This window comes from Acinetobacter sp. 479375, assembly GCF_000581715.1.
In the GTDB taxonomy this organism is placed as follows: Bacteria; Pseudomonadota; Gammaproteobacteria; order Pseudomonadales; family Moraxellaceae; genus Acinetobacter; species Acinetobacter ursingii.
Genome location: NZ_JEZN01000002.1, coordinates 57672 through 288357, shown reverse-complemented (window position 1 = coordinate 288357; position 230686 = coordinate 57672). Strand labels below are relative to the sequence as shown.

General features: G+C 41.1%; 188 protein-coding genes, 10 tRNA genes, 1 pseudogene and 1 riboswitch (2 of these 200 only partly in view). Of the genes and pseudogenes, 74 read left to right on the top strand and 125 right to left on the bottom strand.

Annotated features, from left to right (window positions below):
- From J500_RS03655 to J500_RS03630, 6 genes are all read left to right on the top strand, one after another.
- Positions 1–1236, top strand: the 3' portion of a protein-coding gene (locus J500_RS03655; protein ID WP_004994183.1) for a primosomal protein N'. 993 nt of this gene lie to the left of the window's left edge; only the last 1236 of its 2229 coding nucleotides appear in the window; the start codon falls outside the window, past its left edge; the stop codon is at positions 1234–1236.
- Positions 1237–1324: 88 nt separating this feature from the next.
- Entirely contained in the window at positions 1325–3178 is a 1854-nt protein-coding gene (locus tag J500_RS03650; RefSeq protein ID WP_034698198.1) for a monovalent cation:proton antiporter-2 (CPA2) family protein, read from the top strand.
- Positions 3179–3228: 50 nt separating this feature from the next.
- Positions 3229–4104, top strand: a complete 876-nt coding sequence (locus tag J500_RS03645; protein ID WP_004991565.1) for an Hsp33 family molecular chaperone HslO — start codon at positions 3229–3231, stop codon at positions 4102–4104.
- Between the two features lie 170 nt (positions 4105–4274).
- Positions 4275–5219, top strand: a complete 945-nt coding sequence (locus J500_RS03640) for a DnaJ C-terminal domain-containing protein (RefSeq protein ID WP_034698194.1) — start codon at positions 4275–4277, stop codon at positions 5217–5219.
- Between the two features lie 11 nt (positions 5220–5230).
- Positions 5231–5560 carry a chaperone modulator CbpM gene (locus tag J500_RS03635; protein WP_004991571.1) on the top strand — a complete coding sequence of 110 codons (330 nt, stop codon included), beginning with the start codon at positions 5231–5233 and terminating at the stop codon, positions 5558–5560.
- A gap of 93 nt (positions 5561–5653) precedes the next feature.
- Complete coding sequence (locus J500_RS03630; RefSeq protein WP_004994188.1) at positions 5654–6196, top strand: ClbS/DfsB family four-helix bundle protein; 543 nt, start codon at positions 5654–5656, stop codon at positions 6194–6196.
- Positions 6197–6199: 3 nt separating this feature from the next.
- Here J500_RS03630 and crcB read toward each other — a convergent pair whose 3' ends face one another.
- Positions 6200–6580 (bottom strand): fluoride efflux transporter CrcB, encoded by a 381-nt coding sequence (gene crcB, locus J500_RS03625; protein ID WP_004994189.1) that lies wholly within the window; start codon positions 6578–6580, stop codon positions 6200–6202.
- Between the two features lie 67 nt (positions 6581–6647).
- Positions 6648–6716: riboswitch (Fluoride riboswitch) on the bottom strand.
- Between the two features lie 49 nt (positions 6717–6765).
- On the bottom strand, positions 6766–7989 hold the full coding sequence (locus J500_RS03620) for a magnesium transporter CorA family protein (protein ID WP_004991577.1): 1224 nt from the start codon (positions 7987–7989) through the stop codon (positions 6766–6768).
- Between the two features lie 342 nt (positions 7990–8331).
- Here J500_RS03620 and J500_RS03615 point away from each other — a divergent pair, with 342 nt between their 5' ends.
- Positions 8332–8556: a YdcH family protein gene (locus J500_RS03615; protein WP_004994196.1), complete on the top strand. Its 225-nt coding sequence runs from the start codon at positions 8332–8334 to the stop codon at positions 8554–8556.
- Between the two features lie 59 nt (positions 8557–8615).
- Here J500_RS03615 and pnp read toward each other — a convergent pair whose 3' ends face one another.
- Together pnp and rpsO are read right to left on the bottom strand one after the other, a co-directional pair.
- Complete coding sequence (gene pnp / locus J500_RS03610; protein WP_171063785.1) at positions 8616–10703, bottom strand: polyribonucleotide nucleotidyltransferase; 2088 nt, start codon at positions 10701–10703, stop codon at positions 8616–8618.
- Between the two features lie 283 nt (positions 10704–10986).
- Positions 10987–11256, bottom strand: coding sequence for a 30S ribosomal protein S15 (rpsO, locus tag J500_RS03605; RefSeq protein WP_004991585.1), 270 nt, complete (start codon positions 11254–11256; stop codon positions 10987–10989).
- 271 nt (positions 11257–11527) lie between these two features.
- On the opposite strand from rpsO, the gene J500_RS03600 reads away from it, so the two are divergent.
- The gene (locus tag J500_RS03600; RefSeq protein WP_034698234.1) at positions 11528–12835 is read left to right on the top strand and encodes an EstA family serine hydrolase; all 1308 of its coding nucleotides are present in this window, start codon (positions 11528–11530) and stop codon (positions 12833–12835) included.
- A 581-nt stretch (positions 12836–13416) separates the two neighbouring features.
- On the opposite strand, the gene recD is transcribed toward J500_RS03600, so the two are convergent.
- The 3 genes from recD to J500_RS03585 all read right to left on the bottom strand — a co-directional run bounded on the left by recD (position 13417) and on the right by J500_RS03585 (position 22650).
- Complete coding sequence (gene recD, locus J500_RS03595) at positions 13417–15177, bottom strand: exodeoxyribonuclease V subunit alpha (protein WP_004994205.1); 1761 nt, start codon at positions 15175–15177, stop codon at positions 13417–13419.
- 135 nt (positions 15178–15312) lie between these two features.
- On the bottom strand, positions 15313–18996 hold the full coding sequence (locus tag J500_RS03590; protein WP_034698191.1) for a UvrD-helicase domain-containing protein: 3684 nt from the start codon (positions 18994–18996) through the stop codon (positions 15313–15315).
- A gap of 6 nt (positions 18997–19002) precedes the next feature.
- A complete protein-coding gene (locus tag J500_RS03585; protein ID WP_004994207.1) occupies positions 19003–22650 on the bottom strand; it encodes an exodeoxyribonuclease V subunit gamma in 3648 nt (1215 codons plus the stop codon).
- 166 nt (positions 22651–22816) lie between these two features.
- On the opposite strand from J500_RS03585, the gene J500_RS03580 reads away from it, so the two are divergent.
- Both J500_RS03580 and J500_RS03575 read left to right on the top strand, forming a co-directional pair.
- Positions 22817–23326 (top strand): hypothetical protein, encoded by a 510-nt coding sequence (locus J500_RS03580; RefSeq protein WP_004994209.1) that lies wholly within the window; start codon positions 22817–22819, stop codon positions 23324–23326.
- A 187-nt stretch (positions 23327–23513) separates the two neighbouring features.
- Complete coding sequence (locus J500_RS03575) at positions 23514–24830, top strand: MFS transporter (RefSeq protein WP_004994210.1); 1317 nt, start codon at positions 23514–23516, stop codon at positions 24828–24830.
- Positions 24831–24897: 67 nt separating this feature from the next.
- Here the strand turns inward: J500_RS03575 and J500_RS03570 are convergent, their stop codons facing one another.
- Positions 24898–26316 (bottom strand): hypothetical protein, encoded by a 1419-nt coding sequence (locus tag J500_RS03570; protein WP_004994213.1) that lies wholly within the window; start codon positions 26314–26316, stop codon positions 24898–24900.
- Between the two features lie 202 nt (positions 26317–26518).
- Between J500_RS03570 and J500_RS03565 the strand changes: the two genes are divergently transcribed.
- The 14 genes from J500_RS03565 (at position 26519) to J500_RS03500 (ending at position 42411) form a co-directional block, all read left to right on the top strand.
- Positions 26519–27223 (top strand): FFLEELY motif protein, encoded by a 705-nt coding sequence (locus J500_RS03565; RefSeq protein WP_004994215.1) that lies wholly within the window; start codon positions 26519–26521, stop codon positions 27221–27223.
- 171 nt (positions 27224–27394) lie between these two features.
- Positions 27395–28339, top strand: a complete 945-nt coding sequence (ubiE, locus tag J500_RS03560) for a bifunctional demethylmenaquinone methyltransferase/2-methoxy-6-polyprenyl-1,4-benzoquinol methylase UbiE (RefSeq protein ID WP_004994218.1) — start codon at positions 27395–27397, stop codon at positions 28337–28339.
- A 12-nt stretch (positions 28340–28351) separates the two neighbouring features.
- Positions 28352–29020 (top strand): ubiquinone biosynthesis accessory factor UbiJ, encoded by a 669-nt coding sequence (locus J500_RS03555; RefSeq protein ID WP_034698231.1) that lies wholly within the window; start codon positions 28352–28354, stop codon positions 29018–29020.
- Between the two features lie 13 nt (positions 29021–29033).
- Positions 29034–30653 (top strand): ABC1 kinase family protein, encoded by a 1620-nt coding sequence (locus tag J500_RS03550; protein ID WP_004994224.1) that lies wholly within the window; start codon positions 29034–29036, stop codon positions 30651–30653.
- Positions 30654–30718: 65 nt separating this feature from the next.
- A complete protein-coding gene (locus tag J500_RS03545; protein WP_004994226.1) occupies positions 30719–31972 on the top strand; it encodes an FAD-dependent oxidoreductase in 1254 nt (417 codons plus the stop codon).
- Positions 31973–32151: 179 nt separating this feature from the next.
- Complete coding sequence (gene hisIE, locus J500_RS03540; RefSeq protein WP_004994229.1) at positions 32152–32922, top strand: bifunctional phosphoribosyl-AMP cyclohydrolase/phosphoribosyl-ATP diphosphatase HisIE; 771 nt, start codon at positions 32152–32154, stop codon at positions 32920–32922.
- 9 nt (positions 32923–32931) lie between these two features.
- A complete protein-coding gene (locus tag J500_RS03535) occupies positions 32932–34437 on the top strand; it encodes a UvrD-helicase domain-containing protein (RefSeq protein ID WP_004994232.1) in 1506 nt (501 codons plus the stop codon).
- 28 nt (positions 34438–34465) lie between these two features.
- A complete protein-coding gene (locus J500_RS03530; protein ID WP_004994234.1) occupies positions 34466–35836 on the top strand; it encodes an AAA family ATPase in 1371 nt (456 codons plus the stop codon).
- A gap of 325 nt (positions 35837–36161) precedes the next feature.
- Entirely contained in the window at positions 36162–39011 is a 2850-nt protein-coding gene (locus J500_RS03525; protein ID WP_004994236.1) for a monovalent cation/H+ antiporter subunit A, read from the top strand.
- Complete coding sequence (locus tag J500_RS03520) at positions 39008–39376, top strand: Na+/H+ antiporter subunit C (protein ID WP_004991641.1); 369 nt, start codon at positions 39008–39010, stop codon at positions 39374–39376. Before J500_RS03525 ends, J500_RS03520 begins: the two co-directional genes overlap by 4 nt.
- Positions 39376–41184 carry a monovalent cation/H+ antiporter subunit D gene (locus tag J500_RS03515; protein ID WP_004994239.1) on the top strand — a complete coding sequence of 603 codons (1809 nt, stop codon included), beginning with the start codon at positions 39376–39378 and terminating at the stop codon, positions 41182–41184. The genes J500_RS03520 and J500_RS03515 overlap by 1 nt, the downstream gene beginning before the upstream one ends.
- A 3-nt stretch (positions 41185–41187) precedes the next feature.
- A complete protein-coding gene (locus tag J500_RS03510; protein ID WP_004991643.1) occupies positions 41188–41718 on the top strand; it encodes a Na+/H+ antiporter subunit E in 531 nt (176 codons plus the stop codon).
- Positions 41715–41990 carry a monovalent cation/H+ antiporter subunit F gene (locus J500_RS03505; protein ID WP_004991646.1) on the top strand — a complete coding sequence of 92 codons (276 nt, stop codon included), beginning with the start codon at positions 41715–41717 and terminating at the stop codon, positions 41988–41990. Before J500_RS03510 ends, J500_RS03505 begins: the two co-directional genes overlap by 4 nt.
- A gap of 10 nt (positions 41991–42000) precedes the next feature.
- Positions 42001–42411 (top strand): Na+/H+ antiporter subunit G, encoded by a 411-nt coding sequence (locus J500_RS03500; protein WP_004994242.1) that lies wholly within the window; start codon positions 42001–42003, stop codon positions 42409–42411.
- A 53-nt stretch (positions 42412–42464) separates the two neighbouring features.
- Here J500_RS03500 and J500_RS03495 read toward each other — a convergent pair whose 3' ends face one another.
- The 9 genes from J500_RS03495 to tpiA form a co-directional block, all read right to left on the bottom strand.
- Positions 42465–42872: a ribosome-binding factor A gene (locus J500_RS03495; protein WP_004991652.1), complete on the bottom strand. Its 408-nt coding sequence runs from the start codon at positions 42870–42872 to the stop codon at positions 42465–42467.
- Positions 42872–45586, bottom strand: a complete 2715-nt coding sequence (gene infB / locus J500_RS03490) for a translation initiation factor IF-2 (protein ID WP_004994248.1) — start codon at positions 45584–45586, stop codon at positions 42872–42874. The genes J500_RS03495 and infB overlap by 1 nt, the downstream gene beginning before the upstream one ends.
- 10 nt (positions 45587–45596) lie before the next feature.
- Positions 45597–47081, bottom strand: a complete 1485-nt coding sequence (gene nusA / locus J500_RS03485) for a transcription termination factor NusA (protein ID WP_004994250.1) — start codon at positions 47079–47081, stop codon at positions 45597–45599.
- Positions 47082–47116: 35 nt separating this feature from the next.
- Positions 47117–47641, bottom strand: a complete 525-nt coding sequence (gene rimP, locus J500_RS03480) for a ribosome maturation factor RimP (RefSeq protein WP_004991666.1) — start codon at positions 47639–47641, stop codon at positions 47117–47119.
- Between the two features lie 219 nt (positions 47642–47860).
- A tRNA-Met gene (locus tag J500_RS03475) sits at positions 47861–47937 on the bottom strand.
- 131 nt (positions 47938–48068) lie between these two features.
- Positions 48069–48145, bottom strand: a tRNA-Met gene (locus J500_RS03470).
- Between the two features lie 40 nt (positions 48146–48185).
- Positions 48186–48270 (bottom strand) — tRNA-Leu (locus tag J500_RS03465).
- Positions 48271–48326: 56 nt separating this feature from the next.
- Complete coding sequence (gene secG, locus J500_RS03460) at positions 48327–48656, bottom strand: preprotein translocase subunit SecG (protein ID WP_004991669.1); 330 nt, start codon at positions 48654–48656, stop codon at positions 48327–48329.
- Positions 48657–48665: 9 nt separating this feature from the next.
- Positions 48666–49463 (bottom strand): triose-phosphate isomerase, encoded by a 798-nt coding sequence (gene tpiA / locus J500_RS03455; protein ID WP_004994252.1) that lies wholly within the window; start codon positions 49461–49463, stop codon positions 48666–48668.
- Positions 49464–49816: 353 nt separating this feature from the next.
- On the opposite strand from tpiA, the gene pilB reads away from it, so the two are divergent.
- Genes pilB through coaE form a run of 4 tightly spaced genes read left to right on the top strand, consistent with a single transcriptional unit; the run spans position 49817 to position 54251 of the window.
- The gene (pilB, locus tag J500_RS03450; RefSeq protein ID WP_004994254.1) at positions 49817–51538 is read left to right on the top strand and encodes a type IV-A pilus assembly ATPase PilB; all 1722 of its coding nucleotides are present in this window, start codon (positions 49817–49819) and stop codon (positions 51536–51538) included.
- Between the two features lie 30 nt (positions 51539–51568).
- Positions 51569–52795, top strand: a complete 1227-nt coding sequence (locus J500_RS03445) for a type II secretion system F family protein (RefSeq protein WP_004994255.1) — start codon at positions 51569–51571, stop codon at positions 52793–52795.
- The gene (locus tag J500_RS17825; RefSeq protein WP_004994264.1) at positions 52795–53655 is read left to right on the top strand and encodes a prepilin peptidase; all 861 of its coding nucleotides are present in this window, start codon (positions 52795–52797) and stop codon (positions 53653–53655) included. Before J500_RS03445 ends, J500_RS17825 begins: the two co-directional genes overlap by 1 nt.
- 2 nt (positions 53656–53657) lie before the next feature.
- A complete protein-coding gene (coaE, locus tag J500_RS03435; protein WP_004994266.1) occupies positions 53658–54251 on the top strand; it encodes a dephospho-CoA kinase in 594 nt (197 codons plus the stop codon).
- Here coaE and J500_RS03430 read toward each other — a convergent pair.
- The 3 genes from J500_RS03430 to J500_RS03420 form a co-directional block, all read right to left on the bottom strand.
- Complete coding sequence (locus tag J500_RS03430; protein WP_004994268.1) at positions 54233–55156, bottom strand: DMT family transporter; 924 nt, start codon at positions 55154–55156, stop codon at positions 54233–54235. The two genes, coaE and J500_RS03430, sit on opposite strands and share 19 nt — an antisense overlap.
- Positions 55157–55196: 40 nt before the next feature.
- Positions 55197–55946, bottom strand: a complete 750-nt coding sequence (gene rlmB, locus J500_RS03425) for a 23S rRNA (guanosine(2251)-2'-O)-methyltransferase RlmB (RefSeq protein WP_004994270.1) — start codon at positions 55944–55946, stop codon at positions 55197–55199.
- Between the two features lie 119 nt (positions 55947–56065).
- Positions 56066–56392 carry a pyrimidine/purine nucleoside phosphorylase gene (locus J500_RS03420; protein ID WP_004991681.1) on the bottom strand — a complete coding sequence of 109 codons (327 nt, stop codon included), beginning with the start codon at positions 56390–56392 and terminating at the stop codon, positions 56066–56068.
- Between the two features lie 507 nt (positions 56393–56899).
- Here J500_RS03420 and recN point away from each other — a divergent pair.
- From recN to ruvX, 3 genes are all read left to right on the top strand, one after another.
- Positions 56900–58561 (top strand): DNA repair protein RecN, encoded by a 1662-nt coding sequence (gene recN / locus J500_RS03415; RefSeq protein ID WP_004994272.1) that lies wholly within the window; start codon positions 56900–56902, stop codon positions 58559–58561.
- 154 nt (positions 58562–58715) lie between these two features.
- On the top strand, positions 58716–59270 hold the full coding sequence (locus J500_RS03410) for a YqgE/AlgH family protein (RefSeq protein WP_004991685.1): 555 nt from the start codon (positions 58716–58718) through the stop codon (positions 59268–59270).
- Entirely contained in the window at positions 59263–59706 is a 444-nt protein-coding gene (ruvX, locus tag J500_RS03405) for a Holliday junction resolvase RuvX (RefSeq protein ID WP_004994274.1), read from the top strand. Before J500_RS03410 ends, ruvX begins: the two co-directional genes overlap by 8 nt.
- Positions 59707–59763: 57 nt before the next feature.
- Here the strand turns inward: ruvX and J500_RS03400 are convergent, their stop codons facing one another.
- The 3 genes from J500_RS03400 to J500_RS03390 all read right to left on the bottom strand — a co-directional run bounded on the left by J500_RS03400 (position 59764) and on the right by J500_RS03390 (position 63144).
- A complete protein-coding gene (locus J500_RS03400) occupies positions 59764–60762 on the bottom strand; it encodes an HlyD family secretion protein (protein ID WP_004991688.1) in 999 nt (332 codons plus the stop codon).
- Positions 60763–60854: 92 nt separating this feature from the next.
- Entirely contained in the window at positions 60855–61061 is a 207-nt protein-coding gene (locus tag J500_RS03395) for a DUF1656 domain-containing protein (protein WP_004994275.1), read from the bottom strand.
- On the bottom strand, positions 61054–63144 hold the full coding sequence (locus J500_RS03390) for an FUSC family protein (RefSeq protein WP_004994277.1): 2091 nt from the start codon (positions 63142–63144) through the stop codon (positions 61054–61056). The genes J500_RS03395 and J500_RS03390 overlap by 8 nt, the downstream gene beginning before the upstream one ends.
- A gap of 506 nt (positions 63145–63650) precedes the next feature.
- Between J500_RS03390 and J500_RS03385 the strand changes: the two genes are divergently transcribed.
- Together J500_RS03385 and J500_RS03380 are read left to right on the top strand one after the other, a co-directional pair.
- Entirely contained in the window at positions 63651–64445 is a 795-nt protein-coding gene (locus J500_RS03385; protein WP_004994279.1) for an IclR family transcriptional regulator, read from the top strand.
- Positions 64446–64716: 271 nt separating this feature from the next.
- Entirely contained in the window at positions 64717–66510 is a 1794-nt protein-coding gene (locus tag J500_RS03380; RefSeq protein ID WP_004994281.1) for an ABC transporter ATP-binding protein, read from the top strand.
- 18 nt (positions 66511–66528) lie between these two features.
- Here J500_RS03380 and J500_RS03375 read toward each other — a convergent pair whose 3' ends face one another.
- The 7 genes from J500_RS03375 to lpxO all read right to left on the bottom strand — a co-directional run bounded on the left by J500_RS03375 (position 66529) and on the right by lpxO (position 73201).
- Positions 66529–67137, bottom strand: coding sequence for an alpha-ketoglutarate-dependent dioxygenase AlkB family protein (locus tag J500_RS03375; RefSeq protein WP_004994284.1), 609 nt, complete (start codon positions 67135–67137; stop codon positions 66529–66531).
- Positions 67134–67994: a bifunctional transcriptional activator/DNA repair enzyme AdaA gene (locus J500_RS03370; protein ID WP_004994287.1), complete on the bottom strand. Its 861-nt coding sequence runs from the start codon at positions 67992–67994 to the stop codon at positions 67134–67136. The genes J500_RS03375 and J500_RS03370 overlap by 4 nt, the downstream gene beginning before the upstream one ends.
- Positions 67995–68113: 119 nt before the next feature.
- Positions 68114–68701, bottom strand: a complete 588-nt coding sequence (pgsA, locus tag J500_RS03365) for a CDP-diacylglycerol--glycerol-3-phosphate 3-phosphatidyltransferase (RefSeq protein ID WP_010588585.1) — start codon at positions 68699–68701, stop codon at positions 68114–68116.
- Positions 68702–68811: 110 nt separating this feature from the next.
- Positions 68812–69606: a thioesterase family protein gene (locus J500_RS03360; RefSeq protein WP_004994290.1), complete on the bottom strand. Its 795-nt coding sequence runs from the start codon at positions 69604–69606 to the stop codon at positions 68812–68814.
- Between the two features lie 135 nt (positions 69607–69741).
- Entirely contained in the window at positions 69742–71541 is a 1800-nt protein-coding gene (uvrC, locus tag J500_RS03355; protein WP_034698174.1) for an excinuclease ABC subunit UvrC, read from the bottom strand.
- 122 nt (positions 71542–71663) lie between these two features.
- On the bottom strand, positions 71664–72083 hold the full coding sequence (locus J500_RS03350; RefSeq protein WP_004994293.1) for a PH domain-containing protein: 420 nt from the start codon (positions 72081–72083) through the stop codon (positions 71664–71666).
- 173 nt (positions 72084–72256) lie between these two features.
- Positions 72257–73201, bottom strand: a complete 945-nt coding sequence (gene lpxO / locus J500_RS03345; protein ID WP_004991713.1) for a lipid A hydroxylase LpxO — start codon at positions 73199–73201, stop codon at positions 72257–72259.
- 494 nt (positions 73202–73695) lie between these two features.
- On the opposite strand from lpxO, the gene fadB reads away from it, so the two are divergent.
- The 3 genes from fadB (at position 73696) to drt2 (ending at position 78830) form a co-directional block, all read left to right on the top strand.
- On the top strand, positions 73696–75849 hold the full coding sequence (fadB, locus tag J500_RS03340; RefSeq protein WP_034698170.1) for a fatty acid oxidation complex subunit alpha FadB: 2154 nt from the start codon (positions 73696–73698) through the stop codon (positions 75847–75849).
- Between the two features lie 12 nt (positions 75850–75861).
- A complete protein-coding gene (gene fadA, locus J500_RS03335; RefSeq protein ID WP_034698167.1) occupies positions 75862–77034 on the top strand; it encodes an acetyl-CoA C-acyltransferase FadA in 1173 nt (390 codons plus the stop codon).
- Positions 77035–77444: 410 nt separating this feature from the next.
- Positions 77445–78830 (top strand): antiviral reverse transcriptase Drt2, encoded by a 1386-nt coding sequence (gene drt2 / locus J500_RS03330; protein ID WP_034698164.1) that lies wholly within the window; start codon positions 77445–77447, stop codon positions 78828–78830.
- Between the two features lie 5 nt (positions 78831–78835).
- Here drt2 and J500_RS03325 read toward each other — a convergent pair whose 3' ends face one another.
- On the bottom strand, positions 78836–79345 hold the full coding sequence (locus J500_RS03325; protein WP_034698161.1) for a hypothetical protein: 510 nt from the start codon (positions 79343–79345) through the stop codon (positions 78836–78838).
- Between the two features lie 252 nt (positions 79346–79597).
- Here J500_RS03325 and J500_RS03320 point away from each other — a divergent pair, with 252 nt between their 5' ends.
- Positions 79598–80323: a hypothetical protein gene (locus J500_RS03320; RefSeq protein WP_004994300.1), complete on the top strand. Its 726-nt coding sequence runs from the start codon at positions 79598–79600 to the stop codon at positions 80321–80323.
- Positions 80324–80438: 115 nt separating this feature from the next.
- On the opposite strand, the gene J500_RS03315 is transcribed toward J500_RS03320, so the two are convergent.
- From J500_RS03315 to J500_RS03220, 19 genes are all read right to left on the bottom strand, one after another.
- A complete protein-coding gene (locus tag J500_RS03315; protein ID WP_034698157.1) occupies positions 80439–82103 on the bottom strand; it encodes a PglL family O-oligosaccharyltransferase in 1665 nt (554 codons plus the stop codon).
- 75 nt (positions 82104–82178) lie between these two features.
- Positions 82179–82925: a TfpX/TfpZ family type IV pilin accessory protein gene (gene tfpZ / locus J500_RS03310; protein WP_034698155.1), complete on the bottom strand. Its 747-nt coding sequence runs from the start codon at positions 82923–82925 to the stop codon at positions 82179–82181.
- Positions 82922–84592 carry a PglL family O-oligosaccharyltransferase gene (locus J500_RS03305; RefSeq protein WP_034698152.1) on the bottom strand — a complete coding sequence of 557 codons (1671 nt, stop codon included), beginning with the start codon at positions 84590–84592 and terminating at the stop codon, positions 82922–82924. The genes tfpZ and J500_RS03305 overlap by 4 nt, the downstream gene beginning before the upstream one ends.
- A gap of 60 nt (positions 84593–84652) precedes the next feature.
- Complete coding sequence (locus J500_RS03300) at positions 84653–85129, bottom strand: pilin (protein WP_034698150.1); 477 nt, start codon at positions 85127–85129, stop codon at positions 84653–84655.
- 204 nt (positions 85130–85333) lie between these two features.
- Positions 85334–85894 (bottom strand): TPM domain-containing protein, encoded by a 561-nt coding sequence (locus J500_RS03295; protein ID WP_034698147.1) that lies wholly within the window; start codon positions 85892–85894, stop codon positions 85334–85336.
- A complete protein-coding gene (locus J500_RS03290) occupies positions 85888–86982 on the bottom strand; it encodes a TPM domain-containing protein (protein ID WP_034698144.1) in 1095 nt (364 codons plus the stop codon). The genes J500_RS03295 and J500_RS03290 overlap by 7 nt, the downstream gene beginning before the upstream one ends.
- 26 nt (positions 86983–87008) lie before the next feature.
- Positions 87009–87599 carry a LemA family protein gene (locus J500_RS03285; protein WP_034698141.1) on the bottom strand — a complete coding sequence of 197 codons (591 nt, stop codon included), beginning with the start codon at positions 87597–87599 and terminating at the stop codon, positions 87009–87011.
- A gap of 148 nt (positions 87600–87747) precedes the next feature.
- The gene (locus J500_RS03280) at positions 87748–88638 is read right to left on the bottom strand and encodes a metal-dependent hydrolase (protein ID WP_034698138.1); all 891 of its coding nucleotides are present in this window, start codon (positions 88636–88638) and stop codon (positions 87748–87750) included.
- A gap of 172 nt (positions 88639–88810) precedes the next feature.
- Positions 88811–89194, bottom strand: coding sequence for an SDR family NAD(P)-dependent oxidoreductase (locus J500_RS03275; RefSeq protein ID WP_228130663.1), 384 nt, complete (start codon positions 89192–89194; stop codon positions 88811–88813).
- A gap of 198 nt (positions 89195–89392) precedes the next feature.
- Positions 89393–90814 carry an FAD-dependent oxidoreductase gene (locus J500_RS03265; RefSeq protein WP_034698133.1) on the bottom strand — a complete coding sequence of 474 codons (1422 nt, stop codon included), beginning with the start codon at positions 90812–90814 and terminating at the stop codon, positions 89393–89395.
- 69 nt (positions 90815–90883) lie between these two features.
- Positions 90884–95365 carry a glutamate synthase large subunit gene (gltB, locus tag J500_RS03260; RefSeq protein WP_004991746.1) on the bottom strand — a complete coding sequence of 1494 codons (4482 nt, stop codon included), beginning with the start codon at positions 95363–95365 and terminating at the stop codon, positions 90884–90886.
- 442 nt (positions 95366–95807) lie between these two features.
- Entirely contained in the window at positions 95808–96668 is an 861-nt protein-coding gene (locus tag J500_RS03255) for a hypothetical protein (protein WP_034698130.1), read from the bottom strand.
- Between the two features lie 13 nt (positions 96669–96681).
- Positions 96682–97764, bottom strand: a complete 1083-nt coding sequence (aroB, locus tag J500_RS03250; protein ID WP_004994367.1) for a 3-dehydroquinate synthase — start codon at positions 97762–97764, stop codon at positions 96682–96684.
- A gap of 32 nt (positions 97765–97796) precedes the next feature.
- Positions 97797–98339, bottom strand: a complete 543-nt coding sequence (gene aroK / locus J500_RS03245; protein WP_004994368.1) for a shikimate kinase AroK — start codon at positions 98337–98339, stop codon at positions 97797–97799.
- 36 nt (positions 98340–98375) lie between these two features.
- Entirely contained in the window at positions 98376–100508 is a 2133-nt protein-coding gene (gene pilQ / locus J500_RS03240; RefSeq protein WP_125624944.1) for a type IV pilus secretin PilQ family protein, read from the bottom strand.
- A gap of 62 nt (positions 100509–100570) precedes the next feature.
- Positions 100571–101095, bottom strand: a complete 525-nt coding sequence (locus J500_RS03235) for a pilus assembly protein PilP (protein ID WP_034698127.1) — start codon at positions 101093–101095, stop codon at positions 100571–100573.
- Entirely contained in the window at positions 101095–101808 is a 714-nt protein-coding gene (locus J500_RS03230) for a type 4a pilus biogenesis protein PilO (protein ID WP_004994371.1), read from the bottom strand. Before J500_RS03230 ends, J500_RS03235 begins: the two co-directional genes overlap by 1 nt.
- The gene (locus J500_RS03225) at positions 101805–102443 is read right to left on the bottom strand and encodes a PilN domain-containing protein (protein WP_004994373.1); all 639 of its coding nucleotides are present in this window, start codon (positions 102441–102443) and stop codon (positions 101805–101807) included. The genes J500_RS03230 and J500_RS03225 overlap by 4 nt, the downstream gene beginning before the upstream one ends.
- Positions 102443–103501: a pilus assembly protein PilM gene (locus J500_RS03220; RefSeq protein ID WP_004994375.1), complete on the bottom strand. Its 1059-nt coding sequence runs from the start codon at positions 103499–103501 to the stop codon at positions 102443–102445. Before J500_RS03220 ends, J500_RS03225 begins: the two co-directional genes overlap by 1 nt.
- A gap of 163 nt (positions 103502–103664) precedes the next feature.
- Between J500_RS03220 and ponA the strand changes: the two genes are divergently transcribed.
- A complete protein-coding gene (gene ponA / locus J500_RS03215) occupies positions 103665–106238 on the top strand; it encodes a penicillin-binding protein PBP1a (RefSeq protein WP_004994377.1) in 2574 nt (857 codons plus the stop codon).
- A gap of 48 nt (positions 106239–106286) precedes the next feature.
- On the opposite strand, the gene J500_RS03210 is transcribed toward ponA, so the two are convergent.
- The 8 genes from J500_RS03210 to J500_RS03175 all read right to left on the bottom strand — a co-directional run bounded on the left by J500_RS03210 (position 106287) and on the right by J500_RS03175 (position 115631).
- A complete protein-coding gene (locus J500_RS03210; RefSeq protein ID WP_004994379.1) occupies positions 106287–107090 on the bottom strand; it encodes a putative RNA methyltransferase in 804 nt (267 codons plus the stop codon).
- Between the two features lie 54 nt (positions 107091–107144).
- Positions 107145–108263 carry a phospho-N-acetylmuramoyl-pentapeptide-transferase gene (gene mraY, locus J500_RS03205; protein ID WP_004991766.1) on the bottom strand — a complete coding sequence of 373 codons (1119 nt, stop codon included), beginning with the start codon at positions 108261–108263 and terminating at the stop codon, positions 107145–107147.
- Positions 108264–109670 (bottom strand): UDP-N-acetylmuramoyl-tripeptide--D-alanyl-D-alanine ligase, encoded by a 1407-nt coding sequence (locus tag J500_RS03200; protein WP_004994380.1) that lies wholly within the window; start codon positions 109668–109670, stop codon positions 108264–108266.
- Positions 109671–109681: 11 nt separating this feature from the next.
- Positions 109682–111181 (bottom strand): UDP-N-acetylmuramoyl-L-alanyl-D-glutamate--2,6-diaminopimelate ligase, encoded by a 1500-nt coding sequence (locus J500_RS03195; RefSeq protein WP_004994382.1) that lies wholly within the window; start codon positions 111179–111181, stop codon positions 109682–109684.
- 11 nt (positions 111182–111192) lie between these two features.
- Complete coding sequence (gene ftsI / locus J500_RS03190; protein WP_004994383.1) at positions 111193–113019, bottom strand: penicillin-binding protein PBP3; 1827 nt, start codon at positions 113017–113019, stop codon at positions 111193–111195.
- 10 nt (positions 113020–113029) lie between these two features.
- Entirely contained in the window at positions 113030–113362 is a 333-nt protein-coding gene (locus J500_RS03185; protein WP_004991776.1) for a cell division protein FtsL, read from the bottom strand.
- Between the two features lie 11 nt (positions 113363–113373).
- The gene (gene rsmH / locus J500_RS03180) at positions 113374–114285 is read right to left on the bottom strand and encodes a 16S rRNA (cytosine(1402)-N(4))-methyltransferase RsmH (protein WP_004994390.1); all 912 of its coding nucleotides are present in this window, start codon (positions 114283–114285) and stop codon (positions 113374–113376) included.
- 341 nt (positions 114286–114626) lie between these two features.
- Positions 114627–115631: a sulfate ABC transporter substrate-binding protein gene (locus J500_RS03175; RefSeq protein ID WP_004994393.1), complete on the bottom strand. Its 1005-nt coding sequence runs from the start codon at positions 115629–115631 to the stop codon at positions 114627–114629.
- A 380-nt stretch (positions 115632–116011) separates the two neighbouring features.
- On the opposite strand from J500_RS03175, the gene J500_RS03170 reads away from it, so the two are divergent.
- From J500_RS03170 to J500_RS03150, 5 genes are all read left to right on the top strand, one after another.
- Positions 116012–116305: a hypothetical protein gene (locus tag J500_RS03170; RefSeq protein ID WP_004994395.1), complete on the top strand. Its 294-nt coding sequence runs from the start codon at positions 116012–116014 to the stop codon at positions 116303–116305.
- A 124-nt stretch (positions 116306–116429) separates the two neighbouring features.
- Positions 116430–117938 (top strand): glutamate--tRNA ligase, encoded by a 1509-nt coding sequence (gene gltX, locus J500_RS03165; RefSeq protein WP_034698228.1) that lies wholly within the window; start codon positions 116430–116432, stop codon positions 117936–117938.
- 57 nt (positions 117939–117995) lie between these two features.
- Positions 117996–118071, top strand: a tRNA-Ala gene (locus J500_RS03160).
- A gap of 25 nt (positions 118072–118096) precedes the next feature.
- A tRNA-Glu gene (locus J500_RS03155) sits at positions 118097–118172 on the top strand.
- Positions 118173–118269: 97 nt separating this feature from the next.
- On the top strand, positions 118270–118608 hold the full coding sequence (locus J500_RS03150; RefSeq protein ID WP_004994398.1) for a zinc-ribbon domain-containing protein: 339 nt from the start codon (positions 118270–118272) through the stop codon (positions 118606–118608).
- Between the two features lie 33 nt (positions 118609–118641).
- Here the strand turns inward: J500_RS03150 and J500_RS03145 are convergent, their stop codons facing one another.
- The 5 genes from J500_RS03145 to J500_RS03125 form a co-directional block, all read right to left on the bottom strand.
- Entirely contained in the window at positions 118642–119583 is a 942-nt protein-coding gene (locus J500_RS03145; protein ID WP_004994399.1) for a cation diffusion facilitator family transporter, read from the bottom strand.
- Between the two features lie 116 nt (positions 119584–119699).
- A complete protein-coding gene (locus J500_RS03140) occupies positions 119700–122873 on the bottom strand; it encodes an efflux RND transporter permease subunit (protein ID WP_004994401.1) in 3174 nt (1057 codons plus the stop codon).
- On the bottom strand, positions 122863–124092 hold the full coding sequence (locus tag J500_RS03135) for an efflux RND transporter periplasmic adaptor subunit (RefSeq protein WP_004994404.1): 1230 nt from the start codon (positions 124090–124092) through the stop codon (positions 122863–122865). The genes J500_RS03140 and J500_RS03135 overlap by 11 nt, the downstream gene beginning before the upstream one ends.
- Positions 124092–125495, bottom strand: a complete 1404-nt coding sequence (locus J500_RS03130) for a TolC family protein (protein ID WP_004994406.1) — start codon at positions 125493–125495, stop codon at positions 124092–124094. Before J500_RS03130 ends, J500_RS03135 begins: the two co-directional genes overlap by 1 nt.
- Positions 125496–125563: 68 nt before the next feature.
- The gene (locus J500_RS03125; protein WP_336151458.1) at positions 125564–125959 is read right to left on the bottom strand and encodes a cation efflux protein, CzcI-like; all 396 of its coding nucleotides are present in this window, start codon (positions 125957–125959) and stop codon (positions 125564–125566) included.
- 267 nt (positions 125960–126226) lie between these two features.
- Between J500_RS03125 and J500_RS03120 the strand changes: the two genes are divergently transcribed.
- Positions 126227–126670, top strand: a complete 444-nt coding sequence (locus tag J500_RS03120) for an SEL1-like repeat protein (protein WP_004994409.1) — start codon at positions 126227–126229, stop codon at positions 126668–126670.
- A gap of 65 nt (positions 126671–126735) precedes the next feature.
- On the opposite strand, the gene ettA is transcribed toward J500_RS03120, so the two are convergent.
- Complete coding sequence (gene ettA / locus J500_RS03115) at positions 126736–128397, bottom strand: energy-dependent translational throttle protein EttA (protein ID WP_034698120.1); 1662 nt, start codon at positions 128395–128397, stop codon at positions 126736–126738.
- A 210-nt stretch (positions 128398–128607) separates the two neighbouring features.
- Positions 128608–130329, bottom strand: a complete 1722-nt coding sequence (locus J500_RS03110) for a thiamine pyrophosphate-dependent enzyme (RefSeq protein ID WP_004994416.1) — start codon at positions 130327–130329, stop codon at positions 128608–128610.
- A 304-nt stretch (positions 130330–130633) separates the two neighbouring features.
- Here J500_RS03110 and J500_RS03105 point away from each other — a divergent pair, with 304 nt between their 5' ends.
- Together J500_RS03105 and J500_RS03100 are read left to right on the top strand one after the other, a co-directional pair.
- Positions 130634–131917: an O-acetylhomoserine aminocarboxypropyltransferase/cysteine synthase family protein gene (locus J500_RS03105; protein WP_004994417.1), complete on the top strand. Its 1284-nt coding sequence runs from the start codon at positions 130634–130636 to the stop codon at positions 131915–131917.
- Between the two features lie 283 nt (positions 131918–132200).
- Entirely contained in the window at positions 132201–133091 is an 891-nt protein-coding gene (locus J500_RS03100; protein WP_004991809.1) for an SDR family NAD(P)-dependent oxidoreductase, read from the top strand.
- A gap of 90 nt (positions 133092–133181) precedes the next feature.
- Here the strand turns inward: J500_RS03100 and J500_RS03095 are convergent, their stop codons facing one another.
- Positions 133182–135371, bottom strand: a complete 2190-nt coding sequence (locus tag J500_RS03095; RefSeq protein WP_004994419.1) for a SulP family inorganic anion transporter — start codon at positions 135369–135371, stop codon at positions 133182–133184.
- A gap of 300 nt (positions 135372–135671) precedes the next feature.
- Complete coding sequence (locus J500_RS03090) at positions 135672–138026, bottom strand: Tex family protein (RefSeq protein ID WP_004994421.1); 2355 nt, start codon at positions 138024–138026, stop codon at positions 135672–135674.
- Positions 138027–138606: 580 nt separating this feature from the next.
- Between J500_RS03090 and ompR the strand changes: the two genes are divergently transcribed.
- From ompR to J500_RS03065, 5 genes are all read left to right on the top strand, one after another.
- A complete protein-coding gene (gene ompR, locus J500_RS03085) occupies positions 138607–139371 on the top strand; it encodes a two-component system response regulator OmpR (RefSeq protein ID WP_034698116.1) in 765 nt (254 codons plus the stop codon).
- 22 nt (positions 139372–139393) lie between these two features.
- Positions 139394–140851 carry an ATP-binding protein gene (locus J500_RS03080; protein ID WP_004991819.1) on the top strand — a complete coding sequence of 486 codons (1458 nt, stop codon included), beginning with the start codon at positions 139394–139396 and terminating at the stop codon, positions 140849–140851.
- 207 nt (positions 140852–141058) lie between these two features.
- Positions 141059–142573 (top strand): acetyl-CoA hydrolase/transferase family protein, encoded by a 1515-nt coding sequence (locus J500_RS03075; protein ID WP_004994424.1) that lies wholly within the window; start codon positions 141059–141061, stop codon positions 142571–142573.
- A 147-nt stretch (positions 142574–142720) separates the two neighbouring features.
- Entirely contained in the window at positions 142721–143140 is a 420-nt protein-coding gene (locus J500_RS03070) for a GNAT family acetyltransferase (protein ID WP_004994426.1), read from the top strand.
- 134 nt (positions 143141–143274) lie between these two features.
- Complete coding sequence (locus J500_RS03065; protein WP_004994428.1) at positions 143275–143703, top strand: hypothetical protein; 429 nt, start codon at positions 143275–143277, stop codon at positions 143701–143703.
- 141 nt (positions 143704–143844) lie between these two features.
- On the opposite strand, the gene J500_RS03060 is transcribed toward J500_RS03065, so the two are convergent.
- The 5 genes from J500_RS03060 to J500_RS03040 form a co-directional block, all read right to left on the bottom strand.
- A complete protein-coding gene (locus J500_RS03060) occupies positions 143845–144573 on the bottom strand; it encodes a class I SAM-dependent methyltransferase (protein ID WP_004994430.1) in 729 nt (242 codons plus the stop codon).
- 117 nt (positions 144574–144690) lie between these two features.
- Positions 144691–144766 (bottom strand) — tRNA-Phe (locus tag J500_RS03055).
- Positions 144767–144903: 137 nt separating this feature from the next.
- Positions 144904–144979: transfer RNA gene (locus J500_RS03050), tRNA-Phe, on the bottom strand.
- A gap of 137 nt (positions 144980–145116) precedes the next feature.
- Positions 145117–145192: transfer RNA gene (locus tag J500_RS03045), tRNA-Phe, on the bottom strand.
- A 98-nt stretch (positions 145193–145290) separates the two neighbouring features.
- Entirely contained in the window at positions 145291–145680 is a 390-nt protein-coding gene (locus J500_RS03040; protein WP_004991836.1) for a GNAT family N-acetyltransferase, read from the bottom strand.
- Between the two features lie 97 nt (positions 145681–145777).
- Here J500_RS03040 and hisB point away from each other — a divergent pair, with 97 nt between their 5' ends.
- The 4 genes from hisB (at position 145778) to hisA (ending at position 148535) form a co-directional block, all read left to right on the top strand.
- Positions 145778–146371, top strand: coding sequence for an imidazoleglycerol-phosphate dehydratase HisB (gene hisB / locus J500_RS03035; RefSeq protein WP_004991837.1), 594 nt, complete (start codon positions 145778–145780; stop codon positions 146369–146371).
- Complete coding sequence (gene hisH / locus J500_RS03030; protein ID WP_004994433.1) at positions 146371–146988, top strand: imidazole glycerol phosphate synthase subunit HisH; 618 nt, start codon at positions 146371–146373, stop codon at positions 146986–146988. Before hisB ends, hisH begins: the two co-directional genes overlap by 1 nt.
- A 167-nt stretch (positions 146989–147155) precedes the next feature.
- Positions 147156–147671, top strand: coding sequence for a DUF805 domain-containing protein (locus J500_RS03025; RefSeq protein WP_004994434.1), 516 nt, complete (start codon positions 147156–147158; stop codon positions 147669–147671).
- Between the two features lie 132 nt (positions 147672–147803).
- Entirely contained in the window at positions 147804–148535 is a 732-nt protein-coding gene (gene hisA, locus J500_RS03020; RefSeq protein ID WP_005001063.1) for a 1-(5-phosphoribosyl)-5-[(5-phosphoribosylamino)methylideneamino]imidazole-4-carboxamide isomerase, read from the top strand.
- 63 nt (positions 148536–148598) lie between these two features.
- Here the strand turns inward: hisA and J500_RS03015 are convergent, their stop codons facing one another.
- The 4 genes from J500_RS03015 to J500_RS03000 all read right to left on the bottom strand — a co-directional run bounded on the left by J500_RS03015 (position 148599) and on the right by J500_RS03000 (position 157620).
- Positions 148599–152588, bottom strand: coding sequence for a Pls/PosA family non-ribosomal peptide synthetase (locus J500_RS03015; protein ID WP_034698109.1), 3990 nt, complete (start codon positions 152586–152588; stop codon positions 148599–148601).
- A 409-nt stretch (positions 152589–152997) separates the two neighbouring features.
- Positions 152998–154695, bottom strand: a complete 1698-nt coding sequence (locus tag J500_RS03010) for an ATP-binding cassette domain-containing protein (protein ID WP_004994441.1) — start codon at positions 154693–154695, stop codon at positions 152998–153000.
- A gap of 147 nt (positions 154696–154842) precedes the next feature.
- Positions 154843–156261, bottom strand: a complete 1419-nt coding sequence (locus tag J500_RS03005; RefSeq protein ID WP_034698106.1) for an NAD(P)/FAD-dependent oxidoreductase — start codon at positions 156259–156261, stop codon at positions 154843–154845.
- A 30-nt stretch (positions 156262–156291) separates the two neighbouring features.
- Positions 156292–157620: an APC family permease gene (locus J500_RS03000; protein WP_034698103.1), complete on the bottom strand. Its 1329-nt coding sequence runs from the start codon at positions 157618–157620 to the stop codon at positions 156292–156294.
- 99 nt (positions 157621–157719) lie between these two features.
- Between J500_RS03000 and J500_RS02995 the strand changes: the two genes are divergently transcribed.
- Positions 157720–158079 (top strand): helix-turn-helix domain-containing protein, encoded by a 360-nt coding sequence (locus J500_RS02995; protein WP_004991869.1) that lies wholly within the window; start codon positions 157720–157722, stop codon positions 158077–158079.
- Positions 158080–158400: 321 nt separating this feature from the next.
- On the opposite strand, the gene J500_RS02990 is transcribed toward J500_RS02995, so the two are convergent.
- Genes J500_RS02990 through J500_RS02980 form a run of 3 tightly spaced genes read right to left on the bottom strand, consistent with a single transcriptional unit; the run spans position 158401 to position 160421 of the window.
- Entirely contained in the window at positions 158401–158796 is a 396-nt protein-coding gene (locus J500_RS02990; RefSeq protein WP_004994447.1) for a DUF4870 family protein, read from the bottom strand.
- 32 nt (positions 158797–158828) lie between these two features.
- Positions 158829–159458: a DUF1294 domain-containing protein gene (locus tag J500_RS02985; RefSeq protein ID WP_034698098.1), complete on the bottom strand. Its 630-nt coding sequence runs from the start codon at positions 159456–159458 to the stop codon at positions 158829–158831.
- 12 nt (positions 159459–159470) lie between these two features.
- On the bottom strand, positions 159471–160421 hold the full coding sequence (locus tag J500_RS02980; protein ID WP_034698096.1) for a homoserine kinase: 951 nt from the start codon (positions 160419–160421) through the stop codon (positions 159471–159473).
- Between the two features lie 113 nt (positions 160422–160534).
- Here J500_RS02980 and hisF point away from each other — a divergent pair, with 113 nt between their 5' ends.
- Positions 160535–161293, top strand: a complete 759-nt coding sequence (hisF, locus tag J500_RS02975) for an imidazole glycerol phosphate synthase subunit HisF (RefSeq protein WP_005001040.1) — start codon at positions 160535–160537, stop codon at positions 161291–161293.
- A gap of 63 nt (positions 161294–161356) precedes the next feature.
- Here the strand turns inward: hisF and J500_RS02970 are convergent, their stop codons facing one another.
- On the bottom strand, positions 161357–162004 hold the full coding sequence (locus J500_RS02970) for a sterol desaturase family protein (RefSeq protein WP_034698093.1): 648 nt from the start codon (positions 162002–162004) through the stop codon (positions 161357–161359).
- 105 nt (positions 162005–162109) lie between these two features.
- Here J500_RS02970 and J500_RS02965 point away from each other — a divergent pair, with 105 nt between their 5' ends.
- Complete coding sequence (locus J500_RS02965) at positions 162110–163111, top strand: AraC family transcriptional regulator (RefSeq protein ID WP_034698090.1); 1002 nt, start codon at positions 162110–162112, stop codon at positions 163109–163111.
- Between the two features lie 140 nt (positions 163112–163251).
- Entirely contained in the window at positions 163252–163941 is a 690-nt protein-coding gene (gene aqpZ, locus J500_RS02960) for an aquaporin Z (protein ID WP_034698087.1), read from the top strand.
- 50 nt (positions 163942–163991) lie between these two features.
- Here the strand turns inward: aqpZ and J500_RS02955 are convergent, their stop codons facing one another.
- On the bottom strand, positions 163992–164234 hold the full coding sequence (locus J500_RS02955) for a hypothetical protein (RefSeq protein ID WP_034698085.1): 243 nt from the start codon (positions 164232–164234) through the stop codon (positions 163992–163994).
- A 69-nt stretch (positions 164235–164303) separates the two neighbouring features.
- Positions 164304–165377, bottom strand: a complete 1074-nt coding sequence (locus tag J500_RS02950; RefSeq protein WP_201686714.1) for a DNA/RNA non-specific endonuclease — start codon at positions 165375–165377, stop codon at positions 164304–164306.
- 259 nt (positions 165378–165636) lie between these two features.
- Between J500_RS02950 and J500_RS02945 the strand changes: the two genes are divergently transcribed.
- Positions 165637–166074: a hypothetical protein gene (locus J500_RS02945; RefSeq protein ID WP_004994468.1), complete on the top strand. Its 438-nt coding sequence runs from the start codon at positions 165637–165639 to the stop codon at positions 166072–166074.
- 68 nt (positions 166075–166142) lie between these two features.
- Here the strand turns inward: J500_RS02945 and J500_RS02940 are convergent, their stop codons facing one another.
- The gene (locus J500_RS02940; protein WP_004991903.1) at positions 166143–168023 is read right to left on the bottom strand and encodes a potassium transporter Kup; all 1881 of its coding nucleotides are present in this window, start codon (positions 168021–168023) and stop codon (positions 166143–166145) included.
- Positions 168024–168146: 123 nt separating this feature from the next.
- Here J500_RS02940 and J500_RS02935 point away from each other — a divergent pair.
- Positions 168147–168236 (top strand) — tRNA-Ser (locus J500_RS02935).
- 922 nt (positions 168237–169158) lie between these two features.
- On the opposite strand, the gene ssb is transcribed toward J500_RS02935, so the two are convergent.
- The 3 genes from ssb to J500_RS02920 form a co-directional block, all read right to left on the bottom strand.
- Positions 169159–169722: a single-stranded DNA-binding protein gene (gene ssb / locus J500_RS02930; protein ID WP_004991990.1), complete on the bottom strand. Its 564-nt coding sequence runs from the start codon at positions 169720–169722 to the stop codon at positions 169159–169161.
- A 51-nt stretch (positions 169723–169773) separates the two neighbouring features.
- Positions 169774–171138 (bottom strand): MFS transporter, encoded by a 1365-nt coding sequence (locus J500_RS02925; protein ID WP_010588969.1) that lies wholly within the window; start codon positions 171136–171138, stop codon positions 169774–169776.
- A 143-nt stretch (positions 171139–171281) separates the two neighbouring features.
- Positions 171282–172361, bottom strand: a complete 1080-nt coding sequence (locus tag J500_RS02920; protein ID WP_004992003.1) for a DUF475 domain-containing protein — start codon at positions 172359–172361, stop codon at positions 171282–171284.
- A gap of 194 nt (positions 172362–172555) precedes the next feature.
- Here J500_RS02920 and tenA point away from each other — a divergent pair, with 194 nt between their 5' ends.
- Positions 172556–173227 carry a thiaminase II gene (gene tenA, locus J500_RS02915; RefSeq protein ID WP_004992006.1) on the top strand — a complete coding sequence of 224 codons (672 nt, stop codon included), beginning with the start codon at positions 172556–172558 and terminating at the stop codon, positions 173225–173227.
- Between the two features lie 64 nt (positions 173228–173291).
- Here the strand turns inward: tenA and J500_RS02910 are convergent, their stop codons facing one another.
- Positions 173292–173576, bottom strand: a complete 285-nt coding sequence (locus J500_RS02910) for a YciI family protein (protein WP_004992008.1) — start codon at positions 173574–173576, stop codon at positions 173292–173294.
- Positions 173577–173596: 20 nt separating this feature from the next.
- A complete protein-coding gene (locus J500_RS02905; RefSeq protein ID WP_004992011.1) occupies positions 173597–173941 on the bottom strand; it encodes a GlpM family protein in 345 nt (114 codons plus the stop codon).
- A 206-nt stretch (positions 173942–174147) separates the two neighbouring features.
- Between J500_RS02905 and J500_RS02900 the strand changes: the two genes are divergently transcribed.
- Positions 174148–174522 (top strand): hypothetical protein, encoded by a 375-nt coding sequence (locus J500_RS02900; RefSeq protein WP_004992014.1) that lies wholly within the window; start codon positions 174148–174150, stop codon positions 174520–174522.
- A 96-nt stretch (positions 174523–174618) separates the two neighbouring features.
- Here J500_RS02900 and J500_RS02895 read toward each other — a convergent pair whose 3' ends face one another.
- Complete coding sequence (locus J500_RS02895; protein WP_004992016.1) at positions 174619–174972, bottom strand: DUF1304 domain-containing protein; 354 nt, start codon at positions 174970–174972, stop codon at positions 174619–174621.
- A 194-nt stretch (positions 174973–175166) separates the two neighbouring features.
- Here J500_RS02895 and uvrA point away from each other — a divergent pair, with 194 nt between their 5' ends.
- A complete protein-coding gene (gene uvrA / locus J500_RS02890) occupies positions 175167–178001 on the top strand; it encodes an excinuclease ABC subunit UvrA (protein ID WP_034698080.1) in 2835 nt (944 codons plus the stop codon).
- On the opposite strand, the gene J500_RS02885 is transcribed toward uvrA, so the two are convergent.
- The 3 genes from J500_RS02885 to gloA form a co-directional block, all read right to left on the bottom strand.
- Complete coding sequence (locus J500_RS02885; RefSeq protein WP_004992019.1) at positions 177990–178700, bottom strand: hypothetical protein; 711 nt, start codon at positions 178698–178700, stop codon at positions 177990–177992. The two genes, uvrA and J500_RS02885, sit on opposite strands and share 12 nt — an antisense overlap.
- Positions 178701–178757: 57 nt before the next feature.
- On the bottom strand, positions 178758–180464 hold the full coding sequence (locus J500_RS02880) for a GGDEF domain-containing protein (protein WP_004992020.1): 1707 nt from the start codon (positions 180462–180464) through the stop codon (positions 178758–178760).
- 433 nt (positions 180465–180897) lie between these two features.
- Positions 180898–181428: a lactoylglutathione lyase gene (gloA, locus tag J500_RS02875; RefSeq protein WP_034698077.1), complete on the bottom strand. Its 531-nt coding sequence runs from the start codon at positions 181426–181428 to the stop codon at positions 180898–180900.
- Between the two features lie 229 nt (positions 181429–181657).
- Between gloA and J500_RS02870 the strand changes: the two genes are divergently transcribed.
- Positions 181658–181733, top strand: a tRNA-Thr gene (locus tag J500_RS02870).
- A gap of 32 nt (positions 181734–181765) precedes the next feature.
- Here the strand turns inward: J500_RS02870 and J500_RS02865 are convergent.
- The 3 genes from J500_RS02865 to J500_RS02855 form a co-directional block, all read right to left on the bottom strand.
- Entirely contained in the window at positions 181766–182581 is an 816-nt protein-coding gene (locus J500_RS02865; RefSeq protein WP_034698074.1) for an SAM-dependent methyltransferase, read from the bottom strand.
- Between the two features lie 4 nt (positions 182582–182585).
- On the bottom strand, positions 182586–183884 hold the full coding sequence (locus J500_RS02860; RefSeq protein WP_034698071.1) for an FAD-dependent oxidoreductase: 1299 nt from the start codon (positions 183882–183884) through the stop codon (positions 182586–182588).
- A gap of 409 nt (positions 183885–184293) precedes the next feature.
- Positions 184294–185178, bottom strand: coding sequence for a pirin family protein (locus J500_RS02855; RefSeq protein WP_004992028.1), 885 nt, complete (start codon positions 185176–185178; stop codon positions 184294–184296).
- A gap of 285 nt (positions 185179–185463) precedes the next feature.
- Between J500_RS02855 and ycaC the strand changes: the two genes are divergently transcribed.
- Both ycaC and J500_RS02845 read left to right on the top strand, forming a co-directional pair.
- Positions 185464–186093: an isochorismate family cysteine hydrolase YcaC gene (ycaC, locus tag J500_RS02850; RefSeq protein WP_034698068.1), complete on the top strand. Its 630-nt coding sequence runs from the start codon at positions 185464–185466 to the stop codon at positions 186091–186093.
- 104 nt (positions 186094–186197) lie between these two features.
- Positions 186198–187124: a LysR substrate-binding domain-containing protein gene (locus J500_RS02845; RefSeq protein WP_004994481.1), complete on the top strand. Its 927-nt coding sequence runs from the start codon at positions 186198–186200 to the stop codon at positions 187122–187124.
- Between the two features lie 4 nt (positions 187125–187128).
- On the opposite strand, the gene J500_RS02840 is transcribed toward J500_RS02845, so the two are convergent.
- The 9 genes and pseudogenes from J500_RS02840 to J500_RS02800 all read right to left on the bottom strand — a co-directional run bounded on the left by J500_RS02840 (position 187129) and on the right by J500_RS02800 (position 198545).
- On the bottom strand, positions 187129–188217 hold the full coding sequence (locus tag J500_RS02840; protein WP_004992031.1) for an HlyD family secretion protein: 1089 nt from the start codon (positions 188215–188217) through the stop codon (positions 187129–187131).
- Between the two features lie 18 nt (positions 188218–188235).
- A complete protein-coding gene (locus tag J500_RS02835) occupies positions 188236–189768 on the bottom strand; it encodes an MFS transporter (RefSeq protein ID WP_034698065.1) in 1533 nt (510 codons plus the stop codon).
- Positions 189769–190252: 484 nt separating this feature from the next.
- The gene (locus tag J500_RS02830) at positions 190253–191017 is read right to left on the bottom strand and encodes a DUF1266 domain-containing protein (protein WP_004992035.1); all 765 of its coding nucleotides are present in this window, start codon (positions 191015–191017) and stop codon (positions 190253–190255) included.
- Between the two features lie 181 nt (positions 191018–191198).
- Positions 191199–192389, bottom strand: coding sequence for an HlyD family type I secretion periplasmic adaptor subunit (locus J500_RS02825; protein WP_004988690.1), 1191 nt, complete (start codon positions 192387–192389; stop codon positions 191199–191201).
- Positions 192386–194539 (bottom strand): type I secretion system permease/ATPase, encoded by a 2154-nt coding sequence (locus J500_RS02820; protein WP_034698063.1) that lies wholly within the window; start codon positions 194537–194539, stop codon positions 192386–192388. Before J500_RS02820 ends, J500_RS02825 begins: the two co-directional genes overlap by 4 nt.
- Positions 194536–196036 (bottom strand): annotated as a pseudogene (locus J500_RS02815) (TolC family outer membrane protein). The gene J500_RS02820 and the pseudogene J500_RS02815 overlap by 4 nt, the downstream one beginning before the upstream one ends.
- A gap of 264 nt (positions 196037–196300) precedes the next feature.
- Entirely contained in the window at positions 196301–197917 is a 1617-nt protein-coding gene (locus J500_RS02810; RefSeq protein ID WP_004994484.1) for a hypothetical protein, read from the bottom strand.
- Positions 197875–198327, bottom strand: coding sequence for a hypothetical protein (locus J500_RS02805; RefSeq protein ID WP_034698060.1), 453 nt, complete (start codon positions 198325–198327; stop codon positions 197875–197877). Before J500_RS02805 ends, J500_RS02810 begins: the two co-directional genes overlap by 43 nt.
- On the bottom strand, positions 198324–198545 hold the full coding sequence (locus J500_RS02800; protein ID WP_004994486.1) for a BapA/Bap/LapF family prefix-like domain-containing protein: 222 nt from the start codon (positions 198543–198545) through the stop codon (positions 198324–198326). Before J500_RS02800 ends, J500_RS02805 begins: the two co-directional genes overlap by 4 nt.
- A gap of 613 nt (positions 198546–199158) precedes the next feature.
- Between J500_RS02800 and J500_RS02795 the strand changes: the two genes are divergently transcribed.
- Positions 199159–199503: a winged helix-turn-helix domain-containing protein gene (locus J500_RS02795; protein WP_004988700.1), complete on the top strand. Its 345-nt coding sequence runs from the start codon at positions 199159–199161 to the stop codon at positions 199501–199503.
- A 25-nt stretch (positions 199504–199528) separates the two neighbouring features.
- Here J500_RS02795 and hemN read toward each other — a convergent pair whose 3' ends face one another.
- From hemN to J500_RS02770, 5 genes are all read right to left on the bottom strand, one after another.
- On the bottom strand, positions 199529–200893 hold the full coding sequence (hemN, locus tag J500_RS02790) for an oxygen-independent coproporphyrinogen III oxidase (RefSeq protein ID WP_010588961.1): 1365 nt from the start codon (positions 200891–200893) through the stop codon (positions 199529–199531).
- A 267-nt stretch (positions 200894–201160) separates the two neighbouring features.
- Positions 201161–202594, bottom strand: coding sequence for an amino acid permease (locus tag J500_RS02785; protein WP_034698056.1), 1434 nt, complete (start codon positions 202592–202594; stop codon positions 201161–201163).
- Positions 202595–202781: 187 nt separating this feature from the next.
- Complete coding sequence (locus tag J500_RS02780) at positions 202782–203141, bottom strand: RidA family protein (RefSeq protein WP_004988714.1); 360 nt, start codon at positions 203139–203141, stop codon at positions 202782–202784.
- Positions 203142–203151: 10 nt separating this feature from the next.
- Positions 203152–204255: an alanine racemase gene (gene alr, locus J500_RS02775; RefSeq protein ID WP_004988716.1), complete on the bottom strand. Its 1104-nt coding sequence runs from the start codon at positions 204253–204255 to the stop codon at positions 203152–203154.
- Positions 204256–204284: 29 nt separating this feature from the next.
- The gene (locus J500_RS02770; RefSeq protein WP_004988718.1) at positions 204285–205544 is read right to left on the bottom strand and encodes a D-amino acid dehydrogenase; all 1260 of its coding nucleotides are present in this window, start codon (positions 205542–205544) and stop codon (positions 204285–204287) included.
- Positions 205545–205681: 137 nt separating this feature from the next.
- Between J500_RS02770 and J500_RS02765 the strand changes: the two genes are divergently transcribed.
- Together J500_RS02765 and J500_RS02760 are read left to right on the top strand one after the other, a co-directional pair.
- Entirely contained in the window at positions 205682–206149 is a 468-nt protein-coding gene (locus tag J500_RS02765; protein WP_004988721.1) for an Lrp/AsnC ligand binding domain-containing protein, read from the top strand.
- 401 nt (positions 206150–206550) lie between these two features.
- Positions 206551–207765 (top strand): aromatic amino acid transaminase, encoded by a 1215-nt coding sequence (locus J500_RS02760; RefSeq protein WP_004988723.1) that lies wholly within the window; start codon positions 206551–206553, stop codon positions 207763–207765.
- 72 nt (positions 207766–207837) lie between these two features.
- On the opposite strand, the gene J500_RS02755 is transcribed toward J500_RS02760, so the two are convergent.
- From J500_RS02755 to lldP, 5 genes are all read right to left on the bottom strand, one after another.
- On the bottom strand, positions 207838–208143 hold the full coding sequence (locus tag J500_RS02755; protein WP_004988727.1) for a hypothetical protein: 306 nt from the start codon (positions 208141–208143) through the stop codon (positions 207838–207840).
- A 120-nt stretch (positions 208144–208263) separates the two neighbouring features.
- Complete coding sequence (gene dld / locus J500_RS02750) at positions 208264–209982, bottom strand: D-lactate dehydrogenase (RefSeq protein ID WP_004994489.1); 1719 nt, start codon at positions 209980–209982, stop codon at positions 208264–208266.
- A gap of 13 nt (positions 209983–209995) precedes the next feature.
- Complete coding sequence (gene lldD / locus J500_RS02745; protein WP_004988732.1) at positions 209996–211153, bottom strand: FMN-dependent L-lactate dehydrogenase LldD; 1158 nt, start codon at positions 211151–211153, stop codon at positions 209996–209998.
- Positions 211150–211902 carry a transcriptional regulator LldR gene (gene lldR, locus J500_RS02740; RefSeq protein WP_004988736.1) on the bottom strand — a complete coding sequence of 251 codons (753 nt, stop codon included), beginning with the start codon at positions 211900–211902 and terminating at the stop codon, positions 211150–211152. The genes lldD and lldR overlap by 4 nt, the downstream gene beginning before the upstream one ends.
- Before the next feature lie 19 nt (positions 211903–211921).
- Entirely contained in the window at positions 211922–213583 is a 1662-nt protein-coding gene (lldP, locus tag J500_RS02735) for an L-lactate permease (protein WP_171071568.1), read from the bottom strand.
- A gap of 470 nt (positions 213584–214053) precedes the next feature.
- Between lldP and J500_RS02730 the strand changes: the two genes are divergently transcribed.
- Both J500_RS02730 and J500_RS02725 read left to right on the top strand, forming a co-directional pair.
- Positions 214054–214953, top strand: a complete 900-nt coding sequence (locus tag J500_RS02730; protein WP_034698047.1) for a LysR family transcriptional regulator — start codon at positions 214054–214056, stop codon at positions 214951–214953.
- Between the two features lie 215 nt (positions 214954–215168).
- Positions 215169–216536 carry a phosphomannomutase/phosphoglucomutase gene (locus J500_RS02725; protein WP_034698044.1) on the top strand — a complete coding sequence of 456 codons (1368 nt, stop codon included), beginning with the start codon at positions 215169–215171 and terminating at the stop codon, positions 216534–216536.
- 26 nt (positions 216537–216562) lie between these two features.
- Here J500_RS02725 and J500_RS02720 read toward each other — a convergent pair whose 3' ends face one another.
- The 6 genes from J500_RS02720 to J500_RS02695 all read right to left on the bottom strand — a co-directional run bounded on the left by J500_RS02720 (position 216563) and on the right by J500_RS02695 (position 225046).
- The gene (locus tag J500_RS02720) at positions 216563–218404 is read right to left on the bottom strand and encodes an LTA synthase family protein (protein WP_034698041.1); all 1842 of its coding nucleotides are present in this window, start codon (positions 218402–218404) and stop codon (positions 216563–216565) included.
- Between the two features lie 235 nt (positions 218405–218639).
- Positions 218640–219665 carry a UDP-glucose 4-epimerase GalE gene (gene galE, locus J500_RS02715; RefSeq protein ID WP_005000863.1) on the bottom strand — a complete coding sequence of 342 codons (1026 nt, stop codon included), beginning with the start codon at positions 219663–219665 and terminating at the stop codon, positions 218640–218642.
- A gap of 7 nt (positions 219666–219672) precedes the next feature.
- Complete coding sequence (gene pgi / locus J500_RS02710) at positions 219673–221346, bottom strand: glucose-6-phosphate isomerase (protein ID WP_034698036.1); 1674 nt, start codon at positions 221344–221346, stop codon at positions 219673–219675.
- Positions 221343–222608 (bottom strand): nucleotide sugar dehydrogenase, encoded by a 1266-nt coding sequence (locus J500_RS02705; protein ID WP_034698033.1) that lies wholly within the window; start codon positions 222606–222608, stop codon positions 221343–221345. The genes pgi and J500_RS02705 overlap by 4 nt, the downstream gene beginning before the upstream one ends.
- A 20-nt stretch (positions 222609–222628) precedes the next feature.
- Positions 222629–223504: a UTP--glucose-1-phosphate uridylyltransferase GalU gene (galU, locus tag J500_RS02700; protein WP_034698030.1), complete on the bottom strand. Its 876-nt coding sequence runs from the start codon at positions 223502–223504 to the stop codon at positions 222629–222631.
- Positions 223505–223606: 102 nt separating this feature from the next.
- Positions 223607–225046 (bottom strand): capsule assembly Wzi family protein, encoded by a 1440-nt coding sequence (locus J500_RS02695; RefSeq protein WP_052024123.1) that lies wholly within the window; start codon positions 225044–225046, stop codon positions 223607–223609.
- 256 nt (positions 225047–225302) lie between these two features.
- Between J500_RS02695 and J500_RS02690 the strand changes: the two genes are divergently transcribed.
- Positions 225303–225962 (top strand): sugar transferase, encoded by a 660-nt coding sequence (locus J500_RS02690; RefSeq protein ID WP_052024122.1) that lies wholly within the window; start codon positions 225303–225305, stop codon positions 225960–225962.
- Positions 225962–226798 (top strand): glycosyltransferase family 2 protein, encoded by an 837-nt coding sequence (locus J500_RS02685; protein WP_052024121.1) that lies wholly within the window; start codon positions 225962–225964, stop codon positions 226796–226798. The genes J500_RS02690 and J500_RS02685 overlap by 1 nt, the downstream gene beginning before the upstream one ends.
- A 71-nt stretch (positions 226799–226869) precedes the next feature.
- Here the strand turns inward: J500_RS02685 and J500_RS02680 are convergent, their stop codons facing one another.
- The 5 genes in view from J500_RS02680 to J500_RS02660 are tightly spaced (at most 18 nt apart) and all read right to left on the bottom strand, a layout consistent with a single transcriptional unit that may run on beyond the window.
- Entirely contained in the window at positions 226870–227616 is a 747-nt protein-coding gene (locus J500_RS02680) for a glycosyltransferase family 2 protein (protein WP_034698027.1), read from the bottom strand.
- Positions 227617–227632: 16 nt separating this feature from the next.
- Entirely contained in the window at positions 227633–228526 is an 894-nt protein-coding gene (locus J500_RS02675) for a glycosyltransferase family 2 protein (RefSeq protein WP_034698024.1), read from the bottom strand.
- An 18-nt stretch (positions 228527–228544) separates the two neighbouring features.
- Positions 228545–229585 carry a hypothetical protein gene (locus J500_RS02670; RefSeq protein WP_171071567.1) on the bottom strand — a complete coding sequence of 347 codons (1041 nt, stop codon included), beginning with the start codon at positions 229583–229585 and terminating at the stop codon, positions 228545–228547.
- Between the two features lie 15 nt (positions 229586–229600).
- On the bottom strand, positions 229601–230578 hold the full coding sequence (locus J500_RS02665) for a glycosyltransferase family 32 protein (protein ID WP_171071566.1): 978 nt from the start codon (positions 230576–230578) through the stop codon (positions 229601–229603).
- Positions 230544–230686: the 3' portion of a glycosyltransferase family 2 protein gene (locus tag J500_RS02660; protein ID WP_171071565.1), read on the bottom strand. The gene runs 769 nt beyond the window's last position; only the last 143 of its 912 coding nucleotides appear in the window; its start codon lies off the right edge, out of view; its stop codon occupies positions 230544–230546. Before J500_RS02660 ends, J500_RS02665 begins: the two co-directional genes overlap by 35 nt.

Sequence of the window (230686 nt, the reverse complement as noted above, 5' to 3'; positions counted from 1 at the left end):
GAACATGATATTTCCTATAAACAACAGGAAGGCTTTCGTTATCATGCACGGGATGTGGCGCTGTATCGAGGGCATTTAGAAAACTGCCCTGTTATTTTAGGCTCAGCCACACCAAGTATTGATAGTTACCATCTGGTCGAACAGGAAAAATTAAAACTACTACAACTCAATCAACGTGCGGGTGTGGCACTTATGCCGAAAATGCATGTGATTGATTTAAAGGTTGCCAAGAAAAAGCAAGGGTTGAGTCAACAACTGATTGAGCAAATCCAAAAAAAACTGGATAAAAAAGAACAAGTGCTCATTTTCCTGAATCGCCGAGGTTATGCACCTGTTTTGGTTTGCGAAAGCTGTGGCTGGCAAGCCAATTGTCCACATTGTGATGCGCATTTTACGCTGCATACTCAACCTTACACTTATCTGCATTGTCACCATTGCAGTACGATTCAGCGCTTACCCGATCAATGTCCAGAGTGTCAGCATCAGAGCCTAAAGACTCTCGGAATGGGAACAGGTAAAGTTGAAGAACATTTGAATGAACTTTTTCCAGACCATGATGTGATTCGGGTCGACCGAGATAGCACCAGTCGAGTCGGAAGCTGGCAGAAAATTTATGATCGGATTCAGCAAAATCAACCCATGATCTTGCTAGGTACACAAATGCTCGCCAAAGGTCATCATTTTCCTTTTGTCACCTTGGTTGCGATTTTAGATATTGATGCAGGTTTACTGTCTGTCGATGTCCGTGCACCTGAACGTACTGCACAGTTGATTGTACAAGTGTCTGGTCGTGCTGGACGTGGGGAACATAAAGGTGACGTTTATTTACAGACGTTGAGACCTGATCATCCCATGCTCACCACGCTGATCGAAAAAGATTATCGTGCTGTCGCCAAACATATGCTCTATGAGCGGAAAGCTGCATTGTTGCCTCCTTATCGTTATGCGGTATTGATTCGTTCAGATTCTAAAAACCGTGACTATAGTCAGCAATTCTTAGCCGACATCGCTGCCCAATTACAGTTAATGGCGCAGGATAGCATTGAGATTTGGGGGCCTATTCCCGCGCCGATGGAACGCAAAGCTGGACGCTATCGGGCGCATATGGTGATCTTGTCGCAAGATCGCGCACGTATGCACTTCTTTTTACGGCAATGGTGGGCGCAAGTGGTACATTTACCTAAACAGCATCAATTACGTTTATCGATTGATGTTGATCCACAGGAATTTAACTAAAATGTTCATGATCTGACATCTATCTTGTTTTAAATGATGTTTATACTGGTGAGATAAGGAACTGAGCTCAAAACGATCAAGGTAATCCATGTCATTATTATTACAAATCACTATATTTTTAGGCGCAGCCTTACTGATCGTTCCACTGGGTAAACGCTTTGGCATTGCCACAGTACTTGGTTATCTATTTACGGGTATTTTACTCGGCCCCAGTGTTTTAAATATCGCCAGTGATGCCAATGCCATTATGCATCTAGCAGAATTTGGCGTGATTTTATTAATGTTCATTATTGGCTTGGAACTTCGTCCACAGCGCTTATGGGAAATGCGACATTCCATTTTTGTCATGGGAAGTATGCAAGTGGTGATCACGGGTGTGATTTTAATGCTGATCACACTACTTCTGTTCAAGCAAAATCTAGCCAGTAGTTTTGTGATCGGATTTGCATTGGCACTGTCTTCAACGGCCTTTGTCTTACAATTATTAAGTGAAAAACAACAACTTAATACAACTTATGGGCAATCATCCTTTTCCATTTTACTTTTTCAGGATATTGCCGCAATTCCGTTATTAGCCGTGATTCCGCTTTTGGCTGGCACACAGACCACACATCATGGAATTGCTTACTTTGCCGCCATTGTAGCGACCTTCACAGGTTTGTTTTTATTTAGTCGATATATTCTGCGTTATTTCTTTCGCTTTGTCGTGGATAGTGGTGCGAGTGAACTGATTACTGCGGTTGGTTTATTTATTGTATTGGCCGTGGTTTTGCTAATGGATTTATTAGGTATCAGTACGACACTGGGTGCATTTTTAACTGGAGTATTACTAGCTGATTCCGAATTTCGTCACGAGCTTGAAGCCAGCATCGCCCCGTTTAAAGGGTTACTTTTAGGTCTGTTCTTTATGACTGTGGGCATGACTGCTCAGATCTCGCTATTTGTCGATATGCCGTGGCTGATTATTGGGGGTGCAATCAGTTTAATGCTGATCAAACTGATCATTTTAACGGGGATTGCCCGATTTAATCAGTACAGTTGGAAAAATAGCCTGTTGATGGGCACCTGTCTGGCACAAGGGGGCGAGTTTGCATTTGTGGTACTCAGTGCAGCAAAAAGCGAAAAAGTCCTCACTCAGGCATTGGTAGAGCCGCTCACCTTAATTGTGACTTTATCGATGATGTTGACTCCCGTTCTATACTGGCTCATGACCTCGAAAATTGTGCCTGTTTTATTTAAGGACAAAGCACCTGAATATGATGAGATCCCCGCCAATGATCACCCGATTATCATTGCAGGTTTTGGTCGTTTTGGACAAATCATTGCGCGCATCGCACGGCTGCATCATTTTAGTTTTACTGCGATTGACAATAACATGCAGCGTATTGATTTCGTCAGACGTTACGGTGGAACGCTGTATTATGGAGATGTCACGCAGCCTGAGATCTTACGTGCAGCAGGTATTGAAAAGGCTCGAATTTTTGTTCTGGCGGTGGATGATGTAGAAGACAACATGAACGTCGCGCGACATATTCGCCTGAATTATCCTGAAATTAAACTGTTTGTCCGCGCTCGTGATCGACATCATGTGCATTTGCTGCGTGATCTCGGAATCGAGCATATCTGGCGTGAAACCTATTTATCCTCACTGGGTATGGCTTATCGGGTACTCTGTGATATGGGCGTCTCTGCCGAACAGGCCTATGAAAATATCGAAACCTTCCGTGATTATGATGAAAAATTGTTAGCGAGACAGCAAAGTATTTATACGGACGAACAAAAAATCGTTGAAACGCATCGTAATATGTTAGCGGAACTTGAACATTTGTTTGAAAGTGATGAAAGAAATCAGCCTGTCAGTTCAGGTGTGAATTTACAACGTGGTTTAGAAAACGATACACAAAAGCACCGTATTAATGTGACACGAGATGATCACGATTGACTTGTGTTTTACAATAAAGACACCATTAAGACAGGGTTATGGAGAAAAATATGTCTGATCTACGCCAACGTTTTTACATTGAGGACTGCCCTGTTCGTGGAGAAGTGGTTCATCTTGAAGAATCCTTGCAAACCATTTTAGCGCAACGTGATTATATGCCTGCGGTCAAAGCCCTATTGGGCGAAATGCTGAGCGCAACAGCGTTACTGGCCAGTACCTTAAAAATTAAAGGTCGTATTAGCCTACAAATTCAGGCTTCGGGGACCTTTAAATGGGCAATGGCGGAATGTAACCATTTGGGTGAAATCCGTGCCTTGGCAGATTATGAACAAGATCCACACTTTCAGGAAGGCACAGACAGCAGCGTAGTATTAGGCAGCCTGCAAAATCCAGTATTGTTTATTAATATTGAACCCGAATTTGGTGATCGTTATCAGGGTATTGTACCGTTGGATCAACCCACGCTGGCAGGTTGTTTAATGCAATATTATGATTTATCTGCCCAGATTCCGACCCATATTGTATTGGCTACCACGCCGAAACGCTCTGGGGGGTTATTGATTCAACTGCTTCCACGTAACAATGAAGAAGAACAACAGTTGATCGATGAAGATATTTGGCCACGTTTGACCATGTTAACCGAAACCCTCAAGCCAGAAGAGCTGACCGAACTTTCAGCCAATGAAATTTTGTACCGCCTGTACAATGAAGAGCAAGTTCGCTTGCCTGAAATTGAGCATCTCAAATTTGGCTGTACCTGCTCCAAAGAACGCTGTGCCGAAGCTCTGATTCAGATTGGTGTAGAATCGGTACGTGAAACACTGACCGAGCAAAATCCAATTCGTATGGACTGCCAATTCTGTAATACTCAATATAGCTTTACTGCGGAAGAAGCATTGGGCCTGTTTGGCGAGCATTTAAGCTAAAAGACATCGGATATAAAGCCAATAAAAGCCTTCAGAATTCTGAGATTCTGAAGGCTTTTTGCTGTGTTTCATTTTCCAAACATCAACATTTTACTATGCTTATGGTCTTGTAATTGCTCAGTTCATCACCATAATTAAAAGAGATAAAACCCAATTTTAAAAGAGCTTTTATGGCAAAAAACTACTATGAAGAACTCGGGGTTACACGAAGCGCCTCAGCAGACGAAATCAAGAAAGCCTATCGTAAATTAGCAAAGAAATATCATCCTGATATTAGTAAAGAATCAGATGCTGAAACCAAAATGCAGGCGATTAATGTCGCCTACGATACCTTAGGTGATGCCACTAAAAAGGCTGAATATGATCAAATGCTGGATCATCCTCAAGGCTTTGCAGGATTTGGACAAGGAGCTCAGGGTGCATCTGGTGGCTTTGATGGCGCACAATTTTACCGTCAAGGCAATGCCTCTGACTTTCAGGGCTTTGAAGATCTATTTGGTCGCTTTGGCTCAGGTTTTGGCGGAGGTGATTACCAATATCAACGCCAAAAGCGCAGTTATCGTGGTGAAGACCAACATGCCAGTATCGAAGTAGATGTCGAAATTGCCTACCATGGAACCACTCAGAATATCACGCTGCAAATTCCAACCGTCAATGCCTACGGTGAACCAGAAGTTCAACGTAAAACCTTACAGGTCAAAATTCCAAAAGGCATGAAAGAGGGTCAGCAAATTCGCTTAAGTGGACAAGGTCAAAGTGGCATCAATGGCGGTGAAAATGGCGATCTTTATATCGAAATCCAATATAAAGACACCGATCGCTTACGGGTAGAAGGCGCAGATGTCTATGCAACAATCGATGTTGCTCCATGGGAAGCGGCATTGGGGCAAAAAATTGAAGTGAATACTCCTGCGGGTAAGCTAGGAGTTAATTTGCCGAAAAATGCCAAAACAGGCCAACAACTTCGGTTGAAAGATAAAGGGATTCCGACTAAAACAGCAGGAAATCTTTATCTGGTGCTTAATATTGTGCTACCGCAAGCGACCACCGAAGAACAACTGCAAGCCTATGAAAGCTTTGCTCAAGCCTTTTCATCCTTTACACCGCGTTCATAAGGAGCTGAATGATGCCTACTATTCATTATCGTGAAATCACATATAGCGGATTGAATGAAGCAGAAGTCATTGATGAACAGTGTACTTTTGATTTAACTCACTTTGCACAAGTCAGTGGTCAAAGTCCTGAATGGATTTTGCAATTAATCGAGTACGATATTTTATCGACTTCAGGTCAACCGCAACAGTACCGTTTTTCTGGTACAGATGTGATTCGCGCACGACGCGCTTATCGTTTACAACGTGATTTTGACGCCAGTCTTTCTGCGGTGTCGGTTATGCTGGATTTAATTGATGAAGTTCATCAGTTACGTCGACAAATTCGTTCAAATCAAGCATGATCATTTTATATTCGTGATAATGCCACTTATCGCGAAATTTTCTGGACATAAAATGGTTCAGAACTGAACGAAACTTATCTTCAGAGAATCATAATGGCTGTACCCCAAAATAAAAATGAATTATTAAATGCGATTGAAACCAATTTTAATAAACTCATCCAACAACTCGATAAAGTTCCCGTTGAACAAACGCAGCAACCAACCTTAGATGGACATGTTAAAGGCAGCCAGATGAGTATATGCAACCTTCTGGCTTATTTAATTGGCTGGAACGAGTTGGTTTTGAAGTGGCTGTCTATAGATGCTTCAGGAAAAACCATTGATTTTCCTGAAACAGGTTATAAATGGAATCAGTTGGGTCAACTTGCTCAGAGATTTTATCAAGATTATAGCGAGCTTGACTATAATCAATTAATCAAACGATTAATCATCAACAAAACTCGCATTCTTGAAGTAATTGAAACAAAAAGTAATGCCGAACTATATGAAGAAAACTGGTACAACCAATGGACTATGGGTCGCATGATTCAATTGAATACGGCTTCCCCGTATCTCAATGCCAAAAACAGAGTCAGTAAATGGCTCAAAATTCAAAATTCAAAATTCAAAATTTTCAACCTAAGGTGTAATTCATAAGCATTAATGTTGTGCAATCCATTGATAAGATAATAATCCTAAAATGGTACAGATCAACGAACCTAGCAAATGAATACAAATCACAAAAATCGCAATGGAAAATTTTTGTTGTTGCAACAAACCCACGACTTCTGCCGAAAACGTCGAAAATGTGGTGAGTGCCCCACAAAACCCCGTGATGATAAATAATTTATAGTTTGGGCTGAGATTGGTATTGGCAAAAAATGCGATGGCAAAACCAATGATAAAACCACCAATCAAATTAGCTAACAATGTACCCAGTGGAACATTTTCAAAAGCTGCATTAAACTTTAAACCCAAAAACCAGCGTGACCACGCCCCTAATATTGAACCCAACGCGATAGAAAGAAGTGAATAATACATGACTACATGCTCCAGAATTATTTTGATTAAACAGAGCACGTACACCTACGCTCCTCTGTCAAATGAAAGGATCGTAGGCATCATTAGCCAATCACTGGCGGTTTGTAGCAGGAGGAATGCCATCTCCTGTGGCTCTAGTCTAACCGAGTCAAATTCAAATGTGAAGTTGAACCCTCATGCAGGTTTTACTTAAGCTTGGTTATCTTTTCAACTTCTTTCAGAGTTTGCTTTAAAGGCTCATAATCCAGAAACCAAAACAAATTGACGTTATGCTGACGCTTTTGTTGTGCCAAAAGCTCAATCACACTTTTTTCACCACGCCCCACCAGATGTTGCCGATAAAAATAATATAGTAGTAAGACAGTACACAATAGCATCACGCCAAGCATCATCCAAAAACCCAATGGCGACTTTAAGCCGGGAATAAATTCAAAGTTCATGCCGTAAACCCCTGTTAATAAGGTTAACGGCGCAAATACAGCGGTAATAATCGCCAAAATACGCATATTTTCATTGGTTTGATTGGCAATCGCATTGAAGTGCAAATCAATTGCAGACTGAATCGCCATACGCAAACGCGAGGTGTGTTTTTGAGTGCGTTCTAAATGACTAACCAAATCATTCATACGGACTAATAACAGATCAGGAGATTCAGTGGCATGTTCACCCATCAAATGGTGATAATTTTCCACCAGTTCATCACGTAGTTCCTGCAACGTTTCAATCTGTTCTTCACACAAGTTTTCAACTTGCTGAAATGCCATATTTTCCTGAAAAAGTTGTGGCCATTGATTAAAGCGCTTTCGCCCCTGTAACAACTCTCTTTGCCAATGTTCAACACGACGAGTGAGCGGAGTTCGCAATGCTAGATAACCATCAATAATGGTATTAAGTAATCTCAAACTTAAATCAATCGGACTTTGAGGCAGTTTTCTGGGCTTATTTTGCTCCTGTATGCTGCGCTGTAAAATGCTCTGAAAACGTTGCACATAATTATCTACAGCTTGATTACCCTGCTCTCTGACACTGACCAGAATATGCTGACTTACAATAAAGCTAATCGGTGTGGTCGCCAATCCAAAGATACTTTCATGTTGCTCGCCTACACTATTATTGTTTTCGATATGATCTTCTGGCGTGATAATTTTTCTAAAGATCAGAACATCGTAATCTTCCATGGTGTCAAAATCACACGGATGATCAATATTTAAGATATCCCGAATATGAAATTCGTTAATGCTAAGATCTGTGATCGCTTTAATTTTTTTTTGCCATTCTTCTGCATGATTGACCACATCTTCACGTATGCAATCGACCCATTGAAAAATCAACGGATGATCGGTTTGATGTTCATGACTTAAAAACACATATTGTTCTGTAGTGTGCCGATAAAAATAATAGATCTGCATAACAACGTCTCTTAATTTCTGTTGTTATTTTTAGCATAAATCTTTGAATAAAAACTTAACTACCCAACAATTGAGGACAAGATTCAATTTCAATGGATAGTTATGAAGATGGATCGAAGCGAAGATGCTCAAAATTACAATGCAACACTGTAAATTGATCAAATGTTACACAAATAAAAAAATATTCATTCAATAAGACTGACATATTATAGCATAAAGCCCTACTATTATTAAGGATTAAATCTGTATGGTTCGTCCATGCTTTTTACGATCATTTTTGGTGAGTTTCACGCATACTCAAATCAGAGAGATGAATTTAAACATAGTATCAAAGGTGAATTTATGTTCCCAGAATATCGCGCTCTTATCAGTCAGCTCAAGCAAGATGATGCGCATTTTTCCAAAGTTTTTGAAGAACACAATGCGCTCGATCACGAAATCATTCGTCTAGAGCAAAACCCTGTAACCAGCGGTTTAGATGAAATTGAAAACTTAAAACGCCAGAAATTAAAACTCAAAGATGAACTCTATAAAATGCTGAAAACAAGCAGAACAATAGTGGATTGATGAGCATTAAAAAATCCGCCGCGGCGGATTTTTTTTTAATCAATTTTAAACAGCTTTATTTAAACCTGTTCAATGTCTTTCATGGTCAGTTTAATACGACCACGGTTATCGACATCAGCCACCTGAACTTTGACTTCTTGACCTTCTTTCAATACATCAGTCACGTTGGCAACACGTTCATTTGAAATTTGAGAGATGTGAAGCAAACCATCCGTACCTGGCATAATGTTCACAAACGCACCAAATTCAACGATACGAATCACTTTACCATCATAGATTTTGCCTGGCTCAACTTCAGCGGTTAACGCTTGAATTTTGGCAATCGCAGCACGTGCAGCCGCTTTAGATTCACCAAATACACGTACCGTACCATTGTCTTCGATATCAATCGCTGCTTTGGTTTCTTCAGTAATTTGACGAATGGTCGCGCCACCTTTACCAATGACATCACGGATCTTGTCTGGATTAATTGTGATCACTTCAAAGGTTGGTGCAAACATTGAAATTTCTGGACGTGCACGAGAAATGACTTTATTCATTTCATTCAGGATGTGCATACGACCAGCATATGCCTGATTCAATGCGACTTCCATGATCTCTTCGGTAATCCCTTCGATCTTGATGTCCATTTGTAGCGCAGTAATACCGTTGGCAGAACCAGCCACTTTAAAGTCCATATCACCCAGGTGATCTTCATCACCCAAGATATCTGAAAGCACGGCAAAACGCTCGCCTTCTTTGACTAGACCCATCGCGATACCCGCAACTGGTGCTTTCAGTGGAACACCTGCATCCATCAATGATAATGAAGCACCACAAACAGAAGCCATTGAAGATGAACCATTTGATTCAGTAATGTCAGATACAATACGGATCACGTATGGGAAGCGGTCAGCAGCAGGAAGAACTGCTTGAACACCACGGCGCGCTAAACGACCATGACCAATTTCACGGCGTTTCGGACCAGATTCACGACCTGTTTCACCTACAGAGTATGCAGGGAAATTATAGTGCAACATAAAGTTGTCAGTTTTAGTACCAGAAAGGGTGTCAACCATCAACGCATCACGGGTATTACCCAAAGTGGTGGTGACCAATGCCTGAGTTTCACCACGAGTAAACAATGCAGAACCATGAGCACGTTCTAGCACACCGACTTGTACATCGATTCCACGAACGGTTTTAGTATCACGACCATCGATACGCGGCTTACCTGACAGGATATTGTCACGCACAGTACGGTATTTCAGATCTTCAAATAGCTCGTTGACTTCGTCTGCAATGCCTGTTTCGTCATTTTCAGGAACAAATTGGGCAACTGCTTCTGCATATAATGCATCAAGCGCTGCATAACGATCTTGCTTCACTGCAATGGTATAAGCTTCAGAAATTTTGCTTTCAAACGCCGCTTTTAATTGTTCAAGTAACGTTTCATTTTTGCTCGGGGCAACCCAAGTTGACTCAACCGCACCGGCGGCGGCTGCAAACTCTTTGATCGCTTGAATTGCGATTTGCATTTCGTCATGACCAAACAGAACCGCGCCCAGCATTTGATCTTCTGAAAGCTCTTTGGCTTCAGATTCAACCATGAGGACTGCTGATTCTGTACCTGCAACCACAAGGTCAAGATCAGATTGAGCAAGTTGTTCAAAGTTCGGGTTAAGAACGTATTCGCCATTGATCAGACCAACACGCGCACCACCGATAGGACCACGGAACGGCGTACCCGCAATCGACAATGCAGCAGATGTACCCAACATGGCAGCAATATCTGCATCCATAGTTTTATCAGAAGAAACCACTGTTGCAGTGACTTGGATTTCGTTGAAATAGCCTTCTGGGAACAATGGGCGAATTGGACGGTCAATCAAGCGTGAAATCAAAGTTTCAGCTTCAGACGCACGTCCTTCACGCTTGCCATAACCACCTGGAATACGACCAGCAGCATATTGTTTTTCTTGATAGTTTACAGTCAGTGGGAAAAAGTCTTGACCGGCTTTCGCTTTAGGTTGAGCAACTACAGCAACAAGTACCGTTACACCGCCCATGGTGATTAATACAGTATTTGCTTGACGTGCCACACGACCTGTTTCTAAAACAACTTGATGCTGACCGAATTGAAATTCTTTACGAACGATATTAAACATTGACATGTATTATATTTTCCTAGTTCTTTTTGAACAATTATTCTAGTGGAGACCCCTAAGGTTTGGCATTCAAACCATTGCGATCAGATGATTACAAACAATGGTCAATGACAAAGCTTAGAAGCCGACCTCACTAGAGAATAAACACAAAGAAGGAGCGAACAATCGCCCCTTCTAAAGTCATTTAGTGACACACACCAAATGATACTTTCTTTTCAGCACTATCTTTTTAACGCTTAAACACCACGTCATATAAATACCGAAAATCAAGCCTGAAATCGAATTAACGACGTAAACCTAGTTCGTTAATTAGACTTACATAACGACCGTGGTCTTTACCATTTAAGTAGTCAAGTAATTTACGACGTTGGTTAACCATACGGATCAAACCGCGACGGCTATGGTGGTCGTGTTTATGTTCTTTAAAGTGACCTTGCAAATCATTGATTTGAGCAGTCAATAAAGCAACTTGTACTTCTGGTGAACCAGTGTCGTTTTCAGCACGAGCAAATTTAGCGATGATTTCTGCGCGATCTGTGTTAGTTAAAGCCATTCGATTTCTCCGAGATGCTTAAATAAAATAAATTGATACTGATCAATCGATTCAAGGAGGACCTAAAACCAATTGACTGCCGTGCATCACTACAGCAGTGACGTATTTTAAAGGATTCAGGTTGAATTGACAATTCTTAAATCATACAGCTTATCCGCTTGGCAATATTTCATTGCACATTACACATGCATGCTGGTCATTTTAGACACTGACATTTGTCTCATAACGCTGCACACTCATCTGATATAAAAAGAAAAGATATGGAATGACTGTGAAATTATTATCAACCAATACCTGTTTTGTACCCCGTGATCTTGCTGCTGTGATGAGACAAGAGGATGAAGTTCACCCAGAACAAGGGGCAATGACCGAGCAACAACGACAAAAAATATGGAAAAGTGTAGAAAGTGCTTATAAAACTGGAAATTATCCCTTCATCAGTTTTTGTTTACGCCGCAAAGGTCAGATTTTACTCAACCGTAGTCTGGGTTATGCTTCTGGCAATTCAACTCGAGGATTAAGTAACACGGCAAAAATCGGTTCAGCTGATACGCCTGTCTGTCTGTTTTCTGCCTCAAAAATGGTTACAGCAATGTTGATCCACATGCTGGATGAACAAGGCGAAATTAATTTACTTGACCCGATTAGTTATTATATTCCTGAATATGCCGCACATGGTAAACGTCGCACCACGATATTTCATTTGCTGTCACACCGTGGCGGTATTCCCAAAATTGAAGGCGAGGTAACGCCTGAATTACTGTTCGATAAAGATGAAATTTTAAAACGATTGTATGCGGCTAAGCCAGTATCTGTATCAGGTTCACGGCTAGCGTATCATGCCGTTACTGCGGGCTATATTTTAGGTGAATTGATCGAGCGCGTGACTGGTCAGGATCTACGTCGTTTTCTACATGAAACTATCGAAAAGCCCATGAATATGCCATTTTTCAATTATGGTTTAGACGCTAAATACCGCGACCAAGTGGCATTGAATTATCCGACAGGCTTACATCCTCGTCTGGGAACGGATCATTATCTCAATCATGTGCTCGGTGGTGGTTTACAACTGGCAGTCGATGTGACCAATGATACACGTTTTATGGACACGATTTGTCCCGCTGGCAATATCTATACCAGTGCTGAACAAGCAGGCCGTTTTTTTGAAATGTTGTTGAGTGGCGGTCAATATCAAGGCAAGCAAATCATGAGTCCCCGCACCGTATTTCGGGCGACTTTACCTACCTCAGTAACCAGTCTGGATCGCACTTTACTTGCCCCGATGCGTTATGCACTTGGCCCAATGCTCGGAAGTAATCCTGTCGGATTATTTGGCCCACAAACAGCACAAGCCTTTGGGCATATCGGCTTTTCCAATATTTTGTGCTGGGCTGATCCTGAGCGCGATATTAGCGTGTCATTTTTGACCACAGGAAAGTCGGTGATTGGCACCCATCTACCTGCTTTAGCAAATGTACTTTACCAAATCTCGATGCAATGTCCACGAATTCCAAAACAATCGCGTCGTTCACTTTTTGGTTCAGGTCAAGCTGAACATGAGTGGCTACAAGCCATTTAGACAAAAAGAAGCCCAAGCATAACTTGGGCTCTTTTGCGCTGTATTTTTATTTTGAATCGTTGTTGTTTTATTTTATTGTTGTCTCAAGGTCTTACAACCTTTTACTCCATGATGTATATACGAGCTAGACATCATCAGTTCCTACACTTGTCATTCTGCCACAACTCATTATGTAGAAAAGTAGTATTTTACGTATCAATATGTAAGTAAAAACTTACGCAATATTTTAGGTTTTTTAATCATCCATGATTTATCCTAACTATTTGTAATATTCTGTATTTTTTATTTAAATTTTGATCACTGTAAATGCTAATCTAAGAATCAGATAAAAGACAATAAAAAAGCCCTGTAGTCTCTCCCAAAACTACAAGGCTTAGCGGCTGTAAGTTTCCTCGCTTATCACTTACTTCACTGTAAGTTCGCTGTTTTTCAACTTTATGGTTATTGTTTTGCGATTTTCTCAGCATTCCTTGCTGAGCTTTTTGTGCAGAACTATGATCTCAAAAAAAAGGCAGCGGCTCTATCCGCAAATTTCTCGAAACCATGTAAGCATTTTCGTACAGATCTGTCTACCGCATAGACTAACTTAACAATGCTAAATTTTTATTAATTTTTCTAAGCAATCCACTTGTTCTTGTGGTTTTTATGGTTAAAGCTTTACTCCACGCAGTCCGATCAACCAGTAAGCTCACTACTTTTTTGGCGCGAGTAATCGCGGTATAAATCAGTTCTTGGCTGAGTAATTTTTCTGCGGAATGATCAAATACCACTGCCGTATGGGCAAATTCTGAACCTTGTGATTTGTGTATCGTTAAAGCAAAAGCGGTCTGAATATTTTTCGGTAAGCGATGTGCAGCAATCCAGAGATTCAAACTTGGAAAATACACTTCAAATTGTTCAGGATCGGTGCGGTGACGAAAACATAATCCAATATCGCCATTGGAAATACCCAGTTGATAATCGTTATAAGTCATCATCACAGGACGCCCAATATACCACCCACCGACAGCTAGAACGGATAAGTGCTGAGTCAACCATTGTTCAGCATAAAGATTAATTTGTTCCAAACCGAAGTTACCAAAACGGATTGCCACCAAAATACGATATTGATCAAAGGCTTCGATCACAGAATTTATATTTTCCTGAGCATAGTCCGACTGTTGATAGGTTTTTAATTGTCGCAAAAACGGAATAAACCCTACCATTAATTGTTCATAATAAGGTACCAGATCGGTGATTTGATCAGGCAAATACTCAAGCTGAACCACATCATTCATCGCAGCATTGAGCTCAATGTTTTGTAAAGTGGCAGGAATGGCAATCTGCTGTTCAAATTGTTGAAGAAGCTGTTCGGCAGATTGATCTCGCTTGACGTTTTGAATAAACCCCGCCAATTGACCAATTTTGGCCTCGGCACTAAAACGGCGACTACTGATCAGATGAACCAAATGTTTCTGTAGTTCAGGCACTTGTTGTACATCTGCCAATACTGAGCCAACATCCACCGAAGCAAGCTGCTTGGCATCTCCCAATAAAATCAGACGACAATTCTGGGGAATCGCTTCGAGTAACAAGGTCGCGAGATTTAAATCCAGCATGGATGCTTCATCAATCACGATCACATCATAAGGTAGAGGTTGTTTGGCATGAAATCGTGGAATCTGCCGATGACCCAAACCAAGTAAACGATGCAGGGTTTGCGTGGTTTGCTGTTTCAGCGTGTCAGTGACCAGACCTGAGGCCAACAGTTTTTCGTCATTAAATGAGGCTTGTAAAGCTTCTTGCATCCGCTGTGCAGCCTTACCTGTTGGAGCCGCCATCGCAATCCGAATATCTGGAATAGATTGGTTTAAAACTGCAATAATTCGCGCCAGCGTATAGGTTTTACCTGTTCCAGGCCCACCTGTAATGATATTCAGCGCTTGACTGGCGACCATGTGCAAAGCAGCACGTTGCTGTGAATCTGTTAATAAATCCAGATAAGCATCAATCGCTATCGGTTGAATCTGTTGTGTACTTAAACGGGCAATTTGGTGAGCAAGGCGTTGTTCCAATGACCAATAACGATATAAAGCCAATAATTCACCATCATAGATCATCGGGGCAACTTGAGTTCTCGCCTGCTGTTCATCAATGATAAAATCCTCAACTTCAGGAACATTTGACGAAGAAATCGCCAAACCGCTATCGCCCTGTAAACTTGCTTCAATTAACGCTTGCAACAGCTCGGCAATTTCGGCAGAATTGCGCTCCCTGAGATTGAATGGTGCCTGAGCCAAATACTCGCTCCAATTTTTCAACCATCTCAATTCTGCATTTTCAGCGTCAGTTTGCTTTTCCACACAGTTATCCTCAAGCTTTTCCACAAGCTTATTAACACACTTATCCACAAAATAACAATTTGATTAATATCAGTTTATATCAATTATCCGCATTTTAGACGTGATTTTATCCTCAAGCATTTACCCGAAGCCTTCTCAATCAAAGTAGCCTAAAATTGCATCCAGACGCAAAATAAACTCGGTGTCAGGTCGCCAGTAATAATATCCCTGATCAGCTTGCCCATTCATGCCACGTAAATACAGATAGGTTGCGCCCCCCAAATGCTGCTCAATCTGATAATGTTGCAATTTCACTTTTAAATAACGATGCAACGCTACCAAATACAACGCAGCCTGTAACCAATAACTGGACTGGCGCATATTCTGCTGAATTGCATCTGCCCGATAATCGTTGAAGTCTTTGCCCAGATAATTACTCTTATAATCGGCAATATGAAACTGTGAACCATCAAAATACATCAAATCAATCGAACCATTTAAATAACGTGCAGCATGCGCCTCCAGAAAATCAGGCATTTCGATCTGATATTCCAAAAATAATTGCTGAATACGACGCATCGCCAGTACACGATCCGACAATGCCAAATAAAAAGGACATTCAGATAAAAATTGACCTGCTTGCAGTTGATGTAGCTGAAAACCTTGATGTAATGGCGTGGTTAATACTTGCTTTAACCAATCTGCTAACCATTGATAAAGCTGACTTTCATCCTGTTTCTGTTCGGGGAAATCCTGCTGATAGATGCTATAAAGCTGATCCCATAAACTACCATAATCGTTTTTAAAACGCCGACGAATTTCAGTAATCCATTCACTTTGATCCTGAAAATCGACATGTTCAAAAATCTCATGCAAAAAATTCCCTGCCAATGTGCCTTTAGGAAAATTGTGCTGAATCCAGTGAATGGGTTGTGTGAGCGTGGATCTTTCAACGATTAAATGATCTTGTTCATCTGCGGCTTGTTCCAGTTTTTGATCCTGTGCAGCCAACTGATCGCTGGCGATTTGATGTGGTTTTAAGTGTTGCGCCAGATAGCTAAAACTGGTTTTGCCACGTGCATAAAAACGCTGTGTCGGCAAAGGCTGTGCCTGTAAGTTGAGTTTTGGCTCGGTGATTTTCGCTTTAAACGGCGGTGGACATTCTGCCAACGCCTGTTCATCAAAACTAAATGGATGCTGAAAATTCCCGTGTTGATATTTCCAGAATGCCAATGCATCCAGTGATTTTTGCTGTTGATCCTGCATCATGGCATAGACGCGATGGCTGGCACGAGTCAGCGCCACATACCAGAGTCGGTTTTGTTCGGCACGACTGCGTTGCTCATTTTGAGCCAAGGCTTCAGGACTTAAGCGTTGTTTATCCTGAATGGCGATCACGCGCTGTGTGGTCACTTGTCCATTTTCAGGATGGGGAACATCTATAGTTGAAAAATTTAAAGCGATATTTTGATCTTTAAAGGGTTTATCTGCCCCCAATAAAAATACGATCTTAAACTCCAGACCTTTGGACTGATGAATGGTCATCAGTTGAATGCCTGCATCACTGGAAAGTTTACGCTCCATTTCCCAATCGCGCTGGCTTGGCGCTTGGAGCTGCTTTAAATACCAGTGATAGAGATTTTGCGCACTCTGATAATGTTCACTGTGCTGACTTAAAATTTCACTTAAATGTCGTAAATTCACCACATCACGTTCATGGTCTTTACTGTGCTGCGCCACCAGATTTTGCCAAACCTTAAACTGGTTCATACAGGCTTGCCATGCGCTTAGAAAGCCCTGTTGCAACCACAGCTCACGCAAATGATCAAAGGCCGCGATATAAGCACTCAAACCATCTGTAGTCTGTTCCTGCTCAACCAGTTGCTTTAAATTCAGTCCAATGAGACGACTTAATAATGCACGTTTAATTTTGGCTTCATCATAAGGATGCAAAACTGCGGTCAGTAAAGCGGCAACATCTTGCGCTATCGGATGATCAAATACGCTTTTTCGTGATGGTCGATGAACCCGAATGCCTAAATATTCCAAAGCAGCCTGTACTGCATCGAGCCCAGCATGATTTCTAGACAGCACAGCAATATCATCTTCGATTAAGAGCTGTGCTTGCTCGGCTTGCAAATATAAATCACCCGTCTGTGACTGATTGAGCAGCGCACGGATTTTCCATGCCACCTGTTCAGCCTCTTTAGATTTATCACTCAGCATCAACCAGCGTAAAGGTGCAACATTAGGCTGACCTTGATCGATCAAGGCAGGATGTGCTCGTGAACCAGCCTGAATCGGGTCATAAATAACTTGTTCGCCAAAATCAGGTTGCTGTTGAAAGAGATGATCAACGACTTCCACCAACTCCTGGACCGAACGGTGATTAAAACTGAGCTGATATTCTCGTCCTTGCTTGGCTTTCATATCTTGATGCGCCTTGAGAAAAGTCAGCATATCGCCGCCGCGAAAGCCATAAATCGCCTGTTTACGGTCCCCCACCATAATCATGCAGCCTTTTTGATAACGCTGCGGATGTCGCCAAATGCTGGCCAACATATCATCTTGATCTTGATTGGTATCCTGAAACTCATCCACCAAAATCAAGGGATAACGAGCCTGTACAAAAATCGCAAAGCGTTGTCCCTGCTCACCTTGTAATGCTTCCGCAAGGGTACGAATCTGCTGTGAAAAGGTGGTTTCGCCCTTTTGTTGAAGAAGTTGCGGTAAACGCTGTTTGACCTCCAGACACAGATAGACTTTTAAATACTGTTGTAATTGTTCAAGCTGATCTTGAATGATACCTAAATGACGAATGATCTCCACCCACTGCTGAATTAGTGGATGATGATAGAATCCATCGCTCACCTCGGCAGGACATTTTTTAAATATTTTGCCCTGTTCAAATTTATCCAGAAATTTAAATGCAGCCTCACGCGCGCTCGCGAGTGGAGCATCAAAAATCTGTAATACATTTTCACTAGCCAAGACCTGAGCCAGCTGGGATAAATGCACGGTAAATAAATCATGAAATGCGCCATTTCGAAATGAGGTGCCATTGATGCAGGTATAGTATTCGCCATCAAGCTCGTAATACGCCTGTAGGTCACTCAAATCCGAATGCTGTACAAAAGATTGAAATTGAGTCAACACCTCCCAATTCAATACAGGCATTGGCGTCGACTGAAATTGTGCTGAAGTAAAGTTCAACGAATTTTCAACCACATCCACAAACGCATCGACACTTTTTAAAGCGCCAATATTATACAGACCATCGATCAATGCTTGCGGTTGTGCCTGAATCCATTCACGTAGCACATCATGAATGAGTTGGCGGGTATAACGTTTGGCATCATCCGTGATTTGTGCGCGTTCGATTTTGCCGCTTTCAAATGCAAATTCGCGTAATAGTTTCTGACTAAAACTGTCTAAGGTTCCGACAAAGAGTTCATCCAGTTGATCTAGCACTAGTTTTAAACGTTCACAGGCATAGTCCATTCGTGTCGCAAAATGAGGCAATACATGCTGCATTAAAGGATCAGTTTGTTGTTTGGCTTGCGCTAAAACCTCTTGTTCCGTCAGACCACGATAGGCTTGTAGATCACGATACATGTCTTGCAAACGCAGTCGTATTCGAGTTTTCAACTCTGCTGCCGCAGCACGGGTAAATGTGGTCGCGATGACCTGATTGGGCAAATATTTTTCTAGAAAAATGCGTACCATTAAACTAGAAAGGGTAAAAGTTTTACCTGTACCTGCCGAAGCTTCAATTAAATGTAAACCAGAAAATTCAATATCGGTAATGGGATGATAAGACACAGATGAGTTAGATGACATCAGGGCTTACTCCATACGCACATAGTGAAAAATTGGGGCATATAAGGCATAGGAAAATTCTGTCAACGCGACATTTAATAAAGCCTGTGCATCTTGTTCCTGCAAAATAAATGACCAGTCCTGATGCGACTTGTTGCTTTCATCCTGAGTCACATCTAATGCGCTAAACGCTCCTGTTTTATTCCATTCTTTTAAAATATTTTCACGATCTTTTTCAGCCAATACAAATCCTGTCTCAGTCTCTTCCCAATGATAGTGTTTAGCCTTTTCCAAAGGTTGCAATATTAGTGCCGCAGGCAACACCAATGGCTGCTGTCGCGCATAGTGCCATGCTGTCAACCATTCATTGAGATATTGACGCGCCTGACTCGATGAAAGTCCTTCACAAATCACGGTTTGATCACTAAACACCACGATACGGCGCTTGTCTAGTACATGCTCATCCTGATTTAAAAAGCTTAGCCAAATCAAATATTCCAACCAAACTTTAGCGATCCGTTTCGCTCGCGCACTTGATGCCTGCACACTGACCCAATCCTGAACGTCATCTTCAGGAATTTGAATATTCAGATGTAATGGTGAGGATAAACGCCAAGTTCGATAGGTGGTTGGGGTTTCCTGCATCGCATAATCGTGCAACCGCGATTGTAAACGTTGCTGGTCAAATAGACTTTGCTGCCATGCACTGTGTTTAATTTTACTGACAGGGAGTTGATCTAATAACAAATCTGAAGCGGCATCAGTTTGATGCTGATGTAAAAAATCACGAATCGCATACTTAGCTAAACCATCCAAGAACAAAGGCTCATCCTGATCTAATAATGCCTGTTCATTCCAATTTTCAACCCCTAAAGTTTTTAAATACAGCCGTGCAGGAAAAGTGATATCGGCTATCCACTGTTGACTATCAAGTAATAATAGATCTTGCGATGGTGGCTGATAATCGATATTCACCCACGGCAAACGTGTCCCTTGTGGCTGTTGAATATGCTGTGCCACCTGATACCAATGATCCTGATAACGCTGTAACGCAGGTTGCTGAGTAAAGCCGGTCACATCGAAAGGCTGTAAGCTATGAATCCGATAAAGTGACGCCAGTTGTGGTGCTATGCCCAATTGTTTAAATGGCAAAGCGGATACAGTTGCATGTTCAGAGAGATCGGTACAAGGTTTAACAATCTTCGCCAAATGTGTGGCGAGTTCCTGCACGATACTGGAGGGCTCTCGCACCTCGCCATCATTGACATCAAAGCCATTATAAAATAACCAGAGATGATCTTTCGCCAACAACACCGCATCCAGAAATGCACCCTGATCATCTTCCAGACGTGAGCGATCACCGAGTTGCGGACGTAATACATCCATCAAATCAAAGGGAGTGTGATTGTCACGATTTGGAAATTGCCCCTGATCCAGATTGAGTAACACCACCAAACGATAGGGCAATGGACGAATCTGACCAATTTGGCTCAAGGTAATCTGACCTGTGGGTTCTGCCTGTGCAGATTGATTTTCCAAAGTACGCTGAATTTCTTCAAGTAGATAAGGCAATGGCAAGTCAATCTGACGCAAATGCTGTGTATCAGCTTCGCCATAAAAACTGGCCAGAGTCACCATTCGCTCTTGTTTTTTAATTGCGTCACGTGCAGGTTTTAAAGCCGTTACACCTGCTTGTTCAAACTCAGTAACATCTGCCATTAAACGTTTTAACCAGATTTCAACAGCCAGTAGCTCACCCTGTTCGTGTGCTATTAACCAATCACGACGCTGGTCAAAATCCCGATAAATCTGAATCAATTTATCAATAATTTCAAAATCATCAGGTTGTACCTGCGCATAACTTAACGTACCTTGAAACAGCACATGATCGGGAATCGCAATCCCCAACGCCAATCGATCCAGTGCAAATTTCAAGCTATAGCGATAATCCTCATCCCCCTGAACGAGACTTTGCTGTAAATGAGTTGCATCAAAGCCACGTTTAAAACCTGCTGCGGCTAACAACGCCAATAAGCGTGAGACTTGGCTGTCATCAAGTCCATAACACAACTTCGTTGCACTCAGACTGAGCCAATCGGCGAACTCATCATAATTAAAACGGCTGTGTAACAGTTGAATACGACCTAATACTGCATGCCATGCATTCAAGACATCAAGCTGCGCTACTCCTGCAATTTTTACAGGTAAGAACACCCCCTCAGCACTTGGTGTCGCTGGAAAAACACTGCGAATCTGCGGTTCTAATTCCTTGAGATTCGGCGTAAGCACCAGGATATCACTCGGACGATGTGGCTGTTCTGTTGTTCCCTGAGCCAACCAGTAAATCAGCTGGTCACGTAATACTTCCAATTGACGTAAACTTGAATGGCACACATGAATTTGTATTGATTCATCGTTAGAGGCAAGTAAATATTGCTCAGCTTTAGGCTCAACCAAATGTAAAATATCGGACTGTAAATGTCCCAACAATGTCGCTGGAAATGCATCAACAAAAGCATCGACCCAATGCCCTTCTTCGCCTGTTGATAAATTTGATAATAACGAAAAATGATCACGAGCCTGTTTGCCCAAACGGGTTAATAATGGATGCCGTGACTCACGTGCTTCAGCATTAAAATATAAGTTAAATTTTTGAAAAAAATCATAAATTTCAGCATCGGTCGATTTAGGATTCTTAGCGATAAAACGCTCTTTTACCCCGACATCATAACGCTGTTTCCATAGCGGATCGACGCTATCGGCCCAATATTCCTGTGACGGGTTATAATGAAAAATATAAACATCAAGATATTGCCCCAAACGACGTAAAAATTGTAGCTGGCTCGGCGGCAAATCCAGTAATGTAAATAACACCACCTGTTGCGGTAAGCGTTTTAAGAGTTGGCGGCGTATTTGCTCATTATCAAGTTGCTGCCAGAACAGATCATCAATCTTTTCAATTTCTAGAAAATCCTGATGAAAGTGCTCCTTCCACAACCAGCGTTGCCAAGTTTCTAATTCTTGAGCCTGTTGCAACTGAAATGCTGAAATGGCTTGATCGCGATTCACGATCAATTTTTCGATATCTAAGCTCTGATCACGTCCCCATGAATTCAGCCAATTGCCAGAGCAGCTACATTTTCCGATACAATTATTTTGACAAGACCCGCGATACACCATGTAGTTGCTAAATAATTGTGATACTTGCTCTGCAACCCAATACAACATACTTTGTTTTTTAAGCTGTTTTTCGACTCCTTGCGTAAGCCGATCGGCACTGTCATAAATTCGGGCAATAATCGAATACAACGGATGCTCAACAGTGACTGGCATCTGTTCTGACTGGATATAAGGATACAATGCCTGATAAATGCGCCATTTTAAAATCAGGCGTGGAATATTGGCTTTTCGTACCTGATCTTTATGTTCACTCAGGACTTGTTGATAGGCATACCACTGAAAGCCGCGAATACGTTGATGAAACTGATAATTGGCATGAATTCCCTGCAACTCTGAAAGTTTTTCAGTCAACCATTGCTGCACAGCGGCATTCGGTACAATAAAATGTTGAGTAGCCAACACTTGAAAAGGTTGTTCATGATGATTTTGCGAAGTCTGAGCAAGACCTTGCAATAATATTTCGATACGTTGACTTTGAATGACATGTATTGCCATGTATCCCTTACCTTACTAAGCTATGCTTTTATGCACAAAATCATAAACATTCGTCACTATACATCCAAATATAACTATGTCACGTTTGTGATATGAATAAAAATGCGAATATCATTTAAAATATATGCTTGAATGATACAAAAGGAACCAACTTGAGTATAAGCCGATGAAAATAGAAAATATTCCTGACTCGATTGACCCCAATTTAAACCTAGAACAGATCCGTGCAGAATGTTTGGAAATGGTAAAAAAACGCGCTTATTTTTCCGCTGGCGCAGCAGTTGTTCCGATTCCATTTTTTGATGTCGTGATTGATATCGGGATTTTATCTCAACTGATTCCAGAAATTAGTGCCCGATTTGGTTTATCACCTGATCATATTAGTGTGTATGACCCAGAAACTAAACAAATTCACTGGAATGAATTACGCAAACGTGGTTTCGAATTTTCGGGCTTGGTCGTGGCACGGACTGCGGTAAAAAAATCCTTAAATGGCATTGTGGGCAAAGTGATTACCAAACAAGTGACCAAATTTATCCCGCTCGGGGGATCCATTGTGGCTGCCAGTTTGGGCTATATCGTGATGAAAAAAGTGGCTGAAGCGCACGTGCAAGATTGTTATCAACTGGCCAAACGCATTCAACAAAAGAATGTAAATGGAAGCATTGTCGCCTAAATTCAAGTGAATTTCTCTAAACTGATCCTGAGCAACATGGCTTGGGGTCAGCCCTTATTTGTAGATTTTATCTTTAATCAAATACGATTTATTTCAAATTCATAACAAACAGCACTTACTTTTAAGTTTTATTAAATATTTGACTTTTACCCTAGTCCAACGATGACAAAAACTAGGGAGAGTCGTTGTGCAACATGGATCTTTTTCGCGCCTACGCGCCATTTTTAATGTAACCAGCGGTAATTTTCTCGAACAATACGATTTCTTTTTGTTTGGTTTATATGCCAAAGCCATTGGTGAGACTTTCTTCCATTCTGACAGTAGCTATGCCGCGTTGATGAAGACTTTCTTGATCTTCGCAGTGAGTTTTCTGATGCGCCCGATTGGTGCTTTAGTTTTAGGCCCTTATGTCGATCGGATTGGTCGTCGTAAAGGTCTGATGGTCACGTTAAGTATTATGGCGGTGGGTTCACTTTTGATCGCGTTAACACCCAGCTATGCCACACTTGGGTTTGCCGCTACAGCATTGATTTTTATTGGTCGTTTGGCACAGGGCTTTTCAGCAGGTGTGGAGCTTGGCGGTGTTTCTGTCTATCTCTCTGAAATTGCAGAACCACATAACCGTGGTTTTATGACCAGTTGGCAATCTGCCAGCCAGCAAGTTGCGGTCATTTTTGCAGCAACATTGGGCTATATCGTGAGCCTCGCCTTTACCAAAGCGCAAGTGGATGCTTGGGCATGGCGCATTCCGTTTTTTGTAGGTTGTGCCATTATTCCTTTTATTTTCTGGTTACGAAAATCGTTACAGGAAACCGAAGCTTTTGCATCACGCAAGGAACATCCAACCACTCGCCAAATTCTGTCTACATTGGCAGCCAACTGGAAAATCGTATTGATTGGAATGTCGATGGTCGCCACCACCACAACCATGTTCTATTTTATTACGGTTTACACCCCGACTTATGGCAAAGAAGTTTTGCATCTGACGACCGCAGAAAGTTTGATTGCAACCGTGATGGTCGGTGCGAGCAATTTTATCTTATTGCCAATTGGCGGTTATTTATCTGATAAATTTGGACGTAAACCGCTGTTGATTACGACCACCACCCTGATTTTTATCACGGCTTATCCACTTCTCAGTTGGTTAACGCAAAATATTAGTCTAAGCCATATGCTGATGGCATTGTTGTGGTTGTCACTGCTTTATAGTTTTTATAATGGTGCGCTGGTGGTGTCACTGACTGAAATGATGCCAAGCTCGGTACGTATTGCAGGGTTTTCGGTGGCTTATAGCTTGGCAACGTCTGTGTTTGGTGGCTTGACGCCGATGATTGCGACGTATCTGGTGGAACAAAGTGGCAGCAAAAGTATGCCTGCTTTTTGGCTGATGTTTGCTGCAATTGTGAGCCTGATTGCAACATTGATTGTGTTCCGTCAACGTCAGTCACAAACGACTCAACCGCCAAAAATTAAGGCACAACTGGCATCTACTCCATCACATTAATTCACTGAAAAACCTCTGACTTGAAGCTCTCATTCAAGTCAGAGGCCAGATACAAAGATTGATTTCTCTAGTCAACCTGAAGTTGTTTTAAAATCGTTTTCAGTACCTGAATACGTGCCGTGTATTTATCGTCAGTTGCCACAATCGTCCACGGTGCAAATTCGCTACTGGTTCGCTCGAACATATCTGCGGCAGCATTTAAGTATTCATTCCACTTACTGCGATTGCGCCAGTCATCTTCGGTAATTTTAAAGCGTTTATGCGGGGTTTTTTCTCGGGCATGAAAACGTTGTTCTTGCTCATCTTTACTGATCGATAACCAGAATTTAATAATAACCGTTTGACTATCAATTAAATCTTTCTCAAAACGATTAATTTCATCATACGCACGTTGCCATTCTAACTCACTGGCAAAACCTTCTACACGCTCCACCAAAACCCGACCATACCAACTTCGGTCAAAAATACGAATATCACTACAATGATCCAGCTTTGTCCAAAAACGCCATAAATACGGATGACGCAACTCGTATTTTTCTGGCGCGCTAATGGTAAAAATATCGTACTCACGTGGATCAAGCCGTTTAATAATCCGCTTGATCGAGCCACCCTTTCCTGCGGCATCCATCCCTTCAAAAACGATCACGACCTTACGCTCATCGCAACGCATTGCTTCAGCGACACGACGGCTCAGTTTTTTGAGTTTTTCCTTATATTTTGCCTTTTCCATCTTCTCTGCATCAGGATGCAGCAGTTCATGTGGAATTAAGGCCTGTGGCCAATGTTCCTGCCCCTGTGAGGGATGCTCAGGTAAATCCTTCATTGCCTGTAAAATCGACTGTGCAAAGCTTTGATCACGAACTTCTGGCTCTTCACCATCAATAATGATCCAATCTTGTGTAAAACGTTGTCGCAACTTTTGCAAATTGTCATATTGCTTTTTATTACGCCAATCTAAACCGTGCAATTTATGCCATTGTCGCTCAGAAGCATCGATATGATCTAAACGTTTTTGGAGTGATTTCCACGACAAATCAAACCAGACTTTGATCACATCAACCTGATTATTTTTTAGATCTTGTTCAAAGGCTCGCATGTTTTCTGCGTAGGCATCAAACAGGGTTTCATCCAATGGTTTAGAGACATGCATCGCCGTGGTTAATAAATCGCTATACCAATTGCCAAACATCACCGCAATTTGACCTTCACGTGGAATAAAATTGACATAAGGCTGCCAAAATGCCTGATCATTTGACAACATATTCGGCGGATCTGCTTTGACTTTTAAATATCTTGGATCGACCCATTCTCTGAGTTGTTTAACGGACTCACCTTTTCCTGCCAGCTCTATTCCGCTGACCAGTACCAACACACTTTTAGCATTTTTTTGGCCCCAGCTATTTTTTAAAGTGTATTGAGCTTCGATCAGATCGATAGATAAACGATGTTCATCAATTAACTCACAATGTGCTTGTTGTTCACTCATGATCTATACATTTTTTGCTTATTTTTTTGAGTATAACCAAATGTTCGGGCAGCTTGAGGCAAATGCATGTACTATTTATGTCAATTGATCATCTATTGAATCGGACTGACTTCGAATTCATTATTTTAATATGGAAACGTCATAGCGCTCTTGATTCAAGCCTTTTATGCTTTTGATAAACTGATTATTTTGAGTTATTTGAATGTCCAAACTTGCTCCTTTTGACAACCTACTTCAACAGTATAATGCCTTTGAATATCATCACGACCCTGTATTATTAAAGCGTTTAAATGATGCCCAGCACTGGCTTAAAGAGCGGATAAAACACACGCATCAAGCACATTTTGATCAGCCTAAAAATCAGTTAATGGCACAGTATTTTCTTAATCGTTTATATGGTGGCCCAGATTTTGATCCACTGGCGTTACAAATTGAACGTCTACTTAAATATGCCCACAAAGCAGAAAAACTGTTACCAGACAATGCCATAAAAACGGGAACTAAATCCGTCAGTTTAGCTGTACTCGCCATGCAACTGGATGAGCAAATTGCCATTCAATTACTTAAAGATTATCCAGCAGATGCACCAATCACAGACGAAATGATGCGCCAGACGTTGATCAAACTGGATCAAAAAGAGCAACGTTTGATCCAGCTACAACTTCTGGATGACTTGGGTGAGGCCCTCGATAAATATATGCGGTCACTGATGATGTATGCTGCTTTTAAAATGTGTAAAGGCGCAGCACATAAATATCAGTTTGACTTGATGTATGAGTTTATTCAGGAAGGTTTTGTTGCCATGAAACCGCTTAAATCTGCAGAACAATTTATTAAAACCTTTAGTGCAGTTGAACGTGATATTATCGAGAAAGTGCATTCGGATCATCCAGATCCTTTTCGCTAATTTCTGATCTGCATACGCTGCTAGAAGAGGCATGAAATGCCTTATTTTTATCATTTTCGGTATAGTATTAATTACGATTGTATGATGATGACTGTAAAACCATACTAAACTCTGTCATCATGCAGATAGCCATAATCACTTTATAATGTGTTTAAATTTAGGAGCGACAAGATGTCTAACGAAAATCAAAAGCCCACTTTTTCAACTGAGCAGGCATCGCGTTCAGACAACAACAATCCTTTCCTAAATGAACCACTTCCGCAAGGTACGCCGCAAGGTCAGCAACAATCATTACAACAAGGTTTTACTGATTCACAAAGCCATCATGTCCCGAAATACAACCTCCCGCGTGGTGCAGGACGGACAGGTAACGTCGGTGAAACTACCCACTTCGGCTATCAAACCGTAAGCTCAGAAGACAAAGCACAGAAAGTGGCAGAAGTGTTCCATTCGGTTGCCAGCAAATACGACATCATGAATGACCTGATGTCATTTGGTATCCATCGCCTCTGGAAACGTTTTGCCATCAATATGTCTGGCGTTCGTCGCGGCCAACAGGTATTAGATATTGCAGGCGGTACAGGTGACCTCGCCAAAGTCTTTAGTCGTGAAGTTGGGCCACAGGGGCATGTGGTATTATCTGATATCAATGAATCGATGCTGAATGTGGGCCGTGATCGCTTACTCGATGCGGGTTGTACCAATGTCGATTTTGTACTGGCAAATGCTGAAACATTAGAACCTTTTGCAGATGAAAGTTTTGATCTGGTGACGATTAGTTTTGGGTTACGCAATGTCACGGATAAAGATGCCGCACTTGAAGCAATGTATCGCGTCCTAAAACCAGGCGGTCGATTACTGATCCTTGAATTTTCAAAACCTGTATTTGAACCTTTTTCAAAACTATACGATTTATATTCATTTACTGCATTGCCGATCATGGGCAAACTGGTAGCAAACGATTCGGAAAGCTATAAATATCTGGCTGAGTCCATTCGTATGCACCCTGACCAACGTACACTTAAAGGCATGATGGAAAAAGCGGGCTTCCAAAGCTGCGACTATCATAATTTAACGGGTGGTATCGTTGCGGTACATCGTGGTTTTAAACTTTAAAGGTCAATGATTATGTGGTCGATTCTTGCGCTCGGTACAATCGAACGCGGTATTCATCATTTTATCAATCTGGATGCGATTACCCGTATCCAGCTTAATCAATTACAAGATCAAATGCTGCGAGTGGTCATTGATAGCCCGCAGCTTTCAGTTGATATTTTTTTTGATGAAAATAAAGTCCGCCTTGAACCCACAGTTACAGGGCATAGTCAGACACCGTCTATCTTTGAGCAGCGCCCATTCGATCAACAAGTAAGCTTAACTGAAGCGACGGCAACCCTGCACGTCAAAAATGTGGTTGAACTACTTAAACTTCTATTAGGTGACGCAGAGCAGATTGGTAATATACCGCTCACAGGTGACTACCATCTGTTACAGGATATTCAACGCATTATGCAGCAAGCTGAACCAGATCTGGCAGCCCATTTAAGTCCGTGGATTGGTCCAACCTTGGCGCACGAATTGGCTAAAATCAGTCTGGTGCCGAAACAGATTAAACGGAGTCTGCAAAGTCATTTCTTTTTTGCAGAAGATGCCATTAAAGAAGACAGCGGTCTTTTTGCACCCCGTTGGCAAATGGATGATCTGAATCAGTCCACACGGCAGCTTAATCAGGAAATTGATCGCCTTGAAGCCAGACTGCAACAGCTTAACTCTCAATTTAATAGAACAAACGATTAGGTAATATCCCATTATGATTCCGCACGTTACACGGTTATTCGAACTTTGGCGCATTGCAGCACATTATCGACTTGACACCCTGTTCCCTGCGGAAGAATTGCCCCCAAAAGCTCGGCATGCTTTGGCTTTGATTCGCTTACACCCAGCCGCATGGTCGAGTCGTGAACGAAAAAATCCGTTGAAGCTCAAACAAGCGCTTGAAGACATGGGGCCCTTGGCGATTAAATTAGGACAGTTATTGTCCACACGCCGTGACCTGATTCCACCTGAAGTCTTATCGCAACTGGTTTTATTGCAAGATCAGGTCAAACCTTTTGATGCTCAAGTTGCCAAACAACGTATTCAGGAATCGTTAAAAGCTGATGTAAATACTTTATTTGCACGTTTTGATGAGCAACCTTTAGCTGCTGCTTCAATTGCCCAAGTCCATACCGCGGCTTTGCACGATGGTCGTGAAGTGGTGGTTAAAGTCACACGTCCTGATATTCGTGTGCAAATTTTACAAGACTTTGAAATCATTACATGGTTAGGTCAATGGTTAGAAAGTCGATTGGAAGCCGCTCGTGCCTTACATTTGACTGAAATTATTCAGGATTATCGTCAGATCATTTTAAATGAACTGGATTTAACCATTGAGGCTGATAATACCCGTCGCATGCGCCATTATTTTACGGGTTCTAGCATGATGTATGTGCCAGAAGTCTATATGGACAGCAAAGATGTCATGGTCGCAGAGCGAATTACTGGTGTACCTATTTCTGATACCGCGACCTTCGATCGTATGGGAATGGATCGCGCTGATCTTGCAGAAAAAGGCTTGATTATCTTTTTTACCCAAGTCTTTCGTGATAATTTTTTCCATGCCGATATGCATCCCGGCAATGTCTTTGTCGAAACTATCAATCCTGTTTCTCCGCGTTATATTGCACTGGATTGTGCGATTATGGGTGAGCTTTCCAAACAGGATCAGATGACCGTTGCACGGATGTTGCTGGCGGTCATGAATAATAATTTCATGCAACTGATTCAGATTGTGCATCAGGCAGGATGGATTCCACCAGGAACCGATCAGGATGCACTGGCTCGAGAAATGCGTCGTACCGTTGGCCCGATGGTGTCAAAGCCAATGGATCAACTGGATTTCGCTGGGATTTTATTGCAGGTCATGGATATTGCCCGACGCTTTCGTTTGGAAATTCCACCACAATTGATGTTGCTCCTGAAAACACTGGTGCATGTCGAAGGATTGGGAACAGATCTTTACCCTCAATTAGATATTTGGAACCTGGCAAAGCCGATTTTGACCGAATGGGTCAAATCCAATATGAATCCTGTCAAAAACATGAAAGAAATTGGTCAGCAAATTCCAGATTTATTACTGGGTGCGCATGACTTACCGACTTTACTTATTGACAGTTTAAACGGTTTAAAAAATCAATCTGCATGGCATGATCGTCAAGTTCGGGAAATTCAACAACTACGTATGCAAATTCAGCAGCAACAGCAGCGTAGTTGGATATTTGGCAGTATCATATTGATATTACTAACTATCGCCATTATTTCACCGTGGTATATTTCCATTGTTCTGATTGCGATGACTGCGCTATTCGCGGTTTGGCGTATTATTAAATAACTGGTATTAAAGATGGGGAAGCTATATTTTTCCTCATCTATCTTCAAAATAAAAGATCGATAATAATGAAAAAAATCAAGAATATTGCCATTATTGGTGCAGGAACTGCTGGTCTGGCCACCGCGATTTTATTGGCTCGCCAAGACATTGATGTCACTTTATTTGAAAAAGTTGAGCGTCTACAACCTGTAGGTGCGGGGCTATTATTGCAACCTGCTGGATTGGCAGTTTTTGAGCATTTGGGAATTTTAGCAGACACCTTAAAACTCGGAGCAATCGTCACAGGTCTGGAAGGTCGACTCGCGAATCAACGTTTGTTAGTAAATAGTCATTATCATGAAGTCGATCCACAACATTATGGTATCGGGATTCATCGCGCAACCTTGTGTCATTTACTGAGTTCAAAATTACAAGACTATGCAGCATCTGTAACATGGAAAATGGCACATGATATTCATCGCTTACAAGAACATCAGCAGGGCGTCACAATTTTCGGTCAGCATCTTGGACTACCCTTTGAGAGTAACTTCGATGCAGTCATCATTGCCAATGGTGCACGTAGTCATTTACGCCCTACGTCTTGGGTAAAAGTCGATAAGCCTTATCCGTGGGGTGCGGTGTGGAGTATCGTTCCTGAATGCCAAACTCTAAACCCTCAAATTTTGCATCAATTTTATGACCGTTCACAAATCATGATGGGCATATTGCCTACAGGCGCAATTCCACAAGCTCCGACTCAACGCCTTTCGAGCGTATTTTGGAGTTTGCCAGCTCAGCAATTACAACTCTTTTTAGATAATCCCGATAAACATGAATTTTTGCTTCAGCAAATTTCTCCTCGCTGGAAACCTGTTGCTGACTGGCTTGAACAAGTCATGCAGAAACAAGACAGTTTACAATGGTTATCTGCTCAGTATCGCGATGTAGTGATGACAAAATTTGGACAAGGTCGTATAGGGGTCATTGGTGATGCCGCGCATGCGATGAGTCCCCAATTAGGGCAAGGTGCAAATATGGCTTTACTAGATGCTTGGGCATTAGGACAAGCCATGCAACAATTTCCAGATCGGCAAGTTGATTGGACCATGTTCTGGCAGCATTATCATCAGTTACGTTATTCTTCCACTCAATTTTATCAAATGTTAAGTCGGCTACTCACGCCCTTCTATCAATCTGATTCAACTTGGGCAGGTTCGTTCCGAGATGTGAGTTTTTATTGGATGTACCACATTCCTTATTTACGCAAACAAATGGCACTCACTATTTCGGGCTTAAAAACCTCTCCGCTACAGCATATGAATTATGCGGAAATTGCGTAATCGCAGTCTCAATCATCTATTTTAAGTCAAAACTAAATTTAGCATCGATAAAGGCTCATCGCTTCCCATCATAAAAAAGATGAGTTTTTTTCCGAAATGATCAACAGATGCCGTACACTATAGGGTGCGATGAATAACCGCAAATGAACTTATTTAATCCATAATTCTGGTGAATCTTTATGAACAACGTGCAATGGCTCGATGAAGTAAAATTTAACGAACAAGGTCTTATTCCAGCCATCGCACAACATCATCTAACCGGCCGTATTTTGATGGTGGCTTGGATGAATCGTGAATCACTTGCTCTAACCGCAGAAAAACAACAAGCGGTTTATTTCTCACGTTCTCGTCAAAAACTTTGGCACAAAGGCGAAGAGTCAGGTCATTTCCAAACCGTGTATGAAATTCGTCTGGACTGTGATGGCGATGTGATCGTGTTGCAAGTGGAACAGCATGGTGGAATCGCTTGTCATACAGGTCGAGAATCGTGTTTTTATCGTAAGCTCACATCGCAAGGTTGGGAAATTGTCGATGCGCAACTGAAAGATCCGACAGCCATTTATGGTGCCTCTGCTAAAGATGCGCATGAACATACAGCACCACAAGAACAAATTGATGTTTTGGCGCATTTGGGACAATTGATGCAACAACGCAAACAAGCGGATGCTGATAGTTCCTATGTTGCAAGTCTGTATAAAAAGGGCTTGAATAAAATTTTGGAAAAAGTCGGCGAAGAAAGCGTTGAAACCATTATCGCCGCGAAAGATTATGCCGTTCAGCCGACACAGGAACATTTAAATGATCTGATTTATGAAACTGCCGATTTGTGGTTCCATAGTATCGTCATGCTCGGTCATTTTGATCTCGATCCCAAACTGGTATTGGAGGAATTGGCACGTCGTCAGGGACTCTCAGGTCTGGTTGAAAAAGCCAATCGTACGCAAGGATAATTATTGACTGTGTCTAATTTTGAGAAACCCAAAGCGACGTATGAACAGGCAACAGCTATCGATAATGCGCGTCTGGGCGAATCTTTTAAAGTTATCGCGTATGCAGGCACAGGTAAGACCACCACATTACAATTGATTAGTGATGCCATGCCTCAGCGGCGTGGTATGTATCTGGCATTTAATAAAGCCATTGCCAGTGAAGCACAGCAGAAATTTCATCGTAACGTTGACTGTCGTACTTTTCACTCTTTAGCCTTTCGTAGTGTTCCACGTGGCGTCACCGATAAATTACGACTACCGCGATTGAGTCCTAGCTTTATGGCTAAAGATTATCGCTTGGAACCTGTGACCCTGCGCCGTATGATGGGCGGACGTTATGAAAAATATGTATTGATGCCCAGCCGTCTGGCCAGTTTAGTCGCCAATGCCGTCAGTTATTTTTGCTCGACCAGTTCGCAATACCCCGCGCCACGTCATATTCAAGCGCCCAGTTGGCTACATCCTGATGATATTGAAAGCCTGCAAAAACATCTCTATCCCGCAGTGGAACGACGTTGGCTAGAATCGATTGATCAAAATCATCAGGCAGGAATTGGGCATGATATTTACCTGAAACTGTGGGCACTCTCTGAACCGAATATTCCAGCGGATTATGTATTGTTTGATGAAGCACAGGATGCCGATCCATTGATGCTCGGGATACTGCTTAGACAACGTAGCACACAAGTGATTTATGTCGGTGATGCACATCAGCAAATTTATGCTTGGCGCGGTGCAGTCAATGCCATGCAGCAACTACCACTGCCCGAATCACGCTTGACCACCTCATTTCGTTTTGGTGAACAAATCGCCGATATTGCCAACTATTTATTAAGTGGTTTGGATGAAACAGTTCCCTTATTAGGAAATCCAAGTCTCACCTCAAAAGTCGTCAATAAACCCCATACCAAACAACGCGATGCCATTCTTTGTCGTACTAATGCCCGTGCAATGGAACTACTACTGGCAGGTCTGGTACATGGCGATAAAGTCAGTTTGCAAGCCGATCATAATAAACTCAATCGTTTTGTCGATGCTGCAAGTCTATTAAAACAAGGCAAACGCGTAACCGATGTGCCAGAACTAGCTTGGTTTAATTCATGGCATGATGTGCATGAATATTGTGAAACCAACGATGGTAGTGATATTAAACCACTGGTGAAACTGGTCGATGATCATGGTACGGATCCTTTAAAACGTGCATTGGCAAAAATCACGCCTATTGAGCAAGCAGATTATGTGATTTCCACTGCGCATAAAGCCAAAGGTCTGGAATGGGATCGGGTGCATCTGGAAGATGATTATCATTTTAAAATCAATGGATTGGAACATAAAATAAGTGATGAAGAACTGAGACTGCTTTACGTAGCCTGTACACGTGCTAAAGTAAGTTTAAATATTCATCATATTTATGACCTTGTTCAGCAGCTCAAACTGCAAGCACCGCAAAGTTTACGCAAATCCTTAGCGGTCTAAAACATCGCGTTCCAACTCTGGTGGGCATATGAAACTTGAATCTATTCGTCTTAAACATACAGGCTTGTTTAGTAATTTACAGGTTCAATTTCTTTATCCACATAAACCCATCACCCTCATTTTAGGTGAACAGGCGACAGGTAAAACCACGCTCCTTAAACACATTTACCAAGCCTTGAGCTGGTTTCCAGCACGATTAAAAGATAGTCGTACGGCGGGGGTGGTCATGCTAGATCAGGATATTTTAAATTCAAGAATCCAATCCAGAATAGAGCTGAGTGTTAAAATTCCAACCGAAATCGGACAACTTCCAGAAGGCAGTCAATCTCAGGAAAGTGATGCCTCAATCTGTACATGGAAACTTTATAAAACCCTGAATAGTCAGGGAATTGGCATCAGTCAGGCAGAAACACAACAACTGGAAGAATTAACGGCTCTATATCAAAAAGCCATTAAACAGGATCCTTTACAAGGTCTACCTTGTATTGCCTACTATCCATCTGACCGATTTATTAATGAAATCAATTTACTCAGTAAAAATATTCCTGCGGTATTTCAGGCTTCTTCCGCCTATGATGTCGCGGCAATTCCATTTACCACCTTTGCCCGTTTCTTTGAGTGGTTCCGCGAAATCAGTGATATCGAAAATGCTCAAAGTGCACAGTTGCTACAGCATATTTTAGATAAATTTAATGCGCAGAGTTTGCAACATCTGGAACAGGAAATTTTTCAGACACATGCGCAACTCAACTCTCCCAATTTGCAGGCATTAAAAAGCAGTCTAAATACTGTTTTCCCTGATATTACCGATATTTATCTACAATATCAGCCGAAACTTCAGCTGATGCTCAGCTATCAAGGACAAAATCTAAGCTATCAACAACTTTCCAACTCCATGAAAACATGGATTGCATTGGTAGGAGATATTGTACGTCGCTTATGCTTGCTGAATCCTTTAAGTCTTTATCCCTGTCTTGAAGGTGAAGGAATTGTACTGATTGATCAGATCGATACCCAACTCGATCAAACTTTATGTCGTGAGATCCTGCCGCGTTTACATCAGGCTTTTCCACGTTTACAACTGATCGTGACTGGAAATCGTGAAGAATTGCTTGAACATGCATTTGATTATCAATGTCTGCGTTTGTCCAATAAGCAAATTTCACCCTTAGTGCTCGAAAATACCCATGATCTCTATGACCATGTTTACCAAAATTTATTTAATCATTCTTCAGAACCTGATTTGAATGATCTAAGTCCGACACTTGCCAATGAACCCGATGTAGATCAGCTGCTTGAATTATTAGCGCATTTAACTGATGCACAAAAACAAGAGATTCTGCAATATTTGCAATCAGATACCAAGCATTTAAATGAATCAAGATTGTCCGAAAAATAAAGGGTTTCATAATTTAGACATCAAATCATTTTTCATGTTATGATTGAAAATAACTATCAATACACTTGAGAGCGCGTGTTCTGATCACATCTTTAAGTGATTGATATTTTGTTATTTTAGTGTAAAAACAGTTAACAGATGCAGGGTTAGCGCTGTATACTTTTTCACACGTATTTTTTGTTTCTTGCAAGTCGCGCAATACAACTTGTTTTTTCTTTTTACCTACATTTATGGTTTTCAGGTGTCAAACTTTTGGAATTCTCTTTGAGTTCCTTTACATCCTGAAAAATAAGATTCACGCTTAGGTTCCGACCTAAATCACCACATGGATACGAGTGTGCTACCGATTATTATCTTGCTACCGTTAATATTAGGCACCACCCTTGTTGCATTGCTACAGCGTTTTTCGCGGGAAGCAACGGCTTTAGGGGCAATTGCAGTCAGCTTGACCTGTTTTGGGTTATTGCTGACTGAGGCAAAACAGATTTTTGCTGGTGCGGCCATTTTACAAAGCTGGGACTGGTTACCACAGCTTGGACTGAATTTAAGCTTTCGTCTGGATGCACTTGGACTCTTGTTTAGCCTACTGATTACAGGCATTGGCACCCTCATTTATATTTATGCTTATTATTATTTAAGCCCTCGTAACTCTCTTGCCAAACTCTATATGCTGCTCATGGTTTTCATGACAGCCATGCTCGGAATTTCACTCTCCAATAATTTAATCTTGCTCTTGGTGTTTTGGGAATTAACCAGTATTTCATCTTTTTTACTGGTGGGCTATTGGAGCCATTACGAGGCCGCACAACGTGGTTCTCGAATGGCACTGACCATTACAGGCATGGGCGGTCTAGCCATGCTAGGTGGTTTTATTTTGATTGGGCAAATTACTGGAACCTATCAGATTGATCAACTGGTCAATATGAAAGAGATGATCCAGTCTCATGCCTTATTTGTTCCTGCACTACTTTTAATTTTACTGGGTGCATTTACCAAAAGTGCACAGTTTCCTTTTCATTTTTGGCTTCCCAATGCCATGGCAGCGCCAACGCCTGTATCGGCTTATTTGCATTCCGCCACCATGGTCAAAGCAGGGATTTTTTTACTCGCTCGTCTTGCTCCAATTTTCATTGGTGCCGCGCTTTATCACAATATTGTCACTTTTGTCGGTTTATTTACGCTTTGTATGGCGGCTTTTTTCGCCATTTTCAAAGAAGACCTCAAAGGCTTATTGGCGTATTCGACCATTAGCCATCTTGGTTTAATCGTATGCCTATTGGGGATTGGCTCTCCCCTTGCTGTTGCCGCAGCTGTTTTCCATATTATTAACCATGCCACATTTAAAGCGGCGCTGTTTATGATTGCAGGCATTGTTGATCATGAAACAGGAACCCGAGATTTACGCAAACTCAGTGGCATTTGGCAACTACTGCCTTTTACTGCCACTCTGACCATGATTACGGCGGCATCGATGGCGGGTGTTCCGTTGACCAATGGCTTTATTTCCAAAGAAATGTTCTTCACAGAATTAGTTTCAAGCCTGAATGGTAGTGCATTAATTTTCTCGACGATTGTGGCCACACTGGCAGGCATTTTTGCAGTTAGTTATTCATTACGCATGGTGCATGGCGTATTTTTCGATGGTCCCGTCGGTAAGAAAGTTCCCAACAAGGATGCGCACGAACCCGCTTGGGGAATGCGTCTTCCTGCAACGTTACTCGCCATACTTTGTATTTTAGTGGGCATTATTCCTGCCTTACTGGTTGAAAATATAGTCAATGGTGCAACCCGTGCCAGTCTGGCCATGCCTGAGTTTGCAGGCGTACATCTGGCGATTTGGCATGGTTTCAATTTACCTCTCATCATGAGTCTGATTGCCTTAATCGGTGGCACAGTTTTCTATTTCGCTCTCGCGAAAGATGGACGTATTCGCCATATCGATCTTGACCCTTATTTGGGGAATTTTCAGGGCAGAATTTTATTTGATAAATTTTTAAAATATTTGTTGTTGGGCAGCCGTAAAATTAAACGCAGTACTGAAACAGGTTCTTTACAACTTTATTTATTCTTAATCGTACTGTTCAGCATCGCTATAGTCTCAATTCCTTTATTTAATCAAGGTTTGAGCACAGGATCACGTGAACTGACTCATGCGCCGATGATCGCCATTGTGTTATGGCTGATTTTATTCTCAGCCTGCTGGATGATGCTCTGGTTTCATCATGAGCGAATTAAAGCCGTGTTGATTAGCGGTGCAATTGGCCTAGTCGTGACCATGATCTTTATTGGATTCTCTGCACCTGATTTGGCGTTGACGCAAATTACCGTCGATGTTGTGACCACTGTTTTATTGCTGATGAGTTTATCTTTACTGCCACAACTCACCCCCTATGAATCCAGACGCTCCAGACGTTGGCGTGATGCGATGATTGCCATTATCGGTGGTTTAGGTATTGGCTGGATTGCGTGGTTAATATTGACTCGTGATCACAACTCTTTGTCATGGTTCTTTATGCAGCAATCGCTACCTTTAGGCGGCGGCTCCAATGTAGTGAATGTGATTCTGGTCGATTTTCGTGGTTTTGATACTTTTGGGGAAATTACCGTTTTGGGGATTGCGGCTATTGGTGCGCTATGTCTCATGGATGGTATGCGGATTCATGGTACCAGTGTGACGCAAGGTCTCACCTATCGTTTTAATCCATCACCCTTAATGTTACGAACCACAGCCTCATGGGTGTTGCCAATTGCCTTAGTAGTCAGTCTGTATATTTTCTTGCGCGGACATAATTATCCGGGTGGTGGCTTTATCGCAGGTCTAGTAACCTCGATGGCACTGATTATTCAGTATATTGCACAAGGTCAAGATCAAGCTGAACAGATGCTAAAAGCCAAGTCAGGACGTTTATATGAGCTCTGGATTGGGATTGGTTTGCTCATTGCAGGTCTGTCAGGCATGGCTGCGTGGTATTGGTCACGTCCTTTCTTAACCAGTGCACACATCTATGTCGATATTCCAGTGATAGGAAAAGCACATCTTGCCTCAGCAGCACTGTTTGATGTCGGGGTGTATGTCACGGTGGTAGGTGCAACCATGCTGTTAATTTCGGTACTTGGTGATTCACGTCATTCATCCATGTCTGGCCCTGTTCCACGTGAAGGAGATACGTCATGATTAGTCTGGAGTTCCTACTTGCTTCCGCGATTGGCCTACTTGTTGCGTCGGGAATCTATTTAATTTTACGTGCCAGAACTTTTCCCGTGGTACTGGGGCTTGCCATGATTGGCTATGCAGTCAATCTGTTTTTATTTGCAATGGGACGCATTCAGATGAATGCACCTGCGATTTTGACCGAAACGGTTAAAACGACCGATCCTTTGCCACAAGCTTTAGTCTTAACAGCGATTGTCATTGGTTTCGCCACAACAGCATTTATCGTACAGCTTGCAATTCGTAGTCGTTATGAATCAGGTACAGATCATGTGGATTCCAAAGAAGACCCAGCCCTAAACTATGACCCGCGTGAGGATGAACCTTGATGATTGACTTTATCAATTTCTGGAACATGCACGCACCTATTTTTAGTATTCTGATTCCTGCGTTTACTGCTTTTATTCTCATCATTTTAGGCAATCCCGGTTATGGTGCTTTAGAAACTGATCGTCGACAACCGTGGCGCAGAGCCATCAGTCTCATTTCTGTTTTATTGGGTCTTGCCACCGCAATCAGTTATTTTTTTATTGCCCATACAGGTCAAATTACGGTTTATCAACTGGGTGAATGGTCTGCGCCGTTTGGCATTGTATTAGTACTCGATCAACTTTCTGCTTTTATGCTGCTCTTAACCTATGTACTGGCCGTTCCTGTACTCTGGTTTGCGAGCAAGGAATGGGATACCCGCGGTCGTTATTTCCATGCCATGTTTCATTTTCTACTCATGGGAATCTGCGGTGCCTTTTTAACTGGTGATTTATTTAACCTATTTGTATTCTTTGAAGTGTTATTGATGGCTTCCTATGTGTTGCTACTACATACACAAGGTAAAGCGCGTTTCCAACTCGGCATTCATTACGTCACTATCAATTTACTGGCTTCAGCGATTTTTTTGATCGGTCTGGGTATGATTTATGGCAGTGTGGGTAGTCTCAACATGGCTGATGTATCACGCCTATTGCCGACACTTGAGCCTGACCAACACAAACTCGCGATTGCAGGTGGGATGTTGTTATTTGTAGTCTTCGGCATCAAAGCTGCAATCTTGCCTGTGGGTTTATGGTTACCCAAAACCTATGCTGTTGCTACCACACCTGTTGCTGCTATTTTTACCATCATGACCAAAGTCGGTATTTACGCGATCTTAAGGGTAAATGGCACCGTCTTTGATGATGTATTGGCGCAGAATATTTTAAAACATTGGCTGTTGATCATTGGCTTAGTCACTTCGTTATATGGCGTGATTGGGGCAATTGGGGCAGATCGTTTACGCCGCTTCGTCGGTTTTATGGTGCTGTCATCCATCGGGACAATCATCATTGCAATTTCCATGTTCAATACCCAAGCATGGGCCGCCGCATTATATTATTTAGTCCATAGCACCCTGATAGCCGCTGCGTTTTATCTACTCTGTGGCTGGATCACCTCACAACGTGGCAGTTTCAAGGATCATCTCAAAGTTGCGCCAAGAATGAAACAGGGCAAAACTGTAGCGATGGTTTATTTTATTATTGCCATGATGATGGCAGGTTTACCTCCCTTTAGTGGTTTTCTCGGTAAAGTTTTTATTTTACAAGCGACCCATGATCAATCTTATCAGGCATGGATGATTGCGATTATTCTGATTGTCAGTTTGCTGAGTATTATAGCCTTAACCCGCGTTGGTTTTGTTTTATTCTGGCGCTCAACTGCACCAGAGGAGAATGAAAAAGAACCTGCTTTTATTGCCTATCAAAAATTACCTGATCATGCCCCTGCCCGTAACGATTTGACTATTTATGCACTCCTAACAGGCTTAATAATTTATGTTATTTGTGCACCTTCGATCTATTCTTATAGCTTAAGTACAGCCGCACAAATTCAGGATCATGCCCTTTATACAAATTCTATTTTGAGCAAAGATCGTTTTGGGCAGGTGATTAGTGTGCAACCTTATGATCCAAGCTATGTGCCTGAAACTAAATACGGCGGTGAAACGATTGATCCATATGCGCATTATATCCCTGATGTCATATCTGATGATACGCTAGAAGGCGAGCACATTTCAGAATATAAGAAACGTCAAATTGAGCAAGAACAAAAGGATCAAGATATCGTACCAAATGAAAGCCAACTCAAACCGATGGAGCCTTAAAAAATGAAAAAAAAGAGTGCTTTACTGGAACGCTGGTTTCCTCATCCGTTGGTTTCTGTCATTGTGGGTTTGAGCTGGATCATGCTGGCACATAGCGTTTCAGCTGACAACATTCTGATTGCCGTTATTCTGGCAATTCTGATTCCACGTTTGGTACAGCCCTTTATTACCCGTACCCCGCACATTCACTGGAGACAAGCGATTCATCTGTTTTTTGTGGTGCTTTGGGATATTGTTGTTTCCAATATTCGTGTCGCCAAATTGGTACTCGGGCCTACAGATCGGTTACACCCTAAATGGTATCGTGTACCTTTGGAAACCCAACATGAACAGGTCAATAGTATCTTGGCGATGATTATTACCACCACACCCGGTACAGTGTCTGCGGGCATCGATCAGGAACGTGGCGATATTTTGGTTCATTCACTCAGTACTGATAATGAAGAAATGGATATTCAGGACATCAAGTCTCGTTATGAAGCGCCATTGATGGCTATTTTTGATGTAAAAGCTGATAAAGGAGGAGAAGCATGATCATCTTACCTTACGCTTTGGGCATTTGTATGGTCGCCATTACCATTTCAATGTTTCTCTGTCTGATTCGACTTGTAATCGGCCCATCAATTGTAGATCGATTGCTGGCCTTAGATACTCTATTTCTCAATGCGACCTGTTTGGTCGTCGTTTTGGGGATTTACTGGACCAGTACCAATTTATTTGAAGGGGCGCTTTTGATCGCCATGCTCGGTTTTGTATCCACCGCAGCGTTGGCACGTTATTTCACTACGGGTCATGTGATCGATTAAGGAGATGCTCATGCAATTGATTATGGAAATTCTAGTTTCATTCTTTCTGTTGGTCGGTGCATTCTTCATGTTAGTCGGTGGCATCGGTATGATTCGACTTCCAGACTTATTTATGCGCCTACATGCGCCGACGAAATCCAGTACACTCGGTTTGGGTAGCTTCTTGTTGGCCTCCATTATTTATTCAGCATTTCATGGGCGGTTTGGTTTTTCAGAATTGTTAATTACCTTGCTGGCGTTTATCACTGCACCAGTTTCAGCAAATTTGATGGCACAAGCTGCATTGCATTTACGTTTACGTTCCATGAGTGGTGAAGTCCCCGAAGCCCTCAATCGTCCTTTACCGTGGGATCGTTATTCTTTTTTAAATCGTAGAAGAAATAGCACGCTGGACTCTAATTCAGAGCCACCGAAAGAGTGAAATTTAAGATCATAAAAATGCCACCCGAAGGTGGCATTTTTATGTATTCAGATTTACTGCTCTGAATCATCTTCTTTTTTATGCTCAGGCAAATCCTGTACTGCTTTTTCAATCAGACCAAACATATAGTTGCCATAGGCATTGGTCTTGTCATAATGAAAACGCAAACGCGGTGTAATACGCGTTTTAATACGACGACTTAACTCCTGACGCAAAAATCCAGACGCTTTATTTAAAATATCTAGCGTTTCCTGATGAGCGATTTCATTTTGGTCATCTGCCAGTTCACGTCCCATCACAGTGACATAAACATCTGCGTATCCCAAATCTGGACTCACCTTAACGCCTGAGATGGTCACCAGACCACCCAGACGCGGATCTTTCAACTCTTGACGGATTAACTCTGACAACTCACGTTGTACCGAATCCGCCATGCGTTTCAAGCGTTGTCCACCCGCCATTAAAGACTCCGTTTCACCATTTGAACATCATACACTTCGATCTTATCGAGTGGTTTGATGTCATTATAACCTTTAACCGCAAGACCACATTCCATGCCTGCGCGAACTTCATCTACTACATCTTTATAGCGACGTAACGATTCAAGCTCACCCTGGAAGACCACCACGTCATCACGAAGGACACGGATTGGTTTGTTACGGTGAATGACACCTTCCATCACCATACAACCCGCAGCGGCACCGAACTTACTAGAACGGAACACTTCACGAACCTGAGCCACACCCAGAATCGTTTCACGATGTTCAGGAGCAAGCTTACCGCTCATCGCATTCTTCACATCATCAATCAATTCATAAATGATGCTGTAGTAACGAATGTCGATACCATCCTGATCGCTCTTTTGACGCGCAGTCGTATCAGCACGGACGTTAAATCCGAGTAATACTGCTTCTGATGATTCAGCCAGTGTGACATCAGATTCAGTGATTGCACCGACACCTGAACTAATCACACGTACTTTCACTTCTTCAGTTGAAAGCTCATCCAAAGCAACGGTCAAGGCTTCTAACGTACCGCGAACATCTGCTTTTAAGATGACATTGACTGCTGGTACATCTTTTTTGCCCATAGAGGCCATGATATTTTCAAGACGCATCGCACTTTGACGATCAATCCGTTTTTGACGCTCACGGTCTGCACGAGCATCTGCCACTTCACGTGCTTTTTTCTCGTCATTGACAACAAGAACTTCGTCACCTGCCATTGGCGCATCAGGTAAACCTAAAATTTCGACTGGAATGGATGGCCCTGCCGATTTAATTGGTTGACCATTTTCATCCGACATGGCACGTACACGACCATAAGATGAACCTGCAAGAACAAGATCACCAATATTCAATGTACCGTTTTGTACCAGAATCGAAGTCACTGCACCGCGACCTTTGTCAACACGTGCTTCGATCACGACACCCTGAGCAGCACCTTCGCTTGATGCTTTCAATTCCATCAATTCAGCTTGAATCAAGATTAAGTCAAGTAATTCATCAATGCCTTGACCCGAGTGTGCCGAAACCATCGCGACTGGAACATCACCGCCCCATTGTTCAGGTACGATCTGCTTGGTGGTTAATTCATTTAACACGCGATCTGGATCTGCTGATTCTTTATCCATCTTGTTAATGGCAACAATAATCGGTGTTCCCGCAGCGCGTGCATGGTCAATGGCTTCTGCTGTTTGTGGCATCACACCATCATCCGCCGCAACCACCAATACCACGATATCTGTCGCTTTAGCACCACGTGAACGCATCGCAGTAAATGCTGCGTGTCCTGGTGTATCAAGGAAAGTAATAATTCCTTTATCGGTCTCAACGTGATATGCACCAATATGCTGAGTAATACCACCCGCTTCGCCTGCTGCTACTTTAGAGCGACGGATACGATCCAGTAATGACGTCTTACCATGGTCAACGTGACCCATGATTGTGACGACTGGAGGACGAGTGGTTTGCTCACCACGTGCTTCTTCAGCAGCGACAAGTAAGTTATCTTCGGCTTGTGTATCAGAAACCAAAACAGGGTTATGTCCCATTTCCTCGACCACGAGTACCGCAGTATCTTGATCAATCGCTTGGTTTTGAGTCACAAGCTCACCCATTTTCATGAGCGTCTTGATCACTTCGCGGACTTTAATCGCCATCTTTTGTGCTAAATCAGCAACAACGATTTTTTCACCAATCTCAACATCATAAATTTGCTTTTTAACAGGTTTTTCAAAACCGTGTTTATTCGCCTGACTGGTTTTTAAGCCACGTTTATGATGGCTTTTGCTAAAACTTTGTTCAGCTTGTGCATCACCACCACGACCGCCTTTTTTACCCGCACGTGGATTTGCAGTAGCACCACCACGTTTGATTTCACGGTCTTCTTTATTGAAAGAATCTTCGTATGCTTGACCGACAAGTCCAGCAGCCAAAGGTGAATCATCAATCACACGAATGGTCGTCGTTGCATCATCATTTGAATATTTCGATGCCATTTGACGCATTTGCTCAAGTGTACGCTGTTGCGCTTCTTCAGCTGCTTTACGACGAACGGCTTCTTCCGTTGCTTTCAACTTCGCAGATTCAGCTTCACGCGCTTTTTTCTGTTCAGGCGTTTCTGTTGGTTTCACAACAATCGGCTTAATCGGCTTATTGGTTGAACGACGCTTCACCACAACTTCTGTGGTCGAAGTTTCCGCTTTAACTGTTTCTTTCTTCTGAGCAGCGCGCATTGCATCCAATGTGGCTTGCGCTTTGTTTTCAGCTTTTACTTGAGGCTGCTGCGCAGTTTGCTGGCTTACTTTTTCATCAGTACGCACTTTCGCTTCCGCATCAACACGCGCTTTCGCTTCTGCTGCAATCTGTTCAGGGTTAGGCTTGGTAAACGTATGTTTCTTACGAACTTCTACGTTAATCGTTTTTGCCTTACCTGAAGTACTCGCGACTTTCGCTGTACTGGTTGTTTTACGTTTCAACGTGATTTTTCCTGCGCCACTGGCATCCTGACCGTGTACCTTTTTCAAATGGTTCACAAGCGTATCTTGTTGCTCAGTGGTAATAGTGTCATTTGCGTTACGCTGTGGTAGACCTGCTTCACGAACCTGTTCTAGAAGCTTGTCGACAGGACGACCAACTGTTTGAGCCAAGTCTTGAATCGTTTTGTCTGTCATACGCTACTCCTTAGTTAAACCATGATTCGCGTGCTTTCATAATGAGCTGACCCGCTTTTTCATCACCAAGCCCTTCAATATCAGAGATATCGTCGGTTGCCTGATCGGCCAAATCATCGACTGTAATCACACCACGCGCTGCAAGGGCATAAGCAAGCTCCTGGGTCATTCCTTCCATTTCCAGAAGTTCTGCACTTGGTTCCTGAATATTTTCTTGCTGTTTTAATGCATCTGTTAATGCAGCTTCTTTTGCACGACTTTGTAATAACTCAACCAAATCTGCATCAAGTTCAATTTCGTCAAAAGTTTCAGCTGGTACATAGGCAATTTCTTCAAGTGAAGTGAAGCCCATTTCAACCAATGCCATTGCCAAATCTTCTTCAATATCCAGACGTTCTACAAACATATCCAGATATTGCTGTGCTTCATTTTGCTGACGTGCACGGTATTCATCTTCAAGCATCATGTCGAGTTTATAACCCGTCAATTCAGATGCCAAACGTACGTTTTGTCCTTGAGAACCAATCGCACGCGCCAATTGATCATTGGTTGCAAAAATGATATCAGCACTACGCGCATCTTCATCCAGTACAATTCCTGATACATCAGCAGGCTCTAAAGCACTGGCAATATATTGCGCCGGATCATCCGACCACACCACAACATCGATGCGCTCACCATTGAGTTCCGACTGCACTGCCTGAATACGCGTACCACGCATACCAATACAAGCACCGACTGGATCAATACGGTGATCATTGGTTTTTACAGCAATTTTAGCACGCACACCTGGCTGACGCGCTGCTGCCTTAATTTCGATGATTTCTTCAGAAATTTCTGGAATTTCCTTTTTCATCAAAGCAATCAGCATTTCAGGCTTAGCGCGTGATAACAATAATTGCGCACCACGACCTTCACGGTTGACATTATATAAAATCGCATTCATACGCTGTTTAGGACGAAGTAATTCTTTAGGAATCATTTCTTCACGTGCCAAATACGCTTCTGCATTATCACCCAAATCAATGATAAAACCGTCTTTGGTTTGCTTTTTCACTTCGCCATAGATCAATTCACCGACTTTGGCTTCATAGGCATCTGCCACCAAAGCACGTTCAGCTTCACGAATTTTCTGGACAATGACTTGCTTGGCAATCTGCGCTGCGATACGACCAAACTCGATCGATTCAACCTCAAGTTCACGAATATCGCCAATGGACCATTGTGCAGGATCTACATCAGAAATCGCATCCTGACAGGCTGGCATTTCATGATCTTCATCAGCAACGACTTCCCATTGACGGAAAGTACGATAATCGCCAGTCTTACGGTCAATTTCAACACGTAACTGTGCTTCTTCAGAGTGTGTGCCTTCGTAAAATTTCTTCTTCGTTGCAGCAACCAGTGCCTGTTCTAATGCTTCGAAGATCGCTTCACGACTAACACCTTTTTCATTACTAACCGTTTCAACAACGGTAAGAATTTCACGGCTCATAAGTCACCTACAGATTCTTATAAATTTAAATGAATTTAGTCCTGATAGATCAAATTTGCTTTATCAATATTATGACTATCAATTTCAAGCACATGGTTGCCTTCAACTTCCACTTGAATGACTTCATTTTCAAGATCAACGCTGAGCAATTTTGCCTGGAACTTACGACGATTTTCAACCGCAGTAATCAGTCGTAATGCAACTTGCTGCCCAAGATATGCAGGCATTTGTTCAAGCTGAAAAAACGGACGATCCCAACCTGGAGATGATACTTCAAGTGCATATTCACCAGAAATTGGATCATGAACATCTAACATTGCGCCGACTTGTTGGGTGACCAGCACACAGTCTTGTACACCAATTCCACGGCCCTGTTCCAGTTCACCCTCTTCATTGATGACTGGTTCAGCATTATCATCGATCGCTTTATCGATATAGATACGCAGTAAGGAACGCTTCCCTTGAGGAATAAATTCAATTCCCCATAGATCAACATTGCAGGCTTGCACTGCGGGTGCAATTAAATCATGCAGTGCTTGAGTTTTATTTGATAGCTTCATTTACTCTCGTCATTCTCGCGCGGTTCAATTGGCACATAGCCAATTCAGACTAATCTATAGTGAAGCATGACTATTTCACCTTTACGACATCTTATGTCTTGTGTCACCGCTACACGATAGCCAATAAAAAAGGGCGTTAAATCGCCCCTATATTTTACACAGAAAACTATAGCTCACTGTGCAAAAAGGCCCACCTATTTGTGAGCCCTCTTAGAAACTTGGTAGCGGGAGCTGGATTTGAACCAACGACCTTCGGGTTATGAGCCCGACGAGCTACCAGACTGCTCCATCCCGCATCAACGTGCAAACATTATATACAATTATTAGAAAAAGTCAATTTCAATAATTGCTGACTAAGTTGTTGCCCTTAGTCATTTAAAGATGTAATGAAGCTAAATTTAACAAGTTTCAATACACTTTAAAAAAGTGGTAGCGGGAGCTGGATTTGAACCAACGACCTTCGGGTTATGAGCCCGACGAGCTACCAGACTGCTCCATCCCGCATCAACATCACTGCGACACCAACTTTCTTTCTGGATCAAGTTGGTGCGGAAGGGGGGACTTGAACCCCCACGCCCGAAGGCACTACCACCTCAAGGTAGCGTGTCTACCAATTCCACCACCACCGCAGCTTGTGGGAGGCATTCTATTCGCTTCAATCGTAAAAAGAAAGCGTTAATTTGAATTATTGACTCGTTTTAGGTGCAGTTGGTGAAGTTTCAGGCGAAGTTGGTTGCTGAACTGGTGCAGTTTGTACAGATTGTAAGCTATAGGCTTCTGTGGTTTGTTTCTTGGCAAAAACCGCAAGAGTCAAACTGGTAATAAAAAACAAAGCCGTACAGATAGCCGTTAAACGCGTCAGAAAGTTACCCGAGCCTGAAGCACCAAATACTGTTGCCGCACCACCACCGCCAAATGAGGCACCTGCATCTGCACCTTTACCATGCTGAACCAACACCAGTGCAATAATCAGAATGGCGAGAATAATGTGTACCACCAGCACAAACGTATGCATGCTGAACTCCTATTGTTTTGATTGGGCAAATGCCTGAGCAATTTGATAAAACGATTGGGCATTAAGCGATGCACCGCCAACCAATGCACCATTAATATCTGGGCAAGCTGCCAACTCTACCGCATTCTCAGGTTTAACACTACCACCATATAACAAGGCAATCTGTGCACCATGTGCGGTAATCTGAGATAAACCTTCACGAATTTTGGCATGCATCGCTTGTGCATCTTGCGGTGAAGCAGTTTTACCCGTACCGATTGCCCAAATTGGCTCGTAAGCAATCACGATTTGTTTTAACCATTGTTCAGCATTTACAACACTGGCGATATCACAAATTTGCTGTAAAACCACTTGTTCTGCCAAGCCTTGTTCACGCTGTTCAAGGCTTTCACCCACACAGTAAATGACAGTCATACCTGCCTGAAGTGCATTGTGGAGTTTGGCTTTTAAAATTTCAACTGAATCACCCAACAGGTCACGACGTTCAGAGTGACCAATCAAGACGTATTGAATTTGGCTATCAACTAAAAGTTCAGCACTGACTTCACCCGTATAAGCTCCCATTCCTGCAAAACGGGAAATATCCTGTGCGACAGTATAAATGGCGCGTGGCGCTGCATTTAAAGCTTGAAAGGTACGATCCAATGCGATCGATGTAGGTGCAACTCCAATGTGGCAGGCATTTGCCTCTATTGGAGATTGTGCCAATAAATTGATAAGTTGTTGAATGAGTTGTGTGGCATCAGATTGTATTGGGTTCATTTTCCAATTGCCAACCACCCAAGGAATAATTGTCGAACCCGACATACTGCTACCCTTTTATCGAAAATGCTGCATATTCTACACGTATTTTAGACAAACTTAGAATGTTTTCTTTTAGTGAATTTTAGATTGCTTGTATAAAGCGTTTAAGGTAATTAAAATACAATTGGAAAAAATTATATTTAAAAAAATATTCAAATATTTCTTCACTAATCCCAACTACTTAAAAAAAATAGTCCATTCTGATAATTGTTAAACAAAAGATGCCTATAAAAGAATGATGAAGCCTAATCCGATTTAAGTGTTGAAGATTGTTTAATCAAGATAGTATACGTATAATTTCACAATAAACTTTTTTAAAAAATTCTTATACATTTGTAATTTTTGGGGTCCAGCTGATGGCAGATGATGAGCTAAAGTCAAAATATCCAACTTACCTGGATCGCTTAGTTGCGACTGGATTTCTGACAAAAGAACAGATCCATCGGATGTTTTATGAAATAAATAAAAATAACAAATTTATTGTTCAGTATCTTGTAGAGGCCTTTGATATAAAGCCATCAATTATTGCTGAAGCTATTTCTATTGAATATGAAGAACCCCTATTTGATCTTAATACATTTAATCTCTCTTTGATTCCTCATGGCATTATCGATGAAAAATTAATCACAAAGCATAAAATTTTACCTCTAAGCGTAAAAGACCACACCTTATATATTGCTGTTGTAGACCCCTCTCTTACTCAAGATTTAGATACAATTCGCTTTAATAGTAAGAAAAAACTAGAACTTGTGATCGTTGAACATGACAAATTGGAACGCGCACTTGAAGAGGTTTATGGTACAAACGCCCAGCTTGAATTTCTGAATAGTTTACATAATGAAGATAATGAAAATACTGAAGACATCTTAAGTGAGTTTAGCTTTGATATAAATGCAGACCATGAGAAAGACGACACTATTGTTGTTAAATATTTAAATAAAATGCTTTATGATGCAATTAAAATGCGGGCATCCGACCTTCATTTTGAACCTTATGCCAAAATCTATCGCGTTAGATATCGTATCGATGGTGTTTTACATGCAATTTCATTCCCACCATTAGTACTCGCACCGAGACTAACTGTTCGCCTAAAAATTATGGCGAAGATGGATATCTCAGAACGGCGCTCTCCACAAGATGGTCGTATAAAATTACCAGTCTCACAATTTAAATCTATCGATTTTCGTGTCAGCTCACTGCCTACATTATATGGTGAAAAATTAGTGCTACGTATTCTGGATGCTTCTAGCGCAACATTGGGTATTGATGCGCTTGGCTACGAGGAAGATCAAAAAGCATTATTTTTAGAAGCACTAAACAAGCCACAAGGTATGTTGCTAATTACAGGACCAACGGGTTCTGGTAAAACAGTTTCGTTATACACAGGCCTCAATATTCTTAATACTGAGAGTTCAAATATTTCCACAGCAGAAGATCCTGTGGAAATTAACCTTGAAGGTGTTAATCAGGTGAATGTTAACCCCAAGGTGGGCTTAACCTTTGCCGCTGCGCTAAAGTCTTTTTTACGTCAGGATCCTGACATTATCATGGTGGGTGAGATTCGTGATCTGGAAACAGCAGAAATCGCCATCAAGGCTGCGCAAACAGGTCACATGGTCATGTCTACGCTGCATACTAACAGTGCGCCAGAAACATTAACACGTTTACGCAATATGGGCGTGCCTTCATTTAATCTTGCAACGTCCGTGAACTTAGTAATTGCTCAACGATTGGCCCGACGTCTTTGTAGTAAATGTAAAGAGCCAATTCAGATCCCCAGAAATAGTTTGATCGAGATGGGGTTTACAGAGGAGGATCTATCTCACCCTAAACTCCGTATTTACCAACCTGTGGGATGTTCAGAATGCCGTGAAGGCTACAAAGGTCGTGTCGGGATTTACGAAGTCATGAAAGTCACACCTGAAATTTCGAGAATTATTATGGAAGATGGAAATGCAATACAAATTGCAGATGCATCGGAAAAACTGGGGTTTAATAATCTTCGTCGCTCAGGTCTTAAAAAGGTGATGCAAGGGATTACTTCTTTACAGGAAGTCAATCGTGTCACCAGTGAATAATATGAGACTTTAAAAATTAAGGATAAAACTATGGCAATTCAAAAAACACAAATGATGCCAACTTTTGCTTATGAAGGGGTTGATCGAAAGGGAGGAAAAATTGTAGGAGAATTATCCGCAAGAAATATAGCCCTCGCAAAAGTAACTTTGCGTAAGCAAGGTATCACCATTAAGACAATTCGCCAAAAACGTAAGAATATTTTAGAAGGGCTATTTAAGAAAAAAGTCACTACATTAGATATTACGATTTTCACGCGACAACTTGCGACCATGATGAAAGCAGGTGTTCCTTTAATTCTAAGTTTTGAAATTGTTGCTGAAGGCTTAGAAAACCCAGCGATGCGAGAAGTAGTAATTAACCTAAAACGTGAAGTTGAAGGAGGAAGTACTTTTGCAGATGCTTTACGCAAATATCCCCAATATTTTGATTCATTATTTTGTTCCTTAGTGGAATCTGGTGAAATATCTGGTGCGCTTGAAACCATGCTAGATCGTGTCGCGATCTACAAGGAAAAAAGTGAGCTTTTAAAACAAAAAATCAAAAAAGCCATGAAATACCCGATTACTGTCATTGTTGTTGCAGTGATTGTCACGATTATTTTGATGGTAAAAGTCGTCCCCGTCTTTCAGGATTTATTTAGCTCATTTGGCGCAGAACTTCCTGCTTTTACCCAGATGGTGGTGAATATGTCAAAATGGATGCAATCCTACTGGTTCATTATGATTATAGGAATTGGTGTCGTCATTGCTGTATTTTTAGAAACAAAGAAACGAAGTAAAAAATTTCGTAACGCCTTAGATAGAATGGCATTAAAACTGCCAATTTTTGGTGATTTAATCTATAAATCAATTATTGCACGTTATAGCCGCACCCTAGCAACGACTTTTGCCGCCGGTGTACCTTTAATTGATGCTCTAAAATCAACCGCTGGTGCCACCAATAATGTGATTTATGAAGATGCTGTTATGAAGATTCGTGAAGATGTTGCCACTGGACAACAACTACAATTTGCCATGAAAACATCCAACTTATTTCCTTCAATGGCTGTTCAAATGGTGGCTATTGGTGAAGAGTCTGGTGCATTGGATGCCATGCTCGACAAAGTTGCCACGCATTATGAAAATGAAGTCGACAATGCTGTAGACGGACTAACCTCCATGATGGAACCTTTGATCATGGCAATTCTCGGCGTACTAGTCGGCGGTCTGGTCATCGCCATGTATCTTCCAATTTTCCAGATGGGTTCAGTGGTTTAATGTCCGAAATTCTTAATTATTTTATCCAAACCCCAACTGCGCTTTATCTTGCAGTTGGGATTTTTAGCTTGTGCATTGGTAGTTTTTTAAATGTTGTGATTTACCGCACGCCAAAAATGATGGAACAGGACTGGCACACTGAGTGTCAAATGTTATTACATCCTGATCAAGCGATCATTGATCAAGATAAACTGACATTAAGTTCACCACCTTCAACCTGCCCCAAATGCCATAGCCGTATTCGTTGGTATCAAAATATTCCATTGCTCAGTTGGCTATTTTTAAAAGGTAGATGTAGCCATTGTCAAAATCCGATTAGCATCCGTTATCCTTTGGTTGAACTGCTCACGATGCTATGTTCACTGATGATCGTGGCTGTCTTTGGCCCGAGCTTTCAAATGCTGTTTGGTCTGGTTTTAACTTGGGCGCTTATTGCCCTCACGTTTATTGATTTTGATACTCAACTGTTGCCCGATCGTTTTACTCTGCCGCTAGCAGCATTAGGTCTAGGGGTTAATAGCTATAGTCTTTATGTCTCACCAACCGCCTCGATTTGGGGCTATCTGATTGGTTTTTTATGCCTGTGGATTGTCTATTATTTATTTAAAATCATCACAGGTAAAGAAGGGATGGGCTATGGCGATTTTAAGTTACTTGCTGCTCTCGGCGCATGGATGGGACCTTTGATGCTTCCACTGATTGTGCTACTTTCTTCACTGGTCGGTGCGATTATAGGGATTATTTTACTCAAAATTCGTAAAGAAAATCAGCCAATTGCCTTTGGCCCTTATATCGCCATTGCTGGATGGATCGCCTTTTTATGGGGTGAGCAAATTATGAAAGTTTATCTGGGAGGCTAATGATGAGTTTCATACTTGGTTTAACAGGTGGCATTGGTAGTGGCAAGTCCGCTGCCAGTCAATGGTTTGAAACTCAAGGGATTACTGTGGTGGATGCCGATGTGGTCGCCAGAGAAGTGGTTGAAATTGGGCAACCCGTACTAAAGAAAATTCATGACAGCTTTGGTGATTGGGTACTCAGTCCTAATGGTAGTCTAAATCGCCGAGCGTTAAGAGAGCATATTTTTCAGAATCCTTCTGCACGCCATCAATTAGAACAGATTACTCACCCTGCTATTCGCCAATCTATTGTTCAGCAATTACAGAATGCGACCAGCCCTTATGTGATCTTGGTTTCACCATTATTGTTTGAAACAGATCAACATCAACTCACTGATCGTACTTTGCTGATCGATGCCAGTGAAGCTATTCAGATCGAACGAGCCAGTCAACGTGATGTTCAAGATTCAGAACAGATTAAAAAAATTATTGCAGCACAAATGCCACGTGAGCAAAAGCGCAAGATCGCAGATGATATCGTGATCAATGATGGACATCTGGATCATTTATATCAACAGCTTGAAAAACTACATCAGAATTATTTAGAACGTTCCTGATCCTTTTGGCGTTGCAGTTGTACCTTCAATGTATCTTTAAAACGCCAACGCCACGGTTGTAAAGCACCGATTCCCATCCCAACAAGACCACATACAATCGCAAGACTTAAAGGTTCACCCAATAATGGCACAGCAATCACTGCGGCAATAAAAGGTGCGAGTGTAACGATGCTGCCTGTTTTAAATGCACCTAAACGCTCAATTGCCGCGACATAGGTAATGGTGGCAACAATCACCACAAAAACCCCATGGAATAAACCTTGAATCGCTAAATGTAATGGCTCAACCTCATGATAATGTTTAGGAAGAAATAGTAGGTAAATCGGTAAATAAATAATGGCTGACCAAATCGCGACGCTCGCCATCGAATGCCATGCAGAAAGCTTCCACTGTTTCAATAAAACAGTAAAAATACCCCACCAGATTGCACTCATCACAAATAAAATATCGCCTAGACCAAAATGAGACTGTTGATCCCGTGACATCAAATAGCTCATCAGTGCAATTGCAGCTAACATAATCCCGACACTCCACCATGTGTGCCGATCAAAAGGTTGTTTGAATAGTAAATAAGCTGCAAGCGCAGTACACAAAGGAATACAGCCATTTAAAAAGATTGCTGCATGCGCCGCAGGGGCGTAAAGAAAGGCGCTATACGCCGTAAGGCAATAACCCACTCCACCAATTAAAGCCAAAATCACCGACTGCTTTGTGCATAAAAAAGCCAAATCTTTTTTATAAATTAAAATCGGCATTAAAATTACAAATGCAATGGCAAAGCGCAGTGCGGTAATATCCCATGCACTGATATGCCAATGTGCATTTAAACGGGAAAAAATAGTAAAACCGCCCCAGATGCACATTGTAATGGCAATAAAAACATAGCCTTGGGCTCGCGGAGACATAGCGTTTTTCTTTAAAACATCAGATCAGCTTAAAATGATTTTATGCAGGATGACGTTGGCGACTTGCTTCATAGAGCGCCATACCTGTTGCGACACTCACATTTAAACTTTGCAGGTTGCCGCTCATTGGAATATAAACGGTTTGATCACATTGTGACTGAGTAATTGGACGCAGTCCTGTATCTTCTGCACCCATCACAATCACCACTCCCCCTGTTAAATCACACTTCTGGATCGGCAGCGCTTTTTCATCCAGCATAGTCCCAATGACGCGCAGAAAGAACTGTTCTTTGACATGCGCTAATGTTCGTGCCAGATTGGTCACCTGGATAAATTTGACCTTTTCTGCACCACCTGCCGCAACTTTACGTGCGGTTGGCGTTAAACCAGCGGAGCGGTCACGCGGAACCACAACAGCTTGTACACCCATTGCTGCGGCAGTACGAATACAGGCACCTAAATTATGTGGATCTGTGACTTGATCTAATGCTAAAAGTAATGCATCAGGCGTAGCTTGTAAGAGCTGATCCAGATCTTTTTCATTTAAGGTGGGATGTGGACGGACGGCTGCCACCACGCCTTGATGAAACGGCATGCCTGCCAATTTTTCTAAACTGTCACGACTGGCTTTTTGCACACTAATCCCAAAAGGCTCAGCCAGCTCCAGAATCTTCTGTAAGCGTTGGTCATCCCGCCCTTTTAAGGTAAATAACGTCAAAACACGCTCAGGCTCAAGCTCAAGCAATGATTCAACCGAATGTACGCCATAATAATATTCTGGTTTTGCCATGCCTGACCTCTATCTCAACTTTATTTAACTCAAAATAAAAATCCCGTAAAGCCAACTTCACAGGATTTCTTGATTTACTCATCTATGCGGCTAGTTTAACCGATTTTCAGGCAAACAGGTTAACCTTCTAAATGGCAAACGTAATCGAGCACATCATCTGTCTCAATTTTAAATAAGCTATTGCCTGGGACATAAAATGACTGCCCTGCACGAAATAATTCGCTTTCTGTACTGTCGGCAATTTTAACACGGCATTCACCCGAAATAATTTCCATACGTTCAGGCACATGCGTTTCAAAGGTCAAGGCCTGTTCACTTGGCAAAATTACGCCAAGTGTCTTTTTTGTTCCATCTTCAAATTGAACCGTATGGCTAATGCACAAACCGCCAAAATAAACATTTGATTTTTTTACTACCGTTACATGATCAAACTGAGCTGAACTCATGCGTAACTCTCCAATTTCGCCGCATTTGTATTAGGGGTGATGACTGACGTAGTTTAATTCTGGGCAAATAACTAATCAATCTCTTTTATCTAGAGTCTGCTATCCAAGCAAATTTTATACCTGTCTCATTTTTTTATTTATTCTATATCCATACATGAAGTCAGTTGCTTATTGTGTTCTGTTCATCATTCAATAGACTTCTTTCATACTTGTTTAAACCCTTTCTATTTTTGCATCATATATAGAGAAAAATAAAGAATTTATGCAAGAGATCTAATAAAGCTGACATCTAAATTTGTTTTGATTATTTTACTTTGAAAACAAGACATTCTCATGACAATTTTGTCATATATGAACTGAATTTACACGGCATTTCTATTCAGTCTAAATCTTGCTACACTGCATCAAGCATAAGATTTACTGATGGCTTTTATTCAGTTCATAGCTTGTGGCAACGATAAAACTTCTCTATCTTAAACAAAAAAGACTGACGCTCTGGACGCGTGTATGCTGACTCATTTAACTCTGATTAACTTTGCACTTGCTGATCATCTTGTACTCGATATTGAACAGGGATTTAATGTCTTAACAGGTGAAACTGGTGCAGGTAAATCCTTGCTACTCGACGCACTGTCTGCCTGCTTAGGTGAACGTACAGATACCAACTATGTGCGTTATGGCGCGGAAAAAGCCGATATTACGGCAAGCTTTAGCTATCAACCACAAAGTCCAGAATCACAATGGCTCAAAGAACATGAGATGGATGAGGATACGGGTGAAATTCACTTACGCCGTGTCATTTTTGCCACAGGCCGTAGCAAAGCATGGATTAATGGTCGTCCAAGCAGCCTATCCGAACTTAAGGAAATTGGCCGTTTGCTGGTACAGTTGTATAGCCAACATAGTCAGCAACAGTTGCTTGAACCACCCTACCCTAAGCATTGGCTAGATCGTTATCGTAATTTTTATCAGCCTGCACAAGAGGTCAAAGAGGCTTATCAAAATTGGCAAGCCACAATTCGCCAACATCAATCAGCACTAGATGCTCAGGCAACTCGTCAGCAGCGCATTCAAACACTGCAACTACAACTAGAAGAAATCGAAGAGATTGTTCAAACGGATTATCAAGAAATTGAACAGGAGTTCGATCGACTCAGTCATCATGAACATATCATGCAGGACTGTGCGTATAGTTTAAATGCGCTAGATGAAGCTGAACCAAGTATTAATCAGGAACTGGCGTCTATTTTAAGACGCATTGAAACGCATTCGGGTCGTAGCGAGCAGCTTTCTGAGATTTATAATTCGATCGTCAATGCGCAAAGTGAGTTGGACGATGCAACCGCCAATCTACGTCAATTTATGGATCGTCAAAGTTTTGATCCTGAACGAATGGAAGAATTAAATACAACTTTGGAAGTGTTTCATCGTCTGGCTCGTAAATATCGTCTTCAACCTGAAGAACTCAAACAGGAATATGAACACTGGCAACTTGAGCTAGAAAAGCTGCATCAGCTTGAAGATCCAGAAACGCTGGCCGAACAAGTCGAAATTGCACATCAGGGCTTTTTAGAAAAAGCCCAACATCTGGATCAAATTCGCCGCGATGCTGCGATTCCACTGGCCAAACAACTGACTGAACAAGTCAAACCTCTAGCGCTGCCCGAAGCCCATTTTGAGTTTAAGTTTGAAGCACTGGAACAACCGAATGCTGAAGGTCTAAGCTTTATTCAGCTTTTATTTACTGCGAATAAGGGGATGCCACCACAGCCTTTGGCGCGCGTTGCTTCGGGGGGTGAATTATCGCGTATCGCGCTGGTCATGCAGGTGATGAACGCTGAAAAAACCGAAGCAGAAACGCTGGTGTTTGATGAAATTGATGTCGGGATCAGTGGCGGTACAGCCGAAGTCGTGGGTCGCTTACTGGCAGATCTGGCGCAGCACGTGCAATTGCTGTGTATTACCCATCAGCCTCAGGTTGCGGCGCAGTCTGATCAACATTTACTGGTCAAAAAACAGCAGACTGATCCGGCCAGCAGTACCATTATTGAGCTTGATGAACCTCAACGGGTGCTTGAGCTTGCCCGAATGTCAGGCGGGGTTGAAATTAATGAGACGACCCTACAACATGCCAAACAATTACGCCAGCTCAAATTTCAACACAGTTAAATCCTTTCAAAGCCAGCCTCCTGTCTTGATCGCCAATTATTTTTCTGCAATAAATCACTGAAAAGTGATTGGCGAAATCCATTTACTCTTGTATGTTGATAAGAACATCCTATATCAATACAAAAGCGACCACGTTTTAAGGAGAACCGCTTAGGTGACCAAACAATATTTGACACACCGTTGTCTGATTGCTCCTCCAGAAATGGCCGATGATTTTTTTGCGAATACCGTAATTTATTTAGCACGTCACGATGAAGAGGGCGCACAGGGTTTAATTATCAATCGCCCGTCTGGGATTCAAGTCAAAGAATTACTCAATGATCTGGATATTGATGCTGACCATGTGCAACCTCATGAAGTGCTACAGGGCGGGCCATTACGCCCAGAAGCTGGATTTGTGTTACATACTGGACAGCCAACGTGGCATTCCTCAATCGCGGTCGGTGAAAACCTGTGTATTACGACCAGTAAAGATATTTTAGATGCGATTGCACATAACGAAGGTGTTGGTCGTTACCAGATCGCACTGGGCTATGCCAGTTGGAGCAAAAACCAGCTCGAAGATGAAATTTCACGGGGAGACTGGCTCGTGTGTGATTCCGATATGGATTTGATCTTTAATTTACCTTATGACGCACGTTGGGACGCTGCCTATAAAAAGCTAGGCGTTGACCGCACATGGCTTTCTTCCGAGATTGGTCATGCCTGAAACGCCAAGCATGCAAATGATTATGGCCTTTGACTTTGGTACGCAAAAGATGGGAATGGCTGTGGGTCAATCTACGATCGAAAGTGCCAATCCATTAGCCTTATTTCCCATGAAAGATGGAATTCCTGACTGGAATCAATTGCTCAAAATTGTCAAAGAATGGCAGCCGAACCTATTTCTGGTCGGCTTACCATTAAATATGGATGACTCTGAATCCGAACTTTCGACTCGAGCGCGTAAATTTGCACGGCGCTTACGTCATCAAACCAATATTGAGACTTGGATGGTGGATGAACGTCTAACCACACGTGAAGCACGTGATGAATTAGATGCTTATCATGATCAGGGACGTGGGAAGCGTCTTTCGGCAGATAGCTTAGCCGCAGCTCTTTTGATTCAGAGTTGGTATCATCATCCTCATGGAATTCAACCCTAAAAAAATGGCTGATCAACATCAGCCATTTTTAAAATCAACGATATTTTTATGTAGACTTTAATTTTCGATCCGTACTGTTGCTGTACGACCCGCCACGAATGCCAACGCATTTTTTGGTGTTTCATCTAATACAATCTTAACGGGTACACGCTGCGCTAAACGTACCCAAGTAAAGGTCGGATTCACATTGGCGAGTAACGTTGAACTACTTGAACGTTCGCGATCTTCAATCCCGCTGGCAATCCCTTGTACATGCCCACGGATTTTTTGTGAATCACCCATCAATTGAATCGTGGCTTTATCTCCCACATGAATATGATTGAGTTTGGTTTCCTCAAAGTAACCCACCACATAAAGCTGCTCACGATCGACCAATGCCGCAACTGCATCACCAATTTTGACATAATTACCAACACGCAAGCTGAAGTTGGACAATGTACCATCCGCAGGCGCAACCACCTCTGAACGTTTTAAATTCAGCAATGCCAGATTGAGCGCACTTTGAGACACTTCGATTAACGCATGTTGCTGTTTAATGGTCGCCTGTGCCTGTTCAATCGAGGCGGTCATTTGCGCATCTTCAGCTTTGGATTGATCACGTGTCGCATACATTTGATCTTGTTCCTGCTTAGAGATTGCACCATCCATCAGGTTTGAATAACGTTCTGCATTTTTTTCAGCTAACTGCGTATTGGCACGAGATTTTTCCAGATTGGCTTTGGCTGCAATCGCATTGGCTTCTGCTTGAGCCAGCCCTGCTTTGGCTTTGGCCAGATCAGATCGTGCCTGTTCGACATCAAGTTGCTGACGTGCGATATCAATTCGGAATAAGGGCTGTCCTTTTTTGACGGTCTGGTTATCTTGCACCAGCACCTCGGTCACCAAACCCGACACATCAGACGAAACCTGAATCACATCACCACGAACTCGCCCATCACGTGTCCACGGTGCGGAGTTATAGTAATTCCACAAATGAACAATCACAAAAATCGCGAGTATTGCGATCACCAGTGTGACCAACGGACGGACAATTTTCCGTGCATCAAAAGAATTCATGTTGCTTACCTTAAATTTCGCCTTAAACTTTCGTTAAAACTGATGTGAATCATGTCATAGAGCGTACATTGATTTTAGATACGGTTGAGATCTTAGGTCTGAATCGCCAAAAATATCCAGTGTACGAGCATCAACATCAACACATATAGACTTAAATTAAAAATGCCTGGAAATCCAATCCATCCCGCAGCAATCCATCGATTGCTCACCAAAGTCACGAGCTTGAAGAATAAATAGGCCAAAATCGCCTGAATCAGCAATGTCGGCACATAAACGCCATACAGATTGAACTCACCCATGTACAGCTCCATTTAACGCTTGATGGTCTTCGCCATTTTTTTGCACATGGAAAATGCTACTACGAATATTATTCATACTCATTTGAATCCGATGTTTCACTTCAATACCTGGTTCATTGAGCACCAGTGTTTCAATATAGTCCATTTGCGCCAATACTTTATCTTTTAGAACCGTATTCAACGCAATATGCTTTTCCTGATCACGAAAACTGGCTTCCAACAACTGTTGTAAATGCTTTAATGCCTGTTTTAGCTCAGGCAAGGTTTTACTATTTTGGCTTAACTCGGCAATCCGACTGAGATTGACCACCGCACTGGTTTCAATCAGTGCCAGATTCATGGCATGTTTTAACCCATCAGACTGAACCAGTTTGGTATTTAACACCCCGATACGATCCAGCATACTGCGTAAATGAATGCGAAACGCTGAACCATAGGGAATATACAACGCTTCCTTTAAGGCGCGATAATGTAAACTCAAAATACGACGGGCACTGGTTTCTGGCGACATAGCACGAATAAAATAAATCGCCAAAATAGAAATAATCGGTCCAACCACGCCCGCCATTGCGGTATCCATCAAGATAACCGCATCCATCGCATAGCGATTTTGCAAATTCAAACTCATAATAAAGTTAATCAGCATCGGCAATGCCAACATCATCAACATCGGTGTAGGGAACATGCTGGCCAGATAAATCACCAACGGAGCCAAGACCACAGCTAACTGCCAAAATGCGTGAACTTGCGGCATGATGGTAAACGCATAGATGATGGTCAGGATTGCAGCGTAAACCGAGCCACGAATAAACGTCTTTAATGCTGGAATCGGATTATCCATTGTAGACAAAATACAGGCACTGACCGCAGTTAATTGCGCCATCATATATCCCGCATGCCACCCCGTATAAATCCAGAGTAAAAATGACGTCGCTGTTGCAACGGCAGCAGCAATCGAACTACGCACTGCAATACCATGATCGCGATGTAGACTCGGATATTGTGTGGTAATGGTGGCAATCGTATCTGGAATACGCTTTTCACCTTTATTGATCAGTTGCCAAAGTAACTTCACCGCCATCACATTTTGAATAAAATGACGGATATCCATTTTTAAGGCATCCAGCATAATTTCTTGTTGTGGCTGACTAAGTACCAATAAATGTTCAAAATCGGATTCAAACTCTGGCGGTAATTGATTCAATTCAGATTCGTGGATATCGGTCTGCGCACGTAAGAAACTGACAACATGCTGATGCAGTTGCTCTAAGCCTAAACGATAATGTTGATCAATTTGATCCAATTGAAAAATACGTTCTGACATTGACACCAGATTAGCAACCACCATGGTTTCCTGATGCAGTAATTCCTGTATCGGCTTGGTCATACCATGCAATTCGCCACTTTCATAGGCCAGATGTACCGCGAGGCCGTGAATATCGGTCGTATCGCGGGCAATATGCCCCAAAAGTTGAGTATAACTCTGGCTGTGCTGCTGATCGGTTAAAATACTGGCAAAGACATCACGCGTATCATCCAGCGTTTTTTGAACACGTTGCTGAAGTTGTGCGCCCAAGTGTGCAGGGAAAATGGTTGCAGAAACAACCGCACTACAGATCACCGCAATAGAAATTTCCAGTACCCGACTTAAGGCCATATCAAACACACTATGGCTATCAATATTATAAATTGAGCTACAGGCAATCATGACCGTGGTATAACCCGCCAACATAAATACATAACTTCGCGGGGTACGATCCAGCAAGGAAATATATAAACATACGCCTACCCATATCGACAAAATACAGGTAAACAGAATGGGCATATCAATTAGACGCGGGGTAAAGAAAATCGCCAGAATACCGCCCAGAATCGTTCCAGTAAGACGATACAAGGCTTTGGATGAGACCATACCTGCATAAGGCTGGGCAATGATAATCACCGTACCTGCTGCCCACATGGGATAAGTTAAATCCAGTACAAATGCGGTATACAAAGCAAGCATCATCGCGATAAAGGTTTTGACCGCAAAAATCAAATCCATGCGCGATGGTCTAAACGCCAGTATCTGTTTAAATAACATGAATTGATCTCAAAACCAGTATTCCCTAGTGAGTGCTTGATCTATACGCATAATCCATCGATGTCATGCTTTTTTTCAATCGCACAACAGCCGCAATCTGCTGTAAATGTTGGTTTACACTCAGTTCAGAAAGATCATTTTATAATCAGATTATCGCTTAACAAGCGTTTAGAACTACGGCTTTTATCTGTTGTTGTAAAAGGCAGTCAAAACATTGGTTAAGGATGAACCACAGATGGATGAAAAAATTTCACAGCGTGCATTTGACTTGATGAAAACTTCTTCATTGGATATTTTATTTGGATAATTTTGGCAAAAAAACAAAAAATAGTCAACAAAATATCTTATTATGATAATTAATTGTATTTTAAGCTTGGTTCAGCGTTGTTTTTTGATGAGATCAATTAATTAGCGTCGACTAATTTAGACTGCAAGGTGTGTCGCAATTTGTTATAACAGATAATTCCGCACGTGTTTCTGATGGTTCTTTAGCAAAGTAGGTAATCATGGCGCTTTCAAGCTTTGGCAAAATTTTAACGGTTCTGGATTTATTTTCGGTATCACGGCCTGTGATTAATGTCGATCATATTTGCGATGAGCTAGGTCTGTCCAAACCGACCAGCTATCGTTATTTAAAAGAACTGGTTTCTGCCGATATTCTACAGCGCATCAGCGGTACATCAGGTGATTACACCCTCGGTTCAAAAATTGCAGTCTTGGACTATATCTCGCGCACCACTGACCCACTGGTGCAAATCAGCAGTCCGTTTATGAAGGATATCGCAGAACGCACCGAATTATGTTGTTTGTTAACCCATCTCAATCGTGATTATTGTATTGATTTGCATCATGAAGTGTTTCGCAATACAGACCTGCTGTCCTATGGGCGCGGTTGTCCACGACCAGTATACATGGGTTCGTCACCTAAAGTGATTATTGCCCAGCTCCCAAAACGCCAAATTCAGGATTATTATCAACGTTTTGCAACACAACTGGCTGAGGTTGGGTTTGCGCAGGATGAAGACAGTTTTCTGGCTCGTATGAAAAAAATAAAAAAACAAGGGTTTTATTTATCTCACGGCGAACTTGATCCTAATGTTTCAGGTTTATCTGTGCCGATTAAACTGTCCACCAATAAAGAGTCGCCTTTGGCACTCACCATTGTGGCCTCAAAAAATCGTTTTGAATTTATTCATATCGAGAAATTGATTGAAATTTTAAAAAGTAATGCTGCTCAAATTGAACATAAGTTTCTGACGCTTTCACAAAATGAACGAAACCCAGTCAATAGCTTGATTTAACACGATATGAAAATTTCATTTATTTTTCATAGCAGCGATGTTTGAAATTTCAATCAAATTCTCATATAATGAAATTGTTCTTCATTAAAGCTTAATTTTCCATGAAATTAAGTCGTTTTCATCCGAAGACACTCCTCCTCAGAGTAAAAAGCTCATGTTGATCTCATGAGCTTTTTTCTTGTTACATAACACCCTCTTGAACATCTTATTTTTGCTTTTTAGACTGAAGCTAATGTAGATCGACTCTAAGCCATACAACAATAAACACCACATGAATTTCTGGCATCTTTTTCAACAACTACGCCCTTTTGTACGACCATATCGGCTATTGGTCATCGCCACGCTCATTTTAACATTGATTGGCGCACTCACGGCTCAGGTCAATGCGCTCACTCTGCAATATGCAGTTGATCGGATTAATGCACTGGTCGAAGCAGGAAAAGGACTCAATGAAGGCTGGATGATTTTAGCCACGATTTCAGCGATCTTACTGGGGAAAGAAATCCTCAATGCCTTAGTTCAATTTGGACAAAAATATTACGGTGAAAAACTGCGTATTTATGTTTCACAGGATTTGGCTCAAGGCATTATTGAGAAGTTTCTAACGTATCGCCTGACTTTTTTTAATCAGGAAAAAAATCAGGCAGGTAAATTACAAACCCGTATCGATCGGGGCATTGGCTCGCTGACGCGTCTGGTACAAATTTTCTTTATTGATATTTTACCGCTATTTACCAGTGCGATTATTGCTTTAGGACTGATGTTCTACGCCAATTTCTGGATTGGTCTAGTCGCATTAATGATTGTCCCGATTTATTTCTGGTTGACCTTTAAGCAGGCACAAAAACTGGGAGGATGGCGACGTCGTTTACGCGATGGTCGTGAAAAAAAGAGTCAGGGCATTTTAGGCATTATCCAGTCGATTACCGTGATTAAATCATTTAATCGTGAAGAAATAGAAGCCGAAAAACAACTTAAGCTACAGCGCGATCTGACTGACAATCAAATGCATACCCGTCAGACCAGTTTTATATTTGATGGCGTCAAAACTTTTCTTGAACAGATTGGCATTGTGCTGATTATTATCCTGACTTCTTATTTTGTTCTGGCAGGACAAATGAGTATTGGAATGATCATGTACCATATTTTATTGTTCAATAATGTTTCTGCCCCGATTCGTTCACTACATCGCATTTATGATGAAGTGAATGATGCCATGATTTATTCAGAAAGTTTCTTTCAAATTTTAAATGCTGATGACGAAATTGAAGATAGTGGTCATCTCAAACCGATCATTCACGGACAATTTGAACTTAAGCAGGTCAATTTTAGTTATGAAAATGGGCATCAGGCATTAAAAAACATCAATATGCTGATTCAGCCAAATAAAATTACGGCCTTAGTCGGACTATCAGGGGCGGGAAAATCTACGTTAATTAGCTTACTCGATAAATTTTATCAACCCGACTCAGGCGAAATTCTACTGGATGGAGTCAATCTCAATCAGATCGATACGCACTATTTACGTGATCATATTGGTTTAGTACTGCAAAAAAATCATATCTTTCAGGGTTCCATTCTGGACAATATCCGCTATGGCAAAATGGATGCCAGTCTGGATGAAGTGATTGTTGCGGCAAAAAAAGCCTCTATTCATGAACAAATCAGTCATTTGGCGCAAGGTTATGATACCGATGCACTGATGCTTTCAGGTGGACAACAACAACGTATCGCACTGGCACGGATGTTTCTAAAAGATCCACCGATTATTTTTCTGGATGAACCCACAGCGAGTTTAGATGCGATTGCCACCGAGCAAATCAAACATAGCTTAGATCAAATTAAACAAGGTCGTACCGTGATTATGATTTCCCATAGCTTGTCACAAATTATCGATGCTGATTATATTTATGTGATGCAGGATGGTGAAATTGTGGAACATGGTGAACACGAACAGTTGTATTTACAGACTGGGGCGTATAAAGACATCTTTGATGCGATGGCGAAAAGTTTAAATATCGACAAAATTGCCAAAACACTAGAAGATGAAGAAACCCATAGTTAAAACGTCTCGTATAATGATTTAAAGCAAAAACTGTCTAAAAGTTAAATTGATACGGGGCTGCAAAATTTTTTGTGACTTCATAATCGCATGCTGCCAGCGCTGTTGAGTGACACCCCGCATGACAATGAGCTGACCCGATTGCAGCAGCATTTCAATTTTTTCTTTGGTACTGATATGCCGAAAACAAAATTTTCGAGTGGCGCCTAAACTCAAAGAGGCGATCGTGGTTTGCTCGGCCAAAGACATATCACCATCACTATGCCACGCCATTCCCTGTGTCCCTTCTTCGTATAAATTAGCCAGACAGGAATTAAACTGCTCGCCAAGCAATTGCTCAATACTCTGCTTGAGTACAAATAACTGCTCATCCCACGGCAAGGAATCACGCATTACCCCTGAATAAGCATAGCGATAATGTGCATCGCCATACCATGCGACTTTACGCGGGGTAATAAAATGTTTTCCATAAAGTTTGGCTTCATCATGCCGCCATGGCAAATGTTCAAGCAAATAATGAAAATAAAATTCAGCCTGTTCAGGGTGGAGGAATAGACCATAATCCTGTACTTCCCCCTCATAAGGCAGCACATTGGTCTGTGGATCAGGAGCAAATAAGTCCAGCGTCATACCGCTTGCTCCTGTTTTGCCATTTCCCATGACAACAGTGCCAGTTTACGTGCCTGAGTCCAATGATATTCACCAATCACACCTGTAGATCGAATCACACGATGGCATGGGATTAAATACGCGATTGGATTTTGCGCAACGGCACTGGCCACTGCACGAACCGCTTTGGGATGACCAATTTGCTCGGCAATCTGTTGATAACTGCTCAACTGGCCTTCTGGAATCTTTAACAGTGCTTCCCAAACTTTGAGCTGAAAAGGCGTCCCCTGCAAACGTAGTGGAATTTTTTGCTGCAAATTAGACTTAAAATCATGCTGGAACCATGCACTAACCTGCTGATGAAGTTCAGTGGATTGCTGCTGAAACTCAGCCAACGCAAAGCGCTGCTGCAATTCATCAAGTGCTGTCAAATCAGTCAATGCATCTGATAAAAACTGAATTGAACAAATGGCTTTATTTGTACTTGCAATGAAAATCTCACCAAACGGTGTCGCTTCTATCGAATAAATAATCCGTAGAGATTGCCCTTGTTGTTTATATTCTCCGGGTGTCATCCCTTCAATGTGTACAAATAAATCATGCAAACGTCCAGTACCTGACAGCCCAGTTTCCAGTGCAGTCTCCAAAATACTATGGCGCTGTTGTAATAAGGCTTTGGCGCGTTGCAGACTCAAGTATTGCACAAATTTTTTTGGGCTAATGCCAACCCATTCCTGAAACTGGCGCTGTGCATAGCTCGGGCTTAAACCCACCCTTGCGGCCATTTGTTCCAGACTAGGTTGGTCATCAAAATGCTGATAGGCATATTCAATCATGCTTGCCATCACAGTAAACTGGCTGGAGGATACGTTTTTCATCATCAACACTCCTGTATTCAGTTTTACTGTAAATCAAAGCATAGACCCTGACGACCCGATTCTTGCACGACATTAGATGTTTCGTTAAAAAAGCCTTTCATCAGAAAGGCTTTAAATGCTTAAGGCTGTTTCAGATACGGCCAAGCTGCCTTTAAATAAATAAACATCGACCATAAGGTTAAAATCACCGCTGTATATAACAATGCATAAGCCAGTAATTCAAGCGGCTGCCAATTGAGTAAAAATACACTAATCGCAATCATTTGAAAGGCGGTTTTATATTTACCTACGGTTGACACCGCAACGTTGGTTCTTGCCCCTAATTCAGCCATCCACTCACGCAAGGCAGACACGGTAATTTCACGGGAAATAATCACAATCGCAGCAAAGGCCATTGCGATCGTAGGTTGCCATTGCACCAGTACAATCAGGGCTGCTGCCACCATCAATTTATCTGCAACGGGATCTAAAAAACGTCCAAAAGCAGAGCTTTGATTGAGTGCACGAGCCAGATAACCATCAAACCAGTCGGTAATTGCAGCGAGCACAAAGATTGCAGTCAAAATAAGATGCCTAAAAAAGCTCCCCTCATGTTCATTGATCCCAATCGCAGGGGGCCAATAAGCAATCAATAAAAAAACTGGAATCAATGCGATACGTGCAAGTGTTAAAATGTTCGGGATATTCAGTATGCGTCCTGTTGTCATAGACATCGCCAGTTTAGTCCCCTCATTGCCGCCACAAGGCGATGCAACATTTCAGATAAGGCAAAATATTTTCTACGCCCAACTTTATACGAAATACCCAACAGTGTCGACTAGGCAAATACAGTAACCGTCTGACGGCAAATCGCCAGTAATTGATCTTGTTCATTCCAGACATAAGCATGTTCTGTCGCATATCCATGCTCAGCATATTCAGTTACTACTTTATATTTAAACCAGTCGTGTAATTGCTCTTTTAAAGAATGAATAAACGTGATGTGCCAAGTCAGTGAACTTGCTGGTGCAAGTGTCTTAAACATACTCAATACACCGGGTGGCCAGATATCAGTCAGTGTGACAAAATCTGCCAGTGTCATTTTACGATTGGCTTGCTCTTCAGGTGAAAACCTTGCCCATCCGCCAAAATCTGGACTTGGACTTCCCATCATTGGAAATTTCCCTTCGGCCCACCGCAGGTCAAAATGTTGATAACACTCAGGCATCATTTTAGCAAAAGGTAAAGGTGCTAACTGATCCGCGAGTGGATAAGCAGGGATCACAGGCTCCTGACGCACATGAATACTCGAATCACGATCTGTACCAAAACTCGCGATCAAAATACTTTGTACCGCATTTTCCTGCCATAGGCGTACTTCAAGTGTGGTGACCGACTTGCCCTGACGCAAAATTTCAGCGGTTATACGTGCTTTTCCCGCTTGTACTGGCCCGACAAAAGTAATACTACAGCTCAATAAACGCTTGCTTTCATCCCCAATGGTGCACAGCGCTTTATGCATTAAAACGCCTGCGGCCAGACCTCCAAAAATCGTGCGACCCTGTAACCAACCCTCTGGTAAATCAATCCATTCCTGTTGTTCAATTTCACGAAATAACCGTGTAAGTGACATATTATTTTTCCAGTTTATTGATCTTTCACATAGTGTGATGCTTTTTTATAGATGTAAATGATCATTGACGCACAAGTCATTGAGCATTTTGGTCACTCTTAAACAGGATCGTTATTGCTAAAAAATAATCGAAAATTATTCATGCAAAATTTTATAAATGGTTCGTGCCATTGCTGGACCAAGCCCCGGAACCAAAGTCAGCTCTTTTTCCGAGGCTTTGAGTACGCCCTGAATCCCACCGAAGTGTGTCAATAAATCACGGCGACGTTTGGGTCCAAGCCCGGGAATCGCTTCTAATACTGAACCTGCACGGCGTTTATCACGTTTAGCGCGATGTTTGGTAATCGCAAAACGATGCGCTTCATCCCGCACCTGTTGAATCAAATGCAATGCTTTATGATCTTCAGGTAATTGAATTTTGGTGCCATCAGTAAAATGTAAAGTTTCAAGTCCGGGTTTACGCCCTTCCCCTTTAGATACGCCCACCATAAAGGCATCCAGTTGTAAATCCTGCATCACCTCCATCGCCATATGCAGTTGTCCTTTACCCCCATCAATCAAGAGTAAATCTGGCAATAAATGCTTTTTATATCGGCGTGTTAAGGCTTGGCGCATGGCTGCGTAATCGTCACCGCCCGTGATATCCTGAATCGCAAACTGACGATAATCACGCTTACGCGCTCCGCCCTGATCAAACACCACGCAAGATGCAATCGGGGCTTCACCCATGGTATGGCTGATGTCAAAGCATTCAATCCGGTCAATCGGTCGTCCCACCACTTGTTCCAATTGGTGAAAACGCTCATTCAGTTCCAGATGATTACTGAGTTGCCCTTTAATGGCATGCTGCACATTCATCTGCGCCAGTTCTAACCACTCGGCACGGGTTTCACGTACCTTATGTTTAATCTGTACTTTCTTCTCAAATTCGGTATGGAGCGCCTGTTCCAACTCTTTACTATCAGGCAATGCGACATTAATGATTAACTCACTCGGAACTTCATCGGCGACCTGAAAATAAAAATTCGCCATAAAGTCACTCAGCATTTGTCCCAGATCATCACTGAGCATATCTGGAAAGTAACTTTTACCCCCTAACATGCGGCCATTACGGACATGCATAATCTGCACACACGTCACACCCGCTTGATGGGCAATCGCCAGAATATCGGCCTCACCCTTCACTTTAAATACCGCTTGCTGGGCCTGAACTTCACGTAGCAACGCCAGACGATCACGATAAAAGACTGCTTTTTCAAATTCAAGCTGTTCTGCCGCTTGCTCCATTTTCGCAATCAGTTCCTGATTGAGCTCGCGGGTATCACCCTGTAGAAAACGAATGGAGTTATCCACATCTTCCTTATACTCCTGTGGAGAAATCAAACCGACACAAGGCGCAGTACAGCGTTTGATCTGATATTGCAGGCAGGGCCGTTTACGTTGTGAAAAAAAGCTATTTTCACACTGACGCACATTAAATAGTTTTTGCAACACCAATAGAGTATCCCGAGCATTATAGGCACTCGGATACGGTCCAAAAAATTTGCCGACTTGATGCTTTCCTTTACCGCGTCCACTGGCAATCCGTGGATAGGGTTTATCTGCCGAGACAAAAATGTATACATAGGATTTATCATCGCGCAGCATAATATTGTACGGCGGGCGATGTAGCTTGATCAGGTTTTGTTCGAGTAATAAGGCTTCAGTTTCTGAACGGGTGACCAGTGTTTCGATATTATAGATACGCGCCACCAAGGCCTGAGTTTTCGGATGCTCAATAGTTTTGACAAAATAACTCGATACCCGATTTTTTAAATTCTTGGCTTTGCCCACATAGAGCAGCTCACCATCCTTCCCCAGCATTTTATAAACGCCGGGTAATTGGGTCATGTGAGCAAGAATTTTTTCAATATGTGGGCGCACGGTTGAATTCACTATGTCTTGGCTTTCCTTTGGCTACATCAGTGTATGTTGTGCTCAAACATTCTCTTTTCAAGCATTTATATGATTGTTTGCTGTTAGAGCAACATTTTCACCAAGAAAAAGAGACTCACAGTTTAATGATGAGAACGATCCAACGTTAAGGCTTCGATAAATTTCTGCTTATTTTTTGGTGAAATCAATACAGATTTGTTTTTCCCATCTTTCTGATAATCAATCTTGATTCGATCCAGTGATAAAGCTGGTGCAGATACTGGATTATTGGTTGGCGTCATGCTCTGGATTTCACTTCGTGAAATGATCCATTTTAAAAACATACTATGAATAATCACATGATCCTGAGTCACGATATAACGAGTATTTACCACAGGCCACCACATAATAAGTATCACCAATGCATATACAATGCCATGTTCAGGATATTCTTGCAGAGTTCCGCGAAGCTGCATGCTCCAAAGCATTTGCAATAAAATTCCTGTTGCAGCAATGATAAAACCCAAAATCCACCAGTCTTTTTTTGAACGAAAGGTCTGCATGCGAAACTCCCCAATAAATAACAAATCAATCTTTAAAATTTTATGCGATATATAAATCTGGGCTTATCTTCTCATGAACCTCGTGGAAGGGCAAAGCGTTGCAAATGGCCAAAACCACCATCCAAGACAAAATCGATGACAAATATAAAAAAACGCCCTTAAGGGCGCTTATCTCATAGTATCTTTTGAAAGAACTCAATGATCTGCGGCATATAAGGACGAATAAAAATCAGGAAGAAAATGCCAAGCATCAAAAACCATTTCAGGAAATAGTATAATTTTCGGTTTTTCGCTTTTAAGGCTTTGGCTTTTAAACGAATTTGATAGACATAACCAAAGGCTTTGTTTAAGCCTCCCGTCTGGTCGCCTGTTTCATTCGGCGAGCTGGCAGCCGTCATGACATTTTTACCAAACCAGTGATTAAACTTTTCCATTAAACGAGTTTTCAACGGACGTTCAACATCCGCAAAGAAAATAATACGGTTTTCATCGGTTCCGTTTTCGGCATAGTGAATATAGGTTTCATCAAACACCACACTTTCACCGTCACGCCATGAATAAATTTGACCATCGACATCAATAAAGCAACGATCATCATTCGGCGTGATCAAACCCAAATGATAGCGTAATGAACCTGCATACGGGTCACGATGCCGCACCAGACGACTATGTGGCGCAAGTTCAGTAAACATGGCCGCTTTAATCGTGGGTAAAGTTTTTAATAAAGCTGTTGTTTTCGGACATAACTCAGCTGCTGAGGGATGCGCAGAGTCATACCATTTTAAATAAAAGCGTTTCCAGCCTGTCTTAAAAAATGAATTGAACCCCAAGTCATTATAAGTACTTGATGCCTTGATTCCACCCTGTGCATATAAGGCTTTTGCCTCATCACGGATCATTTCCCAGTTTTCATCCAGCACTTTCAAATCTTTAAAATGCTGCGTATCGATATAAGGTTGATTCGGCACTTTTGAAAAGATGTACATCAAAAAATTGATCGGTGCCAATATCGTAGAATGATCAAAAAATTGACGATAAAACGAATGTCGTACTTTTCCGCGATTTTGGATATATAAAGCTGAAATCACAAAAATCGCTAATATGATCCATTTAATCATATCGCTACTCTTTCAAAGGATAGAAAACTCGGAGCAATCATACTCACAAGATCGGCCACTGATCAGTGGCTAACGGCGAGAGATTTTAACAAAAGCAATGACAAAAAAGCTATTTTTTGTCAATTTAACCTAGCTTGTCCCAGAAACTGGCAATTAAATAATTCACTTGATTGACCTTTTTGACAGAATGGTTACAAAAATAGGGCTACTTTTTTGACACTGAATCTATTATAAAAATACAGGTTTGATTAAAAAAAATTGAATTGAAACAGGAAGTTCATTATCTCAAGCTATGCTTATGGAACGTTATTTACAAAAACGCGCAATAACAGGTAACAAAAATAGATGACCCTTGCGTCACGGCTTGATACAACTTGTTATGCTGTTTTTGGATATAGTTATCGTAAGATTAGCGGAGCATAACTGTGTGCAGAAAATGCATACACGCTTCATCACATCAACGTAGAAGTCCTCCAAAATAAAGGAGATCAGGCATGATCCACGCTGGCAATGCCATTACCGTCCAAATGCTTTCGGACGGAATTGCAGAATTCCGCTTTGACTTACAAGGTGAGTCAGTCAACAAATTTAACCGTGCAACCATTGAAGATTTTCAGGCGGCAATTGCTGCGGTTAAAGCCAATGCTGAAATCAAAGGCTTAATCGTCACTTCTGCAAAATCAACATTTATCGTTGGTGCAGATATTACCGAGTTTGGACAAAATTTTGCGCAAGGTGAACAAGCCATTGTTGAATGGTCATTGCCTGTACATGAAATTTTTAGCAGTTTTGAAGATTTAAACATCCCTAAAGTCGCTGCCATTAATGGTATGGCATTGGGCGGTGGTTTTGAAATGTGTCTGGTCTGTGACTATCGCGTGATGTCAGAACAAGCGCAGGTCGGTTTACCAGAAATCAAGCTCGGTATTTTCCCTGGTTTTGGCGGTACAGTGCGTTTAAGCCGCGTAATTGGTATCGACAATGCAGTTGAATGGATGGCGATGGCTGCTCCGAAAAAGCCTGCTGCTGCACTCAAAGATGGCGCGGTAGATGCTGTGGTTGCGGCTGACAAGCTACAGGACGCGGCAATTGATTTGGTGAAACAAGCAATTGCGGGTCGTTTAGACTGGAAAGCAAAACGTCAGGAAAAACTTGATCCAATCAAGTTAAATCCACTTGAACAAATGATGGCCTTTAATACGGCGAAGGGCGCAGTTCTGGCGAAAGCGAATCCTGCACAATACCCTGCACCTAAACTGATGCTTGATTCCTTACAAGCAGGCGCAAGCTTAAGTCGTGATGATGCACTAAAAGCAGAAGCGCAAGGTTTTGCCAAAGCGGCGATCACCCCACAAGCTGAAGCACTAATCGGTCTATTCTTAAATGATCAGATCGTAAAAAAAGCCTCTAAACAACATGAGAAAGGTGCACACCCAGTCAATCAGGCTGCGGTTCTTGGCGCTGGGATCATGGGCGGCGGTATTGCCTATCAAGCGGCAAGCAAAGGCACCCCAATTATCATGAAAGATATTGGTAATGCCCAACTTGCACTCGGTATGAAAGAGGCCAATGGCTTACTTACCAAACAAGTAGAACGCAAAAAGCTTACTCCTGCAAAAATGGGTGAAACTTTAGCGCGTATCCGTCCAACTTTAAGCTATGACGAGTTTAAAGAAGTCGATATCGTGATCGAAGCGGTGACTGAAAATCCAAAAGTCAAAGAAGCGGTTTTGGCCGACACAGAGTCTAAAGTCCGTGATAACACGATTATTGCCTCGAATACCTCAACCATTTCAATCACACGTTTGGCCAAAGCGCTTAAACGTCCTGAAAACTTTGTGGGTATGCACTTCTTTAACCCAGTTCACATGATGCCATTGGTTGAAGTGATTCGTGGTGAACAAACCTCTGAAGAAGCAGTTGCTACTACTGTGGTACTAGCTCAGAAAATGGGTAAAACACCAATCGTTGTAAACGACTGCCCAGGTTTCTTGGTGAACCGTGTGTTGTTCCCTTACTTTGGTGCATTTGATCTATTGCTTAAAGATGGTGCTGACTTCCAGCAAATCGATAAAGTCATGGAAAAATTCGGTTGGCCAATGGGTCCTGCATACTTGATCGACGTGGTGGGTATCGATACAGGTGTTCATGGCGCAGAAGTCATGGCTGAAGGTTTCCCAGACCGTATGAAGCCAGACTACAAAGGTTCGATCGAAGCGATGTACGAAGCAAAACGTTTAGGTCAAAAGAATGACGTTGGTTTCTACAAATACGTGTTAGATAAGAAAGGCAAGAAAGCGAAAACTGTTGATCCAACAGCTTACGAAATCATTGCACCTTTCATTACTGGTGAAAAACGCGAGTTTGATAACCAAGAAATCATTGACCGTATGATGCTGACTTTCTGTAACGAAACCGTTCGTTGCTTAGAAGACAATATCGTTGCCACTGCTTCTGAAGCAGATATGGCGATGATCATGGGTGTAGGTTTCCCTCCATTCCGTGGCGGCCCATGCCGTTATATCGATCAGACTGGTGTTGCTGAATACGTTGCGCTTTGCGACAAATATGCACATTTAGGTAAGGCTTATGAAGCGCCACAAATGTTGCGTGACATGGCTGCTAACAACAAAAAATTCTACGGTTAAGGAGCGACGTGAATGGCTACTTTAAATCCACGTGACGTTGTGATTGTTGATGGCGTTCGTTCTGCCATGGGCAAATCACGTAACGGTATGTTCCGCAATGTACGTGCCGACAGTTTATCTGCTGAATTAGTACGTGCACTGGTTGCTCGTAACCAGTTTGATACCAATGAAGTTGAAGATGTCATCTGGGGCTGTGTCAACCAGACTTTAGAGCAAGGAATGAACATTGCTCGTAACATTGGTTTATTGGCTGATATTCCAAAGACTGCGGGCGGTCAAACCGTTAACCGTCTTTGCGGTTCTTCTATGCAGGCCATCCACACGGCTGCTGCACAGATTGCAACCAACCAAGGTGATGTATTCATCATCGGTGGTGTTGAGCACATGGGCCACGTTGGGATGATGCACGGCATCGACCTTAACCCAGAAGCCTCTAAACACTATGCCAAAGCCTCTAACATGATGGGCTTAACAGCTGAAATGTTAGGCCGTATGAATGGCATTAGCCGTGAAGAACAGGACAAATTCGGTGTTGAATCTCACCGCCGTGCTTGGGCTGCAACACAAGAAGGTCGTTTCAAAAACGAAATCGTAGGTGTTGAAGGTCATGATGCTAATGGTTTCAAAATCCTGTGTGACATCGACGAAGTGATTCGTCCTGATGCTAACCTTGAAGCATTCCAAGCATTGAAACCAGTGTTTGATCCTAAAGGTGGTTCAGTGACAGCGGCAACGTCTTCTGCTCTGTCTGACGGTGCTTCTGCAATGTTACTTATGTCTGCTGAACGTGCTCAAGCATTGGGTTTAAAACCACGTGCGGTGATTCGTTCAATGGCGATTGCAGGTTGTGATGCTGCGATCATGGGTTATGGTCCAGTGCCAGCAACGCAAAAAGCACTTAAACGTGCTGGTTTAACCATGGCAGACATCCAAACCATCGAGTTAAACGAAGCATTCGCTGCTCAAGGCTTATCAGTCATGAAAGGCTTAGGCGTTTATGATAAACAAGACATCATTAACTTGAATGGTGGTGCAATTGCACTCGGTCACCCATTGGGTTGTTCTGGTGCGCGTATCACTACAACTCTGTTGAACGTGATGGAACAGCAAGATACACAAATTGGTCTTGCGACCATGTGTATCGGTTTAGGTCAAGGTATCGCGACCATTATCGAACGTGTTTAATCGACACTGAGATAAAAAAATCCCCGCTAAATGCGGGGATTTTCCATTTATAAATAAAGTATTGCAATATCCATATATTTTACATATACTTAAGATGCCTATGTAAAAGTACATAGGGAAGGTAATCTGTTGTCAAGTGTTGCTCCACTCAATGTTAGAACAATTTCTAATATTTCTGGTGAAACGTTGCATATTGTTTGGAATAGAGTACAACCGATGTATATTGAAATCCACAGAATGTAATCAATGCTTCTCATAGTATAATCCTTTCGTGATCTAAAGACGATGTAGAAGGTTTCTTCTAGAGGGTACGTAAAATTGGGTACTTGGGTATGCTCAAGAAATTCTATTCATAGAGTAGAACGTGTTATACGAGGATTATCGTCAACCTTTTCTTGAGTTTTCTAATAATGATAAAAATAGACATTAACTTTTTTCAAAATCGTCAACGAAAGTATTTGCACTTTGACCATCCAATCCATCCTCAAAAAATTTATGATTATGTAACCAATCCTCAGAATATTGAAAGTCATGCTTTCCATCCATTCATACATTTTGAACTAAAAACACGGAAAATAAAAAAAGATAAAAAGAAAATTATTAAGATCAAAGGCCACAAAGATAGATATGCCATTATCAAATGTCCCCCTAAAATTAGACCTATCAAATATTCTTCACATATAGATGGCCATATTTATGCTTATTATGCTGCCTTACTTACCCCTAAATATGAAGAACTGCTGGAAGAATCAAATTTATCAGAAAATATTTTAGCCTTTCGTAAATTACCTAACTCCCCTAATAACATTCATTTTGCTAAGCAAGTCTTTGATGAAATTAAAATAAGAAAAAATTGTGTTGCGTTATGTTATGATATAAAAAGTTTTTTTGATGAGTTAGATCATACAATATTAAAGAATGCTTGGCTTCAAGTCCTTAATACAGACATTCTTCCAAAAGATCATTACCAAGTTTATAAATCAATTACAAAATTTTCGTATGTTGAAAGGAAAAAAGTTTACGAAATTTTAGGATTATCAATTAATAAAAATCATAAAAACCTAAAAAGATTATGCTCTAGCAATGATTTCAGGAACAAAATTCGGAAAAACAATTTAATTATTAAAGAGAATAAAACCAAAGGGATTCCACAGGGTTCAGCTATAAGTGCTTTTTTATCAAACATTTATATGTTTGATTTTGATAAAAATATTAAAATTTATCTATCAAAATATAATGCTTCATATTATAGATATTGCGATGATATTTTAATAATCTGTGATATAGATTTAGGAATAAAAATTGGTTATGAAATAGAAAAAAGAATTCAGAAATTAAAGGTACAAATTCACCCAGAGAAGACTAAACGTGTTTATTTTCAAGATGGTTTACACGTTTATCACAGACCACACATGAGTAAGGAACCACTCCAGTATCTTGGTTTTACGTACAATGGCACAAAGATATTATTACGTGATAATGGCCTAATCCAATATCATCATAAGGTATCAAAAGCCATTAGAATGACAAACAAAAAACTATTAAGGATAAATAAATCAAGAATCAAACGTGGCGAAGAACCCTTAGAAAGGCATAAAAAATATATTTATAGACGCTTCTCGTATATTGGCAAACGTAATTATATTAGTTACGCATTAAGAGCTGCATCAATTATGAAAGAACCCTCTATTAAACAGCAAATAAAGCCTCATTGGCTTAAAATTAAAAAAAATATAAGGAAATATGATGTAATTAATAAGGAGTATCATTTAGCTGAATCGATCATTTCTAAATAATCCATTTAACGTGGAAACCAAGGATTTTGTGGTGGATTTAATCCATCTCTAATTTGTTGCTGGAGTCTTAATACATCCTCTACATTCACTTTGATCGTACCATCACGAAATGCATCGACATTATTTCGGTTGATATTTAAAGGCGCAAGCATATTAAATATGCCACTGGTCGGGTCAGATGATTGTAATCCTGAGGTAATCGATAAAAGATACTGCTGCAAAAATGGGGAAAGTTGACTCATATCAGGTGAAGTTGTAGGTTGATAATCAATTGCGATATAAGGGTTCTGATTAACTTTGGGATTCTGTATATCATTTTGAATTTTATCAATATGATGTCTAAGCGCCTGACGTACTGCTTTATCTTCCTGAAATGGAACAATACCAGCTTCTTCTCGCAATTCAGATTCCGCCATCGCATGAATACTGGGCAATAGTGCAACATCTTCAGCTTGCACAGTTGGCACGTTCATCATCATGAAACTTATGACCGCCAGATATTTAACCAGATTCATAACATGCTCCCGAGATGCCACATCACAATAAAACATGATGAATAAAATATAAGCGATACTAATAGGCTACAACAAAACAGATTTTTATTCAGTAGGACTTGGATAAATGGTCATAAAGTTTAAATATTCAAATTACATCTAGCTTTGAAATAAGACTAAGATAAAAACCATTGATTAACGTCCAAATAATCAATTCAATAAACTTTCTTATGGATGCTATGCTATTTTAAAGACCAATTTAACCCATTCAAAATGCTGATGAAAAATTTAAAAATAATCTCCTTATTCACTGTAGTTTCATCTTTGTTTTTACTTTCAGGCTGTACGTCGAATCAGACCATCGGTGGAAACACACACGATCTTTTTACAAAATATGAGTACGGAGACCGATGGAAAACGTTGGTTGAAGATGAAGTGGTGGCTTTTGGTAAGCCAACAACATTTTTAGTCAATGAACCCAAAGACGCGATTGTGATTGCAGGAAAACAATATAGTTATGTGCTTAATAAAGGTGGCTCAGATTTTTTCAATTTAATTAGCCAACTTAACCCAGATGATATTCAGCTTCGCCAAGATTTAAACTTTGTTTCACCTGATAAAGACAGCCATCACTTCACAGGATATTTAAAATTTTCTTATACGCCATCAACAGGCAGTTTAAACCAAAGAGAAACACTTTTATTCAAACAATACGGTATTTTACCCTGTGATTGCGGGGAAGCAACAGAACAAAATCAGCATTATATTTTTCAGATTAAACTGGAAGGAAATCTCTACCCTATCGTAGAAAATTTAGATTCTTTAAAACCCTTATCCAAACCGTATAAAGTTAGGATTCAATATTATCAAGACAAAAGAGAGAAAGTTACACTATCTACTCAAGAAAAATTAACACGACTTCCCCTCGTGCCATTTACTTTAGCCATAGATGCTCTGGTTTTACCAGCACAAATCATGGGAATTAGCTATCAGCCTTAGATTTTCATTCCAAAAAATTAAAATAAGGTTGGTCATGGCGCCTGATGATTTTTCTTGCTGATAAATTGATAAGATCCAGCGCCCTCATGATATTTAAGTGAACTGGATCTTATTTTTAGCGCTTTTTCTCATCTTCACCATAAATGGCTGAAGCTGCATTTTCCGCACTTAAGTCCTGAAGCGTATAGCTTTCATGATGCAACATATTTAAGTAATATAAATATTGACCTGCTTCGTGCGCCTTACCATTTGCCAATAGAAGCTGTGCATATTTATGCAGGTTATAAGGTGATGCCCGATTTTTCACCATTTGACCGAGTTGAGTTAGTTCATCCTCACTTAGTTGTGTCGTCGGATTCATTTGCAGCCACAGCATACGGTCTTTAAATTGGGTTAACACATAAATATCGGTACTTCCCCACACGGTTTGTGTAGGCTGTTCGCCACGAAAAGCCAAGCCATTATTGATTTTATACACCGTATAATCACGCCAAATCAGCAACATCAAAATACTACCGATAACAACAACACCCCTCACTACATACTTGGATAAAATTGATGCTTTAAGCTCAGGAGCTTGTGATTGTACAAAGCCAAGTAAGAAGCCCAACGGAAAGAGAAAATAGGCATAACGCAACGGAAACTCAAGCAAAGCATGAATTAAAATTGCTCCCACCATGAGCAAAGCAATAATTGACTCTAAACTTTTGGCTTTTTGATTTAACCATAAAATCCAGCATGTCATATAGCCAATGATCAATAAACCAAGCGGCAAACCATTCCAGACGATAATATCCAGCAAAATATTATGTCCACTGGTCACCCATTCATGCGATGGATGCAGATTGAAAATAGTAAGCTGTGCCAGACTGGTTTGACCCCAGCCATAACCACTCAAAGGATGCTGTTGAATTGCTAGTAACATTTGCGTCCAGATATCAAAACGCAAATATCCTGTAGTGGCGCGTTCAGCAACTGATGTCGTTTCTACTACTTGTGCTGCACCCAACGAGCTGATCAAGTTATTTAGGATGGGTAAAGCTGCAATCATCATGGCAAAGCTGAGCACCCAGAGCAGCACATAGGGTATACTCAAACGCACTGGATATTTATAAGTTTTATACGACCAGTAAACCATAAAGAATAAGCACACCACCCAAGCGGTGCGTGATTGGCTTAAAGCGATTGCAAATAAAATAACTACTGACGCTGAAATTAATAATAATTTTCTGAGTTTGTGTTGTTCAAATAAATACAAGCATGCCATCAGTCCCATAACCAGAAAGGTCGACATATTATTGGGCTGGGCAAAATTGGCAAATGGTCGATTGCCTGCTCGAAGCTCCATGACTCCATAAAGATGCTGATCCAGATTAAGCCATTGCAATATCGCAATGACACTGGAAATGGTACTAGTGATAAGTAAAACATAGCAAATACGAATAAAAAGCTTTTTTCGATCATTTTGTATAGCAAGGTTATAACTTGTAATCGTAACAAACCAGAAAGCCAGTAAATAAAAGCTAAATAGCAAAGCACTACTTAGATCCAGAACCAGTCCGCACACCCACTGAAGCAGTGGAATGATGACAATAGGTAAAGCCATCCACTGAATTTTAGGAACTCGTAGATTTTGATCACACAGTCCTGCCAACAGACTAAGCACTGCTGCAAAACTCAGTATTTCACTGGAAAATGTCAGCCACGGAAAAGCATGATCAGGAGATAACCATGCAAGGCTAATGAGGATAGACGCTAAAAATAGGAAAAAAGCGCGCATAGGTATAGTGCGAAAAATAGAGTGTGGGGATTATACACGGATTTTTCTGATGGATGATGAGAGGAAAATCCTCTCTTACTTCCAAGGCCTTAAATCGATAATTTTAACCACTTGGCCTTTTTCTTTATTCATTAAAACAACCATATCAACAGAACTCGCTTTTAGTGGAACCCAACTATCCGCTTCTGGATATTGCTTTAAGATTTTATCTGTATCCTGTTTAGCGTTAAATTGATTTAGTTCATTTAAACTTTGGGCACGTTGTTGTATCTGTTGTTTTACTTCGCTAAGAGCCACATAACGCTCAGGTTTTTGCGCTAGAGAAATTCCACCCAGTGCTTCTGCGAACATATCATCATTACGGGTTTTAATATCTTGAGCAAATGCAGTCGCTACATATTGTGGTTTAAACCAAGAAGGGTGTTGGTATTCAGGTTTCGTGCGTTGGATATTCTGATCAATAATTTCATTATTACGGACTAATTCAAAACGATCAACATTATATACCAACCACGCAGGGCGACCTTGACCAATGCTATAAACTCCATAACAAAGTGCAGAAAGTTGAATCAAAATAATGATACTTAAATCAAATTTAAGGGTCTTTTTACCTTCTTTATAAACAATAAAACCAAGAACTGGTCCCACAATTACATCAATTGCCAGCATCATTAAAAAGATGTGAGTCACGCCCACCGCTTTAGCTAATGGAGATGGATACCAACAGAAAAATACCCACATTAAAATAATGACAGCTAATGACAAAGATAAGCCCAAATGCCCCAAAAAGAACTTTTGTCTCTTAGATAAACGATCGTTCATGGTTTAGATCCAGTTTTATTTTGCCATTCAAAGGCTAAAGATTGATTAACTTGATATAACGACTCAAAAGAATACTTTTGACCGTGCAGTTTTTCTAAAATTAATAGATGTTTTCTTGCAAGTTCAGGTTGATGATTAAGTGCTAAAGCCTGTGCATAACGATACAAAGCGGCTGAAGTTGAATAACGATAAGCTACTTTTCTCATCCAATCCAACTGCTCAGGGGTCATATTTTCTTTAGGTTGAGTACGAATAAATCTTATTTGCTCTCTTAATTGCGTCAGTAAAATCACATCTGGAGCAGCCTGTTCAGCATGTAATGTTCCTATATTGAATGCCTCAAATCTTACCAATTGCACATCTTTCTCAATCATTTGATATTCAACAAATATCCAAATATAGAGAACAACGAAAATAGTCCACAAACTTGCTACCACTGTTCTTGGAATTTCAATTACTTTTATGGTTTTATCTTGAGCTTGTACCAAGCCCAATAAAAAGCCTACAGGCAATAGAAAGAAAGCATAATCTAATGGATATTCAAGCATAGCATGTACCAATACCGCTCCAACCATTGAAAGAGCAATAAAAGCATCAACGGATGTTGCTAATTGACTTAAACGATATAACCACCATGTAAAAAACCCAATAATTAAAATCCCCAATGGGATACCATTCCAGATCAGCAAATCCAAAAGAATATTGTGACTATGTTCAGTCCACTCAGTGGTTGGATAATCCAGATAAACCGAAAGTTGAGCAACACCCACTTGGTTCCAACCATAGCCCAATAATGGCTGCTCTTTGATCGCCAATAACATTTGATGCCACATTGGGATTCTTAAATAACCTGAGCTTGCTCGTGTAAGTGCATCTATTGTATTGGTGACACCTAAATAATCGGAAATATAAGGAACTATAGCAATAAAAAAGAGAAATATTCCCACAAAATAAAAAATGGAATATTTAGACAATCGAATCTGAAAATATCGGGATTTCCAAAACCACCAAATTAAAAAAGCAAATGTAAACGCCCATGCTGTACGAGATTGAGTAAGCGTAATTCCAAATAAAATGAAGCTTGTAAGTAATACTCCACAAACCTGATTAATATATTTTTTTTCGTATAGATATAAGCATGCCATTAGTCCCATACACAGAAAAGTCGCACAGTTATTCGGTTGACCAAAATTTGCAAAAGGACGACCGTTAGGCGGTAAATCTGCCATCCAGATTCCACCATTTGTTAATAGCAACCATTGCTTTAAAATAACATAGAGCGAGATAATAGAACTAAAAATAAAGATATTTGAAATAAAATATAGATACGGCGCTATACTATCTTTTCTCCCCAAATTTAAAGTCGCAATATAAGCTAAACCAAATGAAAATATATAAATAAAGGCAACTAAACCATCACCAAAAAAAAATATTTTATTGAATAAGACCTGAATTAAAGGAACTAAAGAAATAAATAGAATGAATAAAAATTTTAGGTCTAAAATTAATTTTTTTTTTAGAAAAAAAGTAAATATTATAGCCAATGCTAAAAAAGCTGAAAAATCTTGGTAGATTGAAACCCAAGGATAATAGTGATTAGGCAATAAAAATGCGATACAGCTTGTAATAAATACTATCAGTAGAATATAAATCTTATTTTCTTTCACAAAGATATACCATTAAAAAAAGGGATGTTGTACACATCCCTCTTAGAACTTATTTAAATATTAACCACGGCATGATGCTGGCAAATATTTGACTGGCATTTTTTTAGTAGCATCACTTGATGGTCCACATTTCCATGCTCCTACTGGACTATTTGCAGTAGCCGCTGTTGTACCATCAGCTTTCAAAGGAGTCATTAAAATTTCTTTACCACCAGCATCTTTTAAACTCCCTTCTGTAGTTGTAGTAACAAGAATAATACCACCAGTTTGAGTAGTAACAGACTGAACGTATTTAGATGCAGCAGAAGAAGATGAGCCAGTCTCACATCCAAAATCACCAGCCGCTGGTAAACTAGATGCTGATTGATAAGCTTCTGAAACAGCTGTACGACATGTAGAACCAGCTAAAACTGCTTCAGTCACTTTTGCACGAATCGTATAATCCTGATAAGCAGGTAGTGCAACCGCTGCCAAGATACCAATGATCGCGACCACGATCATCAACTCAATTAAGGTAAAACCTTTTTGTGCGTTCATAACATTCTCCACGAATTGTGTATTTTTTATAAAGCTTTGTAAGCTAATTTATATGAGCATAAAATATGCCAACTCTGATTATAATCATTTCAGAAGAAAAAACAGTAGTTTATAAAAAGTTTTTTTTGATTATGTTTTTCTAGTTATGTAAATAATAAAAAAGTGACAAATATTGTCACTTTAAAGCATTTCAGATATTTCTCGTTAATTTAAAATAATTGGTGAATTATCCAACTCATCATCTTTATCTGTGATCTGTTTATCATAAAATTGATCTAAAATTTCTCCAATTTCCAACACACCCTTGACCACCGCTTGTCGATAATTTTTTGCTTTAAGTTCAGCCACGATATGCTGACAAATCATTTGCCATTCAGCTTCATGCGTCAAAGCACAAATACCCCGATCAATTACGATTTCGACCTGCCGTTCACACAAATTGAGATACAACAATATCCCACTATTGTATTCCGTATCCCATACACCTAATTCAGCAAAAAGCTGTTCTGCACGACGACGGGTATTTTGATAATAAGCCTGAGAACAAGGAATATGCCCTTCAATCACCACCTGTATCTCACCAATATGACCATGTTCTGCCTGTTTAACGGCATTTGTTATCTCGAGTTGATCCTGTTTTGAAAACAAGCGTTTACTGGCTGAAAAATAAAATGCATGTTTCAACCAACGCTTTAAACTCGGTTGTGCTTTTTCATCCAATTTCGGCTGAGTGATGATTTGTGTTGTATCTGTTTTCGTTACCATGATCCTGACGCCCCCCCGCCACCAAAGCTACCACCGCCGCCACTATAGCCGCCTCCTCCACCAAAGCCTCCACCGCCGTAACCTCCACCTCCACGACCACCTCCGCCAGAAGCAAAGATTTGCAAGATCAATTGTGCTAGTGAAGTAATCAAAAAAAAAAAAATCCCAAACCCCGCCAATATACTGGTAACCAAACCGACCCCACTGACCAGCCCAGCCACGATCCCCGCCACACCAGCAGTTGCCGCACTCACGCGATTTCCTACTATAAATGATGCAAATACCCCAACGAAAATAATAATCAGAGAATAAACCAGCATTTGTGAACGAGCTTCTTGCTCATGCATGGCCTGCGCCTGACGTTCTTTTAAGTCTGCCGCCGCTTGTTGAGCAATTTCAGGATCAAGGTTTAAGACCCGTTCAATTTCATTTAGACCTGCTTGTATGCCTTGTGCATATTGTCCTTGCTGAAAATACGGTGTCATTTGATTGCGAATAATTCGACTGGCGACAATATCTGGGATGACGCCTTCCAGACCATATCCCGTCAAAATCTGGATACGTCGATCATTGACCGCAATCGCCATCAGCAAACCATTATCACGCTTGGCTGAACCTAATTGCCATTTTTCTCCGACCCGCATGGCATAATCAAAAATATCTTCCTGCCCCGTAGTCGGAACAATGACAATGCCGATTTGCGCTTTATTGTCCTGATAAAGTTTTAATATTTGCTGTGAAATCGCCTGTTTTTGTTCTGCCGTGAGCAAGTTTGCCTGATCAATCACAGGCTCATTCATACTTGGCAAACCTCGAATCGATTCACCATCCGCCATATCATTGGCAATTTCAGGCTGTTGAACCGTAGTCGAGCTTTGCGGTGTGGATACTGCTGACTTTTGTTGCTGCGGGTTTTGTTGCTGTTGAATGATCTTGCCTGCAATGATGGTATCAGCATCATCCGAATCCTGTGCAGTGGCGACTTCGCTCCAGACCGTGGTCGAGAATAAAAATCCACAACAACACAGCAGCATCAAAACCGCTTTTTTCCAGCGATTTTGCATCTCCAACATAGCAGTTTTAATCATCACAGCACCTATTTACCTAATCAGGTTTAGTTAAACGAAACCGTTGGTGCCTTTTCTGCGCCAGCTTCTGCGCTAAAGTTTGGTTTTTCATGCATACCAATCACTTTGGCAGTCATGACTTGTGGGAACTGACGCACATAAGTGTTGTAATCCTGAACGGTGGTGATATAACGATTACGTGCCACTGCAATCCGGTTTTCTGTGCCTTCAAGCTGTACCTGTAAATCACGGAATTGCTCATTGGCTTTGAGGTCTGGATAATTTTCAGATACTGCGATCAAGCGTGATAACGAACCTGTTAACTGACTTTGTGCTTCCTGATATTTTTTAAATAGTTCTGGATTTTCAAGTACGCTTTGATCAACTTTTAGCCCTGCAACATTAGAGCGTGCCTGAGTGACCTCAGTTAATACTTTTTCTTCATGCGTTGCATAACCTTTGACCACATTGACCAGATTTGGCACCAAGTCTGAACGGCGTTGATATTGGTTTTGCACTTCTGACCATGAAGCAGTCACCGCCTCATCTTTGGCCTGTAAAGTGTTATAACCACAGCCAGAAAAAGCCAAAGTACTCGCAATTAAAGTTGCAACCGCAGTCTTTTTTAAAAGATTCATGATGATATCCTCTTAGTATTTCTTGGAATTTTTTTACATAAATGCATTTTAGCGAGGATTGAAAGTGATGTTTGTTTCTTTTCTTTACATCATCAAAAAACGGACATTGCATCCGTTTTTGTGAAACTTATCTTTGTAGTCAATTAATTTAACTATAGAGCTTTGGCATGACTTCCTCCTGAAAGCTTTGCATGTGATATTCATTTGCCATTTTCTCTTTCCAGTATTTCACAATCTGACTATAGTCCTGTTCCGCTGGATGAAAGTCCGCTTTGTAATAGGACAAATATTCAGGTAATAATTGAATGAGCATTTTGCCTAACAAATATAAGCCAAATAGATTGCCTCCAATTTTAGGTAAACTGCGCCATTTATCTTGCCAAAACAAACGCGTAGTTGAATACAGCGTTAGGCTCGCAAAGCCTGTCGTGACGCTACGCATCAACAAACGACGAACACGGTCATCACCGTACACTGCCTGATACACCTCAAAAGCGACTGCGCGATGTTCGATTTCTTCAATCGCATGCCAGACCCAAAGTTTGATCGCATCTTCATCGAGCGTACTCAGCACTTCAGGATGACGCAAAATATAGCCGCCTAATAATGCGGTAAAATGTTCAAAGGCACAGGTAATGGCCAACTGAATTTTAGGATGTAAGCTGCGGACATGAATATTTTTTCGCGCTAACCATGCCTGAAAACGATCCAGATTATAGTGATCACGTCGCCATGCATCATTAAATTCACTATGCGCTTTGGAGTGCATGGCTTCTTGCCCAATAAAAGCCGCAATCTGCGCCTGCAATGTTGGATCAGTTACTTTATCCCGAACATTACGTACGCTATGTACAAAAAATTGTTCACCAATCGGAAAGGTCGAAGACAAGGCCGTGAGCATATGTGACATGACAGGTGAATTGGCAAAGTAATGTCGTTTAATTTTTTCAGGGTGAAATTGTAGACGACGTACGGTAATACCAAGCGCTTTCGGACGATTTAGATATGATTTTTGTTTCGTCACTTGAGCTAAGCTCATGGGAATTCCTCAACAATACAACGGAGAAATCAGTATTAGAAATTTCTATACATTTGTATATTGCATAAAAACTCAGCCATTTGCCAAAGTGCTCATTTTGACCAATAAATCCGTTTGATTCTATTTGAAAGCACTTTATCGTTGCGTTTTAAATGAACTATATTTAAACAATTTAAATCGGATTTAGGCCTACGGTCATGCCCCCACAGACATATAAAATTTGTCCCGTAATAAATCCTGATTTTTCACTGAGAAAAAAATCACAAGCATGAGCAATATCTTCAGGCTGTCCGAAACGTTGTACTGGCACATTCTTTAAAATCTGTTCCGTTTCTGGAGCACCCTTTGAATTGGCTTGCTTAAACAGCTCTGTTTCAATAGGACCAGGCCCAATCGCATTTACAGTAATACCATAAGCACCCAATTCCAAAGCTGCAACCCGAGTCAGCCCAATCAAAGCGGCTTTACTGGAAGCATAGGCTATGCATGAGGTTCGGAACTGGCTCACCATCGTGGAGTTCGTAGAATTGGGTTTAGGAATTGCTCTCGTGCCCAAATCGATGCAGTCGTTAAAAAGGATTATGTGCGATTTATTGAAATGGAAAATAATGACATTCTTTCTGAAACACACTGTATTTGGAATAAACGTAGCTCGTCTATTTTACTCGATCATTTTCTTCAGCTTTTACCTTTTGGCGCAGTATAAAAAGCCCGCATCACTGCGGGCTTCACATCGCTTTTGAATCTCTAGATTTTAAACATCAAGATAATCCAAAATACCTTCTGCTGCTTGGCGACCTTCCCAGATGGCTGTCACCACTAGGTCAGAACCACGTACCATATCACCACCCGCAAAAATTTTCGGGTTAGAGGTCTGGAATTTATACTGTTGTTGTTCAGGCGCAATCACACGACCTGAACCATCCAAGCCTATGTTCGCACCAGTGAACCAGTCTGCTGGACTTGGGCGAAAACCGAATGCCAGTAAAACTGCATCGGCTGCCAAAACTTCTTCAGAACCCGGAATTGGCTCAGGACTACGTCGACCACGACTATCAGGCTCGCCCAATTGAGTGGTAACAACTTTAACACCAGTCACTTTGCCATTTTCACCAACAACTTCGATCGGTTGACGGTTAAATAGGAAGTTCACCCCTTCTTCACGCGCATTATTCACTTCACGACGTGAACCCGGCATGTTGGCTTCATCACGACGATAGGCACAGGTCACCTGTTCAGCACCCTGACGAATCGAGGTACGGTTACAGTCCATCGCGGTATCACCACCGCCCAGTACAATCACTTTTTTACCTTCGACACTGATGAATTCGCCAGCATCTTTTTCCCAACCCTGACAACGATTGACATTTGCAATCAGGAAATCCAGTGCATCGTAGACACCGTCCAGATCCTCACCGGGGAAACCACCTTTCATATAGGTATAGGTTCCCATTCCCATAAACACTGCGTCATATTTTTGTAGCAGTTGTTCAATCGTAACATCTGTACCAATTTCAGTATTTAAACGGAATTCCATACCCATACCCGTGAAGATTTCACGGCGGCGTTTCATGACGTCTTTTTCCATTTTAAATTCTGGAATACCGAATGTGAGCAAACCTCCAATTTCAGGACGTTTGTCAAAAATGACTGGTTTTACGCCATTACGCGCTAGAATATCAGCACAACCTAGACCCGCAGGGCCAGCACCAATAATCGCCACTTTTTTATCTGTCCATTTGACATGCGACATATCTGGACGCCAGCCCAGTGCAAAAGCAGTATCATTGATATATTTTTCAGCATTACCAATCGTCACTGCACCAAAACCGTCATTCAGGGTACATGCCCCTTCACATAAACGGTCTTGTGGGCAAACACGACCACAGACTTCTGGCAAGGTATTAGTTTGATGGCAAAGTTCTGCCGCTTGGAAAATCTGACCCTCAGCAATCAGTTTTAACCAGTTTGGAATGTAGTTATGCACTGGGCATTTCCATTCACAATACGGGTTACCACAAGCCAGACAACGATGTGTCTGATTCGCTGCAACATCAGCAGTAAAAGGCTTATAAATTTCCACAAATTCTGCTTTGCGGACAGTAATATCTTTTTTCTCTGGATCTTGGCGTGCTACATCCAGAAACTGAAAGTCATTATTGAGGCGTTCTGCCATGTCTCTCTCCGTGGGTAGGTGCAGAGTTCGCTGTTACCTGCACCTGCCTATGTATATGCAGTAGTGGAATTATTGAGGATCAGCTTGAGTTGCTTTCAAAAGCGTGAGCAAATTAGCAGCTTTTGGTTTTACAAGCCAGAACTTCCGACTGTAAAAATCGAACTCATTGCGGATCTTATACGCCCAAGCACTACCTGTTTCTTTAATGTGTTCATCCAGAATACGAAGCAGGAATTGTTGATGCTCTTCCATCGACTCCGTCGAGATACGAGTCAGGTCAATCAACTCATGGTTGTAATAATCAACAAAGTCATTATCCAGATCGAGTACATAAGCAAAACCACCTGTCATACCCGCACCGAAGTTATGACCGACTTTACCGAGCACAGTCACAATCCCGCCTGTCATATATTCACAACAGTGGTCGCCTGCACCTTCAATCACGGCAAACGCGCCAGAGTTACGTACTGCAAAACGCTCACCCGCCGTACCTGCTGCAAATAACTTACCGCCTGTTGCACCGTACATACAGGTATTACCAATAATCGCAGTATGTTGGGTCTGGAATGGTGAACCTTTTGGTGGGAAGATCGACACTCGACCACCTGCCATCCCTTTACCAACGTAATCGTTGGCATCACCTTCAAGTTTGATATGCAAACCACCTGCATTCCACACACCCAGTGACTGACCTGCTGTACCTTTTAAGTTCATGATGACTGGATGTGATTCCATGTCCAGATTGCCATAACGACGCGCAATCTCACCAGAAACACGTGCGCCAATTGAACGATCACAGTTGCCGACTTCAAAATTAAACTCACCACCTGTACCCGCTTCAATGGCAGGAAGCATTTCTTCCACCATACGCTCAGCCAGCAAGCCTTTATCAAATGGCTCATTGCCCTGAACTTCACAGTACTGTGCCTTGCCTTGTGCCGCAGGATGTGACTGCAACAATGGTGTTAAATCAAGATGTGCATGTTTATCAGTTTCACCCGGCAATACTTCAAGTAAATCCACACGACCAATCAAGTCTTTCAGGGAAGCAACACCCAATGCAGCCAACCACTCACGGGTTTCTTCAGCAATGAAATGGAAGAAATTGATGAGCATTTCAGGTTCACCAATATAGTGATCCTGACGGAGTTTGTCTTGTTGTGTTGCAACACCCGTCGCACAGTTATTCAGGTGGCAAATACGCAAGTATTTACAACCCAATGCGATCATTGGCGTAGAACCAAAACCAAAGCTTTCAGCACCCAAAATCGCGGCTTTTACGACATCCAGACCAGTTTTTAAACCACCATCTGTTTGTACACGAACTTTACCACGCAGATCATTGACACGCAGTGCTTGATGCGCCTCAGACAGACCAAGCTCCCACGGCGAACCCGCATGATGAATGGATGAAAGTGGAGACGCAGCTGTACCACCGTCATAACCAGAAATGGTAATAAAATCGGCATAGGCTTTGGCAACACCTGCGGCAATTGTCCCGACACCCGGTTCAGAGACTAGCTTGACTGAAACCATCGCTTGAGGATTGACTTGCTTCAAGTCAAAAATCAATTGTGACAAGTCTTCAATCGAATAAATGTCATGATGCGGCGGCGGAGAAATCAAGGTAACGCCCGGAACTGAATAACGCAAACGTGCAATTAAGCTGTTTACTTTACCACCCGGAAGCTGACCACCTTCACCCGGTTTCGCACCTTGTGCAACTTTGATCTGTAAGACTTCTGCTGAAGTTAGATAAGCAGGAGTTACCCCAAAACGACCCGATGCGATCTGTTTAATTTTCGAGTTACGAATCGTGCCATAACGCGCAGGATCTTCACCACCCTCACCTGAATTCGAACGACCGCCAATGGTGTTCATGGCAATCGCAATCGCTTCATGCGCTTCTGGTGACAATGCCCCTAATGACATCCCCGCTGAGTCAAATCGTGGCAAAATTGCCTCAACCGATTCAACTTGCTCAACAGGAATTGAATTCGTGGTTTTGAGCTTGAATAAATCACGGATCGTCGCGATTGGGCGGCTATTGACCAGTTCCGCATATTCTTTAAAGTCAGCGTAATTACCAGAACGTACCGCTTTGTGTAATGCATTGATCACATCTGGGTTAAAGGCATGGTATTCCTTACCGAATACAAACTTCAGCAAACCACCCTGATCAATTGGCTTACGTGTTTTCCATGCCAAATCTGCGAGTTTTTTCTGATCATTTTCAAGATCAACAAAAGTTGCACCCTGAATACGGCTTGGTACACCAAGGAAGCATTTATCCACCACTTCTGATGATAAACCCACTGCTTCAAAAAGCTGTCCACCACGATAAGACGCGACTGTTGAAATCCCCATTTTAGAGAGAACTTTCAATAGACCTTTATCAATACCTTTGCGGAAGTTGGCTTGGGCATGTACTGGATCACCAAGTAACTCACCTTTTGCGATTAAATCATTGATCACATCATAAGCAAGGTATGGATAAACTGCCGTTGCACCAAAACCGAGCAATACTGCAAATTGATGCGCATCACGTGCAACACCCGTTTCAACAATAATGTTGGCATCGGTACGCAAACCCGTCTGAATCAAATAATGGTGTACTGCGCCTGTTGCCAAAGCCGCATTTGCAGGTAAATAACCCTGACGCAAATTTTTATCAGAAAGGATCAATAACGTTTGACCATCACGAACTGCCTGTGCAGATTCCTCACAAATACGATTGACCGCAGCTTGTAAGCCTTCTTCTTCACGATAATTCAGATCAATTTCTGCAATCTCATAACCTGCGCGGTTTAAATTGCGTAATTGATGCATTTTCGAATTTGAAAGTACAGGGCTTGAGATAATCAAGCGATCTGCATGTTCTGGCCCTTGCTCGAAGACATTCTGTTCACGACCTAAACAGGTTTCAAGTGACATCACAATCGATTCACGTAATGGATCGATCGGAGGATTGGTCACCTGTGCAAATTGTTGACGGAAATAATCAGAAACATGGCGAACCTGACGTGATAAAACCGCCATTGGCGTATCATCACCCATTGAGCCTACTGCTTCCTGACCACTTTCAGCAATCGGACGTAGCATCTGGTCACGTTCTTCAAACGTCACCATAAACATTTTCTGAGCCGTCTTTAGCTCATCGCCAGCCAATCCCTGCTCAGATAGTTTTTCTTCAAGCTCAGGGTCTGCCTGTAAGCGCAACGCGTGTTCACGCAACCACTCACGATATGGACGCATTTTTTTCAGATGTGTGCTGACATCATTGGTGTCGAGTAATTTACCTGTAAAGGTATCGACTACCAAAATTTGACCTGGGCCGACACGACCTTTAGATACAACATCTTCAGGTTGGTAGTCCCACACCCCAATTTCAGAAGCAAGGGTAATATAATCATTTTTGGTAATCACCCAGCGCGCAGGACGTAAACCATTACGATCCAGCATACAAATCGCATGACGACCATCTTGGATCACCAGACCCGCAGGTCCATCCCATGCTTCCATGTGTTTAGAGTTAAACTCATAAAAGGCACGTAAGTCTGCATCTAGAGTTTCAACATTTTGCCATGCAGGTGGAACCAGCATACGTAAGCCACGGAATAAATCCATGCCACCGCCAACCAGAATTTCAAGCATATTGTCTAAGCTTGAAGAGTCTGATCCAGTACGGTTTACAATTGGATTAAGCTCAGTTAAACCTGGTAATAATGGGTTTTCAAATTTCGGTGTCCGCGCTAATGCCCAGTTACGGTTAGCGGTAATGGTGTTGATTTCACCATTGTGCGCCAAATAACGAAACGGCTGCGCTAACGGCCAACGCGGTAATGTATTGGTTGAGAAACGTTGATGGAACACCACGATATGTGAAGTCAGACGTTCATCCGCTAGATCTGTATAAAAGTCAGCAATTGCTGCTGGCATCATCAAACCTTTATAGCTGATCACATTTGAAGACAAAGTCGTTACGTAGAATGAGCTATCGTTTTGTAATTTTTGTTCAGCACGGCGACGCGCCAAGAATAACTTACGGTTGAATTCAACCTCAGTCACGCCCATTGGACAGTTTACAATAATTTGTTCAAAGACAGGTAAAGACTGGAGTGCAATTTCACCCAATACATCGTTATTGGTTGGGACAACACGCCAAGCCAAAACTTTTAAGCCTTCTGATTCAATTTCCTTGTTCAGGGTATTTTTTGCGTGCTGTGCCAATGCAGGATCTACATTAAGAAAAACCGTACCCGCAGCGAAAATCTCACTCAACGTGATATCACTAAGCTTTTTCGCTTCATCACGGAAAAAAGCTTTTGGCATAGCCAGTAATAGACCGCACCCATCCCCTGTTTTACCATCAGCGGCAATACCACCACGATGCGTCATGCAACTTAAACTGTGAATTGCGGTTTGAACAAGGTGGTGACTTGGTTGGCCCTTCATCTGGGCAATCAAACCAAAACCGCAGTTATCTTTAAACTCATCTGGTTGATATAAACCTTGAGCGGGAGCTACAGTATGAGGCGATGGCAAGTGCATAGCGTACCCTTCTTTCAACATGGCTCTTTCGAGCATAAAACGATCAATTTACTTCGCGACGTTGTCTATTACTCACGTAAAGCTAAATGTTTTACAATCCATTTTTGCATTACTATCTGACTATACGCCCTTTGTGGCAAGCAGACAGCAACTTTCTTGGCAAAAACGTTTTGAGTTATTTCGCACTGTTTTATAGCAGTTTAAAACGACGATTTCGCATACTAATTAAAAGATTAAGCTCCAAAATAGGGACAAAGTGATCAATTAGCGCATCGATAATGCAAAAATAATGCCAATACCAATTAGAAATAACTAAGTGATTTAATTATAAAAGATAATTAATTTTGTATTTTTGTAACGCCTTAAAATAAACTTAAATTTTGAACCAACATTGTGCAAAATAATATTTGAGATTAATACATGCACTATTTTTGTGCATGTATTAATTAAATGGATCACTTATTTCGCGTTCATTGTTCCGCGAAGGACGATTTTCCACATTAGGGGTATTAGGTGCAGTACTACTTGGATTTAGAGAAGAAACATTATTTGATTGGCGCTGCACACCGACCACATTCCCGTCTTGATCACGCTGAGTGACTGTTGTTGAGGTCGTTGGAGCAGCAGGTGCAGACTCAACGGAGGGAGTTGGTGATACAGGGGCGACAGGTATCGGTGCGTTTCTTAGATTAACGCTATAAAGTTGCCCTGCGCTGCCCTTAATTTCTTCAGAACCTAAATCATTAATCAACGGCAAATAATTAGCTAAAGACACTGCCTTCGGGTGTACTGAAGCAGGGAATTTCAGATTTAATTGCGATAATTGATGCGTTGCATCCGCTTCACGATTAAATATCCCATAGGCTAGAACGTATTGTTCTTCCTGATTTTCCCCACTTAAACGAAAGTAAATGAAATTTTTACGGTCAGACTGACTCTTTAAATAGTTTTTAATAATATTTTCATTAGACGAACGAAATAACTCAATGGTCCAGTTCCGCTGATTTTCCTGCATAAACTTGGTACCACGAAACTCTGCCTCATGATTTCCTGCGGTAATTACACGCATAGTTAAATCTAAGGGTCTGACTTCATCAGACAAAGTCCCCAAATTTGTCGTCGCGGTCACTTTCTGTGGCTGAATCTGAGACTGTGTTTCAACAATATCTTGTTTTTCGACTTGTACCACTTTATCTGAACTGGTGATCGCCCAAAAGATCAGCGCCAGCAATAAGCACAGCAGACCAAGCACTAGCCAACTATAGTGCTGAATATTCTGCCACAGCGTACGTGATACCGTCATATTACACCCAATCTCACTCTGCCTGATTTTCCAAAATAACCTGTTTCATTTTCTCAACATCAAATTCTTTGGTAATGACAGCCTGACCCAGTTGTTGTAACAGTACCAATCTCAACTGTCCATTCAGAACTTTTTTGTCGTGTGCCATATAAGACAAAAACTCATCCAATGGAATTTTCGGACATGATATCGGCAATTTTGCACGTTGAATGATATTTTTTGTACGCTGTAAATCTTCAGCGGAAATCCAACCCATGCGCTGTGACAAATCAGCCGCCATGACCATTCCCGTTGCTACAGCTTCACCATGTAGCCATTTACCATAACCCAAATAAGATTCAATCGCGTGACCAAACGTATGTCCCAGATTTAAAAGCGCGCGCTCACCCTGCTCTTTTTCATCGTTCGCCACAATCCTAGCCTTATGCGCACAAGAACGATAAACCGCTTGAGCCAATAGACTTTCATCACCTGCAAGTAAGCCATCCATATGCTGTTCTAACCAAGCTAAAAACTCAAGGTCACCCAGCAATGCATATTTAATCACCTCGGCCAGCCCAGCAGACAACTCACGTGCTGGCAAAGTACGCAACTGTGCCATATCCGCCATGACGATCTCAGGCTGCTTAAATGCGCCAATCATATTTTTGCCTAAGGGATGATTAATCCCTGTCTTTCCACCGACGCTAGAATCTACTTGAGAAAGCAAAGTAGTTGGCACCTGAATAAAATAAACCCCTCGCTGGAAACAGGCTGATGCAAAACCTGCCATATCGCCAATCACGCCGCCGCCCAATGCCAAGACAGTACAATCACGATTGAAACCCGCTTCTAACAATGCATCAAAAATAAGGTTTAAATTTTCAAGATTTTTATATTTTTCACCATCAGGCAGCACACATGTCGCCACTTTTTTACCCAAAGATTCTAAATCATGGACATAATGGGACAAATACAGTTGTTCCAATGTGGTATTGGTCACGATCATCACTTGCTGACCTTTAATATAAGGTGCCAACAATGTTTTTGGGTCTAACTGACTACCAATAAAAATAGGATAACGACGCTCACCGAGTTCTACATGAAGTGTTTGCATGAAACTTTAATGCCAATAATAAAATAAATAGCCTAGTGAGATTCTGCTGCCAAAATCACACGTAAAATATGCTGTGCCAATTCTCGTGCAGCCCCTTGATGTGTTTCTATCACATAATGTGCAACTTCACGATACAGAGGATCACGAATTTGAAGTAGATCTTTGAGTTTTTGCTCTGGGTTTTCAACCTGCAATAATGGTCGATTTTTATCCCGATAGGTACGCTGTAATTGTAATTCTACAGGCGTATAAAGATAGATCACAATACCGCGGTTTTTCAAATAAGTGCGGTTTTCGGCTTGAGTCACCGCACCACCACCTGTAGCCACAACCAATTGTCTACGTTGGGTTAACTCATTAATGACTGTTTTTTCCCGCGAGCGAAAACCAATCTCACCTTCTTTTTCAAATATCCACGGAATACTGGCTCCAGTTTTACGCTCAATTTCATGATCACTATCCAGAAACTCGCGCCCCAAAAGCTCAGCCAAGTGCCGTCCTACTGTTGTTTTTCCTGCTCCCATTGGCCCCACCAAATAGATATTTGGCAGAGCTCTAAACTCTTTGCCTAGCAAGGAGTCACCTATTGTATAACTTGAATTAAACTTATATTACTGATTTCTCACCTGAGTGTCATTAACAATTCTCGGGGTAACGAAGATCAACAACTCTTGTTTATCGTCCTTTTTAGAGTCTTTTCTAAATAAACGTCCCACCCAAGGTAAGTCTCCCAAGAACGGCACTTTTGTCTGTTGATTGGTTGTAGTCTGTTCAAATACCCCACCCAGAATCACCGTTTCACCATTATCAACCAACACATTGGTATTAATGGTGTTTTTATTCAAGATCAATTCACCATTCGGTGCTTCTCCACCAATAGAGTCTTTGGAGATATCCAATAGCATCTGGATTTTACCATCAGGTGTAATACTTGGTGTGACTTCAAGGCTGAGTAAAGCTTCTTTAAATGAAGTGGTTGCAGTGGAACCCGCCGCAGAGTTTGTGGTGGACTGATAAGGTACTTCCTGCCCCGTTGCAACTTTGGCAGTTTGTTTATCGGCAGTCATGACTTTTGGCGTTGAAATCACTTCACCATAACCATCTGCTTGTAATGCAGATAATTCCAAATCCAGCATAAAGTCAGACAAACTAATTAAGCCAAAGGCAATTTTACTCGCACCCGCTGAAGTGACACCTAAATCTACATTCAGGTTATCTGGTCGTTCGATGGTGTATTTACCATCGTCATCAGGATCACGTAAATTCCATAAAGTGGTTTCACTACCACCAACCAATAAATCATTATTTTTAGTAATGCCCTGTGAAAGGACACCCCATTTTACGCCCATTTCTTTGGTAAACGAGGTGCTTGCTCTCACAATCCGCGCCTCCACCATCACCTGCTTAACACGCACATCCAATAAATCAATCATTTTACGAATCTGATCAATTTTCTGTGCAGTATCATTAATGATTAAAGTATTGGTTCGTGGATCAATCGACACAGTTCCTCTTGGACTCAGCAAACTACCAACACTATCACCTAGCGGCTCTGAACCACCTGAATTTGATGAACCTGAACTTGAGCTGTTTTTACCTTGGGTCATCAATTTTTCAATATCTGCCGCCTTAGCATAACTGAGTTGAATATATTCAGTTTGTAATGGCGCAAGCTTGACGCTTTGCGCAATCGCTTTGGCTTCTTCTTCTTCAGCTTTGGTTAATTCAGTAACAGGCGCAATCCAGATCACATTACCGCTACGGCGTTTATCCAGATTTTTAGTTTTTAAAATAATATCTAACGCCTGATCCCACGGTACATCCTTTAAACGTAGAGTAATATTGCCCTGTACTGAATCTGCCGTCACCATATTGATATCAGTAAAATCTGCCAATAACTGAAGTACACGACGCACTTCAATATCCTGGAAATCTAGAGAGATTTTTTTACCACTATAATTTGGCGTAGAACGTGCGCCTAACTGATTACGATCCACTGGACGTTTAAGGCTTAAAGTCAGTTTATTTTCTGCCTGATATGCCATATATTCATAGCTACCAGCAGATTGCACCACGATTACCCCATTGCCGCCTTCATTATAGGCATCCACACTCGCAACTGGCGTAGCAAAATCATTGACATTTAAACGTCGCGCTAAATTGGTTGGAATTTTATTTCCTAGCATACGCACAACAATTTTACTGCCTTGTTGTTGTACATCGACAGGCGTATTACTGCCAAGCAAATCGATAACAACCTGACCTTCGCCCTGCGAGCCGCGCTGAAAACCAATATTAGAAACCCCTTGCTGAATATTCGTTGCCGCTGGCATAGCAACAGCGGCAGGAGTCATTACTTGTTGGGCACTATTAATCTTTAAAATAAAAGTATTGCCTTCAACACGAGTGGTAAATGCACCCGCATCTTTTAAATTGACCGTTAGACGCGAACGCTGTGCATCAGACATGACATCGACACTGCTGGCTTCGTTGGTTGCGACCGCAATAGTATTTTGTTTAAGACCCAGCTGAGCCTTATCAAAATCCAAAATCAGTCTAGATGGCTGTTCCATTTGATATGCTTGTGGTTGCGGTGGCAAACCATTGAACATCACACGGATTTCTGTCCCCTGTCCTGCGATATTCATGGGCACAATATTGGTAATACTGACCTGCGCACTAGCCACTTGCATGATTGCAAATGCAACCGCACCCATTGAAAACTGTCGAACTGTATGATTCATTGACTCACCATCCCCAATCAGAAATTTTTTTAAACCCTTTTTCATTGTTATTCCTTTCATACTTAAGGCTCAGGCCCAATCAGAACCAAGGTACGCGGACGCTCAACATAACCATCTCGACCATCTGGTACAATTTCAACCAAATCAATTTGTGTCGGACTGATTCCGACAATTCGCCCTTGATTCATTCCCATATAGCTTCCAACCTGAACCCGCTCAACTTGCCCATCAGGTGTCTGAATTAATGCAAGAATCTTTCCATTTTGGCTACGCATACTGCCTTTCATATTTAAAGATTCGAGTGCGTAGCTTTCAAGTGGTTGCGGCTGACGATTAAAGTTAGGATAACCCCGTTTCCCTGCCATAATTTTGAGTTCAGCTGCCAAAGAGCTAGGTAAAAATGGGCTTTTCAACTGCATGGCTGAATAGGTAAAACTCGGCACAGGCGTGAAAACAGGTGCTGGCTCAATCGGCAAAGGTGGCTGATTACGAATGGCTGCCATTTGTTCATTTACAGCGTCAATACGTGAATCACAACCAACCAAACCACAACATACGATTGCCATGAAAATACTATGTTTTTTCATTATTTTGCCCCCGCTGCAACTGGAGCAGAAGCACCACTCGCCTGATCATCCGCACCTATATATCGATAGGTTTTTGCTTTCAAGGAATAACTAATTTCAGGAATATCTGCTTTTTCTTTAACCTGCTTTCCTTCAATAACAAAATCATGCAAAGTCACAATACGTGGTAGTGCTGCAATAGCACTCACAAATGCACCAAAGGCATGATAATCCCCAGTCGCGTCAATCGAGATCGGCTGCTCAATAAAGAATTCTTGTTTAACTTCATTTTCCAGACGAATATTTTTAAATTTAAGTCCAGAATTTACCCCTGTCATATTGATATCTTCAACCAGACTTGGAATTTCTGTTTCTTTTGGAAGTTGTGCCAATTGCTGGTTAAAATTCGATTCCATTTCCTGCAATTGAACCTGATATTGCTGCAAGTTACGTAATTTTGAATCCTTTTCACGAAACTCGTTGAGCAAATTCTGCTCTTGTGCCTGAGCTGTTGAGATCGCATCCAGTTTAGGCTTAATGGCTAAAAAATAGCCCAAAGCACAGACGGCGAAGAAAATAAAAATCCAGCAGGTAATCTTAACTGAGAGTGGCCATCCCCCGTAGTTATTCATATCCAGCGTATTAAACTGCTGAAGAAATTTATCTAAGGTCAATTTCTTTTTCTTTGGTGCAGCAACTTCAGGATCTAGTTCATTGAATTCATCACGACTCATTGTGCTGCCCCCGTATTTGAACCTGATTGATCGTTATTATCTTCTGTAACTGATGCCCCAATTTCACCCAAATCTGTGGTCACAACGAAAGTGCCATAACTTTCTTCGACGCGCGGCACCACAGAGCTTTGATTCTGATCTTTTTTATCATCTGCCGCCAAGAAGGAGTTCATAAAGGCATTACGATACCACGGCGAAGCCTCTAAGTTACGCAACAACTCTGCAACAGTATTTGGACTTTCCGCCTTGCCTTCAATGGTAAATTTATCGCCTGTACGACTGAATTTGGTCAGATACATATTACTTGGTGTTACCCGCACCAATTCATCAATCAAGCGAACCGTTACTGGACGTTGACCTTCCAAACCTTGAATCAGCTTCATACGCTCTACAATCGCATTTCGACGCTCTTGTAAGCCATTCAGTGATTTCAACTGCGTATCCAGATTCTGGTTAGTGCTGACAACCAATTGATTGGCTTGTTCTTGATCATTAAGCTTATGATCATAAAACAACCAAGCCAAGACCACAGCCACTACCCCAAGTACTGCAACCGCAGCACTAAATGCAATAAATTGTTTCTTGCGCTGCTCTCTTAGCTCATCACGCCAAGGGAGTAAGTTAATCTTTGCCATTAATCAAAACTCCTCAATGCCAGACCGCATGCCACCATTAAAGAAGAGGCATCATTTTCAATTTTTTTAATATCAACCTGAGGAGAAAAACCCATTTGTAAAAACGGATTGGCTGTGGTAACGCGATAACCTAATTTTTGTTGTAAAAGTTTTGCCAAACCAGGAATATTGGCATTGCCTCCAGCCAATAAAATATGGTCAATTTCATTAAACTGTGAGGAAGAAAAGAAAAATTGTAAAGATCGTGCAGCCTGCTGAACCAATGCTTCTAGGAAAGGTTCAAGCACTTCAGTATCAAAATCATCAGGTAAAGAGCGTTCTTTTTTAGCACGACCTGCTTCTTCAAAAGATAAACCGTAACGTGTCTGAACGTCCTGCGTCAGTTGCTTTCCACCGAAAACCTGTTCGCGGGTATAAATGATCTTGCCATTTTGCATGACCGAAAGTGTGGTCATGGTATGTCCGATATCTAAAATACCGACGGTATTAACACCCATCGGTAAAGTATCAGCAAATACCCCGAAAGCCCGTTCCATTGCGTAACTTTCGACATCAGCAACTTTCGGTGTTAAACCTGCAAGCTCAAGCACTTCTACACGTGTTTCAACGTTTTCGGTACGGGTTGCAACCAATAAAACATTGACTCGTGCAGGATTTGCCAAACGATCAGGCAGCACTTCAAAATCCAGACTAACTTCGTCCAGTGGAAAAGGGATATATTGCTCTGCATCCATACGGATTTGAACTTCACGCTCATCATCCGTCATGTCCGCATCCATTTCGATGATCTTATGAATCACCATGGAAGTCGGAATCGCAATAGCGGCATTGGTCGATTGCGGGTTGGCCAAGTTAATCACTCGCTCCAACGCATCCCCGACTGCTTCCGGGTTGAGAATGTTCTTCTCAACCACGCTATTTTCTTGTAAGGGTATCAATGCATAGCTTTCTACCCAGTAGCGACCGTTTTTTACAGAGAGTTCTAATAACTTAACAGAAGTCGAACTAATATCGACCCCTACTAACCCCTTATTTGGTTTACGATATAACATGCGCACGATAGCATTATCCTATTATTTTTTTATCCCCAAACAAAACAACAAGCTGATCTCGGTCTCTAATTTTATACGGATACAATAAGGCATCTAACAATCCGCATGTCTAAAGGATATACTGACCATCAATTCGTTTGCTATTAGCTCTTATTAAAACTTACTTGTTATGAAAAAGCTATCCAGTTCAGGTCATGTTCATCCATTTTTTTTGGTACTTATCATTATTTTAGTCTCAGTTCCAATGGGTTTTTATGGCATGTATCTCTATATTGCGCCATCCCTACCTGAAATGAGCTCTTTAAAAAAAGCTCCTTTACTAAAACCATTACAAGTTTATACAGCTGATAATGAACTTATATCAGAATATGGTGGCAAACTTTCTGTACCCGTAGAATACGATCAAATTCCACCTACTTTTATTCATGCCTTTCTTGCAGCAGAAGATTCTTCTTTTTTTGAGCATAGTGGCATCAGCTTTAAAGGTTTAGGTCGTGCAGTCAGTGAAACCATTACAGGTTCTGATGTGCAGACAGGTGGTTCTACGATTACCATGCAGGTGGCCAAGAATTATTATTTAAGCCCAGAACGCACTTTAAAACGCAAACTTACCGAAATCTTTCTAGCACGCAAAATCGAACAAAACCTGAGCAAAGAAGAAATTTTGACGTTGTATGTCAATAAAATCTTTTTAGGTAAAAATGCCTACGGTATCGCCGCTGCTGCAAAAATTTATTATAACAAAACATTAGATCAACTCAGTATTGCAGAAATGGCCATGCTAGCAGGTTTACCTAAAGCACCGTCACGTTTCAATCCTGTTGCGAATCCTGAACGAGCTTTAGAACGTCGTAACTGGATTTTGGGTCGTATGCTACAACTGGGTTATATCACTCAGGCACAGTATCAAACTGCAGTTGCTGAACCCATTAAACTTGATATGCCAGACCGTGGAATTGCTAATCGTTTTCCTTATGTTGGTGAAATGGTGCGTTCTGAACTGGTCGAAAAATTTGGTGAACAAGCCATCGATTCTGGATATAAAGTTTATACAACCATTGATAGTAAACGTCAGGCTTATGCCGAACAGGCAGTTCAGGATGGTCTGGAGGCCTATGATCGTCGTCATGGTTGGCGTGGCGCTGAAGCACACGATAAACCTTTAAATTCATTTGTAGCTTATGCCAATACCTATCCTGCACAAGTCACCAAAGTCAATAGTTCAAGTTTTGAAGCCTTAATGCAGGATGGATCAACGGTCACTGTTCCTTGGTCAGGCATGTCTTGGGCACGTCCTTATCAAAATGCCAATAGCGTAGGAGCAGCACCAAGCCGTGCTTCACAGATCGTTAAAGTTAAAGATATTGTCCGTTTACGCCCAAGTGCAGAAAAAACCTCTTGGGCGTTAGTACAAATTCCGCGTGCGCAAGGACAACTGATTGCTTTAAACCCAAATGATGGTGCGATTGAAGCGATTGTCGGTGGCTATAACTTCTATCAATCCAAGTTCAATCGTGCGTTACAAGGTTGGCGTCAGCCTGGTTCAACCATCAAGCCATTTATATATGCATTAGCATTAGAACGTGGCATGACACCCTATACAATGGTCAATGATAATCCGATTAGTATTGGTCGTTGGTCACCAAAGAACTCAGATGGTCGCTACTTGGGGATGATCCCGTTACGTCGTGCCTTATATTTATCCCGAAATACGGTCTCTGTACGCTTACTACAAAGTGTTGGCGTTGAGCGTGCGCGCCAATTACTCATGGACTTCGGTTTACAGGAAAATCAGATTCCACGTAATTTTACGATTGCACTTGGAACGCCACAGGTACTTCCTGTGCAAATGGCGACGGGTTATGCCACCTTTGCCAATGGCGGCTATCGTGTACAACCTTATTTTATTAGCCGTATCGAAGATGCTTACGGTAAAGTGATTTTTGAGGCTAAACCTGAATACGCGTGTATTTCGTGTATTAATGAGACTGAAAACACTGTTACGGATGATGAGCAAAAAGCGCAAACGCCTGATGATGAAGTGATTGAAGTCACTAATCAAAGCATGCAGGCAGAAGCAACAAACACAGCGTCACAAACCCAAGCAACAAGTCATTCTGGTGATTATCGTCAGGCGCAACGGATTTTAAAATCCAGCTCGGCCTATGATATGGCCAATATTTTGCGCGATGTAATTCAACACGGTACAGGACGTGCAGCACTCAAAATTGGCCGTGATGATTTAGGAGGTAAAACGGGTACAACCAACGATGCTAAAGACGCATGGTTTGCAGGTTTCAATGGCAAGTTAGTTTCTGTAGCTTGGGTAGGCTTCGATCGTCCAACCACATTAGGTCGACGCGAATATGGGGGTATCGCAGCACTGCCAATCTGGATTAACTTTATGGATAAATCCTTACAGGGAACTACCTCTTCGTGGGTTCAATTGGATAAAAATGCTAAAGCGCCAATTTCCCGCGAACAGCTAAGTCTTCAGGAAAATAGCAGTAAGAGCCGTACAGATCGCACTTCACCACCGCTCGCACGTCCACTTTATGTGCCTGCCCCAGCAGCGCCTGCTCGAACATCGGATAATGATTTTGCTGACTTGCCAGGTGAAGAAATTCTGATTCCGTCAGAACAGACACCACCATCGCTCAATCAAAATCAGCCAAATCAACCTAAACGTGCTGAGGCTGCTAAACGTGATGCACTTGAGGGCTTAATCAATCAGGTGACCTAAATTTACTCATCCTTTAGACTTGCCTTAAAGCCATCTTTCAAGATGGCTTTATTTCTTTTGGAAAAGATACATTTGAAAATGCGCTGTAAGTTCAAACTGGGTTTGCTGTTCCAATTGCTGTCTTTTTTCAGGCTTGGCTTTATAGGCATAGGGTGTCATTGCAATTAGATTTTTCAACTGATCCTGATCCAAATCAAACTGGCTCTCGACATGTTGTTGCAAGACCAACTCAAAATCGGACTGTAATTGCTCAACAAACTTATTGGGCTGATGGGGTTTTACTTCATCAAATAGCGCTTCACGCAACGCATATAAATGCTCAGGCGCAGGCGTCACCACCAATAAATAGCCTTTTGGTTTTAAGACTCTTAAAATTTCATCTTTCGGAATCGGGCTAAATAAGCTGGTACAAATATCGATACTTTGATCAAGTACAGGTAAGGTTGCGCCTGTCCCCACCACCCAAGTCACTTGAGCGTTAAGCTTAGCCGCACGTTGAACTGCCGTTTTTGCGATATCTAGTCCGATGCATTGCTGAACTTGTTGCTGCATTGCAGACGTGTAATAGCCTTCGCCGCAGCCAATATCCAATAATGTATGCAATTGCAGTTGCTGCAATTGAACCACGACTGCATCACGTAAAGGCTGATAAAAACCTTCGGATAGAAAAAGACGACGTGCCAATACAGACTCAGGTGTATCTCCGGGTGTTTTACTGTGCTTGTGTTGAACCACATGTAAATTTACATAGCCTTGTTTGGCCAGATCATAACTATGCCCTTGCTCACATCGCCATGTGCACCCGATCAAATTTAAAGTCTGACGACACACTGGACACATCAACACACTCATGATTTTCTCTCATATAAAAAAAGCCAGCTTTGCTGGCTTTTTGAGTTTTTCAGCTTAACGTAATTTTAAAGTCATTAGACCTAAAACCACCAGCATAATGGTGATAATCCAGAAGCGAATCACCACCTGCGTTTCTTTCCAACCCTGTTTTTCATAATGGTGATGCAACGGCGCCATCAAAAATACGCGTTTATTACGCATCCGTAATGACCCAATTTGCAGAAAGACTGAAATCGCTTCCATCACAAATACGCCACCCATAATCGCAAACACGATTTCCTGACGTACCATGACTGCAATCGTACCCAGCATTGCACCGAGTGCCAATGCACCGACATCACCCATAAAGATTTGAGCAGGATGTGCGTTGTACCATAAAAAGGCTAAGCCCGCGCCGACCATTGCGGAACAGATTACCACCAGTTCAGAAGTGTATTTGACATAAGGAATATGCAAATAGTTGGCAAAACGGATATCACCCGCCAGATAAGCAAACACCCCCAAACCTGCAGCAACCATCACAATCGGCATAATCGCCAAACCATCCAGACCGTCGGTTAGATTGACTGCATTAGATGCACCGTTAATCACAAGGTAGGTGAAAATAATAAACGCAATGCCTAAAGGTACTGCGGATAATGGAATGGATAGATTTTTGAAAAATGGAATCAACAAATCCAGCATGTTCGCAGTATGAATCGGATTCGGCTGATGAATCGCGATCACATACAATGCAATCCCTGCTCCAAGTGAAGCCAGCGATGTCCAGAAAAACTTTTTACGTGCAGGCAAACCCGCATTGTCTTTATAGCGGATTTTAATCCAGTCATCCGCCCAGCCCACGGCACCAAAGACCACCATGACTCCAAGCACAATCCAGACATATGGATTGGATAAATCCGCCCAAAGCAAAGTACTGATCCCAATCGATAAGAGGATCAGCACGCCTCCCATGGTCGGTGTACCCATTTTTTTGGCATGGTTTTCAGGTGCGTAAGAACTCACCGCCTGACCATATTTGAGTGCCTGTAATTTACGGATCATCACAGGGCCAAGTAACCAGCCAATCGCCAGTGCCGTCAATATACTGAGTAAAGAACGCAGGGTTAAATATCGAACCACCTGAAACGAACTGTTATAGCCCGCAAGATGTTCAAATAGCCATAACAGCATTTAGAGTTTCTCCATCAAATCTGCCATCAACGTTTCCATGTGGGTATAACGAGAGCCCTTAAACAGGAAACTCATTGACTCGGGTTGATGTTGTTGAATTAAATTCGTTAAAAAAATCAGCGCGTCTGCTTGCGTTGCAAATGCTTTTAATTTTGAGGCATGAACACTGTGTGAAGCCCCTTGTAAAGCCGCTTGAGCAAACTCACCCACCGCGACAATTAGATCCAAAGGGTAATCGACCAGATCACGTCCTAAATCATGATGCTCTTGCACACTTGCATCACCTAACTCACCAATATCGCCCATGACCATGACTTTAAAGCCAGTCTGCTGACTGAGTACTTCAGCCGCAGCACGCATAGAGGTGGGATTTGCATTATAGGTATCATCAATAAAGAGATATTGCTGATGCTGAATAAAGTTCAGACGACCTTTTGCACCTTTGGCCTGTTCTAGCCCCTTCACAATATCATCCAGTTGAACCCCAATGGCAAGTGCAAATGCCGCCGCCGCAGTTGCATTCTCTACATTATGCAGACCTGCAAAAGGCAGATGAATCTCTGCGATACCTTGCGGTGTATGTAATGTAAACTGACTGGATTGTGCATTAAGTTTAATATCAGTTGCAAAAACATCACCACCTTCTCCAAAAGAAAGTTGCTGTGCAGTTTGTACAGCCTGACGAATTTTCGCGGTAAAATCATCATTTGCAGGGATAATCGAGCTACCCTCTGGCGCAATATGCGCATAAATTTCCGATTTCGCACGGCAAATGCCTTCACGCCCACCAAATTCGCCCAGATGCGCAGTCCCGATATTCAGAATCCCTGCCACCTGTGGCTGTACCAAACCAGAGGTATAATCAATTTCACCCTGATGGCTCGCACCCAGTTCCATCACGGCATATTGATGTTCAGGTTTGAGTTCAAGCAACATCATCGGTACACCCAAATCATTATTGAGATTACCGCGAGTGACTAAAGTCGGTGCAAGTAGTCCGAAAATACTGCCCAACATTTCTTTGGTCGTGGTTTTGCCGCTACTTCCAGTCAATGCAATGACTTTTAAATCTGGATATTGCGCACGACGATAAGCACCTAAATGACCCAGCGCCAGACGTGTATCCGGCACCACAAGCTGAGCAATATCAACATCTATAGGACGCTCAACAATCACCACCTGACAACCATGTTGAGCCACTTGTGCAACAAAATCATGTGCATCAAAGCGCTCACCTTTCAATGCTAAAAAGGCATCGCCGGATTCGGCATGACGCGAATCGGTTAAAATCCGTTTGATGGATTGTGTAGGCGGCTTATCTTGATACCAATAACCATGTGTTGCCTGTTGCAACTGTTCAGCCGTCCATGGAGTCAACTCTACCGTACTGGTCGTCGATGTATGCATAAAACTTAAACCTACTGTGCTGGATATGCGCGATGAACAGAATGTGCCTGCGCATCAATTGCAGCCTGAACCTCTACGACATCATCAAACCAGTGTCGCACTCCATCAATTTCTTGATAATTTTCATGTCCCTTACCCGCAATCACCACAATATCGCCATTTTTGGCTTCATTCACGGCAAATTTAATCGCTTCACGGCGGTCTCGAATTTCAAAGACATGATGTAAGCTAAAATCTACGGCTTCACGCATATCTGCAAAGATTTGATTCGGATCTTCGGTTCGAGGATTATCAGAAGTCAACACCACAGGATCCGCCCCTTCCAATGCTGCTTGCGTCATCAATGGTCGTTTGCCCCGATCACGGTCTCCGCCACAACCAAAGACCGCCCAAAGCTGATGCCGAGTATGTCGTTTTAAGGTAGTTAACACTTGGGTTAATGCATCAGGGGTATGTGCATAATCCACCACAAATAAACGCTCACCATCGCGAATTACTTGCATCCGTCCCGGCGCACCTTGAAGCTTAGGCACGGTTTCAATCAATTCAGCTAGATCGAATCCCGCAGCTTCAACCGCAATCAGACTCGCAATCAGATTTTCCACGTTAAACTGTCCCAAAAACGGACTTTGAATCTGGAAAATACCACGCGGACTGCGCAATTGAATCTCTGCACCATGCAACTGATAATTGACCGCCTGCACCAGATAATCTGCGCTTTGATTTTGCAGGGAATATGTATAAATTTTAGGTTGAGATGGATTGTTTTTTGCCACCTTGAGCATTAAATTTGCGTAATCATCATCTAAATTAATCACCGCAACTTTCAGTTGTTCAAATGCAAATAATCTAGATTTCGCTTCAGCGTAGGCTTGAAGCGTTCCATGATAATCCAGATGATCACGACTTAAGTTTGAATACACGGCTATTTCAATTTCGCAACCATTTAAACGCCCTTGTTCAAGGCCATGCGAGCTGGCTTCGAGTGAAGCGAAAGTCGCGCCCTGTTTGGCATAATCATGCAACAAGGTTTGCAGTTGCAAAGCATCCAGCGTGGTATGTGTCGATGGATTTAAATGCGGCAAAATACCATTCCCCGTCGTACCAAACACCGCACAACGCTGTTGTTGCAAGCTGATTAACTCTGCCATCAAACGTGAAATGGTGGTTTTACCATTGGTGCCCGTCACAGCAAGGATACGCGCAGGTTTTACTGGATCAGTTTTTTGCAGATAATCACGCTGCCATCGGCCCATTTGCAAACGCACATCTGGACACACCCACTCATTGGCAAGCCCCAGAGGCTGCTCACTAATAATTCCCAAAGCACCAGATTCAAGTGCTTTTTGCGCAAAGCTCAGAGTTTTCTCAGGCTGGGAATAACTCGTCAGCGCAATAAAAATTTGCCCCGTCTGAACTTTACGGCTATCTAGATTAAATCCAGAAAATGGCTGTTTTAGCCATTCAATATCCAGTGCTTTAGTATAAATATCTTGAAAAGAAATCGACATAATTCACCTGATTACTGAATGGTTGGGGTATCGAGTGGTTTATCTAGCGGAACATTCATCAACCGCAATGATTCCTGCATAATCTTGGCAAATACAGGCGCAGCCACCAGACCACCGTAATAACGACCTTGTGGATTTTCCACCACAACAATAATCGCCAGACGCGGATCACTGACTGGTGCAACCCCTGCAAATAGTGCACGATATTCATTATTAGAATAGCCCTTACCATCTGCGCGTAGTTTATGCGCCGTTCCTGTTTTACCACCGACACGATACCCTGGAATATTGGCTTGTCGTGCCGTACCACCTGGCATGGTAACTTGCTCCAACATCAATAAAACTTCATCAGCAATCTTAGGTGATAACACCTGTTCACCTTTTGGAACTTCATCCAACTTACGCAAGCTCAAAGGCATTTTCAGGCCGTGATTGGCAAGCATGGCATAACCTTGTGCCACCTGCAAAATGGTGGCATTTAAACCATAACCATAGGCCATGGTCCCCAATTGTGACGGATTTAGACGGTTAGCAGGTAATAATAGACCACTACTTTCGCCCGGGAATTTGACTGCTGAACGCTGTCCAAATCCAACACGACGAAAGAAGGTCGGTAAGGTATCTTTTGGTAAAGACAAAGCAATTTTGGCAGAACCCACGTTCGAGGATTTAATAATTACGCCACTCACCGTTAATGCACCGTAGTTATGCGTATCCCGAATGGTATGCCAACCCAGTTTCATCGAACCCGGCGAGGTATTGACGATCGTATTTGGGGTGTATTGTCCTGTTTCTAGCGCTGCTGAAACAGTAAACGGCTTCATGGTAGAACCTGGTTCGAACATATCAATCGCACCACGGTTACGCATGGCATCTTTATTGGACAGACCCTTTTTGTCATTTGGGTTATACGATGGCCAACTGCTCATCGCCAAAATTTCACCCGTTTTCACATCGACTGCAATTGCAGACGCAGAACGTGCGTTGTTGGCCACGCCAGCTGCGGTGAGTTCACGATACATAATATATTGTAAGCGTGAGTCAATACTTAAGGTAACGTTTTCACCCGGCTGAACTTCTTTAATCACTTCTGAAATTTTGAGACGATTGCCGTGTTTATCACGAATGATTTTCTGCTCACCGTCAATTCCTGAGAGTTGTTTATTGAGCTGCATTTCCAGCCCTTCAATCCCTTTGCCATCATTGTTGGTCAGGCCAATAATCTGTGCATTGGGCTGTGGCTGTGGATAGTAGCGCTTATAGTTTTTTTCAGTATAAACACCCTCAAAATTACGCTTTGAAATGATATCTGTCTGCTGTGGCGGAACTTCTTTTTTCAACACCAGATAACGTGAACGAGGACGGTCATTCATCATTTTCTTTAAACTGGCTCGATCCATACCCACAATATCTGCTAATTCGTCCAGATTTAGATTCTTATCAGGCAGTTCTCGTCTTAAACGACGTGCGTTTTCGGGTTCTTTTTTAATTTTTTCCGAAATATCTTCATATTGTTTTTTAGCTTCAAAATAATCACGCGGATCAATCACCACATTCATAATCGGGGTACTAATCGCCAAAGGTACACCATGCCGATCGCTAATCACGCCGCGCATCGCTTTTAACTGTTCAGTACGCAAAATATTGGCATTGGCTTTATTTTGTAAAAAGTCTTTATTTACTACCTGAACATAGAATGCCCGCGTCACCAAAACCACAAAACACAGGAATACCGTGACCCAAAGTAAATAAAAACGCCACATATCAAAAGCAAGGGTGGGCTTTTCAGTAATGGACTGCTGTTTTTTTCGTGTTTGCTTAATGCGCTTATCTACCATACAGCATGCCTTACTTTTTTTGCTCTGGAGTCATGGGTAATGAAATTACAACAGTTTGTGCAGCGGGAGGAGAAAACATCCGCAATTGGGTAACTGCACGGGTTCCAATTTGTGCGGTCGCGCCAAAAGTTTGCTGCTCAATCAGTAAACGTCCCCATTCTGCATTTAGATCATCTTTCTCACGCATATAAGTACTTAAATCACGATAATCATGTCGGTATTCAAACACCTGAAACACCACCATCATGGCACTAATAAACACCAGACTGATCAAAACTGCGTAGGTCACAACCTTCCTAAAAGTCGTTTTACGCGCGGACGGGAACTGTTCTTCTGTTTCCATGATTTGCCTTTTCATACTAATCGTTCGGCAACCCTCAGCCACGCACTACGCGAACGCGGATTGGATTTTACTTCTTCTTCACTGGCACGTAATCGTGCAATTTTCTTTAAACGTCGTGTATCCACCTGCTTTTGGGGTAAACCCCAGCCCGTATCTTCCGCAAGCGTTGATTCTTTTTGAATAAACTGTTTAATCAAACGATCTTCTAAGGAATGAAAACTGATCACGGCTAGACGACCCTGTGGTTTTAACAACTCTACCGCTTGAGGCAAAAAGATTTCAATATCTTCCAGCTCTTTATTTATGGCAATTCGAATCGCCTGAAAAGTTCGAGTCGCTGGGTGCTTATGTTTTTCCCATTTAGGATGAGCCGTTTTGACCAATTCAGCCAATTGACCTGTGGTTTCGATGTACCCTGCCTGTTTAATCACTTTGGCCAAACGACGACTATAGCGCTCTTCACCATATTGATAAATAATATTGGCCAAGTCTTCTTCTTTAATGTCCAGCAACCATTCTGCGGCGGTTTGTCCCTGCGAATTATCCATACGCATATCGAGCGGGCCATCTTGCATAAAACTAAAACCGCGCTCAGCCTGATCCAACTGCGGTGAAGATACGCCCAGATCCGCCATAATACCATCGACCTGCATAATTCCAATTTTATTCAGTTCATTTTGCAGATCGGCAAAACTGGCATGAATAATCTGAAAGCGGGAGTCATTTTGCGCTAACTCATGCGCAACGGCCAACGCTTGCGGATCTTTATCAAACGCATAAACACACGCATTGGCATCCAGTCGATCCAGCAACGCCCGCGTATGACCACCCCGACCAAAAGTGCCATCCACATAAATTCCCGTGTCACGTTCAGCCAGTAAGGCATCGACAGTTTCATGAAGTAAAACGGAAATATGTGACATAAGGACAAGATCATAAAAAGCTAAAAATTTAACTGCACATTATTACCTTGTTTTGGCAAAGCTCCAAACGACTTTTTGTTGGGAATTCTTATTTTTCATGGGCAAAACCGTTTTTTGGAGAATATTGCAGACAAATCAAGCCTAAATGCTGGTTTTTATAATCACTCCAAGTTTTAAAATATGTTTTGAAATTATTTTTATCATACAAAAAAACCAATCTCAGCCTGGATGCTCAGATCGGTTGTTTAGAATTCATTCATACGTCGCTTTTATTTCTCTTTATGCAAGAGAAATAAAGCGGGTTTAAATAATGATGAAACAAGTCTTTTATATATCAAATCTTAAGGTTTTTCTGCCGAAATTTGGTCATAAATCGCGCCATTGACAAAATGGGTTTTCTGCGCTTTAGCCCAACCGCCAAATACATCTCCAATGGTAAACAATTTAATTTTCGGGAACTTGGCTGCATATTTGGCTGCGGCTTTGGCATCACGTGGTCTAAAATTGTATTTCGCTGCCAGATCCTGACCCAGTGGCGAATATAAATAATTCAAATAACCTTTGGCTAAATTACGATTGCCATCTTTATCAACGGTTTTATCGACAATCGCCACAGAAGGCTCTGCCAAAATAGAAATAGAAGGATAAATAATCTCATACTGCTCCTTACCTGAACCCTGCTGAGTTGCCAGTAAGGCTTCATTTTCCCAAGACAGTAACACATCGCCAATGCCACGTTCTGCAAAGGTCGTCAGAGAACCTCGCGCACCTGAGTCTAACACCTTCACATTATGATAAAGCTTTTTGACGAGCTCACGTGCTTTCGCATCATTGCCACCCGGCTGCTTCAAGGCATAGCCCCATGCAGCCAAATAAATCCAGCGTGGTGCCCCACCTGTTTTGGGATTTGGCGTAATAATTTCTACACCTGGTTTGGTCAGATCATTCCAGTCTTTAATTTGTTTAGGATTGCCCTTGCGAACCAGAAAAACGATGGTCGAAGTATATGGCGCTGAATTATGAGGAAACTCTTTCTGCCAATTTTTCTTGATCAAACCCACATTGGCAATTTCATCAATATCATTGGCCAGTGCTAGCGTCACCACATCGGCTTGTAAGCCATCAATCACCGCACGTGCCTGTTTACCTGATCCGCCATGTGATTGTTTAAAGTCGACATCTTGTCCTGTACGCTTTTTCCAATATTCACCAAAACTTTTATTGTATTCCTGATAAAACTCGCGTGTTGGATCATAAGACACATTCAAAAAAGAAGTGGCTGCATATACTACGCTTGCACTTGTCCCCAACCATGCCAGTAATACTGTGGATAAAATTTTACTCATTGTCATCTCTTAAATTTGTTTTTATCTACTATATTTTAATGTAAATTTTTTACAATCAAGTACTTATACAATATTTTCAGAAATATATCGCATTATATGCTAAACTGGAAAATATATAATTTGATACACTTTATTTTAGGCAAAATGACTTTGCTTAAAATTTTTCATACTTTATTCATATTTCTTTGTTACAAGATAGTTGTAGCATTAAGTATCCTTAAAGGGATATCTTGATTGATATTTTTATACTTTTGTAAAAATTGTGACATAAGTCGCATTTTTATTATATATTTATAGCCGAATCGTAATTATTTTAGTCTACATTTGTTGTAGACTTGCAGTTCAGCAATAAAAATAGATGCATGCTGGGGGATGTTTGCATGAAAATGCAGTTAATTAAAGTACTTGGTTTAAGTTTAAGTTTGGGACTTTTTTCCCAGTTAAGTACTGCTGCCGTCATTAAAGACACTCAAATCAAGCCGAATGAAAAAAATTCATTGATTGAAAAGGCACTGGATCAACAAAAACGTAATCTCTCGTCATTACCAACGACAGATGATGAAATTAAAATGTTGAACACCATTCGTGTTGCACCAAGCCAAAACTTTTTTGCGACTCAACATCAGCGTTTTTCTCGTTTTGTTCAGTCTTTTTTTCAGCCGCATAATTCTTAATTTTTGTTATAGCTGATTAAATTTCAAAAAAAGCCTCGCGATTTTTGACTCAAATAATGGTCAAGACGCTGGGCTTTTTCCGTTATACTAAGTTCAATTCCTTTTTTGATTTTATTTTTAAATGATGAAAGTCCGTACGCGTATTGCTCCATCTCCTACTGGTTTCCCGCATGTTGGAACCGCTTACATTGCCTTGTTTAATCTATGTTTTGCCAAACAACATGGTGGTGAATTTATTCTTCGTATTGAAGATACCGATCAGCTTCGCTCTACGCCTGAATCAGAAAAAATGATTTTGGATTCGCTACGCTGGTTAGGTCTTAATTGGGCGGAAGGTCCAGATATTGGCGGTCCACATGCACCCTATCGTCAATCAGAACGGATGGGGATTTATAAGCAATATGCGTTGGATCTGATTGAAAAAGGCCATGCATTTTATTGCTTTGCAACCGCTGAAGAGCTGGATCAAATGCGTGCTGAACAAATGGCGCGTGGTGAAACACCGAAATATGATGGACGTGGTTTAAAACTTTCAAAACAAGAGGTTGAACAGCGCTTGGCTGCGGGAGAACCGCACGTCATTCGAATGAAAGTGCCTGAAGAAGGAACTTGTCGTTTTAATGACTTATTACGGGGTGAAGTGGAAATTCCCTGGGCACAAGTGGACATGCAAGTCCTGTTGAAAACGGATGGCTTACCTACTTATCACCTTGCGAATGTGGTCGATGATCATTTGATGGAAATTACCCACGTGTTACGTGGTGAAGAATGGTTACCATCTGCACCGAAACACCAATTGCTTTATCAATATTTTGGTTGGGAAATGCCAGTGCTGTGTCATATGCCACTGTTGCGTAATCCTGACAAATCAAAATTATCCAAACGCAAAAACCCGACCTCGATTAACTATTATCGAGATATTGGTGTATTACCAGAAGCTTTGTTAAATTATTTAGGTCGTATGGGTTGGTCAATGCCAGACGAGCGCGAAGTGTTTACTTTAAACGAAATGATCGAGCATTTTGATATTCAACGTGTCTCTTTAGGCGGGCCAATTTTTGATGTAGAAAAACTCAACTGGCTCAATGGTCAATGGATTAAAGCCCTGACACCCGGACAACTGCTTGATCGTTTACTGGCATGGAAAAATGATCGCAACACATTGGAAGAGATTGCTGCTGCCATTCAACCACGAATTCATTTGTTGTCTGAAGCCGTCAATTGGGCTGGTTTTTATTTCAATCATATGCCCAATATTACCGCAGAGATGTTTGAAAGCAAAAAACTGTCACAAGAGCAAGTTCGCCAAAGCCTACAGTTTGCGATCTGGCGACTGGAAAGCCAATTCACGTGGAACAATGAGACAGTGAGTCAGATTTTGATGGATTTAGCCAATCAAATGGAGATTAAACTGCGTGACTTTATGCCTGCGTTCTTTATTGCAATTGCAGGTTCAACCAGTTCTACACCTGTAATGCAGTCGATGGTCACGATTGGTCCTGATTTAACCTTTGCTCGTTTACGCCGCGCGCTCGAAATTGTGGGTGCACCGAGTAAAAAAGAGCTGAAAGTCTGGGAAAAACTCAATGAATCGCTAAAATTGCCGAAAAATGATGCAGTTGATGAAGCTTAATTGATTTTTTTATTGACGCATTCACACAATAGCCCTAATATGGCGCTCACACAGACTGGGGTCATAGCTCAGTTGGTAGAGCGCTACAATGGCATTGTAGAGGTCAGCGGTTCGATCCCGCTTGGCTCCACCAAATCTTAGAATGTGTTGCCTCATAAGTCCCTATCGTCTAGAGGCCTAGGACATCGCCCTTTCACGGCGGTAACCGGGGTTCGAATCCCCGTAGGGACGCCAAATTTCTAAAAAGCCGCTGCACAGACAGCGGCTTTTTTATTGTTTTTATTTGAGCTACGCTTGGTTAAAATAGAGAAAATAAAATTCTGGAGCATTTATGCAGTACCGTTGCCCAAAATGTCAAAGTGTTAAAATTATGCCTGTCGGGCAAGGTGGAACATCTGCTCGTCCAGTGATCCCTAAAAGTTTGGTGATCTTGCTGCCTGCGATTTTTATTTTATTATTTTTAGTCCTCATGAGTATTGGCATGTGGATTTTTGGTCATGGTGCAGGTCCAAAACTACAGATTGCAACCGTTGTGGTATTCGTAGTTGCTGTGGGTGCAGGGCTGATGTTTTGGCGCGATCTGCCTAACTTTAAATTGACGATGCAAGCATTCATGCAATCCCAAAAGAATTGGAAATGCCGTGAATGTCATCACGAATGGCAAATCTAACTGATTCTTGACTGATCGAAATTAAAAGCCATTTTAATGTGAATGGCTTTGGGTTTCATGATTATGTGTTGTATCATGTTCATGCTCATGTACAACACATTCATCTTCTTCAATTTGCAGGGTAATTTCAGAAATGCCATGCTGATGTGACAGCATTTCATAAGCATTTCGATAGAGTTGATTCCGATCTGCGTCTGGTGCAAATAAATGTACCGTAAGATGTACGTTCTTGGATGTAATTGCCCAAACTTTCAGTTGGTGAATACTTTCTACACCGTCCAAGGCTAATAAATCTTGACGCAACTTTTCAATATCAATTTCCTCAGGCACGCCTTCTAGCAAAATATTGATACTTTGTTTCAGCAGTATCCATGTTCTTGGCAGCACCCAAAATCCGATTAAAACGGCGATAATGGTATCGACCCAATACCACTGGGTAAAATAAATAATAATCGCCCCAATAATCACTCCAACAGATCCTAGCGCATCACTTAATACTTCCAGATAAGCGCCTTTGACATTTAAGCTATCTTGCGCACTTGAGACCAAAATTTTCATGGAAATCAGGTTAATGATGAGTCCAATCACAGCAACAATCATCATGCCAACGCTCTGGATTTCAGGTGGATGGGTAAAGCGCTGATAGGCTTCAAATAGAATATAAACTGCGACCACAAACAACATGGAAGCATTGAACAATGCCGCTAAAATTTCGAAACGTTGATAACCAAAAGTACGTTTATCATCGGCAGGTCGTTTAGCCACTTTGATAGCCGCAAGTGCAATGGCAAGTGCAGCAGCATCGGTAAACATATGTGCTGCATCAGACAATAATGCCAAACTTTGAGTGATAAAACCTGCGATTACTTCAACGATTAAAAATGTAATAGTGAGTGATAGTGCAATGGTTAGTTTCTTTGCATTTTCTTCGGTTACAACAGCATGACTATGCTCATGCCCATGATGTTCACTCATGCTTCATTCCTTATTTTTCAAAATGCCCCACGCTAAGTGAGGCTTGTTATTTTTTATAGGACTATCTTCAGGGATCAACGTTCCATGAAGATAGCATAATTTAACTGAAAACCGACTTAATGAGACAGCGGAGATGTGGATGACTTGGCTCTTGAAGATTCATTCATCCAACGATAAATCACAGGCAATAAAATCAGCGTCAATACAGTCGAAGAAAGAATTCCACCAATTACAACGGTCGCCAAAGGTCGCTGGACTTCTGCGCCTGTTCCTGTGGCTAAAGCCATTGGAATAAAGCCTAGCGAAGCGACACAAGCGGTCATCAAGACAGGTCTTAGCCGCAATACTGCCCCCTGCCATGTCGCCGTTGAGACATCATATTTCAGGCGTAGTTCCTTGATAAAGGTTAGCATCACCAGACCATTTAGAACCGCAACACCTGAGAGTGCAATAAAGCCTACACCCGCAGACATCGACAAAGGAATATCACGTAACCAGAGCGCAACTAAACCACCTGATAAGGCAAATGGTACTCCACTAAATACAAGTAGACTGTCTTTAAAATTATGAAACACAGCCATTAACAGCACGAAGATCATGATTAAAGCCAAAGGCACCACGATTTGCATTCGTGCTTTAGCAGAAGCTAGATTTTCAAACTGTCCACCAAAGCCTAACCAGTATCCACTTGGCAGTTTTTGCTGCGCCAGTTCTGTCTGCATTTCTTTGACAAAAGAGCCTAAATCACGATCACGTACATTGGCCGTCACCACCACGCGACGTTTTCCATTTTCACGACTCACCTGCGCCAGTCCCAAAATATTTTCGACTTTTGCAATATCTTGTAATTGGATCAAGCCGCCATTGGGAAGTTGAATCGGTAATTGCGCCAATTGCTGAGGGATACGCATTTCATCATTTAAACGAATGACAAAATCAAAACGTCGATCACCCTGTAAAATCTGCCCAACTGCCTGCCCACCAATACTTGCCGCGACAAGATCCTGAATAGGTTTTACAGACAGACCATACTGAGCAGCTAAAGCATGATCAATGTCGACATTCAACAACGGTAAGCCATCGGTTTGCTCGACCTTAACCTCAGTTGCACCCTCAATCCTTCTCAACTTTTGCGCAATTTTTTCAGCCTCCTGATTTAAGACTTGCAAATCATCGCCAAAAACTTTAACCCCAATATCACTGCGTATGCCTGAAATCAATTCATTAAAACGCAATTCAATCGGTTGTGAGAACTCACTGTTATTACCTGGAATATGTTCAACATATGCCTGCATCCGACCACGCAACTCATCAATGCTTTCTTTAGGATTAGGCCATTGTTCACGAGGTTTTAGTAATACAATCGCATCAGAAATATTAGGTGGCATGACATCGGTTGCAACTTCAGCCGTTCCTGTTCTCGCAAATATCGCTTTCACCTCAGGAAAATCCTGAAGTAATTGTTTCTCAACCTGTTCCTGTATTTTTAAAGATTCTTCAATCCCTGTGCTCGGCGCCCGCATGAGTTGTAAGGCAAAATCTCCCTCACTCAGTTGAGGGGCAAACTCACTCCCTACTCGAGTAAAAATAGCAGCGCTTATGATTAAAATACCCACTGCCAAAGTCGCAACAACATATTTAAACTGATACGCCCAATTCAACACATCGGCATACTTGTTTTTTAGCGCCAACATCCAGCGGCTTTCTTTTTCTTTGACTTCACCTGTAACCCATAACGCCACAGCGGCAGGAACAAAAGTGACGGATAAAATCATCGCACCCACCAATGCTAAGACCACTGCCATCGCCATTGGGTGAAACATTTTGGCTTCCACACCCGAAAGTGCAAAAATAGGTAAATACACCACCATGATGATCAATTGACCAAAAATCAGTGGTCGTCGTGCTTGTTTAGCCGCTAGAAAAACTTCCGTAAAACGTTCTTGGCGAGTGAGTAGACGACCTTTGGCATGTTGAGCTTCCGCCAAGCGTCGAATGCAGTTCTCTACAATCACCACTGCACCATCGACAATAATGCCAAAATCCAGCGCGCCTAAACTCATCAAATTGGCACTGATCTTCTGCTCCGCCATGCCTGTAATGGTAAACAACATCGATAGAGGAATAATACAAGCCGTAATTAGAGCTGCTCTAAAATTACCCAGAAAGATAAACAGGATGACGATGACCAGAATTGCACCTTCAATCAGGTTCTTGGCCACCGTTTTGATGGCTTTATCGACCAGTGAACTGCGGTTATACACTGTTTCGACCACAACGCCTTCGGGTAAAGAACGCTTTACTTCCTGCATCTTGTGATCAAGCGCCTGAGCAACGGTTTTACTGTTCTCGCCCATCATCATCATGGCAATACCGAGTACGGTCTCTTCACCGTTATAGGTCGCACCTCCAGTTCTGAGATCATGTCCAATCGAGACAGTTGCAACATCTGCAACCCGAATCGGCAGACCATTTTTTTGACTCAGCATTACATTTTCGATGTCCTGAATCGAATTAAGCGTTCCTGGGACACGAACAGTCAACTGCTGACCATTTTGTTCCAAAAATCCTGCACCACGATTTTCATTATTTTCAGTTAAAGCCGTTTGTAGATCTGTGACAGGAATCTGTAATTGCTGCAACCGTTTTAAATCTGGTGAAACAATATAAGTTTTATTGTAGCCACCGATACTATTGACCTCTGCAACACCCGCTACCCGCTGTAATTGTGGACGTACAATCCAATCTTGGATTTCACGTAAATCCATTGCTGTGTAAGCACTGCCATCTGCCTTTTTAGCATTCGGCTCAGCTTTAATGACCCATTGATAGATCTCGCCTAATCCAGTTGAAATAGGTGACATTTGCGGATCAATATTGTCAGGTAAAGCACTTTGAGCTTCTTGTAAGCGCTGATTAATCAGCTGTCTCGCCCAATAAATGTCTGTACCATCTTTAAAAATAATGGTCACCTGAGATAAACCATAACGTGAAATAGAACGGGTTTGCTCCAGATTTGGCATGCCTGACATCGCATTTTCAATCGGGTAGGTAATGCGTTGCTCGACTTCAGCCGCAGTAAAACCATTGGCTTGAGAGTTAATTTGTACCTGTACATTGGTAATATCAGGAACAGCATCAATAGATAATTTTTGATAGCTATAGAGTCCTACCGCGATCCATGTCAGGGTAAATAACATCACCCAAATGGCATTGCGAATAGAAAACTGAATGATACGGTCAAATAAACTTTGTGCAGATGGCAAAGCAATTTCTGGTTTAGTGTCCATGTTCAGCCTCTCCTTTTTCCATTTCTGATTTCAAAAGGAAACTGCCTTGACTGACATATTGCTGTTGATTGCTTAGACCAGATTTGATCTCGATCCATTGACCATCACTTGAATAATTACCGACCTCAACCGCTACGGGCTGAAAATGAACACTATTTTTTTCATTTTTTGCAACAAACACCACCGACTTACCATCGATTTGCTGAAGAGCGTTGCGAGTCACTCGAAGTACAGGCTGACTGTCCTTCGCCTCTAATAAAACATTCACCATCAAATTTGGACGTAATTCCTGTGCAGGTGTGAGTACTTTGGCACGGACTTGCAAACGTCCCGTCTGGCTATCTGCTTCAGCACTTAAAGTCTGAACCTGCGCCTTAAAGCGATTCTGAGTTTGTAATGACTTAAAATGAATCTGTTGATGAGGTTGTATGCTGATACTCTTTTCACTTGGCATGATAAATTCCAGCCACAATTGATCAAGTTGATCGATCACAAACAATTGTTTATCTGAAGTGATGTATTCCCCTACCACGATATCTTTTTGACTGATCACACCACTTAAAGGCGCTTTTAATGCATAACGTCCCTGACTTCCTGCATTTGCACCCAAAGCTGAAAGGCGACTGCGCGCGGCCTGTACCTGAATTTGTGCCTGACGATAGGTGTTATAGGCTTTTTGATAATCCTGACGTGCCGAAATTCCTTGATCAAACAACTGCTTTTCACGTTGATAATCCTGCTGTGCCAAGGTCAATGCTTCCTGAGCAATACTCAAATTTGCTTGTTGATCGACCAGTTCTGGAATAAATACAGTCGCTAAAATCTGTCCTTTTTTCACCTGTTGTCCCAACATGGCATTGACACTTTCTACGCGTCCCGTAAAAGTTGAAGCAACATGCGCTTGCTGATCGGTATTGGCGACCAGTTTGGCAGGATATTCCAAAGATTGAGAAACCTGCCCCTGCTCAACCTGTGCCAGTTTGACGCCAAACTCTAGCATCTGCTGCGAGGTTAGATTCAGTGCTTTAGTTTCTTCAGTATGCTCCGCTTCTCCTGCTTCATCGGCATGTGTGGATTCTGCTTTGCCGTGTTCGCCTTCATCGTGTGAATCTGTTTCGCTCGATGAATCCTTAAACACAATCCATGCACTCAATAAAACGCAAATGACGATGACCAACCCTGCCCAGAGCCATTGTTTTTGAATATTTTTAGTCGACATTATTCAGCTCCTGAAATGGCATTAAAATTATGAGTGTTTTGCCAAAGTGTTTGATTGATTTGATTCAGTGCATCACTGGACATGACTTGCTCAGGCGCAATACCCAGTGCCAAGCTTTCGGTTTCTATGGCTTTTTGCCATGCACTTTTAAGAAGTTGAACCTTTTTTAAGCGCTGTTCCTGTAACTGAGCAGTTGCCTGCTGTACATCGGTAATTGCATATTTCCCCACTTTAAAACCGAGCAACATTTTGTTTTGCACATCTTCAGACAAAGGAATTTGCTGATCATTCATCAAGTCATATTGCTGCTTTAATCCAACCAGTTCACTCTGTAAGGTTTCAATGCTATTGAGGTTTTGCTGAGTATAAAATCGCTGTTGCTGCACTAAAAAATCTTGCTGTGTCTGTGCAATTTTTAATGCATATTGCTGACGATCAAAAATATTGAGCGGAATTTCCAGTCCAACCCTAAACTGTTGTTCACTGCTATTCGTCTCCGCACTTTTATTCGTCACCATGCCGACATTGAGCGTTGGATTAGGACGACGTTTTGCTTTCAGATAGTCCACATTTGAACGCTGCTGCTGCAACTGAAGTTGAATCGCACGTTGTAGTAAATTCTGCTGTAAATGATCGGCAACATCTGCTTTGCTTTGACTAGGCCATGCGTTTGCACAGTTGAAACCTAAATGAAATGAATGTGTAGTTTCACCCCACAAATTGGCCAGTCGTTTTCTAGCAATATTCAGGTTGAGTTCGACTTCTTGAGCGGCGCGTTGATTTTCAATATGCGCCATAAGGGTACGATCCTGATCGACCTGAGCAATACTCCCTGCACGATAACGCAAGCGAGTTGCTTCCAAAATAGCCTGACTATTTGCCAATTGTCGTTGTGCAATCTGATTTTCCATTTCGAATACGGCAACTTGTGACCATAGATATTTCACTACAAGCTCAAGCTGTGCTTCATACAAACTTTGATTTAAATCAACTTGCTGACGCTGAACTTGTGCCAGTTGAGTCGCCGCTTTACGTTCACCAAATACATCCAGTTTTTGTGAAATGCCAAATTCTAGTTCACGATCCTGATCCGACTTAAAACCCGTTTGCTGAATAGAAAAAATGGGATTTTCCCAAAGATGACTTTGTTGAATATGTGCATCAGCGATGCTCTGTTGCACTTTCCAGACACCTAGTTTCGATTGATATTGCCGTACTTTTTCGAGTACCTGAGCAAAACTCATGGAAGATTGTTCAAGTGCAGAAATATTTTTGTGCTGAGCTATCTCAGTGCCAGCCATAGTGATGGCTGAATATGGCAATAATGCTGTGAATACGACAATCGACATTACTTTTTTGGGTAATATCGCACGTCTTGCCTGTTGAATGATATGTACATACATAAAATAACCCTTTCGCTTTAATCATGTTTTGATCATTGAAAAGGTGGGTTATTTTTCGGCTACCCCACCTATAGCGGGGTTAAAACAGGAGGTGGATTTAATCCAATAAGATGCGGCGACTGATAGGAGTTCGCCCAATCGTAGACTGAGCGAGTTAGGTGACCCATTCTGTAGGGTTCTAATGCATTTTGTTCAGTTTCAGCTACTACGATATGCAGACAGCTAGGTAAATGGTCATGATGATCCATCCAGATCGCAGCAGGGTGTGTGGTGGTTTTGAAATTTGCAGTATCTGTTTTTAGCTGATGATGGTCAGATACCTGCCCGACACTGGCATCAAGATGATGCCCAAAATGATATGGAATCGCATTATATTCAGAACCTGAAGCCGTTTCATGCGCGCAAAAAGCCGCTGCCACGTTCCATAAACTCTGAAACATGAACAAACTCAGCAAAATTGCCATCAATAACGAACGCTTCATAAGCACCATAAACTCGAAATACGCCCCAATATAACAATAGCAGTCGGTGTAATAGAATTACATTTCACCAAAATACTTGATGTTTTATAACAAAACCATGTCACTTTGAACGCTATTTATGTGAAGTGTAATACTTTTTAAAAGTTGACCAACAAACTCACTACTTGTTACAAGAAATGGATGCGTGCTCTTAAAAACTGGCTTATATTGAAAGTGTTAGCTTAGTTTATGAGCAACAAGGAGCGCAATATGAAGTTTGATTATCTAAAAACAGTATGGACACTGTTGTTTCAAGCTCAAGACTCTAAAAATGATGTATTTTTACTTTTAGATACTGATGCAGAGCAAGAATATCAACAGGGTCTCTATTTTGAACAATTGGCACTAAACGACCAATATCAGCAGTATATGCGTCATCAGATTTATCGTCGTGTCCATGATCATGTTTCAGCTCATGCAACCAGCTTTGCTTATCTCAATGAACGCAATGCCATCTGGTGTTTTTTACGATCTGCTTTACGTGGTCATCCAGAAGCTGAGTATAAAATGGGGCTTGGTTATTTAAATGGTCAACTGGGTCTGGATCGCGATTATCGTAAAGCTGAAACATGGCTGAAACGTGCCGCCAAAGATGGTCATCCTGATGCCAAACGCTGCCTATATGATGCTTATAGCCAACTTGCATTTTCTTAGTTTTTTTCAAAAAAACGTTAAGCAAAAAAAACCAGCTCGAAAGCTGGTTTTTTATTCACAGAAAATTAACCTGTGATCTTTCTATATTTACCACGTTTTTGTACCGCATCGTCACCTAAACGCGATTGGCGATAAGCTTCGTATTCAGCGTAGTTACCTGTATAAAATTCAGGTTGTTCATTTTCGAATGACAAAATATGGGTCGCAATACGGTCAAGGAACCAACGGTCATGCGAGACCACCATCACCGTACCCGGGAATACCAAAATAGCATCCTCAAGCGCACGTAAAGTTTCGATATCCAAATCGTTCGATGGTTCATCCAGTAAGATCACGTTGGCACCCATCTGTAGGATCTTAGCAAGTTGTAAACGGTTACGTTCACCACCCGACAATTCACCTACACGTTTTTGCTGATCCTGCCCTTTAAAGTTAAAGCGACCGATATAAGCACGTGAGGCAATTTCGTAATCACCGATTTTTAAGATATCCAAACCGCCAGAAACTTCTTCCCAAACGGTTTTGTCATTATCCAAAGTGTCACGAATCTGACCCACATAGGCCACTTTCACCGAGTCACCCAGTGTTACCGTACCTGTATCAGGTTGCTGTTCACCTGTCATCATACGGAATAGCGTGGTTTTACCCGCACCGTTTGGCCCCACAATCCCCACAATCGCAGTAGGTGGCACAGTAAAAGTTAGATTTTCGTACAATAAACGACCATCAAATGATTTACTGATCCCTTCCACTTCCACTACTTTGTTACCCAAACGTGGGCCAGGTGGAATGTAGATTTCAGAGGTTTCATTACGTTGCTGGAATTCTTTCGAGTTCAACTCTTCAAAGCGTTCCATACGTGCTTTGTTTTTCTTTTGCTGACCTTTGGCATTTGAACGAACCCATTCCAGCTCTTTTTTCAATGCTTTAGCAAAAGATTCTTCTTGTTTCTGTTCCTGCTCTAAACGGGCATTCTTTTGTTCCAGCCAAGAAGAATAGTTGCCTTGATAAGGAATACCATGTCCACGGTCAAGCTCCAGAATCCACTCGGCCACGTTATCTAGGAAATAACGGTCATGCGTAATCGCCACGATGGTGCCAGAGAAATCTTTCAGGAAACGTTCTAACCAAGAGACAGATTCGGCATCCAAATGGTTGGTTGGTTCGTCGAGAAGCAACATATCTGGTTTAGACAAAAGCAAACGACACAATGCCACACGACGGCGCTCACCACCAGAAAGCAAAGAAACGTCGGCATCCCATGCTGGTAGATTCAAGGCATTCGCTGCAATTTCCAATTGGTTATTGAGATTGTGTGCATCCCAAGTCTGGATAATCGCTTCCAGTTTTTCTTGTTCTTTGGCCAGTTTGTCAAAGTCTGCATCGGGATCTGCATATTCTGCAAAAACCTGATCTAAACGCTCTAAAGCGTCTAGCGCTTCACGTACGCCATCTTCCACGTTGCCACGCACATCCTTATTAGGATCGAGTGGGGGTTCTTGCTCAAGATAGCCAATTTTAATCCCCGGCTGTGCACGAGCTTCACCTGAGAAATCTTTGTCCACGCCCGCCATAATACGGAGCAAAGTCGATTTACCTGCACCGTTTAAGCCGAGCACACCAATTTTAGCACCCGGAAAAAATGATAATGAGATATCCTTGAGGATTTCGCGTTTCGGCGGCACCATCTTGGATACTCGGTTCATCGTATAAATATATTGGGCCACTTAGGACTCCTCAATAGAAAAACCAATACATCGCAGTGAGCGAAAAATAGCAGTTATTATATGCTGAATACGGCAAAAAAATAAGGCGTGATTGAGTTTAATCCGACTTTATGACTGAGAAATGTCGACGAAGTTGTTTCCTGATATAAAAATGCATGACTCAAAAATCATGCATTTTTAATGAATCGCGAGACTGTTTCTACTCAGCCTTTATTTGACAAAATTATTGACCAATAAATTTTTGACATCATCGACACGACCTGACATCAACGCCTTAATGGCATAGAGAGAGGTTGAAGAGACCTGATTCAAATTTGGATCGGGTGGCATCACCAATTCCATCGGATTGGTATGTACATCCAGTAAGGCGGGGCCATCATGTTTTAAGAAATTTTCCACTGCCTGCTCCAAACCATCCCCGTGGGTCACAGTTTGTCCATGCAGACCGATGACACTCGCCAGTTTGCCAAAGTCTGGATTGAGCAGATCGGTATAATGATCGAGCAAACCTTCCACTTTTTGTTCGAGCTCGACAAAATTTAGTGAGCTATTGTTAAACACCACGATTTTAATCGGTAATTTTTCCTGAATAGTGGTGAGTAAATCACCCAATAACATGGCTAAACCGCCATCGCCACAGAGTGCGATGATCTGACGCTGTGGAAACGCTTTTTGTGCGCCCAGCGCCTGAGGCATAGCATTGGCCATGGTGCCGTGTAATAAACTGGTAAAGGTACGGCGTTTGCCATTAACATCCACATGACGTAATACCCATACCATTGGGGACCCCCCATCACCAAAGAAAATCGCATCATCATCAGCATAACGATTGAGCAAAGAAACCAAATATTGTGGATGGATCAGGCCCTCTTTACCCACCCGCTCTTCTTTATGTCGAATTTCATCACTTTGATGTTTAAGTTCCAGACAATGATCCAGAAAAGCTCGATCCTGTCGCGTTTGCAACAACGGTAACAAAGCATTCAAAGTAGATGAAATTTTACCGACTGCACCTAGCGTTATCGGATGGCGTCGTCCTAAATGCGTTGGATCAATATCGATTTGTAAAATCTTGGCATGGCTTGGATAATATTGTGCCCAAGCAAAATCAGCGCCCAGCAGGATCAATAAATCACAATCCATTAAGGTGTGATAACCCGCTTTATTGCCAAAAATCCCGGTCATGCCCATATTGTAAGGATTATCATATTCGACAAAGTCTTTGGCACGTGAAGTGTGCGCAATCGGCGCTTTTAATTTTTCAGCGAACGCGACTAGCTGATCATGAGCGCCTTCACAACCTGCACCTGCATAAATCCCGATTTTTTGATGCTGTGAAATAAGCTCAACCATTTGCTGAAGTTCAGCTTGATTTGGCAAAATATCAGGTTCAGCATGGCGCGGCACAAAAGGCAAACCTGCTTCAGCCGAAGCTTCACTGATATTGGCGGGGACAATTACTACTGCAACACCACGTTTATTGATCGCAGCCTGACATGCCATACTCATAATATGCCGAGCTTGTGAAGCTTGGGTAATTTCTTCACAAAATACCGAGTTTTTTTCGTATACCGATTTAAAATCAACATATTGAGGGAAATCAATAAATCCCGCCATTTCGGTCGAAATTTGACTGGCAATCAAAATGACCGGGGCGCGATTGCGATGCGACTCATACAAACCATTAATAAAATGCAAACTACCCGGCCCACAAGACCCTGCACAAGCCGTCAAATGTCCACTCAATAAAGCATCCGTACCCGCAGCAAACCCACCCACTTCTTCATGACGAACATGAATCCATTCAATACTGCTTTTTGACATCGAATCGGTCACATGATTCAAGGTATCGCCCACAATGCCATAACAACGCTGTACACCCGCTTGCTCAAGCACTTCGATAATAATATCAGATACTTTTTGCTTACTCATTAGTTGACTTCTCCAGCTTTTTTTATCATGAATTAAACCAATTTTTTTATAGTGTCCCTGCCGTTTTGTCCTCGCCAGTAGGTTTTTGTACTTTTATTTAGGCACAATGTAATCGGAAACTTAAAATAAAAACCCTGCCATTTACAGGTTTTTTTCAGGACATGTGTATGGATGAATGAAGCGCATACACAGCCCGTTGTTATGAAATAAAAAGATGACTGTTCCTAAAAAATAGATAAATTAATCATAAAGAATATGTTAAAACACAACCTTGCTTGATTTTTATGCATCACTGGAAAATAAAATGACACAGACCTATAAAGATGAAACGCTTGCTATTCATGCAGGCTATTCCCCAGAACCGACCACCAAAGCAGTGGCTGTTCCAATTTACCAAACCACCTCTTATGCATTTGATAACACGCAACATGGGGCAGATTTATTTGATCTAAAAGTTCAGGGGAATATTTACACGCGGATTATGAACCCGACCACCGCCGTACTGGAACAGCGGATTGCTGCGCTTGAAGGGGGGATTGGCGCATTGGCTTTGGCTTCGGGTATGGCCGCGATTACTTATGCTATTCAAACCATTACGGAAGCGGGTGATAATATTGCGTCCGTATCGACCTTATATGGTGGAACCTATAATTTATTTGCGCACACCCTGCCCAAACAAGGCATTGAAGTTCGTTTTTTTGATTACCAACAACCTGAAAGTTTACGTGCATTAATTGATGATAAAACCAAACTGGTCTTTGTCGAATCGATTGGCAATCCATTGGGTAATATTATTGATCTGGAAGCGATTTCCAAGATTGCACATGAATATGGTGTACCTGTGATCGTAGATAATACCGTCGCCACGCCTGTACTTCAGAAATCGTTTGATTTTGGCGCAGATATTATTGTGCATTCACTCACCAAATATATTGGTGGTCATGGCAATAGCATCGGTGGTGTGATTGTAGACAGCGGTAAGTTTCCATGGGGACAATATCCTGAACGTTTTAAAGTGTTGAATACCCCCGATCCAAGCTATCATGGCGTAAATTATGTCGAAGCCTTAGGCCCAGCCGCCTATATTGCTCGTGCCCGCGTGGTTCCACTGCGTAATACAGGTGCTGCGATTAGTCCACTAAGCGTGTTTTTGATTTTACAAGGACTTGAAACCTTGTCTTTACGCATGGAACGTCATACTGAAAATGCACTTAAAGTTGCCGAATATTTACAACAACATCCCAAAGTCAAATGGGTCAATTATGCGGGTTTAAAAAATCATCCTCAGCATGCACTGGCACAAAAATACGTGAAAGGTAAACCCTCTGCGATACTTTCCTTTGGGGTTCAAGATGGTCGTGAAGGCGGCACACGTTTTATTGATGCATTGCAACTGTTTACCCGTCTGGTCAATATTGGCGATGCAAAAAGTCTGGCCTGCCACCCTGCGACCACCACTCACCGCCAGTTAAATGCTGAAGAGCTTAATGCCGCAGGGGTAAGTGAAGATATGGTTCGCTTATCTGTTGGGATTGAACATATTGAAGATTTAATTGCAGATCTGGATCAAGCTTTGGCAAACGTCTAAATAAACAGTAAAAAGTACTCACTAAGTCCGCTTTAATGCGGACTTTTTTTATTATATAAGGGCATTTTTTTATGTTAAAAGTGAACCAAGCACAGTTTAAAATTAGAGTAATTGCTCTAAAAACATTTGTAAATTCATAGGCTTAACTATAGACTTTTTTAAAATTAAATCCAATAATAATTACCTAGACTTTGGTTGAATAGATTCATTCACCAAAACGTCTAAGGCGGTAAAAAAACAAGTAAAGCTTTTGGATTTAAGCTCAAAGCTCAGGGAAAAACGCGTGAATAAAAAACTTGAAACTCTTTTCCAAGAGAATGTCAAAAATAAAGTTATTCTGATCACTGGTGCATCTAGTGGTATCGGTTTAACAGTCGCAAAGAAAATGGCATCCGCAGGTGCTCATGTGCTATTAGTCGCACGTACTCAGGATACACTACAACAAGTACAAACCGAGATTGTTCAAGCAGGCGGTAAAGCATCAATCTTTCCATGTGATTTGAGTGACATGGAAGCCATTGACCGTGTTGCCAAAGAAATCATACAGAAAGTCGAACATATCGATATTCTGATCAACAATGCTGGGCGCTCTATACGTCGTGCTGTGCATGAATCTATCGACCGCTTCCATGATTTTGAACGTACTATGCAACTCAATTATTTCGGTGCAGTACGTTTGGTTTTAAATGTTTTACCTCATATGATTAACCGTAAAGGTGGTCAGATTATTAATATTAGTTCGATTGGTGTATTGGCCAATGCAACTCGTTTTTCGGCTTATGTGGCATCTAAAGCTGCACTGGATGCATTTAGCCGTTGTCTATCGGCCGAAGTGCATTCTCATAAAATTTCGATTACCTCGATTTACATGCCTTTGGTTCGTACACCAATGATTGCACCGACCAAAATTTATAATTATGTTCCTACTCTTTCACCAGATCAGGCCGCAGATCTCATCGCTTATGCCGTTGTAAAACGTCCTAAACGTATTGCGACGAATTTAGGTCGTTTGGCCTCAGTCACTTACTCTTTGGTGCCTGAAGTCAATAACTTATTGATGTCGATTGGATTTAACCTGTTCCCAAGTTCAGATGCAGCAGTGGGCAAAAAACAGGAAAAACTGAACTGGATGCAAAAGACCTATGCTCGAATTTTCCCTGGAGAGCATTGGTAAAATTATCTCTCAATGAAAAATAAAAACTGAACCGATAGACCGAAGCTTCTCCACAAGAAACTTCGGTCTATCACGTTTAGTTGCTAAAAATTAATCATCTAGAAATTTTACTGTACCAGTTTGCACATCATAAATTGCCCCAACAATCGCAATTTCACCTCGTTCTAGCATCTCTTTTAACACCGAACTATGGTGAATAATATATTGAATATTATAATGCACATTCATAGCCGTAACTTGATGTACAAAAGCCTTACTTAACTCACGCGGTTGCATGATGTCATACACACTTTCTACAGAACGCATCAACGGTCCTAGCACATATTGAATGTGTGGCATTTCCTTAACTTGTGAAATCTGTTTATTAGCAAGCCGTAACTGACATGCACTCGTCACAGCACCACAATCCGTATGACCTAAAACCAAAATCACTTTTGAGCCTTTGGCCTGACAAGCAAATTCCAATGACCCCAAGACCTTTTGTCCAGCCACATTTCCAGCAATCCTTAAACTAAACAGATCACCAATGCCAACATCAAACAACATCTCGGTAGGTGCACGAGAATCCATACAGCCCAATACTGCGGCAATCGGATGTTGTCCTTGGTCTGCCGTAACTCGAATTTGTCGATAAATATCACGTTGCAACCGCTCATTTTTGACAAAGCGTTGATTGCCTTCTTTCAATAACTTCAATACATCCACAGGACTCAACTGAGATTGCAAATCCTGTGTACTAATATCGATATCTAAAACAGCATCATCCAGCTCAGCATAATGCTGTTTGAAGCCTATCAGTTTCACATCAATACCACGCTTGATCGCGGTTTCATTTTGATACTCCTGAATAACTTGATAAATATCAGGATCAATACTATCTGACTGAGTTGCATCAATCACCAATTGATCATTTTTATGGATTCTTTCCAATGCTGTAATCAGAGCAGCACGATTTAAAAACGTCACCTGTGATGGCAGTTCAATCCGTGTAATCACCCCATGTAAATGTTTTTCCTTATAAATACGCACGCCTTTATGTAAATTACCATAAAGAATAAATGCAATACTGATCGCCAAACCAATAACAATACCGATTAAAAGATCAGTAAATAAAATAGCAACCAACGTGATGATAAAAGGAATAAATTGCTTCCAGCCTTGTTGATATAGTTTTTTAAACATATTTGGATGGGTAAGCTTAAAACCCGTCAAAATCAGTATTGCAGCCAGTGCCGACAGTGGAATCATATTCATTAAAGGAACAAAAAACAAAACTGCAAGTAACAGCAAAATACCATGAATAATCGTTGAATATTTGCTTCGCGCACCTGTGTTAGCATTGACAGAACTTCGAACGATAACCGAAGTAATTGGCATTCCACCGACTAAACCAGAAACCATATTACCTGCACCCTGAGCCCATAATTCACGATTAGGAGGTGAAGAGCGTTTTTGAGGATCAAGTTTGTCAGCAGCTTCCAGATTCAATAATGTTTCCAAGGAAGCAACTACAGCCAGAGTAATTGCTCCTGTATAGATCAAGGGATTATTCAAAGAGCTAAAATCTGGGAAGATCATGACATTTTCAGGCGCACTCAAAAGGTTAGGTAACTGAATAAGATTTTCAGGTTGAATTGCCCATGATGATTGGAGGTAAACCAGTAAGTAATTCAGCAAGCCTGCAACCACTACTGCAATCAAAGCAGAGGGAAGTACCCATTTTTTGAGTGGACTACTATCCCATGCCAAAATTAATAATAAACTTACTACACCAATCAGCATTGCTCCTTGATCAAATTGAAGCAATATTTGATTGATCTGCCCAGTCCATAATTGATTCCAAGAAAAATTTGACAACCCAAATAAGTATGGAATCTGGGTGATCATTAAGATGACACCTATTGCAGCCAAGAGCCCTAATATCACATTATTGGGAATAAAATTTGCAAAAAAACCAAGCTTAAACAATCCAAATAGAATCTGTAAAAAACCAGCAAAAACAATACACCATAAAAAAGCGGCATAATTGCCGCCCAGTTGCTCAAGTTGTACCAGAATCACGGCCGTCAGCCCTGCCGCTGGCCCTGCGACACTGATATGCGAACCACTCAATAAACCTACAATAATACCACCGACAATTCCAGCAATAATTCCTGAAAGAATTGGAGCACCAGAAGCTAGTGCAATACCTAAGCATAAAGGAAGCGCGACCAGAAATACCACGACTCCTGACAGAAGATCTTTAATATGAAACCTACTTTTTAAATTTAAAACTGACATAACACAACCATTTATAATTGAAAGAACTGATTCGCGTTGTACTGCCTGGAAACATCAACTGGTTTCAAGACTTCATAATAGTGTTTGAGAACTTACACGCCTTAAAGTGGAGTTATGCTGTGTAGTTGTGTTCTTATATGTCTTTTCATCGACTTTTTGTTGACATTAAAATTTTATACATAATTTTATTTATTGTTAAAATGTCTCAATATGATTAGGCTTAAAAAAACCCTATAAATTGTGTCCAACTTATAGGGTTCAGTTCAAAAGTGTCTTTTAAATTATTTGATCAACGACAAATTACTTCGATCCTTTAATCCCTGCCTGCAATAACAATGCACCGAATCCACCAATTTTATTGTCTTGTGGTTTATCCTGTTTAGGACGTTGTGGTTTTTTCGCCTGATCATTTTGACGCGCCGCTTGCGGACGTTTAGCTTGTGGTTTACGTTCTTCGCGTTGCTCTTGTTGATCACGACGTGGTGGGCGCTGTGCTTTTACAGGAGGCTGTGAACCTTCAGGACGCATACTTAAATTGACACGATTGCGTTCAGCATCGACGGTGAGTACACGTACTTGTACAATTTGACCCGGTTTGACCACTTTATGTGGATCAGAAACAAATTCATTGGCCAATTCAGAAATATGGACCAAACCATCCTGATGTACACCTACATCGACAAATGCGCCAAAGTTAGTGACATTGGTCACTATCCCTTCAAGCTGCATACCTTCAGTTAATTGTGCCACTTCAGTAATATCTTCACGGAATTTAGCCGTGCGGAATTCTGGACGCGGATCACGGCCTGGTTTTTCAAGCTCTGCCAATACATCCTGAACGGTAGGTAAACCAAACTGGTCATCGACAAATTCATCCGCTTTAACTTGACGAATAATTTCACTATTACCAATAATATCTTTCACCGTGGTTGCTTTGGCTTCGACTATTCTTTCCACCAAACCATAACTTTCTGGATGTACCGCAGAGGCATCTAATGGCTCTGAACCATTCTGAATGCGCAAGAAACCTGCTGCCTGTTCGAAAGTACGTTCGCCTAAACGTGGCACCTTTTTCAAAGCTTGACGATTTTCAAAACGACCATTTTCTTTACGATATTCAACAATCTGCTGGGCAATGGCTTTGTTTAAACCTGCGATATAACCCAAAATTGCAGATGATGCAGTATTGACATCAACACCTACGGCGTTTACACAATCCTCAACCACCGCGTCCAAGGTTTTAGCCAAACCTGTCTGGTTCACGTCATGTTGATATTGCCCCACACCAATCGATTTTGGATCGATCTTGACCAGTTCAGCCAAAGGATCCTGCAAACGACGGGCAATCGAGACAGCACCACGAATGGAGACATCTAACTCTGGAAGTTCAGCCGCCGCCAATTCACTGGCTGAATATACCGAAGCCCCTGCTTCGCTGACGCTAACCCGAGTCAGTTTAAGGTCAGGGTTTGCGGTCATCATTTCTGCAACCACCGCTTCTGTTTCACGGCTCGCCGTGCCATTGCCAATTGCAATCAAATCGACATTGTATTCACGGCACAAACGCGCCAATTCAGCGATCGAACCTTCTTTGTCTTCTTTAGGTGCAAATGGATAAATGGTGCTATGTGCCAAGACATCGCCCGCATCACTCACTACTGCCAGTTTCACGCCAGTACGAATCCCAGGATCAACACCTAAAGTGGTACGACCACCTGCTGGCGCAGACAAGAGTAAATGACGCAAGTTTTCAGCAAAAACTTCCATTGCTTCTGCTTCGGCAGCTAAGCGCTTTTCAGTCAGCAACGAATGTTCAATTTGTGGACGGATTTTACCCAACCAAAATAATTTAGCCGTTTGCTTTAAAAAATCCTGACGTGCTTGGGGCTGAATTTGTTCAAGACTATATTCAGTTTCAATTTGCGCCAATGGTGCTTCATCTTCACCATCGACTTTTAAGCCCAGTACATTTTCCTGACGACCACGGAGCATCGCCAATAAACGATGTGATGGGACTTTATTTAGGTTTTCAGAAAACTCAAAATAGTCACGGAATTTTTTACCGACTTCTTTTTTCTCATCAGACGCCACCGCACTTTTCAAAATCGCAGTTTTGGCAAAGAGTGCTTTGAGCGCTGTGGTTAAAGCAATGTTTTGTGCCCATTCATCAATGATAATATGCTGTACCGCATCTAGTTGACTTTCAACATCTGGATAGTCTTCATGACTAAATCCTGCTAAAGCCTCTACAGGTTCAACATTTTCATTTCGGATTTTTTCTGCGGCAGGACCCAAACCCGCTTCTTTGGCTTTAAACGACTTACTGGTACGTTTTGGTCGATACGGCGCGTAAATTTCTTCCAGCGCATTTTTGGTTTCAGCCGCATTGACCCGTGCCAACAAATCTTCTGAAAGTTTGTCTTGTTCTTTTAATGATTCGATGACTTTTTCACGGCGCTCATACAAATCACGCAAATAAGCCAAGCGGGTATCTAACTGGCGCAGTTGTGTATCATCTAAACCCTGCGTTACTTCTTTACGGTAACGTGCAATAAATGGAACGCTCGCACCTTCATCAATTAAACGAATAGCAGCTTCTACTTGGTTTGGACGTACGGCAAGTTCGCTTGCCAACTGCTGAACTAAGTCAGTCATCGTATTTGATTCCACAAGGCTAAAGTTTAAAAGCAATGATTATAAAGACCGAGACTATAAAATCCACAATTGTTTTGCGTATTAAAAACGAAATTTTGAATCAAACCTGTGTTTTTTTCAATTTTTAGACATTTTTATTTGATCTGGTTCAAGCTTTAGCCTAGACAGTCACATTTTTGCTAAACTTATTTACTCAAATCAAATGCTCAACGCTTCTGCCAATCCCATTGCAGTGAAAATGAAGAGTTATGTTTTTGCAAATGCGTATTTATATATTTGCATCATGCGCAGCATCAATGCTTTCCCCCCACAACAAATAAACTAAAAATGATTAAATTTAATTGAACAAACAAGGATTTAATCAAAAAAATGACACATCTCACATGCTAAAATCACCTAAACCTAAAGCTGCAAACTTCAAGTACCGAAAAATCGCTTTAACATGTTGTTTTTTGGTTTCAAATCACACGGAAAATTGTAATTTTGAGCAAATTGATACATAGTCTTAAACAGACTATCCGCATTATACTGCAATGATCCAATAAGCTATAAATATTGACTTAAATTAAGGGAGTACATCATGAGTTTAGTTGTACCTGCTGAAAATAATGAAGCTGTACAAAACAAAACCGACCGTGTCGAACGCATTTTGGTGGTCGATGATGATGTGCGTTTACGCACCCTTTTACAACGGTTCTTGGAAGATAAAGGTTTTGTGGTCAAAACCGCACACGATGCCACTCAAATGGATCGCTTGTTACAACGAGAATTATTTTCATTGATTGTGTTAGATTTCATGTTACCTGTCGAAGATGGCTTAAGTATCTGTCGCCGTTTACGCCAGTCCAATATTGATACGCCCATTATTATGCTGACTGCACGGGGCAGCGACTCAGACCGTATCGCAGGTCTGGAAGCAGGTGCCGATGATTATCTACCGAAACCCTTTAATCCAAACGAATTACTAGCCCGTATTCGTGCTGTACTGCGCCGTCAAGTGCGTGAAGTTCCAGGTGCGCCTAGCCAGCAAATGGAAGTGGTCAGTTTTGGCCCGTGGTCTCTGGATTTATCGACGCGCACCCTGACCCGTGAAGGTCAAGTCGTCACTTTAACGACAGGTGAATTTGCCGTCCTCAAAGCTTTGGTACAGCATCCACGTGAACCTTTAACGCGCGATAAACTCATGAATCTGGCGCGTGGTCGTGAATGGGGAGCGATGGAACGTTCAATCGATGTACAGGTTTCGCGTTTACGTCGTTTAATTGAAGAAAATCCAGCTCGTGCACGTTATATTCAAACTGTTTGGGGCATTGGTTATGTCTTTGTTCCTGATGGTGCGGAATAAGTTGGCGCTGTAGGATAATGCATTGAAGCTCGATCCCGTTAATCCACAGGACTATACAGATTTTGTTGCCTACTCAGAGCGTAAACGCACGCGCTGGGAGCGCTTTCTCGACAAAATAAAACCACGCTCTGCTGCAATGCGTACGGCAGTGCTGGTGGTTTTTGTGGTGATCTTCAGTCTGGTCATGTCACTGTGGTTTTTCTGGCGAACGCTTTATTTACCTGAAATTCAGCAACATGCCCGTTATCTCGCGGTTGAACTGGAACTGGTCAATAATCCTGATATTCGAATATTTCATCGTAATAATGAAGTCGACATCGATACTTGGCTCAAAAATCGGATCGGGATTGAATACATCACCAATCCCAAAGAATATCCCAATGTCCGCGATAAAGTCATTGCAGATTTCTTCACCAATAATGTCGAAGATAAACTGGCCAAAGAGCTAAATGTTAAAGACGTTACCGTCTATTTTCAGTTCAAACCGAGCCCGCGTATCTGGATTCAAACACCAGAAATGAAAGGCAACTGGGTCCGTGAACCGCTGAAAACCTATGCCAACTATAGTCCTGAGCTTATTTTTGGTTGGTTATTGGGGGTTCCCATTATTGCCTGCATCATTATTTTAACCCTTGTGCGTCAGTTAAACCGCCCATTACGTCGTTTACAGAATGCCGCCAATGAATATAGTAAAACAGGTAAAGCGCCCTATCTAGAAACCAATCATGGCCCGCAGGAAATCCGTGAAGTGAATCAGGCGTTTAATCATATGATTTATACGCTTGAACAAACTGAACGGGATCGCCGTATTATGTTGGCAGGTATATCGCATGATTTGCGTACTCCCCTGACCCGTATCCGTTTAACCGCAGAAATGCTGCCTGATGAATTTTTCAGGGAAGGCTTAATCTATGATGTCGATGATATGGATGCGATTTTGAATCAGTTCATTTCTTATATGCGTGATGGATCAGATGAAGAACTGCGCGAAACCAATATTAATATCTTATTACAAGAATTGGTGGTGCAATTTAAACCACTGGATATTCGTTTTGAGGCACAGGATGTCCCGATTATTCCTGCACGTAGCCTTTCTTTAAAAAGACTGATTGCCAATTTGATTAATAATGCCAAACGTTATGGTGCAGAACCGATTGAACTGAGTGCCCATGTTGAAAATGAACATATTTTAATCAGCGTTGCAGATCATGGAGAAGGCATTCCAGAAGATCAGATTGATGACTTGATGCAGCCTTTTGTTCGGGGAAATGCAGCACGAACCGTACAAGGAAGCGGGTTGGGACTGTCGATTGTGAAACGGATTGTGGATATTCATCAGGGTGAATTACTGATTCATAATCGCCCAGAAGGAGGACTTGAAGCCATCATTTCACTGCCTCTACCTAAACATTTGCAAGATGACACAGCATCGGTCAATCCACTTAATAAAATTAAGCAAAGCCTCACCGAACGCTTCTAATACTTTTGTCTAAAAAAACAACAAACAAATGATGCAGATCATTAACTGATCAATTTTTATTTTATCATAATCAAATAGTTAAAAACATCATTAATATTTATACCCACATTTATTATAAAAATTAGACCTTAGCCTAACATGCCTCCATATCGCTTGTAGAGTAGGTACAATCCCCTCCTATGTAATCCACAAGATTGAGAGTAAGCCATGTCTTTAGATCGTATCCGATTAGCCTCCCTTCATGACAAAGTCATCAGCGCAGATCAAGCCGCTGAGTTTATCCAAGACGGTATGACAGTCGGTATGAGTGGTTTTACTCGCGCTGGTGAAGCCAAAGCGGTTCCGCAAGCACTGGTTCATCGTGCTAAAGCCAATCCTTTAAAAATTACCTTAATCACGGGCGCAAGTTTAGGTAACGATCTAGACAAACAGTTGACCGAAGCTGGTGTTTTAGCGCGTCGTTTGCCTTTCCAAGTGGATAACACATTACGTCGTGCCATCAATAATGGCGAAGTGATGTTTATCGATCAGCATTTGTCTGAAACTGTTGAACAAATGCGTAACTTACAATTAAAACGTCCAGATGTAGCAGTGATTGAAGCGATTGCAATTACTGAAGATGGTGGCATTATTCCAACAACATCAGTCGGTAACTCTGCCAGCTTTGCGATTTTTGCGGAAAAAGTCATTGTTGAAATCAATACCTCTTTAAGCGAAGCTTTTGAAGGTCTACACGATATTTATATTCCAACTTATCGTCCTACGCGTCAGCCTATTCCATTGACCAAAGTCGATGAACGTATTGGTACTACTGCCATTCAAATTGATCCAGCGAAAATTGTCGGGATCGTATTTAATGACACCGCAGATTCACCATCAACCGTGACTTTACCTGATGATGAAACGCAAGGGATTGCCAATCACCTGATTGCCTTCTTTGAAAAAGAAGTTGCAGAAGGTCGTTTACCTACAAATCTTGGCCCATTACAAGCAGGGATTGGTTCAATTGCCAATGCGGTACTGACAGGCCTCAAAGATTCAAACTTTGAAGATTTAGTCATGTATTCAGAAGTATTACAAGACTGTACCTTTGAATTGATTGATGCAGGAAAAATGAAATTTGCATCAGGTAGCTCAATCACCCTTTCTGCAAAATGTGGTGAAAAAGTCTTTGGTAATATTGAAGCGTACAAAGATAAACTGGTATTACGTCCTCAGGAAATCTCGAATCACCCAGAATTGGTACGCCGTTTGGGGATTATCGGGATCAATACTGCACTTGAATTTGACATCTATGGCAACGTGAACTCAACTCATGTTTGCGGTACCAAAATGATGAATGGTATTGGCGGTTCAGGTGACTTTGCCCGTAATGCGCATTTGGCTATTTTTGTGACCAAATCGATTGCCAAAGGTGGTGACATTTCTTCAATCGTACCAATGGTATCGCATGTGGATCATAGTGAGCACGATGTTGATATTTTAGTCACTGAGCAAGGACTTGCAGACCTTCGTGGACTTGCACCTCGTGAGCGTGCACGTGTCATCATTGACAATTGTGTACATCCACTTTATCAAGGGGCGTTAAACGATTACTTCGATCGTGCTTGTGCCAAAGGTGGTCATACACCGCACCTACTACGCGAAGCGTTGTCATGGCATGCAAATTTTGAAGAAACTGGTCATATGCTGGTGGCAGAAGCTCAAGCAAAATCTGCTTAACTTTTAGCATCCACACTTACAGCATTCACCTTTAAAAAAAGCACCCGACTGCCCTTGGGTGCTTTTTTTTGCTGTATGAGAAGCAGACTTATCAAATAGACAATTTTCGATTATCTTAAAGCAAGACAATAACAAGTAGAAAATTCCATGTTTATGATTCGCCAATTTATTCAATCCGATCTAGATGACGTGATTCATCTCTGGGAAATTTGTGGGCTGACTCGCCCATGGAATAATCCCGAGCTGGATATTTTTCGTAAACTGGTTCAGCAGGATGATCTATTTTTAGTGGCCATAAAAGATGAGCAATTAATTGCCGTATTAATGGGGGGTTATGACGGACACCGTGGCTGGATGAATTATTTGGCAGTACATCCGCAACACCAACGTCTAGGTATTGCGACCGCATTGGTTCAACAGTTGGAAAAACGTCTCGTTGCACGCGGTTGCCCTAAACTTCAATTATTGGTTCGTCAGGATAATCTTGATGTACAAACTTTCTACGAAGAGCTGGGTTATGAAGAAGTGGATGTGGTGTGTATGGGCAAACGTCTAATTCAAGACTAAATGAGATTCACTTTAGTGTAATGAAAGTCCTCAAGGTTTAAATGCCAAATAAATATCGATGATATGATAATTAATCTAGCAATAGTCTGATTAAAATTGAATCTGAATGATGATTCATCAGGGGGATTCAAACAATGAAGATAAAACTATTAGGTTGTGCGATGCTTGCTCTTACTGCATCCAATTTTGTTCAGGCTGAAGTCAATACCAAAGCATTTACCACGACAGAACTGAAAGCATTAAGCTGTACTGATCTAAGTGTTGAAAAAGCCAATGCCAAACGAGAGCTTGCAGCCGCTGAAAGAAACATCACCAACATTCAAACGGATACTCCAAACAAAACCATCAGTAAATGGGCGGGTGTTGCAGGTGGAGCGCTTAGTGCTTTTGGTGGAAAATCTGAACATGCAGCTAAAGCCAAAGATATGGCGAACAATTTGGCTGGTTCAGAAGACACCTCAGATGAAAACAATCTAAAACTACAGCAAGCCCTGAAAAATAAGGCTCAAACTAATATTGAAAATATCGAGACTTATCAAAAAAGTAAAAAATGTAAAATTTAAATTTTAAAAATCTCGAAAATCATAAGAATGATGAGTTTTCAGCGCCAGATCTCAATGATCTGGCTTTTTTTATGTCTTAGATTTGGCTGTTATCGCAGTCGTCATGTCAAAAGCGGCTATGCATCATTGTTTTGCTATTGATTACCCGAGCGTTCCTACTCTTAACAAAATAGGAAACTCAATTTGAAAGCTTTGATCGGATGAGCATAAGGCTCGTATTCGATTTAAAGGATCTGCATCATTTTGCTGGATATAATGTTTGATTGCCGACCACGTGTACAAATAATCAATCAATTGTTCAGAAGACCACGCTAACTGAATTTTAAAATCAGGCATAGCAATTTCCTTAAATGGAAACGGAATGGTCTGATACTGCTCATCCACATAATGACGTTCAGCATCCCAGTAATCTTTGAGAATGACCCGATATAAATACTGAATCGCGTCGTTGAGTTGCGTATGATCGACCTGAATCAAACCATAACCCAATACAGCAAATACACCCTCGGGTTTTAAAGTTCGTTTGACTTGCGCATAAAAAGCATCAAAATCAAACCAGTGAATCGCTTGGGCGACGCTGATGAAATCAAAACATTGCGCTGGAAAACGAGCCTGTTCTGCCGTCTGTACCTGATAACTGACATTTTCAAAATAAGGGGCGTGTTGCAATTGATTGACGCTTAAATCTGTTGCCACAATTTGCTCAAAATAAGGCGCTAAAAGTTGGGTGAACTGACCTGATCCCGCGCCGCAATCCCATGCAAAGTCGTATGCAGGCACATGTTTAAGCAGCTCTTGAACCACCGCCTGTGGATAAGTTGGTCGTGCCTGTTGATAAAGCTGACTTTGGGCTGAGAATAAATCTTTCATCCTCCGCTCCTTGATTTTAGATGCTTATACTTGACTATAAAATAAAAATGAAAGCACATCACTAAAATTGTCAGACAATAAAAAAGCCCTAAACAATGTCTAGGGCTTTTTTGAATATGGTGGCGTGAGGCAGGATCGAACTGCCGACACACGGATTTTCAATCCGTTGCTCTACCGACTGAGCTATCGCGCCGATGGCGTGTATTAAGCCGTATCTCAGGCAATTAGTCAATCAAAATCAGCATCTTTTTCATCAAATGTCTTTTTTTTACCCAAAAAAAATCCCTGATGGGATCAGGGATCGAAAACACAAATTTGGTTTTTTAAATATGGTGGCGTGAGGCAGGATCGAACTGCCGACACACGGATTTTCAATCCGTTGCTCTACCGACTGAGCTATCGCGCCGATGGCGTGTATTAAGCCGTATCTCAGGCAATTAGTCAATCAAAATCAGCATCTTTTTCATCAAATGTCTTTTTTTTACCCAAAAAAAATCCCTGATGGGATCAGGGATCGAAAACACAAATTTGGTTTTTTAAATATGGTGGCGTGAGGCAGGATCGAACTGCCGACACACGGATTTTCAATCCGTTGCTCTACCGACTGAGCTATCGCGCCGATGTGGGCGTATTAAACAATGTTCGACCGCCTCAGTCAAGATACAGCCTGCATTTTTTGCCTGAACGTTTAAATTTAAAGCAGTATTTTCGCAAAAATTATCCCTGAACCGATAATTTACCGATATGCGCCAGACAACGATGAATCGCCCCACAACCTGGTTCAAAAAATTTAACCCCTTTTTCCTCTTCCATACGGCAAACTTCACTCACCAGACGTTCCGCGACCCCTCGCCCCCGATTGGCAGGATGTACAACAATATATTCCAGAATCTTGCTTTCACCTTGTCCTGTACACCAGATTGCACCTATAATCTTGGTGTTAAATTCAGCGGTATAGACTGTGGTATACTGCGCCAGATTTTGTTCTAGCTGCTCGACCGCATCTTGCCCATCGCCAAATTCAGGACTTGTGTCATACAGTCGCTCAAGCTGGCTGCGCATTTCTTCGTTTTCAAGTGAAGTATAAGCATGTACGGTTATAGGCATGGATTAACCCTCCTGAGCAATCTGTGTGCTGTCACTTTTGTCACAGCGAATTGAGCTTTATATTCATCATTTTTAACGTTTTTTGAGGAACGTGTCCATGACAGAGCGTATCAGTGAAGTGGTAAGAAATACCAATGAGACCAAAATCCGGGTTCGTTTGAATCTTGATGGTTCTGGTCAGGGTACACTGAACACTGGAGTTCCATTTTTAGACCATATGATTGATCAAATCAAGCGTCATGGTTTATTTGATATTGATATTCACTGTGATGGTGATCTTGAAATTGATGATCACCATACCGTTGAAGATTGCGGAATTACGCTGGGTCAAGCATTTGCACAGGCATTAGCTGATAAAAAAGGTTTGCGCCGTTATGGTCATTTCTATGCGCCATTAGATGAATCACTTTCTCGTGTCGTGGTGGATTTATCTGGCCGTCCAGGTTTATTTATGGATATTCCATTTACTCGCGCGCGCATTGGAAGTTTTGATGTCGACTTATTTTCTGAATTTTTTCAGGGCTTCGTTAACCATGCGCTAATGACTTTACATATTGATAATCTGAAAGGCAAAAACAGCCACCACCAGATCGAAAGTGTGTTTAAAGCCTTTGCCCGCGCACTCCGCATGGCCTGTGAAGTTGATCCACGTGCGTCAGGAACGATTGCTTCGACCAAAGGGAGTCTGTAATGACTCGTGTTGCTTTACTTGATTATGGCATGGGAAATCTTCATTCGGCAGCCAAAGCACTCGAACATGTGGGAGCAACGGTCGATGTGACCAATGACCCAAAACTGATTGCGCAAGCAGATAAAATTGTTTTTCCTGGGGTTGGCGCCATGCGGGATTGTATGCAAGGCATGCATGAGGCTGGAATTGATGAAGTCGTGCGTCAAGCGGCTTTTAATAAGCCTGTTTTAGCCATTTGTGTCGGTATGCAAGCGCTTATGCAACGTTCTGAAGAAAATGGCGGAACTGATGCGCTTGGAATCTTTGCAGGTCAGGTCAAACATTTTCCTGAAATCGAAGGTTTAAAAGTACCGCATATGGGTTGGAATCAGGTTCATCAAGCCGATCCATCTCATCCTATGTGGAATAAGATCGAACAGGATGCTCGTTTTTATTTTGTGCATAGTTATTATGTTGAGCCGCAGCAAAGTGAATTAATTGCCGCAACCTGTGATTATGGGCTGCCATTTTGTACCGCCATTCATCAAGACAACTTGTTTGCGACCCAATTCCATCCTGAAAAAAGTCATACAGCAGGTTTACAGTTGTTAAAAAACTTTGTGGAATGGAAAATTTAAAGCAACGTTTGCACACTCACACTAGATCAAGTCAAATTGACTTGATCTTTTAAACCCATCACAAAAAATACAAATATTACAATTTATCTTTCATTTTTCTTTTATACTTTAGACTTGATCTCAAAACTGCCTTATTCAAAATAGTTGAACGTTTCAGGGAAAATAAGATGCGCTCTTCAGTTCAGGGTACTTGTCTCGCCAATGATTCACCATTACGCCCCGAAGGTCGTTTTGGTCGCTTATCATTTGCAGCTTGGAGTTTACTGGGAAGTCTTTTTTTTCTAATCGCATGTAGTACCATTGGTTTTGGTCTGATTCAAATGAGCGAAAAACAAAGCAGCTATTCAAATCAAACCATCCTGTTTATGATTTGTTCTATAGGCACGCTGACTGCGATTTTTGTTTATTATCATTTTATTTTTATGATTCGCCGCTTACATGATTGTAATCAAAGTGGCTGGTTATCTTTACTTTATATGGTTCCGCTCATCAATATTGTGTTTATGACCTATTTACTCTGTGCCAAAGGCAATACGCGTCTCAACGATTTTGGCCCAACACGCTATACCTGTAAGTGGGAACGATTCTTTGGCTGGATTTATATTATTCTTGTTCCATTGAGTCTGATGATTGGGCTTTTAAGCGTTCTGCTCATTCCGACCTATCAAACTTATCTGCAATAGCACAACAGCAACTCTCCAAACAAAATCATCCAGATTAAAACGAAATCTTCATTCTGTTGACTTAGCAATTGCGATAGAGTTTGCTAAGATGAGGCAATTTTTATTTTCCCAGATGAAGCAAGGAGCGAAAGCATGCTGATCATCCCTGCAATTGACCTGAAAGATGGTAAGTGTGTCCGTTTAAAACAAGGCCGTATGGAAGATGATACGGTTTTTTCAGATGATCCTGTCGCAACTGCTCAACATTGGGTCAATGAAGGCGCGCGTCGTTTGCATTTGGTTGATTTAAACGGTGCTTTTGCGGGTACACCGATTCATAAACCTGTGGTCGAAGCGATTGCCAAAGCACAACCTGAACTACCAATTCAAATTGGTGGTGGTATTCGCTCGCTTGAAACCATTGAGCATTATCTGGATGCTGGCGTATCTTTTGTCATTATTGGAACCAAAGCCGTTCAAGATCCTGCGTTTGTAGAAGAAGCATGCAAACAATTTGGCGGTCATATTATCGTCGGGATTGATGCTAAAGATGGTTTTGTAGCAACAGACGGCTGGGCCAATGTGACCGATGTCAAAGCCACTGATTTGGCCAAACGTTTTGCCGATGCGGGTGTCTCTAGCATCGTGTATACCGATATTGCCCGTGATGGCATGATGCAAGGGGTCAATGTCGAGCAAACTGTCAATTTGGCTCAATATTCAGGGCTTCCTGTGATTGCTTCTGGTGGTGTGACCAATCTTGAAGATGTCCGTTTACTCAAAGGCCAGCCTGGTATTTTGGGTGCGATTACGGGTCGTGCCATTTATGAAGGGACATTAAGCCTACGTGAAGCGCAGCTTTTATTGGATGAACAAGCGCTGTAAAAAAGAGTAGACATAAAAATGGGCGATTCATTCGCCCATTTTTTGCTGCAATTCAGACCCGTATTAGCCAGCCACCCATGGTTGTGCAGGCGAACCGATCCAAGCGGATTGAGTTGGAATTTTTTCACCTTTCATGACCAGTGTCAGCGGTCCAAGTAGCGTTTGATCGGCAACTTCAGCATTATAGAGTACGATACTCCGACAATGGACGGTGACATGGCTGCCAATTTTCACCTCACCAATTTTCATGATTCGATCTTCAAATAAATGTGTTTGAGGGCCACTAAAACTATTCAGTTCACTGTTATCTCCAATACTTACGCAATCGAACTCGGTGATATCAGCAGTATCCAGATATACATTTTTACCGACTTTGACCCCCAGTAAGCGCAATAACATTGGCAAAAACGGTGTACCACGTACATAGTTGAGACAGTTCTGAATGGCAATCGACTCATATAAACTGGTAATACCTTCACTGACCCAGACAAACATCGTCCACATGGGTGCTGAACGGGTTTTATAATGACCAATCAACGCCCATTTCAAGACCACGATGAGAAGAAAACTGACAATACCATAAGCAATACCTGACAAGGTTAAAGCCAGTAAGCCATAGAGCCAGCCTTTTGTGACCACCGTATTGATTACAGATAACACGATCATATAACCAACACCAATTGCAAACGCAGAAGGCAGCACAATACGCAAACCTTCAATAAAACCACGCATCATCCGTCGTGCAATACTAGGTTTAAAGGTCAAATGTTCAGGAAAATCCGCAACCGTTTCACGTGCAGGCAGCCGTAACGCAGGTGAACCAAACCATGTTTCACCACTTTGTAATTGATCTTTTTCAGGAATTTTTGATTGAACACCAATCAATACCCCATCAGGTAAATCTGTACCATCGGCAATATAAGCACTATTTCCGACAAAGCTACGACGACCGATTGTTGTCGGCTGTAAAATCATCCAGCCACGAGTAATTTCTTCATCACCTAGCATCACCGCATCGGCAATAAAACTTTCATCGCCCAATGTGAGTAACTCAGGGATCACACCTGTGGCGGTTGAAACTTCACTGTCTTTCCCCACTTTGGCACCCAGCAAACGAAACCATGCAGGTGCATAAACCGTCGCAAACAATCCATGCAAAGTTTGCAAACTGGTTTCCAAAATTTGAGTGGCAAACCATTTACGATAATAAGTCGAGCTATGCAACGAATAGGTTCCAGCTTTGAGACTTGGCAACAGGATTTTACGCACCAATGCCGCGAATAATGCTGTGGCGATAATCATCAATACGCTGGCAGGAATGGCAAGCAAGAAATAATGCAAGGCAGTAATCGCACTATTGCTGCTTGCCCAGTCACTAAAATATTTGACATCGAGCCAATCGACCAAAATAAAATTAGGGAAGATCGGGATAAAAAATAAACAGGAAATCAGTATCGCACTCACTGCATAGTAAGCAGCTTCCCACATTTTACGCAGAGTACTTACTTTTTCACGCAGCAATAATTGCGCCACATCAATACGGCTATGATATTTTGCTGGTGCGCCGTCCCAGATTTCATGTGCAGGAATGGTTTGACCATTTGGCAATGCCGATAAAGCTTTTAAATGGGCATAATCTTCAAGACAGGTATTTTCTTCCAAAACACTATAAGACCCGACATAACTTTCCTGTTTTAAATGTATACGACCTAAAACCAGATGACCCTGCTCGACTTTGGCATTTTCCAGATTGACATGTGAACCAACACTGACACCATCGTCGATTTGCAGCAAGGCTGGCATACGAATAAAGACCGAACCGATATGCACGTTCTGACCAATTTTAGCGCCCAAAGCACGCAAATACAGACGATTTAGACTTGACCCCGCCAATAAATAAACAGGCGCAATGTTGGTCAACCGATCTGCCAGCCACCATCTAAAATAAGTTCTACTCCAGAGTGGATATTCACCCGCTGTAACCCCCCTTAACAATAAGCGATTACCTACAATGGAGAGCGCAAAACTGGCAATCATACTCAGTACATATACGCCCAGTGAAATCGCAATTGCATGGGGAATACTATCGCTCGGGCTACCCGTAAAATAGTGATAACTAAAAAATGGAGCAAGCCATTGTAAAATGGTCAGCGCAATCAATACAGGGATGACCACAAGCTGCGCCACACCACACAGCACACGATGCAGGCTATTTACCTCATAGCTATTCACTTCACGCATTTGCTGTTGCTTGGTCTGGGCCAACATAAACTGGCTAATCGCACCAACTTTACGATTTTGGTAAATATTTTGGATCGTGATTTGCGCATATTCAGGATATTCACGTAGCTCAGACGTCAATACAGCAGCCAAAAGTGAATGTCCACCCAAATCATCAAAGAAATCGGCACTGAGGCGAATCGCCTGATTTGGAAATAATTTCTGTAAAATAGTAAATAAAATACTTTCTGCTTCATTTTGCGGTTCGTCTGAAACTTCTTTATCTATAGAAGTCGTCAACTCAATTTTACGCAATGCATTTCGGTCAATTTTTCCAGACAATAAACGTGGAACTTGCTCAACAATTTCAAAACGGTTGGGAACCATATACGCTGGCAATCTGGACTTTAAATATGTCCGAATATCTTTCACCTGAATCTGGCTTTTAGCCTCTTGATCAAGCACGATAAAAGCGACCAGTTGATCCATTTCGTCATCACGGCGCAACACCACAGCCGCTGTACCGATTCCATTTAAATCACACAAAGCGGCTTCAATTTCACCTAGTTCAACACGGAAACCACGAATCTTGACCTGATCATCAGCACGTCCCAAACACTGGATTTGACCATTTTCATCAAGTCGTGCCAAATCACCTGTACGATACAGTTTAAGTTCGTGCTCGTTTTGCGCCCATTGATTATCAATGAATTTTTCAGCGGTAAGTTCTGGACGCCCTAAATATTCACGTCCCACGCTTGGGCCAAACACACAAAGCTCACCCACTTCGCCCTGCGCTAATAGCTCAAGCTGATCGTTTAAAACCAGCATGCCGTAATTCGGCAAGGGAACGCCAATCGTCACAGGTTCATTGGCATAAACACGCGCCAGACTTGAGGTGACAGTTGTTTCAGTCGGTCCATAGGTATTAAAAATCTGATGATGTGGTAAATCCCAACGCGCCACCAAAGCTTCGGGACACATTTCACCGCCCAGATTGATGATTCTTAAATTTGGTACATCTTCTGGAAATAGCGCCAATAAGGTTGGCACGGCATGTAAAACTGTAATATTTTCTTGTTGAAGGGTTTTACAAAGACGCTCAGGATCAGTCACCAGATCTTTGGGTGCAATCCAGATCGTGGCACCGACCAAATAAGAAATCCAGACTTCTTCAAAGGACATATCAAAAGCGACAGAAAAGCCCTGATAGACTTTATCTTGGTGACATACGCCCAAGACTGAATTTTCTGAACGCAGAAAGTGACAAATATTACGCTGCTCGATTACAATCCCTTTCGGCTTGCCCGTTGAACCAGAGGTATAAATGATATAAGCCGCATCATCCAGTGCAGCACGTTGCTGAATTATCGGGTGTTGTGTTGGCTGATTCAGTTCATGCGCAGTCCATACATTTTGTTGCAGTTGTGTCAGTAAACCCGCCCATTCCTGACTGGTGACAATCCCCACGGCTTGGGCATCATCCAGACAAATCTGAATACGATCGACAGGAACATCCATATCAAAGGGAAGCCATGCAGCACCTGCTTTACAGATCCCCGCTTGAGCAATCAGTAAATCTGCTCCACGTGGTAACCATAGTCCCACGCGATCACCTGCTTTGACACCACGCTGGATCAACTGCTGTGCAATTTGATCGACTTGCTGTTGTAACTCGGCATAACTGATCTTTCGCTCATGATCAATCAGGGCAATATGGGTCGGATATTGCTCTGCTGTATGGTCTAAAATGTCTGAAAGAACTTCAGTTCGAATAAACTCTGGTCGTTGATCACCACGAATCACAGAGAGGGTATGAATAATTGCATTCATAGGATGTCCAGATGTTCGCCATCGCGTTATTTATCCCAAATACTTACTTAATAAAAACTCAGGATAAAACTCTTGTATTTATATGCAGTTCATCAGAAACATATAAAATTCAAACAATGACCTAAAACTGATTTTTTTATTCAGGCTTATTGTTTTCCTGTTGATGCTAGGCAGAATTGCTTAATAAATAATTAAAAAAACTTTCCTATCGGATTTATTTTTTAGCAGTCAATGATTAAAAATAATATTCAACTAATTGTTATATATTGATTTTATAAAAATATAGCAGAAATAATGAAGTCTAAATTACAAAATAATCTGAATGGTTTACTTGATCTGACATTTTTTTAGTATCTTAATCAAATTTCTCATGGATCACACTTGATCATCATGCCTTGTTTTCAGTGGACTAGTTAAACTGCTGATCTAAATCAATCACGTCATCCATTAAATCAATACATTGCTGCGAATGTGAAACTATAATCAGGGATTTCACCTGTTTTTTTAGTAACTCTATTATTTCCAGTGCGGTAGTGATATCTAATGCTGAGGTTGGCTCATCTAAAATCAATAATTGCGGTTGCCTTAAAACTCCACGTAAAATACTTATTCGCTGTTTTTCACCTCCTGAAAAATTTTTATATACATCTCCCATATCATCATTTAATGTTATTTTGTTCTTTTCAAGAATTGAGTTTAATTTAAATTTTTCCAGCCATTTTATCAACTCAGCATCTGTATAATCATAAGGGCTATTATAAACTAGATTGTCTTTTAAACTGCCAGAAAAAATAACAGCATGCTGTCCGACAAAACTGACTTGATTAAAAATTTCTTCAGAAAAATTCTCCGAAATATCCAAATTCTGATAATAAAGTCGCCCAGATTTAATCTTTGACACCCCAATTAAATAATTGATAAGGGAAGTTTTTCCGCGACCTGTCTGGCCTACAATCGCATAATGAGTATCAGCCATTAGCTGTAAATTAAAATGCTGTATCTCATGTTTACCCAAGTTCAGTGTGGCATCCTCAAATTGATATAAAACAGAAGTGCTAGACGCTGTTGATGTCCAAGGCTGATAATGGTCACGCGTTAAATCAAAATATTGTCGATAAGTCTTTAGCGCTACAATATTGCCATTTACCCGCATCAGGCTTTGCGAGACCATTAAAAAAGGCAAAGTCAACTGAATAATATAGGTACTAATCAGGACAAAATCGCCTGAACTAATTTGCTGATGCTGGGAAATATAGGCGGTGTAAAACATAAATCCGAGTAAAAATAGAAAAATTAAAAGAACCTGCATCATCATTAACCCACCAATACGAAGATTGGTATTTTTGACGATAACTGCATAGCTCGATAAACTTTGTTTTAAACGATTCTGTTCATAAACTTGTGAGTGTTTAATTTTAATTTCATAGCTTTGAGATACTTTCTCTAAAATAGCTGTATTGATTAAATTACGTCCCTGATAAATTTCATTAAAATAACCACTACTTTTTTTACTAATTAATATAGAAACAATAAAAATCAGGAGGGCCGTCCCCACAAAACATGCACTAAACACGATATTAATCGTTTTAAATAACACCGCAAAAATAAATAAAAGTTGAAATACAATCGGCCCTAATAACATAAAAAAAGCAAAAGTCATTTCGCTCATCGCCGATGCGCCACGTTGCAAGTCGGTCAGGAAGACGCCTATTTCCGTTTGATCTTGATGTTGTTTTTGCAGGGCTAAAAAGTTTTCGACGCCAGAATACATCAGTGCCGTCTCAAAGTTTACCGACATGATCATGCTAAATAAATTTTGACACCATGATAGCAATTGCGACATGAGCCATGCTGCCGCATAAGCCAGCACCAATAAATAGAGTTTTTCTATACTAAATAAATGAGCAATTTCAATATGATGGTTTTGTTCAACCTGATCGACAAGTAACTTCATGAGATAGGGAAACAACGTCCCAAATATCGCAACGAAGACCACCAGTAAAAACATCAGGATAAAATCTAGTTTCAGGCGTGAATATCGCTGCATCGCAAGTTGACAGGCAAAGCGATAATTCTTTATCCATTCAAAACGTTTCAGTACATTCATAAAGATAGCGAGTGATTATTTTCAATTCATTCTGCATATAAATGAACACAACAAGCTTGCATCAGGCAGCACTTGATAGCCTGATGATATTCATAGATCAGGCAATACATTTTAGTACATATTGCCTGAGTTAAGCCTGTTTTGAGACTAAAATGATACCATTTTGCCTGGATTCATCGCAGCACCAACGCCATAAAATCCTTTTGCCATGGGAATAACTAAAGGTGCCAAAGCTCTGCCCCATAGAATATCTTGATGCTGAATCTGAGTCAGCATCTCAAAGTCATCTGACTGCCCACAAAAATCATCTGCAATGGCTTTGCCAATGCGGACAGTTTGTGCTACACCATGACCGCTCCAGCCATGTACAGCATAGACAGGAAATTTATCCCCTGATTTACGGCTATCAGTTGCACCGTTGACGGTCAAATCAGTTGTGCCACTCCAGACAAAATCGAGTTCGACCTGTTCTAATTGTGGAAACACATGCAATATGCGACCTTTCAAATATTGTGCTGTTTTCTCAGCATTCCAGCAAGTTCCTGTGCCTTGTCCACCAAAAAGGAGTCGATTATTGGAAACTCCACGGTAATAATCAATTTGAAATTGGGTGTCATATACCGGATGATCCTGTGGCAATAATTGCTTTAATTCAATATTCAGCGGCGCGGTGGTACAGACATAGGTATAAAATGGAATGGTGGTTTGATTTTTTTGTTCCAGCAATTTAAAAGACGCATGATGCACGGCCAATACCACACTTTTTCGCGCTTTAATGCAGCCTGTAGTGGTCTGAACATAAATCCCGTCCTCCCGTTCCTGTATCGAGACCACTTCGGTATGTTCATACACTTTCCCACCTTGCTGACAAAATCCATAAATCTGCCCACGATTGAGCGCTAAAGGATGAATATGTCCGCCTAAGCGATCAACTAATCCCCCAAAATAACGATCGGACTTCACATATTCATAGAGTTCATGTTTACCCACCACCTGCGTATGGTTTTCACCCAGATATTTTCGGGCATCTGCTCCTTGTGTCAGTGCAACCAAATGTCCTTCATGAACTGCGGCGGTAATATGCCCATGTTTACGTGCCGCATCAATTTGATAACGCGCCAAAATCGAATCAATCAACTGCATAGCTTCAGTTGAAGTAAACTGCCATAACTTTTTGGCATCAGCATGACTGAGCTGCTCAATCATTTCTTCTGCCTCCCAACGCGCAAGACCGGGCGTAAGTTGCCCGCCATTACGTCCTGAAGCACCACTCCCTATCCGATTTTTCTCAACCAAAACGGTGTCAACGCCTTGTTCAGCCAGATGTAGTGCCGTAGATGCACCGAGCAACCCTCCACCAATGACCAAGACATCACATTCAAGATCAGTTTGTAAACTTTCAAATTGATGCCAATCTGCCAGAGAACTTTCATAATAATTGGCAGCATGCTCGATATGCCCATGTTGTGGAGCAATCCAGTTCCACTCTTTCTCACTTGTCATAGCTTGGCTAACTTTAAATTCGACATCATTCAACAGCACAGGTTTCATTAACAGATTTTTCATTTGTTCAACTCACTTTCATTCCAATATTTATTAAGCATTGCTCATGACAACACTTTGCTTTCTCAATTTTTTATAGATAAAAATAGCAATTCCCAGACTGAGCCAAACACAACCAAAATGCAGTGTGGCAGCATCAAGGTTAAACCACAGACAGACAATGGCCGCGACAGAGAAGATCGGAAGCACAAGATTTTTAAAAATATTGTTCCAGCCTTTGTTCTCTACTTTCTTGATGTAAAAATGCATAAAGACCGAGAAATTAACTGCAGTAAACGCAATGAGCGCACCGAAGCTAATCAGACTGACCACCGTTGCCAAATCCAGCAACATGGCAGTCATGGAAATCGCCCCAATAACCAAAACGGAATACAGTGGTGTACCGAGTCTGGCATTAAAGCTGCCAAAAATCTTTTTGTAGAAAATACCGTCTTTACCCATAATATGAATCAATCGCGCGGCACTGGCGTGGGTTGCCAAACCTGAAGCCACCGTATTCATAATCTGCCCGCATAAAAAGATCGCCTGAAATAATGCTCCGCCCACATACAACACAATCTCTGGCAAAGCCTCACTTGGATGCTTAAAACGTGTGTTATCTGGGAAATACAACTGAATAAACCATGAAGCACTGATGAAAATAACACCACCAGCTAGCGTAGTTAAAATCACCGCTTGGGGAATCACTTTTTTTGGTTGCTCGGTTTCCTGTGACAATGTCGTGACTGCATCGAAACCAAGAAAAGAAAAGCATAAAATTGATGCGCCTGCGATCAATGGAAGCAGTTGAGGATCTCCATTCCAAAGTGGGGTAAGCGTAAGCACATGTTCATAGCCATCGGTTGTCCCAATTCCTTTAATCACCAGATAAATAAATACCAACATTAGCACAATCGGTGCAAAAACAAACAATAAGCTCAAGTTCGCCAAAATCTGGATGCGAAAACAATTCACCAATGTGACCAAAGCTGCTGCCAGCATCACCCAGAACCAATAGGGCATCGCAGGAATCAAGGCATGTAAATAAATCCCTGCCAATAAAGCATTAATCAACGGCAAGAGAAGATAATCCAGTAAGGCACACCATCCCACAAAGAAACCTGCGGTTGCCCCACAACTTTCAGCAGTATAGCTATAGGCCGAACCAGGTCGTTCTGAACAACGACTAAATCTTGCATAGCTAATCGCAGTCAATAACATGGCCACCAGCGCCAATAAATAAGCCAAGGGTACTCGTCCGTCTGTAGTTTCAGAAACGATGCCAAAAGTATCAAACACCGTCATAGGTGTCATATAAGCGATGCCGACAATGACCACTTGCCACAAGCTCAACTTTTTGGTTGGAAATTGCTCATTTTCCATTTTATTGTAACTCGCAATAAAATAATGTTCAGTGATTATTCTTTTGCAACAACTATGCCATATAATAAAAAAATTATTTTGAACCAATCTGAGAATAAAATGCCACGCTACTCGATTGAAACGCGTAAAGCCGCGATTGCAGCCTACAAAAAAACTGACTATAAGCTCGCTGTCTGTAAAGAATTCAACATCTCCAGAGTCACACTGGATGCATGGATTAAACTTGAAGAAGAGACAGGAAGTTTGAACCCAAAACCCACCAAAAAACGTGGTGCACCCGCACATATTAAAGATTGGGATGCATTCCAAGCATTTGTAAAAAATACAAAATTTCAAAATATTAGTGATTTAATTCCCTTATTTGAACAGGAGTTTGGCTATTCAGTTTCCTATGCAGTCTTGGTTCGCGCAATCCATGTTTTGGGTCTACGTCGTCGTAAAGGTCGCTTCTATGGTTAGAACAAATACAAAATTTAGCGACAAAAAAACAGAGCTTTTTTGTAAGTTTAAAATATTAAAAATGTAAATTTAATTTATTAAAAAAGTAAAATATTTAAATTAAAAAAGTAAATTTAAATAAATAAAAATGTAATGTTTAAATATTAAAAAAGTAAATATATAAAAATTAAAAGGTAAATTTTATAAATAAAAAATGTTTAGTTATTATTAACACTGTTTTCAAAATAGCGCAGCAAAGTGAGCAAGCATTGTTCAAATCGCACTATTATTAGGCAAAAAAAGAGAAGCAATTCGCTTCTCTAGACCATGACAAATTCTAAACTATTGATACATGGCTTTATTATCATTTAAGGCGATTAGGCCACGTATTGCACGATAGACAATCCAGATCCAAGCAGCGCCAATCACGACTACGCAGAAAGTACTCGCAGATAAGGCGACACCTGCAAACAAGTTATCATTATCACCAGTAAAAAATAAAAAGAAGAACGGTACAAAAGCAATGATGTTCCAGAACAAATACCACCAAAATGTGCGAATTTGCCAAGTAAAGTGACTAGCAAGCCATGTCCCTTCAACATCACGACGTTTTACGTAATTAATGATGAGGGCCACGATTGCTAACAGCCCTGCACTAAAAATAGCGGCAATGTATAAAATATAAAGAACCAGCGTTAAGGTTTTATTGGATTGCAATTGTTCTAAAGAATTGTTCATAGAGACACCTTTGGATTTATTGTATTGATCCTCTAACGTAGTACTACATTTAACGGAGAAATCAGCCAGATTAATAAAAGTATATTTAACACTATGGTACAAAAATAAATTTTCCTAAAGGGTTGTTTTTGTGTTTTATGTCGCAATTTTTGTTGCGCTAACCCTGCCGCAGGCCAACCGCCCAAAAAAGAAATAATATGCAGGGTTTGTTCAGGCACACGCCGATTTCCCAGTTGCGCGGCTTCTTTATCTTGCGCATAGAGCCAATAACTCAAGACATTCATCAGTGCAATAAAGATAAAACTATAAGCAGGTAATAGATGTATAAAGCTGAGAAGGGCAACAATGACAATATAAACCACTGCTGCAATTTGCATCGGTTTAAGTGAAGATGTACGAGCGGTGGAAACTGAACGTTTCTTATTTGCAGCTAAAGCACGAGTTTGTGCCGCCTTTAAATAAATCACCTGCTTGGCACGATAGCGTCCTCGCTCATCCAAAATCACCAGATATTCGAGCGCGCAGCCGACGATTGGTCGTGGTCCAGAACGGGCAAAATCCTTGATATGTAAAAAAACACGGTCTTTATCCGCATCATTAGGTTGAATAAAACCGTACCCTTTTTCATCGAACCATTCAATTAATCGTCCCTGATCACGCATCATGGTTTTCCCTTAATCTGTTAAAGCGGCTAAACGATTTTGCAATAATTGTCGCATTTCTAAAGGATTTTTTTGCAAAATATCCTCACTCTCTCGCACTTCCTGCGCATTACGCTGCGCGACTTGCAATCGTAATAACCAAAATCGACAAGCAGCCATCGCCAAATAAACTCTCAAACAGGCTTGTTCATCTGAAGTCAGTGTACGAACCGTTTGATAGCCTTCGATAAATGCATTCAATTGATCCGAATTAAGTTGTACTGTCGGATGTTCGGTACAAAAATCATTGATCGCAATGGCAATATCAAATAATAGATCATCCTGATTCATTTCAGAAAAATCTAAAATCCCCTGTAATTGATCTCCCTCAAACAGAGTGTTATCTCGGAATAAGTCGGAATGAATCCAACCCTGTGGCAAATCACAATGTCGCTCACGCTGTTGATTAAACAAGCGATAAACATGATCTAATAATTCTAGATCATCTTGACTCATATAGGCTTTAAGCTGATCCGCAACACTTGTCCAATAAGTGTGATTTCGATAACTTTGACGTTCAAATTGAACATTCTGTAAGGCTAAATGTAACTGTGCCTGTGCTTGACCAATCGCAAATATTTGCTTCAGGGTTGGTGGAATGGGATGCTTTCCCGCAATTCTTGGAGCAATTTGAGCAGGTTTATCGGCAATAATATGAATAAATTGTTCCGCATAACTTAAAGGTACAGCAACAGGAATATCTTGCTGACCTAGATATTGTAATACTGGCGGCAATTCATTTGCGCCTTGCAAATCCAGTTCTTCAAACACCGTCAACACGTATTGTTGATGATCCTGCGTCACTAAAAAATAATTGGTGTTTTCAATTCCTCCCTGAATGGGAATCAAGTCCATCACCTCTAATCCATAAGGCGAAGCAAATGCTTGAACTTGTTCTAAACTCAACGGCGTATAAACCGACATAGAAAACCTGCGTGCAACAATTATAAGTTTGATAGAATAGCGCTACAGTTTACCAAGATTCTGCTCTGTCTCGTGAACTTTATTGATTTTGACCAATATCGCTGGATGTCACCATGCTTGCAAAACGTATTATTCCCTGCCTTGATGTCGATAATGGCCGTGTCGTCAAAGGCGTTCAATTTTTAGATATTCGTGATGCAGGTGATCCTGTTGAAGTGGCGCGCCGCTACAATGAGCAAGGCGCCGATGAAATCACGTTTCTGGATATTACCGCAACGCATCATGGGCGCGACACCACTTATCGTACTGTAGAGCGTATGGCAGAAAGCGTATTTGTGCCATTAACCGTCGGTGGCGGTGTGCGTAAAGTCGAAGATATTCGTGCGTTGCTCAATGCAGGTGCAGATAAAGTCAGTATCAACTCTGCGGCGGTGTTCAATCCTGAGTTTGTACAGGAAGCCTCTCAACGTTTTGGCGCACAATGTATCGTAGTCGCGATTGATGCCAAAAAAACAGGCGAAAACAAATGGGAAATTTTTACCCACGGTGGCCGCAAGCCGACGGGTATTGATGCGCTTGAATGGTCGGTCAAAATGGCAGAATATGGCGCTGGCGAATTATTAGTGACCAGTATGGATGCAGATGGGACTAAAGCAGGTTATGACATTGCCCTGATGCGTGCGATTAATGATCGAGTTTCAATTCCCACCATTGCGTCTGGTGGTGTTGGAAATTTACAGCACATGGCAGATGGTATTTTACAAGGTGGCGCAGATGCCGTTCTGGCGGCCAGTATTTTCCACTTTGGACAATATACCATTCCTGAAGCCAAAACATTTTTAGCGGAACAAGGCATTGAAATGCGCCTCTAACTTCTAACGCATCTCTTGAAATAATATAAGGGCAGTTCAGTTTGGCTTAACTGCCCTTTATTTTTAAGCGACGGAAGTTTGCGTTTGCATCTCTTCTGCGGTCGTAGCCTCTAGCAATTTTGGCTTTTGTTCAATGTATTGAGCTGGAAAAAAGCGCTCAATGGCGGTGGTCAACTTTTCAGACCATTTTTGAGGTAATCCTAAACCTAAAGGATTGGCCTCTTTTAAATCCGCAGATGAAACAACTCGTGTTCCCAAAATATAATCAAACCATGGCCGAGTCACGCCCCAATTTGCATCCTGATTTGAGTTCATGTGATGATCATAATGCCAGGGAACACGGCGTTTTGCCCAGTCAGGTTCAAGATGGGAACGACGGTGTACATAAAAATAATTGCCTGCACTATAGCAAAATGCCAACGCCATACCTTTTGAAAATGGATAGGCAGCCGCACTTGAAACAATAGCGACTACAGCTAAGGCACCAAGTTCATTACGAGTACGCCAGTGATGCAATCCTTCCACATAGCATTCGTCATGAAACTCAGTTTTGCGCACTTCGCGATGATGCGCCCAATGTGACTCCATTTGCTTTGGTGTGGGGCTAAAACGTGGCTGACCTTTTCGATGTACACCATGTAATAAATACTTGTGTGCTACCCATTCAAAGCCATTGGCTAAGACTAAACCGGCTACAAAACCTTTTATCATTTTAAATAATCCTCCCTTTTGACTTGAATATAAGAATTTTTCTATGCTATGTATTGACTCATTTTTATCATTCATTGACAAAACACGACAAAAGAGCACTAAAGGATGGCTTTAATAAAAAATTATGCGGGATCAGTCTATGGAGGGCTGGGACATTTATTAAAATTATATTGTGAATCACAACATCTTGTTGTTCCGCCTAAGCTGCTTGAAATTCAAAATCTGGAACGTTTCGATTATGTGATCTGGCGTGATTTGCTGGAACAAATTCAAGAGTTACAACCGCAAACGGGTCTGGGGCTACGTATCGCAAAATATGTACAACCCAAGCACTTGGGTATTTTGGCCTATCTGGCATTATCCTGTGAAAGTCTAGGTGAAGCACTTCATCGTTATCAGGATTTTCATCGACTGGTTTATGATGGCAGTCCCTTAAAAGTTGAGTTCGTATCGCCTTATTTTTCAATCCGCTGGGAAGAGCCCGAACTGCATCCGACTCAACTGACTGATGAAATCGCGATTGCTTTAATGGTTGAATTTTTACAACAGTTTATGTGTAAAGAACAAATTCAGTTACACGAAATACATTTCATCAATCCTCCCCCTAAAGATGCGCAAGTTTACGAACGCTATTTTCATTGCCGAGTACGCTTTTCTCAAGCCAAGACACAAATCCTCATTCCGATAAGTGAAGCTAATAAAGTGATTGGTAATGCAGACCATACCCTACAACAATTATTGATGCGCCAAGCACAAGAACTATTACAAGAATTACCTCATTCCAATCAACTGGATCAGCGTTTACAACAAGCCATTTTGAAAGGCTTACAAAAGAACGAATATCAAATTGATCAGATCGCAACACAATTGGGCTTATCGGTACGTCAATTACAACGTCATTTACAACAACAAAATATGACTTTTCAGCAACGAACCCAACAAATCCGCTATATGCTGGCGCTTGAGTATTTAAAAGATCCTCATTTGAGCTTACAGGAAATCGCATTATTGCTCTGTTATTCAGAACAAAGTGCTTTTCAACGTGCGTTTAAACAATGGAGTGGACTGACACCACAACAATGGCGACAGCAGTACGTTCATCATTAAATTAAAATAAGACATGAAATAAAAAAATTTATCTTCTTGGTTAAATTCTCAGATAGAGATAAAAATAAGACTATGATCGCACAAATATTAACCACAGTAAGCGATTTATAAGTTCAACAACAAAAGTAAGAGAAAACAAAATGCATAAATATTTAGCAGAGTTCTTAGGTACATTCTGGCTGGTTTTCGGTGGTTGTGGCAGTGCAGTATTGGCCGCCGCATTCCCTGAACTGGGTATTGGCTTTCTAGGTGTTTCATTTGCCTTCGGATTAACTGTATTAACAGGTGCTTATGCCTTTGGGCATATTTCTGGTGCGCATTTTAATCCAGCGGTAAGTGTTGGCATGTGGGTTGGTGGGCGCTTAGATGGCAAGGAGGTGATTCCTTATATTGTTTCACAGGTCATTGGTGCGGCTGTTTCGGCGTTTGTGCTGTATATCATCGTACAGGGACAAGCAGGCTTTTCAGGTACAGGTGGTTTCGCCACTAATGGTTATGCTGAGTTATCACCGAATCATTTCTCATTAGGGTCTGCATTCTTAATTGAAGTCGTACTTACCGCTTTCTTCCTGATCATTATTTTACTATCGACACATCGAAATGCGCCTGCGGGTTTTGCACCTATCGCCATTGGTTTAACTTTGACTGTCATTCACTTGATCAGTATTCCAGTCACCAATACCTCTGTAAATCCTGCACGTAGTACAGGAGTTGCTCTTTTTGCCGAAACCGCTGCTTTAAGCCAATTATGGTTATTCTGGGTTGCTCCCATTTTAGGTGCGATTGTGGGCGCGTTCATCTATAAAGTGGTGATCAAAGAAAAAGACTAGGATTTAGATGCCACAAAAAACAGTCTTTTTAAAGGCTGTTTTTTTCTTCGTTATAAAAACGGATTATCAATCTCTTGTTCAGTTTTGGTCTGAATTTTCTCGGGAAGCGGCTGTTTCTCAAGTTCAGTCACCATTGCATTCACCAATGCCTGTAATTGTTTTGCCAGTTGTAAGCCATGTTGATCTTTGGTGATTTGCAAATTGCCATATAAACTCACACAATCGACCTGATTTTCGAGTGTTAAGTCCTCAATACTGGATGATTCATTTCCATTCTCAAACGGTTTAAACATTTATTTAAGGCTCTTTGTTATTTTCTATCATTTGAAATTAACCTATTTTGTAATTTCTGCACGATTGATTTATCTCAAAATTTGTAAAAAATAATGCAACAGTGCATCGACCAATTGTTTGATCATCGCTTGTTTGGTGTCTTCATCAATCCCTTGGGCTTCAATAGGTACCGCTTGCTGTTTTTGCTGAGTAAATTGTTTCTGCACGGCGGTCAGGGTTTGCTGCTCAACATCTTCCGCGCACTGGCTTTCACCATCCCAATGTAAATAGCTCAATGCTTTTTGTGCTTTGACAGCATTGGCACTGAGGGGAAGTTGGTAAACATTTCGTTTTTGTTCTTCGGTTAATTGTGGAAACACGTTCATTCCAAGCTTTTCTTCAAGATAGCATACGCTGACTACCCTAACCTGTAATGAATTATCGTTCGGCGCATAATATGCACCAATTGCCCCTGTTTTTGGCAAATAAATGATCTTATATACTGCGCTTGGAACGATCACTCCCCGTCCAATCGTTTTTAATTTTTTTCCTTCAAAGACTGGTCCTGTCACCACATAAACGTCCTGTTTCTGCTTCGTCACCAATGCACGGGTGGCTTCTTCAAGTTCACGCCAAACTTGTTGATTATTTTTAGGCGCTTGCGGCACCATATTAGCCAGTGAAAAACTATCGTATTGTGCTGTGGTATTGCCCATATCGCCATTTGGTGCCATGTGTCCACGGTCATAACCCGAACCACGATAATCGCTTAATAAAGCCCGATGCATCTCTGGAATTCGGGTTTCTTCATGAAAGTTATCTTCGCGCTTAATTCGATTACTTAAACGTTGTGGAGTCAATTTTTCTGCTACCCAAAGCGGTGTTTTTGAAACACCTGAATACATGACATTAAAGTCATGAAAACACAGGGCATAACTATTTTTTTGTAGACTATCTTTTGCTAAAACTGGAGGAATATCGCGATAAAACTGACTGAGACAAGCGCTATTATTTGAAATCGGACTTATCCATTGTGAAACTTTACCCTCACCAAAAGCAATCACAAAACTGCCTGCCGCAACTGAGCCCAAAAAAAATTTACCAATATGTTGTTTGATCCAAGAGAAATCTGAACTTGCTCGGGTCTTTCTTCGTGCCACAATCTTCTACATCAAATCAAGAGTCTAAGTAAAAGCTTAACAATTCAAGTTTTCACTGTATATTCAGTCAGATCTCATTTGATTAAAGCAACAGCACAATTTGCTTAATAAATGATCTATGCGCGTAACAGTTTGTCGTTTTATTTTTATCTTTGACCATGTGATTGGTCATGTTTCGTATATTTAATTGAAACAACAAGAATGGCTATGCGAAGGTAGGCTCACGATGAACATGAAAAATGATTAAATTTAGGAGTCTCTTATGCGCACTCAATTCATTGCTGTAGCCTTCGTAACAGCCTCATTGAGTATGACTGCTTTCGCAGAACAACCTGTTCAGGCGGGCGAAACTCTAGAAAGTTTATCCAAAGCCAAAGTGACGACAACGGTAAATGGGCAACCTGGTTCGCTTGAAGAGTTAGTCAATAGCGGCAAAGTTCAGCTTATTTCTGCTCAATCTAATCCAGTGCAAACTCAGCCCCTGAACTCACAAGACGTTCAGGCTGTCACACCGCATCAAAGTGAAATGGCAGACCCTGCTGCTACACCAGCCCCATCCATCGATCCAAATGCACCAGCGCAAGCAATGCCTGAATCTACTCAACCAGAAGCACCTGCAATGCAAGCAGCGCCAGCAGATGTGCAGGATCAAAATATCAATGCAACTCCTGAGCAAATCTCAGCGCCAGTGACTCAATAACTGCTCGCTATCCAATAAAAAAACCAGAGTCATTGTGACTCTGGTTTTTTTGTTTCATCAATTTGGATTTAAATTTCAATCTGGCTACCCAGTTCTACCACACGGTTAGGTGGAATCTGATAAAAATCGCTGACAGGACTGGTATTTCGTTGCATCGAAATAAACAGTTTTTCACGCCACGGCGACATGCCATCTCCAACGGTATGAATCAATCGATCACGTGAAATGAAAAAGCTGATCTGCATCATATCGAAATCAAAGCCCCATTCATCATAAGCCTGTTCGAGTGCCTGAGGAATATTGGGCTGATCTTTGAAACCGTAATACATAAAGATACGATAAAAATGATCATTCAATTTTTCAAATTTAATTCGATCCTGCTGCGCCACATAGGGAATATCCCGCGTATATACGGTCACCATGACATTACGCTCATGTAACACTTTATTGTGCTTGATATTATGTAGCATCGCATGTGGCACAATATTTGGATTACCTGTCAGGAATATCGCTTCGCCTGGCACAAAATGCGTTTCATTACTCGAACCAATACTCTGGATAAACAGGCTCATTGGCAATGCATCTGTTTCCAGACGATGATAGACAATTTCACGACCACGTTTCCAGGTCATCAAAATCGTAAATACCACAATACCAATGACAATTGGCACCCAACCGCCTGCCAAAATCTTGAGCGAAGTAGATGCCACAAAAATACCGTCCAAGGCTAAAAATGGAATCGCAAACATCGCCACTTTCCACCACGGCCATTTCCACGCGCCATAAGCCAATACAGAAATCAAAATCGTGACACACAGCATGGTCATAGTAACCGCCACACCATAAGCACTGGCCAGATTACTGCTGCTTTCAAATAAAATAATTAAAATAAAAACTGAAATGTAAAGTACCCAATTAATAAAAGGCACATAGATTTGCCCCTGCTCGACATCAGAGGTGTGAATCACACTTAAACGCGGTAAATAACGCAATTGAATGGCCTGATTGACCATTGAAAATACGCCAGTAATCACCGCTTGCGATGCAATTACCGCAGCAGCTGTAGCCAAACCAATCATCGGGTATAAAGCCCATTCGGGTACCAATAAATAGAATGGATTTGAAACTGCTGCTGGATCACGCAGTAGCAATGCACCTTGACCTGCATAATTAAGTAATAAACACGGACAAACAATAATAAACCATGCCAACCGAATAGGCAGACGACCAAAATGCCCCATATCTGCATATAGTGCTTCGCCACCAGTCATGGTCAAAACCACAGAACCCATCGCAATAAAGGCAATAAAAGGTTGGTGAATCGCAAACTCAATGGCCCATAAAGGATTTACGAACAAGAGAATATGCGGTGTCTGAATAATGCTCCATAGCCCCAATAAGCCAATCGAAATAAACCAGACGAGTGTGATTGGACCAAAAAATTTCCCCATAGTCGCCGTACCATGTCGCTGTACCACAAAGAGTGCAGTCAAAATTCCTAGACCAATCGGCATCAGCCACTTATCAAATGCAGGCGTAGCAATACTCAAACCTTCAATCGCAGAGAGTACTGAAATTGCAGGGGTAATGATGCCATCTCCAAAAAATAGCGAAGCCCCGACAAAACCCAAAGCAATGAGACACATTTTCTGATTTGGAGTGAGTTCTTTTATTCTCAGTAATAATGCCAAAAGTGACATGATACCGCCTTCGCCATTATTGTCTGCACGCATCACAATGGTGACGTATTTAAAACTAATTGATAAGGTGATACACCAAAAAATCAGGGAGAGAATACCAAATACTGTCGCCTCGGAAATCGTGACATGCGCACTGGTAAAGGTTTGTGCAAATGCATAGAGTGGACTGGTTCCAATATCACCAAATACCACACCTAACGCTGCTAGCGTAATCGCGGGCAATGCGGCTTTTTTTGCAGGACTTTGCATACTCAATCTTCAATATTTGAACAGTATTTTTGCGCCATATTAACATTAAGTTATTTTTTTTTCTGCAAATCAATTGTTTTAAGCTTGGCAGCATGTCTTTTTTTAGCTATTATCGCTCGGCTTGGTGAGGTGTCCGAGTGGCTGAAGGAGCACGCCTGGAAAGTGTGTATACGTTTACGCGTATCGAGGGTTCGAATCCCTCTCTCACCGCCAAGATGAGTACTAACAACATCCAATGTTGTCCTAAAAAGCTTGAATTTAAAGGATTCAGGCTTTTTTGTGTCTAATCAACTCCTAGGACCTCTCAACTAATCTCCCACAATTTTAACATTTGGGCATTCAGCAAAATGAAGTGCAACGTTTATATCAATTAGAACTTCCTAGTGAAATTGAGATTACCACTCCTTTTTTTACGATCTTAAGGCAACATCAAATTAAAAGTTAAAGTCATAAAAACTAATGCCGAATTTCCCACTTGCATTAACTCTAAGATTGGGTGCTTATCATTGAATTTGACGAAAGATGCAGATTATATTTACATATAAATGCGAATCACCCCAAACAAGAAAAACTTTTTCAACTGAAGTGGTCAGTTTTAATCGACTATTGAGCACGACAATTCAATGAATGTACAAGCAGAAATTAGACAATAAGCTTCTAACTGGCGTAAAAGTATCAAAATTTATGCAAAAGCGGAGCTATTCGATAGCATCATTATTGAAGAAGATGATGCCCAAGTTTTGGTGAAAAAAACGACCGCTCCTACGCTTAAAAGTCTGGAGCAATATGGTCAAGTAATTTATATCAAAGCTCTTATCCAAACCTTTAGCACCCAGATTACGTTTGGGTTTTGGTTCTATTGCTTTAGATAAAATATCTGAGGGTGTGCAGCATTTAGCCGCCGTAGTCGAAGAGTATTCTTTATATAACGGATAGAAAGATTCAAAATTAAGCTAAGAAATCATTTAAAATCAATATAACACTGTTTCTAACGAATTTGAGCTAGTCAAAAATATCCATGACTAAAACTCCAAATTAATAGTGGCTTTTACCACAGTTTTTTAAGACAAAAAAATAAGAACCTGATCTCAATCAGGTTCTTACTATAATTAAGCACAATATTTAGTTATATGATCTAGAACGGTAAATCATCATCCAAATCAGAAGGCGCTGGTGCAGCAGGTGCTTTTGGCGCAAAACCGCCTGGATTATTGTTGCCCGCATTGCCATAACCGCCAGAAGAATTATTGGCATAGTTACCCTGATTAGAGCCATTATTTTGACCATAGCCAGACTGTTGTGGAGCATTATTAAAACGTGGCTGATTAAAATCATTGCCACCGCCCATTGCCTGATCCCCTTGCTGACGAGAATCCAACATCTGCATTTGCTCACCACGAATTTCAGTGGTATAGCGTTCCTGTCCGTTTTGGTCCGTCCACTGGCGAGTACGCAAAGAACCTTCAATATAAACTTTTGATCCTTTACGCAAATATTGCTGTGCAATTTCCCCTAAACGATTATGCAAGACAATACGATGCCATTCGGTTTGCTCTTTACGCTCACCTGTATTTTTATCTGTCCAAGATTCACTGGTCGCAATTGAAAACTGAGTCAGTGAACCTCCATTTGGAAAAGTTTTGGTTTCTGGATCACGTCCTAAAGTACCAACTAAAATAACTTTATTCACACCACGCATTAGCTAATTTCTTCCTATGTATTTCTGTGTTTTACTTTATAAGAGTTATGCTTAAATGGCTACCTCTGAACCTATCAAGTGCGTTAAATGTTGTCGCCCAGTATCATCGATCACCTGCTTATCAACTTTAATATACGCTACTTTTTGCTCAGCCATCACCACCACTTCTTCAATACCACGAATCGCCAATAGTTTTGAAGTCCATTCATCTGTTTGTTTTAATTCAGGTAAGGGCAATACGATCGAAGATAAATATCGCGGCTGCGCCAGACCAAAACTAATCAGCAACCAGATCATAGCAATGCCAGCCAAAATACTCCAACCAAGCGAAGTATTATGTAACATTAAAAGCTGACCACCCAGCACCCCCCCAAAAAATGCCCCTAAAAACTGGCTACTGGCATTAATCCCCATCGCGGTGGCCTTAGACTGAAGCGGCGCAGATTTGGATAACCATGAGGGTAACAGTGCTTCCATGACATTGAAGGCAATAAAAAATAAACCCAAGCCTAATAACAGAATATATTTGGACTCATAGCCAAAAATTAAGATCAGTAAACCTGCAATAATGCCCAAAATTGCGGTTAGAAAAATTCCGCGCATTTTGCGATATTTTTCCGCGACAATAATACTAGGAAACGCAAAAAGCAGACTAATCACCAAAAGCGGCAAATACACCATACCGTGTTTAGCTAAAGGAATATTGGCAAACTCAATCAATTGAGATGGTACATAGATAAACATGGCTGTCAGCAGTAAATGCAGTGAAAAAACCGAAACATGTAATCGATTTAAATCGCCCATCTGGATGACTTGTTTGAGCTGAGCCAGATAACCCTGACGAAAATTACGATGATGTCGAGTGACTTTCGGCACCAGCAGCAACATAAAAATGGCTGCAATTCCCATGATCGTGGTGACCCAAAATAAACCAGAGATGCCCACCTGACTGGTCAACCACGGCCCTAAGCTAAACGCGATAACAAAAGACAGACCAATACTCATGCCCATCACCGCCATGGCTTTAGTCCGCTGTTCCTCTCGGGTAACATCGGCCAGAAGTGCCATGACCACGGCTGACACAGCCCCTGCGCCTGCAATCGCACGTCCAATAATCACACCGTAAATAGTATGAGACATTGCGGCAATGGCACCACCTAGTGCAAAAAGTACCAGCCCTAAAATAATGAGAGGTTTACGGCTAAAACGGTCTGCCCAAAGGCTAAATGGAATCTGTAAAATCGCCTGACTTAGACCATAAATACCCACAGCCAAGCCAATCAACGCAGGTGTTGCATATTGGTAAGACTGACCTGCGATAGAAAACACGGGGATAATCATGAACAATCCCAACATTCGCAGGGCAAAGATACTGCTTAATGCAAAAGTTGAGCGACGTTCTATAGCATTCATCATCTTATTACGCTGAATTTAACCTGTACAAATTATAGGGTATTCACATCAAAACTTCGCTACATTCCTTCAATTTCTTGTGAACATAAAAACAAGCAGGGTGTAAAAACACCCTGCTAATTTAGTTGATTAGACTGAAAATTTGCTTAACTCAATGGTTGGTGCTTGCGATATTGGATCGATGCAATCACCGCCCAAACAATAAATGCCACCCCAATTAAACCCGTCACCACTTCTGGAACATGGACGCCCGTACCACTGGCAAGCATGATAAAAGCCAGTGCCCCAATCGCATAATGCGCCCCATGCTCAAGGAAGATGTAGGCATCTAGTGTGCCTTTTTCCACCAAATAGATCGTCATGGAACGCACAAAGATCGCACCAATGGCCAAGCCTAGCATAATAATTACGACATCACTGGTAATCGCAAATGCGCCAATCACACCATCGAAACTAAATGAAGCATCTAAAACTTCAAGATATAAAAATCCACCGAAACCAGCTTTTACCACTCCCGTCACTGCACCATTTTCATCATGCTTGACTGCATTACCTTCTTCATCCACTTCAGGTTCACCGCCTAGTAAGTGACTGAGTACTTGAACTCCAATATAGATTACTAAGCCCCAAATCCCCGCCATGGTCACCACCAGACGTTTTTCATCTGCCACTTGTGCAGACATGATCAGCAAAGCAATCAAGGCAATAAATACCGACATTGCAGGAACACTAGCCAAATGCGAAAGCTTGGATTCTAACCATCTAAACCAGTGAGTATCTTTGCCATCATCAAAGAAGAAGTTTAAAAAGACCATCAACAAGAATGTTCCACCAAAGGCGGCAATTTCAGGATGATGTTCCATCAAACGCTGTGAATACGTCGCAGGATCATTCAGCGCCATTTGTACTACTTCCAACATTCCCATATCCGCGGTTACTGCGACAATCACAATAGGAAAAATTAAACGCATACCAAATACGGCAACCAGAATACCCACCGTTAAAAATATCATTTTCCAGAAATGATCCCAGTTGCGTAACACTGAAGCATTGACCACGGCATTATCAAAAGATAAAGACACTTCCATCACCGCTAGGATTGCAGTAATGGTTAGGGCTTTAAACATCGTCGAAATGCCCGCCTCTGGCCCATGGGTATAGCCCCAATAAGCTGACAAAGCCAAACAAATCACGGTAAAAAAAATCGAAAAACGGAAATGCTTCATGCGTGCCCTGAATCAAAAATATTAAAATTAGGATTTCGCTGCATATTATGCGCGTTTTCAGCGTGCTTGCAGATGACTTTTATCTTTTTTTAGTAAAATCTTAAGGCAAAATTAATAAAGTATCTCTACGGCTACGCATGACAAAATTTTGTTATAGTCTGGGCGGATGATCTTTAGAATTTAGAGCAAAACAGATGAGTTTTACCCAAGAACTTTGGCACAATAATATTGAACTTTACCAAAAAACCTTGAATCTTCCATTTAATCAGGAGCTTGCCGCAGGGACTTTGTCTGCCGATGCTTTTTGTCATTATGTGATTCAGGATGCGCATTATTTATTGGCCTATGGTCGTGCTTTGGCAGTTGCCGCAGCAAAAGCGTTTGATGCCGACGATGTGATTCAGTTCGCTGAGGCAGCCAAAATCGCAATTATTGTAGAACGTAGTCTGCACAATGACTTTATGCAGCATTTTGACATTAGCAAACAGCAATTTGAAAGCACGCCACTGACACTTGCCTGTCATCACTATACTTCATTTTTAACCGCGACAGCATGGTCTGAAAGTTATCCAGTGGTGTTAGCCGCGTTGTTACCTTGTTTCTGGATTTATGCGGAAGTGGGTAAAGATAACGTAGAAAAATCAGTGGTGAATAATCCATATCAGGCTTGGATTGATACTTATTCGGGAGAAGAGTTTCACACTGCTGTGGGCAATGTGATTGCCACTGTCGATAAAGTTGCGGCGCGTTGTGACGATGACACCAAAGCCAAAATGCATGCAGCCTATACCATGGGTGCAAAACTAGAATGGTTGTTTTGGGATAGTGCTTATCAGCAACGACAATGGATGGGGCTCACACAATGACGCCTCTCTTTTAACATCGTTTGAGAATATTCCACTACATGCTGATAGAGGTATATCGCTTCGATCAGCAATTTAGAAGTTGCTCAAACTCCGGCCCCGTTTTGGAAAAAGTAACTTCTGTAATCTGATAGTCTGCAACTTGCTGAAAAGGATCTTGTTGTAGAATATGCTCAAGTTGTTCACGAGGCATGGTTTTGACCAAGACTACACCACCAGTACGTGGCTGTTTGCGCCCCGCACTAATAAAAAGACCTTCCGCAAAATATCGGTTCAACCAGTCAATATGTGGCTGGATCAACGCATCAACTTCATTGAGGGGTTTGATATAATTTAAGCTGACAATAAACATTGTATTTTCAACCTCAAGCCTTAAGCAGAATAAAAAGACGTCCAGCCATATAACAAAATTGCCGCAGCCAATACCCATGCCAATGTTGCAAAGCTGAGACACATCCCAATCGAGACCCGATCTGCAAGGTAATACACCGTTCCAAGATAAATGGCATAGGGAATCAGCGACCACAATCCAAACAACGCCGTTTTGCGCAACGCCTCAGCACCTTGTTGTCCAAATACAATCACATGCGCAATCAGTGCAAAAGTGGGAAATAACGGGACCAAACCCGCAATATAAAACGATCGGCTTTTAGATAATAAAGAAATCAGCAATACCACAGCCGCACCTAAGGCGCATTTAAAAAACAACCCGATCATGAGACAAAGAACACTGGAACAATGCTATTGAACTTACTCCTTTTTCTTGTAAAAAAATAGAAGCCTAGCCGTATTCAACTCAAAATCTAGGATGCAATTTTACAAATTTGGCTTGCAATTTTGGTCAAGTTCAAGCATTCTTATTTGATAATGATTATTATTTACTTAGCTTGAATATTTATGGCACGACCGTGTTGGAGAACATAATGCTGATAGAAACTCAAGGTAGTGAAGCGATGAATGCCATGATTACCTTGCGCCAATGCTGGTATGCAAACGAAGAAATTTATATCAATAAAGGCTGTTTACATTGTGGTTCAGCAGCGACCTATTTGATTTATTTTACCAACCGAAAAATACAAAAATTGATGCTGGATTTTATTGCCAAATATAATTGTAACCATCCCAAACGTGTTGATTTGATGGATTTAGAATACTTTGAGCAAGACTATGAACAATTACTGTCACAATTAGAAGCACAGGTGATTCATTATTCTTTTTCACAGCATAATCAACCCAAACGCATTACCTTTGAACAAGTCGAATCTATTTTTGAACGTGATTTTGCAATGGCTTGCTAAAGAATAACAATTACAAAAACTGTCTCCCGCTTGACTCCAAAGCACAGCTTAAGTTGTGCTTTTTTTTATTCGCTTGGTCAAGTTTTCATAAGATTTTTATAATAAATACACAGCCAGTAAGCCAAGCAATGCAGGTATTGCCTGAATATAAATAATTTTGCGACTTGCTGTAAGTCCGCCATAGATCCCTGCCACCAACACACAACTCAAAAAGAAAGTGGCCAAAGGCACTGCATAACTTGCAGGAGCAAACAATGACCAAATGAGTCCTGCGGCTAGAAAACCATTATATAAACCCTGATTTTGTGCCAGAACTTTGGTGAGTTGTGCTTTTTCTAGCGTATTCCCAAATGCCTTGAGTCCATAAGGCCGATCCCATAAAAACATTTCGAGTATCAAGATATACACATGTAACAATGCGATAAATGTGATCAGTATTTTAGCCAACATGATGATGATCCTATTTTTTGATCAAGTTCATTTTTAGAACTCTAAATATAACGGATTTATCTTCATGTGTATAAAAGTTTATTCTGTTTGTTTTCTGCCGACACAAATTGACGCATAAAATGGTAAATTTCATGCTTGAACATTTTTCATGCGCTATCATATATACCTTTTTAAAATTCGTTTAGGATCATTTTATGAGCCAAAGTCATATCCGTATTCGAGGTGCGCGTACCCATAACTTAAAAAACGTGTCTCTCGATATTCCACGCGATAAGTTTGTGGTGATTACGGGACTCTCAGGCTCAGGTAAATCCTCTTTAGCCTTTGATACCTTATACGCTGAAGGTCAGCGTCGCTACGTTGAATCGCTATCGGCTTATGCACGCCAGTTTTTATCGCAAATGGAAAAACCTGATGTGGATGCCATTGAGGGTTTAAGTCCTGCGATTGCGATTGAACAGAAATCCCCCAGCCACAACCCCCGTTCAACGGTCGGGACAATTACCGAGATTTATGACTACTTACGTCTACTCTATGCCCGTGTCGGTACGCCTTATTGTCCTGAACATGATTTGCCGATGGTCGCGCAAACCGTGTCTGAAATGGTCGATGCAGTTAAAGCATTAGAAGAAGGCACAGCCTTGATGCTACTGGCGCCCGTAGTTCGCGAACGTAAAGGTGAATATTCACAATTGTTTGAACAACTGCAAGGTCAGGGGTTCGTGCGCGCGCGCGTTGATGGGGAAATTATCGATATTGATAGCCCACCAGAACTAGATAAAAAGAAAAAACATACCATTGAAGTGGTCGTGGATCGTTTTAAAGTGCGAGACGATCTGGGCAATCGGATTGCGGAATCCTTTGAAACCGCGCTGCGTTTAGGTGGTGATCTGGCAATTTTATCATGGATGAAAGACGAACAGCCTGATCGTGTATTTTCTGCCAAACACTCCTGCCCTGAATGTGACCGTGCGGTGGCAGAACTCGAACCGCGGATGTTCTCGTTTAATAACCCTTTCGGTGCTTGTCCTGTCTGTGATGGTTTGGGAACACGTAGTCATTTTAGTCCAGAAAAACTGATTCCTACGCCTGATTTATCTTTGAGCCAAGGTGCGATTCGTGGCTGGGATCGTCAACGCCCGTACTATTATTCGATGCTGCAGAAAGTGGCTGAACATTTTGGTTATTCGCTGGATGAGCCGTGGAATACACTGGATAAAGACACGCAAAAGAAATTTTTATATGGCACAGGCAAAGAAAAAATTGACCTGAGTTATATCGATGAACGAGGTCGCAAACATAATCGAGTGATTCCTTTTGAGGGCGTGATTACTCATCTAGAACGTCGTTATCGTGAAACCGAAAGTAATTATGTTCGTGACGACTTGGCACAATATTTATCCAATGCCGCCTGTGATGCCTGTGGCGGTTCACGTCTGAATGAAATTTCACGCCATGTCAAAGTCAAGGATAAAACCATTGCTGACATTACCAGCATGTCGATTGGTGATGCAGAAAGCTATTATCAGGACTTAAATCTTGACGGTGCCAAAGGTGAAATTGCCGATAAAATCTTTAAAGAAATTCGTGAGCGCTTACACTTTTTGGTCAGTGTCGGACTCAATTATTTGAGTCTAGCACGTTCAGCCGAAACGCTTTCAGGTGGTGAAGCGCAGCGTATTCGTCTCGCCTCACAAATTGGCGCTGGTTTAATGGGCGTGATGTACGTACTGGATGAACCCTCGATTGGTCTACATCAACGTGACAATGACCGTTTGTTGCAAACCCTGATTCGCTTGCGTGATTTGGGCAATACGGTTTTGGTGGTGGAGCATGATGAAGATGCCATTCGCGCTGCCGATCATATTATTGATATTGGCCCAGGTGCAGGTATACATGGTGGTGAAATCATCGCCGAAGGAACCTATGAAGAATTGGCAAATCATGCTGACTCTCTGACAGGTCAATATTTATCGGGCGCTTTAAAAATTGAAGTCCCGAAACAACGTCTGCAATCCCCTACACCTGATCAGAAAATCAAGCTTTCTGGCGCAGCAGGTCATAACCTGAAAAATGTCGATCTGACCATTCCCTTAGGCATTATGACCTGTGTCACAGGGGTTTCAGGCTCAGGTAAATCTACCTTAATTAACCGTACTTTGTTGCCATTAGCTGCAACACAATTGAATGGTGCAACCACACTCACCGCAGAAAAATTTGATTCGATTGATGGGTTGCAACATCTGGATAAAGTCGTGGATATCGATCAAAGCCCGATCGGACGTACGCCACGCTCGAATCCTGCAACCTATACGGGTTTATTTACTCCAATTCGTGAATTATTTGCGCAAACGCCTGAAGCCAAAGCACGTGGTTATGCCGCAGGACGTTTTTCATTTAACGTGAAAGGCGGTCGCTGTGAAGTGTGTGAAGGCGATGGCATGATTAAAGTCGCCATGCACTTTTTACCTGACATGTATGTGCCTTGTGATGCCTGTCATGGTAAACGCTATAATCGTGAAACGCTGGAAGTCACCTATAAAGGTAAAAATATTTCTGATGTTTTAGAGATGACGGTCGAAGATGGCGCAGAATTTTTTAATGCCATTCCTGTGATTCACCGCCGTTTGGAAACACTGACTCAAGTGGGCTTAGGTTATATTCGTTTGGGTCAGGCTGCGACCACACTTTCAGGGGGTGAGGCACAGCGGGTGAAATTGGCACGGGAACTGGCCAAGCGTGATACAGGCAAAACCCTGTATGTGCTGGATGAACCCACTACAGGGCTACATTTCCATGATATTGCTAAGCTGCTCGATATCCTGCATGAGCTACGCAACAAGGGGAATACTATTGTGGTGATTGAGCATAATCTGGATGTAATTAAAACCGCAGACTGGGTGATCGACTTAGGCCCAGAAGGTGGTTCTGGTGGCGGTCAAATTATTGCCGAAGGTACACCTGAACAAGTGGCTGAAGTTGAGATTTCACATACAGGACGTTTCTTAAAGCCGATGTTAAAAATCTAAGGGCAGTTGTAGATCTATCTTCATATTTTGCCTCTTTCCTAGAACAACTCTAAATTTTCGCCATGTTTGGAGTTGTTCACTTTCAATTTGAGGATTCATTTCATCAAAAATCGATAGTTGATTTAAATATAAAGTTTGGAATGCTTTTTCACATCGGTAAAACCAAGAATAAGACATATTCATAAGTAACGATGTATGCATTCTTGATGAGTTAAAACTGTGGGACAAGCTTAAAAAAGCTGCCAATTTTGAGAATCCAAGTAATCTGATTTTTTCTGAAAATATATTCAACTGCTGATTTTCACTCTCTTGTTTCTCCAAATACGCTAAAGGTTCATTGCTTTCATCTGCACATAATTCTCTTAATAATGGATGCGTACATTCATCGAAATTATGATTGGTATATGCTTGATCAATTTGTATACCATAGCGGCTATGTTTTTCAGACCATTCAACAAAATGCTTGTACATCGCTCCATATAAATATTTCCAGTGATCTTCATTATCGATTTCGAAAAAATCTCCCTGTTTCCACTCATTGCAAGCAAAAACCCAAGCTTCTTGTATGATGTCATCTACACTATATTCTTTAGAAATTCTAGAAATTTTTTTCCATAAAAAATGGCGGTTTTGAATTTCTATATAAATTTGTTCTAAGTATTTTTTATGCATCACTTTATATATAAATTTTAAAGCCATGATATTGCTATTTAATTATTTAAACTCTATGAAAATTTGAACTCATAGATTTGCAATTCATCCCTCCACGACATTCTTCCCTTTGGCTTTAGCTCTCAACAATGCCTGATCCGCTTTTTGAAATAATGCCAGCCAATTATCCGCGCCCACTGCTACCCCTATACTGCTTGAAACAAAAAGCGGCGTTTTAAGATCAGACGTTTCAATCGCTTGTTGACTCAGTTTAAATCTCATTTTTTCTGCAAGATTTAAAGCATGCTCCAGCGAAATATCTTCAACCAAAACCAGAAACTCGTCCCCTCCATAACGGACAATTAAATCGGAGTTGCGTACTGATGCTTTTAGAATTTCAGCCACCAGTTTAATCACCTGATCTCCGACCATATGACCGTACTCATCATTGACTCTCTTAAAATTATCAATATCAACAATCATCAAACATAGCCGTGACAAATTCTGTGGATGCTGCGATAAAATCATTAAATAGTCATCTAAGGCCAAACGATTAGATACACCTGTTAAAGCATCTGTATTGGCAATGTTGCGTAACTGAAATTCAAGTGCATCACGCTGCTGCAACATGCGCTGTAATTTTTTTATGGCGCTAAATAATAAGGCAAACTCGTTTTTCTTATCTGTAGTCCCGATGGAACAGTCTGCCGTTCCTTCGGATAGTTGAAGAATTTGCTGTTTCGCTTCAATCAAAGGATGAATAATTCGTCTTAGTGCATAATTCATGGTAAATAAAGCGACAACAAGAGATAACAGCGACAATAATAAAGTGAGAATAAATTGTTGTTCCGCTTTTTCTTTACGTGTTTTTGCCACCTCGACACTGATATCCAAAAGATATTTCTGTAAATCGACCACAGGCGTGAATTTACTCACAATACGTTCTGTAAGTTGAGTTCCAGTCATTGAATAAGCTTCGTGGCGACGGCTTTCATCTAAAAGCTGCCCAACTAATGCAACACCTTCATCCAAAAACTCATGTTTTACTTGCTCATGCAGTTTTTCATATTCAGGGGTTTTGGCATATTGTGGCTGCAAGGTATCAATCAGGTTCCAAAGATATAATGCCTGATATTGGGTTTGCAGAGAACGAGCGCGATTATTATCGGGAATTGCTTCGCGAAAACTCACCGATGCAATCACATTAGATGCAACTCGTCCTGCCTGATCACGTAAATCTGATAACAATAAAATCATGGTGACATAGTCAGAGAGCTGACTGTCTACACTATTTCTTTGAACCACAAACGCTCGCAAAATTTCACGATAACTATCCCAAGCTGCAAACATGGCCTGAACAGCATGGTCATATTGAACCGATGTACGTGAAATGTCAGGAAGAGCGGCATAATCATCGACCAAGACGCGCGCTATTTTTAGCTCATGAATCATATTTTGTTGTAGCTGAAGCGCAATCTGCTGCTGACCAATACCCTTAAGCAAAATCAGATTTTCGTGAATATCCTGATCTACACCTTTGCGATATCGAGCCAATGCCTGCCGATGCGAGGTTTGACTGGCATAAGGACTCGACATCAATTTATTGGCGTATGCGCGTTCTCTTGAAATTTCATTGGCGGTATGGGCCAACAATCTTAAAGATTGAACCCCGATTAGATCCTGTTTAGATACTTGTAATGCTTGATAACTATTGATCATTAGAGGAAAACAAATACACAATAACGATAAAATAATCATCGTCATAAACATAAATAAACGCTGACGAATAGACCTGAAACCTAACTTTGGCATGTTTAAGTAAGACTCCCCAAGACTACGTCTGGTTCTATAAATCAACTGTATTATTTTCGATCTAATTGATTATATTAGCTTAAAACCAAACCAATACCTAATTTCAGCCAGATGATAATAAATCATGCTTTAATTTATTGATTTTTAGATTATAAAATAAATATTTAGACGATTGATCTCAAGACAAGAAAGCTTATAGTATTTTTTATCTTGTAGTCGATCTAACCTCAACGATCTAATCAAACTTAGAAGCTTGGCAAGTTGCCTAGAACAATGGGAGATAAAATCATTTATCTCCCATTTTTAGCTCTAAGCTTGAGAGGAAAGGATGCTTTTCCATCTCTAAGATATGTTCAATGAGTTGGCTTCTATCAATAAAATCTTTATATGCGGCAGGATTTGAACAGCTTATTCGCTAGCCATCGCCAGATGATTAAGTATGGCTCAGAGGTGTCGGCTGTAAAATCTCAATCCAGTAATCATCTGGATCTTTGATAAAGGCGACATAATTCATACGACCTTCACTGAGACGTTTTTGAAAATTCACACCCAATTGCTCAAAGCGCTCACATTCTTTCACGACATCAGGAACAGAAACACATAAATGCCCAAAACCACGTGGTTCATTGTTGCCATTGTGATAATGGAACTCTGGATCATTTTCAGTACCATGATTTAAGGTTAATTCGAGTACCCCTGATTGGCTTAATACCCACTGTTTACGTTCAATATCGTCTACAGGAATTTCATTTAAATGACGACGTACCAGATAAACAATGGTAAATGCGGCTTCATCAAATACCTGCTCATACACAGGCACGAAACCCAAAACTTTGGCATACCACTGAATCGACTCTTGCAGATTTTTCACCCGAATCATGGTGTGATTAAATACATAATCTTTGGTTTCAGGATTTTCAGAGACAGGAAGATCAAATTTGCTTAATAAATCATTTAATGCCATGAGGGCTTACTCCAGCCAGATTTCGGAAGAGGAATCATATTAGATAGCGAAACTTTAACGCATCAACAAGCTCAAATCCAATCTGGAGCAAATCATGGTTGCATAAATATACATTTTTCTCCAAACCTATCTTCAAGATTATTTTTACAAGTGAGATGTTCAATCTTCAAACAAATACGCATTTGAGACTTGTTTTTTTCGTGGGCTTCGGTAAAATTCACGCCACGTTGCCGGCATAGCTCAGTTGGTAGAGCAACTGACTTGTAATCAGTAGGTCCACAGTTCGAATCCGTGTGCCGGCACCATTTCCCCTTCTATTGATCCTAAAATTTTCTTTTTATTTTTTTATTGCACTGATTTGCATATAACGAATCATGCCTTCTCTGTTCAAGTAATCACACAATTTTGCGGTTGCCTGTATTTTAAATTGCGCCAAATCCTTTTTTGTATTGGAATTTGAAGCTATAAACCGTGCAAAACCACCCAATACCGACTCGGTGATATCGACACTTTTAACTTGGTAAAACCCGTGTTGTTCAAGTTGAAGCCGAGTCATGCCAAGCGTGGTGATGTGACTCAGATTTACATCTGCGGCTTTAAGCAAATAAGAATATTTTTGTTGCTGAAATCGGGAAAGTTGCCGCCATTTCTCCGACAAAACCAAATAATGAAAACCCAAACGCCCCTGTGTTTTTAGCACGGGTTTGACTGCATTTAAAAAGCGTTGTAAGTCAATATGATAGGCGGCATCTATACACAAGATGACATCAAAAGCTTCTGGCAAATAAAGCTGATTTAAATCTAAAAATGAACCCTGCTGAATGTGCGCTAACTGCGGTAAATGTTGATGAATCCGCCGAATAAGTGCTGGCTGTAACTCGAGCGCGCTAAGCTGTTGCACCTGATAATGTTCGATCCAATGTTGCAAACTCGCACCTTGACCACAGCCCAAATCCAGTAAACAGTCTTGTGCCGTTAACTGAACTGCGTTTGCCAGTTGATCTGCTAACTGGCAACATGCGGTTTTATAATCTGTTGTATTGTCCCAATATCCAAGATTACTCCATGCGAGTGTCCGTTCATCCCCCAATCGAGCAGCATCAATTGCATATTTATGAGGAAGTTTAGCCGTTAACGCATGAAGTAATTTCATCGATTTAGTAGCCGAGTTGGGGAGCAACCTCCACTTTAGGTGTTAAGCCTACAAACGGCAATGGCGCATTAAAAATTTCAGCAATATGCATGGCTGAAGTCACCGCAGATTCTAAAATAGGTAAACCATCGCAAGACCATGAACCACAGAAAAAGACCTTACGATTTGGCATTTTGTGACGTTGTTGCAATTCCTTGTTTAACGCGACTGTTTTGGAGTCCACGACTGCACGGGTCAATTTCACAGTAGAAATGATTTTCTTTGGATCAATTTCTGTAACAGGTCGCCAAGTCTGGAACACTGGATTTTTACCCACCAATGTTGGTTCAACCGCATTCATCCACACAGTAAATTGTTGACGGGTAAATTTACGATCCATCATATAGCTTAGGACTGACCAGTCTTTGCGACGTGGCGGCATCACCGATGTATCGGTATGGATCACCAGATCGCCATCTTCAAAACGAAATTGTTTTAAGATCGCAATATCATCTGCAAATTGTTCAGCATTTAAAAATTCTTCAACTTTGGAAGTGGGCGTCGCCACAATCACGCGATCATATAACCCTTGTTCGCCTTGAGTATTGACCACTTTTACTTTTTCGCCCTGTTGCTCGACCTGAGTAATCGCCGAACCACTACGAATATCCACCCCATCAATCAAACGATCAACAAAGGCAGGCGTTCCACCTTGCATACGCAATAAAGCATCACCATCGGTCAGTTGACGCAAAAAAGTCAATAAAGGTTTTGCAGGCCATTCACCGATGGTTTTAGGATTACAGGTACAAATGGTATATAGCACAGGCATCACCGCACCATGCCAAAACACTTCTTCAATATGATTCTGATTAATAAATTCGGCTAAGGTAATATCCTGTTGTTTAGACTTAAAAAACTGATTAATCGCAGTTTTTAGCTGTAACATTCCTTTCACCAGACGCCAACCATATTGTTGAATCCCTTTTTTGTTATTGATAATCGGGAAGTTTCCAATGCGGCTGCGGTTCGTGGTTAACCAAGTTTCTGTACGGTCTTCAAATAACCAGCTACACGCCATATAGGTACGTACTGGAAACATTTTCATACCCAAATGCGTTGCCAGACTTAAAGTATTCTTCCATAAATAGGGATTCATCACACGCAAAGGAGCATCGATCACCCCGCCCTCGAATTCAATACTATGGCTATCCATTCCTCGACCTGAGAGGGCTTCAAATATCGTCACCGTATGTCCTGCATCTTTTAAAATTCTTGCGGTAGCAAGACCAGCCATTCCGCTACCGATAATTGCGATATCCAAAATTATGATCCATCAGTTGAGAATTTTTTTGATTATGACTGATCGTCATGAAAAACACCGTATTAAAATCTACCAGTTTTTCTTAAAATTTTTAGCATTTTGAATAAAAAATAATCAAATAAAAATGTGATTTACATCACACTATAGTTATCAAACAAATAATTGAAATTATTGTAGTTTTAATCTTATATTTTTCAAAAAACTGATTAAAAAAAACAAGATAAATTAACCATTCGATCAATAAAGATTTTACAGTGATCTTCAATTGCGATAGGATGAACCCATAAAAATGCAAACTAAATCACAAAAAGTTCTTATAAAAACCTTAAAATGATAATCATCACATTACAGCGAAAAAGCCCTTTATCAAGGTTGATAAAGGGCTTTCTTATTTGAAAATAATCACGGTTTAGTGGTTGAGTTGAGCCTCTGTACTAATCCGACCAAATTTTCCGTTATTGAAGTCATGAATGGCTTCAATAATTTCTTTTTTACTGTTCATGACAAATGGCCCATAACCTTCAATTGGCTCATTCAAAGGCTCGCCAGTCAACACCAGAAATTTGGCATCGCTGTTGGCTGTCAGTTCAAAATCGACATCAGCCTGATCAAAAATGACCACTGAACGCTCACCCACTTCATGTGTTGCATTGATCGAGACATTACCACTCATCACCACCAACAGTGAATTATGTCCTACAGGAACGCTGAACGTATGGGTTTTACCCGCAGTGATAAAGCCATCCCAGACATTCACAGGACTAAAGGTGGTGGCAGCCCCTTGTGCAGTTTGATACTCACCAGCCACGACGCGGATATAACTTCCTGCATCATCCAATGGAATTAATGGAATTTGATCCGATTCAATCGCCTGATATTTAGCAGGCGTCATTTTTGAATGCGCAGGTAAATTCACCCAAAGCTGTGCCATTTCAAACAAACCACCGTGCTCTGCAAACTCAGGTGAATGAAATTCTTCGTGCAGAATACCACCACCTGCTGTCATCCATTGCACATCGCCTGTTTTGATGGTTCCACCACCACCTGCTGAATCTTTATGTGTCACTTCACCTTTGTAGGCAATGGTCACTGTTTCAAAACCACGGTGCGGATGTGAGCCGACACCCCGTTGTGAATGCGTCGGTTTAAACTCATATGGTGCGGCATAGTCCAATAACAAAAATGGACTAATGGCTTGTCCAAAACGATCATAAGAAAATAGATTGTTGACTGGAAAACCATCACCGACCCAGTGCATGTGTTTGTTTTGATAAATACCTTGAATATTCTTCATTGCCATCACTCCTCTATCAGGGCTAGCATTTGTACAAATTTTACGCCGATCCTGATGGAAGTGATACCGTCTGCATAAAACTCAGTGTCTCATATTTAAGACAATTTAAGGCTTATAAACTAGATATTTGAAAATATTTACCAAAATTATAGAAAAATATCCTATTTTTATGATTGTTTATCTCAATAAATTTTCTTAAATGCCCATCTTCGCTCATCTAACATGGAAAACTTGGCTAGCCTATTTTTTTAAAGGCTGGCAATCGCTCAAGAGAGGAGATAAATCATGAGCAAACCATATGTGCGTTTAGATAAAAATGATGCTGCGGTATTACTGGTTGATCACCAAACTGGTCTACTTTCGTTGGTTCGTGATATTGATCCAGATAAATTTAAAAATAATGTGTTGGCTGTGGCTGACATTGCTCAATATTTTAATCTACCTACCATTTTAACGACCAGTTTTGAAGATGGACCTAATGGCCCGCTCGTTCCTGAATTAAAAGCATTGTTCCCAGATGCGCCATATATTGCCCGTCCAGGACAAATCAATGCATGGGACAATGAAGATTTTGTCAAAGCCGTGAAAGCCACGGGTAAAAAGCAATTGATTATTGCTGGCGTAGTCACCGAAGTATGTGTTGCATTTCCAACCTTGTCTGCACTAGCAGAAGGCTTTGAAGTCTTCGTGATTACCGATGCATCTGGTACATTTAATCATCTTACTCGCGATGCAGCGTGGGATCGTATGTCTCAGGCTGGCGCACAATTAATGACATGGTTCGGTGCAGCAGGTGAATTACACCGCGATTGGCGCAATGACATTGAAGGTCTAGGTCAGTTATTTTCAAACCATATTCCTGATTATCGTAATCTGATGACCAGTTTTGCCTTAACACATTCTGATCATAAATAAGTTGCAACCCAACGATCCGAATAAAAATAAGAGTGAGCCAATCACTCTTATTTTATTTTAGTATGTAATAAAACAAAGACGACCTGTTTGATTGAGGCCGAAACATGCATTCATTTGATGATTATTATTATTTTTATTTGATGGTCAAACATGGTGGATTTAGTGCTGCCAGTGAAGCTGAAAATATAACCAAATCCAAGCTCAGTCGCCGCATTTTAGAGCTTGAGGATAAATTCAATGTGAATTTAATCCAGCGAACGACGCGACATTTTAAAGTCACTGCGTTAGGACAAGAGTTTTATGAAGAATGTGCCAAAGTGATTGCACAGGTAGAATGCGCCAAAAATGTATTATTACAACAACGTACCGAACCGCAAGGTCTGGTCAAAATTAGCTGTCCGTTATTGATGATGCGTTTTCAGATTCGAGAATTGATCAATCATTTTCTAAAAGCTTATCCCAAAGTTGAAATCGAATTAGAGCTGACCAGCCGCCGAGTCGATGTTTTGTATGATGATATTGATATTGCGATTCGTACCAATTTTGAGATGACTGAAGATTCGAGTCTGATTGTTCGAGATGTGATTAAGACCACGCATTGTCTGGTGGCAGCCCCTGAAGTCTTACAAGGCAAACTCATCGAAAACTATCAACAACTCACAGACTTTCCGTGTATCGGTTTAGGCAATCAGAAACAGGATTATGTCTGGGTTTTAAGGCATCATGAAAATAATCGACACGTTGATATTCGTTTTAATCCACGTATGCGTTGCAATGATCTGGCGGGAGTATACTACGCTGCCTGTGATGGTTTGGGAATCGCAGATTTACCCTATTTGACCGTCGAAGAAGACATTAAACAGGGAAAATTAATTCATATTTTGCCCGAGTGGGAGTCCAATGAAGGGATGGTACAACTGGTGTATGCTTCACGCAAAGGCCAGCGTCTCGTGGTTGAAAAGTTAATCGAAACACTGGTCGGTGGCATGCGCTCACTAGGCAATATGAAAAAAGGCTATCGTCTCATTTAAAATCTTATGCGTTGTTACAACTTTGATTTGCTGTATTGGCTTCCAGATTAACAATCGCTGACATACCAATCGCAATTTTATCGAGACCTTTTTGTTGCGGATCAAAGCTGATTTTGACAGGGAAACGTCGCACAATTTTTGTAAAATTTCCTGTGGCATTATCAGGCGGTAACAATGCCAGTTCTGCACCACTACTACGTGAAATACTATCAATTTTTCCACAGAACTTTTGATGAGGAATCGCGTCCAGACTAAATTCCACCCGATCTCCAGGTGCGAGTTTAGCAAGTTGTGTTTCTTTTAAATTCGCTTCAATCCAAAGCTGATGGATGGGAGCAACCACGATCAGATTTTTACCGACACTCACAAACTCACCCTCACGAACTTTACGCGAGACCACAGTTCCCTCACGTGGAGCCATCAGCTTAGTGGCAGCCAAATTATTTTCCGCCTGCGCTAAATTGGCTTGGGCGGCGACCAGCGATGCTTTTAATGAATCATTTTGTGCTTTTAACACCTGAATATTCTGTTGCGATTCTTTGATTTTAATATTAGAAACATTGACTAAAGAAGTTTGGCTCACCGTGTCTTCAACCGCTTTGTCATATTCACTTTTACTCATGCCCCCTATTGCAGCAAGTTCTTTGGTACGTTTGAGATGATTATCCGCACGAAGCTGAGCAGCTTTGGATGCCGCAATTTCTGCTCTGGATATCTCAACCTGATCTTGAGCCAGCTTAATTTTTTCCTCTAGCTCATGTTGACTGGCCTGAATTTCCAAAATCCGTGCCTGCGCTTGATCTACCGCAGACTGATAGTCTGTTGCATCAATTTCGACCAGTAACTGACCTGCTTTGACATGCTGATTATCCGAGACATTGACTTTGGTCACATATCCGCCGACTTTATTGGCAATATAAGTCAGATCGCCTTTGACATAAGCATTGTCAGAAGACTGTGAATTTTTACTGACACTCCAGTAAAAATACAGAAAATATACCACCGCAAAAAGCGCACACATGATCACCAAAGCAATCACAACACGCACCCAAGGACGAAACGGTCTTTTAGCTTGAATAGTTTCTGTGGTCATGAATTTATCTCGGCAAAGTTAATGCATGGCTTTACTGTATGGGAAAACCCAGACACAAGCGGATGCGATAAATAAAATGAAAAATACCAGCAAAAATGCGTCGTTATAGGACATCGCAAAAGCTTGAATCCGAATATGTTGATTCAACTGTGCATAGCTCACGGCATTTAATGCTGACGGATCACTTAATGCGGTACTCAAGCTGTGACGGATACTTTCCAGCATTGATAAGGTTTGCTCATTTTGTAACTGAACATCCTCGCCGATCATGGCAGAATGCAATTTTTCACGTTCATTAATAAAGTGATTTAAGATGCCAATACCACCCACCAAACCAATTACCCGTGCATAGTTAAAACCAATACCACAAGTGGGACCTTCCGTTGGAATAATGTCATATAGCACCAGATGCAAGGTCGCCAAAGAAAATCCGCCCTGCCCTAAACCTGCCACAAAAATAGGCCATAGGAAATCATGGATCGCCCATTGTGAAGTCGAAAAACTACAATACAGTGAACTAAAAGCCAAAATGCATAAGGCCAGTGACATCATGATACGCTGATCAATACGTGGGCTCAGATAATAAGCCGTCATCACGCCTATGAAAGTACCCACAGAAAAAGGCCAAAGCACTTCCGCAATTTGTTCAATCCGAAAGCCTGAAAGCTGAATTAGAAACTGAGGAATTACCCAAATAATAAACAGTGAACCAAAACGGAAAATCACCTGAAAAATAAGCGCATAGCTAAATGGTTTATAAAACAGAGTTAATTTGAACAATGCCGCATCATGTCGAATAAAATGCATAATCGCAAAGCCCATCAACAAAAAACCTGCCAAAAAACTGGCGCTAATCCACCATGCTTCAAACCAGAAATGTCGCTCACCTTCTGACAAAACCATCACGATTAAACTGAGACCCGCCGAAATCAGTAAATAACCCACCCAGTCAAACAACTTAAATGCTTCAAGTCGAATCGGATCTTCCTTAAACAAAAAATTGGCAAGAATGACATAAGCAATAATCCCTAGCGCGGGAATAATGAACAGCAAATGCCAGTTTTCGCTATACAGAAAAAGGCTGCCTAACCATGCAGAAACGCCAATTCCAATCGCAGTGGCAAGTGCAAAATAGGTTAAGCCCCGCGTCCGAATCAGACCCGCAGGATGGGTAGAAAACAGGATAATAAACATTAAAATCGGTAACATGCCTGCAAAAAAACCATGCAGGATCCGTAAAAACAACATCACGGCAAAAGAATGAGTCATTACGATCAACAAAGAACTCAGAATAAAACCCAGTCCTGCAATCATCATGGCGCGTCGACGACCAAAGGCTCCTGAAAGCAAAAAGGCAATCGGTAAACCCAGTATTTGTCCAACATTGTATAGGGTCACCACCCAACCCACTTCCTGCGAGGTCACTGCAAAAGCACCTGCGATATCTTGCTGCGCAAAAATAATCGACAAAGGAAATGTACTGCTCACAATCGCGCCAAAAGCCGCGATGGTCATTGCCATTATTCGTTGCATTTTCACTGCATCTGGCATGTCATTTCCTTGGGTTTACTGGGTCAGGATATTGATCGTGAAGCTATAAAACTATCTTTGCAATGATAAACATCGGCTAGAACAAGATGTTAAGATCACACATCAACTATTCATCAGTTTTCAGCTCATTTGATTTTAAATGTTTTTTGATCAGCAAATGTGATGTCCATCGAAAAAGATCGTTTTATTATTAGGATAATCAGTTTTATCATCAGAACAGATTAAACTCACCAAGCTTTTTTTAAAGCTTAGCGTTGAAATATGCTTGATTCTGACGATTCAGTACAGCTAAAAATAAATGTGGATCGAAAAATACAGCTTCGATGCTTAGGCTCTAAATGCCAAAAGCCCTCATCATGTGATAAAGGCTTTTGTTCTGGATAGATCAATAGTGTTCAATACAGTTCATTTTATCAATGTGTTAGATAAACCAACTCAATGGATATCTCGATTTAAATCTACAATGACTGCATTGTGATTCAAATTACCAATCTTTTTCCAATCTCATATTCCAATCCAATTGAAAAGGGCTATGGGCTTGCTTCTCAAGTTTTTCAATGATTTTAATTGTATTCTGATCGGCTGTTAATTTCAGCTCGGTCTCTGTGGAATACAACCAAAATCGGAAACCATAAATATAGCTACGATTAAAATCATGCCATGAGTTAAATAACGGCTGAATTTTCTGACAAATCACCAGTGAGCGTTGAAGTGCATCTTCCTTAGTGATCATGCCTGCAAGATAAAAATCAGATAAAAGATATACCGCACGACCAAGATCCCATGCCAATATTGCTTGGTCTGCAAATTCCTGTGTTGCATCAAAACTTACACGGTCTAATTGTTGATGTTTTATATTCGATGTAATTTTTTGATTATGTCTTTCAAAATCCTGTCGGCTGAGTCCTAAGAGTTGCATTTCATCTACATATTTTAAAAGCAGCGCATTATGTAATCCCTGTTCACTGGTCAATTCAGCAATCATGGCATTACCTTCTTCTAAATCATGTATCCCCCAATGTTTGATCAGGTTCTGTTTAGCCAGTTCAGTGGTTTGCTTTTTTTTGGCTACGCCGCCAAATACATAATTCAAATTACGTTGATTCAGCGTTAAAAGTACAGCGCATGTTCCGTTCATCCACAAGATCGCTGGTGTGGCCTTGTTTCCCTCTGGTTTAGGTTTTTGAAAAAAAGACCATGCTACTGCAATCAACACCAGTCCAATTACTAGATACGTAATATATTCCATACAACATTTCCCCAAATCATCAATAAAAATAAAAATGCTTTCTAATTTTTTTAAATGCACAACCCTATCTAGGCATGGAGCAAATGATCAGATAATGAAAGATTCTTCATGACAAACTTATGCTTCATCATCTTTTTTAGATTGACCCGTATGCTCCACCTAGACATTTACTTACATGGTTTTACCGCTCTCTTAACGCTTCTTTAGCTTTGTTAAACGGTTTTAATAAATAATCCAGTACCGTCTTCTCACCCGTACGAATATCCACCGTCGCCACCATCCCTGGCGTGATACTAAACGACTTGCCTTCTTTGTTATAAAGCTTGTCAGAATCGGTACGGATATACACCCGATAATAAAACTGATCCTGCTTCACCTCATCTCGAATCGTATCTGGCGAAATCACTGTCACCTTGCCTTTTAACCCCCCATAAATCGAGTAGTCATAGGCGGTGATTTTGACCAGTGCTTCCTGACCCGGATGAATAAAGGCAATATCTCGTGGTGAAATACGTGCTTCAATCAACAATTGTTCATCCAGTGGCACAATGGTCATCAACTTGCCATTTTGTGGAATCACCCCACCTTGCGTGGTCACTGCAATTTCCTTGACCACACCACGTACCGGGGCTTTAAATGTGGTGCGGTTTAAAGTGTCAGTACGACCACGTACAATCTGCATTTGTTGTTCGGTGTCGGTATTGGCTTTTGATAATTCTTCACGTGATTTGACGTAATATTGGTTACGTGCATCATTGATTTTATTTTGCAGGTCATTGGCTTCACGTTTTAAGCGTAATACTTCTACTTCACTGGCAGCACCTTTGGCAACCAAAGGTTCGGTCATGGTGAGTTCCTGCTGAACCAGTTGTAAAGCCAGTTTTAAACCCGAAATTGACTGTTCCAGATTTTCGCGTCTGGAGTTATACAAGGCGGTTTCTTCTTGTACCAGTTTCGGATCTTTTTTCACCTCATCGGGAAAGACCAATGGGGTACCATTTACTTCTGCACGTAATCGCGCTGCTGTCGCCTGTGCAGAGATCAGTAAGGATTGCGATTCGCCTACATTAGATTCAAAGCGGGTCGGATCCAGCTGTGCCAGCACTTGTCCTTTTTCGACGATATCACCTTCTTGTACATCCAGCTTGGTCAGGATTCCACCATCCAGTGATTGAATCACTTGTTCTTTAGAAGATGGAATAACTTTGCCTGTACCCGTAGAGACTTCTTCAAGTTGAAATAGTCCTGCCCAAAGCAATAATATCAGCAAGCCGATACCGATAATCCAGATCACTAAACTGGCGCGGGGTAAAGGTGGTTCTTTATAGGACACTTTTGTCGCGCGTTTTGGGTGTTGTAGTGCGTCACTCATGAACGTGCTCCTGGTCCTGTTTGAATCTGTTGGGCTACTGTGGCGGCGTTCTGGCCATTGAGGATCTGGTCACGCGGTCCATCCATGACGATTTTGCCTTCATTGACCACGATAATCCGATCGACCAGCTCCAATACTGCACGTCGATGTGTTGCCACAATTAAGGTGCGATGCCCTAGCCATGTTTTTAAGTGATCAATCAACATTTTTTCTGAAACATCATCAATCGATGCAGTTGGTTCATCCAGTAGTAAGATGTTCGGTTGTCGAATCAGTAGTCGTGCCAACAATAAGGCTTGTCGTTGTCCACCCGAGAAACCCACACCTCCCTCTAAAATCAGATGATCCAGTCCTTCTTTTTTCTCTTCAACGAAGCTTAACGCACCTGTCATTTTCAGAACTTTGAGAATATCTTCATCATTGGCCAAAGGTGCGCCAAGGGTTAAGTTTTCTCGAATGGTGCCGTAAAACAGGTGGGCATTTTGGTTTAAAAGTCCCATGTCACGACGGATATCTGATGGATCAATCAGGCTTAAGTCCAAACCATCCAGACTGATTTTGCCTTGTAGTGGAAATTGCATGCCAGACAGCAGTTGTAGTAAGGTCGATTTACCTGCGCCATTACGCCCAAGTACCGCAATCTTTTCTCCTGCCTGTATGCTCAGATTCGGGATGATCAAGGTCGGTTTGGGATCATCCTGTCCATATTGAAATACTACGCCCTTGAGTTCATAGTCACCATAGATCACAGGTTTATGAATCAGATGTGCCTGATCTGGTTGATCTACTGGCTTTTTCATCAGTTCATCCAGACTGGTTTTTGCGACTTTGGCTTGTTGTAAACGTCCCAATACCCCCGTGATTTGTGAAATCGGTGCCAGCATTCGAGAGGATAGAATCGAACAGGCCACCAATGCACCTGTGGTCATGTCTCCTTTAATCACAGCAAAGCATCCCACTAATACCACTATCGCATAGGTCAGACCCTGTATTTTTTGGGTCCAGGCAGTGAGTATCCCCACGATCTTCCGCTGCCGCATGCTGATATCAGCAGAGACTTCATTCATGTGGTTCCACTGGTTTTGAAAGCGGGATTCAGCGCGCAGTAGTTTGATGTCTTCAATGCCCTGTACTGCTTCCACTAAGATGGCATTACGAATTGAGGATTCACGCATGCCTTCTTGTGCCAGTTTGGCTAATTTTTTTTGTACCAGCAGTCCTGGCACAATCATCAATGGCACCACCAAGACCATCACCCAGAATAAGTTCCCGCCAATCAACCAGAAAATCACCAGAAACAGGAAGAAGAATGGCAAATCAGCAATGGCACTGATGGTGGTTGAGGTCACCAGTTCACGCACTCCTTCTAATTCACGGACTTGTGAAATAAAAGTCCCTGTTGATTTGGAGCGTTCTTTATTTTTGATGCGTAGTGCATGGCCAAATACCCGGTCTGAGATTTTCAGATCCGCTCGTTTTCCAATGATATCGGACAGATAAATTCGGGCAACACGTAATACAAATTCAAAGATCGCTGCCAGTAATCCCCCCCCTGCCAATACCCATAGGGTTGGATAAGACTGGGAAGGAACCACACGGTCATACACCTGCATGGAAAAGATAATGGTCGCCAATGCCAGAATATTGGCAATCAGTGAGGCGAACATGATATCGATATAGCGTTTCCAGTCTTTGAGAACAATCGACCAGAACCAGCTCGGTTCATAGGGTTTGATGTATTCATCGACGCGTGCATCAGGAATTGATGTTTCTGGTCGTACGATATAGATGTTTTTGATCAGGCTATTAAGTTGATCCAGACGAAAGCTTTGGGCTAAGCCTTGTTCTCCACTGAGCTGGATGCTGACCTGTCCTTCTCCATCCGCTTTGTCTATGACCCCGACTTGTCCATCATGAAATTCTGCGATGACGGGCAAGCGCCATGGGTTTAAGAGTTCGTTTGAGAAGGTAAGTTTGCGATAGTTCAGTCCCATTTGTCGGCAAATCAGTAATAGTACGTCATCCACCGTGTGGTTCTGGTTCCAGTCCAGTTGAAGGCGGATGCGTTCTTCTGACGGTTCGATCCGATAGTGTTTGGCGATCACAAGGACGGATTGTAACCACGGCTGATAATTGAATGCTTGACTCATGGTTGCACCTCAAATCCCTGAATTGAAAGATGGTTTAGTTGGTAGGCCTGACGAGTCCGTCCCGTGGTCTGGATAAATTGCACCAGACTGTTGTAAATGTCATAACGTGCAGTTTCAAGTTCGTTGTTGGCCGCATGAATGGCCATTTCTGCGTTAAGCAAATCCAGTACTGAGCGCGTCCCCAGTTTATATTGTTCCTGATATAGCTCACGGATTCTGACCGTGGTTGCTTGTCGTTCTGACAATACTTGTATTTGTCTTTGTTTGTTTTCGATGTTTTCGCGTGTGGTACGCAGTTGATCCAGTACATCCAGATACACGGTGTTGACTTTGGAGCGTGCCGCTTCTTCTGCATAGCTGGCAGATTTTACTTGGGCAGCCACTGCACCCCCCTGAAAGAAGTTACTGGAGGCTTCCAGCATGATGCTGTTATAAAAGCCATCGTCTTTGTTGTTATTGGGATTGACCCCATTTAGGGCCTGGCTCAGTGAACCTTTGACAGATAAGGTCGGATAGAGGCTGAGCTGAGTTTGTTTTTTTTTGGGATTTGGCAACTTCTACTTCTGCCTGTGCTGAAATCATTTTTGGGATGGTGTTAAATTCTGGATCTCTAAAGAGATCAGAGGATTGCACCAGATTTTCTGGAATCGTCCAGTTTTTATTGCTGACATCAAAGCCCAAAAGCGTGCGTAGCCGCTGTTGGTATTGTCGCAGTAAGGATTGTTGGGCGATCAGGCTCGATTGTGCCGATTGTAAGTAAGATTCGGCCTGTACAGGGTCAGCTTGACTGCTAATCCCTGCATTGGCTCGCAAGTTGGCAATATCCAGAATGCGCTGGATACCTGCCACCTGTTGTTCTCCAATCTGGCTGATGCGTTGGTAGCGTTCAATATTGATCACCGCAGAGGCAACCTGATAGGCAATATCATCAATGCTGACCAGTACGTTGGCCTGTTCTACAATCAGTTTGGCTTGTTGGGTATCGACACTGGATTTGACTTTGCCAAAGTCATACAAGAGTTGGGTAGCACTCAAGGTCAATAGCTGGCGACCACGTTCGCCTGTGGTTAAATCACCTGTACTGATTCCAGCTGTGAGTTGTGGGTAGTACTGGGCTTTGGCCACATCGATATTGGAGTTTTTTGCAGCAAGACTAGCAATACTTTGGCTGATCTCAGGGTTGCGTTGTACACCGATCTTTACTGCATCAATTAAATTACTGTGCTGTAACCTGCTGGAATCTGCCAAGGCAGATAATCTGCCTGTAGGAAGGTTATTCGATCCGATGCGAGGTAATTCATCAACACGAGATGGGTCATACTGAAAGTTACTCAATTCACTAAATTTGACCGTTTTATATTGCTGATTTGAAGTCTCTGAAAAAAAATCAAAGATATTTTTAATTTTATTTTCATCGCGATTATTATTTGCCTGAGTTTGAGTACTTGTAACACCAACAAACAATGTCGTCACGAATATAAATAGCGGATAGTTCATTGTTTATTATTCCAAGTTATTTGGGCGTATCTTTTAAACATTTATTGTCTGTTATAGTAAATAAAACTATAAACAAACTATCTATTATCAAAAAAAACCTGAACTGAATTTTGAATAAGCTAGATAATTTTCTATAGCCATCACATAAAAACAATAATATATCTAAATTGGATTTCATCATCATAAAAATCATTATAATTTAAAATCAAAAAGAAGCCGGTCAATAAAATGACCGACTTCCTTTTATGCTAGAGATATAGTTACTTAACCAATAACATCAATATTATGCTGAATCCACAGCATCGCATCGATATTCTCTTGATGAGTATAAACTTGGTAGACTTCACCACGATAAGTTTGTGTACCAGCAGACACCCAACCATCTTGATCAACAAGTTTAACTAGATCTGTATCTCCACCTTGTACCACTAACATATCCGTTGAAGAAATAGATAGTAAGTCATCAATTGAGATCGTAAGCGTATTTGCATTTTCATCTCCTAAGTGAATGGTTTCAATGCTATTCACCTTGGAAAGAATATCACCAAGATTTAAATCTGCCTTCGAATCCCAGACAAGCGTATCTGATCCTGTACCACCATCAATCAAATCAAAGTTAGTATCTTTGATGATGATATAGTCATTACCGTTGCCTGCTTCCATCACAGTTGCACCATGACGACCGTCTAATGTATTCACACCATCTGTACCAATTAACTCACCTTCACCAGTGAGATATTTAGCAGACATAGACGGAGCTTCACCTTCACCACGAATACTGCCATCAGCATTAACAATAACCGATTTAATATCTGCTGTGAGCGAGTTCACTTTGTAATCTTGATTAGAGTTAGTCCAAGTTACGACATAACCACCATCCGCTAATGCAGCCACATATGGAAGTGTATCAACACTACCTGTCCCATCAACCGTTTGTGTAGAAACTAAAGTTTCTCCACCCAGTTTATTACCTGCTGCATCAAATGACTGACTATAAACCTCACTGAGAGTATTAGATAACATTTTGGTCCAAACAATGACATACCCCCCATGCTCAAGAGCAACACCACTCATATGACCAGTTGCCATGGTTGAATACCCCACACCATTGACTCCATCAGTAGTAGTATTGACTCGTTTTTCCTGAGCATCCAGAGCAGTAATCGTCTTTGTCACATCATCATAATTGAAACGACGTGCATAAACATCAAAGCCATCCATTGTACCTTTCGCTGCGGTACCTGTCGCTGCCGTTGCTGACTCATGGTTTGAAGCCCAAAGGCTTACAAAACCACCTTCTTTCAATGCAAACGATTTTGCGCCAACTTGCCAACCATTATCAAAAATGTTTGCAACCATACTCGTCACAATCGTTGCTTTACCGTCAGAAGCGTAATCCACGACCATCAAGTTTTGCTTTGTTGGATTTATATTGGTTGCTGTAAAATCAGCATACTGGATAAGTACTTTACTACCACCCAAACTGATTGCACTCAAACTTTCAATATTTGAAGCCTTATTACCAATCGCTGCACCTGCTGGTGTTTGTGATGCACCATAAATATAACCATTTCCTCCGTTTGTTTCATCGGTTAATTTCGTACTTGTCGCATAGTTGTTATTGGAACCAGAAAAATACACATTGTAATTTTGAAGTGTACCAGAAGTATACACAACCACGTTACCGTTACTAGTTGCAACCGTATTGAAGCCGAAGTAGTAATCTCCTCCACTTACTTGAGAAGTAGAAAGTAAATTCATAGCATCGTCATAAACTTTGACAAAGCCTTTTTGACCCTGACTAGCTGTATATGCGATAGTTAAATGGCTATTAGCATCTATATAGACATTAAAACCACCATAACTATCCCACATATCCATACGGTCACCATATCCTTCAGAGTTAGCACTACCCCCGTCGGTGTATCAGTGATTTTAATAAATCCACCAACTTTTTGGCCAGTCTGATCATAGCGCTGCGCAACTAAATCATAGTTTGAAGTTCCATTAGTCTCTGTAGACTTAGTTTGGTTTTGAGCCCAAACCAATAGATACCCACCATCATCAAGTGCATATATTTTTGAACCAATATCACTATCATCAGCTTTGTTATCTACAGGTATCACTTTAGGTTCGATAACTGTAATCGCCTGATCAGTTGAGGATTGTCCTCCAGAACCATCTTTAGTTACTACAGATGCTTTAGCGGTGTAATTTCCACCTTCTAGCTGATTAGCGCCCCAATTGGCATTTACGATTTTCCAAGTATTAGCAACTGTATCAATTGTCAAACCATCAATGCTGTTGGCACCATTAATGCTACTAAAAGTACGAACCAAAACACCTTTAATGTGACTTTGACATTTCGGCCATCTTTTTCAATTCGGTTCACATCCTTAATATCAACCTGCAATAGAACCACAGAAGGTTCTAAAAGCGTTAAACTATCTTTTTGACCCTCCAAAAGAATTTCATGAGTTTTTTTTGATACAATCTTTACATTAGCCATTTAAAGTATCTCGCAAGAGTTGGCCCAATACAAATAAACTCATTCATATTTATAAAATCCGAAACAATGTAATCTTCAGAATAAATACAAATAAAATTCAATTATTTGACCAATAAAATAAAACTAGACTTTCATACTTTAAAATATACAAATCGGCCTATTTATTTTCTTATCATTTTGCGATTGCTTTTTTGTCATCAAAAACAATGTAAAAAAAACACTATAGAAATAATGAGATAGAACAAAAAGAAGACACCTAAAATTGACTATTTATTTAGAATTTCGACCCATTAAAACCAACCATTTTAATATGATTAATCAAAATTAAACTCATTATAGTTAAGATTCTTAAATTTCACCTATAACAACATCATCTAAGATAAATTTTCAAATTACCTAATAGCTAAAATAGTTTATTATATTTAATACAAGAAAATCATTTAACAATCAATACAAATCTAAAACCAACAACTTATTCTAGTGATTTAACTCAAGATAAATCATTTATTAAACAATATAAATATAATTTTATTTTTGTTTTTAAATTAGAACTTTTCTGTATTTCATTATAAAATTTTACTGATTTCCTTTTTATGATCATTATGGCTTAACAATGGCTCAACTCAAATTACGTCTTAGGTTGATGGTTGATCAAGAGATTGCTTTTGGTCCTGGAAAAGCGGACTTACTCGAAGCCATTCAAGCGACAGGTTCCATTTCTCAAGCAGCTAAAAAAATGAACATGAGCTATCGTCGCGCATGGCAACTGGTAGAAACCATGAATCAACTTTATGCTTCGGCTTTGGTTGAAACCTATAAAGGTGGCGAATCAGGTGGTGGGGCGATCGTCACCGCTTTTGGCTTTGATATTTTAAAGCAGTTTAGATATATGGAGCAAAAAGCCCTAGCTGCAATTGAAGCAGACTTCCAACAGCTTTCAGGTTATTTAAAACCCTAAGCTGTTCACGTCAATTGAAGCTAAACTAAATCGTCATCGAAAAAATCTGGTTATTCGGTATTTTACGTTTCATTCGCAAGTCAAATGCCATACAGATATTACGAACAAACGCCTTGCCTTGCTCTGTAACCTGCATACTTTTTTCACCGATTTTCAGTAATTGATCTTGCTGCATTTCTTCAAGCTGCTGTAACACTCGCGGCAACTCTTCAAAGCTTTGCGTTGGGTCTTGCCATGAGGTTTCAAACTGACACATGAGATTTAAAATATGCTGGCGAATCATCAGGTCTTCTGACGTCAAAACATGTCCACGAAACACTGGAATTTCATTGTTTTCCAGTCGAGCATAATAGTCTTCCAATACCTTTTCATTTTGAGCAAAGCTGTACCAGCTATCACTAATCGCAGACACACCCAAACCAATCATGACTTGGGTTTTAGATGCGGTATACCCCATAAAGTTACGATGTAACTGACCCTGTAAAAAGGACTGATACATCGGATCAGTTTTCAAGGCAAAATGATCCATCCCAATTTCGACATAACCATGATCCAGCAATTTTTGTTTGCCGGCTTCATAAAGTTTTCGTTTCACTTCATCTTTGGGCACATCATGATCTTTAAAACCACGCTGACCATTGCCTTTAATCCACGGCACATGCGCATAACTATAAAAAGCCAAACGGTCGGGCAATAATCGATTAGTTTGGTCTATGGTATACAGCACATCGTCCAATTCCTGAAAAGGCAAGCCAAACACCAAATCATGGGAAATCGAGTCATAACCAATTTCTCTCGCCCATTGCGTCACATTGGCGACATTTTCAAACGGTTGAATGCGATGAATCGCTTTTTGAACCTTTAGACTATAATCCTGAACCCCAAAACTTACGCGACGGAACCCGAGATCATACAACGCCTGTAAATGTGCTTTGCTGGTGTTGTTCGGATGCCCCTCAAAACTAAACTCATGATGTTCAGCAATCTCAGCCTGATCCAAAATACCATGAATGAGTTGTTGTAGATGTTCGACTGAAAAAAAGGTCGGCGTACCACCACCCAAGTGGATTTCACGAATAATCGGTTTTTCTTCCAATAATTCACAATACAATGACCATTCTTTGAGTACCGCCGCAATATACGGCGCTTCAACTTCATGGCGTTTGGTGACTTTTTTATGGCAACCGCAAAAAGTACATAAGCTTTCACAAAAAGGTAAATGAATGTACAGGCTGATGCCTTCACTTGCATTTGATTCAATAAAAGATTGGCGCAAGGTTTGCTGCCAAGCCTCTAGTGAGAATGTATCTTCCTGCCAATAAGGAACAGTCGGATAACTGGTATAACGAGGTCCTGGAACATTATATTTTTGAATCAAAACATTTGACATTTCAATATACCCAAATACCTTTATCTTTTTATTATAATCCATTTAACCCTATACAAAAACCTCAAAAATAAATTAATTAAAATTAAATAACTAATAAAAACAATATTTTAATTTTAAAAAATAATCATTCTCATCCATTTCTGTTTTTAAAATTAGATATTATAAAACCTATGATTTTGGTTGGGATTAAAATAATTTATCAAATTAATTAAAATAAAAAAGGCATATTTATTTAAATAGATATGCCCTCAAAAAAGCGCGATTTAATTAAGAACTTTTTAGCTGTTTGAGTCGCTTGATACGTGGTTTATACAGCAACTGATACGTTACCGCCAAAATCAACAACCATAGCGGACTCACATATAAGGCTTTTAATGTATCGGGTTCCAGTGCCAAAATCACCAAGGTGAACAGCAAGAATGCCAATACCACGTAGCTCATCCAGATTCCACCCGGCATTTTAAAGGTCGACTGGGCATGTAATTCAGGTCTGAGTTTACGATAACGCAGATAGCACACCATGATCAGCCCCCAAACGCTAATAAATAAAATCACGCAAAGAGAACTGGCTAAGGTAAAGGCTTCAATGGTATTGGGTACAAAATACTGTAATGCCGCACCCGCCATAATAAACAGACAGGAAAACACCAAACCATTAGCTGGAACAGCGCGTTTGGATAACCGCGCCAATGCTTGCGGTGCCTGCCCCCCACGGGATAAACCAAATAGCATCCGACTGGTCGAAAACACACCACTGTTCATGGAGGAGGTTACTGAAGAAAGTACCACCAGATTCATAATAATCGCTGAAGTTGGAATCCCTGCATGTAAAAATAATTCAACAAATGGGCTTTTATTAGCACTGATCATATTCCACGGTGTGACTGACATCACCACCAATAATGCCAACACATAAAACAAAATGATCCGAATCGGGATTGCATTAATCGCTTTGGGTAAATTCTTTTTCGGATCTTTGGTTTCGGCTGCTGTGGTGCCAATCAGCTCCACTCCGACAAAAGCAAACACCGCAATCTGAAAACCTGCTAAAAAACCCTCGGTACCTTTAGGAAACATGCCACCCGAAGACCAGAGATTACTTAAAGAAGCAACGGTACCCGTTGGTGCCTGAAAATGGCTAAACACCATAAAACCACCAATTGCAATCAATCCAAGAATCGCCAAAATCTTGATCAAAGCAAACCAGAATTCGACTTCACCAAATAAACGCACGGTGAGCAAATTCAGCGCCAATACAAACAATACACAGCCCGCACTGATCAGTGCTTGTCCCATCGGTGTAAAACTTACGCCATCAGGCAACCAAAAACCCAGATAATTAATAATCGCCGCCAGATCGGCTATCCCCACCAATCCCCAGCCGAGCCAATAGGTCCAACCCATATAATAGCCTGCACTCGGGCCGATCAAATCATGTGCCATATCAACAAACGATTTGTAATGCAGATTCGCCAACAATAGCTCGCCCAACGCGCGCATCAGGAAGAAGAACATGACCCCAATGATCATGTAAATAAATAAAATTGAAGGTCCTGCCAATGAAATGGTTTTACCAGAACCCATAAATAGCCCAGTGCCAATCGCACCGCCAATCGCAATTAGTTGCAAGTGTCGATTGGAGAGTTTACGTTGAAGATCATGCGACGAATGTTCGTCTTCAGAATGACGTACTGTTGTCATGATTAAATATCCTTTTTAAATGTCCCTTTTTTTGATCAATTCTGTGTGACTGCCAACCAAAATAACAAGGCAGAAACCGCAGAATTGATGCCGAGTAGCATCAAAATAAAAACCAGAAGGCATCCTTTTCCGTGGCAATTCTGGTTTTAAAATTAAACATTAGATGAATGAAAATAGATCAATCGGTTTATTGCTGTGCTGCAATCACGGCGATTTCAATCAACCACGCGGGATTGACTAAATCTGCCTGAATCGTAGCGCGGGCAGGCGTTGCCAATCCATCTAACCACTCAATCCAGATCGCATTGACTTGAGCAAAGTCATCTAGGTTTTTAATAAAAAGCTGCGCTGAAAGCAGACGCGACTTATCACTTTTCGCCTGCGCTAAAAGTTGATCGATGGTCGCCAAGATTTCGCGGGTCTGACCTTCAATATCAAGCTCCGTGTTTTTGGGTACTTGTCCCGACAAATACACCACTTGATTAAAAATGGTAGCCGAACTCATCACCTGATTGCTGTTAATTCTTTCAATATTAGAGACTGACATCACTCTATCCTTATGCTTCAATAAAAAATGGAACACGTGCGGTTACACCACACATCAATTCATAACCCACGGTGTCTGAGGTCGCTGCGACTTCATCAATTGGCAAAATCGTACCCGAACGAGATTTGCCCCAAAGCACCACTTCACTGCCAATTACCGCATCTGCAATCTCGGTCACATCGACCGCCAACATATCCATACTGACCCGACCAATCGTGCGAGTGCGGATGCCATTGACCAACACAGGCGTACCCGTAGCAGAAATACGCTGATAACCATCGGCATAACAACAGGCCACAATCCCGATTTTCATGGCTTGCTCGACCTGAAAGGTTGAGCCATAACCGACCGTTTGCATGGGTTGTAAATCTTGAATGGCAATGATTTCACTGCGTAGACTCATACTGGGTTGTAAATCCCAGTCCTGAATCGAGTGTTGGGGAAAATCAGGCGAGCTGCCATAAAGTAAAATGCCCGCACGGACAGTTTTAGAAGTCAGTTGCGAACCATGCCGCAGGATCGCAGCGCTGTTACAAATCGAGCGTTCACCTGGTAAATCCTGCACTGTGTCTTCAAAGATTTTGAGCTGTACCTCAATCCCAGATTGCCCCAGACGCTCACCATCGGCATCGGAAAAATGCATCATATGCGTGAGGCTATTTACTGTGTTGCAAGATCGAAGTGACTGCCATATTTCGCGGTAATACTGTGGCTGAAAACCCAGACGATTCATGCCGCTGTTCATTTTCAGGAAAATATCAAACTGAGCAGGCTCAGGATGCTGTCGCACCCATGTCGCTTGTATTTCACTATGGACACTAAAACTGAGTTGGTAAGCTGTACAGTCAAACAAATCCTGCGCTGAAAAAATGCCTTCGAGCAGCAAAATTGGCCCTGTCCAGCCGAGTGCACGTAAGCGTTTGGCTTCATCGATATCTAGTAAGGCAAAACCATCAGCGGTTTTGAGGGCGGGATAAACCCGTTCAATGCCATGCCCATACGCATTGGCCTTTACTACTGCAAAGACCTCATGCTGTGAGGCATGCTTTCTGGCAATGTTAAGATTATGTGCCAAAGCATTTTGATGAATGATGGCACGGATTGGACGTGGCATGGTTCTTCCCTGAACTTGAGTATTTGATCTTAAGCTGCGTGTGAATAACGCAGGATCGATAAGCCTTCGGTACTAATTTCAGGCTGATGATTAAGCACAAGGTCGCTAATCAACTTGCCTGAACCACAGGCCATGGTCCAACCAAGTGTGCCGTGCCCTGTATTTAAAAACAGATTACTAAACCGCGTCGCACCGATGATTGGGGTACTGTCTGGCGTCATTGGACGTAAACCTGTCCAGAATGAGGCTTGCGCCATATCTCCGCCTGGGAACAGATCTTGAGTGACCATTTCTAAGGTGGCACGACGATCCTCATTCAATCCCAGATTAAATCCACTGAGTTCCGCCATTCCACCGACACGAATCCGCTGATCAAAACGGGTAATGGCTATTTTATAGGTTTCATCAAGCACAGTAGATTGCGGTGCAAATTCAGGCTGAACGATCGGAATCGTCAGTGAATAACCTTTAACAGGATAAACGGGTAAATTTAAATGCAAGGGTTTGAGGAAATCGCGCGAATAACTTCCAAATGCCAACACATAACGATCCGCAGTTAAAACCTGACCGTTGACTCGAACACCTTTGATTTCATCACCTTCGACCAGCAAGGCTTCAACATTTTGGTTAAATTGAAATTCAACCCCCAACGCTTTGGCTTTTTCTGCTAATGCATTGGTAAATAAATAACAATCACCTGTTTCATCATTGGGTAAATGTAAACCACCGACCAGCTTGTCTTTGGCATATGCCAGTGCGGGTTCAACCTTGGCTAAATCATTTTGATCAAGCAATTCATAACTGACACCGCACTCTTTGAGGACTTTGATATCCCGATGAACCGCCTCGAGTTGGGATTCGTTACGAAACACCTGCAAGGTGCCTTTGGCACGGTTTTCATAACTGATCCCCGTGGTTTCACGTAGTTCTTTTAAACAATCGCGGCTATATTCGGCCACGCGCATCATCCGTTCTTTATTTTTGGTATAGCTTTCTAGATTGCAGTTTTTCAGCATTTGTGCCATCCATTGTAGTTGCCACATGCTGCCATCAATATTAATCGCAAGCGGTGCATGATGCTGAAACATCCATTTCACTGCTTTAAACGGAATCCCTGGTGCTGCCCAAGGGGTCGAATAACCTGGGGAAACTTGTCCTGCATTACCAAAACTGGTTTCTTCGGCAGGCCCAGCTTGACGATCCAGTACCGTGACTTGTGCTCCCTGTTGCGCAAGATAGTACGCACTTGCGACACCAATCACACCACTCCCTAAAACGATCACGCGCATTTTTCTTCCCTCACGCAGTCCAGTGAATTTAACTAGTATATTTTTGCTTCAATAGTTTATTTCACTGTTTTAGGCACTATAATCTAGGAAAATTGGCAGTTTTGTCGTGTAGAAATTCTAAAAAAAGGAAAAAAATAATGCGACCACTGGATCGAACTGATCGGCAGATTCTGGATATCCTGCAACGTGAAGGACGTATTGCGATCAGTGAATTGGCGTCTAGAGTCAACTTATCAACCACGCCCTGTTCAGAACGGGTCAAGCGGCTAGAACGTGAGGGCATCATCATAGGTTACTATGCACGGCTCAATCCTGCACATGTCGATCGAAATTTACTGGTATTTCTGGAAATTAAGCTTTCTGCCAAATCAGGCGATGTATTTGATCAAGTTGCCCGTGATCTGATTGAAGTACCGGAAGTGTTAGAATGTCATTTAATTTCAGGTGAATTTGATTATCTGGTCAAAGCCAGATTGAAAGAAATGAGTGCTTACCGAAAATTATTGGGCAATATTTTAAAAAAACTGCCTGCATCGGCTTCATCGCATAGCTATGTGGTGATGGAAGAAATTAAGGAAACTTTGTATCTAGATTTATCTCAATAAAGAATTTTATTCAGATATATTCTCGTCAAAAGAGAATTTGCATACTGTTTCCGCAAATTAAGCTTCCTTTAAGTCTCAAGTTTTAAATTGAAGTCCTCAGAGCTTAAAACTTTTGCCACACTCCCCTGTGTGGTTTTTTTTGGCTAAAATTTAGAAAATTGCACTTTTTTAATGCATTTCTATCCTAAAAAACGCATCGAAGTATAAAAAAGTTTTAACATTCACTTCAGTAATCTTTGCAAACCAAGATTAAGAATTTTTCAGTTCTAAGACTAGAAGAGCATGGCACGATACAGGTCTTACTGCTACATTAGTCAGGTTTGATGTTTGCTTAAATCTCATGCACTCGCACCAACTCCGCGCAGTTTTGGTTCAAACTGCGAAATGAAAGGATTTTTTTGATGTTTCAACATATCCCCCCATATGCAGGCGATCCGATTTTATCGCTTATGGAACAATTCAATGCCGACCCACGTCAAGGCAAAGTCAATTTAAGTATTGGTCTTTATTATAATGAAGACAGTATTGTGCCTCAGCTTGATACCATTATTGAAGCGCAAAAACGCATTGAACCCCTGCAAAGCAAAACCAAGCTATATTTGCCAATGGAAGGCTTCAAACCTTATCGTGAAGCGATTCAAGCGTTATTGTTTGGAACAAATAGCCCTGCTGTAAAAAGTGGTCGCGCTGTCACCATTCAGACTTTAGGTGGTTCAGGTGCGCTTAAGGTTGGCGCGGATTTTCTTAAAAATTATTTTCCAAATTCTGAAGTCTGGGTCAGTCAGCCGACTTGGGATAACCATGTAGCCATTTTTAATGGAGCAGGCTTTAAAACCCATTTTTATCCATATTTTGATGCCCAAACGGGCGGTGTGAATTTTGAGGGAATGCTCTCTGCCCTGAAACAACTGCCTGAACAAAGTATTGTGTTATTGCACCCATGCTGCCATAACCCAACGGGCGCAGATTTAAATCCTGCACAGTGGGATCAAGTGATTGAAGTACTGAAAGCGGGCAATCTGATTCCATTTTTAGATATTGCCTATCAAGGCTTTGGCGATGGTATGGATCAGGATGCTTATGCGATTCGTGCGATGGATCAAGCAGGTCTGAATTTTATCGTCAGTAACTCTTTTTCCAAAATTTTCTCACTTTATGGCGAACGTGTCGGTGGTCTGACTTTTGTTTGTGATGATGTTGAAGCCGCTCAAGCCACTTTTGGCCAGTTAAAAGCCACTGTACGTCGTATCTATTCTAGCCCACCTACCACAGGGGCTTGGTTGGTGGATCAGGTTCTTAACGATGCTGAGTTAAATCAACAATGGCAGGGCGAAGTTCAGCACATGCGTGAACGTATTATTAAAATGCGTCAAATCTTACGTGACGAATTAAGCAAAGCCTTGCCAGATCGCGACTTTAACTATCTGGTAGAACAAAAAGGCATGTTTAGCTATACAGGTCTTACTGGCGAGCAAGTCGACACCTTACGTGAAGACTATGCCATTTATTTGGTGCGCAGTGGCCGTATCTGTGTCGCGGGTCTCAACATGAATAATATCTATGTGGTCGCAAAAGCTGTGGCAGAAGTCTTGGCTAAAGCGCCTACACCAGCTTAAGCATTGATCCACGACGAAGCATTAAACAAAGCCTGAGATAAACATCTCGGGCTTTGTTACTTTACGTTTAAATTAACGACCATACCCTGGATCAGGGTTAGTTGGTCGGTTAAAACCTGGATCAATCTGATTTGACTGGTTATTTTCTCCCGGACGTAAACCACCATTGTTTGAGCCTGACGGATAGTTATAACCAGGATCGGGATGATCATGGGTGGTTTCCCCAGGTCGCAATCCACCATGATCATGTGCAGGTGGACGGCTAAAACCGGGGTCTGCTTGACGGCCTGATTGATTGATATGATCATCAGGCGTCACGATACAAGCAGTCATTAATGTTGCAACTGCCAATGCAGCCAATATGGTCTTGATGTGCATCAATCTTCTGCTCCTTAAAATAGTTGTTATCAGGTGCTTAAAATTAGCGTGAGTTGTTTGATTTAGACTTTTAAATTATGACGAATTCTAGCAAGGATAAAGTTGCAACTATGTAACCCACTAGGATGAAATCTTGCTTTTACCCCAATATTTAAGCTTAGACGTATGTCCAATTCCGACATTAAAGCTATTGGTCGGATCGAGCTTTTGATAAAAATTGGCTAACGCTGGTTTGGCGATATATAAATGTCCTACATTATGTTCTGCTGGATATTCTGCTCGACGTGCATCCAGCAATGTCCACATTTGATGTTCCATCGCTAAAGGATCAACGCCTTTTTTGACAATATAGTCCTGATGAAACACATGGCAGAAAAAATGCCCATAATACAGTTTATGTAAAATTTTCTGTTCCATGTCAGTAGGAAGTTGTTCAACCCAGTCTCGATCGTTACGGCGCAGGGCAATATCCAGTGCCACAATATCTTCTACTTCGCTACGATGGGTATCGCGATAACGTATCGCAGCCCCCGCGATGGCAAAGCGATGTAAAAAGGCTTTTCGGCCTTCCTCCTCATCACATAAAAAATAAGCCCCAGTCGCATGTACAGCAAAATATTCTTCTAAAAATTGTTCAGTCTGATCTTTACTATTGTTTTCCACTCGTAAAATCAAATGATGCTCATATTGATCGTGAAACTCTGTCATACGTTTAGGTAAATGATTCGGCAAAAAGAAAGTCAACGCTTGTAATAAATGATCCGTCAGTCCTTTAATTTTAAATTTTTCCAGAAAACCATCCACCTTATCTTTTAAAGCAAAAGCTTTCGGGACATTGGCGGTACCAAATTTTTCAATAAACAGAAACGTGTCTTTGCCATACTTCTCCCCAATCCGATATGCATCACGATGAATATATTCCCCTGCAATCGGTAAACTGGGTAACGACGTTAGTAGATAACGACGAATTGCCGTCAGGTCATTGGCATCGTTACTGCCAATATAGAACACATCGCTTGCCACTTTTTCATACGTATCCAAACGTACTGCAAATACACAAACTTTTCCCGCTGAACCCGAAGCCTCAAACAAACGTGAAGGATCTGCGTTAAATCGTGCTGGACTATCTGCATCCACCTGTGTCACATCATGCGCATAACGCTGATCGGATGCCTGACGCGTTGCATCATGCTGTATATCGCTGACCTGATATTGCTGCTGCTCTAATCGACTTAAAATTTCCTCTGGAGTTTGTCCCAGATCAATGCCTAAATGATTGATCAGACGTAACTGTCCCTGATCATCCACCTGCGCATACAGTGCCAGTTCAGTATAGGCTGGCCCACGACGAACCAATGCTCCACCCGAATTATTACACACGCCGCCTAACACCGATGCGCCAATACAGGACGAACCAATCACCGAATGCGGCTCACGCTGATAAGGCTTTAAAATCTGTTCAAGATTATCCAGCGTCGCACCCGGTAAACACACCACCTGTTTACCTTGATGAATCACCTGAATGCCTTTTAAACGACGTGTACTCATGATAATCACAGGACGGTCATAGTCTTCGCCATAAGGTGTTGAGCCGCCGGTCAGCCCCGTATTGGCCGCCTGCATGATCACAATACAATCTGCGCCAATCACAGCCTGTAATACCTGCCATTGTTCCAACAAGGTTCCTGGACAGACCACGGCCAACACTTTGCCTTCACCAAAGCGTCGACCCTGACGGTATTGCCGAGTCTGTTGATCATCGGTCAACAGATGGGATTTACCCACGATCTTTTCAAGCTGATTCAATAGCTGCGTGGCTATAACAGGCTGTTGTGTCATCAAATCGATCCTTTTATTCGGCTTGCATCAATTTATTGACCTGTACCAGACAATCCGTATTAATATCTGCAATGCTTTTTGCACCGGTTAAGGTCATGGCAACCCGCATTTCTTTATCAATCAGATCCAGTAAATTGCTTACTCCTTGTCCCCCTGCGGCGGCAAGTGCATAAACAAATGCTCGACCTAACATCACGCTATCTGCACCCAACGCCAGCATACGCACCACATCCAGACCGTTACGGATTCCGGAATCGGCCAGAATGGTCAAATCGCCTTTGACTGCATCGGCAATCGCAGGCAAGGCACGTGCTGAGGACATCACGCCATCGAGCTGACGCCCACCATGATTGGACACCACAATCCCATCGGCGCCAAAACGTACCGCATCTTTGGCATCTTCTGGGTCTAAGATGCCTTTGATGACCATCGGGCCATCCCAAAATTCACGAATCCATTCCAGATCTTTCCAAGAAATGGATGGATCGAAATTAGAACCCAACCAACCGATATAATCTTCTAGCCCAGTCGGCTTACCTAAATATTTGGAAATATTGCCCAGATCATGTGGACGTCCTAACAAACCGACATCCCATGCCCATTGTGGATGCGTTACCGCTTGCAAATAACGGCGCATCGCTGCATTGGGGCCACTCATGCCTGAATGTGCATCGCGATAGCGTGCGCCCGGTACTGGCATATCTACCGTGAATACCAAGGTCGAACAACCCGCTGCTTTGGCACGTTCCAGTGCATTGCGCATAAAACCACGGTCACGTAACACATAGAGCTGAAACCACATCGGACGCTTAATGGCAGGCGTAACTTCTTCAATCGGACACACAGAAACAGTCGATAAGGTAAATGGAATCCCCTTTTTATCTGCGGCGACTGCGGCCTGTACTTCACCCCGACGTGCATACATGCCTGTTAAACCCACAGGAGACAATGCCACAGGCATCGACAGGGTTTCATTAAAAAGTTTGGTTTCCAGACTCAAACTGGACATATCGTTCAACACACGTTGTCTTAATGCAATTTGCGATAAATCTTCAACATTTCGCTTCAGCGTATATTCTGCGTATGCCCCGCCATCAATATAATGAAATAAAAAAGGTGGCAAACGACGACGCGCCGCTTCACGATAATCATTTGAAGAAGAAATAATCATGTTGGATCAATCCTATGTAAACGTGTAGCACGTTTCTGGCGAGCTTCGTCTTCATCCAGAGAACGTACATGATCGATGACAAATTCAATATGGCCACACACTGCATCTCGTGCTGCCTGAGCGTCTTTACGGTCAATGGCATCCATCACCTGAAAATGCTGATCACTGAGTAGATCGGCACTAATCGGATGTTCATAGACTTTTTTACGCCCTAAAAAGACGTTGTATTGCAATAAATCAAATAAACTGCGCATCATTTGAATCAGCACCACATTATGCGATGCTTCGGCAATCGCCAGATGAAAATTGGCATCAGCAACTGCCGCTGCTGCGGAATCCCCATGTGCCTGATGCCGTGCTATTTCATCAAAATACTGATGGATCTTGGCGCGATCAGCGTCGGTTGAACGCAAAGCAGCATACCAAGCTGTCCCGCCTTCAAGTACCAAACGCGATTCCTGTACATCAAAACGATAATGTGGATCGTCCTGCATCAAATGGCTAATCGGTTCAACAATCAACTGCTGCGACCATGTTTCAGGTAGCTGTTGAATATAAGTACCATCGCCACGACGACTGGATAAAACTCCCAGACTAATCAATTGCTGAATCGCTTCACGTAGCGATGGACGCGAGATCCCCAAACTGGTCGCGAGTTGACGCTCGGCAGGCAAACGATCTCCTTGTTTGAGATTACGCTGCTCAATAAGCGTCTGTAACTTTTGTACCACCTGATCAGAGACTCGCATTATTTTTCCTTCAATTTCGCTAAGGAATCATCCAAGGTACAATATAAGCCTGTACCGTCACGATGATCCCCACAAAGATGGTAAATATGATGCTATGTTTTACGGTAAAACGGAACAAATCTGATTCTTTTCCAACTAATCCCACTGCTGCACAAGCAATAGCAATCGATTGCGGTGAAATCATTTTTCCTGTGACCCCACCACTGGTATTTGCCGCAACCAGTAATACCTCTGGAATCCCAATTTGTTGTGCCGTCGTCGCCTGCAATGCTGAAAATAGCGCATTGGATGACGTATCTGATCCCGTCAGGAACACGCCCAACCACCCCAAAAATGGTGAGAAGAAGGTAAAGGCATGACCCGTATGCGACAATGCTAAAGCCAAAGTTGCAGATAGACCTGAATAGTTGGCGATAAAGGCAAAAGCCAACACCATCCCAATCGAATAAATCGGAACTTTCAGCTCATTTAAGGTTTCGCCAAAAGTCACCACGGCCTGCTTCGCATTCATTTTTAAGAAAATGACGCTAATCACTGCCGCAATAAAAATCGCAGTCCCCGTGGCTGAAAACCAGTCAAATTTATAAATCGCATCATAAGGCGTATGTTCAGCCACAATCGGTGGCATTTTTTCCACCAGACGATGCAAATCTGGAACTTCTATTTTAAAGATCCAATGTTCGAGTGCACCACCTTTGGCAAATAGATCCTTAAACGGTTTAATGCTCCACAAAGTCACCATCGCCGTCAAAATCGCAAACGGAGACCATGCTTTGGCAATTTGTGCAAACGAATATTGGGTGACCGATGCCGTTTGTTGATCTAGCTTTTCTGCTTCGGCGAAACGGAAAATATGCTTTGGCTGCCAGACTTTAAACAATAAAGTTAAGCTGACCAATGAGGCAATTGCTGCTGTAATATCAGGCAATTCTGGCCCAATAAAGTTTGAAGTTAAATATTGAGCAATGGCAAAAGAACCACCACCGACCAACACCGCAGGCCAAGTTTCTTTGACACCACGCCAGCCATCCATAATTGCCATGATCCAAAACAATACGATGATGACTAAAAAAGGTAACTGACGACCTACCATCTGACTGATTTCCATGGTATCCCCCCCAGAACCCTGCCCAGCCACAATAATCGGAATCCCCATCGCACCAAAGGCAACAGGCGCCGTATTCACAATCAGACATAGACCCGCAGCATATAGAGGTTTAAAACCAAGCCCCATCAGTAAAGCAGCGGTAATCGCCACTGGCGCGCCAAAACCCGCAGCCCCTTCCAGAAAAGTACCAAATGCAAAGCCTACCAACAGCATTTGTAGACGTTGATCTTCAGTAATGGACAAAATACTGGAACGAATAATGTCAAACTGACCTGTTTTCACCGAAATTTTATATAGGAATACCGCGCCTAGAATAATCCATGCAATCGGCCATAAGCCGTAAAAAAAACCGTAAATGAGCGAAGCAAAGGCCATTGCCGCAGGCATTTGATAAAAGAACAACGCAATAGCCAATGCAATCATCACGGTTAAAGTCGCCGCGATACTGCCCTTTAAACGAAATACGGCCAACGCTAAAAAGAAAAAGATAATTGGAATTAAGGCAATCAGACTAGAAAGCCAGATATTCGCCAGTGGATCATAAACTTGCTGCCAAACATTGAGCATTGTCATCTCCTTGAAATGCTGCCAGATATTTGTTTGATGAATCATCACGATTCAGTATTTATGTTAAAATTGGTATTACCAATTTAAATTAAAAAACAAAATACAGAAGGAATTTATAAACAAATGCATCATAAATAGTCTATATCAGCATTTCAAGGGCAACTTTAAAACATTATTGGTATGACCAATAATAAAACATGATAAAATCTGGTGTTTAGCGGGCATTGTATGATTGACCTATACGACTAAAGTTTCAGCACAAGAATCCACCTTGATCATTCTCGGATTTCAAAAAATAGTGTTTGGCATAAAACGCTGTTTTAATTTTGAGTCAAATTTCGTATAAACCAGACTTTCATTAGCGTCAGTTCTGCTTTTAGATCAGTCCATCTATACAAGGATTGACGAATCATTAAGATCGGTAGATTCTTGACAGAAGATGTCAATTCATCTGTTTGGGAAAAAGGAAAAAATAGGTGTTCGATTTAGACAGCCGTTTACTGAATATTTTTTATCATATTTATAAATCCAAAAGTGTTTCGATGGCAGCAGATGCCATTGGCGTAAGTCAGCCCACGATTAGTAATGGCTTGGTTAAAATTCGCCAACATTTTGATGATCCGCTATTTTTACGGGTCGGAAATGAAATGATTCCAACTGAACTGGCCAAACAGATTTTTCCACTGGTCAGTGAAGTGATCAATAAAGTCGAGAGCATTAATAATTTTAGTCTGCATTTTGAACCGTCTAAATCTGACATGGTACTTACACTTGCCATGACCGATGTATCACATCTGGTACTTTTACCCAAAATTTCCAATTTTTTGGCACAAAGTGCGCCGCAAATTCGCATCAATGTCCGTCCGATCAGTCTGGAAACCAGTTACCAGATGGCCAATGGTGAGATTGATATGGCAATTGGGTTTTTACCACAACTTGAAGATGGCTTTTATCAACAAAAACTATTTTCACAGCGCTATGTGGTGATTTCACGTAAAGATCATCCACGTATTAACGCGCAGAACTTTACCATTGAAGATTATATGCGCGAACTGCATATCGATATTGATACAGGTGTGGGACATTACCAGATTGAAAATGCGTTACAAAACAGTGGTGTGAAGCGTGATATTTTGATTCGCCTACCGAGCTATCTTGGCGTCGGCTTGATGGTACAGGAAACCGATGCGATTGCGACGGTGCCCTATTATTTAAGTAAAGTACTGTTATCACGTGATAATTTACAAATTCTGGATGCTCCTGTCGATTTTCCAACGTATAGCATCAAACAACACTGGCATATGTGTTGTCATCATAAAACCAGCCATCAATGGTTTCGTAAATCTTGTTATGAAATTTTTAAAAATATGTCCTGATATCAATGTCTTTAATCAACTTTTTTCATCATTGTTTAAACCCTCTTTATTTTTCTCCCATAGGAAGAAATAAAATGGGTTGATAAAAAAGTCTAATTGAAAAGAGCTTCAATTCAATACTGTTGAATCATGTAAACCTTCTGATTTGCAACTCGGATTTTAACCAAACTTCTGTATAATCATTTCACAAATTTTTAACGCTAACTATTCTAGAAATGACGACACTAACTTGCTTTAAAGCCTATGATATCCGAGGCAAACTCGGAACTGAACTGAATGAAGATATTGCTTATAAGATTGGTCGCGCTTATGGACAAATCTATCAACCTCAAACGATTGCGATTGGTTGTGACATCCGTTTAAGCAGTGAAGGCTTAAAACAAGCCACCATTCGCGGTTTAAATGATGCAGGCGTGAATGTACTCGATTTAGGCATGACAGGTACCGAAGAAGTTTACTTCGCTGCCTTCCATCTGGATGTACAAGGCGGTATTGAGGTTACGGCGAGCCATAACCCGATGGACTATAATGGCATGAAACTGGTACGTGAAAATGCGCGCCCGATTAGTGCTGATACAGGTTTAAAAGAGATTCAAGCTTTGGCTGAATCACAACAGTTCAATGATGTTGAACATAAAGGAACGACCAGTCACTACAACATCCTTCCTGAGTTTGTCGATCACCTGATGGGCTATATTGATCCAGCAAAAATCAAACCATTAAAACTGGTGGTCAATGCAGGCAACGGTGCGGCGGGGCACGTGATTGATGCGATTGAAGAAAAATTTAAAAGTCTGAATGTACCTGTTGAATTTATTAAAATTCATCATCAAGCAGATGGCACTTTTCCAAATGGCATTCCTAACCCACTTTTGTTTGAAAACCGTGATAGCACTTGCGATGCCGTAATTGAACATCATGCAGATATGGGAATTGCCTGGGATGGCGATTTCGACCGTTGTTTTCTATTCGATGAAAAAGGTCAATTTATTGAAGGCTATTATATCGTCGGTCTGTTAGCTCAAGCCTTTTTGATCAAACAATCGGGTGAAAAAATCGTACATGATCCACGCTTGGTCTGGAACACTTTAGATATTGTGGAAAAATATCAGGGTGAAACCGTACAATCCAAATCTGGACATGCCTTTATCAAGCAAGTCATGCGCGAACACAATGCCGTCTATGGCGGTGAAATGAGTGCACACCATTATTTCCGTGACTTTGCTTATTGTGATAGTGGCATGATTCCGTGGTTACTGACCATCGCGCTACTGTCTGAAACAGGTCAATCGCTTTCAACTTTGGTTGAGAATATGATTGCGAAGTTTCCATGTAGTGGTGAAATTAACTTCAAAGTGGCAGATACGCAAATCACCATTCAGAAACTATTTGATCATTATGCAGCGCAACATCCACAAATCGACCGTACCGATGGTGTCAGTTTAGATTTTGGTATTTGGCGTTTTAATGTGCGTGCTTCCAATACCGAACCTTTACTGCGTTTGAATATCGAGAGTCGCGGTGAACAGGCTCGTCCAATGCAAGATTATGTCGATGAGTTAACAGCACTCATTCAGGCTTAAATAATCAAATTAAAATACGGCTGAGATTACTCAATCTCAGCCGTATTGTCTGGCGTTAGACTTAAACCATAAAGATAATTTTCACCCGATAAACTATCCTGATTAATATTTTTATACTGCTCTAAAAGTTGCTTGGCATCATGCTTACACTCAGAAGCAGGCATCAAAAATTTAGGGTGGATCACCGCATAACAACCCGATAAGCGCCGCATAAAATGATAATATGGAGAAAGCGGCAATCCTGCGACCTGTAGCAATTTGGGTGCCACGAAACTGCTTGGAACAGACTCCTGCTGTAACACTTTTTTCTGAATTGGGAAATTACTCCAGATCGCCAAAGGCGTTTGATAGTTCTTTAAAGCCGTGCGTTCTGGGTCATTTTTAAAATAATCATATTCATCATAAACGCCCTGCAAATTTGGCAAATGATCGCCAAAAACCAGCACAATGGTGGGTTGTTTTAAGGTTTTTAAATACGCAGTTAATTCTGATAATTTCTGATCTGCTCGTGCAACGCCAGCCGTATACGTACTGAGTTTTCGTTGGTTGAGCTCTGAAAGCGTTTTGCTGAACTTAAATTGCTGTTTGCCATAACGATCATCATTGTACATTGGATGATTTTCAACCGTAATCGCATAAATAAACTTGGGCTGATCTCCTTGCTGCAAAACTTTCTTAATATTTTCGTAAATCAGCACATCCGTCGCCCACCCGCCTGCGTTAAATATCTGAGGTCGTTTTTCTTGCGAAACCATATTCTCTAAAGAAATAAATTGTTGAAAGCCTAAAGCAGGATAGACCTTATTACGATTATAGTAGTAGCCATAATTATTGTGCATGGCAATGGTTTGATACCCCAAACCATCCAGATAAAAAGGTAACGCATAAATCGGACGTTTCACTTTAGACACATACAATAATTCATTGGGAAAAAATGCCGTGTTTAAACTGGTCAATACCTCAAATTCAACATTGGCTGTCCCACCGCCAAATGAAGGAGAAATCAATTGCGAGATTTGATTTTTCTGAAAAAAAGGCAATAAATTACGCCCTAAAGCCTGATCCAGATGTCGCGGATCCCAAAAGGATTCTTGCATAATAATCACGATATTAGGTTTTATTGCATCATCAGCCAAAGTACCTTTAACTTCTGGATTTTGATGCAAAATATCCTGTATCACCTGCTCGGACACTTGCGCACGGGGCAATAATCGATCTGTCACCTGATCAAGTATTTTAGAAATATAAAATGTACTAAAACCATAATTTTGAATTTTACGATAATCTCCAACCCAGTCATTTCGCGTATTGGGAAAATCTGCGAGTTGATTACAAATGGCGGGACGATCTTCACGCTGACAAGCCCCGGTCGGATTCATAATGAAATTGAGATATATCAAACTGCTACTGATAAAAAAGAAAATAATCGTGTTCGGAACATAACTATGTATCGTTGTTTTTTCTTCTTTTCTGATTGCGACAACCAATACCACAAGAAACAGTGCAATTAAAATAAAGAAAATCAGTTGTAATGACCACGGTGAAGCTTTCATCGCCTCAGGTAATAAAAACACATCTTCAGGACTGAGATTGCTGAATAAATATTGTTGTTTTTTCTGATTAATAAAATTCAGAAACATCACAAAAATTTGACTTAAAATCAACGCCGTATATTGACGTCCAGTGGCGATAAAGAAAAGCTGAATAATGGCGTAATTAAATAAAACGGCGAATAGAACTTTGTTATAGCCAATATATAAATAAAACTTTTTAAGTGTAAATGCATCGCCCCAGCCAATGTAGACACCAATACATGCAGATAAAAAAGCAACGCCAATAAACAGCAATTGCTGGCGTAAAAACGACATAGGCAGATCTGGGAGAAATACAACAAAGCTTTATTTTAGCATATATTCGAGATAGGCTTACTTTATTCAGAATGTAACCCAACAGAAAAAAGCAGCTCGAAAGTTACTTTTTAAAATCAATAGCTTTCTTTCATCATTGTTTAGATTCTCATTATTTTCTCCTTAAAAGAGAAATAAAAGGAACTAATGAAAGAACTATAATACATGATCAAAATTCAAACAGAACTTGATCTGATCATTCGACATCCCGATAACCATTTGGATTTTGTTTTTGCCAATGCCAACTGTCTTTCAGCATATCTTCTAGCGTGAATTGCGCACTCCAGCCTAACTCTTCTCTTGCTCGTGAAGCATCTGCATAAAAAGCGGATAAATCTCCAGCCCTACGCTCAACAAACTCTGTAGGAATGGAAACCCCATTTACTCTTTCAAAAGTTTGCTTAATTTGTAGAACTGAGATCGCGATACCTGTTCCAATATTCCAGGCACGACAACCTCGATGATTCAAGCGATTATCGACAGCTAAGACATGCGCTTTTGATAAATCAACCACATGAATAAAATCTCGCTCACATGTTCCATCCAAAGTAGGATAATCATTACCAAAAATCGCTAATTTCTCACGACGACCGACCGCTACTTGAGTCACATAAGGCATTAAGTTATTTGGAATACCAAGCGGATCTTCACCAATTCTTCCACTTTGATGCGCCCCGACCGGATTAAAATAACGCAATAAGGCAATTGACCAACGTTCATCAGCTTCAGCTGTCTTTTCTAAGATCTGCTCAATAACTAATTTAGTATAGCCATAGTTATTATTTGGCATACTGAGTGTCATATTTTCACTGTACGGCGATGAATTCAGCTCGCCATAAACCGTTGCAGATGAGCTAAATACAAGCTTAAAGACTTCTGCACGTTGCATGGCATTGACGAGATTAATACTTCCCGCAATATTATTATCAAAATAAATTAGAGGCTGTTGCTGACTTTCACCGACTGCCTTTAAACCCGCAAAATGAATCACCGCATCAATTTGATGCTGTGCAAACACATGATCGAGTTGTTCACTATTACGGATATCACCTTCCACAAAAGTCAGAGATTTTCCAGTCAATTCCTGAACTCGATTAAGCGACTTTATAGAACTATTTGATAAATTATCAAATACTACGACATTATGATTTGCATTGAGTAATTCAACACAAGTATGTGAACCGATATATCCAGCGCCGCCAGTCACTAAAATATTTGCCATCTTTATCCTAAGCCTTTTTATTTCCAAGCAGCAACTCAATCAAACCTCGCGTTGAGGCATCCAGATGTGTTGTCTCTTGTTGCTGACCATTTAAGATCGGTAAAATTTGATTGGCGATTTCCTTGCCTTTTTCTACCCCCCATTGATCAAAGGGATTAATATTCCATAATACAGACTGTACAAAAACCTTATGTTCATATAGCGCAATCAGCATGCCTAAAGTTTTTGGATTTAACTCTTTAATTAAAAAAGTCGAACTCGGTTGATTACCCGTATATTGTTTATAGATGGGTAAGTTTTCTAGCTCTTTTTGATCTAAAGCCTGATTACCAAAGGCCAAAAGCCGAGACTGCGCTAAACAGTTGGATAAGGCCAAATGATGTTGCTCAATCAATGCTTCAGCATTTTCAACATAGGTAAAATGATTGGCATTATAGCGTTGAATTGGCGCGATAAAATCACAACTCACCGCATGCGTACCTTGATGCAGTAATTGATAAAAAGCATGTTGGGCGTTTGGTCCCACTTCGCCCCAAACAATTGGACACGTGCCAGATTCAACCTTGTGATTATCACGTTGAATTGACTTCCCATTCGACTCCATTTCCAACTGTTGCAGATAAGAGGCAAAATATTTTAAACGGCCATCATAAGGCAAGACTGCATGAGTTTGCATGTTTAAATAGTTAGTATTCCATGCCCCAAGCAACCCCATCATCACAGGTACATTTTCATGAAATGGGGTCTGACGAAAATGTTGATCAATTAGATAGGCACCTGCTAACAGTTCCTGAAATCCTTCAACACCCACTTTAAGCGCAATCGGTAAACCAATGCATGACCATAAGGAATATCGACCACCGACCCAATCCCATAGTAATAGCTGATTGTCAGGATGAATGCCCCACTCCGTCATTTTCTCAGGTTTGGTCGACACGCCAATAAAATGACTTTTTAAGACACAATGACGATCACCTAGTGCCTTTTCCAGCCATAAACGCGCCGTTTCAGCATTAGATAGCGTATCAATCGTTCCAAAAGACTTAGATGAAATAATAAATAGCGTCGTTTCTGGGCGTAACTGATGTAATAAGTCAGAGAGCTGGCTACCATCCATCGTCGAGACGAAATGTACGTCCAATGGTTTTGCTGTTGGCACTTTAAAATCAGACAAAGCATGTGTCACCATCAATGGACCTAAATCAGAACCACCGACGCCAATATTCACCACATCTTGAATCACTTCGCCTGTTACGCCACGATATTGTCCAGCATGGATTTTTTCAACCAATCGAAACATCCGATCCAGTTGTTCATTGACTTGCATTGACAGTTCAGAAAACTGCACCGTATTTTTAGGTAATCGCAATGCCCAGTGCATAGCAGCGCGTTTTTCAGTATAATTAATCAGCTCTTGTGAAAATAATTGCTTAATCCATTCCTTCAAATCTTTAGCTTCAGCCCATGCCACTAAAGACTGTATTATGTCCTGATTGACTCGATGCTTACTAAAATCGAAAGTCAAATCATCGCAACCCAATGAAAACTGCTCAAATCGATCATTTTGTTGTTCAAATAATTGATTCAGATGCATGTCTTGCATCTTCTCAGCAAGAGATTGAAGTTGTATTACTGCTGATTGTTTATTTTGCTTTGGAAATTTTTCAATATTTTCATTCATAGCCGACCAACACCTTCATAGGCGAAACCCTGAGCTTTTACAAAATCAGGATCATAAAGATTACGTCCATCCAGAATAAGGGGATGACGCATTGTTTGCTGTAGTTTTTTATAATCAGGACTGTAATATTGTTTCCATGCGGTAATCACACAAAGTGCATCTGCATTTTGCACTACGTCATAAGCGTCCAGACTCAAAATCAAGTCATCTCGCTCACCATACATTTTATAAATTTCTTGTAAAGCCTGTGGATCATGCAGTTGCACCTTAGCACCTTGTGCCCACAATGCAGCTAACATTGCATGAATCGGAGAATTATGAATACTTGATGTATTTTCTTTAAATGCTGCACCCCAGATCGCAACGGTTTTTCCATTTAAATCTGAATGGTAATAATTCCAGAGCTTACGAAATAGAATTTCTTTTTGTTGCTCATTAATTTCCCAAACCTGCTCTAACAAACGGCTTTTCGCACCACTTTTAGAGACTTCGCTAGATAGGGTCAAAATATCATGCGAGAAATTCTCCCCCCCAAAACCTGCACCCGCCGATAAATAGGCTGAACCAATACGGGTATCCGCGCCCATTCCTTGCCTTACATTGGCAATATCAATGCCTAGCTTTTCAGCCACGAGAGCCAAATCATTCATATAGCTAATTCGCGTCGCCAACATGCCTGAAATACTCAATTTAGTAAATTCAGCATCCAGAATCGGCATAAATAAATATTGATTTTGATAGCGAAAAAATGGGCGAAGGAGTTCTTCCATCATCAATTTGGCAGCTTCTGTCTCTGCTCCAATAATGACGTGTTTGACATTCAGAACACTATTAATCGCATTACCTTCCTGAATGACGTCAGGAAAATACACCCAGTCATCATTCGGTAAAATTGCTTTCAGCTTATCCGTTCCATGCAAACCAAAAGTTGAGCCATTGACCATCAACTTTGGATGAATAATCGGGCGTAATGCAAGTTCTTTTAATGTGTTTAAGGCAAGTTTGAATTCAGCTGGATTATAACAAAATAGATAAGTATCAATATCTAAAGGCAAATCTACCAATGTGCTTTGTAGCAACATTTTGGCTTCACGTTGTTTACTTAAACGACGATTCACCTCTTCATCCTGGTATTGAATATTTATGGATGTTGTGGATAGATGCGAATGTTGATAGCACCAATAGACTTGATTACCATATTCGGCTAATAAAGCTGCCAATACGCCAGCCTGTAACGTAGTCCCTAATATCGCAATCTTCATTTTTTATACCTAACTTTTATTTAGAGATTAAGCTCACGAATTAAATTTTTAAAATCATGACCTAGTTGAAGATGTTCAATCCCATAATGTAAAATCGCTTTTAAATAGCCCAATTTACTACCACAGTCAAAAGTCTGTCCCTGCATCCGATAGGCTTCAACTTGTTCTGACTCTTGTAACATGGCAATTGCATCGGTCAGTTGAATTTCGTTACCTGCACCTTTCGGCGTTTGCTCTAATAACTGCATAATCTTGGCTGGTAAAACATAACGGCCCACCACTGAAAGATTGGATGGCGCAGCACCCACCGCAGGTTTTTCTACAATACCCTGCATGATTTGACTTTGACCTTCTTGTGGAATTGTTGCAACATCCACAATCCCATATTGATCCACTAAATCATCGGGCACTGCTTCTACCATAATTTGCGCGGCATGATTTTCATCAAAACGCTGAATCATACTTGCTAAATCATTTTGCTCAGATTTGGCTTTCACCAGCACATCTGGCAGTAACACTGCAAAGTCGTCATTTCCCACAATACTTTTGGCACAAAGTACTGCATGACCCAGACCTAAAGGTTGTGGCTGACGCACACTCACCACACTCACATGTGCAGGAACAATATCTGTAATCTCTTTGAGCAGATCAAATTTCTTTTTATGCTCTAAAGTGGTTTCGAGCTCAAAGTTACGATCAAAGTAGTTTTCAATGGAAGCTTTAGATGAATGTGTCACCAAAATAATTTGTTCGATACCCGCAGCAATCGCTTCATGTACCACGTATTCAATGGCTGGACGATCCACCACCGTGACCATTTCTTTAGGAATAGATTTACTAGCAGGTAAGAAACGAGTACCTAAGCCTGCTACTGGTAAAATTGCTTTTTTGATCATTTCACTATCTATATTTTATTTACAAAAAGGAGTTAAGGAATTTAATCACTATTCAATAGTTAGAACTGAAAATTATCAGCTTGGTGTTTTCGCAATTCCAAATTAGTGCATAAATTCTATAGGAATTTCTATGCTAACAGAAGCACCACTGTCTCGATGATTAATATCAGAGTCACTCAACCATCCTCTGATTTTTAACGGAATATGACTTTTTAAATAATGCGTCCATGTTAAATCCAAAGCCTTAATTTTATCTTCTTGGGGAAAAGCCTGATTAATCGCAAGATTTGACTGATTGACTTTTGTATATAAAACTCGACCACTTAGCCGATTCATTGAATCAAAACGAATATCCCCCCCTACTGAATACATTTCTCCATCCCCACCAATAGGATAAGCAAGAGGATAGCCATGTTGATAAAACCCATCTGTATAAACTGAATGATTATAGGTATATCCCCATACATCTCCATTCGTACGCGTATCTGCCCATTCAGCATAGACACTATAAGGCATATTTTTAAAGCTAGAAGCAAAATCGACACCAGCTAGATATAATTTACGAGATGGCAGTCCTCCCGCCTCATCCTCACCAACTGCTTGACCATAAAGGCTAACTGGTAATTTTAATATACCATTCAATTCTAAACGAAAATCAAGACCCGCGAGTTGATTCGAACGATCTTCATTCGTATCATATACGTTATCATTGCCTTTGATGGCATCCCACAATGTACTGAAGCTTTCTGAGCGCCCCTCTCCTCCCCATTGTAATACACGAGAAGCACCCACCTCTAAATAAGGGAAGGGTTGAGCCGTTAATCGCAAACCTAATAATTTTGCATCTGGAACAGCATGATAATCTTTAAGTTGACCTGCAAAAGCTTGATACTGCCAAGGACCGATCCAAGACAGCCATTTTGTTTCAAAAGCATTTTGTATAGCTCGTTGCATGGTAAAACCATAAACAGGTCTCGAAGCATCACCACGAATTAAGCTACCTTCATGACCTGGTCCCCACCATGTTGGAATTTGTCCAGCAACCACCCATTGATTCCAAAGTTTACCCGCAATATAAGATCCTTCTACATTCACATCGTCATTGTTGTCATCTATTTGGTCTTTTTCCAAGTTGACATGTAATTTAGCATCCCAATTATCTCCCCCTCCATTTAACTCTATATTACCCTGATATTGCGACTTACTTACATCACCAAAAGATTGAGGAAGATAGCTCTGATCTGTCTCGGCAAATAGACCCACTTTAAACTGACCATTATCTACTTTTAAGTTATTTTTTATTGAGGTAATAACTTTTTCTTGTGCTGGCGTCTGAACATTTGCTTGTTCAAGAGCTTTTAATATTTCATCCCCACTTAGCGGCCATGTAGATGTACTTACATGAATCACACCTTGCTGGTTTAACCAAATAAGGTCATTACGTAAATCTGAATTGTTAAGTAAAATTCCTTGAGCAAAGGTCTGTGTTCCTGAACCTGCTAAAATAATAAAAAAGGCAAGTTTTTTTTTAAAATTCATCATATTATGGACTCAAAATTTCACTACATGTATAAAATACTATTGATAAGGTTATATTAGCTAAAATAAAAAAAAAATTCCGTTATTTTAATGTTTTTCGTGTACTTTTGTACCTAAATAGAAATTTCTGATATTTCAAATATTGAAGTCTTCACTATATTTCATATAGAATCTCGTATAGATTTTATTTTCAATTCAATTGTAATAAATAAAGATTTACAATTGTAAAAATGTTCTTTGAGCACAATAGACGTGATACATGAATACAAAATTACCAGAACAAACCGTTATTGATCAAAAAATTAACTATATTCAATCTCCGGTCAAAAGAATATTTGATTTTTGTCTAGCTGTTGCATTATTTATTATTTTATCCCCGTTTTTTATATTGTTTTCTATAATCGTAAAACTTGATGGTGGAAGTGCTTTTTATGGGCATGAACGTGTTGGAAAGAATGGTAAGACATTCAAATGTCTAAAGTTTCGCTCAATGGCCAGCAACTCTCAAGAATTATTACAAGAATTACTCGCCTCAGATGCTCAGGCTCGTGAAGAATGGAATAGTACTTATAAATTAAAAAATGATCCCAGAATTACAAAAATTGGGCACTTTTTAAGAAAGTCTAGTTTGGATGAAATGCCCCAATTGATTAACATTATGAAGGGTGAAATGAGTTTTGTTGGACCACGCCCTGTAACAGCAGCAGAATTACCTCAATATAAAGATAATGTTATTTATTATTTACACGTCACCCCAGGGCTCACTGGTTTATGGCAAGTAAGTGGTCGAAATGATGTCGACTATAATACTCGCGTTCTCTTAGACAAAAAATATGTTCAAAACTGGTCTTTTTTTCAGGACTTAAAGATTTTAGCCAAAACTGTTCTCGTTGTTCTATTTAGAAAAGGCGCATATTAATGGCAACTGATACTCCAAACCAAACAACGACTTCAAATATCAATGTCATTGCCTCTATTGTAATATATAACCACAGTTATCAAGAACTTAAGCCAACACTAGACTCTTTACTCAATGCTCCATCTATTCATAAAGTCATTTTGGTAGATAATTCAGCAAGTGACTGGGCAAATACTTTCGTTCATGAAAAAGTTGTTTATTTAAAGTCGCAAGGTAATTTCGGTTTTGGCTATGGCCATAATTTAGCCATCAAACAATATGCAAAAGACAGCGACTATTTTTTAATTTGTAACCCCGATATTGCATTTGATAATATTCAATTTGAAAAATTATTAAGTTTTGCATCTGAAAATAAAGCTGGTCTATATTTACCTCGAATTTTTAAAGGTGACGGTGTAGATCAGCATGGTGCTCGTTTATTACCAACACCAATGAACCTATTTGCTCGACGTTTTTCTCCCGCTTTAGGTGAAAAACTTGACCAAGAGTACTTACTCAAAAAGTTTTCTATAGAAAAGCCAATATTTGCTCCTAATTTGATTGGATGTTTCATGCTATTTTCAAGTCATGCGCTACTTGAACTTGGTGGTTTTGATGAACGCTTCTTTATGTATATGGAAGATGTGGATTTATCAAGACGTTGTGCTGAGAAATATGGAGCCATTTACTACCCTCAGGCCCATGTCACTCACTTACATGAGCAAGGCTCGTATAAGAATAAGACACTTTTGAAAGCTCACCTAAAAAGTGCTTATCAATATTTTAATAAGTGGGGCTGGTTTTTTGATACAGGGCGAAACAAAATGAATCAGATATGCTTACAGCAATTTGATTAACCCACAACCTTATCAATCAAAATAAAGCATTGATCCTTATTTAATCAATGCTTTATTTCTTCAAGAATATATTATTTATTTTGCGTATAGTTCTTAACAAAGTTATCAAGCCCTGCTGCTTGATATTTTTCTATATCACGCTCTAATTGATCAAACTGCTTTGAATAAAAAGAACCTGATGCATGAAAACATTTATGGTCTTTAATAATGCCAGATTTTTTACCAAAAAGCTTAAATAAGTGTTGCAAGGCTCCATCTTCGCCAGACTTCATAGTCAAAGGCATCATGTTAAACAACCAAGAAATTTTCTTAAAATCCTTGGCCCTAAATCCAGCACACCAGCCACCTGTCGGTCCACTCTCCACAGTCAAACCATTGACGGTGACATCGGTATAATGATGTGACTCAGGTTTAGAACCATTTGTATGTTCATTTTGAATAACGTCGAGCGCTAAAAAACCAAAATTCTTAAAATTTTCAAAGTATTTTATAAAAACTTGATCAACGGCAGTAGGATATGCCAAAACATCATCATCAACCTCAATGACAATATCTCCCGTCGCCATTTTGAATAACTTTTTATAAGCAAGTAAACGTAAATTTTTGTCAGAAATATAATATTTAATATCAATCTGAGATGAAAATTCTGAAACAAGGTCTTTCAACAAGGCTTCAGTATCATCATTTGAAGCATTATCAAAAATAATGATCTCACAATCATTTTTATTCTGAATAGATTCAATAAGTTTTGGAACGCAAATTTTTAACATATTTGCACGTTTCCAAGTTAATATTACAAAAGAAACTTTTTTAGACATTTCATAATTCCAAAAATTATTTTACCCAGTATAAAATACCATCACGAATAGCTCTAAAATATGATTTTATATAGCTCATTTTTTGCTTTTCAAATGTGACAAGTATGGCTTGATGAATAAAGTTAAATAACATTTCCCGTAGCACTAACAAAGTTGGTACGTGGCTTTCTTTTGCCATGTAAAATGCATTTCTAACACGATAGTAACGCCTAAAAGGCGAGTGCACAGGCACATTAAAATATTTAAACTTTAATATATTATCACCAATAGCATGCTTCATAACTGCTTTAGATGAAACGTAGTTTTTGTAACCCATAGCTTCTGCACGAATACACCATTCAGTATCTACATAATCAATAAAATAGTTTTCTCTCATATTGCCTACGACTTTCAATGTATCAATAGCAATTAGAGAGCCAGAAGATATCAGTAAACTAGAATGTAATGGTTCCGTTATATTGGATGTATCCATTTTATCTCGAAAGCCATGTTTCGACATATTTACTGTTTTATAATAAAATCCAAAACGTTCATCTATAAATCTTGGTCCAATTGCACCAACTTTTATACCTTGATTCTGCAAGCTTATATAATCATCTAAAAGATCATTTAAGTAGTTATCTGGAATAGTGCTATCCTGATCAAAAAACAAGACATATTCTACTTGGTCTGCTAGCGCATGCTCAATTCCTTCATTCTGCGCTTTTGCTATTCCAGTGTTTTCTTTAAGTTTAATTAGTTTTAATCTTTCATCTTGAATTCCAACATCTACATTGAATGAAGATGCATTATCAACAACATAAACTGAGATATTTGCATAATTTAATAATTGACTAACTAAAAAAGTTAAATTCTCTAGTTTAGGATTAAAAGAAATTATTACTATTCCAACCCTTTCTAAATGTTTCATATACCTACTCATCCAAAATCATAATAATCTGATATTTTTTCGACCAAAAGAGTTAAAACATAATGCAAATATTGGCCATAAGAAGTAATTCCCAATGAAAGATGCCTCAAGTAAGCCAAAGCTAAAAAAACCAATGAAAAAAGCTATTCTTATTTTATAAAATTCATCTTTTTTATTTAAGAAAATATAAAATATAAAAACAGCACATATATACACAAACAAATAACCAAAATTAATAATGCCGAGTAAATATAAGTTATCAACACCCGCTGGTTGTTTACTTGAATATTCCAGATATTCTTTCAATGGATAACCTAAAGGGAAAGAATCACTGATTATATGTGAATACAGTGCAAAAGTTTCAAGTCTCCCATTCTCCTGATAATTACTAAATCTTTCCCATATAGGAGTCAATGAAATAATGTAAATGAAAATCCCTGTCGCTGTGAGTCCTGCTATAATTTTCTTTAAACTAAAATTCGAACACAACATGAAAACAATAAAAAAGAATCCTATTGATGCTCGTGATTGTGTTATCAACAGAATATAAAATGCTAAGGCAAATACATAATATCTTTTATTAAGTATTGCTAACACCGAACAAACTGCAGCAATAATTGCAATTGTATTAGGATTAATTGATTGATTGATTAATGGTATTACAGGGAAAAGTCTGTTTCCGAAAGTTAGAACTGAGTATGTGTTTCCTTCATACTGCGCAAAAAAAGGTAAAACCAATAAAAATGGTATCATCATATTCAAATATATATGATAAACATCTTTAGAAGAATTATGAAATTTAGATGAAAATAATACTATAAATAAAATAAAAACTACAAAATATGAGAAATTTGAAAAGCTTGTCAACAATAGTAATGGGGACAATGCTAAAAATACAAATAATGAAGTTATATTTTTAAATATTTCCTTATATAAAAAAAGCAAGACTAAAGGTAAAAATTTTAAACTTCCAAAAATTGTACTGACTAACAAAATAGATATACATAAAACAATTAATGTTTTATTTTTAGATATTGTAAAATTCTGTGATGTATTCATATTTGCTAGCATATACTAACCACCCAAACTAATTTCATTTCTAGATTTAATACTAGACCCTAAAATGGATTTATCTCTAAAAAGTCTATTTTCAATAAATTTATTAGCAAATTCACGAGTTTCATTTGTAAATTTTATTAAACGTGGATTATAAATATATTTCTTATTCGCCAACAAAAGTTTAAGTGCAATAAAAAATCCATTCGAATATAAAACATAATTATAGTAATGCCCTTGAGATCCTGAATTCAAAGTGACTACATTATAATTTTTCCTTTTTCGAATAATTGCTGCCGCTATATAGCACATCAAATAATCTGTATTTGGTATGTTTTGTATAACATCTCGATCTTGGGCATAACTTTTATAATATTGAGTAGGATTACTGTCAGAAATACATTTTTGAAACTCAGCAAACCAATCATTAATAAATTCATTATCTTTTGTTGTTGCTATAAACCAATTCTCGACAATTGGATTTGTATAATCAGTTGTACAATGGTCTGAATAAAAAACAAAAGTCGAGTTATTTGAGATCTTTTCTAAAACCCAATTTAAGTTTTCTGTTAAAAAAATACTAGCATCCATCCATATGCCTCCATATTTTTTCAACAGTGCAAGTCGAATATAATCCGCTTTGACAGCGATAGGAAGTTCCTCATTAAATACTGGTAATTCAATATACGCTGAAATAGTCTGATTATTTAAAACCCTAACATCAAAGTCATTACATACTGTTTTAGTGTTTGATATACATAAATCGACTAAAGCATTTCCTTTATTTCCATCCCAATACATCCAAATAATTTTTGGGACAATGTTCTCTTTCGTTTGTTCGGGCGTTGTCATGCTAATTGGGAAAATCCATTTTTCCTCAATTTTAGGCATACCAAAAATGAAGCGGATTAAAGCTTTAAGAAAGAAAAAAATATCTTTAATTAGTTTTATGAACATACGACTATAATTTAACCAACTTGCTAATATGGCGCCCAATGGTATATATCACTGGAAAAAGTACTTTTCGATCTGTAAAAGCATGATATTTAATCATTTCTTTAAAAAATGCATTTACTCCATAGAATGTAAAGCAGTGGACTAGGT

Coding starts and splice junctions, on each gene's coding strand:
- J500_RS03650 (WP_034698198.1), top strand. CDS start 1,325: ATGTCATTATTATTACAAATCACTATATTTTTAGGCGCAGCCTTACTG.
- J500_RS03645 (WP_004991565.1), top strand. CDS start 3,229: ATGTCTGATCTACGCCAACGTTTTTACATTGAGGACTGCCCTGTTCGT.
- J500_RS03640 (WP_034698194.1), top strand. CDS start 4,275: ATGGCAAAAAACTACTATGAAGAACTCGGGGTTACACGAAGCGCCTCA.
- J500_RS03635 (WP_004991571.1), top strand. CDS start 5,231: ATGCCTACTATTCATTATCGTGAAATCACATATAGCGGATTGAATGAA.
- J500_RS03630 (WP_004994188.1), top strand. CDS start 5,654: ATGGCTGTACCCCAAAATAAAAATGAATTATTAAATGCGATTGAAACC.
- crcB (WP_004994189.1), bottom strand. CDS start 6,580: ATGTATTATTCACTTCTTTCTATCGCGTTGGGTTCAATATTAGGGGCG.
- J500_RS03620 (WP_004991577.1), bottom strand. CDS start 7,989: ATGCAGATCTATTATTTTTATCGGCACACTACAGAACAATATGTGTTT.
- J500_RS03615 (WP_004994196.1), top strand. CDS start 8,332: ATGTTCCCAGAATATCGCGCTCTTATCAGTCAGCTCAAGCAAGATGAT.
- pnp (WP_171063785.1), bottom strand. CDS start 10,703: ATGTTTAATATCGTTCGTAAAGAATTTCAATTCGGTCAGCATCAAGTT.
- rpsO (WP_004991585.1), bottom strand. CDS start 11,256: ATGGCTTTAACTAACACAGATCGCGCAGAAATCATCGCTAAATTTGCT.
- J500_RS03590 (WP_034698191.1), bottom strand. CDS start 18,996: ATGTCATCTAACTCATCTGTGTCTTATCATCCCATTACCGATATTGAA.
- J500_RS03585 (WP_004994207.1), bottom strand. CDS start 22,650: ATGGCAATACATGTCATTCAAAGTCAACGTATCGAAATATTATTGCAA.
- J500_RS03580 (WP_004994209.1), top strand. CDS start 22,817: ATGAAAATAGAAAATATTCCTGACTCGATTGACCCCAATTTAAACCTA.
- J500_RS03570 (WP_004994213.1), bottom strand. CDS start 26,316: ATGAGTGAACAACAAGCACATTGTGAGTTAATTGATGAACATCGTTTA.
- J500_RS03565 (WP_004994215.1), top strand. CDS start 26,519: ATGTCCAAACTTGCTCCTTTTGACAACCTACTTCAACAGTATAATGCC.
- ubiE (WP_004994218.1), top strand. CDS start 27,395: ATGTCTAACGAAAATCAAAAGCCCACTTTTTCAACTGAGCAGGCATCG.
- J500_RS03555 (WP_034698231.1), top strand. CDS start 28,352: ATGTGGTCGATTCTTGCGCTCGGTACAATCGAACGCGGTATTCATCAT.
- J500_RS03550 (WP_004994224.1), top strand. CDS start 29,034: ATGATTCCGCACGTTACACGGTTATTCGAACTTTGGCGCATTGCAGCA.
- J500_RS03545 (WP_004994226.1), top strand. CDS start 30,719: ATGAAAAAAATCAAGAATATTGCCATTATTGGTGCAGGAACTGCTGGT.
- hisIE (WP_004994229.1), top strand. CDS start 32,152: ATGAACAACGTGCAATGGCTCGATGAAGTAAAATTTAACGAACAAGGT.
- J500_RS03530 (WP_004994234.1), top strand. CDS start 34,466: ATGAAACTTGAATCTATTCGTCTTAAACATACAGGCTTGTTTAGTAAT.
- J500_RS03525 (WP_004994236.1), top strand. CDS start 36,162: ATGGATACGAGTGTGCTACCGATTATTATCTTGCTACCGTTAATATTA.
- J500_RS03520 (WP_004991641.1), top strand. CDS start 39,008: ATGATTAGTCTGGAGTTCCTACTTGCTTCCGCGATTGGCCTACTTGTT.
- J500_RS03515 (WP_004994239.1), top strand. CDS start 39,376: ATGATTGACTTTATCAATTTCTGGAACATGCACGCACCTATTTTTAGT.
- J500_RS03510 (WP_004991643.1), top strand. CDS start 41,188: ATGAAAAAAAAGAGTGCTTTACTGGAACGCTGGTTTCCTCATCCGTTG.
- J500_RS03505 (WP_004991646.1), top strand. CDS start 41,715: ATGATCATCTTACCTTACGCTTTGGGCATTTGTATGGTCGCCATTACC.
- J500_RS03500 (WP_004994242.1), top strand. CDS start 42,001: ATGCAATTGATTATGGAAATTCTAGTTTCATTCTTTCTGTTGGTCGGT.
- J500_RS03495 (WP_004991652.1), bottom strand. CDS start 42,872: ATGGCGGGTGGACAACGCTTGAAACGCATGGCGGATTCGGTACAACGT.
- infB (WP_004994248.1), bottom strand. CDS start 45,586: ATGACAGACAAAACGATTCAAGACTTGGCTCAAACAGTTGGTCGTCCT.
- nusA (WP_004994250.1), bottom strand. CDS start 47,081: ATGAGCCGTGAAATTCTTACCGTTGTTGAAACGGTTAGTAATGAAAAA.
- rimP (WP_004991666.1), bottom strand. CDS start 47,641: ATGAAGCTATCAAATAAAACTCAAGCACTGCATGATTTAATTGCACCC.
- secG (WP_004991669.1), bottom strand. CDS start 48,656: ATGCATACGTTTGTGCTGGTGGTACACATTATTCTCGCCATTCTGATT.
- tpiA (WP_004994252.1), bottom strand. CDS start 49,463: ATGTCGGGTTCGACAATTATTCCTTGGGTGGTTGGCAATTGGAAAATG.
- pilB (WP_004994254.1), top strand. CDS start 49,817: ATGGCAGATGATGAGCTAAAGTCAAAATATCCAACTTACCTGGATCGC.
- J500_RS03445 (WP_004994255.1), top strand. CDS start 51,569: ATGGCAATTCAAAAAACACAAATGATGCCAACTTTTGCTTATGAAGGG.
- J500_RS17825 (WP_004994264.1), top strand. CDS start 52,795: ATGTCCGAAATTCTTAATTATTTTATCCAAACCCCAACTGCGCTTTAT.
- coaE (WP_004994266.1), top strand. CDS start 53,658: ATGAGTTTCATACTTGGTTTAACAGGTGGCATTGGTAGTGGCAAGTCC.
- J500_RS03430 (WP_004994268.1), bottom strand. CDS start 55,156: ATGTCTCCGCGAGCCCAAGGCTATGTTTTTATTGCCATTACAATGTGC.
- rlmB (WP_004994270.1), bottom strand. CDS start 55,946: ATGGCAAAACCAGAATATTATTATGGCGTACATTCGGTTGAATCATTG.
- J500_RS03420 (WP_004991681.1), bottom strand. CDS start 56,392: ATGAGTTCAGCTCAGTTTGATCATGTAACGGTAGTAAAAAAATCAAAT.
- recN (WP_004994272.1), top strand. CDS start 56,900: ATGCTGACTCATTTAACTCTGATTAACTTTGCACTTGCTGATCATCTT.
- ruvX (WP_004994274.1), top strand. CDS start 59,263: ATGCCTGAAACGCCAAGCATGCAAATGATTATGGCCTTTGACTTTGGT.
- J500_RS03400 (WP_004991688.1), bottom strand. CDS start 60,762: ATGAATTCTTTTGATGCACGGAAAATTGTCCGTCCGTTGGTCACACTG.
- J500_RS03395 (WP_004994275.1), bottom strand. CDS start 61,061: ATGGGTGAGTTCAATCTGTATGGCGTTTATGTGCCGACATTGCTGATT.
- J500_RS03390 (WP_004994277.1), bottom strand. CDS start 63,144: ATGTTATTTAAACAGATACTGGCGTTTAGACCATCGCGCATGGATTTG.
- J500_RS03385 (WP_004994279.1), top strand. CDS start 63,651: ATGGCGCTTTCAAGCTTTGGCAAAATTTTAACGGTTCTGGATTTATTT.
- J500_RS03380 (WP_004994281.1), top strand. CDS start 64,717: ATGAATTTCTGGCATCTTTTTCAACAACTACGCCCTTTTGTACGACCA.
- J500_RS03375 (WP_004994284.1), bottom strand. CDS start 67,137: ATGACGCTGGACTTATTTGCTCCTGATCCACAGACCAATGTGCTGCCT.
- J500_RS03370 (WP_004994287.1), bottom strand. CDS start 67,994: ATGAAAAACGTATCCTCCAGCCAGTTTACTGTGATGGCAAGCATGATT.
- pgsA (WP_010588585.1), bottom strand. CDS start 68,701: ATGACAACAGGACGCATACTGAATATCCCGAACATTTTAACACTTGCA.
- J500_RS03360 (WP_004994290.1), bottom strand. CDS start 69,606: ATGTCACTTACACGGTTATTTCGTGAAATTGAACAACAGGAATGGATT.
- J500_RS03350 (WP_004994293.1), bottom strand. CDS start 72,083: ATGCAGACCTTTCGTTCAAAAAAAGACTGGTGGATTTTGGGTTTTATC.
- lpxO (WP_004991713.1), bottom strand. CDS start 73,201: ATGATTAAATGGATCATATTAGCGATTTTTGTGATTTCAGCTTTATAT.
- fadB (WP_034698170.1), top strand. CDS start 73,696: ATGATCCACGCTGGCAATGCCATTACCGTCCAAATGCTTTCGGACGGA.
- fadA (WP_034698167.1), top strand. CDS start 75,862: ATGGCTACTTTAAATCCACGTGACGTTGTGATTGTTGATGGCGTTCGT.
- drt2 (WP_034698164.1), top strand. CDS start 77,445: ATGATAAAAATAGACATTAACTTTTTTCAAAATCGTCAACGAAAGTAT.
- J500_RS03325 (WP_034698161.1), bottom strand. CDS start 79,345: ATGAATCTGGTTAAATATCTGGCGGTCATAAGTTTCATGATGATGAAC.
- J500_RS03320 (WP_004994300.1), top strand. CDS start 79,598: ATGCTGATGAAAAATTTAAAAATAATCTCCTTATTCACTGTAGTTTCA.
- J500_RS03315 (WP_034698157.1), bottom strand. CDS start 82,103: ATGCGCGCTTTTTTCCTATTTTTAGCGTCTATCCTCATTAGCCTTGCA.
- tfpZ (WP_034698155.1), bottom strand. CDS start 82,925: ATGAACGATCGTTTATCTAAGAGACAAAAGTTCTTTTTGGGGCATTTG.
- J500_RS03300 (WP_034698150.1), bottom strand. CDS start 85,129: ATGAACGCACAAAAAGGTTTTACCTTAATTGAGTTGATGATCGTGGTC.
- J500_RS03295 (WP_034698147.1), bottom strand. CDS start 85,894: ATGGTAACGAAAACAGATACAACACAAATCATCACTCAGCCGAAATTG.
- J500_RS03290 (WP_034698144.1), bottom strand. CDS start 86,982: ATGATTAAAACTGCTATGTTGGAGATGCAAAATCGCTGGAAAAAAGCG.
- J500_RS03285 (WP_034698141.1), bottom strand. CDS start 87,599: ATGAATCTTTTAAAAAAGACTGCGGTTGCAACTTTAATTGCGAGTACT.
- J500_RS03280 (WP_034698138.1), bottom strand. CDS start 88,638: ATGAGCTTAGCTCAAGTGACGAAACAAAAATCATATCTAAATCGTCCG.
- J500_RS03265 (WP_034698133.1), bottom strand. CDS start 90,814: ATGGCAGAACGCCTCAATAATGACTTTCAGTTTCTGGATGTAGCACGC.
- gltB (WP_004991746.1), bottom strand. CDS start 95,365: ATGCACTTGCCATCGCCTCATACTGTAGCTCCCGCTCAAGGTTTATAT.
- J500_RS03255 (WP_034698130.1), bottom strand. CDS start 96,668: ATGACGGTATCACGTACGCTGTGGCAGAATATTCAGCACTATAGTTGG.
- aroB (WP_004994367.1), bottom strand. CDS start 97,764: ATGCAAACACTTCATGTAGAACTCGGTGAGCGTCGTTATCCTATTTTT.
- pilQ (WP_125624944.1), bottom strand. CDS start 100,508: ATGAATCATACAGTTCGACAGTTTTCAATGGGTGCGGTTGCATTTGCA.
- J500_RS03235 (WP_034698127.1), bottom strand. CDS start 101,095: ATGAAAAAACATAGTATTTTCATGGCAATCGTATGTTGTGGTTTGGTT.
- J500_RS03230 (WP_004994371.1), bottom strand. CDS start 101,808: ATGAGTCGTGATGAATTCAATGAACTAGATCCTGAAGTTGCTGCACCA.
- J500_RS03225 (WP_004994373.1), bottom strand. CDS start 102,443: ATGGCAAAGATTAACTTACTCCCTTGGCGTGATGAGCTAAGAGAGCAG.
- ponA (WP_004994377.1), top strand. CDS start 103,665: ATGAAAAAGCTATCCAGTTCAGGTCATGTTCATCCATTTTTTTTGGTA.
- J500_RS03210 (WP_004994379.1), bottom strand. CDS start 107,090: ATGAGTGTGTTGATGTGTCCAGTGTGTCGTCAGACTTTAAATTTGATC.
- mraY (WP_004991766.1), bottom strand. CDS start 108,263: ATGCTGTTATGGCTATTTGAACATCTTGCGGGCTATAACAGTTCGTTT.
- J500_RS03200 (WP_004994380.1), bottom strand. CDS start 109,670: ATGCATACATCGACGACCAGTACGGTAGAGTTGACTCCATGGACGGCT.
- J500_RS03195 (WP_004994382.1), bottom strand. CDS start 111,181: ATGTCGATTTCTTTTCAAGATATTTATACTAAAGCACTGGATATTGAA.
- ftsI (WP_004994383.1), bottom strand. CDS start 113,019: ATGGTAGATAAGCGCATTAAGCAAACACGAAAAAAACAGCAGTCCATT.
- J500_RS03185 (WP_004991776.1), bottom strand. CDS start 113,362: ATGGAAACAGAAGAACAGTTCCCGTCCGCGCGTAAAACGACTTTTAGG.
- rsmH (WP_004994390.1), bottom strand. CDS start 114,285: ATGTCACATATTTCCGTTTTACTTCATGAAACTGTCGATGCCTTACTG.
- J500_RS03175 (WP_004994393.1), bottom strand. CDS start 115,631: ATGAGTAAAATTTTATCCACAGTATTACTGGCATGGTTGGGGACAAGT.
- J500_RS03170 (WP_004994395.1), top strand. CDS start 116,012: ATGAAAATGCAGTTAATTAAAGTACTTGGTTTAAGTTTAAGTTTGGGA.
- gltX (WP_034698228.1), top strand. CDS start 116,430: ATGAAAGTCCGTACGCGTATTGCTCCATCTCCTACTGGTTTCCCGCAT.
- J500_RS03150 (WP_004994398.1), top strand. CDS start 118,270: ATGCAGTACCGTTGCCCAAAATGTCAAAGTGTTAAAATTATGCCTGTC.
- J500_RS03145 (WP_004994399.1), bottom strand. CDS start 119,583: ATGAGTGAACATCATGGGCATGAGCATAGTCATGCTGTTGTAACCGAA.
- J500_RS03140 (WP_004994401.1), bottom strand. CDS start 122,873: ATGGACACTAAACCAGAAATTGCTTTGCCATCTGCACAAAGTTTATTT.
- J500_RS03135 (WP_004994404.1), bottom strand. CDS start 124,092: ATGTCGACTAAAAATATTCAAAAACAATGGCTCTGGGCAGGGTTGGTC.
- J500_RS03130 (WP_004994406.1), bottom strand. CDS start 125,495: ATGTATGTACATATCATTCAACAGGCAAGACGTGCGATATTACCCAAA.
- J500_RS03125 (WP_336151458.1), bottom strand. CDS start 125,959: ATGGCAATTTTGCTGAGTTTGTTCATGTTTCAGAGTTTATGGAACGTG.
- J500_RS03120 (WP_004994409.1), top strand. CDS start 126,227: ATGAAGTTTGATTATCTAAAAACAGTATGGACACTGTTGTTTCAAGCT.
- J500_RS03110 (WP_004994416.1), bottom strand. CDS start 130,329: ATGAGTAAGCAAAAAGTATCTGATATTATTATCGAAGTGCTTGAGCAA.
- J500_RS03105 (WP_004994417.1), top strand. CDS start 130,634: ATGACACAGACCTATAAAGATGAAACGCTTGCTATTCATGCAGGCTAT.
- J500_RS03095 (WP_004994419.1), bottom strand. CDS start 135,371: ATGTCAGTTTTAAATTTAAAAAGTAGGTTTCATATTAAAGATCTTCTG.
- J500_RS03090 (WP_004994421.1), bottom strand. CDS start 138,026: ATGACTGACTTAGTTCAGCAGTTGGCAAGCGAACTTGCCGTACGTCCA.
- ompR (WP_034698116.1), top strand. CDS start 138,607: ATGAGTTTAGTTGTACCTGCTGAAAATAATGAAGCTGTACAAAACAAA.
- J500_RS03075 (WP_004994424.1), top strand. CDS start 141,059: ATGTCTTTAGATCGTATCCGATTAGCCTCCCTTCATGACAAAGTCATC.
- J500_RS03070 (WP_004994426.1), top strand. CDS start 142,721: ATGTTTATGATTCGCCAATTTATTCAATCCGATCTAGATGACGTGATT.
- J500_RS03065 (WP_004994428.1), top strand. CDS start 143,275: ATGAAGATAAAACTATTAGGTTGTGCGATGCTTGCTCTTACTGCATCC.
- J500_RS03060 (WP_004994430.1), bottom strand. CDS start 144,573: ATGAAAGATTTATTCTCAGCCCAAAGTCAGCTTTATCAACAGGCACGA.
- J500_RS03040 (WP_004991836.1), bottom strand. CDS start 145,680: ATGCCTATAACCGTACATGCTTATACTTCACTTGAAAACGAAGAAATG.
- hisB (WP_004991837.1), top strand. CDS start 145,778: ATGACAGAGCGTATCAGTGAAGTGGTAAGAAATACCAATGAGACCAAA.
- hisH (WP_004994433.1), top strand. CDS start 146,371: ATGACTCGTGTTGCTTTACTTGATTATGGCATGGGAAATCTTCATTCG.
- J500_RS03025 (WP_004994434.1), top strand. CDS start 147,156: ATGCGCTCTTCAGTTCAGGGTACTTGTCTCGCCAATGATTCACCATTA.
- hisA (WP_005001063.1), top strand. CDS start 147,804: ATGCTGATCATCCCTGCAATTGACCTGAAAGATGGTAAGTGTGTCCGT.
- J500_RS03015 (WP_034698109.1), bottom strand. CDS start 152,588: ATGAATGCAATTATTCATACCCTCTCTGTGATTCGTGGTGATCAACGA.
- J500_RS03010 (WP_004994441.1), bottom strand. CDS start 154,695: ATGAATGTACTGAAACGTTTTGAATGGATAAAGAATTATCGCTTTGCC.
- J500_RS03005 (WP_034698106.1), bottom strand. CDS start 156,261: ATGAAAAATCTGTTAATGAAACCTGTGCTGTTGAATGATGTCGAATTT.
- J500_RS03000 (WP_034698103.1), bottom strand. CDS start 157,620: ATGGAAAATGAGCAATTTCCAACCAAAAAGTTGAGCTTGTGGCAAGTG.
- J500_RS02995 (WP_004991869.1), top strand. CDS start 157,720: ATGCCACGCTACTCGATTGAAACGCGTAAAGCCGCGATTGCAGCCTAC.
- J500_RS02990 (WP_004994447.1), bottom strand. CDS start 158,796: ATGAACAATTCTTTAGAACAATTGCAATCCAATAAAACCTTAACGCTG.
- J500_RS02985 (WP_034698098.1), bottom strand. CDS start 159,458: ATGCGTGATCAGGGACGATTAATTGAATGGTTCGATGAAAAAGGGTAC.
- J500_RS02980 (WP_034698096.1), bottom strand. CDS start 160,421: ATGTCGGTTTATACGCCGTTGAGTTTAGAACAAGTTCAAGCATTTGCT.
- hisF (WP_005001040.1), top strand. CDS start 160,535: ATGCTTGCAAAACGTATTATTCCCTGCCTTGATGTCGATAATGGCCGT.
- J500_RS02970 (WP_034698093.1), bottom strand. CDS start 162,004: ATGATAAAAGGTTTTGTAGCCGGTTTAGTCTTAGCCAATGGCTTTGAA.
- J500_RS02965 (WP_034698090.1), top strand. CDS start 162,110: ATGGCTTTAATAAAAAATTATGCGGGATCAGTCTATGGAGGGCTGGGA.
- aqpZ (WP_034698087.1), top strand. CDS start 163,252: ATGCATAAATATTTAGCAGAGTTCTTAGGTACATTCTGGCTGGTTTTC.
- J500_RS02955 (WP_034698085.1), bottom strand. CDS start 164,234: ATGTTTAAACCGTTTGAGAATGGAAATGAATCATCCAGTATTGAGGAC.
- J500_RS02945 (WP_004994468.1), top strand. CDS start 165,637: ATGCGCACTCAATTCATTGCTGTAGCCTTCGTAACAGCCTCATTGAGT.
- J500_RS02940 (WP_004991903.1), bottom strand. CDS start 168,023: ATGCAAAGTCCTGCAAAAAAAGCCGCATTGCCCGCGATTACGCTAGCA.
- ssb (WP_004991990.1), bottom strand. CDS start 169,722: ATGCGTGGTGTGAATAAAGTTATTTTAGTTGGTACTTTAGGACGTGAT.
- J500_RS02925 (WP_010588969.1), bottom strand. CDS start 171,138: ATGATGAATGCTATAGAACGTCGCTCAACTTTTGCATTAAGCAGTATC.
- J500_RS02920 (WP_004992003.1), bottom strand. CDS start 172,361: ATGAAGCATTTCCGTTTTTCGATTTTTTTTACCGTGATTTGTTTGGCT.
- tenA (WP_004992006.1), top strand. CDS start 172,556: ATGAGTTTTACCCAAGAACTTTGGCACAATAATATTGAACTTTACCAA.
- J500_RS02910 (WP_004992008.1), bottom strand. CDS start 173,576: ATGTTTATTGTCAGCTTAAATTATATCAAACCCCTCAATGAAGTTGAT.
- J500_RS02905 (WP_004992011.1), bottom strand. CDS start 173,941: ATGATCGGGTTGTTTTTTAAATGCGCCTTAGGTGCGGCTGTGGTATTG.
- J500_RS02900 (WP_004992014.1), top strand. CDS start 174,148: ATGCTGATAGAAACTCAAGGTAGTGAAGCGATGAATGCCATGATTACC.
- J500_RS02895 (WP_004992016.1), bottom strand. CDS start 174,972: ATGTTGGCTAAAATACTGATCACATTTATCGCATTGTTACATGTGTAT.
- uvrA (WP_034698080.1), top strand. CDS start 175,167: ATGAGCCAAAGTCATATCCGTATTCGAGGTGCGCGTACCCATAACTTA.
- J500_RS02885 (WP_004992019.1), bottom strand. CDS start 178,700: ATGGCTTTAAAATTTATATATAAAGTGATGCATAAAAAATACTTAGAA.
- J500_RS02880 (WP_004992020.1), bottom strand. CDS start 180,464: ATGCCAAAGTTAGGTTTCAGGTCTATTCGTCAGCGTTTATTTATGTTT.
- gloA (WP_034698077.1), bottom strand. CDS start 181,428: ATGGCATTAAATGATTTATTAAGCAAATTTGATCTTCCTGTCTCTGAA.
- J500_RS02865 (WP_034698074.1), bottom strand. CDS start 182,581: ATGAAATTACTTCATGCGTTAACGGCTAAACTTCCTCATAAATATGCA.
- J500_RS02855 (WP_004992028.1), bottom strand. CDS start 185,178: ATGAAGAATATTCAAGGTATTTATCAAAACAAACACATGCACTGGGTC.
- ycaC (WP_034698068.1), top strand. CDS start 185,464: ATGAGCAAACCATATGTGCGTTTAGATAAAAATGATGCTGCGGTATTA.
- J500_RS02845 (WP_004994481.1), top strand. CDS start 186,198: ATGCATTCATTTGATGATTATTATTATTTTTATTTGATGGTCAAACAT.
- J500_RS02840 (WP_004992031.1), bottom strand. CDS start 188,217: ATGACCACAGAAACTATTCAAGCTAAAAGACCGTTTCGTCCTTGGGTG.
- J500_RS02835 (WP_034698065.1), bottom strand. CDS start 189,768: ATGCCAGATGCAGTGAAAATGCAACGAATAATGGCAATGACCATCGCG.
- J500_RS02830 (WP_004992035.1), bottom strand. CDS start 191,017: ATGGAATATATTACGTATCTAGTAATTGGACTGGTGTTGATTGCAGTA.
- J500_RS02825 (WP_004988690.1), bottom strand. CDS start 192,389: ATGAGTGACGCACTACAACACCCAAAACGCGCGACAAAAGTGTCCTAT.
- J500_RS02820 (WP_034698063.1), bottom strand. CDS start 194,539: ATGAGTCAAGCATTCAATTATCAGCCGTGGTTACAATCCGTCCTTGTG.
- J500_RS02810 (WP_004994484.1), bottom strand. CDS start 197,917: ATGGATATGTGGGATAGTTATGGTGGTTTTAATGTCTATATAGATGCT.
- J500_RS02800 (WP_004994486.1), bottom strand. CDS start 198,545: ATGGCTAATGTAAAGATTGTATCAAAAAAAACTCATGAAATTCTTTTG.
- J500_RS02795 (WP_004988700.1), top strand. CDS start 199,159: ATGGCTCAACTCAAATTACGTCTTAGGTTGATGGTTGATCAAGAGATT.
- hemN (WP_010588961.1), bottom strand. CDS start 200,893: ATGTCAAATGTTTTGATTCAAAAATATAATGTTCCAGGACCTCGTTAT.
- J500_RS02785 (WP_034698056.1), bottom strand. CDS start 202,594: ATGACAACAGTACGTCATTCTGAAGACGAACATTCGTCGCATGATCTT.
- J500_RS02780 (WP_004988714.1), bottom strand. CDS start 203,141: ATGTCAGTCTCTAATATTGAAAGAATTAACAGCAATCAGGTGATGAGT.
- alr (WP_004988716.1), bottom strand. CDS start 204,255: ATGCCACGTCCAATCCGTGCCATCATTCATCAAAATGCTTTGGCACAT.
- J500_RS02770 (WP_004988718.1), bottom strand. CDS start 205,544: ATGCGCGTGATCGTTTTAGGGAGTGGTGTGATTGGTGTCGCAAGTGCG.
- J500_RS02765 (WP_004988721.1), top strand. CDS start 205,682: ATGCGACCACTGGATCGAACTGATCGGCAGATTCTGGATATCCTGCAA.
- J500_RS02760 (WP_004988723.1), top strand. CDS start 206,551: ATGTTTCAACATATCCCCCCATATGCAGGCGATCCGATTTTATCGCTT.
- J500_RS02755 (WP_004988727.1), bottom strand. CDS start 208,143: ATGCACATCAAGACCATATTGGCTGCATTGGCAGTTGCAACATTAATG.
- dld (WP_004994489.1), bottom strand. CDS start 209,982: ATGACACAACAGCCTGTTATAGCCACGCAGCTATTGAATCAGCTTGAA.
- lldD (WP_004988732.1), bottom strand. CDS start 211,153: ATGATTATTTCTTCTTCAAATGATTATCGTGAAGCGGCGCGTCGTCGT.
- lldR (WP_004988736.1), bottom strand. CDS start 211,902: ATGCGAGTCTCTGATCAGGTGGTACAAAAGTTACAGACGCTTATTGAG.
- lldP (WP_171071568.1), bottom strand. CDS start 213,583: ATGACAATGCTCAATGTTTGGCAGCAAGTTTATGATCCACTGGCGAAT.
- J500_RS02725 (WP_034698044.1), top strand. CDS start 215,169: ATGACGACACTAACTTGCTTTAAAGCCTATGATATCCGAGGCAAACTC.
- J500_RS02720 (WP_034698041.1), bottom strand. CDS start 218,404: ATGTCGTTTTTACGCCAGCAATTGCTGTTTATTGGCGTTGCTTTTTTA.
- galE (WP_005000863.1), bottom strand. CDS start 219,665: ATGGCAAATATTTTAGTGACTGGCGGCGCTGGATATATCGGTTCACAT.
- pgi (WP_034698036.1), bottom strand. CDS start 221,346: ATGAATGAAAATATTGAAAAATTTCCAAAGCAAAATAAACAATCAGCA.
- J500_RS02705 (WP_034698033.1), bottom strand. CDS start 222,608: ATGAAGATTGCGATATTAGGGACTACGTTACAGGCTGGCGTATTGGCA.
- galU (WP_034698030.1), bottom strand. CDS start 223,504: ATGATCAAAAAAGCAATTTTACCAGTAGCAGGCTTAGGTACTCGTTTC.
- J500_RS02695 (WP_052024123.1), bottom strand. CDS start 225,046: ATGATGAATTTTAAAAAAAAACTTGCCTTTTTTATTATTTTAGCAGGT.
- J500_RS02690 (WP_052024122.1), top strand. CDS start 225,303: ATGAATACAAAATTACCAGAACAAACCGTTATTGATCAAAAAATTAAC.
- J500_RS02685 (WP_052024121.1), top strand. CDS start 225,962: ATGGCAACTGATACTCCAAACCAAACAACGACTTCAAATATCAATGTC.
- J500_RS02680 (WP_034698027.1), bottom strand. CDS start 227,616: ATGTCTAAAAAAGTTTCTTTTGTAATATTAACTTGGAAACGTGCAAAT.
- J500_RS02675 (WP_034698024.1), bottom strand. CDS start 228,526: ATGAAACATTTAGAAAGGGTTGGAATAGTAATAATTTCTTTTAATCCT.
- J500_RS02670 (WP_171071567.1), bottom strand. CDS start 229,585: ATGAATACATCACAGAATTTTACAATATCTAAAAATAAAACATTAATT.